Annotated in this window: 173 protein-coding genes, 1 tRNA gene and 3 rRNA genes (2 of these 177 cut by a window edge); 152 read left to right on the top strand and 25 right to left on the bottom strand. The window is 27.0% G+C overall.

Features of this window, described 5'->3' with window-relative positions; genetic code table 4:
- The 19 genes from AAHM97_RS04475 to AAHM97_RS04385 form a co-directional block, all read left to right on the top strand.
- A protein-coding gene (locus AAHM97_RS04475) for an ABC transporter ATP-binding protein (protein WP_342268746.1) crosses the window boundary here: on the top strand, positions 1-860 show its 3' portion. 694 nt of this gene lie to the left of the window's left edge; 860 of the gene's 1554 nt are visible here — the last part of the coding sequence; the start codon falls outside the window, past its left edge; the stop codon is at positions 858-860.
- Between the two features lies 1 nt (position 861).
- Positions 862-2976 (top strand): ABC transporter permease subunit, encoded by a 2115-nt coding sequence (locus AAHM97_RS04470; protein ID WP_342268745.1) that lies wholly within the window; start codon positions 862-864, stop codon positions 2974-2976.
- Positions 2951-3862, top strand: coding sequence for an ABC transporter permease (locus tag AAHM97_RS04465; RefSeq protein ID WP_342268744.1), 912 nt, complete (start codon positions 2951-2953; stop codon positions 3860-3862). The genes AAHM97_RS04470 and AAHM97_RS04465 overlap by 26 nt, the downstream gene beginning before the upstream one ends.
- A 3-nt stretch (positions 3863-3865) precedes the next feature.
- The gene (locus AAHM97_RS04460; RefSeq protein WP_342268743.1) at positions 3866-5293 is read left to right on the top strand and encodes a BMP family ABC transporter substrate-binding protein; all 1428 of its coding nucleotides are present in this window, start codon (positions 3866-3868) and stop codon (positions 5291-5293) included.
- Positions 5294-7273: 1980 nt separating this feature from the next.
- Positions 7274-8215, top strand: a complete 942-nt coding sequence (locus AAHM97_RS04455; protein WP_342268742.1) for a bifunctional oligoribonuclease/PAP phosphatase NrnA — start codon at positions 7274-7276, stop codon at positions 8213-8215.
- Positions 8216-8227: 12 nt separating this feature from the next.
- A complete protein-coding gene (locus tag AAHM97_RS04450; protein WP_342268741.1) occupies positions 8228-9760 on the top strand; it encodes a hypothetical protein in 1533 nt (510 codons plus the stop codon).
- 381 nt (positions 9761-10141) lie between these two features.
- Positions 10142-11107: a bifunctional oligoribonuclease/PAP phosphatase NrnA gene (locus tag AAHM97_RS04445; RefSeq protein WP_342268740.1), complete on the top strand. Its 966-nt coding sequence runs from the start codon at positions 10142-10144 to the stop codon at positions 11105-11107.
- A gap of 96 nt (positions 11108-11203) precedes the next feature.
- Complete coding sequence (locus AAHM97_RS04440) at positions 11204-12613, top strand: hypothetical protein (protein WP_342268739.1); 1410 nt, start codon at positions 11204-11206, stop codon at positions 12611-12613.
- Between the two features lie 141 nt (positions 12614-12754).
- The gene (gene rplM / locus AAHM97_RS04435; protein WP_342268738.1) at positions 12755-13210 is read left to right on the top strand and encodes a 50S ribosomal protein L13; all 456 of its coding nucleotides are present in this window, start codon (positions 12755-12757) and stop codon (positions 13208-13210) included.
- On the top strand, positions 13210-13611 hold the full coding sequence (rpsI, locus tag AAHM97_RS04430; protein ID WP_342268737.1) for a 30S ribosomal protein S9: 402 nt from the start codon (positions 13210-13212) through the stop codon (positions 13609-13611). The genes rplM and rpsI overlap by 1 nt, the downstream gene beginning before the upstream one ends.
- Before the next feature lie 130 nt (positions 13612-13741).
- A complete protein-coding gene (locus AAHM97_RS04425; RefSeq protein ID WP_342268736.1) occupies positions 13742-15346 on the top strand; it encodes a hypothetical protein in 1605 nt (534 codons plus the stop codon).
- A 13-nt stretch (positions 15347-15359) separates the two neighbouring features.
- Positions 15360-17324, top strand: coding sequence for a transketolase (tkt, locus tag AAHM97_RS04420; protein ID WP_342268735.1), 1965 nt, complete (start codon positions 15360-15362; stop codon positions 17322-17324).
- Between the two features lie 312 nt (positions 17325-17636).
- Positions 17637-19112 (top strand): hypothetical protein, encoded by a 1476-nt coding sequence (locus AAHM97_RS04415; protein ID WP_342268734.1) that lies wholly within the window; start codon positions 17637-17639, stop codon positions 19110-19112.
- Positions 19112-19780, top strand: coding sequence for an ATP-binding cassette domain-containing protein (locus AAHM97_RS04410; RefSeq protein WP_342268733.1), 669 nt, complete (start codon positions 19112-19114; stop codon positions 19778-19780). Before AAHM97_RS04415 ends, AAHM97_RS04410 begins: the two co-directional genes overlap by 1 nt.
- A gap of 88 nt (positions 19781-19868) precedes the next feature.
- Positions 19869-23696, top strand: a complete 3828-nt coding sequence (locus tag AAHM97_RS04405) for an AAA domain-containing protein (RefSeq protein ID WP_342268732.1) — start codon at positions 19869-19871, stop codon at positions 23694-23696.
- 1 nt (position 23697) lies between these two features.
- Entirely contained in the window at positions 23698-25920 is a 2223-nt protein-coding gene (locus tag AAHM97_RS04400; protein WP_342268731.1) for a hypothetical protein, read from the top strand.
- 12 nt (positions 25921-25932) lie between these two features.
- Positions 25933-26988: a hypothetical protein gene (locus tag AAHM97_RS04395; RefSeq protein WP_342268730.1), complete on the top strand. Its 1056-nt coding sequence runs from the start codon at positions 25933-25935 to the stop codon at positions 26986-26988.
- Positions 26989-27000: 12 nt separating this feature from the next.
- A complete protein-coding gene (locus AAHM97_RS04390; RefSeq protein WP_342268729.1) occupies positions 27001-28767 on the top strand; it encodes an AAA family ATPase in 1767 nt (588 codons plus the stop codon).
- 1 nt (position 28768) lies between these two features.
- On the top strand, positions 28769-29365 hold the full coding sequence (locus AAHM97_RS04385) for a 4Fe-4S single cluster domain-containing protein (RefSeq protein WP_342268728.1): 597 nt from the start codon (positions 28769-28771) through the stop codon (positions 29363-29365).
- Between the two features lie 135 nt (positions 29366-29500).
- On the opposite strand, the gene AAHM97_RS04380 is transcribed toward AAHM97_RS04385, so the two are convergent.
- A complete protein-coding gene (locus AAHM97_RS04380; RefSeq protein WP_342268727.1) occupies positions 29501-29881 on the bottom strand; it encodes a hypothetical protein in 381 nt (126 codons plus the stop codon).
- Between the two features lie 495 nt (positions 29882-30376).
- A complete protein-coding gene (locus tag AAHM97_RS04375) occupies positions 30377-30739 on the bottom strand; it encodes a hypothetical protein (RefSeq protein WP_342268726.1) in 363 nt (120 codons plus the stop codon).
- 1115 nt (positions 30740-31854) lie between these two features.
- Between AAHM97_RS04375 and AAHM97_RS04370 the strand changes: the two genes are divergently transcribed.
- Complete coding sequence (locus tag AAHM97_RS04370) at positions 31855-32673, top strand: MurR/RpiR family transcriptional regulator (protein ID WP_342268725.1); 819 nt, start codon at positions 31855-31857, stop codon at positions 32671-32673.
- Positions 32674-32726: 53 nt separating this feature from the next.
- Here AAHM97_RS04370 and AAHM97_RS04365 read toward each other — a convergent pair whose 3' ends face one another.
- Positions 32727-33578 (bottom strand): BadF/BadG/BcrA/BcrD ATPase family protein, encoded by an 852-nt coding sequence (locus tag AAHM97_RS04365; protein ID WP_342268724.1) that lies wholly within the window; start codon positions 33576-33578, stop codon positions 32727-32729.
- 181 nt (positions 33579-33759) lie between these two features.
- Here AAHM97_RS04365 and AAHM97_RS04360 point away from each other — a divergent pair, with 181 nt between their 5' ends.
- The 6 genes from AAHM97_RS04360 to AAHM97_RS04335 are packed head-to-tail and all read left to right on the top strand — an operon-like array spanning position 33760 to position 38896.
- On the top strand, positions 33760-34074 hold the full coding sequence (locus tag AAHM97_RS04360) for a hypothetical protein (RefSeq protein WP_342268723.1): 315 nt from the start codon (positions 33760-33762) through the stop codon (positions 34072-34074).
- A complete protein-coding gene (locus AAHM97_RS04355) occupies positions 34074-34376 on the top strand; it encodes a hypothetical protein (protein WP_342268722.1) in 303 nt (100 codons plus the stop codon). Before AAHM97_RS04360 ends, AAHM97_RS04355 begins: the two co-directional genes overlap by 1 nt.
- 1 nt (position 34377) lies before the next feature.
- The gene (locus tag AAHM97_RS04350; protein WP_342268721.1) at positions 34378-34710 is read left to right on the top strand and encodes a PTS lactose/cellobiose transporter subunit IIA; all 333 of its coding nucleotides are present in this window, start codon (positions 34378-34380) and stop codon (positions 34708-34710) included.
- On the top strand, positions 34710-36569 hold the full coding sequence (locus AAHM97_RS04345; protein ID WP_342268720.1) for a PTS sugar transporter subunit IIC: 1860 nt from the start codon (positions 34710-34712) through the stop codon (positions 36567-36569). The genes AAHM97_RS04350 and AAHM97_RS04345 overlap by 1 nt, the downstream gene beginning before the upstream one ends.
- Positions 36559-37779, top strand: coding sequence for an alpha-L-fucosidase (locus AAHM97_RS04340; protein ID WP_342268719.1), 1221 nt, complete (start codon positions 36559-36561; stop codon positions 37777-37779). Before AAHM97_RS04345 ends, AAHM97_RS04340 begins: the two co-directional genes overlap by 11 nt.
- Position 37780: 1 nt before the next feature.
- Positions 37781-38896 carry a MupG family TIM beta-alpha barrel fold protein gene (locus AAHM97_RS04335; protein WP_342268718.1) on the top strand — a complete coding sequence of 372 codons (1116 nt, stop codon included), beginning with the start codon at positions 37781-37783 and terminating at the stop codon, positions 38894-38896.
- Positions 38897-38942: 46 nt separating this feature from the next.
- On the opposite strand, the gene AAHM97_RS04330 is transcribed toward AAHM97_RS04335, so the two are convergent.
- From AAHM97_RS04330 to AAHM97_RS04310, 5 genes are all read right to left on the bottom strand, one after another.
- A tRNA-Leu gene (locus tag AAHM97_RS04330) sits at positions 38943-39027 on the bottom strand.
- A gap of 23 nt (positions 39028-39050) precedes the next feature.
- Entirely contained in the window at positions 39051-39248 is a 198-nt protein-coding gene (rpmB, locus tag AAHM97_RS04325) for a 50S ribosomal protein L28 (protein ID WP_342268717.1), read from the bottom strand.
- 342 nt (positions 39249-39590) lie between these two features.
- Complete coding sequence (locus tag AAHM97_RS04320; protein ID WP_342268716.1) at positions 39591-40829, bottom strand: alpha-L-fucosidase; 1239 nt, start codon at positions 40827-40829, stop codon at positions 39591-39593.
- A gap of 121 nt (positions 40830-40950) precedes the next feature.
- Positions 40951-42525: a PTS transporter subunit EIIC gene (locus AAHM97_RS04315; RefSeq protein ID WP_342268715.1), complete on the bottom strand. Its 1575-nt coding sequence runs from the start codon at positions 42523-42525 to the stop codon at positions 40951-40953.
- An 86-nt stretch (positions 42526-42611) separates the two neighbouring features.
- Positions 42612-43424, bottom strand: a complete 813-nt coding sequence (locus AAHM97_RS04310; protein ID WP_342268714.1) for a MurR/RpiR family transcriptional regulator — start codon at positions 43422-43424, stop codon at positions 42612-42614.
- A gap of 667 nt (positions 43425-44091) precedes the next feature.
- Between AAHM97_RS04310 and AAHM97_RS04305 the strand changes: the two genes are divergently transcribed.
- From AAHM97_RS04305 to AAHM97_RS04285, 5 genes are all read left to right on the top strand, one after another.
- The gene (locus AAHM97_RS04305; RefSeq protein ID WP_342268713.1) at positions 44092-44940 is read left to right on the top strand and encodes a hypothetical protein; all 849 of its coding nucleotides are present in this window, start codon (positions 44092-44094) and stop codon (positions 44938-44940) included.
- A 360-nt stretch (positions 44941-45300) separates the two neighbouring features.
- Complete coding sequence (locus AAHM97_RS04300) at positions 45301-47247, top strand: fructose PTS transporter subunit IIB (RefSeq protein ID WP_342268712.1); 1947 nt, start codon at positions 45301-45303, stop codon at positions 47245-47247.
- Between the two features lie 252 nt (positions 47248-47499).
- Positions 47500-47991 (top strand): hypothetical protein, encoded by a 492-nt coding sequence (locus tag AAHM97_RS04295; RefSeq protein ID WP_342268711.1) that lies wholly within the window; start codon positions 47500-47502, stop codon positions 47989-47991.
- Between the two features lie 13 nt (positions 47992-48004).
- Positions 48005-48739 carry an ABC transporter ATP-binding protein gene (locus AAHM97_RS04290; protein WP_342268710.1) on the top strand — a complete coding sequence of 245 codons (735 nt, stop codon included), beginning with the start codon at positions 48005-48007 and terminating at the stop codon, positions 48737-48739.
- Positions 48732-49637: a hypothetical protein gene (locus AAHM97_RS04285; protein WP_342268709.1), complete on the top strand. Its 906-nt coding sequence runs from the start codon at positions 48732-48734 to the stop codon at positions 49635-49637. The genes AAHM97_RS04290 and AAHM97_RS04285 overlap by 8 nt, the downstream gene beginning before the upstream one ends.
- Positions 49638-51675: 2038 nt before the next feature.
- Here AAHM97_RS04285 and AAHM97_RS04280 read toward each other — a convergent pair.
- The gene (locus AAHM97_RS04280; protein WP_342268708.1) at positions 51676-52674 is read right to left on the bottom strand and encodes an alpha/beta hydrolase; all 999 of its coding nucleotides are present in this window, start codon (positions 52672-52674) and stop codon (positions 51676-51678) included.
- 265 nt (positions 52675-52939) lie between these two features.
- Here AAHM97_RS04280 and AAHM97_RS04275 point away from each other — a divergent pair, with 265 nt between their 5' ends.
- The 25 genes from AAHM97_RS04275 (at position 52940) to AAHM97_RS04155 (ending at position 83492) form a co-directional block, all read left to right on the top strand.
- Positions 52940-53251 (top strand): hypothetical protein, encoded by a 312-nt coding sequence (locus tag AAHM97_RS04275; RefSeq protein WP_342268707.1) that lies wholly within the window; start codon positions 52940-52942, stop codon positions 53249-53251.
- A 70-nt stretch (positions 53252-53321) separates the two neighbouring features.
- On the top strand, positions 53322-54992 hold the full coding sequence (locus tag AAHM97_RS04270) for a DAK2 domain-containing protein (protein ID WP_342268706.1): 1671 nt from the start codon (positions 53322-53324) through the stop codon (positions 54990-54992).
- Between the two features lie 222 nt (positions 54993-55214).
- Positions 55215-55412, top strand: a complete 198-nt coding sequence (locus AAHM97_RS04265) for a hypothetical protein (protein WP_342268705.1) — start codon at positions 55215-55217, stop codon at positions 55410-55412.
- Positions 55413-55422: 10 nt separating this feature from the next.
- Positions 55423-56421, top strand: coding sequence for a phosphate acyltransferase PlsX (plsX, locus tag AAHM97_RS04260; protein ID WP_342268704.1), 999 nt, complete (start codon positions 55423-55425; stop codon positions 56419-56421).
- Positions 56422-56436: 15 nt separating this feature from the next.
- Entirely contained in the window at positions 56437-57129 is a 693-nt protein-coding gene (gene rnc / locus AAHM97_RS04255) for a ribonuclease III (RefSeq protein WP_342268703.1), read from the top strand.
- A gap of 130 nt (positions 57130-57259) precedes the next feature.
- Positions 57260-60229 carry an AAA family ATPase gene (locus AAHM97_RS04250; protein WP_342268702.1) on the top strand — a complete coding sequence of 990 codons (2970 nt, stop codon included), beginning with the start codon at positions 57260-57262 and terminating at the stop codon, positions 60227-60229.
- Positions 60230-60331: 102 nt separating this feature from the next.
- Positions 60332-61327, top strand: a complete 996-nt coding sequence (locus AAHM97_RS04245) for a PstS family phosphate ABC transporter substrate-binding protein (RefSeq protein ID WP_342268701.1) — start codon at positions 60332-60334, stop codon at positions 61325-61327.
- A gap of 19 nt (positions 61328-61346) precedes the next feature.
- Complete coding sequence (gene pstA / locus AAHM97_RS04240) at positions 61347-63452, top strand: phosphate ABC transporter permease PstA (RefSeq protein WP_342268700.1); 2106 nt, start codon at positions 61347-61349, stop codon at positions 63450-63452.
- Positions 63453-63455: 3 nt separating this feature from the next.
- The gene (gene pstB, locus AAHM97_RS04235; protein WP_342268699.1) at positions 63456-64292 is read left to right on the top strand and encodes a phosphate ABC transporter ATP-binding protein PstB; all 837 of its coding nucleotides are present in this window, start codon (positions 63456-63458) and stop codon (positions 64290-64292) included.
- A gap of 16 nt (positions 64293-64308) precedes the next feature.
- On the top strand, positions 64309-65007 hold the full coding sequence (locus AAHM97_RS04230; RefSeq protein WP_342268698.1) for a PhoU domain-containing protein: 699 nt from the start codon (positions 64309-64311) through the stop codon (positions 65005-65007).
- A 75-nt stretch (positions 65008-65082) separates the two neighbouring features.
- Positions 65083-66840: an excinuclease ABC subunit UvrC gene (gene uvrC / locus AAHM97_RS04225; RefSeq protein WP_342268697.1), complete on the top strand. Its 1758-nt coding sequence runs from the start codon at positions 65083-65085 to the stop codon at positions 66838-66840.
- Positions 66841-66935: 95 nt separating this feature from the next.
- On the top strand, positions 66936-68756 hold the full coding sequence (typA, locus tag AAHM97_RS04220) for a translational GTPase TypA (protein WP_342268696.1): 1821 nt from the start codon (positions 66936-66938) through the stop codon (positions 68754-68756).
- Between the two features lie 109 nt (positions 68757-68865).
- The gene (gene eno / locus AAHM97_RS04215) at positions 68866-70224 is read left to right on the top strand and encodes a phosphopyruvate hydratase (RefSeq protein ID WP_342268695.1); all 1359 of its coding nucleotides are present in this window, start codon (positions 68866-68868) and stop codon (positions 70222-70224) included.
- 208 nt (positions 70225-70432) lie between these two features.
- Positions 70433-71302, top strand: coding sequence for a phosphatase PAP2 family protein (locus AAHM97_RS04210; protein ID WP_342268694.1), 870 nt, complete (start codon positions 70433-70435; stop codon positions 71300-71302).
- The gene (ruvX, locus tag AAHM97_RS04205) at positions 71287-71712 is read left to right on the top strand and encodes a Holliday junction resolvase RuvX (RefSeq protein ID WP_342268693.1); all 426 of its coding nucleotides are present in this window, start codon (positions 71287-71289) and stop codon (positions 71710-71712) included. The genes AAHM97_RS04210 and ruvX overlap by 16 nt, the downstream gene beginning before the upstream one ends.
- Positions 71713-71757: 45 nt before the next feature.
- The gene (gene hpt, locus AAHM97_RS04200) at positions 71758-72324 is read left to right on the top strand and encodes a hypoxanthine phosphoribosyltransferase (protein WP_342268692.1); all 567 of its coding nucleotides are present in this window, start codon (positions 71758-71760) and stop codon (positions 72322-72324) included.
- A 12-nt stretch (positions 72325-72336) separates the two neighbouring features.
- Complete coding sequence (gene pfkA, locus AAHM97_RS04195) at positions 72337-73308, top strand: 6-phosphofructokinase (protein WP_425288836.1); 972 nt, start codon at positions 72337-72339, stop codon at positions 73306-73308.
- Positions 73309-73334: 26 nt separating this feature from the next.
- On the top strand, positions 73335-74789 hold the full coding sequence (pyk, locus tag AAHM97_RS04190; protein WP_342268690.1) for a pyruvate kinase: 1455 nt from the start codon (positions 73335-73337) through the stop codon (positions 74787-74789).
- Positions 74790-74806: 17 nt separating this feature from the next.
- Positions 74807-75019, top strand: coding sequence for a hypothetical protein (locus tag AAHM97_RS04185; RefSeq protein ID WP_342268689.1), 213 nt, complete (start codon positions 74807-74809; stop codon positions 75017-75019).
- A 15-nt stretch (positions 75020-75034) separates the two neighbouring features.
- On the top strand, positions 75035-75229 hold the full coding sequence (locus AAHM97_RS04180) for a ferredoxin (protein WP_342268688.1): 195 nt from the start codon (positions 75035-75037) through the stop codon (positions 75227-75229).
- 313 nt (positions 75230-75542) lie between these two features.
- Positions 75543-76982: a pyruvate kinase gene (gene pyk / locus AAHM97_RS04175; RefSeq protein ID WP_342268687.1), complete on the top strand. Its 1440-nt coding sequence runs from the start codon at positions 75543-75545 to the stop codon at positions 76980-76982.
- Between the two features lie 654 nt (positions 76983-77636).
- The gene (gene thrS / locus AAHM97_RS04170; protein ID WP_342268686.1) at positions 77637-79589 is read left to right on the top strand and encodes a threonine--tRNA ligase; all 1953 of its coding nucleotides are present in this window, start codon (positions 77637-77639) and stop codon (positions 79587-79589) included.
- A gap of 1 nt (position 79590) precedes the next feature.
- Entirely contained in the window at positions 79591-80511 is a 921-nt protein-coding gene (locus tag AAHM97_RS04165; RefSeq protein WP_342268685.1) for a formate/nitrite transporter family protein, read from the top strand.
- A gap of 360 nt (positions 80512-80871) precedes the next feature.
- Positions 80872-82674: an ABC transporter ATP-binding protein gene (locus tag AAHM97_RS04160; RefSeq protein WP_342268684.1), complete on the top strand. Its 1803-nt coding sequence runs from the start codon at positions 80872-80874 to the stop codon at positions 82672-82674.
- Positions 82675-82685: 11 nt separating this feature from the next.
- Positions 82686-83492, top strand: a complete 807-nt coding sequence (locus tag AAHM97_RS04155) for a hypothetical protein (protein WP_342268683.1) — start codon at positions 82686-82688, stop codon at positions 83490-83492.
- A gap of 17 nt (positions 83493-83509) precedes the next feature.
- Here the strand turns inward: AAHM97_RS04155 and trpS are convergent, their stop codons facing one another.
- Positions 83510-84514 (bottom strand): tryptophan--tRNA ligase, encoded by a 1005-nt coding sequence (gene trpS, locus AAHM97_RS04150; RefSeq protein WP_342268682.1) that lies wholly within the window; start codon positions 84512-84514, stop codon positions 83510-83512.
- Between the two features lie 156 nt (positions 84515-84670).
- On the opposite strand from trpS, the gene AAHM97_RS04145 reads away from it, so the two are divergent.
- The 6 genes from AAHM97_RS04145 to rrf all read left to right on the top strand — a co-directional run bounded on the left by AAHM97_RS04145 (position 84671) and on the right by rrf (position 96195).
- On the top strand, positions 84671-86560 hold the full coding sequence (locus AAHM97_RS04145) for a DNA/RNA helicase domain-containing protein (protein WP_342268681.1): 1890 nt from the start codon (positions 84671-84673) through the stop codon (positions 86558-86560).
- Between the two features lie 272 nt (positions 86561-86832).
- Positions 86833-87174, top strand: coding sequence for a hypothetical protein (locus AAHM97_RS04140; RefSeq protein WP_342268680.1), 342 nt, complete (start codon positions 86833-86835; stop codon positions 87172-87174).
- Positions 87175-88955: 1781 nt separating this feature from the next.
- Positions 88956-90602 (top strand): hypothetical protein, encoded by a 1647-nt coding sequence (locus AAHM97_RS04135; RefSeq protein WP_342268679.1) that lies wholly within the window; start codon positions 88956-88958, stop codon positions 90600-90602.
- A gap of 649 nt (positions 90603-91251) precedes the next feature.
- A 16S ribosomal RNA gene (locus AAHM97_RS04130) occupies positions 91252-92771 on the top strand.
- Positions 92772-93059: 288 nt separating this feature from the next.
- Positions 93060-95971: ribosomal RNA gene (locus AAHM97_RS04125) — 23S ribosomal RNA — on the top strand.
- 118 nt (positions 95972-96089) lie between these two features.
- Positions 96090-96195, top strand: a 5S ribosomal RNA gene (gene rrf / locus AAHM97_RS04120).
- The 16S, 23S and 5S rRNA genes sit together here, the layout of an rRNA operon.
- 1010 nt (positions 96196-97205) lie before the next feature.
- Here rrf and AAHM97_RS04115 read toward each other — a convergent pair.
- Positions 97206-97337 (bottom strand): hypothetical protein, encoded by a 132-nt coding sequence (locus tag AAHM97_RS04115; RefSeq protein ID WP_342268678.1) that lies wholly within the window; start codon positions 97335-97337, stop codon positions 97206-97208.
- A 1106-nt stretch (positions 97338-98443) separates the two neighbouring features.
- On the opposite strand from AAHM97_RS04115, the gene AAHM97_RS04110 reads away from it, so the two are divergent.
- From AAHM97_RS04110 to AAHM97_RS04085, 6 genes are all read left to right on the top strand, one after another.
- Complete coding sequence (locus tag AAHM97_RS04110) at positions 98444-98719, top strand: S1 RNA-binding domain-containing protein (protein ID WP_342268677.1); 276 nt, start codon at positions 98444-98446, stop codon at positions 98717-98719.
- Between the two features lie 65 nt (positions 98720-98784).
- Complete coding sequence (locus AAHM97_RS04105; protein ID WP_342268676.1) at positions 98785-100068, top strand: glucose-6-phosphate isomerase; 1284 nt, start codon at positions 98785-98787, stop codon at positions 100066-100068.
- A 228-nt stretch (positions 100069-100296) separates the two neighbouring features.
- Entirely contained in the window at positions 100297-100797 is a 501-nt protein-coding gene (locus AAHM97_RS04100; protein WP_342268675.1) for a dUTP diphosphatase, read from the top strand.
- Between the two features lie 31 nt (positions 100798-100828).
- On the top strand, positions 100829-102298 hold the full coding sequence (locus tag AAHM97_RS04095) for a hypothetical protein (RefSeq protein WP_342268674.1): 1470 nt from the start codon (positions 100829-100831) through the stop codon (positions 102296-102298).
- Between the two features lies 1 nt (position 102299).
- Entirely contained in the window at positions 102300-103034 is a 735-nt protein-coding gene (locus AAHM97_RS04090) for an RNA methyltransferase (RefSeq protein WP_342268673.1), read from the top strand.
- Positions 103035-103074: 40 nt separating this feature from the next.
- Positions 103075-104502 (top strand): aldehyde dehydrogenase family protein, encoded by a 1428-nt coding sequence (locus AAHM97_RS04085; RefSeq protein ID WP_342268672.1) that lies wholly within the window; start codon positions 103075-103077, stop codon positions 104500-104502.
- Positions 104503-104927: 425 nt separating this feature from the next.
- Here the strand turns inward: AAHM97_RS04085 and AAHM97_RS04080 are convergent, their stop codons facing one another.
- Together AAHM97_RS04080 and AAHM97_RS04075 are read right to left on the bottom strand one after the other, a co-directional pair.
- Positions 104928-105371 (bottom strand): hypothetical protein, encoded by a 444-nt coding sequence (locus AAHM97_RS04080; RefSeq protein ID WP_342268671.1) that lies wholly within the window; start codon positions 105369-105371, stop codon positions 104928-104930.
- Positions 105372-105547: 176 nt separating this feature from the next.
- The gene (locus AAHM97_RS04075) at positions 105548-106225 is read right to left on the bottom strand and encodes a hypothetical protein (protein WP_342268670.1); all 678 of its coding nucleotides are present in this window, start codon (positions 106223-106225) and stop codon (positions 105548-105550) included.
- 197 nt (positions 106226-106422) lie between these two features.
- Between AAHM97_RS04075 and pyrH the strand changes: the two genes are divergently transcribed.
- From pyrH to AAHM97_RS04035, 8 genes are all read left to right on the top strand, one after another.
- On the top strand, positions 106423-107142 hold the full coding sequence (gene pyrH, locus AAHM97_RS04070) for a UMP kinase (RefSeq protein WP_342268669.1): 720 nt from the start codon (positions 106423-106425) through the stop codon (positions 107140-107142).
- Positions 107143-107153: 11 nt separating this feature from the next.
- Positions 107154-107702, top strand: coding sequence for a ribosome recycling factor (gene frr / locus AAHM97_RS04065; protein ID WP_342268668.1), 549 nt, complete (start codon positions 107154-107156; stop codon positions 107700-107702).
- A gap of 93 nt (positions 107703-107795) precedes the next feature.
- On the top strand, positions 107796-109358 hold the full coding sequence (locus tag AAHM97_RS04060) for a hypothetical protein (RefSeq protein ID WP_342268667.1): 1563 nt from the start codon (positions 107796-107798) through the stop codon (positions 109356-109358).
- An 88-nt stretch (positions 109359-109446) separates the two neighbouring features.
- A complete protein-coding gene (locus tag AAHM97_RS04055; protein ID WP_342268666.1) occupies positions 109447-110202 on the top strand; it encodes a hypothetical protein in 756 nt (251 codons plus the stop codon).
- A 13-nt stretch (positions 110203-110215) separates the two neighbouring features.
- A complete protein-coding gene (gene obgE / locus AAHM97_RS04050) occupies positions 110216-111523 on the top strand; it encodes a GTPase ObgE (protein WP_342268665.1) in 1308 nt (435 codons plus the stop codon).
- A 22-nt stretch (positions 111524-111545) separates the two neighbouring features.
- Entirely contained in the window at positions 111546-112529 is a 984-nt protein-coding gene (locus tag AAHM97_RS04045) for a hypothetical protein (protein WP_342268664.1), read from the top strand.
- A gap of 66 nt (positions 112530-112595) precedes the next feature.
- The gene (pgsA, locus tag AAHM97_RS04040) at positions 112596-113219 is read left to right on the top strand and encodes a CDP-diacylglycerol--glycerol-3-phosphate 3-phosphatidyltransferase (protein WP_342268663.1); all 624 of its coding nucleotides are present in this window, start codon (positions 112596-112598) and stop codon (positions 113217-113219) included.
- A gap of 50 nt (positions 113220-113269) precedes the next feature.
- Positions 113270-113872 (top strand): hypothetical protein, encoded by a 603-nt coding sequence (locus AAHM97_RS04035; protein ID WP_342268662.1) that lies wholly within the window; start codon positions 113270-113272, stop codon positions 113870-113872.
- A 177-nt stretch (positions 113873-114049) separates the two neighbouring features.
- Here AAHM97_RS04035 and AAHM97_RS04030 read toward each other — a convergent pair whose 3' ends face one another.
- The 4 genes from AAHM97_RS04030 to AAHM97_RS04015 form a co-directional block, all read right to left on the bottom strand.
- Positions 114050-114358, bottom strand: coding sequence for a hypothetical protein (locus AAHM97_RS04030; RefSeq protein WP_342268661.1), 309 nt, complete (start codon positions 114356-114358; stop codon positions 114050-114052).
- 85 nt (positions 114359-114443) lie between these two features.
- Entirely contained in the window at positions 114444-114854 is a 411-nt protein-coding gene (locus AAHM97_RS04025) for a hypothetical protein (RefSeq protein WP_342268660.1), read from the bottom strand.
- Positions 114855-114888: 34 nt separating this feature from the next.
- A complete protein-coding gene (locus AAHM97_RS04020; protein WP_342268659.1) occupies positions 114889-115887 on the bottom strand; it encodes a Pr6Pr family membrane protein in 999 nt (332 codons plus the stop codon).
- A gap of 230 nt (positions 115888-116117) precedes the next feature.
- Positions 116118-116678 carry an inorganic diphosphatase gene (locus AAHM97_RS04015; protein WP_342268658.1) on the bottom strand — a complete coding sequence of 187 codons (561 nt, stop codon included), beginning with the start codon at positions 116676-116678 and terminating at the stop codon, positions 116118-116120.
- Between the two features lie 186 nt (positions 116679-116864).
- Here AAHM97_RS04015 and AAHM97_RS04010 point away from each other — a divergent pair, with 186 nt between their 5' ends.
- The 6 genes from AAHM97_RS04010 (at position 116865) to AAHM97_RS03985 (ending at position 125625) form a co-directional block, all read left to right on the top strand.
- Positions 116865-118199 carry a M17 family metallopeptidase gene (locus AAHM97_RS04010; protein ID WP_342268657.1) on the top strand — a complete coding sequence of 445 codons (1335 nt, stop codon included), beginning with the start codon at positions 116865-116867 and terminating at the stop codon, positions 118197-118199.
- 272 nt (positions 118200-118471) lie between these two features.
- Positions 118472-119014 (top strand): hypothetical protein, encoded by a 543-nt coding sequence (locus AAHM97_RS04005; RefSeq protein ID WP_342268656.1) that lies wholly within the window; start codon positions 118472-118474, stop codon positions 119012-119014.
- Between the two features lie 147 nt (positions 119015-119161).
- Complete coding sequence (locus AAHM97_RS04000) at positions 119162-121837, top strand: hypothetical protein (RefSeq protein ID WP_342268655.1); 2676 nt, start codon at positions 119162-119164, stop codon at positions 121835-121837.
- A 9-nt stretch (positions 121838-121846) separates the two neighbouring features.
- On the top strand, positions 121847-123982 hold the full coding sequence (locus AAHM97_RS03995) for a PTS sugar transporter subunit IIA (protein WP_342268654.1): 2136 nt from the start codon (positions 121847-121849) through the stop codon (positions 123980-123982).
- Positions 123983-124285: 303 nt separating this feature from the next.
- Positions 124286-125125 (top strand): MurR/RpiR family transcriptional regulator, encoded by an 840-nt coding sequence (locus AAHM97_RS03990; RefSeq protein WP_342268653.1) that lies wholly within the window; start codon positions 124286-124288, stop codon positions 125123-125125.
- A gap of 245 nt (positions 125126-125370) precedes the next feature.
- The gene (locus tag AAHM97_RS03985) at positions 125371-125625 is read left to right on the top strand and encodes a hypothetical protein (RefSeq protein WP_342268652.1); all 255 of its coding nucleotides are present in this window, start codon (positions 125371-125373) and stop codon (positions 125623-125625) included.
- Between the two features lie 5 nt (positions 125626-125630).
- Here AAHM97_RS03985 and AAHM97_RS03980 read toward each other — a convergent pair whose 3' ends face one another.
- Both AAHM97_RS03980 and AAHM97_RS03975 read right to left on the bottom strand, forming a co-directional pair.
- Positions 125631-125846 (bottom strand): hypothetical protein, encoded by a 216-nt coding sequence (locus AAHM97_RS03980; RefSeq protein ID WP_342268651.1) that lies wholly within the window; start codon positions 125844-125846, stop codon positions 125631-125633.
- Between the two features lie 2 nt (positions 125847-125848).
- On the bottom strand, positions 125849-126307 hold the full coding sequence (locus AAHM97_RS03975; protein WP_342268650.1) for a hypothetical protein: 459 nt from the start codon (positions 126305-126307) through the stop codon (positions 125849-125851).
- Between AAHM97_RS03975 and AAHM97_RS03970 the strand changes: the two genes are divergently transcribed.
- From AAHM97_RS03970 to AAHM97_RS03960, 3 genes are all read left to right on the top strand, one after another.
- Entirely contained in the window at positions 126289-127251 is a 963-nt protein-coding gene (locus AAHM97_RS03970) for an MSC_0882 family membrane protein (RefSeq protein WP_342268649.1), read from the top strand. The genes AAHM97_RS03975 and AAHM97_RS03970 overlap by 19 nt on opposite strands.
- Complete coding sequence (gene hemW / locus AAHM97_RS03965) at positions 127220-128317, top strand: radical SAM family heme chaperone HemW (protein ID WP_342268648.1); 1098 nt, start codon at positions 127220-127222, stop codon at positions 128315-128317. The genes AAHM97_RS03970 and hemW overlap by 32 nt, the downstream gene beginning before the upstream one ends.
- A 97-nt stretch (positions 128318-128414) precedes the next feature.
- A complete protein-coding gene (locus tag AAHM97_RS03960; protein ID WP_342268647.1) occupies positions 128415-129140 on the top strand; it encodes a hypothetical protein in 726 nt (241 codons plus the stop codon).
- 426 nt (positions 129141-129566) lie between these two features.
- Here AAHM97_RS03960 and AAHM97_RS03955 read toward each other — a convergent pair whose 3' ends face one another.
- Both AAHM97_RS03955 and AAHM97_RS03950 read right to left on the bottom strand, forming a co-directional pair.
- Positions 129567-131537: an ABC transporter ATP-binding protein/permease gene (locus AAHM97_RS03955; protein WP_342268646.1), complete on the bottom strand. Its 1971-nt coding sequence runs from the start codon at positions 131535-131537 to the stop codon at positions 129567-129569.
- A 2-nt stretch (positions 131538-131539) separates the two neighbouring features.
- Positions 131540-133726, bottom strand: a complete 2187-nt coding sequence (locus tag AAHM97_RS03950; RefSeq protein ID WP_342268645.1) for an ABC transporter ATP-binding protein — start codon at positions 133724-133726, stop codon at positions 131540-131542.
- Between the two features lie 277 nt (positions 133727-134003).
- Here AAHM97_RS03950 and AAHM97_RS03945 point away from each other — a divergent pair, with 277 nt between their 5' ends.
- From AAHM97_RS03945 to AAHM97_RS03925, 5 genes are read left to right on the top strand one after another with little or no spacing between them, the layout of a single operon-like run.
- On the top strand, positions 134004-136145 hold the full coding sequence (locus AAHM97_RS03945) for an ATP-dependent Clp protease ATP-binding subunit (RefSeq protein ID WP_342268644.1): 2142 nt from the start codon (positions 134004-134006) through the stop codon (positions 136143-136145).
- A 5-nt stretch (positions 136146-136150) separates the two neighbouring features.
- Entirely contained in the window at positions 136151-137221 is a 1071-nt protein-coding gene (gene hrcA / locus AAHM97_RS03940) for a heat-inducible transcriptional repressor HrcA (RefSeq protein ID WP_342268643.1), read from the top strand.
- A 1-nt stretch (position 137222) separates the two neighbouring features.
- Entirely contained in the window at positions 137223-137828 is a 606-nt protein-coding gene (locus AAHM97_RS03935; protein ID WP_342268642.1) for a nucleotide exchange factor GrpE, read from the top strand.
- A 20-nt stretch (positions 137829-137848) separates the two neighbouring features.
- Entirely contained in the window at positions 137849-139618 is a 1770-nt protein-coding gene (dnaK, locus tag AAHM97_RS03930) for a molecular chaperone DnaK (protein WP_342268641.1), read from the top strand.
- 24 nt (positions 139619-139642) lie between these two features.
- Positions 139643-140794, top strand: coding sequence for a DnaJ C-terminal domain-containing protein (locus AAHM97_RS03925; protein WP_342268640.1), 1152 nt, complete (start codon positions 139643-139645; stop codon positions 140792-140794).
- Positions 140795-140929: 135 nt separating this feature from the next.
- On the opposite strand, the gene AAHM97_RS03920 is transcribed toward AAHM97_RS03925, so the two are convergent.
- Complete coding sequence (locus AAHM97_RS03920; protein ID WP_342268639.1) at positions 140930-142036, bottom strand: hypothetical protein; 1107 nt, start codon at positions 142034-142036, stop codon at positions 140930-140932.
- Between the two features lie 213 nt (positions 142037-142249).
- Between AAHM97_RS03920 and AAHM97_RS03915 the strand changes: the two genes are divergently transcribed.
- The 24 genes from AAHM97_RS03915 to AAHM97_RS03800 all read left to right on the top strand — a co-directional run bounded on the left by AAHM97_RS03915 (position 142250) and on the right by AAHM97_RS03800 (position 174211).
- A complete protein-coding gene (locus AAHM97_RS03915; RefSeq protein WP_342268638.1) occupies positions 142250-143122 on the top strand; it encodes a hypothetical protein in 873 nt (290 codons plus the stop codon).
- 2 nt (positions 143123-143124) lie between these two features.
- Positions 143125-144246, top strand: a complete 1122-nt coding sequence (gene mnmA, locus AAHM97_RS03910; RefSeq protein ID WP_342268637.1) for a tRNA 2-thiouridine(34) synthase MnmA — start codon at positions 143125-143127, stop codon at positions 144244-144246.
- A gap of 91 nt (positions 144247-144337) precedes the next feature.
- Positions 144338-144967: a hypothetical protein gene (locus AAHM97_RS03905; protein WP_342268636.1), complete on the top strand. Its 630-nt coding sequence runs from the start codon at positions 144338-144340 to the stop codon at positions 144965-144967.
- Positions 144968-147112 (top strand): DUF2779 domain-containing protein, encoded by a 2145-nt coding sequence (locus AAHM97_RS03900; protein ID WP_342268635.1) that lies wholly within the window; start codon positions 144968-144970, stop codon positions 147110-147112.
- A 4-nt stretch (positions 147113-147116) separates the two neighbouring features.
- Positions 147117-148067 carry a methionyl-tRNA formyltransferase gene (gene fmt / locus AAHM97_RS03895; RefSeq protein ID WP_342268634.1) on the top strand — a complete coding sequence of 317 codons (951 nt, stop codon included), beginning with the start codon at positions 147117-147119 and terminating at the stop codon, positions 148065-148067.
- A 47-nt stretch (positions 148068-148114) separates the two neighbouring features.
- Entirely contained in the window at positions 148115-148672 is a 558-nt protein-coding gene (gene efp, locus AAHM97_RS03890; protein ID WP_342268633.1) for an elongation factor P, read from the top strand.
- 22 nt (positions 148673-148694) lie between these two features.
- Positions 148695-148997, top strand: a complete 303-nt coding sequence (locus AAHM97_RS03885; protein ID WP_342268632.1) for a hypothetical protein — start codon at positions 148695-148697, stop codon at positions 148995-148997.
- Between the two features lie 508 nt (positions 148998-149505).
- Entirely contained in the window at positions 149506-150216 is a 711-nt protein-coding gene (locus AAHM97_RS03880; RefSeq protein ID WP_342268631.1) for an ATP-binding cassette domain-containing protein, read from the top strand.
- 39 nt (positions 150217-150255) lie between these two features.
- A complete protein-coding gene (locus AAHM97_RS03875) occupies positions 150256-151176 on the top strand; it encodes a hypothetical protein (RefSeq protein ID WP_342268630.1) in 921 nt (306 codons plus the stop codon).
- A 130-nt stretch (positions 151177-151306) separates the two neighbouring features.
- The gene (locus AAHM97_RS03870; RefSeq protein WP_342268629.1) at positions 151307-152230 is read left to right on the top strand and encodes a hypothetical protein; all 924 of its coding nucleotides are present in this window, start codon (positions 151307-151309) and stop codon (positions 152228-152230) included.
- A 662-nt stretch (positions 152231-152892) separates the two neighbouring features.
- Positions 152893-153492, top strand: a complete 600-nt coding sequence (locus AAHM97_RS03865; protein ID WP_342268628.1) for a hypothetical protein — start codon at positions 152893-152895, stop codon at positions 153490-153492.
- Between the two features lie 454 nt (positions 153493-153946).
- Entirely contained in the window at positions 153947-155860 is a 1914-nt protein-coding gene (locus AAHM97_RS03860) for a hypothetical protein (protein WP_342268627.1), read from the top strand.
- A gap of 175 nt (positions 155861-156035) precedes the next feature.
- Positions 156036-157325, top strand: coding sequence for a trigger factor (tig, locus tag AAHM97_RS03855; protein WP_342268626.1), 1290 nt, complete (start codon positions 156036-156038; stop codon positions 157323-157325).
- 79 nt (positions 157326-157404) lie between these two features.
- Positions 157405-159783, top strand: a complete 2379-nt coding sequence (gene lon / locus AAHM97_RS03850; RefSeq protein ID WP_342268625.1) for an endopeptidase La — start codon at positions 157405-157407, stop codon at positions 159781-159783.
- A 119-nt stretch (positions 159784-159902) separates the two neighbouring features.
- Positions 159903-162599, top strand: a complete 2697-nt coding sequence (locus AAHM97_RS03845; RefSeq protein WP_342268624.1) for a hypothetical protein — start codon at positions 159903-159905, stop codon at positions 162597-162599.
- Positions 162599-164755, top strand: a complete 2157-nt coding sequence (locus tag AAHM97_RS03840; protein WP_342268623.1) for a hypothetical protein — start codon at positions 162599-162601, stop codon at positions 164753-164755. Before AAHM97_RS03845 ends, AAHM97_RS03840 begins: the two co-directional genes overlap by 1 nt.
- 167 nt (positions 164756-164922) lie before the next feature.
- Positions 164923-165801 carry an aldo/keto reductase gene (locus tag AAHM97_RS03835; protein WP_342268622.1) on the top strand — a complete coding sequence of 293 codons (879 nt, stop codon included), beginning with the start codon at positions 164923-164925 and terminating at the stop codon, positions 165799-165801.
- Positions 165802-166068: 267 nt separating this feature from the next.
- Positions 166069-166902, top strand: coding sequence for an HAD-IIB family hydrolase (locus AAHM97_RS03830; RefSeq protein ID WP_342268621.1), 834 nt, complete (start codon positions 166069-166071; stop codon positions 166900-166902).
- A gap of 64 nt (positions 166903-166966) precedes the next feature.
- Positions 166967-168022: a hypothetical protein gene (locus AAHM97_RS03825; RefSeq protein ID WP_342268620.1), complete on the top strand. Its 1056-nt coding sequence runs from the start codon at positions 166967-166969 to the stop codon at positions 168020-168022.
- Complete coding sequence (locus tag AAHM97_RS03820; protein WP_342268619.1) at positions 168012-169388, top strand: glycine--tRNA ligase; 1377 nt, start codon at positions 168012-168014, stop codon at positions 169386-169388. The genes AAHM97_RS03825 and AAHM97_RS03820 overlap by 11 nt, the downstream gene beginning before the upstream one ends.
- 38 nt (positions 169389-169426) lie before the next feature.
- Positions 169427-171244, top strand: a complete 1818-nt coding sequence (gene dnaG / locus AAHM97_RS03815; RefSeq protein ID WP_342268618.1) for a DNA primase — start codon at positions 169427-169429, stop codon at positions 171242-171244.
- A 39-nt stretch (positions 171245-171283) separates the two neighbouring features.
- Positions 171284-172702, top strand: a complete 1419-nt coding sequence (locus AAHM97_RS03810) for a sigma-70 family RNA polymerase sigma factor (protein WP_342268617.1) — start codon at positions 171284-171286, stop codon at positions 172700-172702.
- A 5-nt stretch (positions 172703-172707) separates the two neighbouring features.
- Entirely contained in the window at positions 172708-173406 is a 699-nt protein-coding gene (locus AAHM97_RS03805; protein ID WP_342268616.1) for a class I SAM-dependent methyltransferase, read from the top strand.
- Positions 173399-174211: a Nif3-like dinuclear metal center hexameric protein gene (locus AAHM97_RS03800; protein WP_342268615.1), complete on the top strand. Its 813-nt coding sequence runs from the start codon at positions 173399-173401 to the stop codon at positions 174209-174211. Before AAHM97_RS03805 ends, AAHM97_RS03800 begins: the two co-directional genes overlap by 8 nt.
- On the opposite strand, the gene ispH is transcribed toward AAHM97_RS03800, so the two are convergent.
- Positions 174208-175080 (bottom strand): 4-hydroxy-3-methylbut-2-enyl diphosphate reductase, encoded by an 873-nt coding sequence (ispH, locus tag AAHM97_RS03795; protein WP_342268614.1) that lies wholly within the window; start codon positions 175078-175080, stop codon positions 174208-174210. The genes AAHM97_RS03800 and ispH overlap by 4 nt on opposite strands.
- Positions 175081-175171: 91 nt before the next feature.
- Between ispH and AAHM97_RS03790 the strand changes: the two genes are divergently transcribed.
- The 22 genes from AAHM97_RS03790 (at position 175172) to AAHM97_RS03685 (ending at position 208303) form a co-directional block, all read left to right on the top strand.
- Entirely contained in the window at positions 175172-175879 is a 708-nt protein-coding gene (locus AAHM97_RS03790) for a hypothetical protein (protein ID WP_342268613.1), read from the top strand.
- Entirely contained in the window at positions 175879-176724 is an 846-nt protein-coding gene (locus AAHM97_RS03785; protein WP_342268612.1) for a hypothetical protein, read from the top strand. Before AAHM97_RS03790 ends, AAHM97_RS03785 begins: the two co-directional genes overlap by 1 nt.
- A 342-nt stretch (positions 176725-177066) precedes the next feature.
- The gene (locus tag AAHM97_RS03780; protein ID WP_342268611.1) at positions 177067-177237 is read left to right on the top strand and encodes a hypothetical protein; all 171 of its coding nucleotides are present in this window, start codon (positions 177067-177069) and stop codon (positions 177235-177237) included.
- 276 nt (positions 177238-177513) lie between these two features.
- Positions 177514-179919 (top strand): hypothetical protein, encoded by a 2406-nt coding sequence (locus AAHM97_RS03775; protein WP_342268610.1) that lies wholly within the window; start codon positions 177514-177516, stop codon positions 179917-179919.
- A gap of 8 nt (positions 179920-179927) precedes the next feature.
- Positions 179928-185558 carry an ABC transporter permease gene (locus AAHM97_RS03770; protein ID WP_342268609.1) on the top strand — a complete coding sequence of 1877 codons (5631 nt, stop codon included), beginning with the start codon at positions 179928-179930 and terminating at the stop codon, positions 185556-185558.
- Between the two features lie 773 nt (positions 185559-186331).
- Complete coding sequence (locus AAHM97_RS03765; RefSeq protein ID WP_342268608.1) at positions 186332-191962, top strand: ABC transporter permease; 5631 nt, start codon at positions 186332-186334, stop codon at positions 191960-191962.
- Positions 191963-192170: 208 nt separating this feature from the next.
- Complete coding sequence (locus tag AAHM97_RS03760) at positions 192171-192953, top strand: hypothetical protein (protein WP_342268607.1); 783 nt, start codon at positions 192171-192173, stop codon at positions 192951-192953.
- Between the two features lie 41 nt (positions 192954-192994).
- A complete protein-coding gene (locus AAHM97_RS03755) occupies positions 192995-193381 on the top strand; it encodes a hypothetical protein (protein ID WP_342268606.1) in 387 nt (128 codons plus the stop codon).
- Positions 193382-193451: 70 nt separating this feature from the next.
- Complete coding sequence (locus tag AAHM97_RS03750; protein WP_342268605.1) at positions 193452-194645, top strand: hypothetical protein; 1194 nt, start codon at positions 193452-193454, stop codon at positions 194643-194645.
- A 1395-nt stretch (positions 194646-196040) separates the two neighbouring features.
- Positions 196041-196463 carry a division/cell wall cluster transcriptional repressor MraZ gene (gene mraZ / locus AAHM97_RS03745; protein WP_342268604.1) on the top strand — a complete coding sequence of 141 codons (423 nt, stop codon included), beginning with the start codon at positions 196041-196043 and terminating at the stop codon, positions 196461-196463.
- A gap of 6 nt (positions 196464-196469) precedes the next feature.
- Complete coding sequence (rsmH, locus tag AAHM97_RS03740; RefSeq protein ID WP_342268603.1) at positions 196470-197417, top strand: 16S rRNA (cytosine(1402)-N(4))-methyltransferase RsmH; 948 nt, start codon at positions 196470-196472, stop codon at positions 197415-197417.
- A complete protein-coding gene (locus AAHM97_RS03735) occupies positions 197410-199467 on the top strand; it encodes a hypothetical protein (RefSeq protein ID WP_342268602.1) in 2058 nt (685 codons plus the stop codon). The genes rsmH and AAHM97_RS03735 overlap by 8 nt, the downstream gene beginning before the upstream one ends.
- A 68-nt stretch (positions 199468-199535) precedes the next feature.
- On the top strand, positions 199536-200771 hold the full coding sequence (gene ftsZ / locus AAHM97_RS03730; protein WP_342268601.1) for a cell division protein FtsZ: 1236 nt from the start codon (positions 199536-199538) through the stop codon (positions 200769-200771).
- Between the two features lie 211 nt (positions 200772-200982).
- Positions 200983-201750 (top strand): DeoR/GlpR family DNA-binding transcription regulator, encoded by a 768-nt coding sequence (locus AAHM97_RS03725; protein WP_342268600.1) that lies wholly within the window; start codon positions 200983-200985, stop codon positions 201748-201750.
- Positions 201751-201767: 17 nt separating this feature from the next.
- A complete protein-coding gene (locus tag AAHM97_RS03720) occupies positions 201768-202604 on the top strand; it encodes a hypothetical protein (RefSeq protein ID WP_342268599.1) in 837 nt (278 codons plus the stop codon).
- Between the two features lie 145 nt (positions 202605-202749).
- The gene (locus tag AAHM97_RS03715; protein ID WP_342268598.1) at positions 202750-204798 is read left to right on the top strand and encodes a PTS transporter subunit EIIC; all 2049 of its coding nucleotides are present in this window, start codon (positions 202750-202752) and stop codon (positions 204796-204798) included.
- An 18-nt stretch (positions 204799-204816) separates the two neighbouring features.
- Positions 204817-205323 carry a hypothetical protein gene (locus AAHM97_RS03710; protein ID WP_342268597.1) on the top strand — a complete coding sequence of 169 codons (507 nt, stop codon included), beginning with the start codon at positions 204817-204819 and terminating at the stop codon, positions 205321-205323.
- A 14-nt stretch (positions 205324-205337) separates the two neighbouring features.
- Complete coding sequence (locus AAHM97_RS03705) at positions 205338-205649, top strand: PTS lactose/cellobiose transporter subunit IIA (RefSeq protein WP_342268596.1); 312 nt, start codon at positions 205338-205340, stop codon at positions 205647-205649.
- A 1-nt stretch (position 205650) separates the two neighbouring features.
- Positions 205651-206106, top strand: a complete 456-nt coding sequence (locus tag AAHM97_RS03700; RefSeq protein ID WP_342268595.1) for an RpiB/LacA/LacB family sugar-phosphate isomerase — start codon at positions 205651-205653, stop codon at positions 206104-206106.
- A 1-nt stretch (position 206107) separates the two neighbouring features.
- Positions 206108-206617: an RpiB/LacA/LacB family sugar-phosphate isomerase gene (locus tag AAHM97_RS03695; RefSeq protein ID WP_342268594.1), complete on the top strand. Its 510-nt coding sequence runs from the start codon at positions 206108-206110 to the stop codon at positions 206615-206617.
- A 31-nt stretch (positions 206618-206648) separates the two neighbouring features.
- Positions 206649-207434 (top strand): hypothetical protein, encoded by a 786-nt coding sequence (locus tag AAHM97_RS03690; protein WP_342268593.1) that lies wholly within the window; start codon positions 206649-206651, stop codon positions 207432-207434.
- Between the two features lie 14 nt (positions 207435-207448).
- Positions 207449-208303 (top strand): class II fructose-bisphosphate aldolase, encoded by an 855-nt coding sequence (locus AAHM97_RS03685; RefSeq protein ID WP_342268592.1) that lies wholly within the window; start codon positions 207449-207451, stop codon positions 208301-208303.
- Between the two features lie 212 nt (positions 208304-208515).
- Here the strand turns inward: AAHM97_RS03685 and AAHM97_RS03680 are convergent, their stop codons facing one another.
- Entirely contained in the window at positions 208516-208896 is a 381-nt protein-coding gene (locus AAHM97_RS03680) for a hypothetical protein (RefSeq protein ID WP_342268591.1), read from the bottom strand.
- A 548-nt stretch (positions 208897-209444) separates the two neighbouring features.
- On the opposite strand from AAHM97_RS03680, the gene rpsB reads away from it, so the two are divergent.
- The 10 genes from rpsB (at position 209445) to AAHM97_RS03630 (ending at position 224525) form a co-directional block, all read left to right on the top strand.
- Positions 209445-210326 carry a 30S ribosomal protein S2 gene (rpsB, locus tag AAHM97_RS03675; RefSeq protein ID WP_425288835.1) on the top strand — a complete coding sequence of 294 codons (882 nt, stop codon included), beginning with the start codon at positions 209445-209447 and terminating at the stop codon, positions 210324-210326.
- Between the two features lie 11 nt (positions 210327-210337).
- Positions 210338-211228, top strand: coding sequence for a translation elongation factor Ts (gene tsf, locus AAHM97_RS03670; protein ID WP_342268589.1), 891 nt, complete (start codon positions 210338-210340; stop codon positions 211226-211228).
- On the top strand, positions 211228-211971 hold the full coding sequence (locus AAHM97_RS03665; protein ID WP_342268588.1) for a hypothetical protein: 744 nt from the start codon (positions 211228-211230) through the stop codon (positions 211969-211971). The genes tsf and AAHM97_RS03665 overlap by 1 nt, the downstream gene beginning before the upstream one ends.
- A gap of 323 nt (positions 211972-212294) precedes the next feature.
- On the top strand, positions 212295-214427 hold the full coding sequence (locus tag AAHM97_RS03660) for an ABC transporter ATP-binding protein (protein ID WP_342268587.1): 2133 nt from the start codon (positions 212295-212297) through the stop codon (positions 214425-214427).
- 309 nt (positions 214428-214736) lie between these two features.
- Entirely contained in the window at positions 214737-216227 is a 1491-nt protein-coding gene (locus AAHM97_RS03655) for a hypothetical protein (protein WP_342268586.1), read from the top strand.
- Positions 216228-216246: 19 nt separating this feature from the next.
- Complete coding sequence (locus AAHM97_RS03650) at positions 216247-218520, top strand: ABC transporter ATP-binding protein (RefSeq protein ID WP_342268585.1); 2274 nt, start codon at positions 216247-216249, stop codon at positions 218518-218520.
- A 154-nt stretch (positions 218521-218674) separates the two neighbouring features.
- Positions 218675-221404 (top strand): isoleucine--tRNA ligase, encoded by a 2730-nt coding sequence (ileS, locus tag AAHM97_RS03645; protein ID WP_342268584.1) that lies wholly within the window; start codon positions 218675-218677, stop codon positions 221402-221404.
- A gap of 15 nt (positions 221405-221419) precedes the next feature.
- Positions 221420-222199: a signal peptidase II gene (locus tag AAHM97_RS03640; protein WP_342268583.1), complete on the top strand. Its 780-nt coding sequence runs from the start codon at positions 221420-221422 to the stop codon at positions 222197-222199.
- On the top strand, positions 222189-223112 hold the full coding sequence (locus tag AAHM97_RS03635) for an RluA family pseudouridine synthase (protein WP_342268582.1): 924 nt from the start codon (positions 222189-222191) through the stop codon (positions 223110-223112). The genes AAHM97_RS03640 and AAHM97_RS03635 overlap by 11 nt, the downstream gene beginning before the upstream one ends.
- Before the next feature lie 27 nt (positions 223113-223139).
- Positions 223140-224525, top strand: a complete 1386-nt coding sequence (locus AAHM97_RS03630) for a hypothetical protein (RefSeq protein WP_342268581.1) — start codon at positions 223140-223142, stop codon at positions 224523-224525.
- On the opposite strand, the gene AAHM97_RS03625 is transcribed toward AAHM97_RS03630, so the two are convergent.
- On the bottom strand, positions 224522-225157 hold the full coding sequence (locus tag AAHM97_RS03625) for a hypothetical protein (RefSeq protein WP_342268580.1): 636 nt from the start codon (positions 225155-225157) through the stop codon (positions 224522-224524). The two genes, AAHM97_RS03630 and AAHM97_RS03625, sit on opposite strands and share 4 nt — an antisense overlap.
- Before the next feature lie 291 nt (positions 225158-225448).
- On the opposite strand from AAHM97_RS03625, the gene AAHM97_RS03620 reads away from it, so the two are divergent.
- The 6 genes in view from AAHM97_RS03620 to AAHM97_RS03595 are tightly spaced (at most 53 nt apart) and all read left to right on the top strand, a layout consistent with a single transcriptional unit that may run on beyond the window.
- A complete protein-coding gene (locus tag AAHM97_RS03620; RefSeq protein ID WP_342268579.1) occupies positions 225449-227095 on the top strand; it encodes a CvpA family protein in 1647 nt (548 codons plus the stop codon).
- Complete coding sequence (acpS, locus tag AAHM97_RS03615) at positions 227079-227420, top strand: holo-ACP synthase (protein ID WP_342268578.1); 342 nt, start codon at positions 227079-227081, stop codon at positions 227418-227420. The genes AAHM97_RS03620 and acpS overlap by 17 nt, the downstream gene beginning before the upstream one ends.
- Before the next feature lie 53 nt (positions 227421-227473).
- Entirely contained in the window at positions 227474-228340 is an 867-nt protein-coding gene (thyA, locus tag AAHM97_RS03610) for a thymidylate synthase (RefSeq protein WP_342268577.1), read from the top strand.
- A gap of 1 nt (position 228341) precedes the next feature.
- Positions 228342-228833, top strand: coding sequence for a dihydrofolate reductase (locus AAHM97_RS03605; protein WP_342268576.1), 492 nt, complete (start codon positions 228342-228344; stop codon positions 228831-228833).
- A complete protein-coding gene (locus AAHM97_RS03600) occupies positions 228823-229734 on the top strand; it encodes a lysophospholipid acyltransferase family protein (protein ID WP_342268575.1) in 912 nt (303 codons plus the stop codon). The genes AAHM97_RS03605 and AAHM97_RS03600 overlap by 11 nt, the downstream gene beginning before the upstream one ends.
- A gap of 28 nt (positions 229735-229762) precedes the next feature.
- Positions 229763-230686 carry the 5' portion of a thymidine phosphorylase gene (locus tag AAHM97_RS03595; protein WP_342268574.1) on the top strand. It continues 381 nt past the right edge of the window, so only the first 924 of its 1305 coding nucleotides appear in the window; the start codon lies at positions 229763-229765; its stop codon lies off the right edge, out of view.

Genomic DNA, 230686 nt, shown 5'->3' with positions numbered 1-230686 from the left:
CGGTAGAAACCTTATCACAAGCAATGGTAGGGAGAGAAATTGTTGAAGTACGGAACTCTGAAAAATCAGATAACAAAAAGGTTGTACTTGATATAAGGAATTTAGTAGTCTCTAAATTTGATAATCAAAAAGTGGTTGGTCTAAAAGATTTTAACATGAAATTGCACGCTGGTGAAATTGTAGGAATAGCTGGAGTAGAAGGAAATGGTCAGCAAGAGCTGGTGAATAGTATTTGCGGGCTACAAAGAATTAAGAGCGGGGATATTGCTGCACTAACCAAAAAACAAGAGCTGGTATCTATCAAACATGCCTCAATAGAAAAAAGGTACAAAAAATTTGGTATGTCTTTTGTTCCGTTGGATAGACAAAAACATGGTCTTGTTTTAAATTTTAATATTATAAACAATATAATATTACAAGATATTGACAATAAAAGATTTTCTAATTTTTTCGGATTTCTTAAATTTTCTAACATAGTATCATATGGTCAAAAAATAGTTAATAAATATGATATTAGAAATGCAGAATTAGGATTTGCAACAACAAGTACTTTGTCTGGTGGCAATCAGCAAAAAATAATTATCGGTAGAGAGATATCGAGAAAAGGAAACTTTATTGTTATTTTTCAACCCACAAGGGGTGTTGATATAGGTTCAATTGAATTTATTCACCAACAAATAATTGATGCAAAAAAACAAGGAAAAGCTATATTATTGGTAAGTTTTGAGTTATCAGAAATTATAAGTTTATCAGATAGGGTTATTGTCCTAAATTCTGGGAATATAGTTGGAGAATTAGAAAAAAATAAATTGTCATTTAAGGAAATAGGAAATCTTATGGTTTCCCAGAAGGAAAATTAATATGAATATTAAATCTAAAATGTGAATTACTAAACACAAACTAAAAGGATACATAACATCGGAGTACGGCAAAACAAAATTAAGATTTGTAAAAGCGTCAGTATTGGCATTAATTTTAGGTTTTTTTGCAAGTGCATTAATTGTAGTATTCACAGGTTATAATGGTTTTTCTTTTATAATAAATTCATTTAGAATGGGATTGAAGAGAAAGTCAGTTCTTGGTCAATCCAATCTTACTATGTCACTTGAATGAATGTGCATATTTGCTATGCTAGGACTTGGACTTTCCTTAGGGTTCAAAGTAAAATTATTTAATATGGGTGGTTCGGGACAAGCCCTACTTGGTTTTATGTTTACTTTAAAATATTTAAGTTCAGTGGCCGATCATAAAGGTGTGGCTATTACAGATTTAAATAAACATTATATTATAATTGTATTTATTTTATTTATCTTAGCTGGTATATTATTCTCTTTAACTATTGGTTCCTTAAAGATATTCTTCAATATTCACGAGGTTGCTTCATCAATAATGTTGAACTGGATTGCATATTATCTTTTAAGATGGTCTGCTGCAAATGGTAGAATAGCAACAGATGCTGTTAATACCTCGTGGCTGATGGTAGGCCATAATGGTTGAATTCTCCCACTTGCAATTGTGCTGGTTGTTTTTGCAATAACATTTATTGTTATCACATTTACAAAGTGAGGATATAAATTCAAAGTTATTGGGTCTTCACTTGAAGTTGCAAGATATGCGGGTATAAAAAATAATATCTATATTTTAGTGGTTACCGCAATACAAGGTGTAATAATGTCTATAGGTTGTCTATTTTATTACTTTTGTTATGCTCAAAATCAAGAATTTTCATCAGGCCAAATGTTGACACTTGGTTTTGATGCGATATCTGTATCACTAATTTCATTCAATAATATATTTGGAATTTTATTTATCTCATTTATATGAGGAGTTTTAAAGGTAGGATCAGATTCAGCAACACGATTGCCTATTTATAATGGGATCAATTCTAATATTTCAACCTTAATTTTTGGCGCAATTACATTTTGTGCAGCGATCTATATAATTTTTTATAATTTTGACATAATAAATACAATTAAACATAAACTATATATTTGAAGGGATAAAGATATTTCTGAGTTTATTAAATATCAAAAAAATGAAATTAAATCAAATAAGATTAGTATCAAAAATATTAGAAAATCTCCTGAAATAGCTGCTGAAATTGAAACGTTAAAAAAAATTCAAGAAGATTTTAAAAAGCTTGGAATAGATAAGAAAACCAATAATAATATTGAGAAAAATATAGAATACGAAAATTTAAGAATTGAGATTGATGAATTTTTAAAAAAATTATCGGAAAAAATTTCCAACCAAAAGCACATTTTTCAAAAACAAATACACGAAATCAAAAATGAAACTAACGATTTTATTGAAAATAGAAAACAAATTTATTATCAAAAAAGCATAATTGGATTGAAGAAGAAATTTTATAATTTATTATCAAAAAGGAAATTTGAAGTAATAGATGCAATTAATCTTTTATCGGCCAATTATAGTGAATATGTTCAAGATGCTAAACGTGTTATTAAAGCAAATGACATATTGTTAAAAAAAATTAATTCAGATATTTTGAAAATTGATAAAACTAGTGAGGAAAAGGCAAATATAATTTTACAAAAATATGAAGATAAAGGTATTAAAACTATTGACCAATTAATATCAATGTCGCCCGCGGTTATTGAAGAATTTATAAAGTCAGATCTTAAATATGAAAGATATGAAATTGTAAATTACCCAATACAAAATGCAAACCTAGCAAAGAATTATTCAGATTTTAAAGTTCAATATCAATTAAGTAAAAAAGATTTTTCATTATTGGTGGAAAATTATATTAATGATTACAAGCAATATAAGAATAAATTATTATCTGTATTTAAAATAAATTGAAACGAAGCTAAAGATTATGTTTCAAAATTAAATAAAGAATATAGAGAAAGAATAAGAGAAGCTTCTAATAAACTATTGGTTCAAATAGAACTACGTGAAAAACAAATGGAGGTATGTGATAATTATGGATCTTTCAACATCAATAATTAGAGATTTATTAATGTATTTTACTATATTTTCAATTTGTGCAGTCGCGGGAATGTTTTCTGAGAGGTCTGGTATCATAAACATGGGACTTGACGGATATATGGTTATTGGGGCCTTGATTTATTCTATTTATGGTTCGAAATTTAATCATTCGACATTCGGACAAATCACAGGTATATTTGTAGCACTAATATTTGTAGGAATATTTTCCTTGCTACACTCTTTTGCTACAATTAAATTAAATTGCGATCATATTATTGCTGGGATAGCAATAAATATTTTTGGAGAAGCTATAGGTCTTTTTGTTGCAACTTTACCAAAATTTCAAGGTACATTTATTGCTTCAAAATATAAGCCTTTCTACTTAGATTCTCAAAATGTAATATCATTGTATTTATTTATTTCGATAATTGTATCGTGTGCTGTAGGATTATACTTTACATTTACAAAAGTCGGAAGAAAGCATATAGCAGCAGGAGAAAATCCAAATGCATTAGATGTTGTTGGTGTTAGCGTAAATAAATATAGATTTATTGCTGTGACAATATCTTCAATGATGGCGGGTTTTGCCGGTATTGCTTATTGTATATTAAAAGGTTCAGGATCATACTTTGGTTCTGTTAATGGATATGGTTATATTGCATTAGCGATAATGGTGGCTGGACAATGAAGAACAATATATTGTCTCTTGTTTAGTGCGATATTTAGTGCAACATTTGCAATTGTACCATTCCTAACATCATATCAAGCATTTAGTGGTCTAAAAAACTATGAGGAATTACTAAATGCAATTCCATTTGCTATATCATTGATGGTTATGGTTTTTGTTTCAAAAAAATCCTCTCCACCAAAAGCATCTGGACAACCATTCATAAAAATAAGGAGATAAACAATGAAAAAAATACTATCATTATTAAGCGTAGTAGGATTAACATCAAGCTTCTCATCATCTTTAATTTCATGTTCAGATGATGCAGAAAGTGGTGCAGATGTATATGTAATTACAGATTCTGGAAAAGTAACAGATAAATCATTTGATCAATCGGTATTTGAAGGTGCAAATGAATTTGAATCAATTGTAACAAAAAAGAAAGATACTAAAGTGCCCTACTCTGAGCCAAAGGAATCAACAACAGCATCTCTATCAAATGTATATTCAGATGTAGTTTCAAATTCAAACCCAAAAGTAGCTGTTCTAAGCGGTTATATCCACGGTGCAAAAGATGGGGGAAATAATTCTTATGAACCACTATTCAAAAAATCAGGAATAACTGGTGTCAACTTAGATTTTGCCAGTGCAGGCAGTGCAAGTATGGGAATTAGATTTTACAAGGATAGTTCTGGTTTTTATGCTGGAATGGCCTCAATAATTTATTCTATATTAAATAATAATGTAACTGATAAAACACTTACACTTGGTTCATATGGTGGAATAATTGGGGATGGTTCGCAATTTAGTGTAGCAAACTACATTGTTGGATATTATTCAGCTGTATCATTCTGAAATAAAATGCAGGCAGCAGAACAAAAAAATACACCAGATGAAGACTCTCCTTACAAAAAATTTGCAGATTCAGTAATAGATAAATTTGGCGGGAATGTAGAAACATGATTGAAAACTAATACTTATAAAGTTAAAATAGCACAAAAAAATGATATGGAGTCTGCGCAAGATAGCGAATGAGCATCTGGTAGTTTTGCTTCAGGTGGAGGAAATGATATAACAACAAAATTAATACATGAGGGTGCAAATGTGATATTGCCAGTTGCTGGACCACAAATAACAGATACTATTGAAACCATAAAAAAACTAAAATCAGAAGCTTATGTTTGTGGTGTTGATGTTGACATGTCCAAAACTCAAAATTTTAACAAATTTATAACTTCTGCAACTGTACCTCTAAAAGAAGGAACTCTTGCGGGAGTATATCATGCTGAATCATTAGTTGATAAATATGGAAAAAATAAAGATATTCAAAAATCAATTAAGGACTCTGGAATTAAGTTTAATGATGATTATGGTAACACAATAAAAGCAGATGAGGATGTTACATCAGTTAATACCTGAGATGGAAAAAATGTTTGAATGACTGGCGATGTTTCTGTTAAGGGTGACAGTAAACAAGAATCTGATATTGATAATAAATGAACATCTGATAATAATAAAAATCTTTTAGATATTTTTTCAACAAGTAACCTGGCAAATGCAGGTTCTAAATATAAATCTTATGTTGAAACTGGTAAAGAATCATATCAATTATTAAGTAAGGGATTTTTTGATACCTATGCAGATTATATAGCAAACTATACCAATAAATAATTTTTTATAATTTATAATAAATATAAGCATACTTGCTTATATTTTTTTTATCATCTTTTAAAAAGATATATAATTATTATTTCAAGTAAGTGTATTAAATAAATTTTAATACTTATTTTCATAATGAAAATTAAATTGTTTATTAGTTATTCTTTTGCAATATTTTTGATATTGAAAATAAATATAATAAGTATGTAGATAAAAAAATTCTTTCATAGCGGTAGGTCTTTATCCTATTTCTGGTAATGAAGTGAACCATTTTAATATTATAATTACCTTATCTACTTGTTGTAAATACAACATTATATTATTAAATGATAAGCTTAGAATTATTTTAATAATTATATCATTGATTTATCATTTAATCCATTAATATATTATTCGTGAGGATCATATTTATTATTGTAAATTGTACCTTTCCTTAATAATTAGTCAAAAAATCTCGATAATAACATTAGCATAGCAATTGTATATTTTCCCTTGCGATATAGATATATTTGCTTCCAAGCATGATTTTCTGTATTAAAGGTTTGTATATTGAATTTCATGATCTGAGTGAATTATAATTTTACTTAGATAATTTTTAATTGCTTTTATTTTTTAATTTTATCAGTTAAATTCTCGAAAAACTAATTTAGTATTAATTTTAAAACTTATTTTGTAATCAATATTTTCTTTTGTGATATCAATCATTATTAATAAACTGACTAATTTACCTTATAAATAATATAATAAATATCTGTATAGATACCATATAGTAGTTTAATAAACTTGCTGTATTTTTATTTATAAGTTAAAGATAAACAAAACGCTAAATTTTATCATTAGTCTGTATTGCTGTTTAAATTGAATTTTTCTCATTTATTCATTCATTATTTCTTTTTTTGCGGTTTTAGTAATTTTTTTATCATCAAGTTTAATCTCATATTTTGATACTAATTTTTTTGATTTTTGTATAGCTATAGTTTTCTAGGTTAATGAAAAATAAAATTTATTAATTTTTGCGTTTTAAAATTTTTATTTTCTTTTCAAACAATATTTAGATATCAATAAAATGTTGTTAAAGACATATGAATCGTTAGCCAAATGTTTTGTGCTTATATCTTTTGTAATTTCGTTTCATAAAGTACGCATTTTCTTTCTTTATCCGATTCCAAAATCATCAAACTTTTTTAAGATTTCATATCTTTCTTTATAATTGTTATTAACGCGAGAGTATAAATTTGAGCAAAATCTTTTATTTGACTTTTAAATACAATTTTAATTGCTGTTTGTTATATACTATAATCATTAAATAATTATTGGTAAATTGAACCATCGATATAGTTTAATCATATATAAATATCATTTTTTGTATATTTGTTTGATTTGTTATTTTTTTTAGATTCTATTTTGTTATCCCAGTTCTTATTACATTTCAAATTTATTTAAAATATAATAGTTATAATAAAGGATACTAAGATTCATTACCAGAAATAGGGTTTGTTCTGAGTCTAAGTTATTTTTCCCCTAATTATTTATTATTTTCATAATAATTAAAAATGTGGTTATAAACAATATTTTATTCACTATAAGTTGTATAATAAAATAAGATTAAATAAAATAAATTTTATTTAATCGGTTATATTTATTATATTTTTTTTTAAAATTTCTAGGCATTATAAATAAATTAGTATTATTAAAATAAATTGCTAAAAAATTAATTGTTGCAAGATATTTTAATTTCATGGCATAAATTATAAAACATTATATTTGTATATTTAATTTGATAGATTATTCATTATATTTTAATTATGTTGTTATTGATTTATAAGCTATATTTAATTCAGAGATTTTTTAGATTTAGATTTTTCATATATACATAATAAATAGTGAAGAAGCACAAATTAATTATTAAAATTAATTGTGTTTTTTTTTGAAAATGAATAAATTTATATAATAATTTTAATTGATTACATAAATATATAAAGGAAAACAAATATGAAAAAAGAAATATCATTAATAAAAGATATCTTATCAGAGATTATAAACTTTGAGAAAATTATTTGTATAAGACACATAAACCCAGATGGAGATGCATTCGGATCACAAAATGGACTTAAAAAGATAATTAATTATAATTGACCAAATAAAAAGGTATATGCTTGTGGTACAAATGTGGATTTTTTTAGATCATTAGGACAGATGGATCAGTTAAAAGAGGAAGATTTTATTGATGCACTGGTAATTATAACTGACACAGGTTCTATTCCAAGAATTGATTCAGCAAATTGAAAACAAGCAAAAAAAGTAATTAAGATTGATCATCATCCAAATGAAAATAAATACGGTGATATTCAATGAGTCGATAGCTCGTTTACAAGTGCTAGTGAAATGATAGGATATTTTGCTTTAAAGTGTAATTTGAAAATAAATAGTGACATTGCACAAACTATATTATTTGGTATAACTACAGACACAAATCGATTTATTTCTAAAAATGTTTCTTCGAGAACGTTTGATGTTTGTAGTTTTTTAATGACACCAAAATGAAATATTATTGATTTATATAATAGAGTTTATACAAAGAAATTAACATTCCTTCAAGCACAGGCTGAAGTTATTCAGAATTCTAAAGTTGAAAATAAAGTGGGAGCTATATTTTTAACAAAAAATATTATTAATAAATATAATATTCCATATGATCAAAATGATATATTTGTTAATCTCTTTCAAGGAATTGAGGAGGTTGAAATATCCGTATCCTTTTCTGCAAATATAGATGAAACATATCGTGTGGAATTTAGAAGTAATAAAACTCCATTAAAATCTATTGCTGAAAAATATGGAGGTGGTGGGCATCCGTTAATAGCCGGAGCTACAATTAATAGTTTAGATATTGCAGAAAGTATTATCAAAGATTTAAAATCAATAGTAAAATAGAAAGAGGAGTTTATGGAAAAAGATAGTAAAAATGAAAAGAAATTAGTTTCTATTCTAAAAATGTATCCAGTTGCTATTTTAGCTTTAATTGACGCTATTATGGTTTTAATACCTACTTATTTAGAAAATTATATTCCAAATATATATGGGAATATAAATATGACTCCCGGGCAGTACTCTGAGGGTTTAGCTTTTTATGGTATATTTAGTATAGTGGCAAACTTTGTGGGAGCATATCTAGGCGGGAAATATAAAGGAAGAAAATTGATATTGATCAGCTTATTGATGCAAATTGGAATCGCTGTTTGATATGGGTCCCTAATATTTCAATACACAGTACCGCCAGATGATCCAAATTATGGAAAAAATATTTTGCCACAATGAATTGGTATATTATTTTTGTATTCAATTGCAATTAGTGGACTAATCTGAGGTCCGCTATGAAGAATAATTAAAAATTATGGAACCGAAAACTTATCTGGTAAAGAAAAAGAAAAAAGAGTTGGCTTTAATAATGGTGTTGCTGGGACATATGAAGGAATATTTGGATTAATAATTGGTTCAATTGGCGCTCTGTTATACGCTCTCACAAACTCTGGAAAAATACCAAACCTAATTTTATTTGGTAATAATGTTAGTGTTGGTTTCTTAGTTTTAATTGCAATGACTCTATTTCTCACAATCGGTTCAACAATACTAACCTGGCTCTTTATCAAACCAATTGAAGACCAAGGACAAAATGGTTTTAGTTTAAAAAATTTAGCTCAAGTTATTAAGGGTTGAAAAATATGATGTATGGGAATGATAATAATAGGAGTTTTTATGCTTCAAATGGAATTATCTGCTTACATGAATTATTTATCAAATATATTTTTAATAACACCAGCATTGGTAATTGCTTTTGGATTAATTCGAACTTATGTTATGCGATTTTTATTAGCTGGATATGTCGGAAGGAAATCAGATAAAGCTCATTCATATATTTTTATTTTAATTGTTGGTTTATTTATTGGAATTATATTAATATGTATTGCAATAATTTTACCAGGATTTGGGGGAGATAAAACAGTTGATTCGTTAGATCCAACCAAAAGAATAATTCTCCAAATTTGTGCTGTTGCAAATTTGGTAGTTCTTGGTTCTTTGACATGAGTATTAGTAACTATTAGATGAACACCAATTGGAACAGAGTTGGGAATAACTAATGATAATTATGCAACAGCTATAGCATTTCTTTCTGCAATGGGATTTTCACCAGGATTGTATTACAAATTTATAAAAGCCTATATCGAGGACCATCATAAAACATTAAAAATACCCTCTAATAATCAAAGTGGATATATACTTGTTGTTGATAAAACTGGAAATCAATTAATATTACTTACCTGCGCGTGTATAGCATTTGCTGGATTTATAGCGGGACTTATATTATATATTGGTTTATACAGAAATAGCGACAACTTTAAATTTAGAATCGGAAAAAGAAAATCAAAAACCATTGGTAGTGATAATTTAGATGAAAAACTCTCAGAGTCTAGTAATTAATGAATTAATTATATTGATGTTTAATTTTTAAAAAAGTTCTTTATCTAATAAACAATATTATAGAAAAAAAATAACAATTATTAAATAGGAAAGGATTTAAATTCCTTTTCCTATTTTTAATTTATAGCTTGTAACGATAATTCAGAAGTATTTTATATAATGTATTATGTTGATAATAGAAATGATAATAACATAATTTCTAAGTAAATTTGAATTCTTTTTTTTACCGGTGTTAAACTTAATACTATACTCTTTCTCATTAATTAATATTCAATCTATATATTATCAATTACTTTTTAATTAAGTTCATTTTGTTGTATAATACTCTTGTAATATATAATGATTCTAGTATTTATTTAATAAAATGAAAGGGTTTTTATAATGGATAATAAAAGAAAAATTATTATTAAAAAAATAATAGATGAGATCAAAAAGGAACAAAATATAATCATTTTAAGACACATTTTGCCTGACGGAGATGCTTATGGGTTTCAATTTGGACTTAAAAGATTAATAAATTTGAATTGGCCAGAAAAAAATGTTAAAATAATTGGTAAACCAAATCCTAAATTAAGTTATATTGGAAATAAATTTGATAATATAACTGATGAAGAATTTAAAAACAGTTTGGTAATTGTGGGAGATGCCGCTAACACAGCAAGAATTGATGATTCAAGGTGAAATATTGGAAAGAAAGTAATTAAAATAGACCATCATCCAGATAGAGAGCCTTACGGTGATATAAGTCTTGTTTGTGATGATTATTGTGCAGTTTCAGAAATATTGGGAGATATTATTATGGATAATAATTTAAATATTGATAGTGAAATTGCGAGAATTTTATATCATGGTATTGTTACAGACTCACTGCGTTTTTTAGTACGATATCCAAAAGCAAGAACATTTAAAATTGCAGCTTTTTTGTTAGAACAAGGATTTAATTTGCAAGAATTATATAAAAATACATATACAAAATCTAAGTCTGAATTGAAACTAATTTCATATGTTTATGACAATTATGAAACCACAAAACACGGTGTAACATATTTAAGATTAGATAAAAATATGCTAGAAAAATTAAATGTTGACGCTGACTTTGCAGCATATAATAATGTATCCTTACTTTCAGATATCGAGGGTACAAAAATTTGGGCCTTTTTTTGTGAATATGCAGATAAACAAGCAATAAGAGTAGAATTAAGATCAATGGATATTGTAATAAATAAGGTGGCATATGCACATGGAGGAGGAGGCCACAATACATCAGCAGGTGCAATGGTTAAAACATGAGAAGAGGTTCAAGTAATAATTAATGAATTAGATCTCATTGCTAAGAGTGCCTCTTAATTGTGTATTAAAATATTATTTTAGATTTTATTAATTTTTAACTATATTTTTATTGCCAAGATTCATAAAATCATATAAATTTATGGTATAATAAATATGATGAAGAAAATTATTGCAATTCTTAGCTCATTGTTCGTTATTGCTTCTAGCGTTGGCACTGATATTTCGTGTAGTAAGTCAACAACATATAAAGCAATTTTTGTTATGTCTGGTAATCAAAAAATGGAGGATAATTCCTTTAATCAATCAATTTATGAGGGTGTTTCCTCATATATAAAAAATATTTTAGGTGAAAACAAGTCGTTTAAACCGTTATATGGTGAAGCAAAAGAAGGGGATTACGATAGCTTTAGCTCGATTTATAAAAAAATTTATAAAGACAAGGATATAAAAACAGTAGTTTTGAATGGGTATTCTCATAATACAACAGGGAAAGAAGATTATGCAAAATTGGCTGATGATAATAAAAAATCAACAGTTATTGTTGATGCTGAAGGACAAGGAAAATCCACTATAGGGATTGAATTTAGAGCGGATATGTCAGGTTTTTATGCTGGAATGGCATCTATAATTTGGTCAATTCTAAACAATAATTACTCAACATCTAAGGATGGAAAAAATATATTAACACTTGCAACATACGGCGGACTTTTAGAAGGAACTCAAGCAAGCGTTGTTAATTATATGGAAGGTTTTTATTCTGCTGTATACTGATGAAGAGAAGCACAAAGAAGACATATTAAAGGCGATTCAGAAGTTTTTCAGAAAATATTGAATAACTTTGATATCCCTGAGCATAAGATAAATTCTTGGATAGAAAATAACTCAACCATTCAAAGAGTGCAACAATCTGACCCAACAAGTATGAACCTAAACACGTATCAATCTGGTTCTTTCACAATTGGTAAGGGTGTAGACATTATTCAAAGATTCATACAAAATAAAGCTAATGTTATTATGCCTGTTGCTGGCCGCCAAACAAACGATCTTTTATTGGTAATAAAAAACCAATATAGCACCTCAAATGTTAAAGCTGTAGGAGTAGATTTTGACAATTCAAAATTATATTCATCATATGATAAGTATTTAATAACATCAGCAGAAAAATCACTAGATATTGGGACAGAAGTTGCAATGTCACACACGGACGATTATTTTGATAGAGACAATATACAAAAGAATACCATTAATCTTTTAAATAAACCAGAAAATAATAATATATTATTTTCTTTAGCCTCTGATCAAGAAAATTTAATTGATATTAGCAAAAAAAGTGAATGAAAATCATGAGAAGGAGATAATGTTATTGTATCTGGTGATATAGCACACGGGGATAAAATGTCGATAAATGATGATTTTTATAAAAAATTGCTCTCAGTTTTTCCTATAAAAGATGTTATTAAGGCCTCATATAGCTATTTTGATGAATCAAAAACCAAAGATTATGAATATTTATTGTCAGAAAGTTTTTTAACTGATCAAGCAATTAAAATTATGGGAAAGTAATCTTTATTTTTATCAATATTATAGCAAAAAAGCGGAAAATATTATGAATTTACAATATAATTTAATGTATAATATAAATGCTTAATCAATAGTCACAGTAAAAATCTATTGTCAAGAAAAAATACAAAAGAAAGGTTATTTATGAATCAAACAACACTTATAAAAACGGCGGATATAAATAAAAAGTGGTATTTAATTGATGCAAAAGATCTTGTTTTAGGTCGTTTAAGTTCTGAAATTGCAATAATTTTAAGAGGAAAAACTAAATCCGATTTTACTCCACATATAAATAATGGAGACCGTGTTATTGTAATCAATGCTGATAAAATTTATTTATCTGGTAAAAAAGAAATTGATAAAACATATTATCATCATTCTGGTTATCCAGGTGGATTAAAAAAGAGAAAAGTTAACACTCAAAGAGAATTATTCCCTGAAAGAATAATTGAAAGAGCTGTAAGACTAATGTTGCCAAAAACAAAGGTGGGAGCAAATCAATTTAGATCTTTATATGTATATAAAGGGTCTGATCATCCACACCAAGCACAAAATCCAATTATATGGGAACCAAAATATGTAAAGGGAGTTAACAAATAATGTTAGATTCAGATAAAGTAAGTTATAGAGGAACTGGAAGACGAAAATCTTCAGTTGCTCAAGTTGTATTAAAACCCGGAAAAGGTGTAATAACAGTTAATTCTAAACCTGCTTTAGATTTTTTTCCATATAAAACTCTTGTTCAAGACCTTGAACAACCATTAATAGCGACTGGAACAAGACAAGACTTCGATGTTATTGTTAAAGTTAAGGGTGGTGGTTTTTCTGGACAGTCTGGAGCAACAAGACTTGGTATTGCAAAGGCACTTTTGGTTGCTAGTGAGGATTATAAATCTGAACTTAGATCCAACGGATTACTAACTAGAGATGCGAGAATAAAAGAACGTAAAAAATATGGTCTATATGGAGCAAGACGTGCACCACAATTTTCAAAACGTTAATTTTTACTCATAATTATAATCACATAAAACTATTATTCTTATTTATATGAAATAATAGTTTTTTTTATTTTTGATAAAAATATACAATATATTATTATGCATTAATATAGAATTAAATTAGGAAAATAATATGCTTGACACAAAAGATTTAAAGATTTTACATTATATAAATAAAAATCGTGAGTGAAATGATGTTGCCTCTCTATCGGGACAAATAGGATTTACAAGAGGTGATTTTTACTATCATATTAATCATATTAATGTTTTTTTAAAACAAAATGGGTATGAGGAAGTTGATTTTTCTTCAAAAAATAAAAAAATTGATTATAAAAGTCTAAAAAAAGCTTGAACAGATTATTTTAAAACATCTAAGGGGTATGCACTAACCTCATCAGAGAGATTGTGGTTTTTAATAATTCTCTTTACAATAGAAAAAAAACTTACATTAAAAGACATGGCATTTTTTTTCTCAAAATCTGTTAATAATGCATTTATTGATGTAAATAACTGTATTCATGAGATAATATTTAATTATCATAACCACTATAATGTTGGAATAGAGAATAGAGGAAGAGGGTATGTTTTAACCGGTGAACAAAATGAATTTTTTCGATTACTTTATTACTCATGTTATCAAATTGTTAATACCGAGTGTAGCGGTGTAGTAATACCAATATTTTTAAAACTTATTGATAACTATTGTAAAAACGATTCAGATAAGAGTCTTTTAGATAATCATATTGAAATTGATAGAATAATAAAAAGAAAATTTTTGGATGAAAATATGTCTAAGGATAATTTAACTGTTATTTCACTATTTATAACAATTCTGCTTAATAATATTGAAAAATACAATCTAAATTCATTTAAGTTTAATAGAACAAATGAATTTATCGGATTATTTAAGGGTCTACCGTGTTATAGTATTTCATCTAAGACAATAGATGAAATAAAAAATGTTTTAAAACATGATATTGAAGAAGAAGAAAGTCTTAAAGTAGTTTTAGCCACATTTTTATTTCCAGAAAATATAGATTTTTTGTTTTCACAGAATGAAAACAAATTAACTTCTATTTGAATGAAAATAAAAGATAAATTAATGGAAAGAAAATATATATTACGAAATTTTATAGAAGGTTATAATTTTTTTAGTTATCTACTGTCGTTAAAATTTAATGTTACCAATGATTTTGAATTTCAGCATGAGAGTAAATTTGCAACAGAGAAAGACTATGTCATATTTATGGATTTTTTATGTAAGAATCGTGACATTGTAGAAATTTTTAGAAATTTTATTCATAGAGAATTAACCGAATGTGAAGAAGAAAATATAATGTATTTAATATATTGTAATATCTCAAATATTTATGTTGAGCAAATTAGAAGCGCTAAAAACATAACCATTATTAGCGATATGGATGAAGAATTTATTGAAGGATATGTAAGTTACATCTTAGAAATATACAAGCACGCGAAGATAACAAATGTAATCTCTTTAGAAGATTATACATTAGATAATGAAAAGTATAAAAATGATTTAATATTATCAGATTACTCTGAAAAACTATTATCAGTTCCATTTTTATACATACCCTATAAGAAGAAAAATGTTAAAATAAAGAAAACAATTATTAAAAAGGAGGTAATGTCTATATTGGAGGATAATTCATTCTCAAATAATATAAAATCAGATAAAATAACTGAATTATTAATGATTATTGATGATAATAGATAAACGGAGAGACAAAATGAGTACAAAAGATAATATTAATGCAATTAGATTTTTAGGTGCTGCTGCTATAAATAAAGCAAACTCTGGACACCCGGGTATCGTATTGGGTGCAGCACCAATTGCCTATACGCTGTATTCTAAATTTTTAAATGCTGACCCAACTTTTACAAAATGAGTTAATAGAGACAGGTTTGTATTAAGCGCTGGCCATGGTAGTGCATTGTTGTATTCTATCCTACATTTGTATGGGTATGGAATGACAATTCAAGATCTTAAAAATTTTAGACAGTTAGAGAGTGTGACACCGGGACACCCAGAATATGGATTAACATATGGTGTAGAAGCAACAACTGGTCCACTAGGTCAAGGAGTCGCAATGGGTGTTGGAATGGCAATAGCTGAATGTCATTTAGGAAGCATATACAATAAACCAGATATTAAATTAATAGATCATTATACATATGTGTTATGTGGTGATGGAGATTTACAAGAAGGTGTTTGTCAAGAGGCGATTGCTTTTGCTGGAAGAAATAAATTAAATAAGATGATTTTAATCCATGATTCTAATGATATTCAATTAGACTCTGAGGTAAAATGTTCAACAGTTACAGACTATCAAAAATTATTTTCTGCATATTCTTGAAACACCATTTTAGTTAAAGATGGTGAAAATGTTGAAGAAATAGAAAAGGCAATTGCAACCGCTAAAAAATCAAAAAAACCAACATATATAGAGGTTAAAACAATAATCGGATTCGGAGCTCCAAAACAAGGAACCTGTGCTGTTCACGGAGAGCCTCTAAGGGATGATTTAACTAAAGCGAAAGAAAAACTTGGATGAAAATACAATGATTTTGAAATTCCAGAATTTATTTATAATGATTTTATTAAAGTTAAAGAAAAAAATATCCATAACCGAGAATTGTGGGATATTCAACTAGCAAAATATGAAAAAAAATATCCAGAACTAGCTAAAAAGTTAATGATGTCAATAAAATCTGAATATGATATTAATTTTAAAGATTTTGATGAATTAGCGCCTATAAAACCAGAAGCAACAAGAACCAGTTCTGGAAAAATATTTTCTAAACTATCAGAATTAAATTCTCAAATTATTGGAGGAAGTGCTGACTTGAGCGTTTCCACTAAAATAAAGGGGGCTGACGGACAATTTAGTTTAGAAACACCACAAGGTAGAAACATTATGTATGGTGTAAGAGAATTTGGGATGGGTGCTATAAATAATGGAATTGCATTACACGGGGGCTTGCTACCTACAGCGTCCGGATTCTTTATATTTTCAGATTATTTAAAACCATCAATTAGATTAGCGGCCCTAATGGGGTTGCATGTTTTATATGTATTTACTCATGATTCAATTGCTGTAGGTGAGGATGGTCCAACCCATCAACCAGTAGAACAATTAGCGATGATTAGAAGTATACCAAATATTTTATTATTTAGACCCTGTGATTTTTATGAAACATTATCATCATATTCGATAGCGTTAAAGGAATCACAAAAGCCATCAGTTATACTTGCAACTAGACAAGATTTAGAACAAATTTGCACCGCTGAAAATACATTGGTTAATGTAAATAATGGTGGATATGTTTTAAAAGAAGAAAAAAATGCGAAGATCACAATAATAGCAACCGGAAGTGAAGTTTCATTAGCAATAAAGACAAAAGATATTCTAGATAAAAAAGGATATTTAACAAGAATTGTTTCTATGCCTTGTACACAACTATTTGATGCTAAAACAAGAGAGTACCGCGAACAAGTTCTAAATTTAAACACATTTATAGTGAGTTTAGAAATGGGAACTACTTTTGGCTGAGACAAATATACAAACGGAGGCTTGTCTATTGGGGTGGATAGATTTGGATTATCAGCACCAGCTGCTGACATATTTAAAGCTCTTGGCTTCTTCCCAGAAGCTATAGCTGAAAAAATATTAAGTAGAGTAAAGAATAACTAAAAAATAATAATTAATTTATGTATATGTAATAATTAATTAATATTACTATTTACACAAATTTATGATAAAAAAATTTATTTTTCTATTTTATTTAGAATAGATACAAAATAAGGTAAGTCAAGTATACTAAATTACACGCAGCCCCCTTATTTTTTATTATGATTTTTTAATAAATTTATAAATATAAAATTTTAAAAAGTATATAAATTTTATATGTGTGTATAAATATTTGTTAATGGATTTTAGATGATATAGTTTGTCTAACGTATTCTTTAGACTTAACATAAAAATTTATAGTATAATAATATTAATATGTATGAATTTTTGCTACGAAGAACATTTAAAAATATAAATATTTGGATATCCTTTATATCTATAGTTATTTTGAATCTTGTATTGATGTTAATTACTATATATAAAACTTCAAATAGTGTTATGACTATTTCAGAATTATGATGAGGTGCTATTTTCTTTATCAATCTTATATCTATATTTATTATGCAGTATATAATTAAGATAATTTTAGTCGATAGTGATATAGACTACATGTTGGAAGTTGAGAGGCAATATAAGGTTAATAGTTATATTACTTTCCTATGAAGATTTTCAATAATTTTTTCCTTTACTTATCTTTACATTATATTATTACTTGTATATTATTTTGCAGCCTCAGGTATTATATTGGACAATTCAAATCTAACAGAATTATACTACAAAAAAACAGTTGGCTATATTGCCTTTCTTTTCCTTTTTTCATTGGTTACCCTATCGATACTTTCATTCACATCTTTTATTAAATGGCATTTATTAAGAAATATAATAATAATTTCTATATCGGTAATTCTATCAGCTTTATCTATATCAATTTTTTCATTACAAGCCACAAAAAATGACAATTGAAATGATTATAGAAATTTTATGACAAATCAATGTGAAAATCAGAACTACTATAGCATTCTAAAGTATAATAATTCATTGTTATCATCATATGAAATAAAAGAATTACAAAAAGTATGTAATAATAATAATTTTCATATGAATTTAACAAATAATACTGATAAATACTTAGCAATTGAAAAAAAAGTTACATACAATAGGGCCGAAATAATTTATAATAAAAATTCTATTTCACTATTTGACATATTTGAGAGATTAGAAAAAGTTAACCCAGAAAATATTAAATATTGAAAAACATTATCTTTAATGTCAATAAATTTTGAGTATAATAATATTGCGAATCCGAAACTTCAAAATAATTCAAATACAAAAACAAATTTTCATGATATAAATGCTTATAATAAATGAATATTAAGGTCCGATTTTGATTTAAAATATAACCCCGATGACTATACAGATGGTATTATAAAAAAGAACCCTAAATTACTATTAACTCTTGACATAGCTAATTATGTTGCATACTGGTTTTTGGAAACTGTGAACCATTATTTACAATCTCCAAAAATTATAAACACTAATTTTGAAGAAATTTATAACAAACAGAATAATTCTATTTATAACCCATTGAAACTTATGAATAGGTTATTATCTGGTTATATATCTAGTCCTAATGATAACATAGTGGGATTAAAAATTTCAAAATCTACTGAATACATTATTTATAAATTATACAAATACAATAAAAATAATTCAAACATAGATAGAAAAATAATAAGTACGAATAATAGTTATGTTGGCTTATTATTTATATTTATTTCATCTATTTTAATTTTTTTTAGCGGTTCGGTTGTATATGTTTCTTTTATGATAAAAAAGGAAGGAGATCTTTAATGTTAAAAGTTAATAATTTAACAAAAACTTATGGTTCTACAAATGTATTGAATGGTATTTCTTTTGAATTAGATGATAATCAAGTTTTGGGAATTATTGGCGCAAAGGGTGCTGGAAAAACTACGCTTGTTAAATGTATTCTACAAATTATTAATCAAGATTCTGGTTCTATAAATATTTTATTCAAAGAACAGCATAATCAATTGGAAAATATAAGAAAAACATTCTATATTCCTCGTATTTTTGAATATAATATAAGGTTAAAACCCGACGATTTCATTTTATACTATGCCTCAGTTAAAAAAGATGATAAAGAAATAGTATTAGATAATTTTAAATACTATTGTAATTTTTTTCGTGTAAGATTAGAGACTATTAATAAAAAAATTAGTGACTTAACAATAGGAGAACAAAAAATAATTTTATTAATTATGTCATTAAGTTTGAATGTTAGGCTATTAATAATTGAGGAACCTTATGAAAACATTGATGAAAAGCAAACTAAAATAGTGTCGAGTATATTAGATACAATAAAATCTCTAAAAATTTCTGTTATTTTTACTGTTAGAAATGAAAATGCAAATAAGTTGCAAAAATTTGTTGATAAATTAATACTTATTGATAAAGGGAAAATTTTAAAAATTTTAGATATTAATAAACCTAAATAAATGTTAGAATTTATTTGGCTGATTATCTCCCAATTACTTTCAATTAAATTACAGAATTTATTGTGTTATAATAAAAGAAAGAGGTTGTATGGCAAAAACAATTATTTCAGAAGATAAAGAACTAATATTAGATTTTTCATACATTCAAAATGTTCTATTTGCTAATAATAACACTGGTTTAGATTTATTTACAAAAAAATTAAAAATCAAAAATGTAAATAATTTTAATGACTTTATTATTTTTTTAAAGAATAGTATAGTAGAGAAAGGTTTTATTTGTCTTTTGAGTGACTCAAAAAGGAAATTAAAAAATAATGACAAAGAAGTTTTTGACGGAATAATAAGAATTGTACTAAACAAATCTAGTCAAGACAAATTTCAAAAAGATTCATATATAGGTTTTTTTATAGACATCAATCCTAATAGACCATCCTTGATTATTAATAATATTTTTATAACTAAATTGAAACCAAAACCACAAGATTTTGAAACTACTATAGGCAATTGTGAAATTTTTACAATTAGGTTTGGAAAAGAAATATCTGATAACGAAATTATCAAAAGAGGTATAATAAATTCTACAAACATTATGCAAATAAATAAGATTCATACTAGTTTTAATGAGAATAAGGAAAAATGATTAAAATATATAGATTTTTGTCAGGATCAAATTGATATACGCAGAAGAGATGCCGTTCCATATTTAAACTTGCAAAAAATTAAGGTATTAAAAATAAAAACCAAATTTAACAAGTTGGATTTTAAGGAGTATTTTATCTCCGATATATCAAATGATAGATATATTTATCTAAAATACAATGCCCTGAATATTGTTCAAGAAACTAAAATTCCATACATAGATATTTATATTTTAAGTATTGACACTCTTGTTAAAGAAAATCAAGATCTTAATTTTATTAAAAAAGGTCTTGAGTTGTATCTTTGTCCTTTGAATATTAATAAGAAATATAATAATAATTTTTATGCTAAAACAGATATATCAAATTATTATGATTTCGAATTTGAAAAAATTTCAGAGAATATTGAAAAAATAAAATTAGACGATTTGATACATGAATATCAAGGTTCTGGTAAATTTATTGAATATTGAAAATCAATGGATAAAATATTTTTAGGGGATATTAATAAATTAAATAAGTATATTGAAACAAATAAAGAAACAATGAATGAATTGCGAATAAAGAGATTTGTTTATGAATGTTATGAAAACTTAGATAATAATTATGAATCATCAAAGGAAAATATTCTGAACCAAGGGTATGTTATTCAAATGAGCATTGGGGAAGAAGTATTAATTAATAGATACAGAAATGTACTTCGACAAATTTCTGAAGGAAAAACCAAGAATCCTTATCTTATAAATTATTTGTTTAATACTAAATTAATTGAGTTAGCACAATCTGAAATCGATGTTAACGAAGAAGAAATAAAATTTTATTTTAAATTAAATGATTATCAAAAAAAAGCTGTTATACAAGCTTTAAATACTAAGGATATATTTGTTATACAAGGTCCGCCTGGAACTGGAAAAACACAAGTTATTTCTGAGATAGCATACCAATTGGCAAAAAGAAACTGTAAAATTTTGATTTCTAGTCAGAATCACGAAGCGATTAATAATGTTATTGAACGTCTTCCAAGGTCACCAGACATTAATAAAATTAGGTTGTCTTCACAAGCTAATCCTTGAGATAATAATTATACGCCTGAAAATGTTGTTTATAATTATTACAAGTCAATAAATAGTCAAATATTGAATGATAATTTTTATTCCCCGGATAAAATTAATGAAATAAATGATTTAAAGAATAAAATTTCTTTATTAATAAATGTGAATAAAAGTGTATACGATTCAGATAAAGAAATTATAAGCCTTGACTCTAATATAGAGAAAATAAGTAATGAAATATCTAATTTAAACACTAAATATTCTAACTCAGAAAAAGTTTTATTTAATTTAAATAAGGATTTGTTTTATATTGATAGATTAGCTTTATGTATTGATGAGGATGATTATAATGTTGCATTTGACAGTTCTAAAAGAATAGATAAGCAAATAGCAGACGATATTGGCATATACATTGATTCTTTTTTAGTAAAAAAATTGGGATACTCAGATTATGATTTTGACAGTATATTTAAAAAAATGAAAACCATTTCTAATTTAATAAATACAAGAATTCCAATGATTAAGGAAATTAAGAAGTTAAAAGAGGAAATTAAAGATACTCAGAATAATGTTGATTTTAAAAATCTAGAAAATCTTAAGTCATCATTAAAAAATAAGCTTTTTATTATAGAAAAATTTGATATATATAATGAATTTGTTAACTTGTATAAAATGGTAATTAATAAACTGAATATTTACAAAAAAAGCATTGATAAGCAAAAAAATAATATTGAAAAAGAGGATATTTTTGAAAATATCAAATCTTTAGAAATTGAAAAAAACAAACTTTCAATAATTAGAGCAAATAAAATCTCTAACGCAAGTATGCAATTATCAGAATTATCATCTTTGGCTAAGGAAATGAAACAAAAATTTAATATTGATGTTGATATTTCAAATGAAAAAGTAAATCAATTTTTGGATATTAAGTTAAAAGAAGTTGATAGCAGGCTAGATCAAATTTCTAAACGAAAAAATATTCTAAATCCTATATATAACCTTGTAAATAATTATACTAAAAATATATTTGGTAGCGATTTAGACAAAGATAATATTTCAATTAAAGATTGTTCAAAAAAACTTATAAATGAAACGAAAAAATACTCAAATTTAATATTAGATAAACTTATAAACATATTTGCAATGACACTTACTTCAACAAATTTATACCGTTTTGATAAAATAAATTTCCAAAAAGATCTTTGTATAAATAATATCGATTTGAGAAACGATGACATTGAATATGTTATTATAGATGAGGCGTCCAAGGCTACTATTATTGAAATCTTAATGCCATTAGTATATGGTAAAGTTTTAATACTTGTTGGTGATTATAGACAATTACCGCCAATATTAAAATTACAAAAAGAAGATATTGAATATGTGAATAAAAAAACTGGTAAATATTATAACTTTGAAGAATTCTATAATACTTTAGATCAGTCTTTATTTAAGGAAATGGTATCTGCAAATAACGGCTCAATAACAACAATTTTAAACAAGCAATATAGATGTCATTCACAAATTGCGGATATCGTTAATATATTTTATGATAATCAATTGATAACAGATCCCAAATTAAGTGATAAAAAATTACATGGATTAGAAATTTTTAACCATAAGGGTGATTTAATTATATCGAGAAATAGTTCTGTTTATTGAATTGATTCCACATATGATCTCGGAAAAGAAATTGCATATGAAAGAAGTGAAATATTTTCAACCAGTTTATTTAATGAAAATGAAATAGCAATCACAGTTGACATGGTAAAAAAAATAAATGACAATCTAGGTGATAAAAAGACAAAGTATAAGCCATCATTGGCAATTATTAGTTTTTATGGATTGCATATGCAAAAACTAAAGAGTGAACTTAATAATATTCGATTGAGTAATATAAATCTTATAATATCAACAGTTGATGATTTTCAAGGAAAGGAAGCTGATTATGTAATAGTTAATATTGTACGAAATCCTGAAAAATTATCTTCAACAACTGGCAGAGAATTTTTAAAAAGATATGAAAGGATTAATGTTGCATTTTCAAGAGCCAAAGAACTATTGGTTATTATCGGCTCAATAAGAGCTGTTGCCAATGTTTATGTCGATCTTCCGCTAATATCTAATCCTAATGAAACTAGAAAAAAAGAAGTTTATACTGATATAATTGCAAAGATAAGTCAGTCAGCAAGAATAATGACTATTGAAGACATAATGGAGAAATAAAATGAATATATATAATATTGAGTTTACCTACACAAAAAAATATACACCAATAAAAGTACAGTTTTTGGAAAAAAGATTTCCAACTTATATTGAGTTTTTATTGTATTCAATTTTATTAAATTATCCGGACAGAAAAAAATCTCTGAGTGATATTTTAAAGGATGACTTTAATATTGTAAAACAAGACTTATTTGAAAAAGCATTAGATGACCTATTACTAATTAAGTGTGTAAGAACTGAAATAGGTGACTATAGTTTCTCACAAAATTTATTTAACGTTCAAATTTCAAATCTTTCAGTGCCAGAAGAAATAAGAAAAAGTATTGAGAATGGAGAATTTGGAAAATCTGTAATTCAAAAAACAGAATTATTTAAATTATATTTTGATAATTTTCAAGACACATGAGAAGTTAATAAGGAAAATAATTGACCTAAAAGAATTTCTGGCTCAAAATATAATTATTCAATAACTACACACAACAATAAATATAAATTAGATTATGAAAAAATAAAAGAGAACTGCTTAAGGTTGCTTGCTAATGATAATGATAATTTCAGCCCATCTGATATTGTTGGTTTTTTTATTGATGGCAAAGAATGAGATGGTAATAATAGTATAGAACCAGTTTTTAACAATGAACAAATAGCCTTTGAAATTTTTATTTCTTTCAATGAAGAGGAAAACAAAATACAAATTATATGTGAGAATGAAAAAATTGAAAAAAAAATAAATAGCAATAATGATTTAAAAAAGAAACTGTTTATTGAAATTTTAAGTAATTATACAACTCACACTAGAGAAAAATTGCTTCCTCTTGACTTACATAACTCAGACACGGTAATTGCCAATGCAACATCCGTAGGGTTATTTTCTGAAATTCAAACAAAATCTACATATGATTTATGTCTACTAAACGGGAGATATATAAATGTTTTTAAGAAATTAATTGAGGACAAAAAGTTATTTTCAAATATTAAATATTTAATAGTTTATAATTCTAAAGTAAATACAAGGAAAATAGATCGTTTTAATAACATAATTATTTTTTATACTAACCAGTTGTCGAATAATGATTTGTTAAATAGCTCATTTACATTTATTGATTTATTAGAATCGACTACATATTATCTTGCAAATAAAAGTATTTTTAAAAATGTGAAAATACCCTATTTGTATAATAAAAAAAATGTAATTATTAATTTAAAAGAAATTTATAATCAAGAAAAGGAACATTTTGAAAATCAATTTGATAACATATTAAAAGAAAATAGAATAAATGAATTAAATGATATTCTGGAGGTTTTAACTAGAATAGGTGTTAAAGAAAAATTTGAGGATAAAATATATAGTTTTATAAATGATAATATTCTTAATCCAAATGTATATAATGAGATAGTTGAAAAATTTGACAAGGGTTCACAAATAAGTAAAAAGATTTTTGAAAAAATGTTGATAAAATGTATTTACGATTTATCTGAGATTAAGACAGCTGAAGATATAGTTAAATTATTACTATCATATAAAATTTCTAGCATTAATAAATTTATTAAATTGTTAGAGGACCTTAACTATCATTGAAACTGAAAAAGCTTGATGAGTATAATCGGTTACTTGGAAAAAGCAGATATAGACCCATGATCTATAGATTGCTTGAATTGTGTTGAAATAATGTTAGAGCATTATTGAAAAAATCAAAAGATAGGTTTGTTTTCAGAAATCGACCATAAATCACACATTTGAAAAAATCATGCTGTAATGTTAAACACCTATAGTTTAGTTATGAAAACAATTTATCAAAATAATTTTATAGATTGTTGAAAAAATTATAACGATTTAGTAGATCAGGTAATGGCGACTATAAATCAGTCTATAGAAAATATAAAAGATCGTAAAAGATATATTACAATAGTTGGGCAATATTTAAATAGTTTTTATGAATATTATAATTCTGAAAAAAACATTAATAACATTGCCAACTTAATTGGTGAAGAGCAATTCGAAATTAGAATTTTAAGAAGTAAAAAAGCTGATGAATATTTAAATCAAATAGATTTCATACTTAATAATTTTTTAACCACTGATGAAGAAAAAAAACTACCAACAGAGTTAAAATATGAATACATTGTGAACGTATTAAATATTGACAATGAGGAAATTGAAAAAATAAATTATAGTTTTCCGAATCTAGTGAAGGCATTAAAGGTAAAATATGGAAAAGTATAAAAAGGGGTATATATGAGTTTAAGTGCAACAGAAATGTTAAGAGATTGTAAAAAAAGATATCAGATATGCTCTAATGAAATTTACATATTAAAAAATAGAATTAATGACCTTATAAATCAATTTAGTAGTTTTAAAATTGATACAGTTATTATGGATTTATTAATTAAGGCACAAAATAATCTAAATATTGAACAAGAAAAAATAGATAACTTTATAATAACAAATCCACAGTGTGAAGAAGTGGAAAATGAAATTGAGAGATATAATAATTTAAATAACATTACTGAGAGAGTTAATAAAAAATTAAATGACATAAGAATGGAATTATTAGAATTTGAGGATTTTGTAATTGATAAAGAAAAAGAGAATATCTTTCTAGCGCTATCAAATAATAATAACAATACTATTGAGTTTTATTTAGAGGAGATAAAAAAGCAATTTGCAGATATTGATGATAAAGTTTTGGTAAAAAAAATATTTGATGAAAAAAAACACATTTATATTAATATGAGTAAAGAAGAAGTTTATTTAGATATTTGCAAACAAATAAAGTTTGAAAACTTAAAATCTAAATTTGAAATTAATGATTACCTAAAAATATTTGATCCAAGAACAAAAAATGATTATTGAATAACAAAAAGAATCAAGGCTACTGCAGTATCACAAAATCTATCGACTATTAAAGCAATTGAATATTCTATCGCTCTTAGAGAAAATATGCAGATGCAACATGAAAATGCTAAGAAAGTAATGAATGCTATTAAAAAAATAGGTTATAATATTAATAAAGATGAAATTGTTTTAAATGAAAAAGAAAACACAATATATATACATTGTGTTAATAATTATGATAAAACTGTAGATTTTTCAATTAAAATGGATGGTTCATTAATTTATAATTTTGAAGGTTTTGAAGGCCACGAACATGATATAGATTTTAATTTATTTAAAGAAGAACTTAGAAAGCAAGGAATTGTTGGCAATGAAATTGTCTCACGCATTTATCGTGAACCAAAATACATTAAAAACAAAAATAATTTAAAAACAAAAAAAAATTACAAGCAATAGGGAGGCAATTAAATGGATACAAACAGAGAACTTTCAAGAATAAGCTCACTTTTAGGAGTGAGCAGAGTTTTGATTATTGAAGGAAATGTAAACGATTTATTTTATTATGAGAATAATTTTTGTAATATCTCATCTATTTTAGAAATGATTGCTGAACATAGCAAATTTAATCACATATATAAATTTGATCTTGCAAGAGGAATTGAAGGAAACAACTTGAATGATTTACATGATTTGTGTAATGAAAATAAAATTGAAGCTAAATTGAATCAATTAGATAATGGAAATCAATCATTATTATTTAAGAATAATTATCAATTTTTTTCTATTTTGAGTAAGGTTATGCTTAATAATAAATATAAATCATTATTTATCATTGACTACTCTAATTTTATTTTTTCAGAACAGAATTTGGAATTTGAAGAACGAAAAGCTATGACAGATTTCTATAAGATATTAAAAGAATCTAAATTTGAACTTTCAGAAGTAGACTCATTAACAAGTGCAGTTGTTTTTATTACACAAAAAATAAATCAACTACCTCCAAGTATATATTTAGATAATCCAGATGTTATTGTATCATCTTTAACAAAACCTTCTCGTGATGAGAGAAAAAATTTGCTGAACACAATTAAATCAAGGATAAAGGTTACAAACATTAACGATGACTTTGATTTAATTATAGACGCATTCGAAGGGTCTACTTTAAAGGATATAATTAAATTTTCAAAGTTTACATCAAATTATAATAAGGAACTTAGTTTTCAAAAAAAATACAGCGCATTTATATTTGGAGAAAAAACATCGCCTTGAGAACAGCTAGATTATAAGAAAATATCTAGTGCAAAAAAATATTTAAAATCACGTGTTATTGGACAAGAAGAAGCAATAAGCAAAGTTGAGAAGGTTTTGTACAAAGCGTTTACTGGTTTAACTGGTATTGCATATTCCTCAAAAAGATCAAAACCAAAAGGAACATTATTTTTCGTTGGGCCAACCGGAACTGGGAAGACTGAATTAGCAAAGGCAATAACTACATTTTTATTCAATGATGAATCAAATCTAATTAGATTTGATATGTCAGAATATGGTCAAGATAACTCCGACCAGAAGCTGATTGGTGCTCCACCGGGATATGTAGGATTTGAGGGTGGTGGACAATTAACAAATGCTGTTAAAGAAAAACCTTTTTCTGTTATACTGTTTGATGAAATAGAAAAAGCTTCACCAACAATTTTTGATAAGTTTTTGCAAATCTTAGAAGATGGTAGATTAACTGATAATACTGGTCAAACTATAAATTTTTCAGAAACATTTATTATATTTACCTCAAATATCGGTGCTAGTGAAGTAAGTCCAAATAATAGTAATGAAACAGTTGCAAAAGAGTTTATTCAAAAAGTACAAAACCATTTTACTCACCAATTAAATAGGCCTGAATTATTAGGTCGATTTGGTAACAATATAGTACCATTTAATTTTATTAGAGATATAAAGTTAAAGGCTGAAATTTTAGAACAAAAATTAAGACCAATTCAATTAGCTATTTATGATAAATATAAAGCAAAACTAATAATTAAAATAGATAATATATTTATTGCCACATTATTAAAAGGCTTTGATGAAAGAAGAGGGGGAAGAGATATAGTTAATTCACTTGAAACTAATTTTATTGATCCGTTATCTGAATTTATTTTTATAAATCTTAATGATATAAAACCTAATTGTGAAATCTATCCATCAATAGTTGATAATAGTATAATCTTCAAAATAGTGTAAAATGAAAATAAATATTGCAAAATTCTTGACTTGTTCTGAAATAGAGGGTCCTGGTAAAAGATTTGTCATTTGAGTGCAGGGATGTTTAATAGGATGCAAAGGGTGTCAAAATAAAAGTATGTTAGATTTGAGCGAAAAACTTTTTGTAGAAGTAAGGGTACTTTTTAATGAGATAAAAAAATCTAAGAAAAAAAACAAAATAATCGGAGTAACAATTTTGGGCGGCGAACCATTTCTTCAGCCTGAAGGCCTTTATGAATTGGTAGATTTATGTAGTAAAGAAAATCTTGATGTTATATGCTTTACAGGTTATATTTATGAAAAATTGAAGGATGAATATGAAAATATTTTAAATAATATAGATATTTTAATTGATGGGCCATTTATTTTAAGTAAACTTGACCATAAAAGAAGATTAATAGGAAGTACAAATCAAAGAGTAATTAATATTTCTGCTAAATATACAAATAGTTCATACTTTAACGAGCCACACTCTAAAATTGAAATTCAATTATTTAGAGATAGGGTGAATCTAAATGGTGGAGGAGAAGAGTTTCAAACCCTAGTTAATCAACTATTTCTTACAAATAAAGATTAAATTATTTTATTAATTTTAATATAATTGATTTTATAGTTTATAATTTTTATAAATAGTAGGTATTTATTATGCTATTGGGGTATAAAGAATAAGTTATTAATATTGTAAGCATGGTTAACCCTAAGGGGAGAGAAGTTAAATAAATATCTCACCTCTTTTTTGTTTGTAAATATAAGTTTGTAATAAATTTTTGTTTTTAATAAATGTTTTGAATGCTTTGTAAAAATCTGAAAGTGAATTAAAGAGATTTCCAACTGATAAATAGAATTGTTCTTTAATTCAACCATTTAATGCCTCTATTGATGAATTGTGCTTAAAACCAGAATTAGACATTGATATTATAAAATTGTGCTGATGATTTTTATAATTTAGAACTTCATAGGAAAGATTGGCTGAACCTCTATCCATTTGAACTATACAATTTGTGAAGTCATTTTTTGAGAGATATTTAGATATACCATATAATGTTGAAACAACAGTTTGTTTGTTTTCACCCTGACCAATTGAATATGACACAACCTTTCTAGTAAATCAATCATAAGCAATTTCACATAATAACTTAGTTCTTTTCCATTTATAAATAGATCCTTAAATCAAGTTCCATCAATACCAATTTTTTGTCCTGGACATGTTGTATATGTATCATTTCCAATTAAGTCATTTCTAATGTTTTGTTTAATTCGCGCTGCCTTACTTCTCTTAGTTCAGCGAACAGCTACAGGAAATTTTAGAGGATACTTTAATTGCTATTCTCGAATGATTTTCCGACTAACATTAACATTATATGTAGTGTTTATTCACTTATTTATTGTAAAAGCGCTTCCAGGAGTATTAATTGTTGTATAAAATTTAGTAATCATATCTTCTGCATTAGGATTAGATTTTGATATATATTTAGGGATGAAAGGCGGATAATTTCAGTATTTGAATTATGATTTTTTTAACAAATTAAAACGTTTTTTGAATGCATAATATTTACTTACAGATACTCCCAATGCATCACACATTTTTTTAACAGTCCACCCTTTTAAATTCCTTTATATATATATCACAAAATGAATGATGCTTATATGGTTTAGTCGTCATCTTCTCCTTCATGTCACGCATCTGTCATGAAGGATCGAACTTTTTTAGCACATTGTTTTGCATCTTAAGTTTCTCATTTTCCCATTTTAATTCTTTATTTTCTTGCTCCAATTTTTTCATTTTTTTATCTTTTAATATTTCTTCAGATTCAATTTTTGCCATATATTCTTCTTCTTTCATTGAAGATAATTTTAATTCTTCAATATTATTATACCTAATAATCCAATATGAAATAAGCGGTGCACCAGAAGTTATTTTGTATTTTTTAACTATTTCACTAATTTTCATTCCATTTGAATAGTCAACATTGCTTGATATTTTGTTTTGTAACTATATTTTTTCATAAAAAAAGTAACCTTTCTACTAGTGAGAAGTAAATATTATTTCCTCCCCTTAGGGTTACCTTTGCCTAACCTATAATTAAAGAGAAATATTAAGTATGGAAAAAGGCCACTTTTTACCACACAGTTATGTGATGATCAATCTGATGGCGATGAGTAAGAAGACAAAATTAATATAGAAAATCTATAATATTACGATAGCTCCCCAATATTTTTATTCGTAGCAAATTTAAATTCAAATTCAAATTATTTAATTAAATATTTTAACATTAGTAGAACAACTGTTATAATTCAAAGCAAAATTTATTTTTTTCTCTTTACTAAATATTTAAGAATAATTTTTAGTTACATTATCATCATCATATTTTAATAGAAAATATTTCAAGCAAAGGGCTATTTTAACAATTTATTAGAAAATATAAGGTTTTAGTATATTTTATAATCATATTGTAATAGGATTAAGTATTTTAAATAATAAAAAACTACTGCTAAAAAACAATAAATTGTTAAGGGGATTTAATAGAAATAATTATAATAAATAAAATAGTTATATTGCAATTAAATTTTTTTGAAAATATATAAAATGTGTAAATAAGATATTAAAAAATTAATATCGCAGTCAGATAGTAGTGATAGGGTTTTTGCCAATAAAAATATTTTTAACTTTTTAAAGCCATTAAACAAATTACACAACCATTGTCTTAAAAAGAGTTAAACTATAATTATCTATTAAAACACTTAAATAGTTGAATAAAATAAATTTCATAAAATTATTCGGGAAAAAATTAAAAGTCTTAAGTATTTATTAAATACCCTTTAAAAGTTCATATAACAATAAAATTTAATAAATGAAATAAATTATACTATAATTAGTAAAAAGAAAAAAATAGATATAATTTAGTACAATAGATTTCTTTTTCTCTCTAGAAAATTATAAATGAATAGTAATTAATTAATATATAAATACTAAAAATGGCGCAAAATGACATATAAATATGTATTATATATATAAATACAATATATATAAAATTTACTAATAAGAAACAAGTGAAAGGAATATTGATGGAAGCTAAACTCATTGCTAAATTAAAGAACATTTATTATACATCTGGTAACGAAACATTTAGAGGAATAGCTAAATACCTTCTTAATAACTCTAAAGATTCATTTAATGATTTTTCAATTATGAAATTATCTAAGAAGACATTTACATCTCCAGCAACAATAACAAGATTTTGTAACGAATTAGAATATGAAGGTTTTAAAGAACTACATTTTCTTTTAAAAATAAAAGGTGGCGAATATGTGCAAAAAGATGATTGTTCTTCAAAAACAAATATGGATATAGAATCATCACTATTTTTTAAAGATAATCTTATTAGTTCTCTTAAAAAAACTTTTGATAATAATATTAATAAATTAGCAATTATAAAAGATAAAATCTCAAGTGATAAAAGAATTTATTTTTTTGGAATAGGAAATAATAATTTTTTAATGAAAACAGTAGTTCACACACTAATAAGACTCGATTTTAATGTTATTTATTCTTCAATAATTGAACAACAATCATCTTATGTAGAAAATATGAAATCAGATGATTTTGCAATAGTTATTTCAATGTCGTTATCTGACCCCTTTTTTTATGAATTAAGCAAAAATTTAAAAATTAAAAAAACACCATGTTATTACATTACAAAAAATATAAAATCGGAATTACTAGCTGGCATTCCCAATGATAACATTTTTGTTGTTGAAAATAAAGATAACATAGTCGGTGCTAAATTCTCATCCGAAATTATAATTATGTTTCTCCTAAAATTAATGGTTATAAATTTAGTTAACATTGATGATATTGAGAATACAAATAAAAAATTTATTTAATTTTAAAATAATTATGTATTTTTATTTTTTATATTTATAATTGAATTATTTTTTTATGTTATTTTTATAAATTTTGTTGTTTTATCATCTGCATTAAGACTTTTAGTTAGTGTATCATAATACAATTTATTTTTAAATAAACCGCCATATAGATAAACGGTTTTGTGCTTTTCAAAATCTATCATGCCATTTAAGTATGTTGACATATTAGTTGCTATCTTAGCCATAACTATTTCAATTTCTTCTTTGTATTTCTTGTGATTTTCTTCTACCAAATAAACACAAAAATCAGCTAAGTAATTTTTAACCATGTTTGGTGTCTTGTATAACTCTGTTATCTGGCTAGGGTTTTTTATATTAAAAAAATCACATACTGATTTTGTAAATTTGTTTTCCCGATTTTTATCAAAGGCCTTCAATGCCATTATAATTCACTCTTTTGAAAAATCATATGCACTTCCTTCGTCCCCAAAAAAATAACCTCATCCTCCGACTGTTTTTCATTTTTTATTATAACATTCTATCGTGTTTGACCCTGTTCCACAAGCAATATAAACAAAGTTTTCATTAATAAAATCGTCACCTATATTTAAATATAGTTGCATTTCAACATCTATCATTATTTTTATATTATTTTTATTGAGAAAGTCAAAACGCTTAAATAAAGGTCCTGTTATCTTATTAACATCATAATTAATAAACCCCGAAATACCAAGATAGTACATATTATTATTTGTAGAAATTTCATTTGAAATTTGTTCAAAGCAATCAATAATATTTTTAAGAGCTTGTGACTCATTTGTTGTTATATTCATTCTATTTGTATGAAAAAGAATTTGTATTTTGCCATCTTTTTTATAGTAAACTTTTGTGCTTGTTGCACCACCATCAATATATATAGTCATAAAAATAACCTCCATTTATATTAAATAACAAATATATTGTTATTTTTTATGATAAGTGTAAAAATATTTTTTTTGAGTAAAAATATTTTCATTGTACAAACACTTATTGTTATTTATTTACAATAATATAAACTAATTATAGGTGATAGATTTTCTGTCACCAATATTAATAGGGGGATATATGAAGGAAATAAAGGGAATATTGTTTTGTGCGGGCGGTTATTCATCCTCTATTCTAGCACAAAGATTAAATGAATTAGGTAAAGACTTTAATATACACATTTCTGAATGTGGATTAGGATCTAAACCCATGGAAGTTGTTGCTAATGAGTATGATATAGTTTTATTCGCACCACATTTAAGTACTTACTATGATGATTATGAAGAACTTTTTGAAGAAAAAGGGGTCCCATTTTTACAAATTATTGCAAAAGAATATGTAGCTGTTAATGCAGAGTCACTATTTGAAAAAATGAAAGTAGCGTTAAAATTATAATGTCAAATACATTGACAATAATATTAACAATAATCTTTTTATTTGTTACCTTTGGACTTTGCTACTACATAGGTTTTAAAATTGGAGAAAATAAAAAAATACTAATAAGTGCTTGAATTACAGGAACAATAGGCACAATAATATGTGCTACAATAACAATTTTATTAACATATTTTACATCATTTGAGTTTATTGCAACCATATCAGCGGTTTGCTGAGGTTCCTTCATCGGAATTATTTGTGGTTTATCTAACTTTAAATATCGATATAGAAATATATTAAAATTGAAAGGAAAATTTTAATATGAATAATAAAGTTTCAACTACAGATATAAGTATGGAATTAATCTCATATTCTGGTGAATCAAAGGCAACGGCTCTAAAGGCTATTAAGTTTGCAAAAAAAGGTGATTTTGTAGAGGCAAATAAATTAATTGCCAGTGCTAAGGAGATGATATTGAATGTTCATAGAATCCATGCGGAAATAATACAAACTGAAGCAAGCGGTAAAGAGTATGATATAAATACATTATTTATTCACGCACAAGACCATTTCATGTCAGCTTTAACAGTCAATGAATTGGCCGAAACTATAGTAATATTATTTGAAAGACTTAATGAAGGAGGAAAAAAATAATGACTATTGAAGAAGAAAAAAGTAGTTATTTGGAGAAAAAAAGCCAAATTATCTCTGAGAAAAAAAATAAACTATCTTCCCCAGCTACTTATAAATTTGAGATACCAGATATAAAAGAAGCGGCAAAAGTGGAAATCCAAACATTAAAAAATGAATATAAAAATAAAATATTTGAAATGAAGGATCCAGAGAAGTATAAAATATATCTTTCTCAAAAAGAAAATGAGGCACAGATTATTGAGCTTCAAAATCAATATTATGAAAATTTAGCAAAAGTTGAGAAAAAACTAAAAAGGGCTAGAAAAAATAAAACATTAAGTAAAATTGAAAAAAAAGTTTTAATAAGTGAGGCAAAAGAGGACATTAAGAAATTTAGAGATGAAGAAAGTCCAAATTTGAAGTCACAAATAAAAACGATAGAAGAAAAAAATGAACATGGTGTTAATAAAATAAGAAAAAAAATTAATACAAGCAAGGTTATGTTAAATAGAACAAACCATATTGTAATGCCATATTTAAGTGCTTTATCGAATCAAAAACACTTAGTTGCTATAAGAAATTCATTTGCATCACTTATACCAATAATAATGATTGCATCATTTATTACAGTTATAAGAAGTATTCCGTGCAGTACAGATCCAAACTCACCGCATGCATACTTAAAAAGTTATTTTCCAGCAAAATTAGATAATGGACTAGCCGTCATTTCTACATTAACACTCGGTTTAATGGCGGTAGGGTTAGCATTTGGTATTGGAGTTAATTTAGCCCAACAGTATAATGAATCTGCAGCAATTGGAGGTTTAATGGGGTTTATTGGATTTATTTTATGAGTAGGAATTAGTTCTGATTACTCTACACTAAGCCTAGCATATGTTGGAGCACAAGGTATATTCGTAGCTCTGATTGGTTCTATTATAATGGTTGAGATGTATAGGATATTTAAAAAATATAATATTACTATTCGATTACCAAAACAAGTTCCACCCGCTGTTGGAAACTCATTTATAGCAATCATACCAGCAGTTGTTTATGCAATGTTTGTTATTTTGATACGTTATATTTTTGATTTTGACTTAATTATACAAATGCAAAACATATTATCTCCAATAGGTAGTGCAATTAATGATAACTTTGGAGCCGTTATTTTAATAGTATTATTTAATTCATTCTTCTGATTTTTAGGAATACATGGTAGTGCCATTACAGGTATAATAACATATCCTTTCTGGTATCCAGCTATCGCAAGTAATCAAACTTGGTTTACAAACGGAATGCATGGAGAATGTCCATATCAATATCCAGAACCATATTATCAATGAATGATTTGAATAGGTGGCGCTGGTTCTGTAATTGGGTTATCATTTGCATCTATATTCTTTTCAAAATCAGTTCAAAATAAAAGTATGTCAAAAGCAGTATTTATTCCATCATTATTTAATATTTCTGAACCAATGATGTTTGGTTTCCCAATTGTTTTAAACTTTTATTTATTCATACCATTTATGCTAACACCAGTTGCTTGTGCAATTGTATCTACAATTTTGATTAAAATTGCGGCAATTCACTGAGTTGTTTTAGCACCTTGAAGTTTACCAGCTCCAATTGGAAGTTATCTAGCTTCTGGAGATAACTACTGGGCTATTATAGTATCTATGATTTCTATAGTAGTTGCGACATTAATTTGAACACCATTTTTCATAATATGAGATAAAACTTTATTAGCAGAAGAAAGAAATAATAATCAAAAAGAAGCTGATAAATTGGGAATATCTGTTAGAGAAATGTTAATTAACAAAACTTTGGAAAAACAAAATAAAAAAAATAAAGCCTTAAAAAATAATAACTATGAAAAATAGAATTAAGGATTTTAGAAATTTAGGATTAGGATTGTTCATCCATTATGGTTTATATTCTAAAATGGAAAAGGGTGAATGGTATTTAGAAATGAATAAAATGTCCGAGGAACGATATTATAATTTAATTGGAAAAGATTTTCAACTCAAAGCAAATTTTAAAAATCTAATTCCCTTTTTTAAAAAATGTCAAATAAAATATATCGTTCTTACAGCGAAACACCACGATGGGTTTTGTTTGTTTGATTCAAAAGGTCAATCTAAATATGATATCGGGTGATTAAATACTAAAAAGGATGTTATAGAAGAATTTATAAATGAATGTCATAAAAACGATATTAAGCCTTTTATATATTACGCAACAATGGAGTGAACACAAGATGCCAAAAATTTTTCAGTAAATGTTGAAAAAATATATAATAATGTAAAAAATTTATTGACCAAATATAAAGAAAAAATTTCTGGTTTTTGATTTGATGGAAATTGATCCGAAAAAAATAAAGATTGAAAACTTGATAAATTGTATAGTATGATCAGAAAATATAATAAAAATTGTATTATTATAAATAATACCGGTTTAGAAGAAAAAGGCCAAATAGTTCATGAGGAAATTGATAGCGTAACATTTGAACAAGGAAAAGAAGAAGAGTTTTGTAATTTTAAAAACTGTGATATTGGATTTGAAATCTGTTATTCTATTAATGACCATTGAGGATATTCTAGATTTGATTTCAATTTTAAACCACTTTCAAGCATAATATCAGATTACGTCTCAATTCGAAAAAATTATGGAAATTTATTATTGAATATTGGTTTAGATAAAAATGGAAATTTAGGCAACTTTGAGAAATGGTACTTATCTAAAATAGGAACTTGGATTAAGGAAAACAAAAACTGTCTAAATGGAGAAATAAGATGCCTCTATAATGATAAATATATTTCTTTAATAGAAAATGTTACACAAAATAAATATTTCATAATAGTTAGAGGTCTTAATTCTGGGGGGCATGTAGAAACAATTCACTATGGTAGCCAAAAAAATGTCTTTTCAATTAAATATTTTTTAAATAAAGAAATAAAAAAAATAAGATATCTTGATAATAATAAGGATTGCTATTATAATATTGAAAAGAATGAGCTAAATATGGAAATTGAGTCTTTTGAATATGGAACCAATTATATAGTAAGGCTATTAGAAATGGAGTGTGAGTAACATGTTTAAAAAGAAACTTGGGATATCAATATACCCCGAAAAATTACCAATTAATGAAACAAAAGATTATATAAGTTTAGCAAAAAAATATGGTTTTACTAAAATATTTATGTCTTTTTTACAATTTAGAACTGTTGAGGAATTTAAAAAGAATAAAGACATTTACTTTGATGTTATTAGGTTTGCAAAAAAAAATGACTTTTATGTTGTTGTAGATATTGCAGATCTAGCATTAAAAGCAACAGGTTCTAACTTTAAGGATCTTAGTTTCTTCATAGAACTTGGCGTTGATTGTTTGAGATTAGATTCACCCTTATTACCTTCTGATGTGGCATTTTCAACACATAGAAATAAAATAGATATTCAAGTAAATGCTTCAAATAATGACCATTTTATAGATAATATTCTGGATTATAAACCTGTAGTTGAAAATCTATATGCATGCCATAATTTTTATCCACAAAAAAATACTGGCTTAGGATGAGAATATTTTATTGATTCATCAAGAAGATTCTATAATAAAGGTATTCATTTATCCGCTTTTGTTAGCTCTGAGTATGGTACCAAAGGACCTCAAATGGAGGATGTAAAAGAATTAGTAACTGTTGAGAGACATAGATTTAAGCCGATAAGAACTCAAGCGAAAGAGTTATGAGCAACGGGGTATGTTAGTGATATATATATTGGGAACCAACCAGCTAAAGAAGATGAATTAGCAGAATTATCAATAATAGATAATACATTAATCGAACTTGATATAGTTGAAATCACAAAAATTTCTCCATTGGAAAGAGAAATATTATATAGAAATGACCACTTTTGTAGGGGTGATATAAATGAAAATTATATTCGTTCTACAATGCCGCGAATATATTATCAAGGAAAAGATAATATAAAACCTATAGTTAATAACAAAAAATCATATAATCGTGGCGATATACTAATTATAAATAATAATGATAAAAACTATCAATATGAGTTAATAGTTATATTAAAAGATGACTTTAAAAATCTCGGAAAGGAAGTAAATCATGTTGCGAGTGTTAACAAATATGATTTAGATCTTATAGAATTTGTAAAAAGTTGAACAAGTTTTATTTTTAAAAAAACTAAGTAAGGCAAAGAAATAAAAAAACCCTTAAAGGGTTTTTTAATTTCTTAGTTGGTGCCCTTTATCGGAGTCGAACCGATACAGATTTCTCCGGTAGATTTTGAGTCTACTGCGTCTACCAATTCCGCCAAAAGGGCAAATAGCTTAAAATCTTTTGATTTTAAGCTATTTTTTCATTTTTTCTCAATGTTCTCAATGTTTTTGCAGAAACTTTTATTCGTTCTGGTGTTCCATTTTCATTGATAATAGTTACCTTTTGTAAATTCAAGTTCCATTTTCTTTTATTAGCATTCAAAGCGTGTGATCTTGAATTTCCAGATAAAGGACCTTTTCCTGTTAAATCGTCTTTTCTAGCCATATATATCACCTTCCTTTTATATTTTATATTATTTTTTATACAAATTTTTATAATATTGTTATATTTACTTAATTTTTTAAATTAATATTATTGCTTCATTATTACAACATATTTTTGAAAGGAAAATAAAAGTAGTCAAAAATCATGTTATTTATTATTTCATTTTTAAACAATATGATTTAGATGAAAAAATATAATTACAATATTTTTCTACCCTTTTATAATAAAAGGTAATATAATAATTATGTGTAAATTGTAGTTAAGCATAAGGGAAGCTAAGTGTACTGGAGGATAAAACCTCCAGTACACTTAGCTTCCCTTATGCTGTATTATTTTGAACTGTTACTTTATTTGAAATGGTCTAACTATTGTATTATATCCATAATTAAAAGCTGTTGGTGTAATTGTTAATATATTATCATTAACTAAAATTGTAGAATCTTCATTATTATCTAGAAAAATTAATTTATTATTGTAAAATTCTATTTTTGAATTAAGAAAATAATTTCTAGAATTTTGTACCTTACCACCATTTTGAATAATTTTAACATGTCCTCCTGATGGTATATTATATAGAAAACCAAATATTGCTCCATCGTGTGTTTGTACTATAAAATCGTCTTCATTTGCTGCTACAATATCATAATTTGAAAAAAGAAAATATGCATATTTTTTTACCCACTTGTGAAAAATTTTAAGAGATTCTTTTTCTATTCCTAACAATTCTCCATTTTTATCTATCGAGATATTTAACAAATAGTTTGCTTTCTCACGTCTAGCTTGTAGAAATTTTAGTATTAAATATTTTACTGATTTATAATTATAATCGTTTTCAGCATAACCTCAATGATCATTAAATGATTGACAAGCTTCTGCTGCGAGATCTCTTTTGAAATTATTATAGTTTATTTTTTGTAAATGTGCTTGTTCATATGTTATTGAATCAACTTCTATATTTTGTTCTTTTCCAGAGTTTGTAAGACCAGAATTATTTATAATCATTGCTTCTGGATTTTTTTCTCTAATAATTTTATATAACTTTTCTTCTTTTCATTTTTCATTTTTTCTTGATCAATTACCATCAAATCAAAATCCATCAACTCTTGGATAATTTTGTAATATAAGTTGTATTTGATGATTTATTTTATCTAATTGCTTGCAAAATTTAATTCCCATATCATCTCAACATCAATCCATTGTAGCATAATATACAAGTATTTTTATGTTATTTTTTTTGCATTCAATTATCATTTCCTTCAATATATCAATTTCATCGATAGTTCACGTTATGTCATATTTGGAGGTTTTTTTTGAATCAAACAAGCAAAAACCATCATGGTGCTTTGCTATAAAAACAATATAATTAAATCCGTTTATTTTTGCAGAATTAACAATATCTTTTATATTTAATTTTAAATTTATTTTGTTATTCTCTAAAAATAATTCATAGTAACTTTTAAATGACATATTATACATATTATAGTACCATTCTCCTTTTGCAATCTTGTTATATAAGCCAAAATGAATAAATAACCCAATCCCAAGGTTTCTAAAATTTGTAATTCTTTTTATTTCTTCCATTATTTGACTTCTCCCTTGAATTCTTCGTATTCTTTTAATAGATAGTTCTTAACCAATTCCACCCCGCTACCAACTATTATTTGTAAAGAATTTTTTCCTATTTTCTTTAGACCATAAACACCTATTTCTTTAATTTTTTTTCATCAATATTTGAATTATCCTTTAAAACTAATCTTAACCTTGTAGCACAATTTGAAATATCTATAATATTATTCAGTCCTATTAATTCCGCTATTCTTATAGCGATTTTTTTCTCTTTTTCTTCTATAAAATCTTTTTTATTATTATTTATTATTAATTCACTATCCCGACCAACCGTTTTTATATCCCTGAACTTAATTAAATAGTAGAATGTAACAAAATAACAAAGTGCTGTTATTATTGCAATTGGAATTAGTCACAAAGGATTTGCTCAAAACCTATTATTTGATAGTGTAGCCATTTTTCATGATGTGTAAAAACTAATTAAATAATCCACTCATCCAGCACTAAATCCAAATCCAGATCTTATTCCCATGGCTGCTGGAATTGTTCCAAATATTGCATTTAGCGTTGACTGTATAAAGTATATTAGAGGTGATGCATATCATATTGGTAGGATTAGGGGTTCACCAACTCCCGTTAACGAGCAAACAAAACATATAGGTAGCATTAATCCCATTACTTCTTTTGTTCGCTCTTTTTTAGCGTTCATAATAATAGCGAATGTTACCCCTCAATAACCACCCATAATTTCGGGAAAAGAACCTATTTGAAATAATCCAGAACCATTAATTCCAGCTAAAAATGCTGTTATATCACCATTTACTGTATATGTGTTACCAGCTATATAATCTCCATTATTGAACAATGCTTCTCCAGTTATGGGTAGTTGAAATCATAAAAATGTATTTAAAATTTGATGAAGACCGAATAAAACCAATAAAGACTTTAACAATGTGTGTATAAATGTTCCAAAGTAACCAAGATTGATTAATTCTAACCCAAGTTTTACTAGACCTATTTGTACTCAAGGTCATAATGCTGCGAAGAATATTCCAATTGGTAGCATAACTATTATTGATATTACACATACAAATCTGCGCCCTTCAAAAAATGCAAATGCTTGCGGTAATTTAATAGTGGAGTAATGATTATATAATCAAGCAGTAATAGAACCAGAAACTATTCCTCCCAAAACCCCAATATCTAAACCCCAAGTGACTTGGTTGCTTTTTACAATGTATAATAATTCGCTATATCCATTAAGCACACTTAGTGTATCATTATTTTTCCCCTTATGATAAACCATGACTCTGTCATAAAATAATGAAGGTAAAGAATATTCAGTTAATAATGATTGTAGCACCAAACATGCTAAAGCTCCAGCTAAGGCTGCTTCACCACGACTATCTTTTGAAAGGCCAAATGATAAACCTATTGCAAAAACAAGTGGCAAGTATGTAAATGCTGGTTGTCCCATTGAAGACATTATTTTACCAACATACCACACACCAGACTTCTCAGTTATCCCTTTAATTGTTGTATCAGACATCAGTGTTCCAAATCTAAGTAATAGCGCAGATATCGGAAGAACAATAATAGGAAAAACCATAGCCCACCCTAAATATTGTAATTTAATAAAAAATTTACTATTTGATATACCTATCCTATCTCGTATCGCTTGAAAAGGAGACGGTTTTTTTATAGTATCCATATTCATTTTCTTTCTACGGGTTTAACCCTAATTAAATTATAATTCTAAACCTGTAGAAAGTAGAAACATTATTATGAAAGTTTTTACTAGTATATATCTTGAGATTTTATTTTTTTATCTAAATTACTTTTTTCAAATAAATGCTCTATTATTAACATTAAGGTAAGTAAAAACGAAACCTCCGAGTTATCTCTTCCAAATTTATGACCTTCATTATAGGGGATTTGGATAATTATGTCATTATCATTTTTTACTGTAGTTATTTTATCTTCGTTTTTTGTGGTGGTTATTATAATCTTCCTACCATTCGATACTTGAATATTTTGGAAAATTTTATCTCAATGTTCATTTCTAAATTTAAAGGATACTAGTATATGTATGCTATTATCTTTTTTATTTTGCGAATATGCCAACTGGTCATCTCTATCATTTAAATAAATTGAATTGATATTCATTCTGATTAGGTAATTTTTGAATATATTGATTATGTTTACATTGCCACCAAAACCGTAAATATAAACATTCGATGCTTCTAATATTATGGTTGAGATACTAATAATATCATTTTTTATTTTCCTAAAATAAAAAATATTTTTTTGTAAAATTTCTAATAACTCATCATTTTTTTGTTCAATTTCATAAGAATAGTCTATTTTATCTTGAGAAAGTTCATATAGTAATTTAAATTTTAACTCCTTAAATCCAGAAAGACCCAATTCTTGAGAAAATCTTGTTATTGTTGCTTGAGATGTGAACGTAGAGTTTGCTATCATTTTAATTGATAAGCTACCAATGTTTTCAATATTGTTATCTAAATAGCTTGCGATATCAATATAACTTTGATTAGTTTTTTTATTTATCAATATTTTTATTTTTTCCATTGTTCTAATATTTTTCATTATAATCTCCATTTAGTTATAGTAATTATCCCAGCGATACACAATAAAAACCCAAACAAAGCAAAAAAAATAAAAAGATTTGATTTAATGAAACTAAATATATTATTTTTCTTTGAGTTAAAATTAGATCGCTTGAATTTTGATTTTTTCAAATAAAAATCAACAAGAATAGATGTTATAGAAATAAATAATCCTATAATTATAATTATTATAGGAATTGTAATTGATTGTAAATCAGTAATATAAAAATTCATATTCCTCCTAAATAAATTAATAATTTATATCATAAAGAAAATTTATATAATAAATTATTAGTATATTTCCCTTAAGACAAACTTATTTTACACAAAAAAAATATTTATTTGTAAAATAAATATTTAATTAAAACTATATATTTTTTTGTATATTTTTAACCTGCAATATTTAAAAAACGAAATACATATCTGTGATAATAATTTCTATTTTTGAGAAGAAGAGACAATTATAGTTAATAATAATTTTCTTTTATTTAGCTTATTATGTTGTAAATAGATCTATATCATTGTTTAGAATTATAATAATTTAATATTTATCTTTAATATTTTTTTGTATTAGTCAGGCTTTTTATGAACTAAGTCTCTTTTCATTGGTATAATATTTATATGCTTAAGGAGTAATATAAAAAATTATGAAAATAAAAAAAAGAAAATATGAAATGCTTAGCATAATATATGCAATATCTATTGGAATAATAGGACTAATTTTTGTTGTTATTGACTATTTTGTCAATTTAAATGCAATTTCTAGTTTGAAAAATATTGAAAATATAGAAGGGCAAAAGAAAAAAGTTATTAATTATTTACAGGTTGACGGATGAACACAAACATTAAACTTTTTTACTTTTTTTACTCAACAAACTAATATACTGTGCTGTGTATTTTTAATAATGTATGGAGTTCATTACTACAATATGAGTTTTAGAAAATCATTGTCGAAGGAATGGGCAAACGTGATAGCGGTTTATATCTCTATTACTGGCTTTGTGGGAATGTTTATGTTTATTAATATTCTATCTAATCCAAAATTTGATTGGTATAATTTTGTTAACTTATGATACCATTTAATATTTCCCATATTATTTTTAATTTACTACCATATCATGTTTAATAACAAAGAAGAGTTTGTAATAAAGAAATATTTTAAAAAAGAAATATGATATGGAATGATATACATCATTGCTTGAGCATTTGTTGAAATATGAAGATTTATTGTTGTTAAGGAGGCAAATGTTGGTAAATTATTTATTGATGGAGCAACAGTTGATGGTAATAAATATGAATACTATATGAATGCTACGCATTACTTTGGAGACTTACAAACAACAGTTGCAATTGTTTCTGCTATTATTTTTGCAATAGTTGCCTTTACATTATATATATTATTATCTTTCTTATATTTGATCGCATCTAACCACGTTATAAAACATAAATTTTATAGTAAGTATGTTTTAGCAAAACAAATTGAAGAAAAAAATTAAATATTATAAATTATAATATTATTTCTTTGTTAATTTAATTTTTAGTTATTGCCATTAAACTTATTTTTACAATAGTATTATTTTAATTTTCCCTTACTATAATTAATCATTTTTTTATTTTAAAAAGTATTTGCGTTTTTAATTCTTAAAATCAAATATTTAATCTATCGATTAATTTTGCTAATAATTAACTTTGTATATTATTATACACAGTCTTTTTGTATTATTAGCATTTATTATACCCTTATGAACACATTAATGTATTATAAATAACAAATTAGTTCAATTTTATTTTTATAATTATTTTATTTAAAAAAAGGGGTATAATAGAATATATTAATGATAAATTGGATGGTAATTATGAATAGTAAACAACTTGATATTAAAAATATATATTTTATTGATGAAAAACTTGATAAGGCTAACATTCTCAAAAAGATTGCATCTATCTGTTGTGATGAACTTTCGTTATTTGATAATAAGGATATTTTATTTAATAAATTAGTAGATCGAGAAAAAAAAGATACTACAGGTTTTGGTAACCAAATAGCAATTCCACACACTATTATAAACAGTTTTAGACAACCAATAATAATCATACTGAAGTTAAAATATCCTGTTGAATGAAACTCGTTGGATAATAGACCTGTAAAATTTATTATTTCTATGTTGAGCCCTAACAATAATGAACACATAGATGCAATGGGTGAAATTGCCAAATTATTAATGAATGAAATTATAATAGAACAATTATTAAATGCAAGAAACAAGAATGAATTATTAGAAATAATTAGTAATAATATTAACTTTGAGAATAAAATATCTATTGATGATAAGCAACCTATTAATGGTCAACCTTTTTATTTGGCAGTATCTGCTTGTACATATGGCCTTGCACACACATATTTGGTTGAAGAAAAACTTAAAAAATATGCCAATGATAAAGATTTTATCATTAAGGTGGAAACTCACGGTACTAAGGGTGACCTTAATATTATCACAGATGAGGATCTTGAAAAAGCGAGTGGAGTAATAATTGCAGTTGACAGAGTTATAGACATATCTCACATAAAACATAAAAATATTATAAGAGTTAGAACATCTGATGTGTTAAAAAATACAGATAAAATCTTTAATGGTCTCAATGGCGAAAAAAGAGGAAAAATTTTTAGAAATTTTTTTAATATAACAATTTATAAAAATTTTAATTATTCTTCAAATATTGCATTAAGTATAATGATGTTTCTAGGAGTTACAATTAGTTTTTTGATATATATTAGTAAATGAACCAATATTGAAAATTATGAAAATATAATAAAATATTCCCAAGCTGTTGCGTTATTAGGACCGGTAATCCTAATATCTAGACTTCTCTATATTTGTTTTGATAAGAGTCTTATAATTATGGGATCTAGTTTTATAGTTATAGGGTCAATAACAGAATATAATTTTTTTGAGTTTAACATAAAAAGCATCGGAACCATAGCAATGTTAGTATTATTCACTCTTTTATTTGTAATGCATAAGCTACTCTCTTTTATTAATAATATTTTTTTTGGTAGAAAAAAATCTATTTTATCAAAAGGGAATCAAGATGTTCTAAAAAATTTATATGAGGGCTTTATGTGAATTTATAACATATTAATACCAATTGCTATTATGCTATTATTATGCCTTTGCTACAAATATATAGCAAACATTAATTACCAATTTTATAATAAAATTCATAATATGAATAATAAGATATGGTTTAGATTTTTTATAACATACATATTTATAATAGGGATGCTCTGGGATTGTGGTGGCCCAGTTAATAAATGATTTTTATTAATATCGGGAATTTTATTTTATGATTCTATGGCTATTGATATTAGAGATATTTGAATGACACCAATAACAGCAACTTCAATTGCTATAGTTTTACCTGTTAGTTGTTTATGAATAAGAGGTATAGTTTGAAGAAATAGGATGTCTAATGAGGAAAAACTAGCAACAAAAGAAGCAAATAAATGCATGTTAAAATCTATATCAGAAGGGTTTATTTATTTTAAGGAAAAATATAAATTAAGAGCACAACTTGCAAACTTTATCACAGCTATTTTTATCGGTTTATTAATATCGTTATTCAATCTAAAATTTTATGGTGGGTTACTAAATCTATTTGGAATAATATTTAGTTTTTCAACCACTGATACTATTGGTTATCCAAATATTGGTTTTGGCATTATTATAATAAGTGAAATTTTATTGGGCGGTCTTATTCATACAATTATTTATCCTCCAAAGAAATCTAAATCCGTTAAATAGCAATTATATATAATAAGTAAATCTAAGTGTAATTAATTACACTTAGATTTACTTATTATTTTTTATTTTCAATAAAATGTAAAATAAACATTATTTATAACAAAATCTAATTTTCTGGATAAATGACGAAATATTTATTTTAATAATAAAGATAATGTATAATAGTGTTAATAGGTGTTGCATTTTACATTTGAATATTTTCTTGCTAACACTTTAATTTTAAATAGTAAATATTTAGAAATAGGAGTATTTATGAAAAAAATATTAAAATATTTTGGTGCTTTATCACTTATAACAATACCAATTAAAGGCACCGTTTCTTGTGGGATAGATAATATAAATATGCCAAACCCTTTTGATAAGGATAAAACCCTTTTTATAAAAAAAACAATGCTTCAGAGTGATGAAAATAATCAAAACTATATATTTATTAGTCCATATTGAATGGGCAGCATATTTAGAACCGATAGTGCTAATTGTAAAACATCAGATGATAATATAAAAGTTGATGTTGTGTATGATGATAATAGGCCTCTGCGAATGTCATATTTTCAAGATGAAGTTTCTGGATCTATAGAGTGTTGTTATTTTGAATTAAAAGTTGTTTTTACTCAAAAGATAAATTCCAATAAGAAACAATCGGAAATAACAACAAAATTTGAGTATGAATCAAACGATAACACACAAAAAAAACAAATTGTTAAAGAAATAAAAATTAGATTAAATTATAGTAAATTTAAATAGATAAGGTTGAAATATGAAGGTAATTTTTAACAGTGTTAATAAGATGTTTGATAATGAGGCTGGTTTGACTAATATAAACCTAGAAATTGATAAAGGGATTATTGGTTTATTGGGTGTTAATGGTGCGGGTAAGACTACATTTTTGCGCTTATTAACTGGTTTTTTAATACCAAATGAAGGTGATGTTAAAGTTAATAATGTATTTACTAAAGATCGTTTGTTTAATCTAGACAATGTGGGTTATATATCCAGTGAAGATGATCTTCCCAATTCATTAACTGTTAAACGATTTGTTTCTATTTTTACATCACTGAATAAAGATAAAAAAAGTAATGTTAAAAATATAGCAAAATTATTAAATTTTAAATTAACTTCAAAAAAGAAGATAAAAGAATTATCAACAGGAATGAAACAGAAACTAAAAATATGTTTAACATTAGGTTATAGCCGAGATATTTATCTGCTCGATGAACCTACAATTGGCCTTGATCCAGTAGCTTCAAAATTACTTTCTGAATTTTTAAAGGAAATTGCAAATGATAAAATAATAATTTACGCATCGCACATATTGGAAGATATTGCGAATTTATGTAACAAAGTAATTGTTATTAAAGAAAATGAAATATTTAAAAATGAGGATATATCAAATTGAGATGAGTTATTAAGTAAACAGATGGAGATATATTATGAATTTTACTCAAATAATCAAAAGATTAAAGATATAATAGATGGGGCGGAAGATGACTAATAAGAAAGAAAAAAATAGTTTTATTAAAAGTAAATTTAGAAAAAAATTAATATTTTTTGGAAATGTTGTTAGCATCAACAAGGTATGGTTTATATGTTCAATAATAGCCCCCGTGGTCATTATTTTCATATTTAGTTTTATATATCTTAGTGAAGACGGTAGGGCAAAATGAGATAATAGTCTTTTAAAATTAAAAGAATCTAACTCACTTTCTAGATTATTTAATGCGGTCCAGTTTGATCTTCTAGTATTTTTTGGTTTATTTTATTTGGTGGTTTTTTCAACCATTACTATGTTTGCGTTCTTTTTATTTTTTTACCAGCTTCGTAATAAAAAATTTAGGTTTGCCTTTTATTCTGGGTTAAGTAGAAACGAAGTATTTTTTATTCTATTGTTTGTGGTCATTTTCTATGTATTTATAAATTCCTTAATTGATATTATATTCACAACATTAGTAAAACTACCATATTTTCAAAGCACTCCATCTGCTTGTTGAGAAATATTTAATATATATATGAATGTGTTATTATTAACAATTTTAATATTATTGGGCGGATATTTATTATGAAATAAATCATTAGTTTTATATATAGTTTTGGTTACAATTTCAACTGGATTAATCATTATATTTGCTTGTATCTGCAGATTTGATTTCCTAGTTCTATTTATTGTTAAAAATTCTAATAAATATAACAATGGTATAAGCCTTGTTCGTTACTCAACCCTAATGCCAGAAAGCTTTCTTGGAATTATTAAATGTATACCAATAATATTCTCATCGATGACAAGTGTGATGGTTGATGGGATAGATAAATTTATTAACCTAATTTACTTTATAGTATTAGGTGGTTTGGCAACACTGTGAATGTATTTCTTAAATAGAAAAATTTCATTATAACATTAATATAAAATAAATATGAGCACCCATATAAAATGTGGTGTTAAATGTTATAGAGAATTTAATGTCTGGTATTTTTAGTTTTTATTGACTTGTTTAATTAACTTAAAATATTTTTTTAATTTATTTATCTAATTAGATTAGAATGCATAGTAACTTTATTTAATTGAAATTTATTCTCAAAAAAATCTTTCTTAGATATGATAACAATAATATTGTTGTACTAAATTGGCATAAGAGAAGATAAGTGTATTGGAGGATAAAACATCCAGCTTTTTATAAAGTGGAAAATAATGAAAAATAAGCATTATGATAAGAATATTAAAGAAATTTTTGTAGAAAGATTTAAAAATTGTGAATGTGCAAAAAAAATAAAGATGTTGTTGATCAAAAACGATTAAAATTACAGAATAAATAAATAAAAGAATTAAAAAGAGAAAATAAAGCTAAAAAAGGAGATATACAAAGCATGACTAGATAACTTATTATTAAAAGGGAAATATGAAGTATTGGAAAAGTCTATGCATTCTTGCACAGCCATGGTGATGATGAATTTGATGAGGATGAGTAAGAAGGATAAAATTAACATACAAAAATCAAAAATTTATAAACATTACTCATGTTCACAAATATACTTATATGTAGCAAATTTTAATTTAAACACAAAATATTTAATTAAATATTTCAATATTAGTATAACACCCTACCACCAATTTAAAGAAAATTTAATTTTCTTTCCCCTTTAAATATATTTAAGAATAATCTTTCGATTTCATCATTACCATTATATTTTAATTAATTTATTAGAAAATATAAGAATTTCTGTATTAGTTATAGTGGTATTTCTAATTGAATTAAGGTTTCTAAACAAGAAAATGTCTTTATTAAAATGAGAAAATTAACAAGGAAAAGCAAATGTTTTTAAAACATATCAAGAAAAAGAAAGAATCATCTTTTATCAAAAAAACATAACAAATTTGTTATTATGATTTAGCAAAACAAATTATAATAACAAATGTAATTAGTGTTATTGAATAAATATGAAGATAAAAACTCATACAGAAATTAAATTGATTAATATTTTATATATGAGAAAACAAAAAATCTCTTGCTTATAAATTTGAAAGAATGAAAATAGTAAGAATGTAATTAAGATTTTGAAAATATATCAACATTTGCAAATAACAATAATAAAAAATTAATAATTCATCAGATTGTGGTGGCGCTTTTGCAAATGAAAATATTATTAACTTTATAAAGTCTAATAAACAAATTACACATTTAATGTCTAAAAAATGTTCAAACCTAATTCTCCAAAAAAAGCTTAAACGGTTGAATAAAACAAAAATTCATAAAATCATTTGGAGAAAAATTTATAAATATTAATCATTTCTTAAATACATTTCAAAGGTTTATAAAAACTTGAAAATTCATGAAAGAAATAAATTATAATATAAGTGGTAAAAAGAAAAAAAACTAGGTATAATTCAGTACACTTAGCTTCCCTTATGCCCCCCAATTTATTTACTATTTGTAGATTAATATTATTTATAGTGTATTAATATTTGCAAATAACAATAATAAAAAATAATAGATAAATAATATTGTAGCACCGCTTTTGTAAACAAAAATATTTTCAAGTTTGTAAAGAATCTAAATAAACTAACATTCAATGGCTAAAATAGATTTAAACGCAATTTTACAAATTAGAGTTTAAATGATTAAATAGAACATAAATTTACAAAATACTTTAGTTATAATTTTTTATAATTTTTTAACCATTTCTTAGATAGTTTCGAAAAGTTAATGAAATATTGAAATTGCATGAAAGTAATAAATTATAATATAGTTAGTAAAAATAGAAAAACTAAGCCTTTATCTCTTTTATTATGATAATTCTATTAGCACATTAAGTATAACGTATGTTCATAGTAGTAATAAGCTTGTTAATGTATGAATATAAACAGATTTTTTAAATATTTTATTCCCCTTCAATTATATCAATTATTGATGATATTATAAATAAGCATAAAATTTGTTAAAATTTATCTATAAATTCCTCTATTTTTTTAAAATATTGATTTTGATATGTTGATATGGCGAGGACATGCTCTGAACCTAACGGCATTCAAATTTTACTCTCAATTTGTTTTTCGTATTTTATTTTACAATTATACATCCAAAGACTATGTTCATAATTTATAAATGTGTCTCCCAATGGATGAATAAATAATATTGGTACCTTACTTATTTTCTTCATTTTCTTTATAAGTGAATATTTTTTTATATTTGTGTTAGTTTCTTTTTTAAATTTATTACAAAGACCAATAGATATTAAGGGCCAATTTGTTTCTTCATTTTCTTGTATTTTGTATCGCATTTGAATCAAGAGATCTGCAAATCCACAATCTGCAACGACTCAATTAATATTTTTTCTTTCTAACCCATTTTGGATATACAAGATAGCGGTCGATGCTCCCATACTATTTCCAATCAGTCCAATCGAAGAAGCAAAAAATTTATCTTTAATGTATTTGATTATATTATCTAAGATTTTAACTGTTGAGTACCCGATATCTGTTTTGTTACCATATGTTAATCCATGAGCAAAACTATCAAATGACAAGATATTATAACCTTTTTTATAAAAATCATTTAGCAATCTTAACCCTAAGTATTTATTTTCAGTTCAACCATGAAGACCAATAACCCATTTTGTTGTATTTTCATTAAGACCAATAATTGCACTAATATTTCCCAGTTCTCCTTTAATTATGATTTCATCAATGTTTTCTCTATTAAAGACCGGTTTTGATACTATATTTTTAATATTTTTTCAATCATTATAAAAATAATCAAGTGAATTAATATCTATATTATTTTTATCAACACCAATGCGCTGATAATTAAAGCAATAGTCTAGCCACTTTTTAACCCCAATTTTCGAACGCTTGTAAATTTTAGGTAATATAAATATATTTTTAACAACTAAAAAAAAATTATACTTATATTTTATTATATCTCTAAATTTCTTCATACTTTAATCATAATGATTATCAGGAGAATTTTTTTGTAAATAGGCAATATAATCGAACTATTTGTACATTTTTAGTTTGCAATTCATTATGCCCAAATTTATATCCATTAATGCATTTATCTTATATTCTGGCTCCTTTTACATAATGGGGAACACTTTCTTTATGCGGTGTTAATACCCTTCTTGAACTGAATACTATTGAAAACATATTTAAAATAGTGTATAATTAATTATATATAAAAATAAATATAGGGATAATGAAAATATGGATGATGAAAAAATATTAACAATTATTAAAAATACTGTATATTTAATACCCGGTGTAAAAGGGTTTGCAGATTATAAAGCTACTCCTAAGGATGAACTATCAACAAAAGATGTTGTTAGATCTGTTGAATTTAATGTTAAAAATGACAATAATCATTTAATGATTCATCTAATTTTACTAAATGGTTTTAATATGAAAAATGTATTAAGAGAAGTTCAATATAGAATAAAATTTGAGCTTGAAAAAGCATCAGAATACACTCGAAGCTATATTGTAGATCTGGTGGTTGATGATATTATTAATGAGTAGTTCTTTTTTGAACCAACTTTATAATATTATTTATAAAAATTAATAAATATAATAATGGAAGGCAATGTTAATGAAATCTAATTTTCTTATAGTAAAAAATATGTTAGTAAGTGGTGTAAATAATTTGTATAATTATTATCCCCAGATTGATAAACTTAATGTTTTTCCAGTTCCTGATGGAGATACAGGAACAAATATGAATCTTACTTGTACAAATGGATACAATGAGATTATTGATATGAAAGAATGCACAATAAAAGAACTTTTATCTAAATTTGCTAGATGTTTAATAATGGGTGCAAGAGGAAATTCTGGGGTTATTTTTTCTCAAATAATAAAAGGGATTAGTGTTGGGGTGTCTGATGTTGATACAATTGGATTCAATGTAGATATCTTAAAACTAATATTTAAAAAAGCGACAGAATTTGCATATAAGGCTGTAATGAAACCGGTTGAAGGAACAATATTAACTGTTATTCGAGAAACCTCAGAGTACGTTGATACAATTAACAGCTTTGAAAAAGAAAATTTAACAACAGTTCTACAAGGCATTTGTGATGCCGCAAATAAGTCATTAGAAAATACGCCTAATCTTCTGCCGATGTTGAAGGAGGTTGGAGTCGTTGATAGTGGCGGATTTGGTTTAGTTAAATTTATTGAAGGAGCTATTTACTATCAAAAAAATAGAAAAATAATAGCAAAATTAAAAAAACTTGATGAGAATACTGGGAATAATTTAGATATTATATTAGATGGGGATAGTGAATTTGGATATTGTACTGAAGCTATTGTTATGCTTGAAAAAGCCCAATTAAGTTTAGATATAAATACAATTAGAAATACATTACAAGCATATGAAAATACGTCAATTGTAGCAGTGATTGACGATGATATATTGAAAATACACACCCATGCCCCTTTGCCAGGTCAAGTTCTAACATACTTACAACAGTTTGGTGAGTTTTATTCAATTAAGGTTGAAAATATGACATTGCAATCTGATAAGCATGTTATTGGGGGTAATCCTCATTCTAAAGGTAAAAAAGCAACAGTTCCAAAGAAAAGTGTTCGAAAACTTGAAAACTCTATTGCAACAATTGCTGTTGCAAGATCCAAAGAAATGGCCGACTACTTTAAAAATGAATTAAATATAGACTACACTATTAATGGTGGTGATAAAATGAACCCATCAACTAAAGACTTTTTAGAGGCAATCGAGAAAGTGGATGCAAAAGTTGTTTATATTTTTCCAAATGATTCTAATATATTTCTAGCAGTCCAACAAGCAAAAAAAGAAGAAAAAAAATCAAAAATTATTATTATTGAAAGTAAATCAATTGTTGAGGGAATGTCTGCTTATTTAAATTTAGACCCTAGTGAATCACCAAAGAATAATATAACCAATTTAAATAAAGTAATGAAAAATTTGACAACCTTTTCAATTGCAAAAGCAGCTAAAGATGCAAATATGGATGGGGTACAAGTAAAAGAAGGAAATTACTTTTCCGTTGTTAATAAAAAAATTAACTATTCAGCTCCTTCAATTGATATAATATTTAAGAAATCATTAACAAAATTTATCACCAGTAAATCTGAAATTATTACAATATTCGTTGGAGCAGATGCACAACATAGCGATGTTGTTATTCTTAGAAAATTATTGGATGATAACTATGATGTTGAGTATGAGATTGTTGAGACACAACATTCTGTATATTCATTTATTATAGGAATAGAGTAAAATATTATTTTATAAAAAATATAATTATAAATTAAATAATTGTATATTTATATTTAAAATATAAATTTTATTAGGTATATATATAATTTCGGAAATTTTAGGTTTTTAATTCTAACGCTCATGTTTATAACTTATATTATATATTTTTACTTATTCTATTTTTATCTAAAAAAAAATTAACTTTTACTAAATTGTTATAAAATTAAATAAAGGAGATTAGATATGGAAGAAAAAGGAATTTGTTGCCCTGGAGGGGCACATAATTGTTATACATGCAGAGTTTGTTCTGGTTCTTTTCTTGGCTGCAAAAGCTGTGCAAAATGTATTTCATGCATAGTTTGTATTGATAAAGAGTGTGCCTGTTGTGTAAATGGTAGCCAAAGACAACAAGAAAATAAAGCTAAATATCATAAAGATTAATGTGTTCAAGATGTATAAAATTGGTCTTGACATAATGGGCTCTGACAATGGACCAAAAGTTGCTATTAGAGCTGCCATTGAAAGTATTAAAAAATATAGAGATTTATGTCTTGTTTTATTTGGTGATATAGAAACAATAACAACAGAATTAAAAAAATATAAATATAATAAGAATCAAATTGAAATTTTCGGTTGCACTCAAGTAATTGAAATGACCGATGGCGTGCTTGATATTCGAAGAAAAAAAGATTCATCAATGGTAAGAGCGTTAGAAACATTAGAAAAAAAAGAAATATCTGGTATGATAACCGCTGGATCATCTGCAAGTTTTGTTGCAGGTTGTCATTTTATTCTAAAAGAAATAAAAGGAGTTTCACGCCCTGGTTTCATGCCTATTATACCAACAATTATTAAGGATAAAGTTACACATTTATTAGATGTTGGTGCAAATTTAGAAAATACAAGCAAGGACCTATACACCTATGCAAAAATAGCGTCAATTTACGCAAAAACAAATTATAACATTGCCAACCCCAAAGTTGGGCTTTTAAATATTGGGGTTGAATCTTCAAAAGGTCCAGAATTTTTGAGAGAAGCTTATAAATTAATCAAGGAAGATAAAAATATTAATTTTTATGGAAATATTGAGGGTAGAGAAATAACATCTGGCATTGTTGATGTTATTGTATGTGATGGTTATGCTGGGAATATAGCACTAAAATCATTTGAAGGAATGGGTAAAAATATTCTCCGAGAAATAAAAAAAGGAGTGAAAAAGAACCCGTGAGTGATGTTCACATACATTCTCGGATTTTGAATGGTTTTTAGACGTATAAAGGCAAAATTTAATTATAAAAATTATGCTGGAGCAATAATGCTTGGAGTAAATGGGATAGCTTTTAAATCACACGGGTCAAGCGATGTTTTATCATTTGTATCAACGATAAGAATGACATATGAAGCTGTAAAAAACAATGTATTATCAGAAATTGAAAAAAATTTAAAATAATAGAAAGAAGAAATAATGTCCCTAGAGAAATACAAAAAAATACTTAAAAATTATGGGATTGAGGTGACTAAGGAAAACTCAAAACTTTTTGCATCAGCTATTACACATGGTTCATATGCATATGAAAAGGATTTAGATAATTATCAGAGGCTAGAATTTTTGGGAGATGCTGTTGTTGATCTTGTTGTGTCTAATCTTATCTATAATGAGTTCACCGAGTCTACCGAAGGAGATTTAACCAATATTAGAGCAAAATTAGTAAAAACAGAAACATTGGCGAGTATTTCAATTAGATTGGAATTGAACACTTGTGTTTTTTTATCAGTTTCTGAAATTCGTGATAATGGAGCTCTAAAAGAAAAATTATGTGCAGATATTTATGAGTCAACAGTTGGTGCTATTTTTATCGCTTTTGGTTATAGAAAAGCTGAAGATTTTATTAAAAATACACTTATTAGGTATGAATATGATAAAAAAACAGCATTAAATAATGCTGTTAGTTACAAGACTATTCTACAAGAAGCGTTGGGAATTAATAGTGTTAAATATGTTCTTGAAAAGGATGAGATCTTAGAATCTAATAAACACAATTTTGTTATTAAGGTGCAAATTAATAATGTTGTTTATGGTGTGGGTGAGGGTCCTAGTAAGAAAGTTGCAGAAAAAAATGCAGCAAAAGAAGCGTTACAAAAATTAAATCTTTTATAATCTTTAATTATAAGGAAGTATTTATTCAGTATTTATTGATTTTATATGATAAAATTTTTATTTTTTATGTATAATAAATATGATATATATCTAAATATAAGATATTTGATAATAATATGTTGGGAGAAATATGATTTTCATAAAAAGAATTGAAGCTACTGGTTTTAAGTCGTTCGGTAATCACACCGTTATTAATTTTGAAAATCCTCTAATTGGTATCGTTGGACCAAATGGAGCTGGAAAATCAAATATTAATGATGCAATTCGATGAGCATTTGGAGAACAATCAAATAAATCTTTAAGAAGTGATAATAATGCAGATATAGTATTTGCTGGGAGTAAAGACCAACCAGCATTAAATTACGCAGAGGTTACACTTGTTTTTGACAATAGTAAGAAAATATTTTCAAACCTTGATTATGATGAAGTATCAGTAAAAAGAACATATCGCAAAGATAGTAATGAATCTGCATATTATATTAATAATCAAAGAGTAAGATTAAAAGATATATTAGATATTGCATTAGAAACAGGAATAACTAAATCTAGTCTAGCGATGATTTCTCAAGGATCTGTTAGCAATTTTGTTGAATCTAAATCAGATGAAAGAAGAACATTTTTTGATGAAGCTGCTGGAGTTTCAATTTATAAAAAAAGAAAAAATGAAGCCATTCGAGAACTTACAAAGGCAAAAGATAATTACGCAAGGTTAAATGATATAATCAATGAAAAAGAAAAAATTTTACCAAAATTAGAAGCACAAGCAAAAAGAGCCATTTTATTCAAAAATAACTTTGAAAAACTTAAGTCAATGGAAGTTTCAAAGGCAATCCAAGAAATTGATTATTTTAATGAACAAATTATACCGATTAATAAAGAACTAACTTTCGTTTTAAAGGAAAATAATAAAGTAAAAAAAGATATAATTGATAAGCGTCAATTAATTAAAAAAATCGAATTATTGATAAGGGAAAATCAAAGAAAGCAGCTTGACTCCTCAAAAAAAATAACAAGTATTGTTCAGAAAATGTCTGAAAGCAAAATTAAGTTGACAACACTTAATTTTTCTAATATGGAGAAAAACTCCAACAATAATGAGGAAAAAATAATTGAAAATTCATTAAGAGATTATCGCGAAAATAAATTATTATTAGATACTTCAAATAGTACAATTATAAATGAAGAGAAATTACTAAAAGAAGCACAAGAAAAATTAACAACGTTAAAAAATCTTAGAGAAAAAGTAATATCTCAATTACGTTATAAGGATAATTTAATTTCTGAAAAAAAACTATCAATTGATTATTTGTTAAATCAAAAAATGTCTGGCTCTCATTTATTTGAGGGTGTAAAAGTTGTAATGGAGAATAAAAATAATTTACCAGGAATAGTTGGAATTGTGAGCGATGTTTTTAAGATTAATGATGATCACAAGTTAGCCATTGAACAACTATTAAGAAATGCATATCAAAATATTATTGTCGAAACATCATCAAATGCTAAATCTGCTATTGATTTTTTAGTTTCAAATAAGGCTGGGCATGCAACCTTTTTACCATTAAATACATTAAAATCTAACTATATTGCTGATAAAGACCGTTTTGTTATTCAGTCTGCAAAAGGATTTGTTGGTTTTGCAAATGAATTAATTACAACAGATAAAAAATATAAAATTGTTGCAGACAACCTTCTTGCAAACGGGATAGTTATGAAAGATTTTGCATCAGCAGATGAATTATCCAAAATATATAACAAATTTCATATTGTTACTCTTACAGGTGAGCATATCCTTCCATATGGGGCAATTAATGGAGGTTCAAAAAAAAGAAGAAGATTTGATAATATAATTGACCATTCAAATGAAATTGAAAAAATTAAAAAAGAAATTGAAAAAACTTCAAATGAAATAACTGAGTTGGAAGAGTCAAACACTAAACTTTTAAAAGGAATTTCAAAAGTTGAATCTTCAATGACATCATTTAATTCAACTATAGCTCACTGAAATGCAAATAAATCTAATTATCTTAAAAATATGGAAGCCGCTAGTTCATCGTTTTATGCTATAAAACAGATTGATATCAGAGATTTTATAAGTGGAAAAACCTCATTAGATACTCCAGATGAAAAAAATACACTATCTATAACATTGGCAAATTTGGAAGCAGATAAAGAAGCTTTAGAACAAAAATATAATATTTATTCAAATCTTGTTAAATCAAATGAGCTTGAAAAGATTTCACAAGAAGAGGAATTGAATATGTACTATCAAAACAATTCAGTTTTAAATGAAAAAACTATATCATTGAATGAAAAAATGAAAAGCTATAAAAGAGCGGTTGAGAATAACTCTGAGTTGTTGATGAGAAATTATCAAATGACAATTGAATCTGCACAAGAGTATATATCTGAAATTAAAGGCCATATAGAATATGATGAATTTTTTGTTAGTCAAATGAGGTCTAGCATATTTAAACTCGGGGGTATTGATTATGAAGCGATTGAACTTTATGAAAAAGAGAAAAAAGATTATGATTTTATCTTAAAGGAACTAAACGACGTATCTGATTCTATTAAAAAAATTGAAGAAGCAATAACTTCACTTGACGGAGAAATGACTTATCAATTTGAAAAAACTATTAAGGATATCAATAATGTTTTACCAACAGTATTTTCAAGTTTTTTTGGTGGAGGAACTGCTAGTATTGTTTTTACAGATGAAAATGATATAATAGGTACAGGTATTGATATTATTGTTAAGCCACCAGGTAAAAATATTCAAAATTTAAATTTACTTAGTGGTGGTGAAAAATCATTAGTTGCACTTGCAACTCTATTCTCAATACTAAAAGTTAGACCCATTCCGCTTGTAATTTTAGATGAAGTTGAAGCCCCGCTTGATATTCTCAATGTTGAAAGATTTGCCAAGTATATTAAAACATTCAATGAATATACTCAATTTATTGTTGTTACTCATCGCCAAGGAACTATGGAAAATTGTGATTCACTTTTCGGAGCAACAATGGAGGTTCCCGGAGTAACCAATATTGTTAAGATAAATTTAGTTGAAGCTAGAAAACATTCAGTGAAGGAAGAAATATAAAGAAAAATTATGAAAAAATCTTTAGGTTATTCGTCAATTTTTATGTTAATATTATTTATCGCCCTATGAATATGATCATTTACAGTGAAAAGTTCATATATAATGATAGGGGGCAGCACTAGTTGTAATGAATTAATGCAGGCTATTACAAATAACTATTCTAAAGGCGAAGTCATTTATTCATCTTTGGGTAGCCAAGCGGGTATAAATGGGTATGAAAATAAATCAATTTCTGCCGGATTTGTTTCTAAGGAATTAACATCTGAAGATTTTGGGGGTAGAACTCCAAAATCTATTAAAAGAACAAGTAATGTCAGTGACCTAGTTAAAAATCCAAAACCTAATGAGTCTATTTCCATTTCTTTTGGTAAAGACGCACTTTTAATAATATATAAAGCCCCCAAATGGTGAGATAGCCAATTAGATAACTATTTAAGCTTTTATACTAAATCCGATTCAGATACGGATTGATTATCAAAAATTTATAAAGGAGACATGTCCTGAGAAGTTCTTGCTCATAAAATACAACAAAAACATGAACTTAAAAGTATTAATGTCCCAGATACGTCTACAAGTTTTATTACTTATACAAGAGAATCGGGAAGTGGAACACGTGATGCATTTTCCGAATTAACAAAGGCAAATAATTTGCAAAAAGCAAATGTAGCAAATTCTAATAATTTAATGGTTCAGGGTGTTTCTGCAAATTATGGTTCTATTGGATATATATCATACTCTTTTAATAATAAGATAACAAAGAAATCTGGTTTACACGCCGCCGCCATAAATGATGTTGTACTTGGAAATGATCAACTTGGAGATCGTCAACATATATATAAAATTGACAATATGAAAGGATTGGCAATAGATATAGACTTTACAAATGAAGATGCAATTGCTGGAAAAAAAGGTGTACACTACGAGTTCACGAGAGATTTTACAATATTATTTGGACCAAATTCAAAATCCATTAATGAATTATTAATTTTTATTTCTTGATTTATAAATTTTGACTCTATACCCTTTTCGCCCAACGCAAAAAAAGTATATGATGAAGCCGGAATTGTTCCGATATGTAATATACAAATATGAGATTAATATTTAAAGAAAGATAAAAATGAAAAAAAAAGATTCCTTTAAAGCATATCATAATATCCCAAAACCAAATCATGCAAGGCTTGATACGTTTTCTAAAAATTTTATAACTTTTATAACATCAATAATATTGATTATTTTAATGATACTTTTTGGTTTTATAGTATATAAAGCCAGTGGTTTATTTAAAAAAGTAAGTTTTTTTCACTTTTTAATTGATGATTGAAATCCGGGAAATAAATCATATTCAACTTTTGGTATCGGTAAAATAATTATTTCAACTGTTGTATTATTGCTGTATGCTCTTTTAATAAGTGTTCCAATAACGATATTTTCTTCAATTTTTATATCTGAATATTTATCTAAAAGACTCAAGAGAACATTTATGATAATTATTCAATTGCTCGCCGGCATACCATCTGTAGTTTTTGGTCTTTTTGCATTTGATCAGATTGGTTCCTTTACAATAAGAATGGGTGCTAAATCTAGTGGAAATTTAACAACAGCTGCCATTACACTAGCGTTTATGGCCTTGCCAACAATGATTACATTATCTGTAAATGCTATAGAGGCGGTGCCAGATGGATATCGATGAGGTTCTTTAGCGCTTGGAGTCACTAAAGAAAGAACATCTGTAAGAATTGTTTTTAAATCAGCTTTGCCTGGAATCATTTCTGCTATAGTTATGGGAATTGCAAGAATTGTTGGAGAGACAATGGCGGTTATATTAATAGCTGGAAATTCGACAAATGGTGTTGTAACTAATAGTGGATTTTCTAATTTTATCTTTTCATCGATTAGAACACTGGCCGGAACCATAGGGCTTGAGATGTTAGAAAATAGTGGTCCGGAACATGAAAAGGCACTTTATGCCATTGGTTTATTTTTGTTTGTTTTAGTGATAATTATTAATTTAATAATTCTTTTTATTAGTGCTGATAGAAGTGAAAAAAGAGCAAAAAGAAACAAGAAGCTACGAGCAAAAAGTTCATTAAATAGCGACACCAAATATGTTTATGTTTTTAGCAAAACTCAACTAAAAGAAATTGTAAATTATAATAGTGAACGTGGTTTTTATAAAAAAATAGAGAGTTTATTTATTAAATTTTTATTATGAATATCAATCATTGAAATTATTTTCTTTATTTCTTTAATTTTGGTAAGTGTGTTCTATAAGGGCATTATGGGTTGGCAATGGAAAAACTTTACACAAATAAATGGACAAAAATCTGGAATTGCTTCAGCTTTTTCTGTAACAATTTTATTAGTTTTTTTAACCATTTTCATCTCTGTTCCTATTGCGTTGGTAGTTGCAATATATCTTTCAGAGTATGCCCCACAAAAGTCAAAATTTGTTCAGGCAATAAGATTTTCAATTAATGTTCTAGCATCTACACCGAGTATTGTTTTTGGTATTTTTGGATTAACGATGTTCATTAATATTTTTTCTATGGGAATGTCTATACTAACAGGATCATTAACAATGTGTTTTGTTGTTCTACCAATGCTTATTATTAATTTTGAAAATTCATTAGAGTCTGTTTCCAAGAGCAATAAAATAGCAGCATATGGAATGGGTCTAAGAAAGATATCTGTTATTATTAGAATAGTAGTTCCATGCGCAATGAAGGGGTTATTAACTGGCTTAGTACTTTGTATTTCTAGAATAATAGGAGAGGCCGCCCCAGTTTACCTTACATTAGGAACTGTTGCTCGAGCACCAATTAATGGGTTTTTATCTCCCGGTTCAACAATGACGACAATGATTTACACACTATCAACAGAGTCCTCTTCAAACTCTGCTAAAGGTGATGCGTATCAAACATCTTTAGTTTTGGTGATGTTAATGTTATTTATTAATTTTTTTGGGGATTATTTATCTAGAGATGTTGAATATGTTGCAAATAAAAAAATAAGTTTAAAATTGAAAATTTTGAGATTTCAAAAAAAACATTCTTTTAAAATGATTGGCAAAGCTTCTGGGTCATTTATCTTAAATAGCTATAAAGCTATAATTAATAAAAGTAAATCTCTTAAAATTGAGAACATTAAATCAACTACAAAAAAAATAAAAGAAAGAAATAAAAAAATAAAAGATATCTATAAAAAAGCGAAAAGGAGGAGATAAATTATGGTGGCTTTAAATAATTTACCAAAAGATGGTGTTATAAAGGTTGATAAAACTGATAATATTGAAAAAAACAAGAATAAATATTTAATTACAGCAAAGGATTTTAATTTTTATTATAACCACGGAAAAAAGCATGCGCTTAAAAATATAAACATAAAAATAAAAGAAAATTCAATTGTTTCATTTATAGGGCCATCCGGTTGTGGAAAATCTACATTTTTAAGGTCAATTAACAGAATGAATGATTTAGTTGATGATGTAAAAATGAGTGGTGAAATATGTATAAATGAAAAAGATATATATGAGCCTGGATATGATGTTACTAGACTAAGAACAGAGGTAGGCATGGTCTTTCAAAAACCAAACCCTTTTCCAATGTCGATATATGAAAATATTGCATTTGGACCAAAGTCTTTAAGAATCAAGAATAAAGCAGCACTTAATCAAATTGTGGAACAATCATTGAAGGAAGCTGCTCTATGAGATGATGTAAAAGATATTTTAAACCAATCAGCATCGGGTTTATCAGGTGGTCAACAACAAAGGTTGTGTATAGCAAGAGCAATTGCTATGCGACCAAAAATTCTATTGATGGATGAGCCCACATCAGCACTAGACCCAATTGCCACATTAAAGATAGAAGACCTTTTAATAAAGTTGAAAAAAGATTATACTATAATTATAGTTACACATTCAATGGCACAAGCAACAAGAATAAGTAACTATTCTGCATTTTTTTTACAAGGTGAACTTATAGAATTTGGGAAAACAAAAAAAATATTTACAAACCCATTTGATCAAAGAACTGAGGATTATATCTCAGGTAGATTTGGGTAGAAAGGAAGTGATTTAAATGTCATTTAATAAAATTTTAGATAAGGATGTAAAACAAATAAGAAATTTTTTAGTTGATCTTGTAGAGGATACAAAAAATCAATATGCACAAACTTTTGGCATAGTTAAATCTGCCAAGTTTGATGGTATAGATGAAATACTTGCGAATGATAAAAAAATTAATGATAAACAAAACAATTTTACAAAAATGGCTTTGTGAAAAATTGTTAAGCAAAAAATGGTTGCAAGTGATTTGCGTCTTGCAGTTGGTGGGATTATAATTTCGCGTGAAATTAAAAAAACAGCACATGTTGCTAAAAGAATTTGTAAAAATTTAAAAATAGCATCTACTGAAAATTATTTACCAAATTTTGAAAAAGATTATGAGTATTTTCAATATGTTGTTAAAATGTTTGAAATAGCAAATACTATTTTAAATTTAACTGGTAATTTAATTGAAAACTTTGTAGAAGATCAACATAAAAAAGTATTAATTATGGAAAAAAGTATGAAGTATGAAATTCGTGAAATCATGAATGGTATTTCACTCTCAAAAAATAAAGTAAATACTGTTGATAGTGCAGGATTTCTTTTAATAATTCGCCAACTGAAGGATTTAGAAAAGGCGGCAGAAAGTCTGTTACAAATCGAAGAAACACTTCAATTTATTAGAACAGGTTCCTTTGAAGAATTGGATATATACAAAGAGGAGAAATAGTGTTAATAATAAAATATTATTATTTACTAAATCGATAATAAATAATAATATTTTACAGATTGTGATGGTGGATAATTGATACAAAATGATGTTTTAATGACAATTCCAAATGCAACAGGTTGTTATCTTTATTATAATAAAGATAACCAAATTATATATGTTGGTAAAGCTAAAAATATCTTTAAAAGAGTTTCTAGTTATTTTAAAGGTGTACATAATTATAAAACCACTAAATTAGTTAGAGAAATTGAAAAGATAGATTACATTGTTGTTGCTAATGAAAATGAAGCATTACTACTTGAAGAAAATTTAATTAAAAAATATAAACCAAGATATAATATTTTGCTAGCAGATGACAAAAAATATCCATATGTTGTTATTGAAAAAAAGGATGGAGATTTTTATTATAGATATATAAGAAATTATAATAAGTTATACTATAGATCATACGGTCCATTTCCAGATGGATCAAAAGCAAGAGAAATATTTTATCTTTTAGAAAGGGTTTATCCACTAAAGCGTTGTAAGTTAAAAAACCAAAAAAATCCATGTACGTATTATCAATTAGGTCTTTGTTCTGGAGCTTGTTTTAAAGAAGTTGATGAAGGTTTTTATACATACAATATTAATAAAGCAGATAATTTTTTCAAGGGTAATAATGATGATTTTAAAATTCAATTAACAAAAAAAATGCAAATTGCTGCCAATAATTTGAATTTTGAGGAAGCTAATTATTATAAATCTATAATCAATTCACTCCCCGGAATAACAACTAAACAAAGTGTTCAAATACTAGATATTGAAAAAAATTATGATTTTGTTACTTGTTATAGTGATGATAAATACATATCAATTATTGTCCTTTTCTATCAATTTGGAGTCTTAATTTATAAGGAATCATTTGTTACAGAACTTAATTTAGAATCTAATAAAGATGTGATTTTTAATTACCTAGGACAACTTTATAAAAGAAATAAGAAGCCTGATCTTTTATTCGTTGATAATGATTTAAATATATCTGATAATAAAATAGCAGGAATAGAAGTTGGCCATACAGATACAAAAGAATTACAGCAAATAATGAACCTCGGTAGAGAAAATGCTATTGAGGGAATTAATCATCGATATCAACAGGAGATGTATACTAGTGGAAAAGATGTCCTTGAAGAACTTAAAAGTATTGCTCAATTAAAAAAAATTCCCTATCATATAGAAGTTTTTGATATTGCAAATATTGGTGATAATTTTGTTACGGGGGGTATTGTTGTATTTAAGAATGGCCAACCAAGTTTTAGCGATTTTAGAAGATATAATATTGATATCCCAGAAAGGGATGATATTAGCCGTATGGTTTACATTGTTAAAAGAAGGTATCAGGATCTTCGATTTATAAAAAATGCAATCCCTGACCTTATAATAGTTGATGGGGGCGTGGGTCAAGTTAATGGGGCTTTAAAAGTCCTAAAAGAACTTAATTTAGAAATTGATGTAATAGGACTTGTAAAAGATGATAAACATAAAACAGACCATATTTATCACCCTGTATTAAAAAATATAACATTAAAAAAAGATTCACAGTTGTATAAAAAACTTGCAATGTTTCAAGATAAAGTTCATAATTTTTCGATATCGCATTATCGAAAACGACAAATAAATAGCATAAAGAGTGACCCACTCGAAAATATCAAAGGAATTGGGAAAAAGACAATTCAGAAACTAAGAGAATCATATCCTAATAATGACTCCTTAAAGAATGTAAATATTGATAAATTAAATGAGATAGTCAAAAACCAAAAATTATCTGAGAAAATTATTAAATATATAAATAAATAATTAATTTTAGCCTCTTTCTTATCACAAATGGACAAAATCTATGGTTTTTTGTCTCAAAAAAAGGTATTATCTTAGAAGGCAAATTGGAGAAGAATATGAAAAGAAAAATAATTAATATAGCAGTAATTGCTCACGTCGATGCGGGAAAATCAACATTAGTTGACGCCTTCTTAAATCAGTGCGGAGTTTTTAGAGAAAATGAAAATATTGTTGAACAGGTTATGGATTCAAATGATCAGGAGCGTGAGCGCGGTATAACAATTTATTCAAAAAATTGTGCTGTTGAATATGGTGAATATAAAATTAATATAGTTGACACACCAGGACATGCAGATTTTTCATCAGAAGTTGAGAGAATTATGAAAACAGTTGATACAGTAATTCTTTTAGTGGATTCATCAGAAGGTCCAATGCCACAGACTAGATTTGTGTTATCTAAAGCTTTAGAATTGGGTCTAAAACCAATTTTACTTATAAATAAAATAGATAAAAAAGATCAGAGAGTAGAAGAAGTTGTTGATGAAGTTATGGAGTTATTTCTAGAGTTGGATGCAACTGATGATCAATTAGAATTTACAACTTTATACGGAATAGCAAAAGAAGGAATTGTTGTAGATTCAATGGACCAAAAGGGTAAAAATCTTGATCCGCTATTTGAAACAATTATCCATCAGGTTGGGGCATATCCTAATGAGAATGCAGATAACCCCCTACAATTTCAGATATCATCTTTAGCTTATGATAACTTTATTGGAAGACTGGGCATAGGTCGTGTTTTTAATGGTAAAATAAAAAAACAACAACAAGTTGGAATTGCAAAAAATGATGGCTCAAAAGGTAAAGGGAAAATAAATGATTTATTTGTTTATCAAGGTTTAAAGAGGGTATCTGTTGAAGAAGCTGTAGCTGGTGACATTGTTATTATATCTGGAGTTGATGGTCTGACCATAGGGGATACAATTTGTTATCAAGATAATATAATACCGATGCCCCCAATTACAATTGAGGAACCAACAATGAGTATGAATTTCTTAGTTAATACGTCACCTTTTGCTGGGAGAGTTGGTAAATTATTAACAACAAGAAATATTAATGAAAGACTACAAAAAGAACTTGAGGTAAACGTTGGTCTAAGAGTGGAGGTGCTATCTGATTCATCTGTTGATGGATTTAAAGTATTGGGACGAGGAGAATTACACTTGTCAGTGCTAATTGAGACAATGAGAAGAGAGGGTTTTGAACTTGGAGTATCAAGACCGGAGGTTATTTTTCATAAGGATGAAAAAGGAAATACATTAGAGCCTATGGAAAAAGTTCTTGTTGATATTCCAACAGAATACCAAGGTTCTGTAATTAATTCTTTGAACCTAAGAAAAGGTATTTTATTAGAAATGGATTCAAATGGAACCCGTGACAAAATAATATATAATGTCCCAAGTAGAGGGCTTATCGGATTCAAAACAGAATTTATAAATGTAACACGTGGTAATGGTGTTCTTGTAAAATCATTAAATGGTTATGAACAGTATAAAGGTGCTATTCCAAAAAGAAAAAATGGAGCTCTTATTTCAATGGCAAACGGTGTATCTTCTCCATATGCATTAAATAACCTTGAAGATCGTGGTGAATTGTTTATTGATCCGGGGGTGGAAGTATATGAAGGAATGATAATTGGTTCTCATTCAAAAGAAGATGACTTAAATGTTAATCCAACAACCGGAAAAAAATTAAGCAATGTTCGTTCAAGTGGTAATGATGATGCAATAAAATTAACACCACCTCGTAAATTTACACTTGAAGAAAGTTTAGAATTTATTGAAGTAGATGAGTTGGTAGAGGTAACACCATCTGATTTAAGACTTAGAAAAAAATATCTAACAGTAAATGAAAGAAAACAACACCGTAATGATTTTTAAATTTTGTGTTTAAAAATTAAATAAATAAAATATTTCAAGGAGTAAAATCTAATTAATATTTTTTACCAACAATTTTTTGTATATAATAAGAGAGTAAAGGAGATTAAATATGTCAAAAATTATAGATGTTAGAGCATTGGAAGTATTAGATTCACGAGGTTTTCCAACTGTTCAAGTTGAAGTTATAACAGAATTTGGAGGAAAAGGAATTGCCAAAGTTCCTTCTGGTGCATCAACCGGTTCTAGAGAGGCTTTAGAACTTAGAGATGGTGACAAGAAACGCTTTGGAGGAAAAGGTGTCTTAAAAGCTGTTTCTAATGTAAATAACAAACTTGCCCCAGCAATAATCGGCCTAGAGGTTACAAATCAAATTGAAATTGATAATGTTATGTGTAAATTAGATGGTGATGAATTCAAAAAGAATTTAGGAGCGAACGCTATTCTTGGTGTTTCATTAGCGGTTGTTAAGGCTGCTGCTGATGAGCTTGAATTACCATTGTATAGATACATTGGAGGAGTTAATGCGAAAAAATTACCAGTCCCTATGTTAAACGTTATTAATGGTGGAGTTCATGCTGATTCTGCATTAGATTTTCAAGAATTTATGATAATGCCAGTTGGAGCACCTTCATTTAAAGAGGCTTTAAGATGGTCAAGTGAAACATTCCAAGCACTTAAAGAAATATTGAAATCAAAGGGCGATATTGTAGCTGTAGGTGATGAAGGTGGGTTTGCGCCACATTTATCATGAGCATATAGTGATAACAAAATAGAAACCTTTAAGGCTAAAACGCCGGTTCATGTTGTTTTAGATTTATTAGTAGAAGCTATAAATAAATCTGGATACAAGCCGGGCGAAAATGGAATTATGATTGCGATGGATTGTGCATCTTCAGAGTTATATCTTCAAGATAAAAAATACCATTTCCAAAAAATAGAAAAAATAACTGGTCAAAAATGAGAATTTACATCAGATGAAATGGTAAAATTCTTAGAGGACCTTACTAATAAATACCCAATTATTTCAATTGAAGATGGTTTGGCAGAATCTGATTGAGATGGATTTGCTAAGTTAGTAACAAAAATAGGTGATAGAGTACAAGTTCTTGGCGATGATTTATTTGTTACAAATCCAAAAATAACTGCTGAAGGAATTGAAAAAAATTCAGCAAACTCCGTTCTAGTTAAAGTAAATCAAATTGGTACTCTAACAGAATCTTTAGATACTGTTGAAATGGCTCAAAAAGCAAATTGAACAGCAGTTGTTTCTCATCGTTCAGGTGAAACCGAAGATACAACAATTGCTGATATTGCAGTTGCTGTTAATGCTGGACAAATAAAAACTGGTTCTATGTCAAGATCTGATAGAATTGCAAAATACAATAGATTATTAGAAATCGAAGAAGAATTAGGTGACCTAGCTATCTATGATGGTATTAAAACATTCTATAACATTAAAAGAAAATAATAATTAATATATAAAAAAGTAATATTATTTTTTAATTTAAGTCATTTCCTCTGTGAAATGATTTTTTTATATTAAATATTTTGTAAAAATTAATAATAAACTTCACTAATTATCTTTATATCAAGCATATTGATAATATAAATATATTAAAAAAATGAACTTCTTTTTCCATTACTTTTAATCATTAATATATAATAACAAGGTATATATGGAAATTTTGTATAAATACCGCCAGTGATTTTTTGGAGCAATATTTATTATAAGTCTTGTAATTTTATTTGTTATCAGCTTGTTTGATTTTAAAATTACAGAATTAATTTATTATCCTGTTAAAAATTTTTTTACAATATTTGTGAAAATTTTTATTGCAGCGATTGTAACTGTTGTTGTTCATTTTTCTATCTTTATATTATTGAGTTATACGTTTAGAAACACATCAATATTTATATTTAAACAAAAAATTTTGTTTTTGATCATTTACTTTTTTTGTTCAATCGGAATTGTAGCTTATATTTACTTTTATGAAAAAATAGATTCTAAAAATATAAATGATTTTATAATTTCGATATTTACAATATTTGCATATATACTGTTTATTACTGTATATTACTGAATTTGAAATAAAAAATACAATTTTTCATCAATTTTAGATAATAAGGGAATATGAGCATTTGTTATTTATGCAACAGCAACAACATTAATTACTTTTTTAGATAAGCACATATTTGGTAGAGTAAGACCAATTCAATTGTACCAATTAAATTATAATCACAATTATTACATTGCTTTATTTGAGATAAATACATCAAGTATTAGAGGTGAAAGTTTCAATTCAGGACATGTGCAATCTTCTTGTCTTTTATTTGGGTTTTGCTTCCTTTTAAAGACAAAAAAAGCTAAAACTATTACTTTTGTTGCTGTATTTATATTTGCATTACTTGTTGCAATTGGAAGAGTATTAATAATGGCACACTGAGTAACAGATACATTATTTTCAATAATAATGTCACTAACAACTTACTGAATAACATATTTGGTTTATGAACACAAAGGAAAGAAAGAATGGCAAAATATTTAGCTTTTGATGTCGGCAGCAAAACTATTGGAATAGCAAAATCAGATGGTTTTTATCCAAGTACATTAAAAACAATAAGATTTGAAGAAAACAATTTTTACCAAGCGTGCGAACTTGTTGAAGCAATTATTAAAGAAGAAAACCCACAAAAAATAGTTATTGGTTATCCAAAAAATATGGATAATTCTATTGGTCATCGGGCTCAAATGGTAGAGGACTTTGTATCCCTGTTAATTGACAATAAAATATGAACTGAAGATAAAATTGAATGAATAGATGAACGATTAACAACAAAAATGGCAAGATCTATATTGGTTGAAGCTAATGTATCTAGAAAGAAGCAAAAAAAAGCAAAAGATAATTTAGCTGCAATTTTGATTTTGGAAACTTTTTTAGTTAAAATTAGTAAATAATGATAGAATATATATGTATAGTTTATATAGAAGAAAAGAGGAAATATGTCATCAAAAAAACACTTACTTGCAAAGAAAATATTATTTAGCAATAGAGATATTGAAGAAGGAACTAGAAAGTTAGCAAGTGTAATTAACCAAGATTATTCTAATCTTAAAGAGGATGTAGTATTAGTTGGTGTATTAAAAGGTGCAATTCCATTTTTTTCTCTACTATTAAAGTATATTGATTTTGAATGTATTATCGATTTCTGTAAGGTTGAATCTTTTAATGGACAAGCAAAAGCAACTGGAAAACCAATATTAAAAACCGATATTGAATCAGATATCAGTGGAAAACATGTTATTGTAATTGAAGATATTGTTGACGCTGGTTATACCCTAGAATTCTTAATAAGTCACTTTAAAGATCTTGGTGCAAAAACAATTAAAACTGCAGCATTATTAAACAAATTGGAAACAAGAAAAGTAAATATTGATCCAGATTATCATGTTTTTGATGTTGAAAGCCATTTTTTAATTGGTTTTGGTCTTGATTATAAAGAAAAACTCAGAAATCTAGATTATATAGCTATATGCGATGTTGATAAGCTTAAAATATGGGATAAATAGTGAGGTTATATGATGATAAAAAAAATTGGAGTATTAACATCTGGTGGAGATGCACCGGGAATGAACGCGGCTATAAGTGCTGTTATTCGAAGATCTATTTCTAAAGGGATTAAACCATATATTATTTTTGATGGTTATAAGGGTCTTATAGAAAACAGAATTGAAGAGGCAACCTTAGATTTTGCATCAAAAATTATAGGTCATGGTGGAACTGCAATTGGTTCTGCCAGACTTCCAGAATTTAAAGATGAGAATGTTAGAAAAAAAGCAATTACTACCCTTAAAAGTCATGAGATTGAAGCCTTAGTTGTTATTGGTGGTGATGGGAGTTATCAGGGGGCAGAAAAGCTAACACAAATGGGAATTAATTGCATAGGAATTCCCGGAACAATTGATAATGATATAGTTTCTTCTGATTATACAATAGGATTTGATACTGCGCTAAATACAGTTGTTAGATCAATTGATGCAATTCGTGATACTATGACATCACATAACCGTTGTGCCGTTGTTGAAATTATGGGTAATGGTTGTGGAGACCTTACTTTATATGGAGCGACAGCAACTGGTTGTGAAGTGATCTCAACAAGAGAAAATAAGTTAACTGAAGATGAAATTGCTGAACAAGTTTCTTTATTAGCTAAACAAAAAAGAAGAAGCGTTATTGTAGCTGTCGCAGAAAATATTTACAATGATGTTCATGGACTTGCCAAAAAAATTGAAAATAAATCTGGATATGTTACAAGAGCAACTGTATTGGGACACGTACAAAGAGGTGGAACCCCTTCAGCTATGGATAGATATCTTGCAATAAACTTTGGTATATTTGCGGTTGATAGACTATCAGAGGGAATTGGTGGAGTCTATATTGGAATTTGTGATAATAAATTTGTTGCAAAAGATATTGAGAGCACATTAAACTCAAAACCAAAAGACAAATATAATGAATATAAAATAATAAGAGAAATAAATAAAGCTTTTTAGACAAAGCATCAAGGAGATAAGTAGAGATGAGAAAATTTGAATTCTATGAACCAGCAGAAATAGAGAACAAGGTAAAAAGAACAAAGGTAATAACAACAATTGGTCCCAGCACATCAACAAAAGATGACATCTGTAAGCTATTTGAATCTGGTATGAATGTTATTCGTTTAAACTTTTCCCACGGAAGCCACGAAGAACATTTACCTAAAATAAATTATGTAAAGGAATTGAGAAATGAATTAAAGCGCCCAATTTCTATAATGTTAGATACTAAAGGGCCAGAGATAAGAGTTGGTAAGTTTGCTAATGGTCAAATAAAGGTTGAAAGAGGTCAACATATAACTATTTATACTTCTCACAATGAATATATCAATAAGGAGTGTAAAGCTGGTGAAATGACAACATCGTATGATATGTCAATTGATCTTAAAAAAGGAGACACAGTATTAGTTGATGATGGTAAATTAATTTTGAAAGTTAAAAATATTAAAAAGGAATTAATTGAGTGTGAGGCATTTAATTCACATATAATTAAAACAAATAAACGAGTTAATTTACCTGGTGTTAATTTTTCATTACCATTTTTAGATGATAAAGATAAGAAAGACATATTATTTGGGATAAAGCAAAATGTTGATTATATAGCAGCTAGCTTTGTTAATACACATGATAACATTTTAGAAATTAGAAAAATATTAAAAGAAAATAATGGAGAAGGTATTCAAATTATTTCAAAAATAGAATCTCAAATTGGAATTCAGAATATTGATAAGATAATTGAAGTTAGTGATGGTGTAATGGTAGCTCGTGGAGATTTAGGTCTCGAAATTCCATTTTATGAAGTTCCATATTGACAAAAACAGATAATCAGAAAATGTAAAGCAGAGGGTAAAATTGCAATTGTGGCAACACAAATGTTAGAATCGATGACCGATAATCCATCTCCAACAAGAGCTGAGATAACAGATGTTTATTATGCAACAGAATTAGGGGCTGATGCTACAATGTTAAGTGGGGAATCAGCTGCTGGCTCATATCCATTTTTAGCAACTAGCATAATGGCTACAATCAATAAAAGGGCTGAGCTAGCCTTTTATGGAAAAATTTATTATGATCGCGCACTTTCAACTGCTAAATCAAATATCAAAGGAAAAAGAGATGAAATTGCATGTCAGTTAGCAGAAGAAACTAGAAATGGTGAATGTGAATTTGCAATTGTTGCCTCTAGAACCGGAGCATTATTAAAATCTATATCAAAATTTAGACCTAATGTAACTATTTTGGGTGTCTGCGAAGATGAAAAATTTTATACAAAATTCGGTGCATGTCACTCAATATTTATGAATAATGTTGATAAAATTGATACCACATTTGCTAGTGATAGCGAACTTTCAAAAATTGCAAAATTTTGAGGTGCTAAAACCAATGATTTAATTTATATTGCAAGAAATGATTCACTTCGCAAAATAAAAGTTAAATAACAAATGTAGGGTGAATAATGATTGAATCAAAAAATATATGTATATATTGTATTAAAAAAATAGATGCAAAAGAAATATATATTTCAAAAGATGTCGAGTTTCCATTTCATAAACGATGTTATATGATTTATTTGGAGAGAACTGATGCAACTGTTTTTATTATTTTTTCCATTTCATTTTTTATCGCTATCATCGCAATAGTTGTTTTATTAGAATTAACATTTTTTTAGAGGAGGGGTATTAATATGAAAAACAAAAAAACATATATAGATAAGTCTATTTGTATTGGGTGTTGTGCTTGTGTAAGTGTTGACGATACTGGAACACTATTTATGGATGAAGATGGTTTAGCCGAGGCTAAAGATAACAACCTTGAATTAAGAGAATGTCAAGCAGTGTGTCCAACACAAGCGGTGATTATTGATGATGATAATAAGTAATTAGTTTTAATTTTTAAATACTTGTTTATTTAATTAAATAAAATTGTTTATGTTATTAAATTAAAATGCTAACTTCATAAAACTTTTAAAAGTCAATGGAACTAACATAAGTGATGTATGATTTACAAACTACATTAACTAATGTTTTTTAAGTGACTTTTTTAATTTAAAAATAGTTTGTAAAATTAATAAAATAAAATTTTTGTTCATTCTTTTTCATAAAATAATAAATATTTATTCAAATATATATGTTATGTGAATTATTCATTGCAATTATGTTATAATAAAATATAAGTTTTAGAGGAGAAATTAAATGAAACATTATGACCTAAGCAAAATGCATAAAAGAACTAAGTTAATTACAACAGTTGGCCCAAGTTGTCATTCAAAAGAAAAAATACTTGAATTATTTGAAAACGGAATGACAACTGTTAGGCTAAACTTTTCACATGCAAATTTTGTTGAACATGGAGAAAGATTAAAATGAATCCATGAAATTAGAAAAGAAAAAGGAATTCCTATTTCTATAATGTTGGATACAAAAGGTCCAGAAATTAGAGTAGGAAAAATGAAAGATGGAAAACAAAAAATAGTCGCAGGTAATGTAATTACAATCTATTCAAATCCAGATGATTTTGACAAGAGAGAATGCACCGCGATGGAATTACAAATGTCTTATGACATGTCAAAAGATGTTAAAGTTGGAGATACAGTGCTTGTTGATGATGGTAAATTAAATTTGACTGTCATTGAAGTTAAAAAACAAGTTGTAAAGGCAAAAGCCTTTAATACACATGAGGTTAAAACAAATAAACGAGTTAATTTACCTGGTGTTAATTTTTCATTACCATTTTTAGCAGAAAAAGATCATAAGGATATAATTTTTGGAATTGAAAACGGAATTGATTATATTGCAGCAAGCTTTGTAAATACTGCAGAAAATGTAAATGAAATTAGAAAAATTTTAGCAGATAATAATGCAAAGCACGTACAAATTATTTCAAAAATAGAATCACAAATCGGAATTGATAATATTGATAAAATTATTGATGCAAGTGATGGAATAATGGTTGCCCGTGGTGATTTGGGACTTGAAATACCTTATTATGATGTACCTTATTGAGAAAAAATTATGATAAGAAAATGTCGTGAAAAAGGAAAAATTGTTATTGTAGCAACGCAAATGTTAGAATCAATGACAGATAACCCAGCTCCTACAAGAGCTGAAGTGACCGATGTTTATTACGCTGTTGAACTAGGAGCAGATGCTACAATGTTAAGTGGTGAATCTGCAAATGGTGAGTATCCATTTATTGCAACAAATACAATGTCAACTATTGCTAAGAGGGCAGAAATTGAATTTTATCATAAGTTGTATTATAGCACACAATTAGCAACAGTTAAAAAAGTATCTAAGAATGGTGAACGTTCAATAATAGCTGGCAAAGTGGCAGATAAGGTAATTGATGGTGATTATGAATATGCTATAATAGCATCAAGAACGGGATCACTTTTAAAAGAGGTGTCAAAATTTAGACCAAATGTTAGAATTCTTGGAGTATGTCCAGAAGAAAAACTATGAACAGCATTTGGTGTGTGACACTCAGTTTTTATGACAAAAATAGATGATTTTGATAAATTTATTTTAGATAAGAAAGCTATTAATGATGTCGCTAAAAATCATGGTGCAAAGCCTGGAGAAAAAATATTATTTGTTCGTAATGAAACAATTGAAGATATTATTATTAAATAAATTATTTATAATATAGGTCTTAAAAAACTATTAAACTTTAAAACCTAAGCCTATTAGCTTCATTAAACTAATAGGCTTAGGTTTTTATTTTGTGTATTTATTTTCTAATCAAACTAATATAATTTGAAATCTTAAATAATCAAAAATTTATACACACAATTTTAAATAAATTAAATTATAATAAAGGTCATTATCTATATTTTTTACATCTAAATATTGAGATAATAATTACAATTTGTTCACATATTTTATATTCTATTTGCTTTTATTAAATAAATTAAAAAAAGTGGATTTCATTTATAAGTATTATAATAAATTTGCGATTTATACATAATGAAAAATAAAAAAATTGTGTGTACTATGGTGTAAAATCTTAAGATTTTATATTGAAAAAAATAATAAAAAATAAAAATTATGATAAAAACGCTTAAAAAATTTATAAAGCATAGAAATTTTACAGAAAAAATAAATTAAAATATAATTGGTAAAAAGAACGAAAAATACGCGCAATTCATTACTCATAGGACGATTATTTTGATTACGTCTTTTATCCAAGTGACAAAAAAACACATTATTTTATATCCAACCTAATGTTATTTTCCTCTTTACTTTATTTTTTCTATTTGTTATAATTAAAACATTGTAAGGAGTTATATGAAGGTAAAATTATTAGATAATAAAGAAATTGTTCTGGATGAAAATGCAACAGTTATGGATTGTGCAATGAAGATATCAAAATCATTGCAAAAAGATTGTTTTGGAGCAATTGTAAATGGTGTTTACTATAGTTATAATTCAGTTTTAAAAGAAGATTCTCAAGTGGAAATTTTAACATCTAAAAATGATTACATTTATAATAATGCGATAGCAAATTCAATTAGAATGGTAATAGCAAAATCTTTAATTGATAACTATCGCGATTTAAGAATAGTTAATTTTGAACAAGATTTTTCACAACAAATTTATGAGTCAAAAGTCTTGTTTGATTATTCTGAAAGATTCAAATTAGATGATATTAAAAAAATTCAACTTTTAGTAAATAAAACAATTTCTAAAGTAAACAAAATTGAATTTTTAGGTGAGGATATTGATAAATATGAAAAAGATCTTATATTATCCTATGGTGATAAAAAGTACGTAAAAGAAATTTTTGATTATGTAAAAAATAATAATGTTAAAGTATCTATAGTAAAAATAATAGATAGTGTTTTTGTAAGTTACTATCCATATATAGAAAATATTTTAAATTTTAGAGTTGAACTACAATCATTTGCGGGAGAATACTGACAAGGTAATTCAAAAAATGAAATGATTCAAAGACTAGCATTTATTTCTGGAAAAAATGAAAATGACTTGAAAAAAAGAATATTATTATTTGAAGAACTAAAAAATAATGATCATCGTTTTATTGGAAAGAATTTAGAAGTATTTACATTTAATGATCTGATAGGACAAGGTTTACCAATATGACTACCCAACGGGTATATTATCAAGGAAACTATTAAAAATTATTTAAAAGAAAAAGAATGAGAATATGATTTTTTAACCGTCGAAACCCCAGTGATAGGAACAAGCGAATTATATAAAATTTCTGGACATTGAGTTCATTATAAAGATGATATGTTTTCACCTATGGTATTTCAAAAAGAAGAACTTGTATTGAGACCAATGACTTGTCCACATCATATTCAAATTTATAAATCAAAATCTAGAAGCTACAAAGAACTCCCTTTAAGATTGGCGGAACACGCAAATCTTTATCGATACGAATCATCTGGTTCATTGACTGGTTTGGAGAGAGTAAGGTCAATGGAGCTTACAGATTCTCATATATTTGTCCGAAAAGATCAAATTAAGGATGAATTTGTGAGATGCTATAAGCTAATTGAAGAAACATTATCTACATTTAATATTAAAATAGATTATCTTTCATTATCCTTAAGAGATAAAAATGATAATGAAAAATATTATCAAGATGATGAAATGTGAGATATCGCTGAAAAAGAGTTGGAAAGTGTTTTAGTTAAAAATAACATTAATTTCAAGAAAATGATTGGTGAAGCTGCATTTTATGGTCCAAAATTAGACGTTCAAATACGAACAGTTTTAGGACATGAAATAACAGTATCAACAATTCAATTAGATTTCTTATTACCACAAAAATTTAAACTTGAATATATTGCAAATAATAAAATTGAACAACCAATTATTATTCATAGAGGGTTAGTTGGAACATATGAACGATTTATTGCAATTTTATTAGAACAAACTAAAGGTATATTACCTTTGTGATTAGCACCAACACAAATAGAAATTGTACCTGTCGCTATGGATAATAGTATATTAAAATATTGTAATATTTTAAAAGATGAATTAAAATCACATCATATTAGAGCTCATGTTGATGCCCGCGATGAAAGATTAAATTATAAAATACGAGATGCTCAAATTAAAAAGATTCCATATCAACTTGTAATTGGAGCGAATGAAGTTAAAACTGATACTATAAGCTATCGTAAATATTCTAGTGAAGAAATAATTAATCTTAAACAGAAATTATTCATAGAAAATATAATTGCAGAAATAAATAATAAGGGGAAAAAGTAAAATGTCAAATATTAACGAAAACAATACAAATAAATTCGAAAAAAAATTTTTGAGTTCTTCTGTAGAAGGAACAATTGGTTCTTTTAAAGCGGCAATTGATAAGATGAAATATTCATTTTTAAAACAAATAAATTTAGGTGTACTTGGTGGTGCTATTTTAGCTCTTGCTTATGTAGCTTGTATTTCAGCTACATTGGGTGTTAAAACTGCTGGAATATCAAATCTTATAAACGGAGTTATTTTTCCCGCGGGGATTGTTCTAATTACATTTCTTGGGGGTGGTTTATATACTAGTCACGTAGTTGCAGTTATTCCAACTATTAGGGGAGCTGTTAAATTTAGCAAATTCTTATATGGGATATTTGGTGTTTTTATTGGTAATTTTATTGGAACAGGTATAATAGCATTACTTATTTATAGCTGTGGATTATTTGATAATGGTCAAGCTTTTGCATCGGCTGCATTTAATTTGGCAACTCATAAAATGTATGGATTTGGTACTTATTTGAACAAAAATGGTACAGCGGATTGAAGTTTGGCATCGAAGTCTATGCTTGCTTGTTTTGCTTCTGGAATATTGTGTAATTTATTAGTAAGTGCAACACTTCCAGCTACATATTCTACAAAGTCAGATACAACTAAAATTATGTTACTATTCTTCTTAATATTATTCTTCATTGCATCCGGATTTCAACATAGCCCAGCAAACACATTTGTTTTTTGGATATTATTTTTTGAATCAATAACTAAAGTTATTATAGTCCCCGGACATTTTGTTATAATTATGTATTGTTTTGATTTTTTAACCATTAATATTATTTTTTCATTCATAGGAAATTTTATTGGTGGTGGTTTATTAACTCCTGGAATTCTATACGTTATTAATAGGGAACATATGAATAATATATTTAATAAAAATTAATGCAATTTATTTCATTTACAAAAATTACTAAATATAAATAATATATTTATTTTGTAAGTGAATAGTTAATTCGGAAACATTTATTTTTCACAACTATTTTTACTTAATATTAATCATTTTTCGATATTTCGAAAATATTTATAAAAATAATAAAAATTTTTTAATATGTTCTAAAATACTTATTTTTTAGTTATTTATCACTAATTATATATTTTTGTATTTAGTGAATATTATATTAACAAATATGAGTTATTTTTAATTATTAAGCAAAATAACAATATTTAAAATTATAATTACAAATATTGTTAGTTTTATCATAAATAATGTATAATTATTAGTATAGGGTGGTTATTTATTTCAATGGCATTTAAAGATCCAAAAGCATTTACTTGAGTTAAGTTTAAAGAATTAATAAAATTTATGCGTACAATATTAGGCAAAAATAAATTGTTATTTTTTATAACCGTTTGCCTTTGTTTTCTCGATAATTTCTTTTTTTCACTTACGCCTTATTTACTTAATAAACTAACATCAGCATTAATTAACAAAACTGATGAAGAACTGATGGGAATATCTATCAGCTTGCAGGGGTGAATATACATATGTATAGCATATATAATAGTTTTTGCCATTTTAGAATGGCTATTTCAGGTTATATTAGGCCTTATGTGTGTTAAACTAGAAACAACTGTAAGAATGGAATGTTTAAAAAGGTTGTTAGAAAATGATATTAGTTTTTATTCTAAGAACCAACTGGGTTCATTGATGTCAAAAACGATTAATGATAGCCTTAACATTTATACTGGTTTTCAAGCCTTTTGAAATAACGTATTTTATGTTCTGCTTGGATGTATTGTTATTTTATGAACCGCTTATGAAATAGACAAAGAGATATCATATGTTTTAATTGGTTTTTACTTTGTGCTAGTTTTATTTTCATTCATAGTATTTGTAAAATATCGTAGAAGTAGCATTATGGCAATTAATGAACGACAACGTGAGGATAAAATCCTTACCGATAAGTTACTAAATATTCGTCTGGTTAAGTCAAGCGGAAGTGAGCTTTATGAAATTGAAAAAATAAATGAGCTTAGTAAAGAACTAGACCATTATTATACTAAATATGTTTCTTGGCAGTCTGTTCTTATTGGTGTATGTGGTTCACTAGGTTATGTTATGCCATTTATTACAACATATTTAGCAATTTATTTAGGAAATCAAAAGAACCAATCAGTTGGCACAATATCTGCGCATTGTATTGCACTATTAGCGGTGGATTATTCATTAATGAAGACCGCTTTATTTATTCCGGCAATGATTCGATCAATTACAAAATTAACAAATGCTGTTGAAAGACTTCAATATATTATTAAATCAAGGTCTCTTCTAAATATTTCAGCATCACCAAAAAACATTAAAAAGATCAATAGCATTGAATTTAAAGATGTTAAATTTAATTACCCAGAAGACCCTAAAAAAAATATTTTACCAATTATAAACCTTAAATTTGAAATGGGTAAAAAATATGCTTTTGTTGGTGAGTCGGGCAGCGGGAAATCATCAATTGCTAAATTATTATTGCGTCTTTATGACACAACTGAGGGAGAGATAATTATTAATAATGTAGATGATTTAAAAAATGTTGATCTAGGTTCATATTTAAGTAGAGTTGGCTATGTTGATCAAGAACCAAAGATAATTTATGGGAACTTTTTAGATAATATATTATATGCAAATCCGGGTAAAACAAAAGATGATGCTATAGAGGCAGCAAAAGATGCAAAGCTGCATGACTTTGTTTCTTCATTGCCACAAGGATATGATACTATTCTTGGTGAACGTGGATTTATTTTATCTGGTGGACAAAAACAAAGGATTGTTATTGCCCGAATTATTCTTAAAGAACCGGATTTATTGATATTAGATGAGGCAACTAGTGCGCTTGACCATATAGTAGAAGAAGAGATTCAAAAAGAATTGGATGAATTGAGTAATAATAGAATAACTGTAGCTATTGCCCACAGGTTGCCCACAGTTAAAGATTATGATCTTATTTATGTTTTAGGTCAGAACTGTGGTATCGTTGAACAAGGGACGTGAAAAGAGCTACTTAAAATTAAGGATGGTGTCTTTAAAAAATTATATCAATACGGAAAGTATTAAAAAGGTTAATAATGAAGAAATATTTTATAATTAGTAATGATTATGAACTTACAAAATTACTCAAGATAGAACTCTTAAAACAATTAGATAAGTTAAATTGAATTGAGGATGAACAGTCACCAGATTTTGTTTTTTCCTTAGGTGGAGATGGAAGTTTTTTAAAAACATTTAGAAAATACAAAAATATTATTGAAAGTGTTAAGATTATTCCTATTAAGTCCGGTGGTGTTGGATATTATACATATAATAATACAAGTGAAGATGTTAAAAAAATATCAAATCTATTGTTAAATGAAGAGTACTTAATAATTGATATAGAGTTATTAGAATTGGAATATGTTGCCTCTAAAAAAATTGATTATGTTGTAAATGAGATTAAGGTATATAATTCTGTTCACCCAGCGTTTATTGATATTTCAATTGATGGAACATTACTACAAAGATTTCAAGGCACAGGAATTGTATTTTCAACCTCAACTGGTAGCGGTGGCTTTATGAGATCATCTGGTGGGAGCATAATCCTTCCCAAAAATAATGGTATTTGACAATATAATGAATATTTTCCAGTTTCAACAATAAATTATCGTTCTCTGGGGTCTAGTCTAATATTATCAAAAAATAATGAAGTTGAAATAAAATTAGACCCACAAGAACATCTAAGCATAGTTTTGGATGCAAATTTTGTCGATTCAAAAGAATCGATTATAAAAATAAGAGTTTCAGATAAAAAGGCAAAGGTTTGTTGTTTGCAAACAAATAAAAATAATAATGAGGTTAAAACACTATCATCAATTTTTACAAAAAAAAGAAATTATTAAATTAGTATAACTTATTATTAAAAAATATTTATACCAGTTTTCTTAAGAATAATATCAAGATTGTTATTAGCTAATTTATTTAATTTTTTAGCATTGTTTTCTAAGTCATTTTTTATATCATCCAGATCAATATCTTTATAACGTTCTTGAATTGGTGTCAGAATATTTATTAGTGAATCACTAACCGCGTCCTTAAATTCTTTATAATTTTTATTCCTTAGTAAATTTTCAGCTTCTCTTATGGAGATATCTTTGGCTGAAGCATATATTGTTATTAAATTACTAACCCCGGGTTTTAAATTTGGATCGTATTTTACAATATTTTCACTATCTGTTATTGCGCTCGATATTTTCTTTCTAATAATAGATGGACTATCTAATATCTGAATGTATGATTTTTGATTACCACTTGATTTTGACATCTTTTTTGTTGGGTCCATTAAATCAAATATTTTAGACCCAACTTTGGGAGTTTCAAATTTTGGAATTTTAAAAGTTGTTGTATATTTATTATTAAATCTTATTGCCAAATCTCTTGTTAATTCCACGTGTTGTTTTTGGTCAACACCAACAGAAACAATATCTGGAGAGAATAATAATATATCAGATGCCATCAATATTGGATATGTTAATATTCCTGTTGGAATGTAGTTTGTATTATTTCCTGCTTTTATATTTTGAGATTTGTCTTTATATTGAGTCATTCTTGATAATTCGCCAATTGTTGTTTGACACGTTAAAACTCAATTCAAAGTTCCTATTGCCTTAATATCACTTTGTAAATATATATTTGACTTTTTAAAATCCAAACCACACGCCTTGTAGATCTTTAACATTTCAAATATGTTTTCTGATAAGATTTTACTTTCAATTGAAATGGTAATTGCGTGAAGATTTGCGATAAATGCATATAAATTATATTTATCTTGACACTCTACTAAATTCTTAATTGCTCCGAAGTAATTACCAATGGTAAGTTTTCCTGTTGCTGTTATTCCAGAAAGAATTGTTTTATTTTCCATTTTACCCCCAGTAATTTGTTACTCTTATTATTTTATATCATTTTTAAAGAATATTTTTAAAAAAATAAAATAATTTGATTCTTTATTAATAAAATAATAATTAGTTATTACATCATATAATTAATGATAAAATAATAATGATAGGGAATTGTTTATATGATTATATATACAAATGATAAAGAAAATTTTATTAAAGATGTTACTTATAATAAGATTGGTGATATTTTAGAAAAAAATATTTATGACAAGTTAAGTAAAAAGATAACACTAGGCGAAAGAATATCTTGGGAAAACTCATTAAAATCAATGGCACTTGTTCTTCAAGATTCAAACATTGATAATACGGTCGGCATTAATTTAGAATATAAAGTTCCAGGAACTAATAAACGTGTTGATATGATTATCACTGGTGTTGATCAAAATGAAAATAGAACAGCTATAATTGTTGAGTTAAAGCAATGGAGATCTGCTAAAGCTGTTTTTGAAAAAGATGGACTTGTATTATCTAGGGTTGGTAATGAAGAACGAGAACTTACACATCCATCTCAACAAGTTTTAACATATAAAAATATAATTGAACAAACAATTTTTAATGTTAATAATTATAAATTAAAACCTTGTGCGTTTTTACACAATTATATAAGAAATGATAATGATGAAGAGCCACTGTTAAATAACCATTACAAAAAATATACAGACCAAGCACCTATATTTTTTAAATATGATGTTCAAAAATTTGTCGAATACATTAATAAATCATTATATTATGGAGATTCTGGTAACCTAATGAGATTAATTGAGAACTCAGAACTATCATATAAAAACTCAATTCAAGATAAACTTTGGGACATTATTGCCAGCAATTATGAGTTTTCATTAGTTGATTCACAAAAAATTATATATGAAAATATTCTATATTTTGCAAAAAAATGTAAAAAAGATTTAAAAAAAAGATGTATTATTGTCAATGGACAACCAGGAACCGGAAAAACAGCCGTTCTTATTAGTGCGTTAGGAAAACTTTTGAGTGAAAATTTATCTGCAAAATATATTGCTAAAAGTTCTTCAATTAGAAATTTTAATATTGATAAGATTTCGAAGGTAAACTCTGAGAAAACTATCACTAAAGCATATATTAATAAGGTTGTTTGTGGTTCTGGCTCTTTTATTAGTTCAAAGTTAAATGAGTATAATTGTTTGTTAGTAGATGAGGCTCATAGATTATGTGGAAAATCTGGAATATTTAAAAATGTTGGTGATAATCAAATAAGAGAAATCATGAATAGTTCAAATCTTGCTGTTTTTTTTGTTGATGATAATCAATTAGTAACCACATATGATATTGGTAGCAAAAATAACATTTTAAAGTTTGCGAATGAAATTTATCATAAAGATGAAATATATGAATATAAATTAGATGGACAATTTAGAGCAAATGGGTCAAATGAGTATATAAATTGAATTGAATCATTACTTTATAATAAGGATAATTATATCTCAAGAGAAATAGATTATGATTTTAAAGTTTATAGCGATATTTCTGTCTTTAAAAATGATTTACATAAATTAAATACCAATAATAATTGTCGAATTGTAGCAAATTACAATTGAAATTGAGTTTCTAAAAATGACCACAATCAATATGATATATGTATTGAGAGTGAGAAATGACAATGAAACCTTAAAGATGACAAAAAGTGAGCATATTTACCATCATCGTTTGAACAAGTGGGTTCAATATTTACATGCCAAGGATTAGAATTTGAATATTGCGGTGTTATCATTGGTGATATGTTTGATATTGTTGATGATAAACTGGTTACTAGACCAGAAAAAAAACCAAAGTCTGATAGTACTTCATTTTATGGCCTTTTTGCAAAAATTAAGAAAAATGATAAAAACGCGTTAATAAAGGCAGATCAAATAATAAGAAATTCTTTATATGTTCTTCTTACACGCGGTGTCAAGGGGACATATGTTTATTTTACAAATCCAAAGGTAAAAGATTGATTTATTAAAAAAATTGAAAATCGAGGAAAAATTTAAGCTATTAACAAAAGCGATCTTAATGAGAGAATGTTGAATTTTTATCCTTTATATGATTATTAATGCCCCGCCACCTATATTATTTACTAATTTTTTGTTTTATCACCATAATTATTTTAATTTCATATTATGTCGATAAAAATATGCCTTATTTCACAATTTGAGAATTTATGTTTATATATGTTATATATAATACAATAAAAATATAAATATTATTAAAAATATTATTATAAAAAATTATTTAGCATATAATAATAGCAGAGGATAAAGTTATGAATAAAGAGCTAATAAACATAATTTTTATAAAAACATTAACCTGTAATGAGCTTGCAATAAGCGTATGTAATGAGGAACCTTTAGCCCATATTGTAACTATTTATCTTGAAGTAGATGAATCAAAGCACAAATATATAAAAATATTAAAGCAATTATCTAATTATAAACAAGTAGAAATTTATGCAACAAAATTTAAGTTTAAATTTTTAAATACTAAATTTAAAGGTTTGGAAAAAATATTTGACATTATTTCATATAAATTCCTTGCTTCAATAAAATTTAGATTTGGTCTTAACCACTTACGAAGGCATATATATAATTATCAAATAAATAGATAATTTTAGAATATGATAAATAATAGTTTTTAAAAAATCATTAACTAAAATTATTATTTGATAAAATTAAATATAAAAACAAAGCGTAAAAATTGAATATTTAAAGTTAAATAATTCAAAGATGATAAGTATTCATATTTATTGAATAATATTATATAACATATCTTTTTAAATTTATAAGATAATTATACTAATTGTGCATTTTGCTTTTCCAAAACAAAATAAAATATTTTTGGTGATAATTATTTATATTATATTATGATAGGAGTTGATTTTTATGAAACAAGATGATGTATATTAAAATAAAATTACAAAAAACACAGCAATATGCCTATTAGCATTTATTATTTTTGATAGTATAATTGTATTACTTGGATTAACTATTTTTCTCTATGTAGTTAGGCGTTATTTTAATTTTGATTTAACATTTTATTTATTACTAAGTGAAATAATAATTTCAATTATTTCAACCATTACAATCACTAGTATTATAATCCATATCACAAGAAGTAAAAATATCTTTGAACATCCGCGTACAGTCATATCTTTAATAGCGGTATCTTTTATACCCTATATTGGATGATTTTCTTTAATAGTTACCATACCATTGTTAGTTGGTATGATAAAACACCATATAGATAAAAGAAATGATTCTAATCATTTAACAGAAAACATAAAAACAATAGGTTATTAAATGCTTTCAATATAATTTTCATTTTAACAGAAACATGCTTTTATTTTGGGATTTTGGAATGTTAACATAGCACTTCTTAAAAGGTGTTAAAAAATAACTATTGATAATGCTGGTAATAATTTTACGTAAAAAGCAACCCTAATGTGAGAAAAAAATATTTTCTCCAGTAGTAGGGTTGCTTTTTATTAAAAAATAATACCAGAAAATAAATTCTAGCTTTATTTGTTTGAGCAAATAGAATGGAATTTATAGTATATAAGCATGACACAACATATTTTCATCTTTAATTTTTTATATAATATTTAGAATAAGTAAAATTATCTTTAATAAATAAGAAAAATATAAAGAAAATAATAAATTAAAATTATTTAATAAATAACTTGTATGCTCAAGGTTATTATAAATAACTTAGTTTTTTTCATAATACAATTTTAATATAAGGAAGTGGATAATAACAAATAAACTACAACATTATTCATTTTGCAATATATATTTAAAAGAAAGGATTGGTTTAAAAAAAGTCTGACTAACCAAAAATGTCTGAACGCGATCTTAAAAATAATTTTATATATAGAATATAAAATAATGTAAGCTATTATTATAAATTGATAAATGAAATTGTAAATAATAACACCAAAAATCAAAAATATAACAATTATTGCCGCGTACTAATTTAATTACTTATTAATATTTTGTATATAATTGGGTGAAAATAAGGAATCATTAAATATGTTATAAATTACCACAACTAATTATATATTTAATATCTGGTAAATACTTTAAGCATAATTATTCATCTGAAATTTTAAATTGTTGACTAACAGATTTATAAAATATTTTAAGATGAATTTTAAAATTTGAAAAAGCCTAAAATTTATGATTAAAAAAATATAGGTTAATTATTAGTTGTTAAAAATAAGTTAATCATGGGTGTGTGATTTTATATTGTTACTAATTGGAAAATAAAAAAATATGTAAAAAAAAGCTAAATTTATACTATTTTTTGTATTTTTTGGTATAATATTTAACCTAGTTATTGAATTAATTTATAATTTATGATATAATATATTTATATTAAAGGGGCAAAAATATGAGAAATCTTTGAAAAGGGTTATATTCAATAATTATTACACTACTATTGTGCTGTATGATTTTTATTACCGACAAGAATAGTATAAAAATCACAGACATCGAGATTTGAAAGTCTTTGGATTATCAGTGAGTTCCTTATTTATTTTATGCTACGCTTGGCGTTTCTGTTTTATCCACAACAATTAAACTTGCCTTGAGCAAATCAAGAAAAAGAAATGCTGACGCATTAGTATATTTTTCTTCATACATAACTTTTATTTTTCTTATATCATTAATATCTTCTCTTGCCTTGGTATGAAATTTAACCAAAGTTTCTCAACTAACAAATGTTTTATTTCCTTTTATAAGTGTTGTTTGCTTAGGAATCATAGGTCTTATTATCAATAATGCTGGATCAAAAACCAGAAGAGCGCCAATAAATAAAACAAAAAAAGTAAAAAATCAACCAAAAAATGAAGAAGTAGATGTAAACCAATACAATGTTAAAGATATTGATGATGAAGTATCAAAACCATCTTACATAGAGGACCCAATTTATACAGATATTGAACAACAAGTTAACAAAGTTGTGAATAATAATCTTGACAATTTTACGTCTACACCTGATGAAAATGATGAAAATTTACAATTAAAAATAAGAAACATGCAACATATAGTTTCTACAAAAGCTAAAGATATTAATTGGGATGATATAAGCGCACTTGGAAACGGTAAACATGGATCTGGTAAAGATGACGCAATTAAAGGAAATGTATCGGGTGTTGTTCAACAAGAAGATGATAATTTTCAAGATTTTAATGATAATAATATAGTAGAAGCTGACAGTTTTGATTCCCTTAACCTAGAATCAATTGATGAAGAAGCTCTTCAAAAAGATATGGGAGATTCCACTAATTCTATGGCTATGTCATCTTGACAAGCACAAAATAAAAAAATGGTTGAAGAGGTAACTAGACTATATAATGAAATAAATGATGGTTCTGATGATAAAAATTATATAAACACAGATAAAACATATGAAATGAAAATACCAAAAGGGGTTACATTAAATGAGGATTATAATGAAGGTGATGAATACCAATCTAATTCTAATTATGATGAAGAAAAAATTGGTGTTGAAGACCTTTATAATATGCCCTATGAAAAGAAAGATCCATCTAGCCAAACAATTATACCAAGAAGATTAGGATCTAAAGTTGTTAGATATACAAAATCATCATTTGATAATGCTCAAAATAACCTAAACCGCGGTGAACGTAGGAGAGCTATATATAGCGAAGCTAAAGCAAAAAAATATAAGGAAAGTTACAATATGGAAGAGTCTGATTTTATTTGAGATGCAATTAAGAAAAGAAATAGAGATATTTTAAATAAACCTGATGATAATTACTTTGTAGCAAATACAAAAACAGAATCACAGATTAATAATCAAGTTTCAGATATTCCAGAACCAATAATTGATATCCAAAATAATGATAATGATAATAGTGCAACATTTAATATTGTAGAAAATAAGCCATTTGGTGATTATTATTCAGAAACAATATCAATTCAAGATGATGCATCAACAATACCTGACCCTATAATAGAATCTAAAGATAAAACAAATTCAAGTTCTGAACCAACAATTGATTGAAATTTGTAATTATACACTAAAAAAACTGAATTATAAATTCAGTTTTTTATATAATTTATATAAATTAACACCCTTCTTAGAAAAATATTAACTATTTTAATTTATACTTTTTTAATACAAAAAAAATTAAATAAAACATAATGGTACAAATAAAACATACAATTTGTATGATTACTTGGATATTGCGCATTAATTATTATAAAGCATTCAAATAAAATAATTATAATATTTATACACTATTATAATAATATGTCCCAATTATTACCATATTTTTTATACATAATAGGGATATTAAATAAGTTTATTAAAAAAGGATTTAAATTAATAAAATTTTACTCTCATTATCTATTTTTTTAGTTTTTTTTATTATATTTTATATAAAAAAAGACTTTTTTCAACACCTAATATTATTATATGGTATTATTTAAAGGTACACATTTTGTGCTTTTATTTTCTTAAAAAAAGTTTAAAAAATGTCTAATTATTTGGAAATATTTAGATTTTTTTATTCTCTATTTGATATAATTAAAAAGCGCTTCAGTAATGAGGTGTGTAAAATATTGATCTTTGAAAACTTTATAGAACAAACAACCAATTTAAACTTGAATCATTTGATTTTTTTAAGTTGATATACGAACATAAGCTAAGATTATAACTTTTTAATGAGAGTTTGATCCTGGCTCAGGATGAACGCTGGCGGCATGCCTAATACATGCAAGTCGAACGGGGTGCTTGCACCCAGTGGCGAACGGGTGAGTAACACGTATCTAATCTACCTTTTAGTGGGGGATAACAGTTAGAAATGACTGCTAATACCGCATACGACAACATTATGGCATCAGAAGTTGTTAAAAGAACCGTTTGGTTCGCTAGAAGATGAGGATGCGGCGTATTAGCTTGTAGGTGAGGTAATGGCTCACCTAGGCAATGATACGTAGCCGAACTGAGAGGTTGATCGGCCACATTGGGACTGAGATACGGCCCAGACTCCTACGGGAGGCAGCAGTAGGGAATTTTTGTCAATGGACGCAAGTCTGAACAAGCAATGCCGCGTGAGTGATGAAGGTCTTCGGATTGTAAAGCTCTGTTGTAAGGGAAGAATATTTAGAAGAGGAAATGCTTCTAACTTGACGGTACCTTACCAGAAAGCCACGGCTAACTATGTGCCAGCAGCCGCGGTAATACATAGGTGGCAAGCGTTATCCGGATTTATTGGGCGTATAGGGTGCGTAGGCGGTTTGGCAAGTCTGAGGTTAAAGGCCAGAGCTCAACTCTGGTTCGCCTTGGAAACTGTCTTACTAGAATACAGGAGAGGTAGATGGAATTCCATGTGTAGCGGTGAAATGCGTAGATATATGGAGGAACACCAGTGGCGTAGGCGGTCTACTGGCCTGTTATTGACGCTGAGGCACGAAAGCGTGGGGAGCAAATAGGATTAGATACCCTAGTAGTCCACGCCGTAAACGATGAGTACTAGGTATCGGCATTAGTCGGTGCCGCAGCTAACGCATTAAGTACTCCGCCTGAGTAGTATGCTCGCAAGAGTGAAACTTAAAGGAATTGACGGGGACCCGAACAAGTGGTGGAGCATGTGGTTTAATTCGAAGCAACGCGAAGAACCTTACCAGGGCTTGACATCCAGTGCAAAGCTATAGAGATATAGTGGAGGCTAACATTGAGACAGGTGGTGCATGGTTGTCGTCAGCTCGTGCCGTGAGGTGTTGGGTTAAGTCCCGCAACGAGCGCAACCCTTGTCATTAGTTACTAACATTTAGTTGAGGACTCTAATGAGACTGCTAGTGTAAGCTAGAGGAAGGCGGGGATGACGTCAAATCATCATGCCCCTTATGTCCTGGGCTACACACGTGCTACAATGGTCGGTACAAAGAGTCGCAATCCCGTGAGGAGGAGCTAATCTCAGAAAGCCGATCTCAGTTCGGATTGAAGTCTGCAACTCGACTTCATGAAGCCGGAATCACTAGTAATCGCGAATCAGCAATGTCGCGGTGAATACGTTCCCGGGTCTTGTACACACCGCCCGTCACACCATGAGAGTTGGTAATACCAGAAGTACGTATCCTAACCGTAAGGAGGGAGCGTACCAAGGTAGGATTAGCGATTAGGGTGAAGTCGTAACAAGGTATCCGTACGGGAACGTGCGGATGGATCACCTCCTTTCTATGGAGAAAGAAATTTAACAGTATTTTGTACATATACAAAAAGCTATGTTCGAGTTCTATAAAGTTATCAGAGATTGATAGTTAGCGAAACGCTAACAGTTGATTTCTGGAATATGAAAAAAACAATAATCGTTCTTTGAAAACTAAATATTTGATGAAAATAGACATTTTATTTTTCTTACGTTTGTAACATTTATTGTTATAAAAGTAAATTAGTAACTTTTAAAAGTATTAATATAGAAAACTAAAATTTCATTAGTTATTATAATTGCAAATAGGTTTTTCTTAAGAAGTATAGTAAGGGCATATGGTGAATGCCTTGGGAAATGGAGCCGATGAAGGACGTGTCTACCTGCGAAAAGTCTCGGGGAGCTGGAAGTTAGCTTTGATCCGGGAATATCCGAATGGGGAAACCCAATATGATTAATCTCATATTATCCATAATTGAATTCATAGATTATGAGAAGGGAACCTTGGGAATTGAAACATCTTAGTACCAAGAGGAAAAGAAATCGAAAGAGATTCCGTAAGTAGCGGCGAGCGAAAGCGGAACAGGCCAAACCGGTCTTCGGACCGGGGTTGTAGGACTCTAGTTAGAGTTACAAAACTAATACATAATAGAAATGATTGGAAAGTCATACCATAGAGGGTGAAAGTCTCGTATATGAAATGTATTAGACTCGAAGGAGTATCCTGAGTAGGGCGGGGCACGTGAAACCCTGTCTGAATCTACCCAGACCACTGGGTAAGCCTAAATACTACCATTTCACCGATAGTGAACCAGTACCGTGAGGGAAAGGTGAAAAGCACCCCGAGAGGGGGGTGAAATAGACCCTGAAACCATATGCTTACAAGAAGTCGGAGCCATTTAACGGGTGACGGCGTGCTTTTTGTAGAAAGAGCCGGCGAGTTACAATAGCGTGCAAGGTTAAGAGGAATACTCGGAGCCGTAGTGAAAGCGAGCCTTAATAGGGCGTTTAGTACGTTGTTGTAGACACGAAACCGGGTGATCTAGCCATGAGCAGGTTGAAGTTAGGGTAAAACCTAATGGAGGACCGAACCAACGTTCGTTTAAAAGACCGTGGATGACTTGTGGCTAGCGGTGAAATTCCAATCGAACCCGGAGATAGCTAGTTCTCCCCGATATAGCTTTAAGGCTAGCGTCGTGGTTTAGAACTATGGAGGTAGAGCTCTGAATGTATGATGGCCCCACCTAGGGGTACTGATTACAATTAAACTTCAAATGCCATAGTTTATATACACGGCAGTCAGAACATGGGTGATAAGGTCCATGCTCGTGAGGGAAACAGCCCAGATCAACAACTAAGGTCCCTAAATCTATTCTAAGTGTATAAGGATGTGAAAGTGCCTTGACAGCTAGGAGGTTGGCTCAGAAGCAGCCATCCTTTAAAGAGTGCGTAACAGCTCACTAGTCGAGTGCTTTTGCGCCGAAAATTTACCGGGGCTCAAGAATAGTACCGAAGTTTTGGATTTACAATTTATTGTAAGTGGTAGGGGAGCGTTCTTATTGCGTTGAAGTCAAACCGTGAGGATTGGTGGAGCGATAAGAAGTGATTATGCCGGCATGAGTAACGTTTGTAGGTGAGAATCCTACATGCCGATTGAGTAAGGTTTCCTGGGCAAGGTTCGTCCACCCAGGGTTAGTCAGGACCTAAGGCGAGGCCGATAGGCGTAGTCGATGGACAACAGGTTGATATTCCTGTACCACCTAGTGATGTGATGGAGTGACGGAGAAGGGTAGCAGAAGCCAGCTGCTGGATATGCTGGTCTAAGCACAAAGAGGGATGCATTGGTAAATCCGTGTATCATAACCTTGAAGTGTGATGGGGTGTCGAGTCCTCGGACAAGACGAAGTCTGTGAACCCATGCTTCCAAGAAAAGCTTCTAAACTTAGTCACTAGGTGCCTGTACCGAGAACGAACACACGTACTCAAGGAGAGAATCCTAAGGCAAGCGAGATAACTATAGCTAAGGAACTCTGCAAAATAACCCCGTAAGTTCGCGAGAAGGGGTGCTCATTTCGGTGAGCCGCAGTGAAGAGGGAGGGGCAACTGTTTAACAAAAACACAGCTCTCTGCAAAGTCGTAAGACGAAGTATAGGGGGTGACGCCTGCCCAGTGCCGGAAGGTTAATAGGAGATGTTAGCTTCGGTGAAGCATTGAATTGAAGCCCTGGTGAACGGCGGCCGTAACTATAACGGTCCTAAGGTAGCGAAATTCCTTGTCAGGTAAGTTCTGACCCGCACGAAAGGCGTAATGATCCCTTCGCTGTCTCGGCTATAGACTCGGTGAAATTTTAGTACCAGTGAAGATGCTGGTTACCCGCAACTAGACGGAAAGACCCCGTGGAGCTTTACTATAACTTAATATTGAATTTTGGTATAACATGTAGAGGATAGGTGGGAGACTTTGAAGCTATCACGCTAGTGGTAGTGGAGTCATCCTTGGAATACCACCCTTGTTATATTGAAATTCTAACCTAGGCCCGTAATCCGGGTCGGGGACAGTGTTTGGTGGGTAGTTTGACTGGGGCGGTCGCCTCCTAAAATGTAACGGAGGCGCTCAAAGGTACCCTCAGTACGGTTAGAAATCGTACATAGAGCGCAAAGGTATAAGGGTGCTTAACTGCGAGACTTACAAGTCGAACAGATGCGAAAGCAGGACTTAGTGATCCGGCGGTCCCGTGTGGAAGGGCCGTCGCTCAACGGATAAAAGTTACCCCGGGGATAACAGGCTGATCTCCCCCAAGAGTTCACATCGACGGGGAGGTTTGGCACCTCGATGTCGGCTCATCGCATCCTGGAGCTGTAGTCGGTTCCAAGGGTTGGGCTGTTCGCCCATTAAAGCGGTACGCGAGCTGGGTTCAGAACGTCGTGAGACAGTTTGGTCCCTATCTGTTGTGGGCGTAGGAAAATTGAGAAGAGCTGTTTCTAGTACGAGAGGACCGAAATGGACGCACCCCTGGTGCTCCTGTTGTCACGCCAGTGGCACAGCAGGGTAGCTATGTGCGGAAAGGATAATCGCTGAAAGCATCTAAGCGAGAAGCCTCCTTCAAGATGAATTTTCCCATTCCTTTAGGAAGTAAGATCCCTTATAGACCATGAGGTTGATAGGTTGGGTGTGTAAGCGCGGTGACGCGTTCAGCTAACCAATACTAATAGATCGAGGACTTCTTAAGGTCAAAAAAGCCTATTTACAATGCATAATAATTAAAAATATGAGTAATCGAATATTTAGTTTTCAAATAACGATTTTACAGACGAACGTTTGTATAATAGTTATTTGAATCAGATTCATCTGGTGTCCATAGCGTTGATGATACACCTGTTCCCATACCGAACACAGAAGTTAAGCTCAATAGTGCCAACGATAGTATAATGCGAAAATAGGGAGATGCCAGTTTATTTAAAAAAAATCCAATTGGATTTTTTTTATTTTTTTAAGAAAAAAAATAAAAAAAATAAAAATGAAAAAAACAAAACTAATAATGCTAACAGATTAAAACTACCATTTTTTTGTAAAGGTAAAAGATGATAAAAAAATGTGTTAAAAAATTTTAAAACATTTATGTGTGATAAAAATTGTAGAAATAGCAAATATATTTTTTAGACCTCAATTTGCATGTATTTTAGATTATTTTTTTTTAATAAAATATTCAATATTTAAATATAACCTAAATTTTACTAACACTTATTATCCACCTTTAAAAAATTTAATTATTCTTAAGTTGCCTTAAAGCAATCATAGAATTTAGACTTAATATAGATAAGCATTATTAAAATTTGGGGAAAAATATGCAAATCAGTACTTGTCACATTTATTTTTAATAAATATTTGTTATTTTAGTCTTTTATTTGTTTTATTTCTTAAAAAGAATAAATATTTATTAAAATTATAAGTAAAAAATGACTCAAACTAACAAGTTAATCTAATAATATTCTACTTCCTTTATTTTTAAATTATAATTTATTTCCTCATTAAATTTCAATTTTTAGAAAATTTTTATAAATAATTATAAAAAGATTTTATATCTCTAAATTTTACCAGAAGATTTAATAAACATTTATTAACTCAATCTTTTAATCTTTGTGTTGGAGAGTTATTTTTAAAACTGTTATTAGACATTAAGTATAATATATTGTTTCAGTTATCAATATAGTCATAGATATATATTTTTTGCAAAGAAGATCCTTTTCTGATGGAATAATTAATTTTTTTATAATTTTTGAAACATTAGTAGATTTTTTTTTGGAGAACTAAACACACAATAATATTTTTATTAATTTACTGCGTTAAGGTGCCACATATATTTTTATTATATTATTTTACCTTTTAAATAGAATCTAAAATATGTACCATCGGCTCCAACGCATTTGGTGTTTTATAATTAGTCATAACGTTGCCATCTCTATCTACTGATTCTGATTAGGTGGAAAATTATTTTGTTTTTTGGGTCTAGATACTGTTTTAAAAATATTTGGGTTTTCTTTAGTAGTTCTTCTTATCATTTTAATTGATAAATTTTTACCTTTTTCAAGTAGCATTTGATTATGAATTTCTTGAGAACTGATACAAATTTCTTGTTTATTGCATTAAATTTAAAAATATAGTCTAGAGTTTTCGAATAACTGATATTAACATAATTTTGTATAGAAAGAATATCCAAACATTTTTTATAAATATTAATTAGGATTTAGGATTTAATTTTACCTTAAATTTTTTAAAGTATTTTTTAAGATGGTAAAATATTTAATCAATTTATTTGTACCAACGCTGACCTTGCCTCAAATATATAAATTTGAGAACGAGCATAATGTTTATATATTTTGGTTTTAATACCCTCTATTTATCCTTCATCATCATCTTCATCAAATTCATCATCACCACGGTTGTGCAAGAAGACATGGACTTTTTAGTCTTTCAATTTCCCTTGCACAAGTAATTTTTAAATCAAATCATTTTTATTTTGTTTTGAAATAATGCATTTTTTCTTAAGCTTCTTAATTTCTTTTAGATTTGTCTTCAATTCAGTTGTCATATATTCTTTTCTTATTTTTTTATCATATCATTCATCCTTTACACTTATCAATACTTTTAGAATAACAAAATTTCTCCTTTTTCTCAAATATATATTAATTGTGGACAGAAACGGTATTTAGTTCATTGGGTATTTTTCAAGCATTTTTCCTTTTTTAAATCTTTGTAACTTTATCTTTTTTACATTTTCGCTATATCTGTTACACATTGGATAACACCCCTAATTCAAGAAAAGTTATTTTTTTTATTATTGGTCTACTTAGAGTCATTCTCTCTAACTTATTTTACATTTTAGGACTTATTAATATCATAAGAAATTTAATGAAAAAAAAATATAATAAAAAATGATTTTTAACAAGAAAATAACATTATAACAATATATAATAATATAGTAATAAAAATAAATTAATTGCATTTTAATCTTTTTTTTAGAATATGTGCAAATTAATACTCTATACCAAAAAATATCAAATATTAATAATGTCAGACTTATTAATTAATTATTATAGAATACTTGTAGATAATAAAATTATTATTAAGCAATTTTAGAAAAAAAGACTGATAATTTAAGTCGTTTTTCAAGTTGTTAAATAAAATAGGAATTAGGTGAAATATGTATAAAGTAAATGATATAATACAAGTTGAAGTCAAATGAGTTGTTGAATATGGTGCATTTTGTTCTATAATTGAACCAATTTATGATGACCAAAAATGAGCTGGACTAATTCATATAAGTGAAATATCTGATTATTATGTTTCAAATATAGATGATTTTTTTAAAGTCGGAGACAAGTTTGCTTGCAAAGTAACCGATATTGTTGAAGAAAAAAAACACTTGAAACTTAGTTTTAAAGCAATAAGACCGGAATTATTAAAAAACAGTGAATAATTCAAGTTATATCCTCAAAAAAGTATTAAAATAATATTGTTAGAACTTATAAAGGAGTTTAGAATATGATAAAAACAAAATTAAATTTTACCAATATTGAAAAAGAGGTTGAGTTATTCGATAAAACCAGACTTGAAAAAATTAAGGAAATGATTCTTAAAAAGACGGGACAAGGAAATGATTTTCTTGGATGAGTGAATTGGCCATCATCATTTAATAATGAAGAGTATAAAGCAATGAAAATTTCAGCTGAAAATTTAAGAGCAGAGATAAACTATTTGCTCGTAATTGGTATTGGTGGGAGCTATTTAGGAACTAGAGCTGCTGATGATATGATCAAAGGACTATATTCTAAAGATAAAGTTAAATTAATATATGTGGGAAATACTATGTCCTCAACCTACATTTCTCAATTAGTTGAATTCTTGGGTGATAAGGAATTTGGAATAGTAAATATATCTAAATCAGGAACAACAACAGAACCCGGTATGTCATTTAGAGTTTTTGAAAAATTGTTAGTTGATAAAAAAGGCGAAGATGTAGCAAAAAAAAGAATAATTGCTGTGACAGATGCTCATAAGGGAGCATTAAAAAAATTAGCAGATAGTAAAGGTTATCAAACTTTTACAATTCCAGATGATATAGGTGGTCGTTTTTCAGTATTTACACCTGTCGGTGTATACCCGTTATTGGTTTCTGGAATTAATATTGATAATGTTTTTAAGGGTGCAAAAAAAGCAGAAAAAGAACTTTTAAAAAATATTAATAATGATGCTGTTAAATATGCTGTAAGTAGATATATTCTACATACAGATAAAAATTATAAAGCAGAAGCATTAGTTTCATATGAACTTCAAATGCAATATTTTGCTGAGTGATGAAAACAATTATTCGGAGAATCAGAAGGAAAAGATGGAAAAGGTCTTTTCCCAACAAGCATGATTTTTTCAACCGACCTTCATTCATTGGGGCAATTTATCCAAGAGGGTACTAAAGGCATAATTTTTGAAACAATCATTGATGTTAAAACTCCTCAAAAAGATATCAATGTGCCAAGTAATAAAGAAGATCTTGATGGTCTTAATTATTTAACAAATAAGTCTTTCCACGAAATAAATTCTATTGCCCTAAAAGGGGTAATCGATGCCCACGTAAATAGTGGTTCAGTACCAAATATTATATTAGAATTTGATAAAATGGATGATGAGATGTTTGGATACGCAGTCTATTTCTTTGAAATTGTTGTAACATATAGTGGATATTTATTGGATGTTAACCCATTTAATCAGCCAGGCGTTGAAATTTATAAAAATAATATGTTTAAACTTTTAAAAAAACCAGGATACTAATTTTTTACAATTAATATAATGTCTAAATTAGATTATAAAGTAATTACTAGAATATTTCGATATTTAAATATTATAAATATCGAAAAAATATGACCTAAGCAAATTATTGCATAGGTCATATTTTATTTTTTTAAACATAATTAACCTAAAAATATTAATAAAAAATTAATCTTATTGTGCTTGTTCATAATCATTATAAATTATATAAAAATATGGTAAAATATAGATATGATAGATTTTAAAACCTTAGAAAAAATTAGATGCAAGCAAAAAGAATTGGATGCTTTTTTGTTAAAGGGGCAAGATACAAATTCTGTTGAACTAAAAGAAAAAAGAGTTTTGGCTTTTATTGTTGAATTGTGTGAGTTTTTAAATGAAGAAAAATCCTTTAAATATTGAAAAAAAGACAAAACAATTGCACGAGAAAAATTGGTTGAAGAGTACATTGATGGAATTCATTTTTTAATGAGTTTGATTAATGAACAAAATCTTGACTTTAATAATTATAAAATCAAGGATAACAAACATGAAAAATTTCATATAATATCTTTATCAATAGTTGAAAATGCTGCGAGATATTCACACACTAGAAAAATAGAAGATCTATGAAAATTTGTTGATTTATATTTAAGCTTGACATCTCATATTGATTTGGAAGAAGATGAACTTTTTGATATTTATGATAAAAAAAATAAAATTAATATTGACCGCTCTAATAATGGGTACTAATTATTAGTTTCACACAAAAGAGGAATTTTTTATGGACAAGAAAAAGAGTACAAAAATATATAAACCAAAAAACCCTAGGGACCCAAAAATTCCAAACTTAAAATCTGATTGGGAACCTGCATATTTTGAGGAGGAAAAAATATCCCCTGACACTTTAACAAATAAGGTTAACACACCTAAGTCAAAAGAAAAAAAATCTCAGTTAAAAGATAAAAATGATTTAAGACTTGTCACAGCTGCATTTGACTCTTTTATATTGCCAGTGGATAATCTTAAATATAAAAAAAATCGTGATTTTGTTGAAAAAATCAATACTGATTTAATTGATGCTTCAATTGATAAAAAAAATAAATTTGCAATTTCAGGTGAAACAATAAATGATTTTGTAGAGTTAACTTTTGATGAAAAAAAACAATTAGAGTCAAGGTCAAAAAAACAATTAAAAAAAGATAATGAATTTAAAAAATTATCATTGTACGATGAAGCCTGAGATACAACAGATGAAGGATCATTAATACCAGCACTAAAAAATGGCGCTAATAAGAATATATTAAATATGCTATCATCAATAAGAGAGAATGAAGAAGGTAAAGTTGAAAAATATAAAGAGGGTTTTGAAGAAAATATTGTTAATTTAGATAAAAGGAAAGTTAATGAAAATGGGTATATAATACCAGATCCATCTTCTACTTCAAAAATTACAACCTACCGCGAATTTTATAATAGATCAGTTAATTCTTCACCACAGAGTTTTTTAAATAGGTCTCTTTCCCACGGAAGGCCAGGGGCAGCCTCTCTTGGGAGCGCTAAAAGTGAATCAAGGAGAACATTAACAAAAAAAGAAATTGAATTTTTAATTTCCAAATTTGGTACAAAGGTTATAAAAATCACAAAGTATGAGGTTATATTAAAACATTTAAAATATGGATATGAAATTTATTTTAATATAAATGATAACCGTTGATGAGTTGTGGCATTAGTATTTAATGAACCTTATGATTGTTCAACTTTAAAAGCAATTAAATTTACAACCCTTTGAAGTGGTTCAAGCTTTATAGGATATGGGATGAATAGTTTAGAAGAAGTATATGAAAAAACTGAATTATTATTTAAAACTGGTAGAACTGGGAATATAGTAATTCGTGAGTATTTATATGACTATAATATTAAGACAAAAAGAATATATGTTTACGACGAGCCTAAAGTTTTAACCTACGAAGAATATAAAACATTTTCATCTTGATTTCGTAAAAATAGAATCGATATTTTTTTAAAGACATATGGTAAGCAAGATGCTGAAGATCTTGAGCAAATTAATTATGAAAATAAAAAAAAGGGTATTCAAGATGCTAGAGCTGTTCTCGGGATGAAATTTGCAATTATGCCACGAAAATCAAATTATATTTTTGCATATCCAGTTCCAAATCCAAAAAAAAGCAAGTCTGATCTGTGAAAACCAGAAAATAAATTTTATCAAATTGCATTTGGAGTCACAGATTAATATGGCGATTATCTCCTTAAAAAATGAAAAAATAAAATTTTATAAATCATTAAAATATCCAAAAATTCAAAAAAAATTAAATAAATACTTAATTGAATCGGAACATTTAATTAATGAATCAATTAAGCAGCAAAAATTAAAAACTTTAATTGTTTGTGAAGAAATTCAAGAATTTTGAAATTTTAATGGTGAAAAAGTTGTTATTTCTTATGATGTTTGTAAAAAACTTAGCGACTTAAAATCAGTAAGTAAAGTTTTTGGAATCTGTGATATAGACAACCCACAAGAAATTGTTGATAATAAAATATTAGTTCTTGACGGTATACAAGACCCATCAAATATTGGTGCATTGCTGAGAAGCGCTAGAGCTTTTGAATTTAATACAGTTTTTGCATCAAATGACTGTTGTAGTTTTTATAATTCAAAAACAATGCGAGCAGCACAGGGAAACCATTTTGGCCTTAAATTAATTAATGGAAATATTGATGAATTATTAGACAAAACAATAAATACACATCATGTTATTACAACATATCTGAACGAAGATAATAATAACATTTTAAATATTAATAAAAAATTAATTCTTATTTTAGGAAATGAAGGAAGTGGAATTTCATTAGATTTAAATAAGTACCCACATACAAATTATAAAATTAATGTTGCAAATAACGTAGAATCACTAAATGTTGCGATAAGTGGGTCTATAATAATGGAAAAATTATTTAATAGATACTAAAAATAAATATGGTATACTTTATTAAGAGGGGGTAATAAATATGGCAAATAAATGAAAATTCTTATCATATATTAATGGAAAAATATATGATAATAAAAAATATTTAGAAATAATTAATCCATCTACACTCGAAGTTTGCGGTGAGGTTTCAGCTTTGACAGGGGATGATATTGATTTGGCATTTAATAATGCTAGAAAAGCTCAAAAAAAATGAGAGGCAGTTCCTTTAATTAAAAGAATTGAAATCTTAAAAAATTATAGAAATAATATTGCAAAGAATTGTAAGAAAATTGCAACCATTATGGTTGATGAAATAGCAAAATCTATGAAAGACTGTGAGATAGAGGTTGAAAGAACCATCGACCTTATTGATTATGTATTTGAAGAAGCTAAAAGAATTGAACCAATAGCATTTACAGGCGAAGGCATGGGATTTGAGAATAAAATCGGAATCTTTTCTAGGGTTGCAAAAGGAGTTATATTAGCAATTTCACCATATAATTACCCTATAAATCTCTCACTTGCAAAAATTATCCCAGCACTTGTAACAGGCAATGTTGTTGTTTTTAAGCCGGCAACCCAGGGTTCACTTGTTGGTGCTTATTTAGGTCAATTAGCCTTAGAATCTAATTTACCAGAATCAATTTTGCAGGTTGTAACTGGAAAAGGAAGAGACATAGGAGATATTTTAACAACACATAAGGAAATAAATATGATTAGTTTTACAGGTAGTGTAAATGTAGGTCATAAAATTAAAAAGTTAGGGGTTGTTAGTGATTTAGTTTTAGAATTAGGAGGAAAGGACCCTGGTATTGTTTTAGATGATAATAAGATAGACTTATATGCTAGTGAAATTGTTAAAGGTGCTTTTGGTTATTCTGGCCAAAGGTGTACAGCGATTAAAAGAGTTATTACAACAAATATCATCGCAGATAAGTTAGTACCAAAAATAAAGAATTTAGTTGAAAAACTAACTGTTGGAATGCCATTAGATAATGCAGATATAACTCCTCTAATAGATATGAGTTCTAAGGATTTTGTTCAGTCACTTATTGACGACTCCTTAGAAAAAAAAGCAAAGTTAATATGTGGAAACAAATCAGAACGGAATCTTCTTTGGCCGACCGTCATCGATAATGTTTCTTTAGATTGTAGGATAGCGTGAGAGGAACAATTTGGTCCGGTTCTACCCATAATTAGGGCTGAGAATATTGATGAAATTGTTAAAATTGCAAATAATAGTACCTTTGGGTTACAAGCGTCTGTATTTTGTTCTGATATTGATCTCGCAATATCAACATCAAAAAAAATTGAAGCGGGTAGTATAAATATAAATTCAAGACCTCAAAGAGGCCCTGATTCTTTTCCATTTTTAGGTATAAAAGATTCTGGTGAAGGTGTTCAAGGAATTAGAGAATCATTATTATCAATGACAAGATACCGTGGTATTATTATTAATCACAAGTAAACTAAGAATAAAATATATTTTCTTTAGCTTTTTGATCTAAATAAACTAAACAACGAAATTATATTAATAAAACAATTAAACAACAATGTTTCAAAAAATTTACGAAAACAAGTTCAGCAATTAATTAAAATAACTTTGTAAAAAAAATAATATTCCAATTTTAAAAGATTAAAATATTATACAAAACTATTTAAATATTTTGTTTTTGTAGCAAATAAGATTATTATTTGCAAAATATACGCTATAAAAAAATTAACTGTAGAATACCAAGCCTATTTACTAACGCTTGGTATTCTACAGTATAATAATATTATTTATATCTATTTCTAATCATACTATGATATATAATTTCATTAAAAATAGCAAAATAATTTTTTAATAAATAGGATACTTATATTAATTATATACTAATATATATACTGTAATTACTCTTCAATTTCCAATTCCTTATTATTTAATTTTATATTTAAAGGAGCAGTAGTTTTAACCGTTTGTTTAGAAAGGCGTTTATACAAATTTTGTTCAACCTTTTTTCGTTTTCTTAAAACTTTCCTTTGAATATTTATATCAATGTTATCCAATCAATATGTTAAATTAGATATCTTGTATTTAAGTTTAAATTTTACTCAAAAATTGTACATTTTGTTTCTAGGGTTCATTATTTCATCTTTTGAAAATCTTTCATTTTCAAGTATAAATTCATCAAAGTCAAGATCTTCAAAATTATGTTCACCATCTCTCTTTGACAATTTTAGTTTACTTACAAATTCAGAAATTGATACACTTTTCATTTTTTTATGTTCATTTTTGTTTCTATTATTTTGAACAGAAATATTTTGATTTGCTTTTACATATTTTTTTGTTGCCAATATCTTAGCTGTATTTTCTAATTTAATATTTTTCTTTTTTTCCTCAATAGCAATATTTTCTTTAGAAAAGTTATTTTTTTGAAGTGTTATTTTTTTCTCTTTAGATCTGATGATATTTTTTAGTTTTATATTATTTAGGAGCTTAGCCTTTTCAATTTCTTCTTCTAAAGAGGATCCTACTTTTTTGAGTTTTTCTTAGCATCTTGAGCTTTTATCATTTCTTGCTCATCGTGAAGTCTTTGTTCTGCTAGTTGTTTTCTAAGCATTTCCATTTCTCTTCGTTCTAATTCTTCTTTTTTTCTAAGCATTTCCTCAATGCCGGTTTCTTGTTTTACAACATCCTCCTTGGACTTTTTAAAGTTTGCTTGATATAGTTGTTTTTCATCATCTGCTTCTAATATATAACGTGAATTTATTTCTTCGTTCCCATATGTATTTACTAGCTCAACAGTTTTATTGCTTATATCATTTTCAACATCTTCAACATATAGAGCGTTACTACTTATATAATTTGATTCTCTAAAAAATCCTTCCTTAGATTTTTTTTGATCATCCAACAAAATTTTCTTCATTTGTGTTATATAGAATTGATTTGTTTTTTCTTCACCCTTGCGTTCCATAGCTCTTGCAGCGTATATTCCTGAATTTGGGTTTTCTAATCCAAATTTTTCGCTTAAAAAAGTTACATATTCTATAATTTCTAATTTCATTTCGGGTGAAAATGAGATTAGTTCATTTGAAAGAATTGCAATAGTTTGGACTGTAATTTTATTTTCTAATAAATCTTTTATTCTTCTCTTAAGTCTAGAACTTAAAAGTTTGAAATCTGTTTCCTTGGTATATTTTTTCGCCATAATATTTACCCCTTAATATCTTTATTATTATACCATAAAATCAACAAAATAACTACATACATTAACATTATTATAGTATAATTTATCACTAATTAAATTATAGAATTTTAAAAAAAATAAAATCAATATTCACAGTAATTTAGGTATTTTGTTTACAAATATATATATAATTAAAAAAGAGAGAGGTAATAATCGAAATGTCACTAAAATTCAAACGTGTTTTATTAAAAATTTCTGGTGAGGCATTAGGCTGTGATGATGATATTATTGACCCAAAGAAAATAACAGATGTAGCGAGGCAAGTTATTGAATTGGCTAAAAGTGGTTTGGAAATAGGGATTGTTATTGGTGGTGGTAATATTTGAAGAGGAACATATGCTGAAAATGACTACATTGATAAAATAACAGCAGACCAAATGGGTATATTTGCGACAATTATGAATTGTTTAGCTTTCGAGGGTGTGTTAAAAAAACTAGGCTATAAAAACGTAAAAGTATATTCTTCATTGAAGGTAGAAACAATTACCAATTCTTATAATTATAATTATGCTCGAGAAAAATTAAGTGAAGGATATATTGTTTTATTTGGCGGGGGAACTGGGTATAGTTATTTTACAACTGATACAGCCGCTGCCCTACGAGCTATAGAAATTGATGCCAATGCCTTACTTATGGCAAAAAATGGGACTAAAGGAGTTTATGATAAAGATCCAAATTTATTCAAAGATGCAAAAATGTACAATAAACTTAAGTATGGGGATTTAGTTTCAAAAAACCTCCAAGTTATGGATCAAACTGCAGCAACGTTAGCAAAGGATGCAAATTTAGAAATATATGTCTTTGATATTAATGAAAAAGATAATATTATAAAGATGGCAAATGGCAAATTAGAATATACGTTAATATCAAATAAATAGAGGATGAAAAAATGGAAGCAAATTTTTATGAAAAAATAAAATTAGAAATGCAAAAAACTATTGACAATTTTGAAAAAGATTCACACAAATATAGATTAGGAAAAGCAAATGCAAGAATGGTTGATAGTGTTCTTGTTGATTCTTATGGAACATTAACACCATTGAATCAAGTTGCTCAAATATCTATTCCAGAACCGACACAATTATTAATCAAACCATATGATAGATCCCAAGTTCAAGCAATATCTGGAGCAATTTCAAAAGCGAATATTAATTTAACTCCATTGCCAGAGGCGGATGTGATTAGAATTAATGTGCCAAAACTTACAGAGGAAATAAGAATAAAAATGGTTAAAGAGTTGGAAAAGGACTTGGAGAATTTTAAGGTTGGAATTAGAAATATAAGAAGAGATGCAATCAATAAATTAAAAAGAGAAATGGATTTATCTAAAGACATACTAAAGGATAATGAAAACCAAATTCAAAAAATAACAGATGAATACATATCAAAATTAGAAAAATCTTTTCATGATAAACAAAAAGACATTATGTCTATTTAACAAAAATATAAAATATTTTATTCAAAATGATGTATAATATATTTAGATATTTTACATTATTAATGAATTTTTTATATATAGTTGGTGGAACATATGGACCCATTTAATCAAAATCCAAAAAATAATAACCCACAGGTAACTCCTGATTTTAATCGTTCACAACAAAATAATCAAAGACAACCAGTTCAACCAAGACCAATTAACCCTAACCCTCAACAACAAAGACAACCAGTTCAACCAAGACCAATAAACTTTAACCATGAACAACAATGACAACCAGTTCAACCAAGACCAATGAACTTTAACCCTCAACAACAAAGACAACCTTTACAATCTAGACCAATGAACCCTAACCCTCAACAACAAAGACAACCAGTTCAACCAAGACCAATGAACTTTAATCCTCAACAACAAAGACAACCTTTACAATCTAGACCAATGAACCCTAACCCTCAACAACAAAGACAACCAGTTCAAAATGTTCAATCAAACTTTAATCCCCAAATTTTATATGGGTCTGCAACTAATTATCCACAATTTCAACCACACCCTGACAATGTTCAATATAATAATCAACCAGTAAATAAAAATTATCAAAATTCTGAAAGTGGTTGGCAAAATCAACAACCTCAGTTTTCATTTGTTTCACCGCAAACCGAAAATACTAATAATAATAGCGTTCCACCTTATCCATTTTCTGGTGTTAATAATCAATTTCGCGACAATGATAAGACAGTTATTATGAAACCAGATCAAATGAGTGATAAAATAGTTAATGTTAATTTAGGGGATAATAAAGCAACTATTGACGATACTGAAGATATTCTTGACTATAAAGTAAGCAATGTTAGAAACGTGCAATTAAATGATTCTGATTTTCAATATGCTAATGAACTTGATGGTTTAGATACAATTGAACCCTATAAAAAAAATATTGAAAAACACATTTCTATTAATAAAAATGAAGAGACTGTTGATTTTCTTGATGTGAATGGCAATAAAAAAAATAAACATGGAAGAAAGGGAAAAGAAAGGATATATAACAGAAGAAATATAGATAATGATAAGATATATAATGCTGATAAGGACGAGTCAGAGCTTAAAAAAAGATTATCGCAGTATAAATATAAAATAGCAGTGGAAAAAACAAAACTTTTAAGAAATAACAAAAGAAGAATTGCTGGAAATATTTTAGTCTTATTATCTGTGGCTCTTCTGGTTTGCTTATTTACTGCTCTTTACCTATTTAATAAAAATTTAATTACTTATTTATCAACAAATAATATAACAAAAAAAGATGTTGATGTTAGTGTAGTGGAAGGAGCTTTTTCTATAAATAAATTAGAAAAAATTCTTAATTCTATGTTTACAATTAACGATAGTTTAGCTCTTTATAATAATATAGATAACCCCGAATCAATATGAATAATTTCAGCAGCATCTATGAAATATATTTTATATATTTTTGCAGTATTATTTGCTATTTTTATTGGATTATTATTTATAGCCCTTATTTTAAAACTATCTGTTTTTCATAAAAACCTAAAATATTATAACAAAAAAATTAAAAAAATCTATAAACAAATTAAAAAAATTAACAAAATCAAACTTCCAGAATTTGAAAATATTGCTGAAGGATTTGATGATTACGATTAGATATTAATAAAGTACCCTTTACTTGATTTTTATTTTTTTATTTTACATTTTTTAATTAATAATTTGTAAAAAATGTATAATTATATGTATGGAAAAAGATTATATTGAAAAATTAAGACAACAATTAGGAACATCGCTAAGCAAATCTGAACTTAAGAATATTTTACAAGATCAATTCGAAAACCTAAAGTTAAATATTGAGAATACAGATTTTAACTCTTTTTTAGAAGAAGAGAAAAAAAACCTGCTATTTAATCTTGAAAAGATGAAGAATCCATTATTTAGAAACTCCAGTTCAACTGGGATGGGATCCCTTCTTAAGAATATAACATTACGAGAAAATCAAGAAGTACTTTTATCAACGATGCAATCTCTCAATGCTAGAGAATATCTTGATCTTTATATTGAAATGTTTGATATTAAAAACCTAAATGATGAATTTAAAACGAGACTTTTTTTGATTTTAGCAGAACAACAGATCGATAAGGAAATGTTGTTAAGAAAATCATTTAAAAAATTTATTGTTAACCCATGTAAAATGGATATTGTTGAAAAGTTAGCCCTACTAGGAAATCTAAAGAAATCAATTTCCTCAAGGATTGGTTTTATTAATCCGGGATGGTCTAATATTTCTGGTATTATTGCTGAAAATTATTTTTTAGTTGTATTCCCAGACTGACCAGACAGCGCTTATGCTAGAAATTCCTTAGTTTATGCCATTATCGAATGTGCAAAAGATATTTTAGGTGTAGAAGAAGAAGCGACGTTTAATGAAATTGAATACTCAGAGGAATATGTTAAAGAATTTAAAAAGTTTTTCAAAGCACATAAAATACTAGACTAAGGAGAATATTAATATGAAATTTATAGATTTAGCTTACTTTATTATAAAATCTGGTGATGGAGGTAATGGTTGTGTTAGTTTTAGGCATGAACTATATGTTGATAAGGGCGGACCTAACGGTGGTGATGGTGGTGATGGTGGTAGTATTTATTTTATTTGTGATGAAGGAAAAGCAAGTTTATTAGACTTAAAAATTAAAAGAAAGTATATTGCTCCTAATGGCGAAAAAGGGATGACGAAGAATATGCATGGGAAAAATGCTAATGATGTATATATAAAAGTTCCGGTTGGAACAATTATATACAATAATAAAACAAACGAGGTAATCGCAGATTTCATAAAAAATAAACAAGTTGAATTAATTGCTGCTGGTGGAAAAGGTGGTAGAGGTAATGCAAGATTTGCAAATTCACGTAACAAAGCTCCACAAATATTTGAGGCTGGAGATAAAGGTACTGAAATAGAAATAAAAGCTGAACTAAAAGTTTTGGCTGATGTTGGGTTTGTGGGATTTCCTAACGCTGGAAAATCAACGTTATTAAGAGCGGTATCAAATTCCAAGCCAATTGTTGCAGATTATCCCTTCACAACCTTAACACCACAATTGGGAATGTGTGTTGATAAAAAAGGTAGATCTTTTGTATGTGCGGATTTACCCGGATTAATTGAGGGAGCTAGTAAAGGAAGAGGACTTGGGTTTAGTTTTTTAAGGCATATTGAAAGATGCAGAATTATATGTCATATTATTGACATGTCTGGAAACTACGGATTGGAAGATGTTGTTGACAATTATAAAAAAATACGTAAAGAGTTATCGGAATATAATCTAAACCTTGAAAATAAAATGGAGATTATAATTGCAAATAAAATTGATATCGATGAATCCAAGCTTAGAATAGAAGAGTTTAAAAATACATATAAGGATAAAACAATAATTGAAGTTTCTGGCTTAATGAAACAAAATATTGACTATTTATTGTTAAAGATTGGTGAATCGCTTGAAGTTATTAACGATAAACAAAAAGAACAACTAATAAAACTAGATCAAGAAAATTCAAAAAAATTAAATGAGAAATACTATGGTTTTATTCCATCTAAAGTAGATATGAATATTACAAATATGGGAAATCATCATTGGAGAATAAGTGGAGATGATGTTTTAAAGATATATAACAAAAATCCTTTATCTACTTTTGATAATTTACTTGTTTTTAATGAAAAAATGAAAAAATTAGGAATTTATGATATTTTAAGAGAAAAAGGTGCATTAAATGGCGATGTTATCCATATATTTGATATCGAATTAGAGTGGTTTGACTAGCATAAATAAATTAAGGAGAAATATGGAAGCAAACAGTGAAAATCGGTCTATTGTGTTTGGTAAAAAAAATAAAAGACATTTACGAAGAAAAATTTCACAGGAAGACCTAAGTATTATAAACGAGTCTTATAACACTATCAAACAAATGGTTAAGATAAAAGCGAAGGATGCTATTTATTACTATTTTGATGTTTTTTTGTTTATATTGAATTCAACACTTTTCCTAACATTGATTTTAAAAATAGATTTTAAGTGAGTGAATTATCCTGATAAATATGAAAAATTAATTGGATATATCATGGTTTTTATTTGTCTATATTTTCTATTTAAATTTACAATATCAAATTTCTTTATAAATTCTAGTTATTATAAAGATTTAATCGTTTACAATATCGACTATTTTTTAGATAGAAAACATTTTAATAAAAAATCTATTGTAAACTGACAATCTATATCTCATATTATTTTTAATTTGTTTTCAAACATTACTACTGCATTATTTATTTATTATATTATCAATTATAATGATAAAGTTTTCCTTAATGGAGATAATTTATTGTATTCTATTATTTTTACAGTTTTAAATATGGTTTTTTTACCATCTGTTATCAATTCTATCCAAGAAATTCGTACTCGCATTATTAATCTTAAAAACTTGGGTAATTTAGTTTTAAAGACCCAATATTTAAATAATAAAGACCTTTTTAAGAATATAGTCATTGATGAGAATCAAAGAACAATTTATTTTGACAATATTGATTTAAAATCTAAAGATGGTGTTTTTATTATAAATAAAAAGAAGCTGATAAGTAAGGAAAATTATGAAATTATTTCAAATGTTAACAAAGAGATTATAACGAGATATTCACTACTATGAGACATGTTTTATAAGTTATTGGATGTATCACAAGGGACAAAAGATATTAAAAAAAAATATAGAACACATATAAAACTTAAAAGGGCCTCATATTGTTTTTCTGAGATATTTTTCAATTTTTTTGAATAGTATATGTGCAAATATTTATTTATTTGAATAAAATATTGTATAATTAAAATGTAAAAAGAGGAAAAAATGAATCTACCAAATATATTAAGTATAATTCGTATTATATTGGTTCCAATCATTGTTGGACTTATGTTTTGTTACCCATTAAATAATTCATATTTTTTAGATGTTTGTAGTAAAACCATAAAAATTAATTCATTGTCAATCCCATTATTATGATTAATCGCTTTTATCTTATTTATTGTGGCAACATTAACTGATTTTTTAGATGGCTATATCGCGAGAAAATATAACATGGTTACAGATTTTGGTAAATTTTTAGATCCTGTTGCTGATAAAATATTAATAACTAGTATTCTAATCGTCTTTACTGCTGCTGGTATATTGCCAGGGTTTGTGTTAGTTATAATTGTATGTCGAGACTTAATAATAGGGGTTTTAAGAGAAATTGCTGCAAAAAAACAAATTGCAATTGCTGCAGATAAATTGGGCAAATGGAAGACTACATTTCAAATGATTGGTATAATTATATTGTTCATTTTCAATAATAAATCTCTCGCAGTTGGAATTTATTCTTGACAATCACAATTATGCTTAGCTGTTATCTACATTGCGTGCTTATTAACTATAATATCTATGGTAAATTATATTATTAAGAACAAAAATATAATTGCTAATAGTGCAGATTAAGATACGTATAAGCATTATTTAATATTATTATATAGGAAACGAGGCAGAATATGTTTGATGATATATCGGGGAAAATTGCATTTATAGAAGTTAATGGTGAGTATGTCATTGATTATGATTTTTTTCATAAGGAAAAAAGTCTAGACATTAAGCTTATTTATTTTTTTGCAAATGGTGGTGTAGTTTATCGCCACAATAGAGTTATTAAAGAATTCAAAAAGTTTTTCAATATGAATGTTGAGGATTTTCTAGATTCAACAGATATTGATGTTCTTGTTGATACAAAAGAGGAACTTATTTCAAAAGTGGATAAATTTTATACAACTTATATTTCTTTTATTAATAATGTTCTTATGAAGGTTTATCCAAAATATTTGGAATTTTTTGAAAAATCTATTTCTATAATTAATAGTTTTAGAAACTCTCCAGAATATTTATCGTGTATGAATAGATTTATTAAATCTCTTGATGATTTTGTTGTTATTCGTAAGTCTATGCCATGAGATAGTTTAAATTTTTACAATTATTATCGCATAGTTTATAAAGCTAAAAATGATTGATATATGTTATTAATGTTAACAACTATTGATATTTTTAAAAGAAATCCAGATAATGGCGACCCTGAAAAGATCATTATAAAAACTACTCATTAATTTCAATAATATTATTATATTTAATAATAAAAATTATATAATAGAATATCATTATATTTAAATAAAACAATTATGATATATAATAAGGGAAGCTAAGTGTTTAAGTCACTTATCTTCCCTTATTCTTTTATATTTTCGGTAATATGTATAACAAGTTTTTGTTTAAATAGTTGTATTTTATCCCTCGATCACCTTATTTGAATTTTCTTCATTAATTGGTGTTTCAACATCTGTTAAGCTACTTTGTGCACAAATTATTAATATTCCACTAACAAGCCCCATAAAGAATATGTGACAAATTCCAAGACTTAAATGAGAAATTTCTGAATTTTTTCCAACTTCATCCATTGCTCGTTTTGTCGCTATAGTCATTGGTATCATTCAAGCCATTGTTATTATAAAAAATGATAATAAAACTGTTGTAGCTATATCAAATCCATAGGCTATTGCATATAATGTTCTTCTACTTTTTTGTTGTTGATTCATTTTATATCTCCCTTTAATTTTTACATTTAACTAATAATTTTTCCGTATAATTGGCAATTTAAATATTAATGATTTATTTTTAATTTTACTCTACTTCAGAGGTTTTATTTATGTTATTGTGATTTTGATTACTATTAAATTGGTTATTGTTATTATTTGCAACTATAATAAGTATCCCACCTACTATATTTGCAAAAATTAAAAAACAAACTCCAAATACAAGATGATTTTTTTCATCGACAGTTCCAGCAATTTTAGCATAATGGAATAGGATGATTATCATAATAATCGATCCCACAATCATGAATATTTCAACAACAAGACCTAATATTTTTAATATATGATATACTCCATCCCCCGGTTTATTTATAATATCTTGTATGCGAACAGCCAATAATAATACATAAAAAACTAAAAAACCTATAGATATTCATTTTGCAATATTATAAAGGTTTTTAGATTCTGAATAATTTTTTTGTTCATCTAATTGATTCATATTCTTTCTCCTTTTAGATATATTATTGTGAATATTATTTTTTTATCTTTATTTCACTTTTGGTATTTATATTTTTCTCATTTGATTTAATAATTCTCTTTTTAACCAAAGCCATATACATGTTTCCAAAACCTATTGCAATCGCTGCGATGATTAGAACAAAGACAATAAATAATAGTATTCCCATACCGGTCATTTTGAATTTATCTCCTAAGGGGTTATCTGCAAAAACCTCAATAAAGAAATATGGAAAAGCTGTTTTATCATCTGCAAAACTACCAGATAGCATTTTTATTCCCCCACGAATTATTGCAAATGCCCCATAAGATAATAATATGTATATTTCTATAAATATTAATTTTTTCTTATTCTCTTTATATTTAGATAAATCCATTTCGTGGTGTGCATATTTAACCTGATACACTATAAAAACAATCGGATTAAATATGTGTAAAAAGCCGTTTTTTAGAGGAACAATAGCATCATTATATGGTCAACCCTTATGTGCTGCAACATCATATGGGAACAATGCAAAATTGAAAATTAGAAATGTTATCGTTATATACACTGTGGCCATAATCATTATGTTTGATTTTATTATTCCAATTTTACCCTCGTCTTCTTTTTTAAAAAGTGAAAACCCAAAGACTACAACAATTAAAATATTTGAAAGCATTGTAAAGTAAGATAGTGACCAAACTAGGTTTTCAAATGGATGAGCCATTGCTCTAATATTTCCATATTTATCAACGGATATAAATTGAATATCGTTAATAAGTGTATAGTTTAATTTATCCTTTTCTAAAATAAAATATTTACCAATATTAGAATCTTTTGCCATAGTATTGTAAGTGGATTGTGAAATCTCACGAATATCATTTTTTTTAATATAGTCGTTGATTTTATTAACTTCAACCATTTGAGATATTACTGGTTCAATAATCCCAATCAAAACTCAAGCAGCCATAATTATAAATAAAATTAACATTATTCAAAATGCTTTATCCTTTTTTAACTTATTTTTTATTTTCAATCTATTATCACCCCACAAAGTATTATAATATAATTATAATACTTTGTGAGTATGTTTGTTAAAAATTTTCAAAATATAATAGCATTGTTTAAATATTAATAATAGATTTTCAGTAAAATAAAAAAAATATTAAAATAAAACCCATATTTAATTATGGGTTATTTTAACAAAATTTCATTTTCATGATGTATATTTATATTATTTTTTTATGTTGCCTTATAAATTAGAAATTAACCTTTACCAAGACCCTTTTTTTCCCACTCCATCATTATTTCTTCTTTTCCACCCGGTTTTTTTAGTTGCTCTTTATATTTGTTGAATCTCTCTCTACATTCTCTTAACTCTACTAAGGCTTCTTTTTCAGATCCTCACCCATTTATCTTAACTTGTTTATTTTGAAGAGTTTTATATTGTAAAAAAAAGTTTTCAATTTCATCTCTTAGATGTTTTGGAACATCATTAAGTGTTTTATAATCATTAAATCTTGGATCATCTGCAAAAACTCCAAATAATTTTGTGTCTATCTCCCCAGCATCTATCATTTTAATTGAGCCAAGAATTCTAATGTTCACACATACCCCAGGCATTGTTGGATATGTTGCTAAACTGATCACATCTAAAGGGTCGCCATCCCAATCTAATGTTTCTGGAACAAACCCATATTCTCCGGGATAAAAGTTTGCCCCATATAAAACTCTATCAAGTGTTATTTTACCTGTTTGCATATCAATTTCATATTTATTTGAACTCCCTTTTGGTATTTCAATAATTGTCTTTATAATATTACTCATATAAATTCTCCTTAAATATTATTATAAATAGTTTAAAAATTGTTTTTATAATAAAATTAGTCTTTTTAGATATTGTTTTATTTTTTTAATAAAATATTCTCTATAAATTATATATATAGATTTAAAGTATTGATTATATGGTACAATCATTATGAAGTATTATTATGGAAAGAAATTGGTGATAAGATGATTACAACAAATAAAAAAAATGATTATTTAAAATTAATAGCAATTGAAAAAGAAGAGGTTAAAAATGACCAAATAGTAAACAAGTGTAATGCTATTACTCAAATATCAGAAGACAAAACATTTTATTATAGAGTTGATAGATGCAAAAATATGTGAAAATTAGCTGACACATTAGAAGAGTTTATTGAGAATAAAAGAGTTAATTTGTGTGTACATGTTGACACATTTATTAAAAGTTATGGAGAAGAAGCTGTTAGAGTTATTGTTGAAACTATAGCTTTTGCTGCTAGAGAAAGATTAAGTTATAAATCACAAAAATCTGATCCAATATTTATTAATTTTGACTACGACCAAAAATATGAAAATATTGTTAAAGAATCACTTATAAAAGTAGAATATATGACTTTTGCTGGGAGATTACAAGATACACCTCCAAATATCGGAACTGCAACATATTTTGCAGATGAATTGGCAAAAAAAGCAAAAGAAGTTGAAGGTGTTAAAGTAACAATTTTAACTAAAAAAGAAATTCAGTCTCTAAATATGGGTCTTTTATTATCTGTTAATGCTGCTAGTCCTGTTGAACCAAGAGTGGTTGTATTTGAATATTGTTCTGATCCAAAGAGAGAAAAGATAGGATTTGTTGGTAAAGGTATTACTTTTGATACTGGAGGAAACAATCTAAAACCATCTTTATCAATGGTTGGAATGAAGATGGATATGTCTGGAGCTGCAATTGTGCTAAGTAGCGTATTGGCAATGGCTAAGGCAAAAATTAAAACAAATGTTGTTGCAATTGGAATGTTTACAGATAATCGTATAGATGGCAATGCAACATTGACAGAATCAATTGTAAAATCAATGGAAGGTACAACAATTGAAATTGACAACACAGATGCTGAAGGTCGTCTTGTATTAGCTGATGGCCTACATTATGCTATTGATAAATTTAAAGTTAATAAAATTGTAGATATTGCAACATTAACAGGGGCGATGTTATATTCATTGGGAAGCTTTTATACAGGTTTATTCTCAACAGATGATGCATTTGCAAATGATTTTTTGCAAAAAGCAAAAATTGCTAGAGAAGATGTATGAAGATTACCGTTAGATTGTAGACACTTAGAGTCTATGAAAAATTCTAAACTAGCAGATATGACAAATACTGGAAAAAGATCACTTGGAGCTGGTTCATCAACTGCGGCAGCATTTTTAAATCATTTTACAAAAGAGATTCCATTTGTTCACCTTGATATTGCAGCAACTGAAGGAATGGATAAAGGATATGGTAACGGTGTTATGTTGCGCACATTCTTTGAACTTGCAAAATAGAAATTTTAATTAGCATTTTTATTATAAATTTAATTAGCATTTTATAAATATTATTAAATTACTATTTAGTATTTATTTATGAATAGACTATTAATATAGATAATAATATTGATGAAAATTATTTTCTTTTTATTTGTCCAAACTCATTAGTGGCATAATAAAATATTTTGTTAAATATATAAAATTTATATTAATAAAAAATAAAAAAATAAATTTCTCAATTATTATCAATATAGTGATAAAATATTAATGTATAAGTGAAAGAGGAGTTAATGAATCTAAGTAAAGAAATAGCAGATGGTTTATTTGAGAAGATTACAAAAGAAGAATATGGTGTTATTGAACACTCAATATTGATGAACCTTTTAAATACAACATCGTTTATATTGCTTTCATCATATGGTGAAAAAATTAATGAGATGATTGGTGAAGATAAAGATTTTGATACAATATTTAAACATATTAGAGAATCTATAAAACACCCAGAAGATTTTGTCGCAAAATATGTAGATTTTATAAAAAGCAAAGAATTTAGTGAAGTTTTTTACGATTATATTGGGAATAATAGATATTCATCATGGGCATTTGAAATAAATGACAACATTTCTAAAAAATTAGCATCATTTAAGATTGAATATCCTGATTTTATAGAATATTTTATTGATAATATAATTGTTCCAAATATATCAGAATTAGTTGTTAAATACAATTTAATTGGGAATATTGATATTGTTGATGAATTCGTAGATGCGTTTATAACTGGAATTATCTCTATGTCAATAGACCAATCAATCGATGATGACCATAATAGTTAGCGAGAGTATTAATACTAAGTTTAAATTACACACATTAGAATTATGTGTGTTTTTTTATTTTATATTTTGTAAAAAAAATATAATTTGTTGACTTATTGTATTTTTTTTACTATAATTATTGTGTAGTAATCTACAAAAGGAGCAATAATGAAAAAGTGAAAAATATATGTTGTGCCTCATACTCATTGAGATAGAGAGTGATATTTTACTAAAGCAACAGCAAACACATTTATGTACATAAATATTGAGAAAATTTATAATGAATATATTTTGAAAAAAGATAAATTTCCTAAATTTGTATTTGATTCTCAGTATTCAATTATTGATGACTATTTAAAATACTCTCCAAAAAGTGAGGAAAAAATTAAAAATATTATCAAGGATGACAAACTTGTTGTTAGTCCTTGATATACACAAACAGACACTTTTAATGTAACTGGAGAATCAATTGTTAGAAACATGCTAACAGGGACAAAGGAGAGTGAAAAATATGGTAATATGATGAATATTGCTTATATGCCAGATTCATTCGGTTTTAATTCAAATTTACCACAAATATTTAATCAATTTAAAATGAAGGCCTTTATTCACTGAAGAGGGGTAAAAAAAGAACAATTGCACAAGGGGGTACTAAATAAGTGAACAGGAATAGATGGTTCTTCAATTCTTTCTTATAATTTATTTAAATATGGATATACTTGTGGTGGGCGTTTTTTATATGATCTTTTTGTTAACGGGTATGAAAAAGATAATATTAAAGAAAATGCTTTAAAGATATATGAAGCAATATCAAACGATACAAAAATGCACTTATTAGATGAGTTGAAAGAAGCAAGCAAAAATACAAATAATAAAATATTGTTCCCTTGAGGATCTGATCAGATTGTTTGCTTTGAAAATCTTGAAAATATTATTGAAGAAATAAATAAATTAGATTCTGAAAATGAGTGAATTTTAACAAGTTATGAAGAGTTTATAGACGAAATAGTAGCAGAAATTAAATTATATAGTCTAGAATCCCTGGTTGGAGAATTAAGATATGGAGAATTTTCAAGAGCTCATAAAACTATAAATTCTTCAAGATATGATATAAAATATTTAACTAAAAATTTGGAGTATTTAATTTATAAAATTACAGAACCACTATCACTTATATACGAGAAAATGGGGGGTACATATTATCATGAACTAATTCAATATTCACAAAAAATATTATTTGAGTGTCAAGCACACGATAGCGTTGGAGGATGTAATTCTGATGTTACAAACCTAAGTATCATTGAAAGAATTAATAGCGCAACGGATAATCTTCTTTCGTTGATAACATATATTCATCGACAGATCGCAAATGTAAATAAAAATAAAGATAATGATATTTTGGTGTTTAACCTTGAACCTTTTAAAAGAACATTAAATACAAAAATGAAAATTTTTACTAAATTTAAGCATTTTGAAATTGTAGATAGCAATAATAAAAAAGTGAAATTTGAGATTCTTGATCAAGATTATGTTAACGCAGATGAATTTAAGACTTATAATCATACTCACTTAAAGAAATACAATATTTCTAATAATAATGAGTCTTTTTATACAACGAATATATTATTAAAATTTGAAAATTCTTCACCAATGTCAATAAATATCTTGCAGCTAAAAGAAATCAAGAAATCTCCAGTGAGATATATGAATAGCAATTTCATTGAAAATGAGTACTTTAAAATTATATTAGAAAATAATAACATTACTTTATTTGACAAAATAAGAAATATTAGCTTTAATGATTTTTTTAATCTTGAGGCAAATATTGATGCTGGTGACTTATATGATTATTCTCCAGATACAATGCAAGAGAGAGTTATAAGTAACTACATATCTGCATCAATAATACAAACAACATCAAATACTTACCCTATAATATGCTTTGAAATGAAATATAATATTGATGTAAAAAACAAACTCAATAATAATGCTGAACAAAAATTTAATGTTAGAATAACATTAATTGAAGATAACATTGATTTAGATATAAATGTTATAAATACATGCAAAAATATACGATGAAGAATAATATTTAATACAAATATCTCATCTAGTTATAGCTACAATGATACTTCATTTGGAAAAACTAAGCATAAAATTGGTTATGAAGAAGAAATTAAAATATGAAAAAAAAGAGAGTGAAATGATTATCCAATAGATATCGAAGCTCTTGAAAGTTGTTGTTGGTTAAAAAATGACAAATATAACTATGCTATATTTGCTAGAGCAAATAATGAATATCAAGTTGTTGGAAATGATAAAAGTAAATTGGCCTTAACTATGTATAGGTGTGTATCATATATTGGAAATAATAATCTTCTTTATAGACCGAATAGAGCTTCTGGCAATTCTGTTTTTCCATTAGCAACACCTACAGGTAATTTAGAAAAGGAACTTAACTTTAATTTTAGAGTTCATATTACAAAAGATGAAGATAGTATTGTTTCTAAATCAAAACAATGATGTATATTTGAAACATATTACCAGATCCAAAATATAAATAGATTTTATAAAAATGGAGATATGTTTGTATTACCAACTCAAAATATAAAAAAATATAATAATGATTTATTAGATATTAATATTGATAAAGATCTTGTTATAAGCTGCTTAAAGAAAAGTTATGATCAAAAAGAGAAGGTATTCAGAATCTATAATCCGACATCAAGAGAAATAAATATAGAATCCCTTTCAAAATTTTCACAAATGTTTGCGAATGAGAAGAAAATGCAAATTATAAATAAAGTAATAAAGCCAAATCAATTTATAACATTTAGCTTTTAAGGAGAAATTATGGAAAAAATACGTGTAAAAAATATTACTCTAAATGCGAGTTGTAAAGATAAACAAGATGTATTTAAAAATTTATCAGAATTAGCAAGTGAATATTGTGGTGGAGAAAACATTGTAGGTCTTTTTGAAGAACGAGAAGAACAAATTTCAACAGGATTAAATGACGGATTTGCTATTCCGCACGCGAAAGGTAAGCAAATTATTTATCCGGGAATATTTTATCTTAAATTAAAAACTCCAATTTTTTGGGAGACTTTTGATAATTCTAAAGTTGAGCATATTATATCATTTGTCATTCCAGAAAATGATAGCACATATTTGGAAGATTTAGCAATTCTAGCACAAAATCTTCAAAATAAAGAATTTATAAATAGTTTAATAAATTGCAAAACAAAAAATGATGTTTATACTCTATTTAATAAAATAATCATATCTGGTAGTGAGGAAAATAAAAAAACCAAATTAAACTTAAATTCTAAACACTTTATAGCGGGGATAGCGGCTTGTCCAGCTGGATTAGCACATACATATATGGCAAAAAAAGCATTAGAAGATGAATTGATATCTCGAAATATTGGCTGCAAGGTTGAAGCTCATGGTTCTTTAGGTATTGAGGATAAACTATCAAGTGATGAATTGAAAAAAGTTGAGTTTCTTATAGTCACAGCAGATGTTGCTGTTGAAACTTCTAAATTTAAAAATAAATTTATTTATAAATGTTCAACAAATGAAATGATCAAAGATTCTAAAAAAATGGTTGATTTAGCTCTTAAAGCATACAATGAATATAATAAAGGAGCAAAATTAAAAGAAAACTTAGACCCTTTTGATATAACAATTAAAGATTATAAAGAAATAAAATCTCAGAACAAATTTGTGAGATGGATGATCTATCAAGGGCGGGGTGTCTTAAAACATGCAATGACTGGTATTGGATATTGTATTCCTTTACTTATAGCCTGTGGATTGCTTGTTGGTATTTCTCAACTTTTAGCACAATTTACCGTTGAAGGTGGAGGTGTTAAGTTAGGTGGGCTATATTCATTTTCTTGGGATAATAATGATTGAGTAAAAAATGTTTCAAGTTGAAACGGCTTTTTGTACACAATGAATATATTAGGAATGAATATTGGATTAGGAATGTTATTTTTAATAACCTTTGGAGGCTTTGTTGGATATTCTGTTAATGGTAAAGCGGGCCTAGCGTCTGGAATGTTTTGTGGAGTTATATGTATACTTAGACAAACAGGATTTATTGGTGTTATAATTGTCACACTAGTAGAACAATACTTATTATTATTTGTTATTAAATATATGACACCAAAAGGACGCGCTAAAGTTCTTGGATCTGTCCTAATTGTGCCATTAGTTGGAGGTTTTCTATCTATATCACTTGGGTGATGAGTGTTTGGAATACCATTAAATAAATTAAATGTTGGATTACAAAATATGGTTCTAAATGTATCTAAAAATAAATCACAAAGTGTAGGATTGGCTGCTTTAATAGCTGCAATGATTGCATTTGATTTAGGAGGACCAGTTAATAAAGCCGCGTGAGCTGCATACACCGTTATTTGGTCTGATACATCACTTCCAGATGCTGCAAGATTTACGCCAAATGGAGCCGGAAATATTGCTATTGGTGTCCCTGTTCTTGGTGTGGGATTATCTACTCTATTTGGATATAGATATTTTACAAAAGATGATAAAGTACAAGGAACACCTTGTTTATTTATGGGAATATTGGGAATATCTGAAGGGGCTATACCTTTCCTATTGCGAAGACCTCTTCGTTATCTTATTATCAATATTAGTGGAGCTATAATTGGGGCATGTACTTATGTTGCTATTGGTGGATATTTAAGTGCTGGAGCTGGTATAATATATGGTTGAGCGTTCGCATCCAAACCACTTTGATATGTTGCTAGTTTCTTACTAGGTGTTATTTGAATTATTATAGTCAATATACTATGACAAAAAATAGAATGACATATAAATAATCACGTTAAATTTACTCTTTACTTCTGTAAAGAAGAATTTGCTAATATATTTATTAGATTTAGTAACATGTTTACAAAAGATAAAAGACTTTTATTAGAAACAAAATTTCAAAAAGTAGAAAATTCATTACTATAATGTTGTAATAATAAATTATATTAAAATCTCTTTAAAGCTATAAAAAATGCAATATAAATGAATACAATTCTATATTTTGGGTTCTTACTGCACTAAGAGATTTTTTTATGTGAAATAATTTACATATTTTAAATTATTTCCTTTTAAATTTTATAATGCTATTTATTTAAAAAAAATACACACTTGTTAAAAGTATATAATTAATTTTTAATTTATATTTAATCAACAAACAATTATATACATTTATTATTTATTAATAACAAAATGGTAAAATAATATAGCGAAAGTGAGATAATGTATATTATGAAAAAAGAATTAGAAGATATTATTGAAAAATCAATAAATATTTTTTCAAGAAAAGAAATGATCATTGCTAATTTTGTTTTGCAAAAAAATATTAATGTTTATGATTTGAGTGTATCCAATATACTGTCTAATACCGGAACAGGTCACTCCACATTGTATTCTTTTTTAAAAAAAATCGGTTATAAGAATATAAGAAAATTTATATTAGATTTAAAAAATGAAGATAAACAAAATGAGTTAATAAGTGATAATGTAGATATTATAGAGGAAATTTATGATGTTCACTCAATTTATAAAAAAATTATTTCCGAAAACACAAAAAATATTTCAATTAGTTCTATAGACTCATTTATTGAGAAAATAATTAATAAAAAAAATATTTATTTAATTGGTTTTGGAGAAAGTCATTTAGTTTGTATGGAGATGTCCTATAGATTAACAAGATATGGTTTTAATACTGATGTTATTGAAAGTGAAATCGGAACACTTTTATCTAAAGTTTTAACTATAGGAGAGAAGGATTTGTTGATTTGTGTTTCTATTTCTGGTGAAAGTAATGTGATTATTGAGGCAGCGAAAATTGCAAAAAATAATAATGTAGAAGTAATTGGTATTTCCTCTAATAGTGACTCGAATTTATCTAAGGTTGTCAACCTATTGGTAGAATTAAAGTTCCCAATCAAGGAACTTGAAAATCAATCTTATATATCTACAATCCTACCTCTTATTTTCTTTTGTGACATTCTTTCAAAAAGAATATTAGATATTGATAAGGAAAAATATCAAGGATTTAGAAGCAAAACTTCAAAATTAATTTCACGTTTTGTTAAGAATTAATGATTGTAAGCATATCAGCTCAAAATTACTTTACAATCACTTTTACAGTAGTTAATTTATTCAATAATATATTTATTATATAAGAAGAAATTTATCCATTTTACTAAGATATATTATATACATTTATTCAATAACGACTTTGGTAGAAAAACTAACTTTAAGTTGGCGAGTTAATCTGGATTTTTGATAATATATTTAATTTTATAATTGTGGATTTTTTTAGCCAAAAATGGTATAATATATATATGGATAAGGGTATGTTATTTATCACAGAGTATTTCCAATTACTGGATCTTAATCTTAAATTGTTATATATAATTTTATCTTTTGTTGTTGTCTTAATAATAACAATAATTTTGTATTTTTGAGCAATAGTTAAACAAGCTAAACGTAATAAAGAAGAAATATCATTAAATTATTTAGGGGAAACCAAATTTCTTAAACTCCGCAAAGATTATGAAATAGAAATTGGAAAAATTAAAAGAATATATAAGTCATAAAATTACTAAAGTGAGGGGCTATTTATGGGTATATTTAGAAATAAATCAAATATATTTAGAAATGAATCTAATAATGATTCTGAATTTGGAAATATCCCTTTAGTTAATGATGAAATTATGGGTGTAAAAAATAAAACTAATAATCCCTTAACATATGCTGGAGCTGGAAATTTTGACGATATCGAACAATATGGTGCTTTAGGTGCTGAAAATAATGCCATTTTTAGAGATAACCCATATCAACCCCAACAAAACCAACCTCAATTCAATAACCCATATCAACCCCAACAAAACCAACCTCAATTCAATAACCCATATCAACCCCAACAAAACCAACCTCAATTCAATAACCCATATCAACCCCAACAAAACCAACCTCAATTCAATAACCCATATCAACCCCAACAAAACCAACCTCAATTCAATAACCCATATCAACCCCAACAAAACCAACCTCAATTCAATAACCCATATCAACCCCAACAAAACCAACCTCAATTCAATAACCCATATCAACCCCAACAAAACCAACCTCAATTCAATAACCCATATCAACCTCAATTCAATAACCCATATCAACCCCAACAAAACCAACCTCAATTCAATAACCCATATCAACCCCAACAAAACCAATTTCAATTCAATAACCCATATCAACAGTCAATGTTTCAAAATGGGCCAAATATTATTAATGAAGAAACCATATTAAATAGCCCAGAGATACAAATACAAAAAGAATATGCTAAAATACAATTTGGAGATAAGTTTGTAACAAAAGGTAAACTTCCAAAGGAACTTCAAAAAGAGGTTCGGTGTGAAAAAATAAGGGTTTCAATTTTGGCGGTAATTGGAATTCTATTTTTCTCGTATTTCTTATCTAACATAGTTTTATGAAAAAAACATGAAATAATTCATCTTTTAAATATTGAATTGGGTGGCGTAAATTCTTCGCCATCGGTGGGTTGATTATTATTATCTTTTGTTGGTATTTTATCATTTCTAACGCTAGGATTTGCATCAACTGACTATTCACTTCTTGTATCAAATATTAATAAATGTAAAAAAGATGCTATGAATTTTGGTAAAATTTACGTTCCTTATTTTATTAAAAGAAATTATAAAAAATTATCAACAAGGGATATATATATAAATTGAATAAGTTTTTCAGTCTATGTAATTGGTGGAATTAGTGTATGAATTTTATGTTGGCTAAATGACCAATCAAAATATGATTCCCAAACTGGAAGACTATTAGTTTCATTTTTTTGAATGGATATTAAACCACCTGTATATTATTTCAATAGGGACCAACAAGTTTTGATCAATGTTATTTTTTTAGTTGGAACATTAATATTGCAAATTTACACAATTGTAGATGCTAGAATGCGTAAACAAAATATTATAAGTCTATATCAAGCAGAAATTATTGACCAAGATGAAATTAATTTATTAAGAAAAAAAGCTAACAAAATATGTCTTATTTTATTAATTATCTTTTTAGCTATTTTGTTTATATTGTTCTTTATAATTTATTTTGTTTCTAAAAGAACAAAGAAAATTGTCAATAAAGGCGAAAATGGAGGATTCCTTAAAAATGTTGGACATTTCTTTGGGAGAAAACCTTAAGCATTTGTATATTCACATCCCATTTTGTAGCAAGATATGTTATTATTGTGATTTTGTGAAGCAAATTTTACCCAAAAATAAAAAAGATGTTATGAAATATCTTTTTTTGCTTATAGATGAATTAGATGCTTATAAAGATAGGTTAAATGAAATAGAAACTATATATATTGGTGGTGGCACACCGAGTTGTCTTGAATCTAACGAATTGGAAATATTACTTAATTATCTATTTAAATTTAAAAATGTTAGGGAATTTACAATTGAGCTAAATCCCGAAAGTATGAATATTGAAAAATTAAAATTATTGAAAAGGTATAATGTTAATCGTTTAAGTATAGGTTGTCAAAGTTTTAATAATAATTTACTAAAAAGTATAGGTCGTGAGCATAATATCGATCAATCAATTAAATCAATTAACATCGCAAGATCTTTGGGTTTTCAGAATATTTCTATAGATCTTATATATAATATCTATGGCCAAACAGATTTAGATATTAAAACAGATTTAGAATATATTAACAAAATAAGACCAAATCATATTTCTTGGTACTCTTTAATATTAAAAGAAAACTCAATTTGGGGGAAAATAAAAAAAAGTCTACCAGAAAACGACATTTTTTTTGATAGTATTGTTAACAATGGACTCAAAAAGTTGAAATATAGGCGTTATGAAATATCTAATTATACTTTAGATAATAAAGAATCACTCCATAATATAGGTTATTGAATGTGTAATATGTTTGCCGGTGTTGGATTTGGAGCAAGTGGATATGAGTACATTGGTAATAAATATTTCCTAACTAGAAATATAAATAATATTATGTCTTATAATAAAAAGTTTGAGGAATTATCAATAAAAGAACATTACTTTAACAAAGTGATGATGGGTTTAAGGTTAATATCTGGAATAGAAATGACAGGTACAAATGAAAAAATATGATATTATTTCTATGATGCAATTCAAAAGAATTTAAATAACGGTCTCTTGGTATTTAAAGATAATTTTTTAAAGTGTTCTGAAAGGGGTTATGAAATCTTAAATTCAATATTAATAGATTTTATTTAATATTAAATTATTTTTATAATAAGCATTAAATTTAATTTATCTGTGTATATATTTATAGATAGAAATATCATAAATCTTTAGAAAGGGCAGATAGAATATGAAAACAATGTCTATTAGTGATGAAAACGTTTATAGTTTTCTTGAATACTATTCAGCTGGAACCTGGGTAAAAAAATCTGTTATTGATGTCTTGGTAGAACTTGCAAAGGTTATAAGAGATAATCCAGAAAATTTTAATTGAGATGAATATATAGAAACATTAGAAAAAAAATTTATATTAAAAAAAGATTTTTACATAATCTTTAATGAAATAAAAAGATATTTGGTTAGAAGAGAGGTTTATCAAATATATAATGAGGACTCAGAGGTTAAGGTTTTTGTACGTTTTTATCTAATTGTTAAGTTACAAATATTATTATTAGTTCTGAATGATTGTGAAATAAGAAATTTAGATATATGTGACAAGAATTATTATAATATTAAAGACATTAATTGTATAAACAATATCTTTACAACACTTGTTGAAAGTAATTACAATATTGTTGAAACGGAATTAAGAAATTTTATTTTTGAACTTAATAATTTCTCTCTTAATGATGATATTGAATTCTCAAAGAAATCATTGAGAGAAGAAATGTATAGAGACATATTATTCAATTATTTTGAGGAAATAAAGAGCTTAAAAAATAAATTTGATAATTTTGAATTATTTATTAATTTATTTGCTTTAAGGTATAAATATTTACTTATTGGTATTGAAATGATTATTTTTGATAAAAATAAGGAAGCAATGGAAAATGTTGATGGAAAATTATTTCACTAGAAAAAAAATGACCAAATATAAATTTGTCATTTTAAAATATTTTACAATAATATATGATTTTTTTGTGTTTTATTCTCATAATTTGTATCATTTTATTCAGTAAATATTATATTTTCCTATCAATCACATCCTTTCAGTTTTTTAAAAAAAAGACTAACCATTATTGGTTAGTCTTTTTTTTAAATATATTAATTTATTAAAATGAATTATAAATTAACCAACCAACTCAATAAGAAAATAATCTACTATAATAGCTTCGTAGATCGCTTTTGTATTTGTTAATGTTGTGTCAAAATTGTATTTCATATATTTATTATACACCTTTAATATGTGATATATATTATTTTTAGCAAATTTAGTCTTTTTTATAAAAAAAATGTAGATTCCTAACCATATAATATTATAATGGTCAAAAATCAACATTCATTATGTTAATTTACTCATTTGTTCAAAAGTACCTTGTTTAACCACTCCTTTTTTGTAATCTAACATATAGATTTGGTCAAAGTTTTTTATTGTATTAAGTCTATGGGCTATGGCAATAGTAGTTCTACCAACCATTAGTTTTTCCAACTCTTCTTGAATCTCACTCTCAACAATATTATCTAATGCTGATGTTGGTTCATCAAGAATAAGAACTTCTGGGTCTTTAACAAATATTCTTGCAATTACTAGCCTTTGTTTTTGTCCACCAGATAATTGTGCTCCACCTTCAAATAAAACTGTGTTGTATTGATCTGGAAGAGAAAGAATAAAATCATGTATCTTCGCTTTCTTGCATGCATTTTCAATTTGTTCATCTGTTACATCTTGTTTAACATATCTAATATTTTCATATATTGAACCTGATAAAATCTGAGGTTCTTGTTCAACATATCCCACTTTTCACAATCAACTTTTAAGCTCATATTCTTTTAAATTTATGCCATCAATTAATACTTTTCCCTTTGAAGGGTCATAGAATCTTAATAAAAGTTTAGCTATTGATGACTTTCCACTACCAGTTCGCCCTATAAATGCATATCTTTTCCCTTTTTCAAAATTAAAGGATAAATTTTCAATATAATACTCATTAGGTTTGTCTGGATAAGCGAATGATATATTCTTCATTTGAATAGACTTTTTAAGGGTTTTAAACTCAATACCTCCTTTTTTAGAGATTGATATTTTACTTCTTAGTATTCTATCCATTTCACATGCTGCAATCTCACTTTTTTGCAATTCTGGAAACACAGCGTTTAGTTGCAATATTGGAAGTGTAATTACTAATGATGCAGTGGTAAACGATGTCATAACACTTAGGAGAGTTTTAATATCATTTATATAATTAAATATACCAATAATAATAGAGGACATAACAAATGTTCCAATACCCCCAATAGTAGCAGCTGAAAGCAATTCAGTTAATGGTAAATTTTTCTTAGTCTTAATTGAGATATTTCTATTCAAAGTTCTTAAGAATTTTGTTTCCCTAATTCATGAACCACTTGATTTAACAAGAGTCATTGATTTTAATTTTTCAGCAATATATGTGTCACCTTTATGTTTTGACTTAACTATCGATCTTGTTGCATATTTTTTAACTAATAATACAATACCAACAATACCAACGATACCAACTAATAGACCCCCAATTATGAAACTCATGTAGCTATCTATATCTAACATAATCAGACTTGATAATATAAATGTCAATGTAGCCTGATAAAATAAAACTGGAGCCAATCTAAGGTTATTTGCAAATGTTTCTGTATGTTCTACAACAGTTGAAATTAAGTTTGATATTTTGTTATGATTTATGTAATGAATATCTTGATCGATTATTTTTGCAATAAGTCTATTTTTATATCTAGCTTTTTCTGTTTCTGAAAGAATACTTGTCATTAAATATGTAAGATATGTTGAAACGATAACAAAACATAGATCAACAGCAATAAGTGCGCTATATTGCTTAGCGGTGAAGTTGCATGTAGTACCAAATATATTTATTGGTGCTCGTAAATATCAATTTCCATTGACATCTTGGATAGTAACATCACTATAATAATATCTTTGAACTAATTCTTGTACAGTATTTGCCCCAATTTTTCCACCATGGGAAATAATTTGAGAATAATATTTATCAAATTTTATCGGATCAATAACACTTCCTGAGAGTAGTATTTTAGCAAGTGATTGTTTATCTTTAAATACATCAGCAAAATTCTGACTTATTAAAAGTGCGGAAATCTTGTTTGTTATATAAATATTTTCAACTAATAAAATAACAGTTATTGTTGCAAAGAAAAAAGTAGGAATTGTCAAGTATCATTTTTTTATTAATGAGTTCATAACTAAAAAAATAAGTTGATGAGTACGTCGTTGTTGATTATATTCAAATATTTCATCTGCTTGCATACTTATTTCTCCAATGGACTTTCTTGATGTTTATAAAGGTTTAAGAATATTCCTTCTTTTGCTATTAATTCATTAAATGTTCCTTCTTGGACAATTCCTTTTTTAGGTTCAAGAACAAAAATTTTATCAAAATCCTTAATTGTATCTAATCTATGAGCTATCGCTACTGTTGTTCTACCAACCATTAATTGATCTAATTCTTTTTGGATTTGCTTCTCAACAACACTATCAAGTGCGCTAGTTGCCTCATCTAAAAGCAATATTTCTGGGTCTTTCGCAAACATTCTTGCAATAACAAGGCGTTGTTTTTGACCACCTGATAGTTGTGAACCTTGTTCTGCTAAGATTGTATTATATTTTTGAGGTAGGCTAAGAATAAATTCATGTATTTTTGCCTTCTTACATGCTTCTACAATTTCAAAATCTGATATATCTTCTCGTGTGTATCTAACGTTATCTCAAAATGTTCCAGATAATATTTTTGGTTCTTGAGCTACGTATCCCACTCGTGATATTCAGCCAGCCAACTCTACATCTTTTAAATCAATAACATGTTCTGCGTCAATATTATTATTTTCATTTTTATCTTTTGAAATAAATGTGCTTTTAACCTCGTATTCATTTATATTAATTTTTTTCTTTTTCTCCTTCTTTTCCTTTTTAAAATATAGTCCCATTTCCTCGGCGATATCATTTGCATCGATATTTTGTGGACGGCCAATGTAATTTATATTTATTTTTCCAAATGTTGGGTCATAAAATCTTAATAAAAGCTTAACAATTGTAGATTTACCACAGCCAGATTTACCAACAAAGGCATATTTTTTTCCACGTTCAAGTGAAATATTTAAATTCTTAATATAGAATTCAGTAGGTGCATCTGGAAAAGCGAAACTCACTTTCTTAAATTCAATTACTTTTGGATATCCAACGATTCTTTTTCCACCCAGTTTATCAATATGAATATCAGTCTCTGTAATTTCCTCATAATTAAGAACTGAATTTTCTACCTCATTTATTGACGCTGCTATTTGGTTTAATTGTAGAAATGGCAAGGTCATAACAAGAACTCCTGTTGTAAATGCTGTCATTTTTGTTAAAAGTACCTGTACCTGCGAACTATATAGGAAAACTCCAAAAACAATTGATGACATTACAAAACTACCGATTGCACCGATTAATATAGCAGTTACTATTTCTTTTAAGGTTAGAATTTTAACACTATGTTTAACAACTTCTTTATTTAGTTTTCTGTAGTGTTCTTTTTCATTTGTTCAAGTACCACTTGATTTTACAAGCTTCATTGTAAACAACTTCTCAGAAACCTCATTGTTAATATCATCCTTGATATCTTCTATCGTATTTGTTGCTCTAGATGTTAGCTTCATAATGCCAATAACAATTAAAATAGCAATAGTTAGTAAAGAAATTGTGATCAAACATAATTGATAATCGATTGACATCATTATTGATATGGCACCAATTGTTGTCATAACCACTTGAATAAAGATGATAGGAGCAATTTTTAGTTGATTTCCAATTTTTTCAGTATCAACTACTACTGTATTAATAAGATTTCCAATTTTTGAATTATTAAAGAAATCTATATCTTGGTTCATTAACTGAATTAATATTTTATCTCTTAATTTACATTCTTCTCTTTGAGCAATAATACCACTTAAAATATAGGCAAGATATGTACATATTACAATTACAACAACATTAATAAACATAAAGTAACACCACAATGTTAATGTCATTTTAAGACCTAATATTTTTACATAAACAATTGCTGTATTAGAAGAATCAATACCATCATAATAAACATCCTTAAAGAAAAATTGATGGATAATATTTTGTAAGGCTACCTGACGATTTTTATCTCCCATTGCAGCAATTTGCTGGATTAATGTTTGTGTCTCAGTTTCGGTTGCATTCATTATTTTAGCTATATGTTTTATCTCTTCATTATTTGGCGATGAGAAAATTTGGTTCATTAGGTCAATAATATTTTTTGACATCATAATTGAAGTCATTCATTGAATTATTTTTATATTAATAACATAACAAACAACAACAATTAGTGTAAGAAAAATAACAGCAACAGCAATGCCTTTATTATTTAAATATGACCTAAATAATAATCTTAAGAATCGACTCTTACCTATTTTAAATTTAACACTTCCCATTATCTTCACCTCTATACAATATTTATTAGCTCAACTATCAATGATTTTATCATTTTTTTACCATTTTTACTTTAAAAAAATGATTAGTTAATACTCTTTTTTTATTAAAATAATGGTGAATTTCAAAAAAATTTATTTATATTTTTGTAAAAAACTATTTTTTTTGTCATTTTTTTAAAAAAAATTAAAAAATTGGCACTCTTTACTTGACATTGCTAAGAAATAGTATATTATTAAATTAGCAGCTACTAATACATATTGCAAAGGAGGTAATTTTATGGAATTTAAAGAACGAAATCCTACTAATCCAAAAAAGATTATTGAGAAATACACAAAAAACATTACAGCAGAAGCAGCTGTTGGGAAAATAGACCCTATTATTGGTCGAGATGATGAAATAGCTCGAGTTATAAGGATATTGAGCAGAAGAACCAAGAATAACCCAATATTATTAGGTGATCCAGGTGTTGGTAAAACTGCAATTGTAGAAGGAATAGCCCAAAGAATTGTTAAGGGTGATGTTCCATCAAATTTAATCGGTGTTAACTTACTTGAATTAAATCTTGCAGATTTAATCGGTGGGGCAAGATATGTTGGGGATGTTGAAGAAAGAGTTGGAGGACTTATAAATGCTTTAGAAAAAGAAAAGGAATCTGTGGTTCTTTTTATTGATGAGGTCCATATGATAAAGGGTGCAGGTCAGGGTTCTGAAGGAGCAACAGATGTTGCTAACCTGTTAAAACCAGCCCTTGCAAGAGGAAAACTTAAAACAATTGGTGCAACAACATTAAAGGAATATAAAAAGCATATTGAAAAAGATGCGGCTTTGGCTAGAAGATTTCAACAAGTAATGGTTACAGAGCCAACAATTCAAGAAACAATATCAATTCTTCGTGGTTTGAAAGACAGATTTGAAACATATCATGGAGTAATAATTCACGATAATGCACTTGTTAGTGCTGTGGAACTTTCAGATAAATATATCAGTGAAAGATTTTTGCCAGATAAAGCTATTGATTTAATCGATGAAGCTTGTGCAACTGTAAAAACTGAGTTAACATCTGTTCCAACAGAATTAGACCAAATTAACAGAAAAGTTATGCAGCTTGAAATTGAAAAAACAGCACTAATGAAAGAAGAAGATATTAAATCGAAAGAAAGATTAGCAGATATTGATAAAGAACTTATTGTTCTAAAAGAACAACAGAATAAAATGAAATTTGCTTGAGAAAAAGAGAAAAATAATCTTACTAAAATATCAAGGTTACGAGAAACAATTGATAGTTTAAATAATGAATTAGATGTCTGTCAAGCGGAAGGTAAATTTGAAAGAGCTGGTGAGATAAGATATTCACTATTGCCAGCACTTACAAAAGAACTTCAAAACGAAAAAGGGCTTACGCCTTCAAAAATAGTTTCAGATTCTGTAACTAGTGTGGAAATAGCAAATGTTGTTGAAAAATGAACAGGAATACAAGCAAATGGTTTACTTGAAAGTGATCGAGACAAGTTACAAACTATTGAGAATAGAATGAAAAAACGTGTTAAAGGTCAAAATCACGCTATCGAAAAAGTTGTTGATGCGATTGTTAGAAGTAGAAGTGGTATTCGTGACCCAAGGCGTCCAGTTGGGAGTTTTCTATTCCTAGGAACTACGGGAGTTGGTAAAACAGAGGTTGCCAGCGCTCTAGCTGAAATACTATTTAATTCTGAGAAAAGAATTGTCCGTCTTGATATGTCAGAATACATGGATAAATTTTCTTCAAGCAAATTAATTGGTTCTCCATCTGGGTATGTTGGTTTTGGTGAAGGTGGATATTTAACTGAAGCTGTTAGAAGGCAACCATACTCAATTATTTTATTTGATGAAATAGAAAAGGCACATCCAGATATTTTAAACTTATTATTACAAATTCTTGATGAAGGTCGATTATCAGATGCTGCGGGTATAGCTGTTGATTTTAAAAATACTATTATTATTATGACATCAAATATTGGAGCAAGCAGTCTCTTAGAAACGGAAGGGGCATTGGTTGATGAAAAAAGCGTATTAGATGAACTTTCAAAATATGTAAGACCAGAATTCCTAAATAGAATTGACAATATAATTGTCTTCAATTCAATATCTCCATCTGTAGCAAAGGAAATAATCCTTAAACAATTAAAAGATGTTGAAAAAAGGGTTGAATCTAATACAGAATTTAGAATTAGTTTTTCAGACAGTTGTATTGAAGATATATTAAAAAATGGTTTTGATAAAACATATGGAGCAAGATCAATACGTCGTTATATTGAATCTAATATTGAGAAAATGATTGCAAGAGCAATAATAAATTCTGAGGTGCTTCCAAATAAAAAATATGTTGTTGAATTTGTGAACAATAAATATAAAATAAGTTCTTCTAAGGCGTTAAATTAATTTATATGAAAAATATAGATAATATAAATCTATCTGAAAGACAAAAAAAAATTTTAAAAATTGTTGTTGAAGAGTATATTGACAATGTAATTCCAGTTGGTTCAAATAAAATAAAAACATTAATGGGTGTTGATATATCAACGGCCACAATTAGAAATGAGTCAGTACACTTAGAAGAATTAGGTTATTTGGAAAAAAGTCATACCTCTTCCGGGAGGATTCCATCAACAACGGGGTATAGATATTACGTAGACACTTTGATGCCCGCAAACGATTTGCTAAAAGAGGCAATTGCAAAAGTTGATGAGGTTTTTTCAAAAAGAGAGGTGTCGATTGAAAAATTATTAGATGAAACAGCGAAATTAGTTAGTGATATGACAAATTTAGTTACTGTTGTTGAAACAAAAGATGTTGCAGATAATGTTATGTTATCAAAAATAGAAATCATCCCATTGAAAGAAGATAGCGCTGCAATGATAGTTGTTTTGTCTAACGGGAATGTTCAAAATAAAGTTATTGATATTCAAAACGAAGTATCAATGGATGATTTGCAAAAAGCGATTGTAATCTTTAATGAACGTTTAGTTAATACACCATTAAGCGAAATTGAAGAAAAAATAAAACTTGTTGCTCCAATTATTAAAACACAGGTTGAAAAATATGAGTTTGTCTTAAAAGCGTTTATAAGTGCAATATTAAATGAACAAGCAGTAAATCTTAAAACTCAAGGAATGAAAAATCTTTTACTTAACCCAGAGTTTCAAGATCCTGGCATGATTCAGCAAATTATTTCTGTTATTGAAAATGCATCACTATTAACATTGTTTGATAGTGAATACAAAGATTTTGATGAAAATGACCATTTCGACAAACCAAATATTAAAATTGGAGAAGAAACTGGAATATCAAAAAATATTTCATTAGTTGGAAAAAATGTTAAATTAATGCCGGGTCGTGAGGCTAGTCTTACTGTTGTTGGACCAAAGAGAATTCATTATCAAATGGTCTCAGCAATATTAGAAAGATTTAGTCATAACTTGAGAGAAAAGAATACTAAAAAAAGGAAAGGGGATTAATATGGCAAATAAAGATAACAAAAAGACTTTATCAACTCAAGAAGAAGTGCTAAAATATCTTGGACGTATAAAAAAAGAATTATCTACCGTAAATAATAAAAGCGAAGAAGATAAATCAAAGAAAGATAAAAAAATAACAGATATAGAAAAGTTAGAAAAGGCAATTAGTAATTTGATGACTGAGTATGATGATTTAAAATGAAAAAATCAAATCTCTGCAACAAATGAGATTAATCTAAAAAATAGATTTTTAATTGAGAAGACAGATATCATCAAGTACAATGGCGCTGATCTTGCAAAAAATGTTTTGGTCCCATTTGACATGTTAAAGAGAGTCATATCATTGCCATCACCAAGTCCAGAAGTGGATAATTATCTTAAAGGTTTTGAAATGGTGGTTGGGCAAATGGATAATGCATTTACTGAGGCTGGAATTGAGGTTATAAAAACAAAAGTTGGTGATGATTTTGATCAGAATATTCACGAAGCTGTTGAAACTATAGAGACTGAGGCACAGGCAAAAGGAAAAGTGGCCCATATTATATCAAATGGATATAAATTAAAAGATCGCGTAATAATATATACAAAAGTAAAAGTATCAGGTTAAGAAAGAGAAGGAGATAAATTATGGCAAAAGAAAAAATTATAGGAATAGATTTAGGTACAACTAATTCATGTGTAGCAATAATGGAGGGTGGACAACCCACAGTTCTTGAAAACCCAGAAGGGCAAAGAACTACTCCAAGTGTTGTTGCGTTTAAGAACGGAGATATTATTGTTGGAGGAGCTGCAAAGCGTCAGGCAGTAACAAATTCAGAAACATCAATTTCTGTTAAAAGAAAAATGGGTACAAATGAAAAATTAAAATTAGAGGGCAAGGAATATACACCAGAACAAATTTCCGCTGAAGTTTTAAGATATATTAAAAAGTATGCAGAAGATAAAACTGGTCAAAAAATAACAAAGGCCGTTATTACAGTTCCAGCATACTTTAATGATTCACAAAGAAAAGCAACAAAAGATGCTGGAAGAATTGCAGGACTTAATGTTGAGAGAATTATAAATGAACCAACAGCAGCAGCGCTTGCTTATGGATTTGATAAACAAGATAAAGAAATGAAGGTTTTAGTTTATGACTTAGGAGGAGGAACATTTGACGTTTCTGTCCTAGAGCTGGCAGATGGAACTTATGATGTGTTATCAACATCTGGAGATAACCTATTAGGTGGTGATGATTTTGACCAAAAAATTATGGATTGAATTGCTGGAGAAATAAAAAATGAATTTAAGATAGATCTTTCAAATGATAAAATGGCATTACAAAGGTTTAAGGAAGAAGCTGAAAAAGCCAAAATTAATCTATCAAGTCAAATGGAAGTTGAAATTAATTTGCCATTTATTACAATGAATGAAAAGGGACCAGTTAACTATTCTGGAAAATTAACTAGATCAAAATTTGAATCAATGACAAAATCATTAGTTGAGAGAACTCGTGGTCCTGTACAAGATGCCTTAAAAGCAGCTAAATTATCAGCATCAAATATTAATCAAGTTTTATTAGTTGGTGGTTCTACAAGAATACCAGCTGTTCAAAAATTAGTTAAGGAACTTTTAGGAAAAGAACCAAACAAATCAATTAATCCTGATGAGGTTGTTGCAATGGGTGCAGCTATTCAAGGTGGGGTTCTTGCTGGAGATGTTACTGATGTACTTCTTCTAGATGTTACACCGCTTTCTCTTGGTATTGAAACAATGGGTGGTGTTATGACTAAACTTATTGAAAGAAATACAACTATACCAACTGAAAAGTCACAAGTATTTTCAACAGCAGCTGATAATCAACCCGCAGTTGATATAAATGTTTTGCAAGGTGAGAGACCAATGGCGAACGATAATAAGAAATTGGGTAATTTCCAATTAACAGGAATTAAACCAGCTCCTAGAGGTGTACCTCAGATTGAAGTTACTTTTAAAATTGATGTTAATGGAATAGTTTCTGTTCATGCAAAAGACAAAGCAACTAATGAAGAAAAATCAATTACTATTACAGATTCTGGAAATTTAACAGATGCAGAAATAGATAGAATGGTTAAAGAGGCTGCTGAAAATGCTGAGAAAGATAAAGCTAAGAAAGAAAATATTGAATTAAAAAATAAAGCAGAAACTTATGTTGAAATGTTAGAGTCTTCATTGAGAGATGCTGGAGATAAAATCCCAGAAGACCAAAAAAAACCAATTGAAGAACTTATTAATTCTGTAAATGAGTTAATTGCAAAAGAAGATTATGAAGGATTAAAAGATAAGGTCTCACAATTAGAAGAAACAATTAGCCAAGCTGCAAAATTTGCTCAACAAGAAGGCCAAAAAGATGATGATTCTAATGATGGAAATAAATAATTTTTATTTTAGGTAAGTATAGTTATGTCTAAAAAAAGAGATTATTATGAAATACTTGGGGTTTCAAAAACTGCAAGCTCAGATGAAATAAAAAGGGCCTATCGAAAGCTTGCAAAACAATTTCACCCAGATATTAATCCAGACCCAAAATCTGTTGAGAAGTTTAAAGAAGCTACAGAGGCTGTTGAAGTTCTTATGGATGAAAAGAAAAGAAAAATTTATGACCAATATGGACATGATGGACTAAATGGTCAGGGAGGCTTTGGAGGCTTTGGTGGCTTTGGAGGCTTTGACTTTTCTGAAATGTTTGGAGGAGATGAGTTTTCTGGCTTTGAAAATATATTTAAGGATATGTTTGGTGGAGGCTTTGGAGCCTTTGGCGGTCAAAGAACATCTGGAAGAACTAATTTAAGTCGAGGTGAACGAATATCATTAAAACTTGATTTAAGCGTTCGTGAACTTATGTTTGGAGCTACCAAAAAAATTGAACAGCATATTTATGATGCATGTTTACAATGCTCTGGAAGCGGAGCTGAATCTGAGAAAGATATTACCAAGTGTGACCAATGTAACGGACATGGTAAGGTTGAAATGATTCAAAATCTTGGCGGAATTAGATTTTCATCAACACAAATGTGTCCTAAATGTAACGGACAGGGTAATAAAATTACCAAAGTTTGTAAAAAATGTCATGGTAAAAAAAGAATCCTCCAATTGAAAGTTATCGAACTAGAGATTCCTAAGGGTGTTATGCCTGGTCAACAAATATTAAAAGAGGGTGAAGGCCATGTAGGAGTTAACGGAGGTTCTCGCGGAGATATATTGGTTGCTATTGGTTTAAAAAATCCATCAGGTAGAGTTAAATTAACAAGTGGTGGAGATATTCTGTTCAAATATGATATTTCATATATCGATGCAATAATGGGAGCCACAAAGGTTTTTAAAACTTATGATAAAGATGTCAATATAAAAATTGCAAAAGGATTTAAAAATGGCGATTTGATTAAAATCTCTGGGCATGGTCTTCCAACTAGTATAAATGGTCATAAAAGGGGTGATATTATTTTAGAAATAAATATTGTAATTCCAACAAAACTTTCTTCAAGTGAAGAAAAAGTTTTAAAAGAACTTAATAATATTTCTACATTCCAACCAGTCAATATACTACCAGAGTAGGTTAATAAAATTATAAATATATAGTTTTTTAAAAAAATCAACGATTAATTGTTGGTTTTTTTTGTTATACAAGGTATTAATAATATTTATTTTAAATGATTTATAAAATTAATATTTTACGTATTATAATTGATATTAAAATTCAATATCAAGTTCTTCTTTAAGAGCTTTAATAACATATAGGTTTTCTTCATCTTCTTCTCCCCAATATTTTTGAACAAATCATGTTACCAACAAATATTTTATTATAAATGTTTGTATGTCAAAAATTACTTTATCATAAATAGCATCAATAGCTCTTTCGATTAAATCATCGTTCATTAAATTATTTTTAATAATTTTTTTTGATTTAATAAAAATGCTTAGCCCGGGAGTTATTGGCATTTTTGTAGATTCAAGAAAACAGAAATTTATGTCATTATTCCCCACACATACATATATTCCGCGGCTAGATAAATATTCCAGATCACTGCGACTAAATTTGTTCTTGACTGTTGATCACTTTTTTCTATTTGGAAATTTGAAATTTATAAAAGATGCAGATTCAAATTTTCTCAATTTAGCCTCTTTAAATTTTTTAATATAGTTTTGTTGGGTACCTCTATCAATTCACATCTTATTAACAGGTTTATTTGCAATTCTAACTTTACCCTTTATAAGAGGATATAAATATGCTGAAAATAATGAATGTCTATTAATAGCATAATAAGTTATTTTTCAATTATCATTAAAAAAAACTAGTGAATTAACGTTTAATAATTCTTCATTAAAATCTACACCATCGGCACTTGCGAATGATTTTACTCTTAACATTTTTGAAAAGCCACTTATATTATTTATAACCATTCTAGAAAGATTAAGATTAATTTCTGTTTTCTTTTTTATTTCTCTTCAATAATCATAGTACATCCCATAAATTGGCTCTGTATCAAAAAACAATTGTATTCTATTATTCACTTTTTCTCTTACACTAATGTATGCTTTAATAAATATAAAATAAAATATAAATCCACCAAATTGAAAAAAAGCAAATATTATGAGTGATTTTCCAATAGTAATATTCATAAATAAAATACTTCCAAATATTATATCAACCAACATTCATAAACAAATGTACATAATCAAATAAAATCTGATTAATTTAACGCCATATCTTAGTTGTGATTGATATGCTCTTAAGCTCAGTTTAAGTCTTTCATATTCTTCTTCATTAGCTTTTATTTTTTTTGTGTAATCATTCATATTTTTTATTATATGGAAAAAATCGATAAAAAACATTAAATAATAGTTAAATGTCACATAATTAATTGTTAGAAAATTATGAAATTTTCTATGTTTTTTAATATATCTACAATCACGAAGATTATTTTTTTATTTAAATAATGATTTGCAAGAAAATGATATAATTATTGTAGGGTATGTGTATATATGGGAGAAAAAAGAAGGATTATTAATATGAATAGGAATAATATGACTCCAAAAAATCTTGATGATAATTTTTGATTTGATGAAATTACCGAGGTTTCCTTAGATGAACCAGATATTCTTTCAAAAACAAAGCCCACAATAAACCTTGTACAGAACCCTAATTATCATTTTATGAATAATAATAATAAGCAATTAAATATTAAAAAAGGAGATTTGTTTAATATACCTAAATATTCTTCTATTGATATAATTCCAAATGATGATTCTATTAAAAGTAAATTGCCAAAAGATATAATAGAATTACGTAAAAAAAGTCAAACCTTAAGCCGCCAGCAATTAGAGAGTTTAATTGACAATATAAATGATAATAAAATTTTTAGAAATTATAATGTTAGTGATAATTTTGAAACAGAAATTAAAAATGAACAAAAAAATAAACCAAAATTTTCTTACACAGAATCTGACCAAAGTGAAGATCTAAAAGCAATTGTTAAGGATATAAAAAAAGAAATTTTACATGAGTTATTAGAGGAAGTTAGAAGGCCAAGTTCTAATATAGACACACAATTAATTACCCAAGAATTTTTTAATAGAAGAATTAAGAAGGTTTATGATAAATTAAGTTCTAAACAGTCTAAAAAATCTGTTCTCGAACTTACAAAGGAAAGTAAATATTCATTTGAAAAAAAAGAAAAAGACTCAAAAATATTTAAAAAATTTGACAACAGCCAAAATTTTGAAGAAAAAAATGAAACTACCGAATTAACAAATATGTTTGATGGTATTGATAATATCAATTTTAATAACAATCACAAGAATGATACTGATAGTTCTAGCGGTGACATCAGTGTGAAAAAACATGAAAACGTGAATATTAGGAATTTATTAGGAGATGAATAAACTTGAAGAAGAAAAAGGTTATTGTTGGTATAAGTGGAGGTGTTGATTCTGCTGTTAGTGCGCTTTTATTAAAAAAACAAGGCTATGATGTTGTTGGTCTATTCATGCGGAATTGAGATAGTAATCTTAATAATGATTTTTTAGGTAATAATGATTTAACAACCAATGATATATGCACCCAAGAACAAGATTTTAATGATGCAATAGAAATATGTAAACAATTAGATATTCCCCTTAATCGTATAGATTTTGTTAAAGAATATTGAGATAAAGTATTTATTTACTTTATAAAGGAATATGAAAAAGGGAGAACACCTAACCCAGATATTCTCTGCAATAAATATATTAAATTTGACCTATTTTTAGAAGAGGCTATGAAATCTTTTAATGGAGATTATATAGCGATGGGTCATTATGCTGGTGTAAATTTTAATCAAAAAACACAAGAATATGAACTATTAAAGGGTGAGGACGATACAAAAGATCAATCATATTTTTTATGTAAATTAAATCAAACTATGTTAAGCAAATCCTTGTTCCCTTTAGCAAGTTATAAAAAGAGAAGAGTTAGAGAGATAGCGTTGGAAAATAAATTAGTTGTATCTCAAAAAAAAGATTCAACAGGAATTTGTTTTATTGGAGAAAGAAATTTTACACAATTTTTGCAAAACTACATACCTAACCAAAATGGAGAGATTATTGATATAGAAACTAAAGCAATTATTGGCCACCATATTGGTGTTATGTATTATACATTAGGTCAAAGAAAGGGGTTAAATCTTGGCGGACAAAAAGAACCATATTATGTGGCAAAAAAAGACATTGAGAATAAAAAAATATTTGTCACACGTTTAAGTAATGACAAATATTTATATTCAGATAAATGTATTGTTGATGATGTTAATTGGATTGTAAGTCTAGAAAAATATGTAGAAAATCCAGAAAGTTTTAGATGTTCTGCAAAATTTCGCTATCGCCAACAAGATGTTTTAGTTGAAGTTAATAAATTAAATAATAACTATTTAATTATTTTTGATAAAAAACAAAGAGCTGTAACTCCTGGGCAAGAAGCTGTATTTTATTTAGATAATATATGTATTGGTGGAGGAACTATATCTGAGTAGCACAAAAGTTTATTAATTAAGTCTATTTTATAATTTTTATTAATAATATTTGTTAAATTTAATATATTATATAATTAATGAGAGGTTTTATATGTCAAGCTTTACAATCATAATTATCGTTGTTGTTATTATTGTTTTAATTTTTATAATTATTACATCAATAACAGGAAAAAAATCACAAAAAATAGAACAAGAAAAAAGAAAAAAAGTCGTTAGAGATGAAATAAAAAACTATATATATTTAAATGAAAATCGTAAGAATATCCGTATTGAATATGAAAATGTTATTGCCAGAAAAGGTGGAGATTATAAATACAGAGATGTATTTGATGTTGTTATATCTCTTTTTGAGCCAAAAAAGAACACACTTATAGATACAAGAAGCTATGAAATTGAAGGCTTAACTCAGAAAGTTGATAAAAAAAATTATCAAACCGTCTGGCAAGTAAATTCAAGAACAGATTTAGAAGAAACAAGAAGAAAGATATCAATTGCAACAAAACAAATCAAGTTAACTAAAGAAGAAAAAAAAGCAATTAAACAAGAAGAAAAAGCAGCAGCAATTGAAGAAAGAAAAAAGGAAAGAGAAGAACTAAAACTTATTAAAAAAGCTCAAAAAAATCCAAGCTTGGATGTTGGAATCGATACTGAGAAACTTAAAAAGGTTGATGAGGTTGTTAAAAAAACGGCTGTTAAATTTATTCCTAAGCGAGATAAATAAATGTTAGATGAAATAAAGTATCCGATTTCAAAAAGAACTTTTAAGCTTGCATTTTCTAAATGTTGAAATATAGCTTGAATTTTCGCCTCAAAAACTAATTTTAATTTATCAAAACAAAAAAAATTAAATAATGAATATTTTTATAATTTTGATGTAAAGTTAGATGAAGGAGATGATTTTTACTCTGTTGATTCATATAATATAAAAGAATTATATGAAAATGAATTAAAATCATTATTTATAAATGATAATGAAAACGATGGATTACAAGAAGATATAACAGAAAATGATGGATTTGAAAAAATATGTTTGATAAAAGAAATTGTTAGTAACTATGCTTTAGATGAAGAATCTTTATCTTCTTCTCTAGAAGATGGTAATATCACTGGGGCAAAGGCAAGAGAGTATTTTTCATTTCTTTTAAAAAAATGGAATTTAGAATATGAAACAAATTACAAATATGTTGATCTTTCTGAGTTTGCAAGAAATGAAGATGCAATATCAAATACTATAAATGCATTTAGGGATGAAAGAGTCAAGTATATTTATGAAGCAACATTTGCAACAGAAAATAACTATTTAATCGCAAAATGTGATGTGTTAGAAATTATTGATTTTGAAAATAAAGTTGTTGATATTCTAGAGGTTAAGGCATCTACAAAATTCAAATGAGAACATTTTTTTGATTTAGCATACCAAAAAATCGTCTTAGAAAGATGTGGGTATACTGTTAGAAATATCCGCCTTGTTTTATTAAATAGTCTTAAATATTGTGAAAAAACATTTTTATATGCAAATAAATTAAGTAATTTTGATGAATACAAAGTTGATGAAAAAAAGATAATAGATGAATTAAAATTAGCAAAAACATTTCCAAATGATTATTTATATAATAAACCTGTTGAGATAAATATTGAAAATATTTTTCACGTATATGATTATGAAAATATAACAAAAAAAAGTTTAGGTCTGAATAAATTATGAAGACAATTAATTGCATTAATGGGAGAAACCCAGGCTGAACAAAATAAATTTCTTAATGATTTTGGTAAATTTCTTTCAGAACAAAATCCGTCTCCTTATTGTTATAAAATTTCACAAATGAGAGGTAAAAAAGTTGGTTTTCAATTAGAGAAGAAATACTGCGGACATGTTTATAGTTGTGAAAATATATCCTATAGTATCGATATTCCATCTATAAAGCACATAAGTGGCTTAAGGGCAGACAAAATTGGGGATATTGTAAATACTTTTCCAGAGTTTTATGATTTTTATTGATATTATGAAATGGAACTTGATGAAATTCAAAAGAGATTAAATAAGGCTGCTGTATATATTATTAATTACTGAAAAAAATTTAACAAGGCACAGATTGATATTTGTGGCCCACATATTAAAGTAGATGATGAATTACTTGTTGATCCAAAAAGATTATGAACTTTACACAGCCTTATTCAAAAATATAATAATTATCCTGTTTATATGTATGATTTTGAAACAACAAAATGAGCTATGCCAAAATATAAAAATGCAGAACCATATGACCAAATGATATTTCAATATTCGCTTCATGTGTTAGAAGATGATAATTTTGATTATAGAAAAGAAGAAGATATAAAACATCACTTTTGAATTTCTAATAATAAAGATGACCCAAGACCACAATTTATTGCTAATTTTTTAAGAGATATGTACAATTATGGCAAAGGGGTTTATGTTGCATATCACAGATCATTTGAAAGAACACAATTAAAAAAATTAGCAATGGCTTTTCCACAATTTATAAATGCAATAAAATATATATATGATAACACAATTGATCTTGAAGATTTTTTTAAATTAAAGGGAAACCCATTTTTAATTTATCATCCAAACTTTTATGGTAGTTCATCAATTAAAAAAACTCAACCAGCATTAGAACAAGAATTTTCATATAAAGATTTAAAAATTAATAATGGGTTATTAGCCTCTGAAGTTTTTAGAGCCTATTGCGATGACATAATTGAAGATGCGATCTGAGAAAAAATGGTTAAGCCAGACATGATCAAATATTGTAATCGAGATACATTAGCGATGGTGGTTATCCTGCAAAGAGTTATTGAAATTTATAATAAGGCAAAAAATAATTATAATGTGAAAGGATAATAAATTGAAATCAATATATAAAGTTATATTTGCAGGAACAATTCAAATTTCTATAGAAATATTATCTGCATTATTAGATATTAAAGAAATTGATGTAATTGCTCTTATTTGTCAACCAGATAGCATTATTGGGAGAAAAAAAGAACTTAAAATGTGTGAGGCGAAGAAATTTGCCTTGGAACAAAATATTAAGGTTTTTTCTCCAAGTAATATTAAAGATATTTATGAAGATCTAAAAGCATTAAAACCAGACTTTTTAATAACATGCGCTTATGGTAAAATCATACCACAAAATATTATAGATATATTTACTGATTGTATAAATGTTCATGGTTCCCTATTGCCAAAATACCGCGGTGGAAGTCCGCTTCAAGCTGCAATCCGAAACGGGGATAAAGAATCTGGAGTCACTTTAATAAGAATGGTAAAAGCAATGGATGCAGGACCAATTTTTTGCCAAAAAAAATTTAATATTGATCAGGAAGAAAATTCACAAACAATATTTGAAAAGGCCGGTAAGGTTGGGAAGGAACTTGTAAAAAAACATATTTTAAAAATTTTTCGTAAAGAAATTATTCCAAAAGAACAAGATGATAATTATGTGACATTTGCATACAACCTAAAAAATGAAGAAGAACATATTAATTTTAAAAATGAGGCAATTGATGTTGTTAATTTTATAAAATCATTAAGTCCAAAGCCAACAGCTTTTTGTTATTTTGGTAATTCAAGAATAAAAATAGCAAAAGCAGATGTGGTTAATAATTTATTTATTGATAAGCAATATTTGCCTGGACAAATAATAGATATTGATAAAGAGGGTATCATTGTAGCTTGCGGGAATAATACAATAATTAGAATTAGGGAACTACAAAGAGAAGGAAAGAAAATGAACAGCGCTAGTATATACTATAAAAATCCCACTATTTTTATAAATTATAAAGTATTTTCATAGAAAATACTTTATAATTTATATAGTTTAAAAAATTAAAGGAGATAAAAGTGCAAGTTAACGATTTAAGACCAGGGCATACATTTATATATGAGGGTAATTTATATATTGTTATATCTAATGCTTTTTCTAAAACAGGAAGACAACAAGGAAAAGTAACACTTAAGGTAAAAAATTTAAAAACAGGTTCTCGAGTTGAACTAACATTTACCGGTGGAGATAAACTAGAAAAAGCCATGATTGAGAAAAAAGATATGCAATATCTTTATAATGATGGAACTAATTGTTATTTGATGGATTCTGAATCATATGATCAAGTTGAAATACCTACAACTAATTTAAAATGAGAATTAAATTTTATCAAAGAAAGTGCTATAATTCAAATGACTAAATACCAAGAAGAGGTTATAGGAATTACTATACCAGATAAGGTTGAATTAGTAGTAGTTGAAACAGAACCAGCAGTTAAAGGGGATACTACATCAGGTGCCCAAAAAAAGGCCAAATTAGAGACCGGATGAGAATTATTAGTACCATTATTCATTAAGATAAATGATATAATTCTTGTTAATACAGATGATGGTAAGTATTCAGGTAGAGTTAATTAGTAGTTAAAAATGGGGGATATTTATGTACATTACATTTTTATATAACGAAAAAGGAAATTTTTATATTGCAGAAAGAGTTATAGGAAGAATAGTTGAAGATATAGTTAACGCATCTACAAGCGGGATTGAAATTCTTGGATCCGAAGTTTCTATTCCCAAAGGAACTATTATTGATATTAGAATCACAATATTTTCTCCAAATAACCGCGACGAGATTGTTTTTGCTCCTCAAGAATTAATTCCCAAAATAAGAGAAATTATTATAGATTTAATCGGAACAACACTTCATAACATAACATTTGTTTTTTCGAAGAAAATAAATTAATTAAATCTGCATTAATGTGTATGAAAATAAATTTGGAATATTCATATTTGGTGTTTTATTTACTTTGATTATTTAAGGATTGATATTGAACGTCTATAATAAAATTGACGAAAAATCATCAACTTTTAAATTTGGTTAAAAGATAATTAAAAATTTTTAATTTATGTCTAAATAATTTTGTAAATTTTTAGTAGTAAGTAAACTTAAGGAATGTTAAGTGTGCTGAATTGCACTTAGTTTTTAAATCATTCAGTAAGAGATATGAAACATTTTTGTAATTGTTTCCAAAAAATTGTTAAAAATTAAAATTGAATAAAGGAAATAAATTATAATTTAGCAAAGAAAAAAGTAGAATAGTCCTAGATTAACCGGTCTACTTAGAGCCATTTTTTCTAACTAATAAATTACAATTATTGCTAAAAAATGATCAGAATACTATTGTATTATATTTTGTGGTGATATAATATAAAAAAAATTTATATCAAATTTATAGAAGGGAATTACAAATATGTTCATTAAGGATATTACCAAGGATTATGGTAATAAAAAAGGGGTTTTTAATGTAAATATTAGCATAAATAAGGGTCAAATCTATGGTATTATCGGCCCAAACGGTGCTGGGAAAACCACTCTCATTAGAATGATCATGGGTTTTGTAAAACCTCAAATTGGTGAGGTTGTAATCGATGATGTAAACACATGAAATAATTCAAAAATAATTATGGATAAAGTGGGTTATGTTTCTGGTGAGGTAACAATGTATGAAAAAATGACAGGAAGAAGTTTTATTAAATTAGTTGAACATACAAAAAATGGTATAAATAGAGATTTTCTTGATAATCTAATTACCTATTTTGATGTTGATTTAAATACAAAAATTAAAATGTTATCAAAAGGTAATAAACAGAAATTGGCAATAATTTCAGCACTTATGCACGACCCAGATTATATTATACTTGATGAGCCAACATCTGGTCTAGACCCGCTGATGCAATTAAAATTTAATGATTTGTTATTAAATTTAAATAAAAAAATGAAAAAAACAATTTTATTGTGTTCACATATATTCCAAGAAATTGAAGCTGTTTGTGATATTGTATGTTTTCTTAAAGAAGGTAAAGTTATAGATGAGTTTATTGCCGATAGAGACAATATCTCAAATATCGAAAATAAATTTAAGGAATTATTTAGTTTTGATTCCAATAGTATTTTCAAATAATATTAGTATTTAAATTTTGATGATATAAAGGTGCTAGTTATGAATAAAAATAAAAAAATATCATTAATAATTATTAATTCTATAAAAGATGATTGAATTTTAATCTTAGTTTTTGTGTTTATTGGTTGTGCTTTGATGTCACAATTAAATTCATATTCCCATGGGCCTCATAATAATCAAAATTATCCTATTTTTCTTAATAATCATTTTTTTGATTATTATTATCAAAAAAATGATAATCCCAGTATTAAATACTATATAGGCAAGAACACTATAATCTACATGCTATTTTCTGGACCAATAATAATTTTTCTGGCTTTTTATTTTATTATATCCTTTACAATACATTTCATTTTATCATCACAATCTAAAAAGATATATATATGGTTAACTATGCCGATTTCAAGGAATAAATTGTTTCTTAGTAAGCTTTTAGCTATTTATTCGGAAATGTTAATTATTTTTTCAACCGTTATTACAGCTTCAATTATTATATTTTTTAGCAATGAAGACTTGGATATTATGTATTTTTGTGATTATTTTATTCAGTTGACTACATTTCTTGTATTTTTGTTATGTTATACATTAATAATGTCATTAGTTTATTTGTATTTAATAGATCATATAAAGATTGTTAACTTTTTATTGTTTTTTGTAAATGCGCTACTTTTGTTAATATTTGTTATTGACAAGTTACTATTTTATAAAGGTGACTATAACAATGCATCTAAAATAATTTCATATATTGACATTTTTAATTTATACGGGAATCAGTTTGATGTAATTAAAACAAATATTTGAGAACATTATAATCAAAATCCAAGTATTGTTCTAATGAATATAAAACCAAAGCATAATTATATTCAGGCTCTAGTATTTACAATAATAACAATTCCATTAATTGTGCTTATTTGAATTCTTAATATTGATAAATTTAATAAAACTGATTTTCATATTTAAGTTTTTAAAAGATATTTTAAAGAAATAACATTATTATATAGTTATAATATTTTTTACTAAATTATAATTAAAAGAAACAGTAGCGATTTTTAATAAAAACCGAATGATTTAGAAAAAAAAGGGGGGGAATATGTTTAAAATAAAGAATAAAATGCTTGTGATTATTAATTGAACACTGATAAATGACTGAATAATAATATTGGTGTTTTTTGCTGTTGTTATGGGTGTTATGTTTCAAATTTTTACAATTGTATATTCAACTCACGAAGGTAATGGGACTCTTTTTGAGAAAATACACTTCCAAGAAGTTTATTACATAGATAAAAGTTTAGGTTCTAATAAGCATTATTTTTTAGGCGTTAACAATATTATATATTTCTTATTATCTGGACCATTGCTTGTCTATTTATTATTTTATTTTATGTTATCCTTTTCAATCCATTTTTATTTAGAATCTTATTCTAAAAAAATGACTATATGATTAACAACGCCCATGTCTAGAAATAGGTTATTCTTTAGTAAAATGATATGTATTTATATAGAAATGCTAATTATAATTACTCCTGTAATTTTATTTACTTTTATATTATTATTTAGAAATGAAAATTTAAATACAACAGATTATTTTAATTATTTTGTACAATTAATTTCATTTTTAATATCTGTCATTATGTTCACAAGCGCTTACGCCTTAGCTTACTTATATTTATACCAAAAAATTAAAATTGCAAATTTCACATTTTTCTTTGTTACATTATTTATAATTTTTATTTATGCTATAGACAAAATAATATACTATCACCTTGTTGAAGGTTTTGCTGCGAAATTTTTCTTTTATATAGATATTGTTAATCTTATGGGAAACCAGTTTGACAATGTTAGAACTGATCAATGAAATATTTATCAAAAACAACCACAATACTTGTTAATGTGTACCCATGCCAAGCACAATTATATAAAAGCTAGCATTTTTATTGTTGTGTCCATTGTTGTAACAAGTTTTTTATCTTTTCTAAATATTAAAAAATTTAATAAAATTGACTTTAATGTATAAATATTGAGAATAAAGATGCTAATAATTTTATTAATCAATAAAAATAAAGCTTTATGCTTTATTTTTTTTAAATATATAACTAAATATATTTAATTAAGTAAAAAAATATAAATTTTAATACAAAAAAAATCTACATATAAATAATTTATATGTAGAATATTAATAATTATGAAAAATGAAAGAAACTAATCCTATTGAATGAAAAATAAATAAATAAAATATTAACAGAATACGAAACAATAACTTATAAGCAATACAAACATCTACAATAATAAATTACGCAAGTTAATAGTCTATTTATTAACCTACAAAATATTATAACCATCTTAACTATATTTACATGAGAAATATAGATTAATAGCAATCTATACTCCCCACATTTTTATTATATATTATTGATTATAAATTTCAACAATTTATTGTGTTTTTTTTCAAAAAAAAATAAAATAAAATAATTTATATTTTTAAAAAATCTTATTCGAAACAGTAATTATTTAATATGAATATAGAAATTTGGTTCAATTTTAATATCCACTAAATTTAGTTTTCTCAAAGATATTACATTTTTTGCTATATATTTTTTAAAAAATACAATAAAAAGCAAAAAAATATTACTCATTTTTTTTAAAAAATGTAAAATATTTATATTAGAAGGGAAGAGAATGGGAAAAGTTTATACAAAATTAGTATTTAGTGTTATATTTTTTATTTTAATAATCGTACTATCTGTTGGTGCTGGAATTGAATTCACTGGTGAAGAAAATGGTTATTCTATAAGTATAACACTAAAGGGTTGGGGGTGGTATGTTCCAAAACAAAGTCTTGATGGAACAACCGCAACCGCAACCACATCTATGAAGAATCTAAAGGATTCGTTCGCAACAGCAAAAGATCTTACAATTGGTTTACATATATGAGGGGGTACACTTTTTGTGTTCTTATTTTCACTCCTTGATGTATTATTAACAATTGGTTTAGTTGTTATGGGAAATGTGAAAAAGAAAATATCAGTCTTGATAATTTTGGGTAAAATATTTGACATCATAATCGCTGTATTGTTATTATTGGGTACATTAATGATTGCTATTATGTTGGTTGATATTAACGCTAATTTATTTAAAGGTCTTGAACCAGTTCCGTATGTTAGCACAGGAACTATAGTTATTATTACTATGTTGTTTATTGTTAGTATAATTTTAATAGTTTTCAATTCATTAGCGTGAACAACAAAATTATTTAAAGAAAAAAATGTAGCAGCCTAAGCAGTAATGAAGCTAAGTTTATTGGAGGATTAATCCTCCATTTTTTTATTAATTATAAAATATTAATAAAAAATTTTAAGATAATTGTGGTAAAAAGCAAATAGGAAATATAAATAGATTAGTAAAATAATTAAATATATTTTCTGTCCTATATATAAAAAATATATTTTTTTAAAATTATTCTAAAGATAAGGGGCTTTTTTTATTTACGGCGCAATATATTATATGATAAAAACAAGTCCAAATCTTACAATAATAAAATTCTTTTATCTTCCAAAATGTTAATCAATTGAACCTTAACTAAAATTAACAATTATAAAATTAATATTATTTTAGCTTATATTATAACAAAATAATACAAGCATTGCAAATAATATAGTGAATTATGTGGAATTTTTAGTAAAAATAGTGTAAAATATATATAGAATTGAAAATAAACGAAAGGAAGATTCTTATGCCCGACAATAAAAAAAATGGTAAACCATTAACAAATAGAAAAGATAAAAATTCTTTAGTTGAAGGTCAAGAATATATTAGACAAAAGTTTAATCCTAAATCTCTAGCATTAATTCATAAATTTCATTTACAATCTAATCCACCTTTTGCCAAGTTGATTACAACATTCCAAAGTATTACAGAACTAGGAAAAAGTAACCCAAGATATAAAGAACTAACAAAAATGTGGGAGGATGAGTATAACTTTTTATTTGAGTCGTTTTGAGTAGACTATAATACCTCATCACGCCAAAAAAATGCAAGTACAATTGGAGGATGACAAGATCGATTAAAAATAAAAGATTCAAATGGTAGTTCAATAGATGATAAAAAAATGTTATTTATTCAGAAAATACAACCAAGCTTTGTGAATGAAAATTCAAATTCTAAGAAGAAGATATTAGAAAGAGCTGGTTTTAAAATGGCTGAACAAAAATCTTCGATGTCATTTACAGCCGTTGGTAAAACAAAGAATTTAATTGAAATTGAAAATATTATTAATGATGCTAAAATTCAAAAAAAAGATATAGATACTACTGATTTATTTAAAGCAGCGAAAAGAACTCCTAATAAAGATTTAGAGTCTGAATATAAAATTGACACAAAACCAGACCCATCATTATCAGAGTTCTTAAATGAGAGTGGGAAATCACTATCAAAATATAAAGATGAATCTGATATTGAATATAGCCTAAGTGGAAAAAATTCTTTTGATGATGCAGATAGAGATGCTAACTTAACAGATGAGAATTCAGATTCTGTTGAATTAAATAATAAATCCAAAGCTAATGATAATTCGTCATTACGTGACTTTATTAATGATGATGATAAAGCAATTAGTTATATTAATAGTAATTCTGATAATAAGTTTCAAGAAAAAATTGAAGGTAAAAAAATCATTCCAAACTCAGCTTTATCTGAAATAAGTGGTGAAGGACAAGAGGAAATTCCCGATGAATTTTATCAACAAGAATTTAAGAGACTATATGACCAACAATCTGGCCTAAATATTAATTCAAATTATGAATCTGATGGAAGAATTTCTCAAGAAATTGATATGAGAATTGACCCAACAAAAAGAAATATCTTATCAAAGGATGATTTTGAATATACAGATTCTAAACCATCTCTATCAGTAAATTCATTTTCAATTGAAAAAAAAGATCACTCGTCTAATCGACCATATCACGAGGTTAAGCCTGTTGGTGTTTATAATATGGAGTATAATCCAGAAAAAAGACCAAGTACAATACAAAATATGTATTTTGAAGAAAATGAAAAAGAAACAGATGATGACCTACAAAAAAAATTACAAATACTTCGTGATTTAAAGGCTCAAAGAAAACATAGAATTAATATGCTGCGTTTAGAAAAATCTAACAGCTCTGTTATTGCAAAAGCAATCAACTTTAGAAATAGACGCGAATTAAGATTTGCACGTAAAAAAAATATTGAAAATATGCGCACAATGGAGCGTATTGAAAAACTAAGAAGATTGCAAGAGCGTCAACGCCTTGTTAACTTGTTAAAACAAAGACAGCTTAAATTAGAAGAAGAAAAAAGAGTGAATGCTCAAATTAAACTTGAAAGTCAAAAAAATATTGAGCGTGAAGCCCAATACAGAATGGATTTGGCATCAATTGAATCACAAATCCATCGTGAAATGGAACTTATAAAAAGTATTGAACAAAAATCAAAAGCTCAGTTCTTGAAATATAATGAAAATGAGGATGACTTTGATGGGTCAATCTCTATTTCTAAAAAAACACGTTTTTTAGAAACAAAAGAACAAAGTGAACAAGAATTGCTTAAAGAAGAAAAAAATAAGGCCAAAATTGAAGAAATTGCAATGAAATTTAAGAAGAACCTTTAATAATTAAAATCACCAATAGGTGATTTTACTATTTTCGTACAAAAATTAGCTTAGTTATTAATTAATTTTCATTACCAACAATTTAAATGTTTTTTTAAATTTAAATGTATATTTACATTTAAAATAAAAAAATATCTTGTTATAATATAGAAAGTATGTTTATAAAGGAGAAAAAATGAATTTAGAAGAAAAAAAGTTAGCGGAAAACGGTGAAGGTATTATTATAGTAACTATTGAAAGTGAAGAATGACAAGCGAGTTTATCAAAAGCTAAAAATAGACTTGCAAATAATGTTGTTGTCCCTGGTTTTAGAAAAGGTAAAGCTCCTAAAAACAAAATTGAACAATATATTACAATGCCAAAGGTGCTAAAAGAAGCGGCTAGAATAATTGTAGAACCTGCATGAAAATTTGCGCTTGATAATAAGAAAGACATCGAACCATTTAGTTCTCCAAATCCCGCAATAAAAGAATTGGACGAAAAATTGTGTAAGGTACAATTTAGTTTTGATTTAAAACCACAAATTAAAATTGGAACTTATCAAGGTATTAAATTAGACGGTCTTAAAAAAGAAAAAGCAGTAGTTTTAGATGAAGATTTAAAGGCAAGTATTGAGGCATATCGTGATCGTTTTGCTATGGAAAAAGAAAAAGAAGAAGATGAAAAAATAGCAAAAGGTGATGCTGTTATATTTGACTATGAAGGATTTATTGATGGTGTCCCTTTTAAAGGTGGAAAAGCCTCAAACTTTAATGTTATAATTGGAAAAAAACAAATGGTGCCAGGATTTGAGGATTCTATGATTGGCTTGAAAAAAGGAATGCAAACAATAACGGTAACCTTTCCAAAAGATTATACGCCAGAATTATCTGAAAAAACTGCTGAATTTAAATTGAAGATAAACTCAATTAAAGAAAGAAAATTACCAAAAGTGGATAATGAATTTGTTGCAGATTTAAATATAGATGATATAAAAACTGTAGATGAATTAAAGGCTGAATTATCTAATAGAATTATTGCACAGAAAGAAGAAAATAATAAAAAACTATTTGTATCTAAAGTAATTAAGGAAATTGCAAAAAACTCAGAATTAATTATTCCCAAATCTGCAATTTTAGATCAGGTAAATAAATTGTACCAAGAGTTTGAACAAAATTTAGCAGCCAAGAGAATGACTATCGCTGATTATAAAAAGCAAACTGGTTTGACAGAACAACAAATAAAAGATGAATTATTTGATGATGCTAAAGAAAGACTAGAGAGTTATTTAGTAACGGATGCTGTAAGAAACAATGAAAAATTTGAAATAGATGAGAAAAAAATAACTATTAAATTTGAAGAATTGGCAAAGAATTTTGGAATGAAGGCAGAAGATATTCGAAATAAACTAATAAATGATGAAATTGTTAAAGAAGAACTGCTAAAAGAGGAGATTATTAACTATTTATATGAAAAAAATGGTTAATTTTCATAAAAAATTAGCAATTAACTATTGAAAGTGCTAAAATTATGGTATTATATGAATATACAAGGAGGAAACGTATATGGCTGCAAAAAAAAATAAACTACCATTATTAGTTACAAGGGGAAGTTATATATTTCCAAAATTTAAACAAACTCTTGAAATCGGTAGAGAAGTATCAAGAAATGCGATAAAATCTTCACAAGAAAAATATGAAGGTTTAGCATTAATAACAAGTCAAAAAAAACCTATTGATGATGAACCAAAAATAGATGAAATCTATAATTTTGGAGTATTAGCAAAAATTAAAATTAACAAGGAATGAAGCGATGGAACTCTTACAATTGAGTTAGAATCATTAAAAAGAGTTAAGCTATCAGCAATTTTTTTGGAAAACCTTTACTGAGCTAAATATGAAGAAATTGATTTTAAACCAGAGGATGATAAAAATTTAGCTAAAGAAACTGTTAAGAGAATAAGGGGATTAATTAAGACTCAAGAAGAATTCCCCTCAGAGTTGGAAAGTACTTTATTAAAAGATATTGACCCACAATTCTTAGTTGATACAGTTACACATTTAATGCCATTTATGGATATTGAAACAAAACAAAAAACTTTAGAAGAAATAGATCCATTAAAAAGACTAGATATAATTGAAGGATTTTTAAATACAAAAAAACAATCAGCTATTATTGATGCTACAATTTCTAAAAAAATTAAAACTAAAATTGATGATTCACAAAGAGAATTTTATTTAAAAGAAAAAATGAAAGCGATCAAAGAAGAATTGGGCGAAATGGATTCTGAAAATGATGATATTAAGAAATATAAACAAAGATTAGAAACAGAACCATTCCCAGAAAACATTAAAAAAAGAGTTTTACAAGAAATTGAAAGATATGAAAGTATTCCAGCAGCTTCGAGTGAATCTGTTGTAACTAGAACTTATATTGATTGATTGATGCAAGTACCGTGGTGAGAAACATCTGAAAAAGAAGTAGATTTAGAAAATGCTAGAAAAATATTTGATAAACATCATTATGGTTTAGAAAAAGTAAAAGAAAGAATTATCGAATATTTAGCAGTTAAAAAGAACACCAAATCTATTAAGGGACAAATAATAACCCTAGTGGGTCCTCCTGGAGTTGGTAAGACAAGTTTAGGTAAAGCAATTGCAGAAGCAATGGGTAGAAAATTCGTTAAGGTTTCGCTTGGTGGAGTTCGTGATGAAGCTGAAATTCGTGGACATAGAAAAACATATATTGGATCATTACCAGGAAGAATAATTCAGGGTATGAAAAAAGCTGGAGTTACAGATCCTGTGTTCTTACTTGATGAAGTTGACAAAATGGCATCAGACTACAAGGGGGATCCAGCTAGTGCGATGTTAGAGGTCTTGGACCCAGAACAAAACTCTAAATTTTCTGATCATTATTTAGAAGAAGAATATGACTTGAGTAGTGTAATGTTTATTGCAACAGCAAATTACCCAGATCAAATACCAGCAGCTCTTTATGACCGTATGGAAATTATAGAACTTTCAAGTTATACAGAAATAGAAAAGCTAAAAATAGCGCAAGATTACCTTATCCCAAAAGTTTTTGATAACTATAATTTAACAAATACTCAATTAACATTTACAAAAGAATCTATTGAGGAAATTATTAAACATTATACTCGCGAGGCGGGTGTAAGACAACTCGAAAGACTAATATCAACTATTGCTCGTAAGTTTATTGTTAAAATGTTAAATGGTGAAATGACAAAATTAAAAGTAACCATCGCAATTGTTAATGAATACTTAAAAAAACGAGTATTTGAGCACACTGACCAAGAAGAAAAAGCACAGGTCGGTGTTGTAACTGGATTAGCTTATACCCAATTTGGTGGAGACATTCTCCCAATCGAATGTAATCATTTCCCAGGAAAAGGTGGTTTAATTATGACCGGAAAACTTGGAGATGTTATGAAGGAATCTGCATCTATTGCATATGATTTCGTCAAATCAAATCACAAAGCATTCGGAATTCCAAAAGAAGTATTTTTTGAAAATGATATTCATATTCATGTTCCTGAGGGCGCTGTTCCAAAAGATGGTCCAAGTGCTGGTGTTACAATAACAACATCAATAATTTCTGCACTTACAAATAAAAAGGTACCTAAGGAAATAGGGATGACTGGTGAGATAACATTGAGAGGATTAGTATTTCCAATTGGTGGATTACGAGAAAAATCAATTTCTGCACACAGAAGTGGTCTTAAAAAAATTCTTGTCCCTGCTAAAAATGAAAAGGATCTGGATGAAATACCAGAAGAAGTTAAAAAAGATCTTGAAATTGTTTATTGTTCAAAATATGAACAAGTTTATGAGCAAGTATTTGGAGAAAAACTTAACAATTTAAAAACATCATTGCCAGCTTTTACTGTTGAAAAGACAAGTAAGAAAAAAGAACTTAATTAATATTTATAAAAATAGCTTAATTGCTATTTTTTTTTAAAAAAAATTTATAAGAAAAAATGAGTGAAATTACTCTATTAATATTCAAAATAGTTTAAAATAAAAAAGATACGTGGGAGAAAATGAATAAATTATTAAGATCATATATCACTGAGTTTACCAGTCGAAATATAAGTAGCTTTAGAAGAATTATAAAATTACTATCTATTGTTTGTGTACCTTTCTTGTATGCTTTTTTATGTGTTTTTTCATTTTGAGACCCTATTGGAAATATCGGAAATGGTAGTATGGTTGTTGTTAATAACGATAAGCGAGTATTAGTTTATCAAAATGGTATGCCAACTGATAGAAAATATAATATAGGTATTGTAGTAGATAATAATGATAACCCTGTGGATATCAATTCATATAAAGAAAATTTGAGTTTTGAAGACCAATACATGGGGAAAAACTACTATCTGGAAAATTCTTTTTCTAAAGATGGTAAAAATAAACAACCATTGAACAAATTAGAAAGCAACAATTTTAATAGCTGGCAATGAATGAGTTCTTGGGACGTACTAAAATCTATTTTTAACAAATCAGATAATCAGAAATCAGACCAAGAATCAAATTGAACACTTTCATTTAAACAGGGAACACAGGATTATAATTTTAAGCATATAAAATATATAGACGCAACAAAAAACAAAAACTATAAAACAAATAAATATAATTCTGTGATGACAATTCAAAGTGGAACAATAATTCAGTTATTATCTATTGTTGAACAAATTAATGCATATCAACACAATATTATACCTCCATTAGTTTACCCAATTATTACCTTATCTGATATTGCTGATTCTATAACAAAATTAAATAAAATAGAATTTGAAGCCAAATATTCAAATGGTTTTATTTACGGTTATTATTTAAATAGTACACTAAGATTTTCAACAGCAATATCACAGTCATTGCTCCCAGCTTTTATTTCTGAAAATATGTCAAATTTGTTTTATAATCAATTATCATACACACCAAGTGAAGACCAAACTATAACATCATATTCTTCTGCTTCTACAAAATTAAAGAAAAATATCAGTTATATAATTAGTGATATAAAAAACGGAAGTAATAATCCAATTACTAAAGATGACACCGCTTATGGTGATGTTGCTTTAATGGATTACAAATCAACACCACCAACGCCAGATTCTAACCCAGGCGGAAAAATTGTAAAAAATGTAAAGTATTTATTTGGACATGATGTTTCTAATTATTATAAATCTTTAAAAGATCTTAATATATTTTCTTTAGACAATACATTTTCTTTCAATAAATTGCCTTTATTTTTCAGTGATATTAATAACCCAGATTTAGTATCAGATTTATCAATAATTATTGATGGAATAATGTATGATGTTTCTCATGGAATTAACTTTGCAACTGATAATACTCGTGGATTTTATTCTTCAACTTTAAACGTCCCAATTCACTTTTCAGATATTCAAACTAGTTTTCATTTATTTTATAAATTTGGTAATCAAATTGAAAAATATTTTCAAAAAGCTGCTTTATATGGAAATATTTATAACAATGAGACACCTCAGGCTGCCGTTCCAAAGTTGCAATTCAAAAATGAATTTAAGCAACTACTTACAAAAGCTGAATTTCCAAATATAGCAACATTCATTGTAGATATTTCAAATAATTTAATAAATAAAATAGACAACCTAATCCCTATTACTATTGGGGGAAGCAGTTATGCTTATTATGGACTTGGTATTGGTTTATTATTCCTTGTAATCGGAATATATTTAGGAACTTTTATTCAGACGTTTATTTATGATCGAGGAAAAAGAGAAAAAAATACAAATGCCTATCAATGATATTTTTCAAAAACAATGGTTATGGCAACTACATCTATTTTACAAGCTTCTCTTGGTTTATTAGGGGCAATTATTGCTGGATGATGAATATTGCCCATTTCAATATTATTTTCTTTATGAGGAGTATTAATTTTAGCAAGTATTGCTTTTGCAATGATAATTCAGCTTGTATGGTTCTTTACTAAAGACGAGGCTATAGGTAGGTTTATAATCGTAATCATCTTAATCTCAAATTTAGCATCGTGCGGAGGTGTTTTCCCTGGATTTATGCAATTTAAGTTCTTTGATTTAATCGGAAATTTATCCATTTTCCATTATGTCATCGACCTTGAGAGATTGTTAATTTTCAATATTTCAGAAAATGGATTCACCAATAAAATTTCTAATTTATTTTTCTTAGATTTATCTGTTATCGTATTAATGATAGTTCTAACTGCTATTGCAGGAATCTTGGTTAGTCGAAAGATAAACCGAGTTATAGTTTTTGGAACATCAAAACCAAAAATTATCCAAGCAGCTATTGAAGAGTATAACTTACCATATAACTTTGTTATAAGCAAAAACGAGGTGATTAAGAATAGGTTAGAAGATAAAATAAATAAAATAAATGTCAAACAAGAACTGATTAAAACGACAATTAAGAAGTTAGTTTTAAACGATGAAAAGACAAAAATAGAATTAGAGAAATTAAATACAAAAACTGAACTAAATAATACTAAGATATTGAATTTAAAAACAGCAATTGATAAAATTCTTATTAGCGATAATGATAAGGTTACTTATAATTTTAGAGGCCTTCCAATAATCAGAGATGAAAAAATTTATTGATACTCAATAAAAAAAACACAAGAAAAACAGTTCGCGTGGTATAAAAATCAATTTAATGAACCAACAATGAAGATAAATTATACAGAATATGATGATAATGAAGATGAGGGTAATGGCTAATGAGAAATTTTTTAAAATGTTTAACTGCTGACTTTAAAAAATCAAATTTATCTTCTTGAAAAAGATTAATCAAATTATTTGGTATATGTATTGTCCCAATTTTATATGGTGTGACATGTATTTTAGCTTTTTGAAATCCTATTCAATCTTTTGATAGGGCAACTATTGGTATAATGGATAGTGACAATCCGGTTGGAATTGTGGTATATTCTAAAATTGGTGATGATTCAAAAAATGAAACATTCATAAAAATTGCAACTGATGAAAATGGGGCCATATTACAAAAAAATAATTTTGATTCTATTTACTCTAAAAGTGCTTTTTCTTCTTACAAAGAACAAATGTTGTATTTTAGCGATAGTTCCCATTTAGTGTTAACAAAAATCAATGGTCAAGGTGAAAATGTATTTACTGGAGATGATAAAAGTATATATATAATTAATACTTTTAAATACTCAACCTTGGCAAGAGTAATGATAGAATCTGGAAAAATCTTTACAACTGAAAAAAAAGGTAATGATATTTATTCTTCAGTTTACGGATTTTCAGTATCTTCTAATGATAGGATATTAAATTTTAGAAAAATTCATTACATCAGTGGACCAGAAGCAACAAAAGATTACAAAAGCAATAAATATAATATTCAATTACATTTTAATGAATCATTTACGTACAATATGATTACATCACTATCATCTGTTATAACAAATATTGCAAATGTTGATATTCTTAATGGATTTTCCTCAATTCAACAATTATTAAAAGTTTTTAATGGATTAGAGATTTATTCTTCTTTTTCTCAAAATTTTATATTTGGAATCTTTATGACAACACTAAAGAACTTTGATTATGCTATTATTGCAAATATTATTGATAAAATATCAAAACAAATGGATACTCCTTCACAATTAGGTGATATATTATCAACTATTAATCCAAAAATTAAAGACAAATTGGCAAGTATTGCAAAAATTTTAACTTTTAATTCTATTGATGTTGTCTCTGAAGCTAATAAGAAGATCACTATTTATGGATTTGGTTTAGGTCAAATGTTTCTATTAATAGGTCTGACAGCCGGGTCAATTGCTACAACATTTGTTATTGATAAATCAAAACGCGTGAAAAAAGCTACTAATCTCCAATGGTTTTTTTCAAAATATCTCCATCTTTTAATAATTGGTGGAATATCTGCAATTATCTTAATATCAACCACATTTGCTTGTGGATGATATATACTAGGGGTAGTTAAATATTTCCAATTGGTCTTATGGTTTTTATTTTATGAGATTATATTGAACGGCATATTTTGTTCACTTTGATTTATTTTCAGATCAGAGGCAATGGGAAGATGGCTAATGTTTCTATACACCCTATTAAACATTGTTGTTGGTTGAGGAAGTTTCCCATCATTTATGATGCCAGCTATTTCTAATTACTTATCATATTTAACAATTTATCGTTGGTCAAATTTAGCAACATTACACATAATATTTGCAAATTATGATTATAGCAACACGATTATAATTTCAATTTTAGCATCACTATTAATAGCAACCTTCTTTTTATTAATTGGAGGATGATGTTCAATCTTTAGATATCGCGATGTTCACTATGGTAGTTATAAAGGCAAATATGTCATGAAAGGTTTAATAGAGTTAAAAATAAGTACAGAAGAATTTTATATTAGTAGGGTTGAAAGAAAAATTTATCTTTTAAAAAGAAAGAAAAATTTCCTACTTATAAATTATAAATATACAAATGTGATCGATGATTATAAAAAAGAAATTTCCTACCTAGATCATAAATTTACTGGTCTATCCACCTATAAGGATAAGAGAAAAAATATCTTAGAGAAGAGAATATTGAGATTAGAAGCTAAAATAGATAAAATAGATACAAAAAAACAGCAAGATAAAATAGATAAAATAGATAAGATAATTAAAAATATTGAAAGTCTTGAACATAAATCAAGCAAAAATAAATATAATTGAAAATTTTTAGAAGATATTAAAGATATTGATTTAATCATGTTGAATAAAAAAACTAATGCAGTAAACAATACATACAAAGGTTTTAGTTTCTATGAAGCATGAGAAGATAAAACAGTGCATTTACCAAATCAATCTGATAGTGAATTGGTTTCTAGAAATGATTAATTAAAATAAAAATATTTTATTTTTAATGTGTATAATATCTATAGAGTTATAATTTATTTAATACTAAATTTGACTTCATATTAACTATAATTTTGCAAATAAATTATTATATTATTTTGTCATATATTTATAAGTATAGGTATTAATGGCAATAAAAAGGAGAAAATATGAAATATTTAAAAATTGATAATAAGGAAGTAATGCCAATAATTAGTTTTGGTGTTTATCAAATTAGAGACTTAGAATTATGTGAAACCGCAGTGTTACAAGCCTTAGAAATTGGTTATAGGGGAATAGATACTGCTCAGGTATATGCAAACGAGGAGGCTGTTGGAGAGGCATTATCAAAAACAAATGTCAAAAGGGAAGATATATTCTTAACAACAAAAGTTTGAATATCAAATTATAGATATGATGATACAATAAAATCAATTGAAGTATCTTTAAAAAAATTACAAACATCTTACATAGATTTGGTTCTAATTCACCAACCTTTTGGGCCTTATTATGAAGCTTATAGGGCCTTAGAGGATTTACAAGATAAAAAAATAATAAAATATATAGGTATTTCAAATTTCAGCCCTAACAGGCTTGTTGATTTATCATTATTTTCTAGAAAAAAGCCTCAAGTCAATCAAATTGAAATGCATCCTTTCTTTCAACAAAAAGAAGCAATTAAATGAAATGAAAAATATGGAGTTATCCCTCAGGCATGAGCTCCATTTGCAGAAGGTAAAAATGATATTTTTACAAATTCTGTTTTAAAGAAAATAGGAGATAAATATAAAAAAACTCCCGCTCAAGTTATTTTACGATGATTGATTGAATTAAATATTCCGTTTGCTGTTAAATCTGTAAATCAAGATAGAATAAAACAAAATTTTGAAATCTTTGATTTTAAATTATCAACCGAGGATCTAAAATTAATATCTGCTTTGGATCTAAACGTAAGTAGTTTTTTTGACCACTCTACACCAGAAGGGGTTGAGATAATGCATAATTTGATTAATCAAAGGAAATCTAATAATAACAATAGCTCAAAATAAATACAACCATAATTTGAAAAATTACAATATTCTAAAGTAAAATTGGATGTTTTTATAAAATATTTTCAAAAATACTAGATATATTATTTCTGGTATTTTTTACTTATGTCATAAATGTTAATTATTTTATTCTTAAAAAAATAAAATAATTAAAGGCTTAATTTGCATTTTTTTATTCTTTTTTGCAAAACTTACCTATATAATTATTAATTAAAGCTAATTTTTGTTAAAATTATTTTATGAATGAATTTTAAGGAGTAATATAGGATGTATAAATATGTAGCTTCAGATATTGATGGAACAATTCTTCCATTTTATGAATCAAAACTATCAGATATGATTATTAAAGACATTTTAGAATACCAAAGAAAATCTGGCAATAGGTTTACATTATGTACTGGTAGGGGTTATCAAATAACAAAAGAGTTTATTGATATTTTGGGAATAAAGTTGCCACTTATTTTAAATAACGGCGCAACATTATACGATCCAATAACAAAAGTGTTCTTTGGAGAGGATTTTCTTCCAAGTGATATGGTTAATAAACTTTTAAAAATTATTGCAAATTATCGTAATACAAGATGGAGTTGTACATCAAATATGGGAATTTATTATTCTGTTGATGGAGATGTTCGTGACATATATGAACCTAGAAATAAGGTTGAAGGTGTATATAAATTACATATTGATGATTTTTTTGAAAAAATAAAAAGCACAAGTGTTTTTCAATTTAGTGGAGTTTTCTTTGATGAAAATGCACAGGTTAAAAAAATAGTATCTGAGTTAGAGGAAATCGGTTTTGAAGTAACTGAAACTCTCGCAAAACATGTTTCAATAGAAATGTATAAAAAAGGTGTAGATAAGTTACATGGAGTTGAAAAGCTAGCAAAATACCTTGGAGAAAGAGATCTTGATAATTTTGTAGTTTTTGGTGATAATAATAATGATTTACCAATGCTAAGAGGGTTAAAAAATTCATATGTAGTTAAAAATGGTTGTGAAGCTGCTTTACTGGCTGCAAATAAGGGAATCATTGATTCTGTTAATGAAAATGGGGTAGGAAAAATTTTACGAGAAATGATAGTTAACCAAGAAAGATAAAAATTAACTATAAACTTGAGGATAAATATCACATTTAATAACATAAAAATAAGGGAGAAATATAATGGCAAATAATAATGAAAAAAACAATGAACAAGTTCTTGAGGAAAAAAATGAACAAGTCAATCAAAGTGAAAAAAATTTGTCTTTTGATAAATTGTATATTGATACAAAAATAAGACAATTTTTTGAAGACAGAAATAGATTTGAAAAGTTGAAAAGTGAGGAGGTCTCACTAGAAATTATTAGGAGAATGATTTTTCAAAAATCATTTTTAGGTTATATTGATGATTCAAAAAAACCAATATTAGATTTTGATCCTCATAAAATTAGTGCAAATACTGTTTTAAAATTAACACAAAATACACCGGGTGAGAATCTTACATTTTTATTGCCAACATTTTCTGATCTATCTACAAGAAATGATTTCCTTTCAAAACCAAGGGAAGCAGATTTAGCTGAAGGGACCTATATTAATTGATTTCTAGTTAATTTTCCAGAATTATTAACAAGTGTAAAATCTAAGGACTCTATTTTTAGAGGAGTAGTTATTAACCCTGAAGAAAAATATTGTGAAATTGCTATTTCACCAGAGCAAGCACAACTTACAATGACAAATATTTCAACATTACCCCCAGACATTGATAATGTAAAAATAAATAATTCTATTGATAATCAAGTCGATTATGACCAACTAAAAAATTCCTTATTAAAAGTAGTTGAAGCAGATCCTAAAATTAAAAGAGTAAAAGGGTTTAGATTTATAAATAAATTATCACGTGGAATTGGTTTTATATATGAATATGATGGTATAAAAGAGTATGATGCTTTGGTTGGTGCTGCTAGTTATTGTTCAGATCTAACTGATGCATCTATGTTCATATGACATGCACTTGCTAATGTTAATGATGTAAGATTTAGTGATTTTGAATTAATTATGGATGGTAAAAACTTTGTAAAAAAACAATTTATATCAAATGATAAAGATATTAGCAAAGAAAATACTACAAAACTAAATAAGGATAAGCCATCTGAGATAAAAAAGGAATCTAAAACTAAAACACCAATAAAAGCAAAGGAATCAACAACAAAAAAAGTAGAGAAGAAAAATGCAAAATAGAAAAAATAACGATATATTAATAGCATTTCTAAAAAATCAAGGTTTTGTATTTCAAGGAAGTGAAATTTATGGTGGTCTTGCCAATTCTTGAGACTATGGACCTCTTGGCGCTGAAATGAAAAATAAGTTAAAAAATCTTTGATGAGATTTTTTTATTAAAAAAAATATTCATAATGTTGGTTTGGATTCTTCAATTATTTTAAATCCAAATGTTTGAAAAACATCAGGCCATATTGATAATTTTAATGACCCATTAATTGATTGTAAAAATTGTAAATCAAGATATAGGGCAGATAAAATAATAGAAGAGGCATTTCCTGAAATAAATGTTGGTGGATGAACTATACAACAACAAGAAAAATTCATATTAGAAAAGAAAATAGCATGTCAACAATGCAAAAAAGTTGATTACACACCTATTAGACAGTTTCAGTTAATGTTTAAATCATATCAAGGTGTTATTCAAGATGATTCTTCTATCGTTTATTTAAGACCAGAAACAGCTCAAGGTATTTTTATTAATTTTAAAAATACACAAAGAAGCTTAAGAAAAAAACTACCTTTTGGAATTGGTCAAATTGGTAAAAGTTTTAGAAATGAAATCACTCCTGGAAATTTTATATTTAGAACAAGAGAATTTGAGCAAATGGAACTCGAATTCTTTTACGACCGTAATGATGAAACAGATTGATTTTCATATTGACTTTTACAAATTGAGCATTTTTTATCTGTTGAACTCAAAATTAATAAAAAAAATTTTAAAAGAAGAGTTCATAACAAAGAAGAGTTAAGTCATTATTCAAATAAAACCATTGATATTGAATATAATTATTTCCATGGTATAGGAGAACTTTGAGGTATTGCTAGCCGAACTGATTTTGACCTATCACGTCATCAAGAAGCATCAAAACAAGACCTATCATATTTAGACCCTATAACAAATAAAAAATCAATACCGTATGTAATAGAACCCAGTGTAGGACTTGAGCGATTATTATTTGCAATTTTAACAGATGCTTATTGTGAGGAAACACTTGAAGATAAATCAACAAGGATAGTTCTAAAATTAACTAAAAAAATAGCACCATATTATTTAGCTATTATGCCACTTCAAAAACAACAAAATGAAAAAGCCTTCGATTTATACATAAATTTAAATCGTGAATTTGATTGTATTTTTGATGACACTGGTAATATAGGAAAAAGATATCGTCGTGAGGATGCAATTGGAACGCCATATTGCATTACTTATGATTTTGATAGTGATGAAGATAATTGTGTAACAGTAAGAGATAGAGACACAATGAAACAAGAAAGAATTAAAATTAATGATCTTGTGCAATATTTGAAGGATAATTATAAATAATATTTCCTTATTAATGATAATTGAGGTGAAAATAAATCATGAATATTGACATAAACAATTTAAGAAAAAAAGTATTAGATTCAGTAAGTATTTCAAGTGTCATTGGGCATTATATTGATATTCAAAAGAAGGGTACTGACTATAGATGTGTGTGCCCGTTTCATAATGATTCAACACCTAGTATGAATATTTCAGAATCAAAAAAAATATTTAAATGTTTTTCGTGTGATACTTCAGGAAACGCAATTACATTCTTAACTCAATTTAAAAACATTAGTCAAATTGACGCTATTAGAGAGATCATTCAAAATGAAAATATTGACATAAAATTAGATGGTATTAATCTACAAAACAATAAAGAATTTATAATTAAAAAAATTAATAATAGTGCAAATGATGTATTTAAAGCCATATTATTTACAAAGCAAGGAAGAGAGGCTTTGAATTATTTAAAAAATACTCGTAAATTATCATATGATATAATAGAATATTTTGATATTGGTTTCTGCTGTGATAAAGATTTTCTTTTAGAGTATTTACAAAAAGAAAATTTTCAATTAAAAGATATTGAAACATCTAATCTTATAACATACTACAATAACAAGAAATATAATTTTTTTGCAGATAGAATTGTATTTCCAATAAAAGACATTGAAAATAATACAATTGGTTTTAGTGGTAGAATATTAAGTGATGATAAAACAAAGTCTAAATATATCAACTCAAAAGAGGGGATTATTTTTAAAAAATCTGAATTATTATATAATATCTTTAACGCAAAGAAATATATAATTGATTCGCGAAATGTTTTTATTCTTGAAGGATTTATGGATGTAATAGCCCTGCATCGGATAGGAATAAAAAACGCTATAGCAATAATGGGAACAAACATCTCAGATTTTCAAATAAAACAACTATCGTCTCTAAATTCTCCAACATTTACAATTTTCCTTGATGGGGATGATGCTGGTGTTAGTGCAACTATGAAAATAATAAAGAAACTTTTACAAAATAATAAGAAAATTAATATTATTGTAAATGATACTGAAAATGACCCTGATGAATTGCTAAACAAGGGTGATGATAAATATTTAAAAGCGATCACCTCTAAACCAATATCAATAATTACTTTCCTTATTAAAAAAGTTTTAGTAGATTTAAAACAAGAGGAGATTGCAGATAAGTTAAAAGATATATTTGATGTCATTTGTCATGATTATAGCGAGATAAACCAAGTATCATATATACAAGAATTAGCCACAAATTTAGAGAAATTTAATCTAAATTTTGATATTATTAATAGGGAGTTGAATAAATACAAAAAATCAAATAATATAGTCTCAAATAAAGAAACTATAAACTCAGTGTATACAAAGTCCAACACCACAAATAACCAACCTAGTATTTATGACGAAGATTTCCCAGAATTTGTTAATTTTGAAGAAGAATTATCACCATTAAGATTTAGAGATGTTAATAAAAAAATTATTATCAGCCAAACAAAAAGAATGTTTTTAAAATCAATCGCTTATTGTTTTTTAAATAAGTCAATGTTTAAATTAGTTTCATATGACAATGTTATAGCAACAATAGCAAGTTATGATGAAAATCTCATTAAAATGTTACTTATTCTAAAAAAAATAAATGATAATTCAAAAGATTTATCTCTATCATATGCGATAAAATTATGAAACAATGAAATTAAATCATCAGATATAATTCTCAATTATATAAATTCTATTGAAAAAATGCTCAAGCTTTATATAAATAGTGGAGCAGATATTAGCGAAGTTAATATTGATAACCTTATAAAGCATATTGAAAATTATGTAGAAATTATTAACTATAAAAAATAAGACTATAATAAAAAATATTATATACTACAGGAGAGAAGAATGGCAATAACAACAAAAAAATTTTTAACAATTGACGAAATGAAAGACTACTTAGTTATTTATTTAGAAAAAAATGATAACGAAATTGCACAAGAAGATGTTATTGAGTTATTATTAAAAAACTTTCCAAATATAGATGATGACGAACAAGAAAAAATATTTGATTTTATAATTGAGAAAGGTGCTATTTTTACTGATGAGGATTTAGATATCCACGAGATTGAAGAAACTATAGCTAATGATATCGAAGATAAAGAAGACAGCAATGAACATTTAGCAGCAAATCAGACTAAGGAATTGGCAAATTTAAAAAGACATGATAAAGAAAATTTAAAAAATGCTTATCAAGACCAAAGTGTTAAGTACCGTATATCATCTATCAGTAATGAAACTAAAGTAACAGATATTATTAAATCATATTTTAACCAAATAGGTGGGATAAAAATTCTTTCCAAAGCTGAAGAGGTTGAATTTGCAAAAATGATTGAATCTGGCGATGAGTATGATGCTAAAGTTGGACGTGATAAATTAATAACATCAAATTTAAAATTAGTTATTTCTGTTGCAAGAAAACACTTAAATAGAGGTTTAGATTTTGCTGATTTAATTGAAGAGGGAAATGTTGGTTTAATGAAGGCTGTAGATAAATTTGATTATCACAGAGGTTTTAAGTTTTCAACATATGCAACATGATGAATTAGACAGTCAATAACAAGAGCAATTGCAGACCAAGCAAGAACTATAAGAATCCCAGTTCATATGGTTGAAACAATTAATAAAATTACTAGAATTGAGCGTCTTTTAACCCAAGAGTTAGGCCGCGAACCAACACCAGCAGAAGTAGCAGAGCGTTTTGGTGGTAAAAATTTCACCCCAGAAAAAATAACAGAAATAAAAGAATTAGCAATAGAACCTGTTAGTTTAGAAAAACCATTTGGAGATGAAGAAGATACCCACTTTGGGGACTTTGTAGAAGATAAAGATATAACAAGTCCATCAGAATTTGCAGAAAAAGAAACTTTAAAAGAGGTTTTGGATAGGTGTTTTTCTGAAAATCTTACAGCTAGAGAAGAAAAAGTTATTAGAATGCGTTATGGTCTTTTGCCAACAAGACTTAGAACATTAATAAGACTTGCAGATGAATGTGAGGATGCATCTGCAAATGATTTAAATATTGCCTGCCAAACTTTTAATCTTCATTATGACGAAGATATCGAAAATGTTATGAAAATTAAAAGTGATATAATTCAAGCACATATTGCCAAATATAATTCTCCTAAAACATTAGAAGATGTCGGTCAAGAACTTGGTGTTACTAGAGAAAGGATAAGACAAATAGAGGCAAAAAGTAGCCGTAAATTTAAACCTGATGGAAAAAAACCTGTGGCAAAAATTCTACGTGACTTTTATAAAGGTTAAGGCTTATGATTAATCTTATTACCAATAGAATACAAGCAATTGCATCCTTAATTGATACTGAAAATATTGTTTGTGACATTGGGACAGACCATGGTTACACTGCAATATATATCGCAAAAGATTTAAAAGCACAAAAAATATTTGCAAGTGATATTAATAATAAACCATTATCTATAGCTAAAAAGAATGTAAAGAAATATGGTGTAGAGCATAAAGTTGAGACAATACTGAGCGATGGATTAGATTTTATAATTAATGATAAAATTAAAATTAATGTCTGTATAATATCTGGTTTGGGTGGGAATACTATTTTATCAATATTAGAAAAAGATTGTAATTTAATAGATTCTTATATAATTTGTGCTCACAACAATACACAAAAAATAAGAACATGAACAAAAAATAAAAAATATTTTATTCAAAATGAAAAAGTAATTGAGGATAATAATATTTTTTATGAAGTAATAAAGATTAATAAATATGCAGGGGTTAAAATAAAATCAAAATATGATATTCTCTTTGGACCATTAATGCGAAAAAATATTTCAAAAGCTTTTGTATCATATTGGGCAAGAATTGAGGAGAGAGATCGAGATATTTATCAGGCATTAGTTCAAAGTGATAAATTAAAAGCAAAGAAATATAAAATTAAACTAAAAATGATAAATAAAGTCATTGGTAAGGAGATTGTTAAATATGTCTAGTATAGGTATTAATAAGTTAGTTAAATTTCTAAATGGTCTTTTTCCAGAAGAAAAAGCAGAAGAATGAGATAATGTGGGTTTTGAAATTGAAGAAGTTTATAATTTAAAAAATGTAGATACAGTTTCAAACATTATTGTTTGTATGGATATTACATCAGAAGTCATTGATTATGCAATTGAAAAAAATTCTAGTTTCATAATTACAAGACACCCATTTTTTTTTAAGGACATACCAAATGATTCTCTAGAAAATAAGGGCTTAAAAAATAAATATAAGCAGGAAATATTAAAAAAAGCAATTGAGCACTCAATTCAATTTTACTCAATCCATACAAATTATGATTGAAGTAAATATCAAATAGCTTTTAATATCTTAGATAGTAAAATAAAGATTAAAGAATTTGTAAAATATGAAGATAGTAATGGACTTTTTAGAATAAAATCTAAAAATAAAATTAAAAAAATTGATTTAATTAATAAGATAAAAGGTATTTATAAATCAGAAAAAGTTAATATAAATATTAACAGTGATAACGATCAAATTATAGATGAATTTTTCATATGCTCTGGGGCAGCCGGGAGTTTAATGGTTGATAAGGATTTAAAAAATATAACCTATATTACAGGTGAAGTAAAATGAAATGAATGAATTTTTGCAAATCAAAATAATAATACACTAATTGAAGTTGGCCATTATATGGAGAATATTTTTATAAGAGATATAAAAGAAAAATTAGAAAAAGAGTTTAAAGATTGTGTCAAAATATATGATTTTGATATTAAAAACCAATTTAAATCTTTCTAATAATTTTCAAGATAATTAATTATTTTATTTAAAATAATACTTGACGTTGAGGCTCCAGCAGTTATTGCGAGTGTCTCAATATTTTTTATTAAATCCTCACTTATTTCTAAAATATCTGACACTCTAATTGTTTTTATTCCAATTGAATTTCCCACATTTACCAATTCTGCAGTGTTACTACTTCTTTCATCACCAACAACCAAGATTAGATCAATTTTTTTGCCTTTTAAATTCAGAATTGCTTCTTGTCTCTGAGTTGTGGCTAAGCAAATATCATTTTTTATTTCAATATTTTTATATTTTTCTTTTAATTTTTCATAAATATGTTTAATTTTTAATATAGAAAGAGTTGTTTGATTCGTTGCTAAAATTTGTTCTTCAGTTGAAAAAGGAATATCAGAAATTTGTTCTTCATTTTCAATCATAAATATATTACATTTATCTATTGATGTTAATGCAATTGTTTCTGGATGGTTATTTTTACCTATAAAAACTATTTTTTTATTTTCATTCAAATTTGATTTTATTAATTTTCTAGTTACTTCTACTCATTCACAAATAGTATCAATAACAATTAAATTTCTCTCTTTTGCAAGCTTGATAATATCTTCATTTGTTCCATGAGCTGAAAAAATAACGACACTATCCTCTGGTAAAGACATTATTATTTCTTTTCGCGACTTAAAAAGATCACATATATAATTTATATTTAAACCTCTAAGCTCATCAATTATATGCTTATTATGAACTAACATACCAATCATATAAATATTCTTATGTCTATATTTATTTGCAGTATCTTTTGCAATTTTTATTGAATTAACAACACCACTACAAAAACCTCTAGGTATAACTTTTATCACATTCATAAGCTAATTATCTCATACAATAGAAAAATATATGAATAATTGCTTTTATTTTGGTTAAAATTGGTTAAAATATATAAAGTGGAGATATATTTTGAACATAGAAGCAATAAGAGAAAAATTTATATTATTAAAGCCTTTTAAGTACCAATACAAACTCTTAATTTCAAGTATTGTATTTTTTTCAACAATAATTTTCGAATTATTAATGTTTACATTTACACTAATGGTACCTCATATCCATAATGGATTTTATTATTTCTTTAAAGGTGGGTACCATCTTCTTATAGATTCAAGACATGAACCAAATTCTTGCCAAGGATTTATATTTGCAGCAGTTTTATTGGGATATATTCCATCGATTATAACCTTTGTTGTTAGTTATTTTATTTTTGCATATTGATTAATTAACGAAATTTTACCTAAAAAACCATTTATTATTAATTGACAATATACATCAATAAAATTTATTCTTACTATGGCGCACATCGCAATAATTGTTGCTTTTTTTACTATAATTCCTAGTATATGAATTAAGAGTGTGGGGTATAGTCCTAAACCTTGGATTTGCTATTCATTACTCCAGGGAATTTCTTCTGAAAAACTTTCAGAGAGAGCTGCCGCTATTGTTTGTTTTCTATATTTTGCTATTGGGTGGTCATGCTTGGTTATATTGACTTTTGTTGTTGCTGGAATATTAATTTATTTTTTCTTTAAAGTTTTATTTATCGGTATATCACTTTTATTTTCTAACCTATTTTCTATTTTTCGTGGTAAACATAGAGAGCAAGAGGATGAATAATGTACCTATTTAGAGATGATAGTAACTATTATGTTGTAGATAAGAAAAAGCTGCAGAATTTTTATGGTAAAATTGAAAAAAATATATATAATTCTGCTTTTATAGCAATTGATGAATTAGATTTTTTGTTAGATTATGATAAAAAGGGCTTAAATTTTTTAGGACAAAAAATACCATATATCGCATCTATTGGAATATTAGATTTTAATGAATATACAAAAAAATTTGATGCTATTATGGTTAAAACATATATCTTTAATACATATGAGAATATAGAACAATTATATGGTGGTTTTAAGGAAATGTTAGAGTTTCTAGAAACATATATTTATGAAAAAAACATTAACTTTTTAATATGTAATCACCGAGATGATTTGCTAAAATTGTTAACAATTGCTAAAAATATTGGTTGTAATATTGATAAACTATCTACAATTGTTACAAGTAAAGGATATGCTGATTTAAAAAATGATTTTGAAAAACAAAATGTAATATCAATTTTGTCTGAAAATTTTAATTTTAATAGTTATATAAAAAGTATAGTTGACGAACTTTATGACCTAAACGATCTTACAAAAAAAGATAACGAAATATTAAGAAAGGAATTCTTAGCAATAAAGGAGACAAACAAGACGCTTTTTAAAAAAGTGACAAGATTAAATATTATTGAAATTCAAAGAATGAAATTAAAATTAAATTTTATTTACCAATTTAAAAATCTCGATTATGATCTTGCTTTAAATAGTTTGATACAAAAAAAACATGGTAGTAAAATTGATCCGTTCTCGTTTAAAGAAAGAACAATAAAAGATAAGTTTAAATCAAAAAATTGAATAATTGAATAAAAAAGTACAACAATTTGGCAAATATTTAAAAATAATTTCCTAAATATATTCTATTATAATTAAAGGAAATGTAGATTTTTATGAAAAATAATAATTTTTTATACTTTTTTAATATAATTTACCTCTTTTATTTGAAAATTATTTTTTAATTTAAAATTAATTATATTCAGCTTTTTTTCTTTCTGAATAAAATATAATCATATATAATATTATTGTTAGGTAAGTATAGGGTTAATTACTTACAGCATTTTTTCTGTGCCTATCTATCACATATTAAAAATCATTATCTATTTATTACTCAATATCAATCTATATGTAGGAATTGAGAGGAATCGCAAAGTTATGATTAAAGAAAAAGATATCCTTTGATGTACAATAAAGGATGAAAATGATAACACAATATCTAAAACAAGTCCTATAGACGATCATAGAGAACAATGTAAAGTTTGTAGCAGATGATTTGATATAGAAAATGTTAGTAGAGGTGTTTGTACAAATTGTGAAAAAGGATAAGATAATTTTAATATTATATTTATAAACTTTAATATTATTTTCTTTTTTACTTCAGATAAAAATCACTCAGCCTAGGTTAAACCGGCTAGTATTTTTTCCAAAAAACTGTATTTTATATGCAGTTTTTTTTTTTTTTTTAATACTAAAAAAGCAAAAAAAATACTTTAACTATAAATAATAATATAAAATTTTATTAATGAGGAGTTTTGATATGGCAATTCAAAAAAAGTATTTGCCACACTTGCTAGTGCATCTCTATTTGTTAGCGTAGCTAGTGTGGCATCGTGTACCTATGTAAACACCTATGTTCAAAGTGTTAAAAAACGAGTGAGTGATCTAATTCAGGCTAGTAGCTTGGCGATGTATGGACCAATCGCTGGAGCTGCTGGAACCGATGGAACTGCTTCAAATAATTATTTACAGACATTAAAAGTTAATAAAGTAATATCATCATCAAAAGAATCAGAAACCATATCTAATGCTCTATCATCTTATTTTGGTAGTGATTTTGATGTTTTTAAAGCAATTGATAAAGTTGATGGTCTATCATCAACACAAAAAAAAGAGATGGTTGGTAACCCTTATCAATCAAATGCGTGAGGGGGAATATCTGGTATTTATAGTACAATTTATTCTCTTATTGGAAATGGGATTTCAAATTCACTATTATCTACATTATTATCAGCATTAAGAATTGCTGGACTTAGTAGTATGGATTCTAATACTGTTGATTCTATAAATTCTATTATTGGCGGACTTGGTAATGTTAAAGATGATATTATAACAAATTTAAATAAGATACAAAATAATTCTAACTCATATTATATGTATTGATTTTATCAAGAATTATCTATTCTTCTTGCTAATTTATATCCTAATACAAAACCTATAACAATAGAAGATATAGCAAAAAATAAAAATCCGTGGTCCTATATTATTGATAAATTAAAAGACCAATTTAAGCAAGCCTTTAGCAAAAAAAATACAGTATCATTTGACCCATCAAAAGATATCTCTCCTTTATTGGAAATGTTTATCGCATTATCATACTATATTAATGCTTTTGATAGTTATACAAATTCTAGTCTTAATCTAAATAATGATTGGTCTGAAGAAAACCATAACCATCTATTTTCTAAAGATGAATCAAATTATATTGTGATAAAAAAAGTTGCAGAACAAACAACAACAAATGCAACAATTGAAAAATGCAATTTGTCTGTGATATCTACACTGTTAAATGGAATATTTGGTGGAAAAGGAAATGTAGATAAAGTGCAATTTAATCGTGTGATGCAAATTTTATTTCACAATCTTGATACAACAGATGGAGCGCGATTAACGTCAACACCAATTTTGGGTGATGGAACTGCAAATCCAGTCTATCAAAAAGAAGGTGGTGATGGACTATTCTTAAATCTTAATGCAGATGGTAAAGGTGGAATTGATGTAAGCAAGTCAAGCATTGTCGGTAACATGGGCGAACATATGTATGGTTTGGGCCCATTATTAGCATCGGTAATTGACGGTTATATAAACACAACTAGTGTCGGTCCACTTATGTTTATTCTCCCTGGTATTCTACAGGCTCCGGATGAATCCCATCTATTTGCAATATTAACAAATGTTATTATGCCATTATTGGCAAATGACAATTGTAAAAAATTGGTCTCTTCATTAGGAACTGATTTGTGTGGTATATTAAACTCTTCTTTAATTTCTATATTAAAAGATGCATTAAAAATGTTTGGTATAACTTTACCTATACCATCAACATCTACAATTGAGCCTTATATTGGTTTAATTAAGTCTTTTGGTTCATATTTTAATAGACCATTAGAAGATATCATCTATGGTTCTACTGTTTTACCATTAATATTTTTATTATTAGAAATGGTAAATATTCCCGTTCCTGATAATTTTAAATCATGTAAAAATATAAATGATTTACTATCAAAAAACATCTCAATAATGGGAGTGGATATGCCCATTTCTTCTTTGACTACAATTATTATAGAAATAACTAATATGGTCAGTAATAACACTAATGATATATTAGACCTTTTAAAATCAATGAATTATAATATGCCAAAAAAATTAGAAGTATATGATGCAAACGGCAAGGAATTAACAGATCCTAAGAAACTCTCAGATAGTAGTGTAACGTTCAATGGTAAAACATATACAAATTCTTTAATCCTTGGTTTATCTGTCATTGACGATAGTAAAAAAGGGTATCAATATGTATATACTGATGAAAGTGGCAATAAAGTTCGCTTATCTGGATTAGAGTTTGGTGAAAAATTACTAGGTTATGAATCAAAAAATAACACAATAAGTGTTATTCCGGGCTCATTTTTATATAATTTACAAAAAATGGCAAATAAAAAAGGTGACAATAGTCTTAATGATCTTATGTCTAAATTGAAAATTTTCTTTTCAGCGTCAACAACAACATTTTACACAGATAGAAATAAAGTTTTTATGGAATACATGAATTCTAAAAATTTCTCAACAAGCAATGTAGAATATAAAAATTTCTCAGATAATAACTATGAATCTACATTGAGTTATGTGTTACATTATAAATATAAAGGAAAAACATTAAATTATAAACTTTCATTATTATTACCAGGTGGGAAAAATATGAACTATCAGTTTAAAAATATAGAAAAATTGTAGGTTGATATATGAGATTAAAATGATTATTATTTAAGCAAGGATTTAAATCAATATTTAAATATAAAACTCAGTTTTTTATAATTTCTACTTTAGCTTTTATTGCCAGTATTTTTCTCAGCCTTATAATTTCTGTTAATACCCGTATTAGCGCTGTTTATAATGATATAATAAAAAATAATTCCCAAAAATTTGACTATGAATATGATCAAACTGTTGGTGTTGATAAAACATCGGGTTCATCTGAAAAAGATATTTATGTACAAATGAATGACTTTGTAAAGAATAATTACACATCAATTACAGATAAATCAGGTCAAAAGACATCTTATGCAAATTTTTATATAGCAAAACAAGGCGATGATGACCAAACAAATCACTCTAGTTTTGTAACAGATGCATTGTCATCGCCATTTTTTATGGAAGGGTGAAGAGAACTTTTTGTTGGTGACTCTTCAAAAGGAGATGATCAATACGATAGTATAAAAGATTATAATGCAAATTATAATAATGAGCAGTATGGGATAAATAGTAAAACCGCTGAAACAAGATATGGGGAAGCTGCAGCTGAATTTGAGTTTTTCTCAATTAATGAGGGAAATGGTCAATTTTTAAACCCTACATTATATGCTGCAAACTTTAATTCATTAAATGAATCTTTTAAAGTAGGATCAATGGCAAAATCTGATGGAGGACATCGTTATTTTCGACGTTTCTTAATGACAATTATTGGAGCATTGATGCAATCATTTAATAATGAAGTAAAGAGTTTACATGAGAAAAATGATTCTAGTAATATAATTAAACAGCCATTGGCGCTTGCATATTATGGGTCAAATACACAAGCCTATACTAACTGAGAAAGTATTTTTAATGAATTAAAAATTCCAACAACACAATCTAAAGATGGTTGAAATGATTGATATAATAAGGGATGAAATGCTTTAGATCCGTCGGTTGATAATTGATCAACAGAACATCCAAACCTTCTTCACAATCGTGATTTTGTTTATGTTTATTCTGCCTTTGAATCATTGGCATTTGAAATGTTAAAAAAGTGTTATGATTATGAAAAGGCTATTTGAACTAATTATGTTTCAACTGACTCTTATAAACAATTAGTTGCTAATCCACCAACGGATAAGACATTATCTGAGGCTATTATTAAAGATTTTAATGATAATACACCATTAAAATTATGTCAAACACCAGAAAATCAAAATAATTTTAATAAGACTGATTTTGTAGATGCAGCAAATAACCATATGACCAAGTTATGAAGTTATTTATTTGGCCAAAATTTACTTGAAGATTCTTCGAATAATTTGAAAACTATCTATTATGAACAAAATATGACAATTGGTGGAAATTATTCTTCTACTTTACTTAATTTGAAAAACAAGGACGGTTCTGCCTCATACAATTATATAGAACACGGTTTACTAGGAATGTTAAACCCACTTTCATATGTTTTAGATAAGGAAGGAAATGCAACCTCTGTCAAAGCGGATGTAGATTATAATATTTATGGTAGATATGATGCTGATAGGGGTTATTATGCTTCTCGTGGAGGAATTCGTTATGGTTATAATGACATTGACCCTTCTGTTTATACAGATTTTACAGAGAGTTATGTGCCCTCTAAAAAAAGTCCATTTATTATGGAAAAATACCATCAAGATATGGCTGCTTGATTAACTGGTTTAAATGTTTCCTTAAGAGAAGAAGGTTATTTATATGATAGTTCTCAAAAAATATCATTTCGATTTATTGTTTTAGATGATAATGAGATGGCTAAGAAGAATCAATATTTAAAATTGCTATGTGGGACAATGCCTATATCAAATAATGATGTTCTAATTGGTGAACAATATGCAATTAAAAAAGGCTTGAAATTAGGTTCTAAAATATCAATAGCTGGTGTTTATAAAAATGTCTGTGGTTTTGCAACAGATTCTTTGAGTTATTATCCTGTAACAAATCTTGATACAGTTATGCCAGATGTCAATAATGGTGTTATTGTTTATCTTACAAAAAATAATTTAAGAACTATTTATAACAATTCAGATTCTGGTATATCCATTTCTATGACTAATTATTATTTTATAAATAATAATAGTAATTTGGCAAATCCAAAACCAATTCTTCAAGATTATAAATCAAAATTAGAATATTTCAGTGCTTATAAAAATACTGATAATAAAATTCAGTATAAATATGATGACATTTTAAACAAAGGAAGTAACTCAGAATATTGGCAAAAATTTGACAATGAAAAAAAGATGCCCAACGATTTTAAAAAGACTATTTTCCAATTCAATACAAAAGTACAAGATTATTTATCAACTGCTATTAAGTTGTGTTTGTTTATATTTGGACCAATTATATTATTACTATTACTGAATGCGCTTGTATTCTCAATTAAAAAGAATATTAGAAATAATGCTTCACAAATTGCTTATATGAAAGCAATGGGTATAAGAAGTAAAGAATTATCATTCTCTTACGTGGGCACATCTATAATTGTTGCATTTTTAATAATTCCATTAGCATGAGTGTGTTCTGCTTTTTTACAAGAATTAGTGTCAAGATTCTTTATTGGTTATTTAACTATATACCTATTTCAATTTATATTTAATCCGCTCGTCTTATTGGGGATGGTAATTGGCATTGGTGGTTTTGCTATTTCCTCATCTTTATTAATTGCTTACCATTACAATAGAAAGCAAATTGGAAAAATTATTGTCGTATCTACAAATTCTAGCCATAAAATAAAAATTAAAAAACAAAAAATTAAAAAACATATTATTCCGTTTTGACTACGTTTTGACATTAAGATTGCTGTTAGAAATAAGAATGTATTTCTTGCGTCTTCTTTTGCAATATTTGTTGTTATGTTATTGGTAAGCTTTCTATCATTTGCTCCGCCAATGCTAGATAAATACATTAGTGATTCACAAAAATTCTTTTCTTATAAAAATGCATATACATTTACAAACCCAGCCGAAAATGCCCCTGTATCTAAAACATCATTAGATGCTTGAACCGGACCGGATTATTTAGAAAAAAATCAGAAAGAAGATCAATTACAAGGAACCTCAATTGAAAAATATGTTGAAGATTATTATGATGACCCTTCATTAGTGAATGATTCTACAAATAATACAGGCATTTTTTCTAAATTTATTTTATCAAAAGATTCTTACTATGATAATAATCAAGATTCACTAACTACAATACCTACAAATTCTGGTTATTGGTCAAATGTAAAATGAATGAACGATTACCTGGGACAGTCAACATCAGATTCTAATTCATTTATAAATATGTTATTAAATGTTATACCACAAAGAATATCTAACTTTCACGGATTTTCGCTAAGTGCTGGAGAATTAGAACAGTTTTCAAATGCCCCTCTATATACTCAAAAAAATACAGATGGGTCTGGTCAAGATTTTACTACAATATCTGAACGAGAGGCTCAATTGGGAATAACTAATTCACTAGTAGCAACGGGTCTTCCACAAATTATAAATGCTATAGTAAATAATACTGCTAAGGTTTCTGAAAGTGATGATTGAAGAAAGTCAATAATGGATTATATTTTGTCTTACTTGCCATCAACTTACAGTGGATATATTTCTTCAACCAGTAGAATTGGACAATTTTCTATTGGATCAGGAACTGAAACATATGTTCCAGGACAAGAAACAATGGGTACAGCCGTCACTTTTTCAGATTCTTCTGAAAAAAATATTAAAGCTGAGGGTTTAAAAAACAACCAAACAGCATTTAACCTTGATGGACTAGATACATCATCTGTCTTTCTAAAAGATAATATTATTGACCAATTAAATATTTTATTTAATGATGAAAATAAATTAGATACTACAAAAATTGCAGATCTTATTCGATTAAAAATTTACAACCCAGATACTAAAACATTAAACATACCAGCAGTTGTTAATAAAACTGTTAATAAAAATTTTGATTTTGATACCAATATTATCCCAGAATCTACATATTTAGGTCTTAATGGATTGAATTACTCTAAGTATACACAGCCAGATATTCCAAAAAATGCATGAGTTTATGATGACCGTGATTATTTAAGGTTCCAAGGAAAAGATGACAACGTTCTTAATCAAGAGGGGTTTATTAGTCCCTATGACATTGACACATCAAAATATATATATCAAAGACAATATACAGAAGATAACAAAAGACTTAAAATGCTAAAAGACACATCGCTATTTCAGGAGATGAAATATGATGATGGTAATTTAGTTTATAATATTCGCCCATATTATAATTATAATAATCTAAGATTATATATTCCAAATAATGCTCTATCTACAAATGCAAATTTATTTCAAAATGGGGATATTGATTTGTCAAGTGAAATTAAAGATGATAATAGTATGACTCCAAACCAGACAGGATGGTATAAGAGTAATGTTCCTGCAAGTCAAGTTCCTAAATCGGTAAAAGATGCTTGAAGATCATATTCTTCTTCAGGTTTTGATGATAGTGGTGGTTATACTTATATTTGTCCATATAATTTAAAATTTTCTAAATTATACAATGGGTCAACTCCGGGAGATAAGCATGGTGAAGCTGATGTATCTGATTTAGATAAAGAAGCTGTAACATGTTGAGCAGACGAAAATATAGGGTATGGAAATGAATATCCAATTACAATATCATCTGGAAAAATTAAATATAATAATATTAATATTGCCAAAATTAATCCTAAATCAATATTGGCAACCTTTAATGACAATATAATTATTATTGACCAAGATATTGCAAATCTTTTATATGGTTATAATACATCAAAATTTATATCACTTAATCAGTCACCATATACACCAACTGGTAAATCATACCAAGTGCCTAATGGTCCAAAGATTAAGACATATGATTATAAGGATATTTCTTCGTTGCCTCAAAGTGTACAAAACGATCCTAAATCAATAGTTTATGGTGTTGATAATCTATTTAATGGCAATAAAGATGAGGCAACTAAATATTCAACCCAACCTCAATGGTTTAATACAAAATATTCTAAGTTTTCAGAAGTTACCGGTGAGACAACTGGGGCAAGAGCTGCTTTAGATGGATTAACAGGTACATTTAATGCTGGAACACTTAGTTCTGCATTGACAAATATTAAGCCACAATATTTAAGTGTAGACCTATCAAGTTTAAGGCTTGGACTAATCATATCTATATCAGAACTCATCCTAAGCCTTGCTATTTTAGCAATTACTATAATCGTTTTTGTAAGTATTTTATATTTAATGTTACTAGTGGAAGCGTTTATTACAAATTTTGAAAAATTTATTTTAGTAATGAAGTCTCTTGGATATAGAAATAAAGATATTATTCAATCAATCTTGGGATTACAACTTATAGTTGATTCAGTTTTAGTTGGTGTTGCAATATTCTTAGGATATTTATTTTCAAGGGGAGCTTTAAATACAGCTGCTAAATTTACAGGAGTAATAATACCTCCAGTTATTGTTTGATGGGTTCCACTATTGATAATATCTATTTTTATAACATCATTTAGTTTGGCGGTCTCAATACCTTTAATTAGTGTGTTAAAAAAGAAAGCATCATCTGTTTTTAAAAATTAATTATTTAAAATAATTAAGTTTTTTTTATTGTGAGATATAATATAAATTATGTAATAACCCATATAGATAAAAAAATAAAATAACACCCATACAATTATAAAAACAAAAGTAGCCTTAAGTTGAGGAAATAATATTTACCTCATCATTAAAAAGGTTACTTTTTAATTAAATATAATTTGCTAATTATTAAAAATTTATTTAATAAAGATTAATTTTGTTCAACTTATTTGGATATAGAATTTTCTACTAATAATCCATAAAAAGCTATTATTAATAATTATATCTAATAATTTAATTATTTATCTTAATCAAGAATGTAATAAATATTTATCAGAATTGCTTAAAATTATAACACAAGTATGACTTAAAATTTCAATATTAAAAGGGTAAATTTTTAAATCATGTTAGAATTAACAATTAATTTATATTTGTTTTTTTTAAAGACATATATTTAATATTTTTATAAAGATATAATATTTAGGCATCAATTTATATTAAATCTATTGATATTTTATGTATTATTGCTCTTGATGCGAGCCATTTATTGTTATAAATTACTGAAATTACATTTAAAAAAGTTTTCAATACATTGTTTTTTTGATATTTTACATTTATTTGCAATATTTACATAGTTTTTAACACTTATTCTAATTTTACTTTATAATAATATATAGATAAAATATTAGAGCATAAGGGAAACTAAGTGTAATTCAGTACACTTGGCTTCCCTTATGCTTAGTTTAATATCTAAGTATAGAAATTATGGGTAAATCATGAGGCTAAAGTGACTACTTTTTAAACAGGGATTTAAATCGATATTTAAGTATAAAACACAATTTTTTATAGTATCTTCACTTTCCTTTATTGCCAGTCTATTTCTTAGTCTTGTAATTAGTGTTAATACAAGAGTTAACGACGTTTACAACGATACTGTTAAGAAAAACTCACAAAGATTTGAAGATGAATATTCACAAACTGTTGGTATAGATAAAACATCTGGATCTTCTGAAAATGATACATATATACAAATGAATGATTTTGTCAAGGATAATTATACATCGATCACAGATAAATCGGGACAAAAGACATCCTATGCCAATTTTTATATAGCAAAACAAGGAAATAATAACCAAACAAATCATTCTAGTTTTGTGACCGATGCATTTTCATCACCATTTTTCATAGAAGGATGAAAAGACCTTTTTATTGGTGATACTTCAAAAGAAGGTGCTCAATTTGGTGATGAAATACGAAATTATAATGCAGACCGTAATGATAACCATTATGGAATTGATGGATATGAAAATATAACAAGAGTTGGTGAAGCCGCCGCTGAATTTGGATTTTTTTCCGTTAATGAAGGAACCGGTCAATTTTTATGTCCAACACCATATGCTGAAAATTTTAATTCCCTAAACGAAACATTTAAAGTAGGTTCACTTGCAGAGTCTGATAATCTTCCTCGTTATTTTCGACGTTTCTTAATGACAATTATTGGAGCATTGATGCAATCTTTTAATAATAAAATTTTAGATTTACATAATAATAAAGATGATATTTCTAAGTTGCCCTTAGCACTTGCATATTATAGTTCCAACACACAGGCTTTTAATAATTGGGAGCGAGTTTACAATGAATTAAAAATTCCAACAACACAAAATAAAAGTGATTGAGCCGATTGATACAATAAAGGTTGAAATGCATTAGACCCATCTCTTGAAGATTGGGCAACAACATTAGGCACAAATATTGTCCATGATCGTGATTTTGTTTATGTTTATTCTGCTTTTGAATCAATTGCATTTGAAATGTTAAAAAAATGTTATGATTATGAAAAAGCAATTTGATCAGATTTTGAGACAACACCAGAATATAAGAAATTAGTAGGTCCTCCATATTCAGGGAATGATTTATCACAAGATATCGTTGATTTATATAATACAAAATATACATTACATTTATGTAGAACACCAAATGTTGCAGATGACTTTAAATTAAATGATTTTGTAGATGCTGCAAGAACTCATATGACTGTCTTATGAAGTTATTTATTTGGCCAAAATTTACTCGATGATTCTTCAACAAATTTAAATAATTTGAATACAATTTATTATGAACAAAATATGACAATTGGTGGAAATTATTCTTCTACTTTACTTAATTTAAAAAATAAAGACGGTTCTGCATCATACAGTTTAAAAGAACATGGTTTAAGAGGAATGCTAAGTCCTTTATCATATATTTTAGATGATAATGGAATTGCAACTTCTGTTAAGTCTAGTGTTGATTATAACATATATTCACGTTGTGATATCGAAAGGGGTTATTATGCTTCGCGTGGGGGGATAAGATTTAGCTATGATGATATAGACCCAACCATTTACACAAAGTCTAATGAGAATTATGCACCATCTAAGAAGAACCCATTTATAATGGAAAAATACCATCAAGAGATGGCTGCTTGATTAACTGGTTTAAATGTTTCTTTGAGAGAAGAAGGATATTTGTATGATAGTTCTCAAAAACTATCCTTTCGATTTATTGTGCTTGATGAAAAAGAAATAGCTAAGAAAAATCAATATTTAAAATTGATTAGTGGAACAATGCCGACATCAGATAATGATGTGCTAATTGGAGAACAATATGCAATTAGAAGGGGTATAAAAGTAGGATCTAAATTGTCAATTGATGGTGTTTATAAAAACATTTCTGGTTTTGCAACAGATTCCCTTAGTTATTATCCCATCACGAATTTAGACTCAATTATGCCAGATGTAAATAATGGTATTATTGTTTATCTTACAAAAAATAATTTAAAAAGTATTTATAGTAAATCAGATTCTGGTATATCAATTTCTATGACTAATTATTATTTCATAAATAATAATTCAAATTTAACAAACCCAAACCCAATTGTTAGTGATTACCAATCAAAATTAGAATATTATTGTACTTATAAGAATACCAATAATCAAATTCAATACAAATATGACGATATCTTAAATAATGGAAAAAAATCTCAATATTGATTAAAACATGACGACCAGAAGCAATTACCAATGCACTTTAATGATACTGTCTTTAAATACAATATGAAGGTCCAAGGTTATTTATCAAATGCCCTTAAGGTGTGTCTATTTGTATTTATACCAATAATATTATTGTTATTGCTAAATGCTATTATCTTTTCGATTAAAAAGAATATAAGAAATAATGCATCTCAAATTGCTTATATGAAGGCGATGGGAATAAAAAGTAAAGAATTATCATTCTCATATATTGGCACATCTTTAATTATTTCCTTTATAGTTATCCCCCTAGCCTGGATTTGTTCTGCATTTTTACAAGATCTCGTCTCCAATTTTTTTATTGGATATTTAACTATAAACCTTTACCAATTTATTTTTAATCCCCTTGTTTTATTTGGAATGATGATTGGAATTGGTGGTTTTGCAATTGTTTCTTCTTTATTGGTTGCATATCATTATAACCGAAAAGAAATAGGAAATATTATCATAGTTTCTGCTAATGCCTCTCAAAAAATTAAGGTTAAGAAAGCTAAAAACAAAAAATATCTTATCCCATTTTGATTACGATTTGATATTAAAATTGCAGCTAGAAATAAAAATGTTTTTCTAGCATCATCTTCTGCTGTATTTATTATTATGATATTGGTGAGTTTTTTATCCTTTGCTCCTCCAATGTTAAATAAATATATAAATGATTCAGAAAAGTTTTTTTCATACAAAAATGCATACACATTTGTAAACCCAGCAGAAAATGCTCCCGTAGCACAAACATCACTAGATGCTTGAACGGGACCTAATTATTTGGAAGATAACCAAAAGGGAGACCAATTAGAAGGGACTGGAATTGGTAAATATGTTGAGGATTATTATGAAGATCCTGGACTTATTAATGATTCAACTAATAATACTGGTGTTTTTTCAAAACTAGTACTTGACAAAGATTCTTATTATAACAAAAATCAACAACCTTCAGCATTATATTCATCAGACGATAATTATTGGTCAAATATAAAATGAATGAATGATTATTTAGGAACTTCAACAGCAGATTCAAAATCTTTTATTGATATGTTATTAAATGTTTTACCTCAAAGAATTTCTAACTTTCATGGGGTATCTGTGAGCGCTGGTGAATTAGAACAATTTTCAAACGCACCACTTTACACTCAAAAAAATAGTAATGGTTCTGGAGATGACTTTTCTAACATTGGAGAAAGAGAACATCAATTAGGAATTACAAATTCATTAGTTTCATCTGGATTACCACAAATAATTAACACAATGTTTACAAACACCTCAAGTAAGGTGGCTGAAAGTGATGACTGAAGAAGGTCAATAATGGATTACATTCTTTCATATTTGCCATCATCTTACAGCGGTTATGTTTCTTCTAAATCTAGAATAGGTCAATTTTCAGTTTCTTCTGGTGTTGATGCATATGTTCCAGGACAAGAAACAATGGGAACAGCTCTTAGTTTTACAGATGGTTCTGGAAAAAGTTTTAGAGCAGATGGACTAAAAGAGAACCAATTAGCATTCAATCTTAATGACGTTGACACCTCATCAGTTTTTTTAAAAGCCAATATTATTAGAGAGTTAGATACTTTATTTGATGATTCTAAATCACTAGATAAATCAAAAATTCAAGATCTTATTAGATTAAAAATTTACAACCCAGATACAAAAACTCTCTACATTCCAGCGGTAATTAATAAAACCGTTAAAAAGAAATTTGGTTTTAAAACTAATGTTATTCCAGATTCTACTTATTTAAAAATCAATGGTTTAAATTATTCAAATTACTCTCGTCCAGATATTCCAAAGTCTGCTTGAGTTTATGATGATCGAGATTATTTAAAATTCCAAGGAAAAGATACAAAAAATGGATTTATAGACCCTTATAGTATTGACACGTCAAAATATATATTCCAAAGACAGTACGCTGATGAAGATAATAAAATAAAAATGCTGAAAGATACTTCGCTATTTCAAGAACTAAAATATGATGAAAATGGTAAGTTAGTTTATAATCTTAGACCATATTATAATTATAATAATATAAGACTATATATTCCAGAGGATGCTTTATTTTCAAACGCAAGCCTATTTCAAAATGGAGATATTGATTTGGCAACTGAAATTAAGGACGACCTTAATAACCCAACACCAAATCAAACAGGTTGATATGGGGAAGCAAGTCAAAAGGATGTTCCTAATTCGATAAAAGATGCTTGAAAAGCAAGTTCTTTAAATGGCAAATATAGTGATAAATATTATTATATTTGTCCATATAATTTGAAGTTTACTAAATTGTACAATGGTGCAAATCCAGAAGATAAACACGGAGAAGCAGATTTATCAGATTTAGGTAAGCAAACCGTAACATGTTGAGCAGATGATAATATAGGTTATGGAAATAATTATCCAATCTCAATTTCAAAGGGAAAACTTGGACATAATAATATTAAAAAAGCAGAAATTGATCCTAAATCTGTTTTATCAACATTTAATGATAATATAATTATTATTGACCAAGATATTGCAAATCTTTTGTATGGTTATAACACTTCAAAATTTATTTCACTTAATCAGTCGCCATTTACGCCATCTGGTAAATCATACCAAGTTCCCAACGGTCCAAATATAAAAACTTATAATTATAAAGATGTTTCAGCCTTACCTCAAAAAGCACAAAATGACCCAAAATCAATGGTTTATGGTGTTGACAGTTTATTTAAAGGGGATAAGGATAGTGCACTTAAATATTCTACCCAATCTTATTGATTTAATACGAAATATTCAAGATTTTCTGAAGTAATTGGAGAAACAACTGGAGCAAGAGCTGCTTTAGATGGAATAACAGGAACATTTAATTCGGGAACAATAAGCTCAGCGCTAACAGGTATTCGACCTCAGTATATAAGTGTTGACCTATCTAGCCTTAGACTTGGATTGTTAATATCAATTTCAGAACTATTTTTAAGTTTAGCGGTTTTAGCAATTGTTATTATTATTATGATAAGCATTCTTTATTTAATGTTGCTAGTAGAAGCATTTATTACAAATTTTGAAAAATTTATTCTAGTAATGAAGGCTCTGGGATATAGAAATAAAGATATTATTCACATAGTATTGGGAATACAGGTAGTGGTAAACACTATTCTTGTCACAATTGCAATTTTTATGGGATATTTCCTATCACGAGCAGCTTTAAATACAGCTGCTAGATTTACTGGGGTTACAATTCCCCCAGTTATTGTCTGGTGAGTTCCGTTCCTATTAATTGGTATATTTATAACGTCATTTACTTTAGCTGTTTCAATCCCTTTAATCAGTGTATTAAAACGCAAAGCCTCTTCTATTTTTTCAGAATAAGTGATTATAATTTTTTAGAAAAGATGGTATTAATTTACGCAATATTATATTTTTTGTTATAATTATTTTTATAGTAGGTGATGTTTATAGATAAGTTGCCATTTTGTTAAATAAGATTAATTTTTAGTAATTTTTAAATAGTTTCTTAAAAAATATGATTTTTACATATTTTTATGATAATAAGGTATAATTTTTATAGAAAAGGAATTTGCAATATCAAAATTCAAAAAAAGCATTTGCCACACTTGCTAGTGCATCTCTATTTGTTAGCGTAGCTAGTGTGGCATCGTGTACCTATGTAAACACCTATGTTCAAAGTGTTAAAAAACGAGTGAGTGATCTAATTCAGGCTAGTAGCTTGGCGATGTATGGACCAATCGCTGGAGCTGCTGGAACCGATGGAACTGCTTCAAATAATTATTTACAGACATTAAAAGTTAATAAAGTAATATCATCATCAAAAGAATCAGAAACCATATCTAATGCTCTATCATCATATTTTGGTAGTGATTTTGATGTTTTTAAAGCAATTGATAAAGTTGATGGTCTATCATCAACACAAAAAAAAGAGATGGTTGGTAACCCTTATCAATCAAATGCGTGAGGTGGAATATCTGGTATTTATAGTACAATTTATTCTCTTATTGGAAATGGGATCTCAAATTCACTATTATCTACATTATTATCAGCGTTAAGAATTGCTGGACTTAGTAGTATGGATTCTAATACTGTTGATTCTATAAATTCTATTATTGGCGGACTTGGTAATGTTAAAGATGATATTATAACAAATTTAAATAAGATACAAAATAATTCTAACTCATATTATATGTATTGATTTTATCAAGAATTATCTATTCTTCTTGCTAATTTATATCCTAATACAAAACCTATAACAATAGAAGATATAGTAAAAAATAAAAATTCATGGTCCTATGTTGTTGATAAATTAAAAGACCAATTTAAAGAATCTTTTAGCAAAAAAATATAGTATCATTTGACCCATCAAAAGATATCTCTCCTTTATTGGAAATGTTTATTGCATTGTCATACTATATTAGTGCTTTTGATAGTTATACAAATCCTAGTCTTAATCTAAATAATGATTGGTCTGAAGATAACCACAACCATCTATTTTCTCAAGATGAATCAAATTATACTGTGATAAAAAAAGTTGCAGAACAAACAACAACAAATGCAACAATTGAAAAATGTAATTTGTCTGTGATATCTACACTCTTAAATGGAATATTTGGTGGAAAAGGAAATGTAGATAAAGTGCAATTTAATTGTGTGATGCAAATTTTATTTCATAATATTGATACAACAGATGGAGCGAGATTAACGTCAACACCAATTTTGGGTGATGGAACTGCAAATCCAGTCTATCAAAAGAAGGTGGTGATGGACTATTCTTAAATCTTAATGCAGATGGTAAAGGTGGAATTGATGTAAGCAAGTCAAGCATTGTCGGTAATATGGCCGAAATATGTATGGTTTGGGCCCATTATTAGCATCGGTAATTGATGGTTATGTAAACACAACCAGTGTCGGTCCACTTATGTTTATTCTCCCTGGTATTCTAAATGCTCCGGATGAATCCCATCTATTTGCAATATTAACAAATGTTATTATGCCATTATTGGCAAATGACAATTGTAAAAAATTGGTCTCTTCATTAGGAACTGATTTGTGTGGTATATTAAACTCTTCTTTAATTTCTATATTAAAAGATGCATTAAAAATGTTTGGTATAACTTTACCTATACCATCAGCATCTACAATTGAGCCTTATATTGGTTTAATTAAGTCTTTTGGTTCATATTTTAATAGACCATTAGAAGATATCATCTATGGTTCTACTGTTTTACCATTAATATTTTTATTATTAGAAATGGTAAATATTCCCGTTCCTGATAATTTTAAATCATGTAAAAATATAAATGATTTACTATCAAAAAACATCTCAATAATGGGAGTGGATATGCCCATTTCTTCTTTGACTACAATTATTATAGAAATAACTAATATGGTCAGTAATAACACTAATGATATATTAGACCTTTTAAAATCAATGAATTATAATATGCCAAAAAAATTAGAAGTATATGATGCAAACGACAAGGAATTAACAGTTCCTAAGAAACTCTCAGATAATAGTGTAACGTTCAATGGTACAACATATACAAATTCTTTAACCCTTGGTTTATCTGTTATTGACGATAGTAAAAAAGGGTATCAATATGTATATACTGATGAAAGTGGCAATAAAGTTCGCTTATCTGGATTAGAGTTTGGTGAAAAATTACTAGGTTATGAATCAAAAAATAACACAATAAGTGTTATTCCGGGCTCATTTTTATATAATTTACAAAAAATGGCAAATAAAAAAGGTGACAATAGTCTTAATGATCTTATGTCTAAATTGAAAATTTTCTTTTCAGCGTCAACAACAACATTTTACACAGATAGAAATAAAGTTTTTATGGAATACATGAATTCTAAAAATTTCTCAACAAGCAATGTAGAATATAAAAATTTCTCAGATAATAACTATGAATCTACATTGAGTTATGTGTTACATTATAAATATAAAGGAAAAACATTAAATTATAAACTTTCATTATTATTACCAGGTGGGAAAAATATGAACTATCAGTTTAAAAATATAGAAAAATTGTAAAAATAGAAACCATTTAATGCGGTTAACTATAATTATGAAATAATTCTTAATAGAAAATCTATTTATTTTTTATCTTAAAGGATTGTTGGCACAAAATAAAAGAGACTTAAATATGTAATTCTCTTTTTTTGTTATAGATATATATTTGTAATAATTTTATTCCTAGTAACATTATTGAGTGTTATATTTAAAATTTAAGTAATTTAATGTGGTTGTAAATGATTAATATAAATATTGCTAACCATATCTTTTATATCATTGGTAGGCAATTGTATTTAGAGTAATATTTAAATATTCTAATATAATTATGTTTATGAGTTCATATCCAATAGTTAGATATGATAAATTGCAAAATTCTACTATTTAAAATATAAAATTAGAAAGATTTGTCATAAATATTGGAAAATCTACCTGACCTTAAAAAAATGACTTGAGACTCTTTGTACATATGCTTTAAATATGAAATAATTTTTTTGAATAAATATGTGGTATTTATAATTTTTAACTTTTGCCATTTGTATATTTATTATCCTCAACTAAATAATTTTTAATCTTTTATTGGTTTTAATGGCACATTTTCTTTTACTTCAAAAGAAAATGATAAATTTTAGTTTAATAATGATTTAATAACTATGAATTATTTTTCTAATATTACTCGATTTAATTTGGTTATTGTAATTACCTTCAATGTGTTGAATTTTGTTTATATAAAGTGATCGCATTATTGGTGACATGCTATATATATATGTATCAGGGTAGGAAATTTAAGTTTTTTTATTTTCATTTTATTATGAATTAATATGTTTTTTTTGATGTAGTAATTACTAACTGATACTCAAATGAATATAACATCTTTTGAAATATATAATTGTTTAATTTTCTCTTCTAATATAATTTACAAAATTAATAATGTACTTAAGTGTAGTTATGATCACATTTTCATGTTAAACATTCATCAAAAATGTTAAACTTTTTTAGAATTTTTAACATAATTTTTGTATTTTTGTTCATCATTTTTTTAGCTCTTGTATTTTGATATATTTTTAAGATAATTACGAAATGCATTCTTCTATTCTTAATTAAACATATTTTTATTTCTTCTGTTATTATATTTAAAAATAAGCGTAAAACAAAGTTAAACAAGAAATTAGTTACTTTTTACTATTAAATGTTCTTAATTTATTTGTATAATTTAATAATGCTTATTATTTTATTTACAAATATATTTTTCATAAAAAAGTAATCTTTTAATAGTGAGACATATATTACGGGTTGCTTTATTCTAAGATAACAATAGATTACTAATTTTTTTATTTTTTAATTGAAAAAGGGACAAAAATGACTTATTGTTTCTTTTTATGGTATATAATGTTATTAAGTGGGAGAGAGTGGGATATGTTTCTAGGTACATTTGAACATACATTAGATGAAAAACAACGGCTAACAATGCCTGCTAAACTACGTAGTAAAATTGATACAACTATATATATATCTGGGGGCATTGAACCCTGCCTACAAGTAAGGTCTGAAGATGTTTTTAAGCAGCTTTTAGAAGAGTTAAATTCTAAATCTGATATGAATTCTAAGAGGCGCTTAATTAAAAGGCATATTTTAGGAAATACTTGTGAAATTAAGTTGGATGGAAGTGGAAGAGTATCTATACCCACAAATATTCTTGACCTAGCAAAAATTAAAAAAAATGTCTATATTATTGGTCAAGGTGACTATATTGAAATTTGAGATGCAGAAGTTTATAAACAATATATTAATGAGAATGCAAATAATTTAATTGATTTTGCCAACAGCTTTGGAGATTAATTTCTAATGAATAAAAATACCCATCAGCCGATTTTATTAGATAAAATCATTGAGTTAATTGTTAATAAATCAGATGGTGTTTATGTAGATTGCACTCTTGGTTGAGGAGGACACTCATTATCAATTTTGAATAATATTGACCAAAAAGGCAAATTATTTTCAATTGATCAAGACCCAAAAGCAATTGAGTTTTGTAAAAAAATGTTTAAGGGTCGTGAAAATATAAAAATAATTAAAAATAACTTTGTAAATATAAAGGCTATTCTAAGTTTACATAACGTTTTTAAAATTGATGGTATTTTGTATGATCTTGGGGTCTCATCCCCGCAGTTAGATGACCCCAAAAGGGGATTTAGTTACCGATATGACGCACCTTTAGATATGAGGATGGATAATACCCAAACCCTTGATGCAAAATTTGTTCTTAATAATAAATCTATTAAGGAATTAACAGATATTATTAAATTATATGGTGAAGAAAAATTTGCTTATAGAATATCACAAAATATAGATGAATTTAGAAAAAAAAAACCATTAGAAACTACATTTGAATTAGTTGAAATTATCAAGAAGTCGCTTCCAGAAAAAGTTAAGCGCCAAAAAAAACACCCCGCAAAAAAAACATTTCAAGCTATAAGAATTTATGTTAATGATGAAATAAATATTCTCAAAAATAGTATTGAACAAGCAATATCTCTTTTAAATATTGGCGGTAGAATATGCATTTTAACATTTCATTCTTTAGAAGAAAAAATTGTCAATGAAATATTTAATCGACTGACATTTGATAAGAATCAAGATATTAATAAGTATTTACCAATAAATATTAAAAGTGATGTTTTATTTAAAAAAATTACAAAAAAACCTATATTTGCTACAAATGAGGAAATATTTTCAAACAATCGTAGCCATAGCGCTAAATTGTGAGTGATGGAAAGGATAGGATATGAATAAAGTTGCGCCAAATATTATGTTAAAAGACACATATGCTGTTTTAGAAATATCAAAAAATAGGATGACTTTTTCTGTTTGTAAATATATTGATAAAAAAGCGAACCCTGTTGTTGTTTTTTCAAATACAGTAAATGAAAAATTTTTAAATGATAAAGATGTTGTGGATAATCCTTTACATGCTAAAAATGTATTAGCAGAGTTATTGTGAAAATATGAATCATCTTTTCATGAAGAAATTAAGGCAATAATTTTAATCTTGCCAACAAATACATTGGCAATTGATGAGTCTACTGAGACAATTTATGCTGATGAAGAAAAAACTTTTTCTTCTAATCAAATACTTAAAAATCAGCTATTTGATAAAATAAAAAATTCACGATATAAGCCCTCTAAAAGTGTTGTTAAAATCAAACCGAAACACTGAATTTTTGATAATGTAAAATACATAGATTTTCCTTATGGTCGTTTATGTACAAAAATACAATTAGTATGTCTAAATTATTCAATTGACAATGAAGTGCTACAATCACACACTAAAGTAATTTATGATAATAACCGCCAAATATTAATGAAAGATTTTCAAAACCACGTTAAAGCAATAAAAATTGTTCCACCTGCAGAATTTATATCTGAAAATGTTGTTTTAATTGAAATAAATAAAGATGATTATTCGTATGGATTATATAGAAATGAAGGTTGTTTTAGATTTGTAAATACAGGAAAAGCAAATGCGATAGATGGAATGACGACTTCTATTGCCAATAAGTTAAAAATTAAGCAACATATAGTTTACAATTATTTGTTTAATTTATTGGATTTTAATGAATTGGATGAATCTTCTGATATTATATATTTTAGAAAAATGGATAAAGTTTCAAAAATTGAAATATCATATTCTAAGCAAAAAATATTAGAAGAATTTAAAAACTATATTAGCCGTTTTGTAAACTCAATAGAAGGTGTTTTAAAAAATAGTACAAATAAAAACCTTGAGAATTTAAGGGTTTATATTTGTGGTGATATAACCAAGATTTCTGGTATAGAAGTTATTTTCAAAAAATGTTTTAAAGTAAAAACTAATATTAGAATTTATATACCATTAGGGGTTGGAGAAGAAGATGAAGCAACAACGGTTGCTTTAGGTGCTGCTGAGGAGATGTTATTATCAAATAATACAATTCAAAATCAAAGATATTTAACTAGTACTAATGACTTTATCAAGGAACATAAGATATCAGAATCAGAGTATGATAAACTAAAGGAAAATGTTCCTGATGGATATACAATCTTGCCAAATATAAATATCGACAATAGTAAAAAAAATAAATATAATAATTTTGTAAATATGGAACAACAAAAAAATGAACAAGAAAAATATAATAATTATTCAAAGTTGGCACCAAATTATGATTATTCTAAAAATACTATTTACAACCAAAATCAAAAACCAAATGATATTATAAATAAATCTTCTTCTAATAGTGTTTGAGACACGTTAGAAAGGGATGTTAATTCATATACACAAAAAACTTTTAATAATCAAAATCAAAATAATATTTACCATAACCCATCTTATAATCAAAGTTTAAATTCTTATCAACAGTCAAATATTAACAACCGGGTTAGTGAAATAAATTTGAATCCGAATTTACAAAATTATGCACCTGTTAATAAAAATATTATCCAGGAACCTCATTTTTACAATAATGATAAATTTGAACATGAAGTTCCAAATAATCAACAAATTTTACAACAAAATAATCAATTATTGGAACAACAATTATTTCAACAAAATAACCAACAATTTAATAGTCAGGGCAATATAAATCAACAGCATATAAATCAACAAAATCCAAACTATATTAATATATCAAATAATCAAATTCAAGAACCAAATTTGGAAAATAATCCATTTGTCCATCCTATAAACAACTTAGGTGTTGATCAAAATATCGGAAATTTTAACCATCAACAACAACCGCTAGGTAGTTATAATCATAATCCAGGGCTTGGAAATTTTGCATTTAAGAAAACTAATACAAATTACTAAAATATATTATTATTTTGTGTTAAAATAATAATATATATATAGAAAACAAACAAGGAGAATTCAATATTATGTCAGTAGAAAATTTTAAAAGCGCTGTAATTAAAGTTATAGGTGTTGGTGGTGGTGGGTGCAACGCTGTTAACCGAATGTATTTAAAAGGTATTCAAGGTGTTGATCTACTTGTTTGCAATACTGATTCACAAGCCTTAAAGGCTTCGCCTGTAGAAAATAAGATAATTATTGGAAAACAAGTGGCAAAGGGTCTTGGTGCTGGTGCTAATCCAAAAATCGGAGAAGAAGCAGCGTTAGAATCTGAAAAAGAAATAAGAGATATACTAAAAGGGAGTGACCTAATTTTTATTGCCTGTGGAATGGGCGGGGGTACTGGAACTGGTGCTGCCCCTATTGTTGCTAGAATTGCAAAAGAAACTGGCGCATTAGTAGTTGCAGCTGTTTCAAAACCATTCGCTTTTGAAGGTCCAAGAAGAGGTAAATTCGCAGATATTGGTGTTAATCAATTAAAAAAACATGTTGACTCATTAATTGTTATTTCCAATAATAAATTATTAGAAATATTGGGAGAGATTCCATTTAATGAATCATTCAAGGAAGCTGATGGAATTTTAACGCAGGCAGTTCAAACAATTTCAGATTTAATAACAATGCCCGGATTGATTAATCTTGACTTTGCAGATATTTCGACCGTTCTTAAGGGAAAAGGTGAAGTATTATTTGGAATTGGTTCTGGAGAGGGCGAAGAAAAAGCTATTGAAGCTGCCAATAAAGCGGTCTCATCTGCTTTATTGGAAAGTTCTGTTCGTGGTGCAAAGGATGCTATTGTAAACATAACTGGGGGACCAAATTGTACTGCTTATGATGCTTATGATGCTGTTGATATTATTACACAAGCAGCAGGAGAAGAATTAAATATAATTTTTGGTTTTGCAAATGATGAAGGATTAGGTGACAAAATGATTGTTTCAATTATTGCAACAGGTTTTGATTCAGAAGTGGCAAAAGATCGTGAAAAAATTTCACAACAACAAAATCCTCAAAAGCAATCTTACCAACAACAACCAATTCAACAACCAATTCAACAACAAAATCCTCAAAAGCAATCTTACCAACAACAACAAAAAAATGATGAAATGGATAAAAACAATAATATTCCGAACTCTTTTGTTCAAAACAATCGCCCAATTGCAGCCAAGTTTCCGAAAAATGAAACAGTAAGTATTGATGACACACAAACACAAGATGTGGATGATAGTGATCTCCCGACATTTTTAAAAAATAATTTCTAGATATTAATTATTATTTACCATAGCTTATAATTTTATCATTGTTTCAATAGGTTAATAATTATAGACCTATTATTAATATATTATAAATAATGATAAGATTTAGATAAACTAAAATTTAATTATGCAATTTTAGTTTATTTTTTATGGTGATAATTAATGAATATTTATGATATTTTTAAAATATGGTGTATAATATAAGAAAGGAATAATTATGGAAAAATCACTGAGATTAGAAGGACTATTAAATTTCATTAAAGGTACTGGAAAAGTATCAATGAGACAAGCAATTGAGTATGGAACTGCTCATTTTAATAAACCACCTCTGACAATTAGACGAGATATAAAAGAATTACAAAAATATCATTATATATCAACTGAACTAGGTCTTTTAAAGATTAATGTAAATAAAGAGATTGAGACAACCAGAAGTCAAAAGATTGAAAAAAATTATAATGAAAAATTAATGATTGCAAGAGAAGCTGCTAAACTTATTGGCAATGAAAAAATATTACTAGTTTCACCTGGGACAACGATGGAAACTTTCTCTCGTTTTATTAATACTAAAATTGAATATCTATATACAAATGGATTTGAAATCACAAAGCAAGCACTAACAAATCAATACATTGATCGAATAATAGTTTTAGGTGGGAGATTGCGTCCACAATCATTAGCGTTTACAGGACCACAGGCGCTTAATGCCCTTGATGGTTTGAATTTTCCCCTTGCATTTATAACTGGAACAAACATTGATACTAATGGTTATTTGTGTAATAATCATATAGAAGAAGCAGAAATTATTAAAAAGATTATAAAAGTATCTGAGAAAGTTATTTGTCTATTAGACTCTTCCAAAATTTTTCAAAATGGATTTATAAGAATAACACATATATCAGATATCGATATCGTTATCTCTGATAATAAAATAAAAGACCAACACTTGCTAGAAGAACATACTAAATTAATTATTGCAAAGTAATCTTTGGGGATTTTAAAATGAAAAAACAAATAAAAGTTTTATTAAGTATTATGAGTATAACATTAATACAATCTCAAGTAGTTAGTTGCGGTTCAAAGCATAATGTTTTATCTAAAGATATTAATGATTGAAATGTTGATAGAATGTTAGATAATACAGCATTTAATAACATAATTACCAATTATAATGGTTATTCACTTAACTGAGATGGAGATATTAAAAATAAAAAATTCCATAGTGCTTTTTGGAATTGTGAACAAAATGATTGATTTACCGGAAGTGATGTGCCATCAAGACAGTTAAAATATTACGAAGAAAATGTTGGAAGTAATTTAAACAAAATGTGTGAATTAATTGATATATCATATTTTGGTGAATCTTTGTTATATTATTATGAGGCAAATTCACAAAATTATGGTAGCAGTGTTTTAAAATTAAAAGATCTAAAAAAGGATGAAATTTGAAAGAAAATAACAGACAATATTATCTTTATAAATTCTGGTATTAATGAGAATGTTGTCACTCCTAAAAATGATGATAAGGGCAGTGATGTTGGATTTTGCTATACATTAGCAGATTGGAAGAAAAAGTCAGGGTGAGAAGAATTAGAAATAACTAACAGTTTAAAGGAAAATAAAGATCTATGGACACCATGAAAACATACTCAAGAAAGCATGAGTACTAGCTCATTTCTTGCTTATTATTTTAATATGAATGTTTCAATTCCTAAAAATTCAGTCTTTATTGATAGCCACAAAAGTAGTTGAGGACAACCAGGAAGTAATAATACCAAAAACACTAGAGATAACAGAATTATTTTTGTTGGTGGTGAAGCTTCTATAAATACCTTATAAATCTTTTTTATTAAAGTAGTGATAATTTATGATAAATAAATGAAAATAATACCTATTTTATCAAAAAAAAAAGATTTTTTTTTTATATTAGGAATATAATATTAATAAGTTTAAATAAATTTAAACTAAATAGAAAGGTTATTTTATGGAAAATAATACACAAGCCGAAACAAAAGCCAAATCTAAAAAGTTTGAGCTTTTTATGGAAGCACATGTAGTTCCCGTCCTTAATAAGATTGCTGGTAATCGATTACTAGGATCATTAATGGAAGGGTTCTACTCAACATTGCCAATTATTGTTTTTTCATCAATTATTGGAATAATAATGTGAGTTCCACCTGCAATAATGGGAAACATGTCATACTACCCCTTAGATTTGCGTAGATTCTTAAATAGAATATATGTTTTAAGTATGGGGTTTGTTTCACTATGATTTGCGATGGCTATTGCTAGTTCATTGGCAACTAGATTAAATCATAATTTGAATGATAGAAAAATGAATATTTTAATGGTTGGTTTTGCTGCAGGGACATCAATAATGTTGATGTCAGTTGCGGGAACATTTGCCATTAATGATGATGGAACTGGGACTGAAAACTTCTCAAATGTTCTAATCTCAAACTTGGGAGCTGTTGGTATGCTTTCTAGTATAATTGTTGGTTTAACATTACCATATATATTTTATTTACCTGTTAAATACGGTTGAACTATTAAACTACCAAGAGCAGTTCCACAAGGAGTTTCTCAATCATTTGCAGATATTATTCCTTACGGATTATCAACAATGTTTTATTGAGGATTTGGTTATATATTTATCTATTCTTTAAATGAAACATTTACAGATTGATTATTTGCATTAATCAAACCAATATTTAATGGTTTGGATAGTTATGGTTTCTTAGCAGCTGTTGCATTTATGACAGCATTTATTTGATTTATTGGAGTTCACGGTCCCTCAGTTACAAGACCATTCTTAACCCCATTTATGTATTCAAATTTAGCTGATAATCAAGCAGCATTTGCACAAGGACAACATCCACACTGAGCATTAACATATGAATTTGCATATGATTTTACCTCAACATTAGGAGGAACTGGTGCAACATTTGTTATACCAATTTTATTTATATTATTAGCTAAATCTAAAAAACTAAAAGCTGTAGGGATTGCTTCATATATTCCAATATGATTTCAAGTAAATGAACCAGCTTTGTTTGGAGCACCAATGATTCTAAATCCAATCTTTGCAATCCCATTCTTCATTCTACCAGTAATTAATATATTGATTTATAAATTCTTTATCGAAGTTATTGGTATGAATGGGGCAATATCTGATGTACCATGGTCGTTGCCAGCTATCTTTGGACTCTTAATTGGGACAGGATTTGATTGGAAATGTGCTCCACTATGATTAGTAATGGTTACTATTGATTTCTTTGGATATATTCCATTTGTTCTATTACATGACAAAATGTGTTGTAAAGAAGAAGTTAAAGAAGCTGAAGAAAAAGGGCTAATGATTCCATACCATTATAATATATTTGAACTTGTGGCTTATAAATTGTCTCGAAAACCCGAAACAAAAGAGCGCTACAAACATATTAAAGAACTTATTTTAGTTGAAAAAACTAATAATAAAAACGAAAAAGCAATTTCAAAACAAGCATACTTAGATGAAATTAAAGAAGCAAAAGAAATTGCATTACAAGAAAAACAATTAAGAAAAGAAACTAAAGAATTAAATACTCAATTAGCTAGAGCAAGAAAAGAAAATAATCAATCTTTAGTTAACGATTTGGAAGCTAAACTTAAAAAAGATGGTTTAGCTGATAATCAAAAAACAGTTATTACAGGTGATAATGTAAATGTCTTAGTAATTTGTTATGGTGCTGGAACTAGTGCAATGCTAGCAGAACAAATTAAAAAAGCGGCTCTATTAAAAGGAATTAAAAATATTGTTGTAAATTCTGCAGCTCAAGGCACACATGCGGATAAAATTAAGATAGCAGATATTGTAATTGCCTCACCACAAGTAAAAATGTATGTTGATGACTTTAAAAAACAAATTAAAAAAGGCGGAGTTGTTATTCCTACAAAAGGTGAAGAATATGTAGCAGCGGTTAAAGACCCAGAAATTGCCATTGGTTTGGTTGTAAATAACATTGATCCAAAATCATTAAAATATGATAAATAATATTTTCTAGGAGTGTAAATGAATTATTCAAAGTTAAGAAAACTCAATTTATTATGAGCATTATTTTCTGTAATTGGCTTAATTATTTGTTGTGTTATTATTTGATTGTGTTTTAAACAAGAAAAAGTAATTTTATGAGATTTTATAATCTCTGGAATCGGTGGTTTTGCAATCTTTTGATGTATTTACCTTTTACGATTTTGTTCTAGAAAAACAAATTATCCATTCGTCTTATCGGAATCAAAAGATTATACTGGAATAGCATTGCGATTTATTTATGATAATGAATTTATATGAGTAATTTTATTTCCAATAATAAGTGCTTTATTTATGCCTGGTTTTTATCTTTTATTAGGAATTAAATATACAACCTCATACGCTGATAAAGAAAATGTTAAACTTTGAGTAAGAATTATTATTATCATTTCTATAACATTTATAGAAGTATTAAACAATATTATTTATTTGCAAGTTGTTAAGAATGTATCAGAAGAAAAAGCAACTGAATTTATAACTAGAAAATAGGAGTAAAAGAAAAAATGACAAAAGAAGAAATGACAGCAAAAGGATTTGAACTTGTTGCCTATGCTGGAGATGCTAGAGCGGATTATTTACATGCTATAAAATTAGCAAAAGAAGGTAAATTCAAAGATGCTCGTGCCAAAGTGTTAGAAGCTGACCAAACCCTTACAAAAGCCCATATTGCCCAAACAGATCTTTTAACAGAAGAAGCAAAAGGAAATTATTCTGATTTAACATTAATAATGGTTCATGGTCAAGACCATTTAATGACAACATTAGTTATTAAAGAATTGGTTAATACAATTATAGATTTGATTGAGAGAAAATAATATGGACATTAAATCAAAAACTATATATATATCTACAAATAATTTCTTAACTACTATAAAAAAAATAGGTGAAGTATTAAAAAAAGAAAACTTAAATGTTGTAGATATAAATCAAGGCAAAAAACTAGACATTTATGATGCATCTGTTATGGTTGCAGAAAAAGTGTCAAATGACCCAGAAAAAAATGTCGGCATAATAATTGATGAATATGGGAACGGTGGGTTCATGGTTGCTGCTAAATTTAAAGGTACAATTGTGGCACAATTGGGAGATGAACATTCAGCTCACATGACAAGAGGTCACAATAATACCAATATTATTACACTTGGAGCAGATTTAACAGCAGAAAAACAAATTATCAAAATTATCAAAAGATTCTTATTTGCCAAATTTGAAGGTGGAAGACATATGGTAAGAATTGATATGTTAGAAGAAATGTTAAAGGGGGATAAATAGGATGAAAATTGCAATTGGGTGCGACCACATCGTAACAGAAATTAAGGACCATTTAATTAAAAGTTTAGAGGCCTTGGGTTATGATGTTATTGACTGCGGAACATATGACAAGGAAAGAACCCATTATCCTATTTTTGGTCACAAAGTTGCAACGTTGGTTGCTAAAAAAGAAGTAGAATTTGGTGTGATTATGTGTGGAACTGGTGTTGGTATTTCTAACTCTGCAAATAAAACTAAAAATATTAGAGCTGCTTTAGTGAGAGATGTTGCTAGTGCAGTCCAGGCAAGAGAAGAATTTAATGCCAATATAATTGCTGTTGGTGGTAGAGTTTCTGGAGAAGGATTAATTGAAGAAATTTACAAAGCATTTTTAGAAACTAAATATATTCCTTCAAAAGAAAGGGAAGATCGAATAAAAAAAATAGATAGTTTAATTAAAAAAGAAAACTATAATGATGATATGTTTGACTTAGAGTGTAAGCGATGAGATGAAGGGTATTATCATGACTAATTTTTAATAGCAAAATAGAAAAGAGGATACTATGAGAAAAATTTTAAAAGCACTTGCAACAATTGCTATTACGAGTGCTGCGCCTTTATCTGTAGTTTCTTGTGCTTCAAAAACATATGATTCTATTCTAGGTGATAACATAAGAGTACGCGGCTTAGCAAATGTATTTAAATGGCCAAGTAGTGCAATTAATAATACAGTTTACCAACAATTTTTTATTAGTAAACTAAACGATAGTTTAAAATCAGGTGATTTTTCAGACCTAAATTATTTAAATATGATTACACAGGGGTATGGAAAAAAAGCTGATGGTACAAGAGTTCGCTTGTCATCAAGCAATCAACTTGTTTCGCAAGTAATAGCCGAATATGAGACAACAGCAAATAGTAACGAAAATTATATATCATTAATTAATGAAAAACTAGACAAAAATTTAACATATAAAATATATGATAGTGCAGACAAGAATATATATGATTCTAGTGTGAAAATAAAAAATCTTAGTGCTGATGATGAAAAAGGAAAATCATTAGTTAGTTATAATGAAAGTACAAAAGTGTTTGTTATGAATTTTAAGGTAGAAGTTGCTGCAGATAAAAATAGCAAAATATTCACTGGAGGAAGATTTAACCTTGTTAACGAAAAATCTAGTGGTTCAAAATTATCCGCTGATGATTTCGCAAAAAAATACGGGTGAGATTCATATTCTTCTGATGAAAAATCAAAAACTGGTTTGGATTTTAAAAATAACAAAGCAACAATATCTAAGGATTATGATTATCGTTATAATGTACAATTCCATTTCTCATTATCATAAAAAGAAAGGGTAATATGAAGACAAATTTTAAAAAAGAACTATTAATTGCCAAAAAAGGTGGTTATGCAATCCCTGCATTTAATTTTGATAACATGGAGATGTTAAAAGGAATAATCGAAGCTGCGGAAGAAAAAAAATCTCCAGTTATATTAATGGTAACAGAGTCTGCTGCTTTATATATGGGTGTGGATTATGTATTTTCTTTAGGCCGTAAGGCGGTAGAGTTATCAAGTGTTCCTGTTATTTTACATTGAGATCATGGATTTGATATTGATTTAATTAAGCGAGCAATAGATTCTGGATTTGATTCTGTAATGTTAGACTCTTCTGCAAAACCATTCGCGATAAATGTTGAAGAAACAAAAAAGGTTGTTGAATATGCACACAAACATGGAGTATGTGTGGAATCTGAAATTGGTCACGTTGGTGGTAAGGAAGATGACAGAGAATCTAATTCACAACAATATACAAATATAAAAGATGCGATTGAGTTTAATAAACAAACAAACGTAGATGCTTTGGCTATAGCTGCTGGGACTGCACACGGAATATATAAAACAAAACCAGATCTTCAGTTCAAATTAATTGAAGACATTGTTGAATCTATGGAAACACCAATCGTACTCCATGGTTCTAGTGGGGTGCCGTTAATAGATCTAAAAAAAGCCATTAAACTTGGTATCACCAAAATTAATATTGGAACTGATCTTAAAGTTGCTAACGCAAATGCTGTAAGAGAATGATTGGTTACAAATAAGGATGGATATGATGCTAGAAAATTTGGAAAAGCTGCTATAGATGCTGTAAAATTAGCTGCGATTGAGAAAATTGTTGCTTTTAATTCTCAAGATAAAGCAAACAATAGATAAAATTTTCTTATATATTATCTAAAAATCTTCAAATTTATTTTTGAAGATTTTTTATAGTTTATTTCTAATGATTTAGCAATATCTATTTTTATCACTAACAAGCTTTATTTTTAAATACAAATATTTATTATTGATTCTATTAAAAACATGTTTTTTTAATATTAAAATTAACAAAAAGTGATTAAACATGGTTAACCCTAAGGGGAGAGAAGTTAAATAAATATCTCACCTCTTTTTTGTTTGTAAATATAAGTTTGTAATAAATTTTTGTTTTTAATAAATGTTTTGAATGTTTTGTAAAAATCTGAAAGTGAATTAAAGTGATTTCCAACTGATAAATAGAATTGTTCTTTAATTCAACCATTTAATGCCTCTGTTGATGAATTGTGCTTAAAACCAGAATTAGACATTGATATTATAAAATTGTGCTGATGATTTTCATAATTTAAAACTTCATAGGAAAGATTGGCTGAACCTCTATCCATTTGAACTATACAATTTGTGAAGTCATTTTTTGAGAGATATTTAGATATACCATATAATGTTGAAACAACAGTTTGTTTGTTTTCACCCTGACCAATTGAATATGACACAACCTTTCTAGTAAATCAATCATAAGCAATTTCACATAATAACTTAGTTCTTTTCCATTTATAAATAGATCCTTAAATCAAGTTCCATCAATACCAATTTTTTGTCCTGGACATGTTGTATAGAGGTAAATATTATTTCCTCCCCTTAGGGTTACCTTCGCCTTATTTAATTAAATAATTCAATATATTAAAATATAGATTTTATATATTAGAAACATAAAAACTGATAATAAATTTGAATTAAAGTATATTAATTGAGTTATACACCTGTTTGAATTTAAAAAAATAATTGTTATAAAAATGAAATAGCATTAGAGTAATAATATAAGCAAATAAATATTTAATATTTTACCTAAATACACCTTTTTTCAATTATAATGTCGCAAAAAATTATATAATATATATGTTTTTGAAATCAAATTTTATTTATTTTTATTATCGATTGAAAAAATACACAATTTTGGATTCATTTTCCTAGTGCTTTTTTAAATATAAAATGGTGGAAAATGTTAGAAAGAATTGGAAGAGAAAACAAAAAAAGGAGATATATGTCAGTAATTATAACAAGAGAACAATTAAGAGATGCGGGAGTTCATTTTGGACATCAAACAAAAAGATGACATCCAAAAATGAAGCCATATATTTATGGTGAAAAGAATAAATATCATATAATTGATATTGATAAGACTTTAATCAAATTACAAAAAGTTAAAGAAATAGTATCAAGAGTTGGTGCTAAGGGTGAAAAAATAATTTTTGTTGGTACAAGAAAAAATGCAAAACCAGCTGTAAAAGAGGCTGCTGAAAGAACAAATAATTTTTATGTAAATAATCGTTGATTGGGTGGAACACTAACAAACATGAAGACAATTCAGATAAGAATTAAACGATTGTTTGACATTGAAAATGAAGAAAAAACAGAAAAATTAAACCTAAGAGCCAAAAAAGAAAGATTATTAATTTTAAAAGAAAAAGATAAACTTGAAGTAAATTTGGGTGGGATCAAGAAAATGCATAAGTTACCTGCATTAATGTTTGTTGCGGACCCTAAGTTAGATGAAATAGCAGTAAAAGAGGCAAGAAAACTTAGAATTATTGTTATTGGAATTTGTGATACAAATGTAGACCCAGATATTGTAGATATCGCAATCCCAGCAAATGATGATTTACCAGAATCTGTTAATATTTTGATTAATTATATTGTTGATGTTTACGCAGAAGCTGCTAATATTAAATTATCACCATCAACTTTAAAAGTCATTGCTCAGAAAAAAGAAGATAATCCAAGACCTCAAAGAGGTCCTCGTGATGAAAATAATTTTTATAAACCAAGATACACAGATAATGTTGAAAAAAAAGAAGGCTCAATTTTAAGTAAAGATAAAGAGGTTGAACTTAAAAAAGAGGAAAAAGTAGTAAATGAAGGATAGGGTGTTTATTAATGGCTGTTAATGCAAAATTAGTTAAAGAATTAAGAGAAATTACTAGTGCAGGAATGATTGACTGTAAAAATGCTTTAGAAGCAAGTAATGATGATATTGATAAAGCAATAATTTGATTGCGTGAAAATGGTTTATCAAAAGCTGCAAAAAAAGCAGATAGAATAGCATCAGAAGGGATTGTACTTGCTAAAAAAGAAGGCAATAAGGTTGTTATATTAGAGGTGAACTCTGAGACAGACTTTGTTTCAAAAAACGAAAAATTTGTAAAATTAATTAATGATATTGCAGATTGTTTATTAAAACAAGAACCCAAAGACATTGAATCAGCATTGAAACTAAAATTAACAAAAAATGAAACAATTGAACAAGCCTGTGTTTCTGCAACGGCAACAATCGGAGAAAAAATATCATTTCGAAGATTTAATATCGTAACAGGTGGTGCGAATGATGTTGTTACTTTATATAACCATTCAAATTCAAGAGTTTCAACTGCTCTATTATTTTCTGGAAAAATAAGCCCGCAAGATGCTTACAGCGTTGCAATGCATACTGCTGCAATGGGTCCTAAATATATTTCTTTAGATGATGTTCCGAAAGATTTTATGGATGCTGAAATGCATATTTTAAAGGAACAAAATAAAGATAATCTTGTAGGTAAACCAGAAAATATTGTTAATAAAATGATGCAAGGGAAATTAAGTAAAAGATTATCAGAAGTAACTCTTTTAGAACAAGATTTTGTTCTTGATGAGAAACAAAAAGTGAGTGCCTTTATTAAATCTAAAGGAGCTAAATTAGATGTAATGGTAAGATATGAAGTTGGTGAAGGAATAGAAAAACAAGTTGTTGATTTTGCAGAAGAAGTTGCAGCACAACTGAAGGGTAAATAATGAATAGTTTATTGCTATCTGTAAATAACGATTTACCATCTTATTTCTTATTATTAAATGTTTCACTTTCAATATTAAATATTATTCCTTTATTTTTAAGTGTTTATTATGTGTGAAGTTTTTCAAAAAAAACTTATGTTTTTTCTTATAAGAATAGAATCCTTATTATTTCGTTAATTTCATTTATGACAGTAGGATTTATTTTAAATATTGTAGCCTACTTGATGTATTTGAGTGCAATAAGCGTTAGTGGCTCAGCTTCAGCTGTTGCTGTTGTTATTATTGGGTTGTTCTTAACCATTGCTTGCTTCTTTGTTATATTTATGTATTCACAATATATTACAATAGGTGTATCAGAGAATGGTATTGATTTTTTTGGAGAATCAATTAATATTTCAAAAATTGATTGCATTGTTAAAGATATTGAAGATAATAATAATGTTTACATTATTTATGTTGAAGGAACAAGAAGAGTTAAAAAACTAAAAATTAGTGGAAAGGCAGTATTCTCACTTTCTATCTTAGAACACGCTAATGATTTAAAAACAACTGTTGTAGAGGGAAATTTCAAAACAATTTTTAAAGAAATATGAAATAAGAAAAGAAGCATTGACCTATCAACAATATCAGAAGATTCTGAAATTAAAAATAGTAACGTTGTTGATTTATCAAAGGATGAACCGAAAATTGTTAAAAAAACCAAAAAGAAAAAATCTGAATCTGAAAGTTTAGAAGATAAGTAATTACCTTTTATTAATATTTGATTTTTTAAATAGCTATAAATAACATAATTAGTAAAAATAACTTTCCAATTGATGGGACAGAAATTACTTTTCCCTTAAAGTTACTTTTCCCTTTGTTAAAAGAGCTATTTTTTTATATTAATTTTAGATAAAACTGGCCGAAGTTTGCAAGCAAATTTAATTTTTGATTCAAAAAAAATTATTTTATAAATATAAACAACAATCCCTTCTTTTTACTTTTTCTGATGCCAAAATTCAAAAAAAAATAGAAAAAATATGATATAATAATATTAATAAGATTAATTTAGAAATGGGGTGAAACTGTGGAAAATGCTTTTGGAATTGATGAGAATCTAGGTGAAGATATATCTTATGTTTTTGATAAGAAAACAAGAAAAGATGAAAAAGTTCTTTCTAATTTAACTAGTGTTGCTTATAAAAATATGAATTCATATTATCGTAAACGATCAAAAGTTTTAAAATTGAATTTGAATAAAATAGGCTCATTTAAGATGTTTTTGGTTAATTTAAAATTTAGACCATTTTTATCTTTATCCTTGCTTTTATTTTGTTTTTTCTACTCTATAGTTGTTATATCTTGTGTATATATGGTTTGAAAAATAACATCATTGATTTTTGCAAATCACCTTGTTGCTGGATTCACTCAAGATATTGAAACTATCAATAAGATATGAAAGGATGTTCAAAAAAAAGGTGGTTCAACTGGAAACTTAAATCCTGCTAGAGTTGCAACATACTTGTCAATATTACAAGCCTCAAAAGAGGATACAATTAATTCACTTTTAGCACCTTATTATGGTGGTAGTATTAAGTATTCAAATACCATTGCAGAATCATACTTGTCTCTCTTTAATTTAAAAATGACAATTAGCTATTGTGTTACTGTATTATTTGCGCTAATTGGAATATTATTTGTTATTGCATCAATTCGTTCTGCTATTTCTTTCCATATGGGAGAAAAAATTGAACGTGATATAAAACTTTTATTATCAAATAAACTCATTTTTCATGATTATGATTTTTATATTTCGTATTCTTCTGCTCTTTTGATAGATATATATAAACATGGACCATCAAATATTGTTGAATTTATAAAGGTGCAACAAACAACTATATTTAACATTATTGTTACAGTTCCATCTGTTATTATGGTTATGTTGTTTATTGACCAAAAAATGACACTAATTGTTACTGTTTCTTCATTACTATATTCAGTTTTATCAGTTATTGCGTTTTCAATAATATTTAAGGTGTCGAAGAAAAGAGAAAAATTACATTTAGCGGATAATATATCATTCTCTGAAAGAATAATGGCTAATAGATTGATAAAATCTAGTGGAACTTGAGAATATGAATATCATAAGATGTTTTTAAAAACTGGAAAAACACAACGCGGTGAATATTTATTAGCATTTAGAGAAGCGTTTCAACAACCATTGTTAATTGGGTTTATAATGTTTTTAATATTTATGCCATTCATTGCTGGAGCTATTGCTCATAACGGTGATCCATCAATTCTTATTAATACACTACCAGCATTTATTGTTTGTTCATTTATAATGATTTCTTGTTTATTTCCTTTCCAACTTTCATCTCAATTAGAGAAAAAAGCTAAAATTTCTATTACTAAAATTAATGATCTTCTTTCTAACAAGATTATAATTGATAAACATCAATTTGATAATGCTGGATTTCCGGGATTAAATGATTGTATTGAATTTAATAGTGTTTCATTCTCTTATCCTAATAACCCAGATCAACCAGTGTTTGAGAATCTTAATTTTAGAATTGATGTTGGTGACAAGGTTGGATTAATTGGTGAATCTGGGTGTGGAAAAACAACAATTGTCAAATTGTTATTAGGTTTTTATCGAATAAATTCTGGACAGATATTAATAGATGGTATACCTTTAGAGAATTACTCTCTAAATTCATGGTTAGACCAGATTTCATTTATTGACCAATCACCACAACTATTTTCAATTTCTATTCTCGAAAATGTCAGATATGGTATGCCAGATAAAACAATCGAAGAAGTTGTTAATGCATGTAAAATGGCAAATATTCATGAATTTATTATGTCAACACCAGATAAATATGATACAGTTCTTGAAGATGGTGGAGAAAGATTATCTGGTGGTCAAAGACAAATGTTAACTTTTGCTCGATTATTTTTAAAAGACTCTGGTATTATTATTATTGATGAAGGTACTGCTAATATGGACCCTTCAACTGAGAAAAAAGTTATGACTGCATTCCAAAAGTTAATTGAGCATAAAACTGTTGTCTCAATCTCACATAAGATATCTCTCCTAAAATTGTTTAATAAAATTTTAGTTATGTCACCAAAAATAGGAATTATTCAAGAAGGCAGTTTTGAATCATTAGAAGAAAATATAGGATACTTTAATTATTTAAATAATGATGATGATTAAATTGAACTTTAATTAAATTTAATTATAATAAATTTAGTTACTAAATATTATTGATAAAAAGAAACTATGTGTTTAGATTGCACATAGTTTTTTATTTTTACTTCTCTAGAACACTAATAAATTTGCGTTCTTTATTATAGGTTAGTAATTATCTTATTTAATTTTTAAAAGTTTAATTTTACAGTAAAAATTGTCTATTTAGTATAAACACTTTTACAATTTTATTCCACATATAATAGAAATCTAGGTAACTTTTGTGGTATAATATATACATAAGATAATATATTTAAAGAAAAGGAGGATTTTTTTGTGGCCCAAAGACAATTAAATAAAGAAATTTCAAAGTTTCCAAATGAAAGATATTATTTAAATAAAATTGAAGAATTAAATTCAAGAATTAATAGACAACTTCAAATTCAAAATAATTTGTACTCTAAAAAAAATAATGAAAATCCTCCTTTTCCTCCATATAAAAAAATACCAAATATAATTGTGAATAATAATACATTTAGCGGAGATTATTCTGAAAATGATGTTCAGAAAGCTTTTACAAAAAATCAAGCAAATAGTGATTATCCTATAAGTCAAGAACCATTAAATATGAATGTTGGAAATCAAAATTATAATCAAACCGCTCCATATAACAGCGGTTTTAACCCTAAGCCTCAACAGTATAACCAAACATTTGACCCTTATTATAATTACAACTTCCAGGATAATTATAATCAACCACAACTACAAGAACCACAAAACCCTTATTATAATTACAACTTCCAGGATAATTATAATCAACCAAAATTACAAGAACCACAAAGTCCTTATAATAATTTCAATCCTCAAGAAAATTATTACCCTTATAATAATTATAACATTGGAGTAAATTATGACCCATATTATAATTATGACCCATATGGAGCTTATAATAATTATAACCCTTATAATAATTACAACTTCCAGGATAATTATAATCAACCACAACCACTTGACCCTTATAATTATGGATACAATGAAGACCAATATTATAATCAAAATCAAAATAATGTTTATGAAAATGATTATCAATGAAGAAGTGAAAATGGTAATGAATATAATAATGAACAAGAAGAGGATGGGGAAATTGAACAATTAGAAATTGACCCAGCAATTGTTAATACTTGAAATATAGACTTAGCAATTCAAAATAAAGAACTTGATCCAAGCCGTGTTGCAACAAAGGGTGTAAAAAATAAAAAATTATATTCAAGACTTAAATTATTCTATACAAAATTGGTTTCACTTTTTGAAAAAAGTGGGAATGTTGATGGTCCTTTATATAGAAGAGCAAAAAAAGATATTATTACTTTAAATAGTATTTCATCTGATGAAGAATTACAGAATATATTAGTTAATGCTAAACGTACACTTTCAACTTTAACAAAAGCAGATATCCAATTTATTAACTTGTTAGAGTATGAAATTAAAAAGGGTGCTTTAGAAAATGTTATTTCATATGATATATTAAATATAGTTGAAAAATTGATAACAAGATATAAAGAATTAATAAGAAGATGAGACATGCTTGGAGCTGAAGAGATTGTTGGTAAACTTTATGAAATATCTGGAAATTTCGATGAGGTTATTCCTAAAATAGCAATTTTATTAAAACAAAGAATATTAGCTTCGCATTTAACAGAAGAGACTAAAGATTCATTTAGCAATAGAATAGATTATGCAATAGCAAACAATGATGGTGAAGTTGTTAGAGAAATTATTGCAACCTTAAATAAAATAATTATTAGGGATTATAATAATAAAAAATAAATAGAAAGGGGTATTTATTTTGGCAAAACAAAATCAACGAATTGGAACCTCGAATCAGAGAAGAGACAATAAAGGAAATACTATTCGATCTACTAGTACATCAAAATTAGTGGAAAGGACCAAAGGTAAAAGTAAAAAACAAATAAAAGAAGATAAATTTGAAAAGAAAATAAATCAACAATTACAAACAATTATTGAACAAAAACCAGTTACAGCTAGCAGTGTTTATTTTAAAAGTTCATATAAGAGAGCTTTTTCTCTAAAAGTTTTAATTAAATACCCTTTCTCATCACTTACTTGTTTTATAATGTCGGTTATGATTACCTTATGCTTGCTAGCATGTATGCAAGGTGTAATTTATGGAACAGCACTTATTTATGGAACGCATGTTAAAAATAATCTTACAACCGATTTACAAAATATGGTTAAAACCCTAAATCACAATCCAACCGCAACTAAAGAATCTCCAACCGCTGGGGGTGATATGGCCGCTATGCTTGTTAGTGGAGGTCTTGCTAATTATGTAGAGTCTTACATCCAACAATATTATTCATATGTACACTATAAATCGGGCCCTGATGGTGGAGTGTATATGTTGATTTTTAATTATGAGGTTAATTTATTAAAATTAATATATATATTTATTGCTACGTTGTCTATTTTAATTGTAACTTTTTATATACAATATCTATTTGCTTCTCAAATAGCTATAAGAACTGAAAGAAGCATTAGAGTTAGATTACTACGAAAAATATTATTTCACGACTTTGTTTTCTTTATTGAGAATAAGTCAGATATCTTAATTGATACCTATGCTCAAGGTCCTATTAATGTTGGAGAATATATTCGTGGGGTAGCAACAACTAGAATAAATTTCTTCACAATTGTTCTTGGTGTTCTTGGTGTTTTCTTTGTAACCGATAAGAAATTTGCATTAGTCCTAATTGCTGTAACCCTAGTGATCATAGTTATGTTTTATCTTATTAAAAAAATATTAGCAGCACTTGCAAAAACTAAATCTATTATGGATGACAATGATAATTTTTCAATGGTAGATAGAATTTTAAACGCAAGAAGTATTAAAGCAAATGGAACTTGGGAAATGGAATATGAACAATCTGTTGATGAAATAATCGGTTATGGTTATAAAAAAACAGTTGTTAATATAATTATTGGAGCTGTCCTTTCAATAATCACATCAGTAATTATGTTTCTTAGTTTTGGTGTAGTGGCAATTGCGGGACAATTATATCATTCAGAACCAACTCAATTGATGGCAAGACTATCTTCCTTCTTGACTGGGACTCTTATTATTGCTGGAAGTATTTATCCAATGCAGGTCCTATCTGTTAATGAACGAAATGCTAAAAGCAGTTTACAAGTTATAAATAAGATTTTATCAAAAGATATTTTAATTAATAAGTACTCAGATGCTGGTAAAAAATTTTCACACTTTTCTAAAAAAATAGAATTTAGAAATATTCAATTTGCATACCCAGATGAACCAGAAACAATATTATTAAATAATTTTTCTTTTACAATTCAAAAGGGACAAAAAGTTGGAGTTATTGGTCAGTCTGGTTGTGGTAAAACAACGTTAGTTAAATTATTGCTTGGATATTATAACCCAATTCAAGGTGAGATATTGATCGATGGGACAAGCCTTAGAAATTATAACTTAAAATCATGGCTAGAACGTGTTGCATATATCGATCAAAATCCGCAATTGCTATCATTATCAGTCTTTGATAATTTAACTTATGGAGTTAGAAAATTTACCTCATTAGAAGTAATTGAAGCTTCAAAAAAAGCAAGAATTCATGATTTAATTATGCAATGACCAGATAAATATAAAACTATTTTAGAAGATGGGGGAGAAAGATTGTCTGGTGGGCAAAAACAAAGATTTACCCTAGCTAGAATGATTTTGAGAAAAGCAGAATTGGTTCTATTAGATGAAGCAACAAGTAAATTAGATTCTGTAACTGAGGCAGAAGTTATGGATGAAATTGTAGATATTTTAAATTCTGAAAAAATAACTTGTTTATCAATTTCTCATAGACTAAGACCGTTATCAAATTTTGATTATGTAATTAAAATGGCACCAAATTCTGGTATAATATCTGCTGGTAAACCATCAGAACTTATTGAAATAAAAGAATCACTAGCTTTTCTTAATCCAGATGAATATTCTGCAAAAACCAAGAAGTCCGAAGAAGATGAATTAACATTGGCTATTAATTCAAAAATTAGAGATCAAAAAAACTCGAGAGGCCCACGAAGATTCCTATAATAACTAAAAAATCTCTACTTTTAGAGATTTTTTTATCTAATATTTATAATGACTTGAATAACAATATAAAAAGTTACCTATTTGATATCTAATCAATGAAAAACTAGAAGAAATACATTATAATAAAAGAAAGATATAATAAAATGGAGTAAAAATGAAGAAAGATTATAAGGATAGTTTAAATATTTTCAATAGTGATTTTGATATGCGTGCTAATTTGGTTGAAAAAGAGCCAGAGTTTAGAATAAAATGAGAAGAAGAAGATATATATAATTTAAAGAATAAAATGGCCCTTGAATCAAAAGAAAAATCATTTATTCTTCATGATGGCCCACCTTATTCAAATGGGAATATTCATATTGGACACGCACTTAATAAAATTATTAAAGATTTTATTGTAAGATGGCATTCATCAAAAGGAGAATATACTCCTTTTATTTTAGGCTGGGATAATCACGGATTGCCAATTGAATCTGCAATTGAAAAAGAGTCATTGGTTTCAAAGGATGATGTTGTTAAATTTAGACAAGTGTGTAGAGAATATGCAAGCTCTCAAGTTGAATCACAAGCAAATCAATTTAAGGAATTGGGTCTCTTTACTGATTTTTCAAAACGATATACAACGTTAAGTGATGAATTTGTCTTAAATGAATTACAACTTTACAAAAAAATGGTTGAAAAAAAATTGATAATTCGAGATTATAAACCCATTTATTGGTCGTGGTCTAGTGAATCTGCATTAGCAGAAGCGGAAGTTGAATATAAAAATATTTTAACTAATACATGTTTTGTCTCAACCAAAATAGCTAAAGATTCAAATAAATTTGCAGGTGATAGTGTTATTATATGGACAACCCTTCCGTGAACAATTGCTGCAAATCAAGCAATTGGGATTAATAAAGATATTACATACTTAAAAATTTTTAATAAGAGTGACAACAATAGATATATCATTTCGAAAAATTTATTTTACAATCAAAAATTGGCAAATAAATTTGGCTGAGATATTTTTAATGTTGAAGACGAGTTTTTGGGTGTAGAACTTGATGGCATAGAATATGAACATATATGAGATAAAAGAAAACCCAATTGTGTTATTAAACACGCTGACTTTGTTACAGATACTGCAGGGACAGGACTTGTTGGTTGCGCCGGTGGATTTGGAGAAGATGATTTTAATTTTATAAAATCACTTAAAAAAGAACCATTTGTGTGTGTAGATAAAAAAGGAAAGTTTACATCAAATATTAATGATGAACGATTGAATGGCGTTTTTATTGAAAAAGCAAGTAAAATTGTTATTGAACATTTAAAGGAAACTAAACAATTAAAAGCAGTTGAGCAAATTAGCCATCAATTTCCTCATGACTGAAGAACTAAAAAACCAATTATGTTCCTAGCAACACACCAATGATTTATTGATATTGACAAATATAAAGAAGAAATAGATAAAGTTATTTGTAGAGATGTTAAATCAAATGTAGCTTGAAATCTTGATAAATTAAGAAATTTTATAAAAGAGAGAAATAGCTGGACAATATCAAGACAACGTGTATGAGGTGTACCAATTATTGCATTTTATGATAAAAACGAAAATATTTTATTAAACAGTGAGGTTGTCGAATATGCGATAAAAGTTATAGAAGAAAAGGGTGTAGATTCTTGGTTTTCTTTACCATCTGATAATTTTCTTCCAAAAAAATATCAAGGTAAAGGGTATACAAAAGAAACTGATATTCTTGATGTTTGGTTTGATTCTGGGTCAAGTGCAATTTTTATCGAAAATAAGTTTAAATTACCAAGGCCATATGATCTTTTTATTGAGGGTGGAGACCAATACAGAGGATGATTTAATTCTTCAATTATAAATTCTGTTATTTATGATGGAAAATCACCCTATTTAAATCTAGCAAGCCATGGAATGGTTTTAGATGAAGTTGGGAAAAAAATGTCAAAATCAATTGGTAATGTAATTGAACCAAAAAAAATAATCTCACAATATGGAACTGATATTCTACGCCTATGGGCATATTCTATAAATTGAACTGAAGATGTAAGAATTGGAAATGATATAATCAAACAAGTAACTGAAAGTTATCGAAAAATAAGAAATACAATCAGATTTATTTTAAATAATCTCGCAGATTTTAACCCCAATAAAAACATCCAAAAAAACTTATCTGAAATTGATAATTATATATTGAGTAAGACAGAATCTGTAAAGAGAGAAGTTTTTGAACTTTATGATTTAAACAAATTCAATCAAGCATATAAAATATTACTAAATTTCGTTTCAAATACATTATCTGCTTTTTATCTTGATTTTTCAAAAGATATTTTATATGTAAATAGTTTAGATGATTTAAGAAGACGTCAAGTACAAACAACAATATATTACCAATTGTGAGTTTTAATTGACATATTACGCCCGATCATACCTCATACAATTGAAGAAGTTTATGATTCAATTAAAAATATTGAAAAAGAAAAATCTGTTCATCTATTAAAAATTAAAAATACTAGTTTTTCTGCAAATAAAGATATTATTAATAAATATGATGTTGTTTTAAAACTTAGAAATGAAGTAAATGAAAAGTTAGAACAAGCAAAAAACAACAAAATTGTTAAAAAAGGATTTGAGGCTGTTTTACTGTTGCAAATTAAAAAAGAATATGATTTTTTAAAAACTATTCCAGACCTTAGTCAAATTTTAATTGTCAATAAAATTAATTTTGATAAAAATTTTCTAATATCAAATGATGATATTATTTCTAATGTTATAATTAGTCCAGCTGTTGGAGAAAAATGTATTAGATGCTGGTCAATTGTCGAGAAATTAAATATCGATTTAATTTGTCATAAATGTGAAAAAATAGTAAAGTAGAAACGAGCTTAATATATGTTTGAAGTTAAAAATTTCTTTGCAAATTATTATTATCAATATATTTTTAAAATTTTGTTTTCTGTCCCCCTTATAATTGTGTGTGTAATTATTGATTGAACTACTAAGGGGGTTATTACCAATAATTATGCAGAGCAAGATGGGGGAACAATTGTTAAAGGTTTATTGCGCTGACAATATGCTATTAATAAAGGCTCTGCATATGGTACAAATGCAGATAATTTAAGTTTGTCTATCACCTTAGCAACTTTTGGGACTTTATTTTTATTTGTTGGCATAATATTTATTAGAAATAAATTTGCAATTATAGGTTTTTCCTTTGCATTTGCTGGCAGCTTTGCAAATTTAATTGGTAGAATATGGGGCAAAGAACATGGTGTTGTTGATTTTTTAATTTGAGATTTTGGCTATAATGGTGGTTTTCTTACAAATTATATATTTAATATGGCTGATATGTTTGTTAATATAGGAATAACTATAGCAATAATTTATTTTATTTATTATTTTTCTAATATGATTTGACTTTACATTCTAAAAAATATAAATGAATTAAAATACTCAAAAATATGTCAATATTCAGAGGATGTTATTTTAGCGAAGCATAATTTTGAAATTAAACTTGCAAGTACATTATTTAAATCGACCGATATCTTTAAGAACAAGGTTAAAAACATAAAGAATTCACATCATGAACTTAAAGACTTGTTGAAAACTATAAAAAAAATTAAAAAACAAACTACTGATATAAGTTTAGATGGTGCAAATAATGAAGGATAGTCTAATTAAATTTGTAAATAATTATACTAATGAGAGACTTGATAAAGTTATATTTAATTACTTTTTAGAAAACAAGTATGAATATTCAAGGAGCTGTATTCAAAAATTTATTGAAGAGGGACAAGTTTTTGTTAATGGATATAAAATTATTAAGAAGAATAATAAAGTTGAAAATGGAGCAAATATTTGTATAACTGTTAGTGAACAAAGAGAGACAGATCTTATTCCAAAATTTATTGATTTTAAAATTGTGTATGAGGATTTAGAGATAATGGTTATTGATAAACCTAATAATCTTGTGGTCCACCCTGGTAGTGGAAATTACACAGATACGTTAGTTAATGCTATTTTATACCATAATCAAAATATATCAGATGTTGGTGAAAAGTATAGACCAGGAATTGTACACAGAATTGATAAACAAACTACAGGTCTTTTAGTTATTGCAAAAAGTAATTATAGTCACCAAAAATTAAGTGATGACTTCAAAGACAGAAAAATATATAAGGAATATATTGCGCTTGTGCGAGGTGTTATAGAAGAGGATAAAGGCACAATTAATGCTCCAATTGGTAGAAGTAAAAATGATCGAAAAAGAATGGCAGTAACTGAGATAAATTCAAAAAATGCAATTACAAATTTTTGTGTTTTAGAGAGATATTCAAATGCAACACTTGTAAAAGTAAATTTATTAACAGGAAGAACCCATCAGATTAGGGTTCATTTCGAATATATCAAGCATCCAATCATTGGTGACCCTGTATATGGGCTTCGAAATGAAAAAAATAATCTATTTGGTCAATATCTACACGCTAATAAATTAGAATTTAGTCATCCAAAAACAAATGAAAAATTAAGCTTTATTAGCCAACTTCCAATTGAATTTAGTGATAAAATAAAAGAGATATCATAAGTAAAACTATGAAAGGATAAAATTACATTGAACACAAGTCTTTCAGATTTAAAATTAAATCTAATCCATTATTTTACAAAAATAAATAATTATTCAGCTTTAAAGGACTTTGAAGATGATAATAATGTTTTTTTAGTTTCCCAAAAAAATAGAAGTGGATATAAAATAATTAGAATAATTTCTGGAGATATAAATGCTCCAAATACAAACGTTGATATAGTAAAGAATATCGTCAAAGCAAATAAAAGAGAAAAAATAATTGTTTTAAACCTTGTTCTTGTGCCCAATTCATCCTTATTTACAAGTTCACAAGACAATATTTATCTTTCAAGTTTTGAGGATGCAAGATTTAAGTTGGTTTATTATTTTCAAGATATTAAAAATTACGTTTTTTTCACAGAAGAAAAAAGTTCACAAAGTAAAATAGAAGAAAAGAATATTTATGTTGGTCAAGAAAAACAAATTACTAAAAACGGTCAAGATAAATTAAGAGAAGAATTTATAAATTTCTCAAAAAAATTGCAGGTGAATACTGTAACATCTAAAATTTTTAGTGTATGGTTTTGTTTCATTCCCACAGCACTACTTGCATTATTCTATTATGGAAAGTCACAAGGATTTTTTCCAATGGTAACAGATTTAAGCACGGCTGATGTTTTTTTTACAGCTACAAATAGAACAATATTTCTAAAAGCTGGTCAATATTGAAGGATTTTCACATATGGGATGTCTGTATTTAACACTGGTTATTCAAAGGGCGGAAACATAATATATGCAATTATTGATTTAATAATTGTTTGGATTTTTTTACCAATCTTAGTCAAGTTGGTAACCGGTGTAAGTTCAAAAAATAAATTTTTATTAACTTTCTTTACTTCTTATATATTTTTAGGCTTATTTTTCTCATTAGTATTTACAGAGTATGTTTTTTCTGGCGTATTTATTGTTATGTCAATTATAATTGGTCAAGCTTTTGTGGTATCAATTCACACAGAAAAGTCTGTTGCAAAAACACTACTTAAAAGAAAATTAATTACACCAACTATATTAATTATTTTAATTTCTTTGTTTGCTGGAGATTATCAAGATATCATTGGTATAATGTCTGGTATTTCAGTCGGTGCTGCTATGTGTCATTTAATGAATTATAATTATGAGGATTTAAACTACATGATTATTCCTAGTCTATTAACTGTAATACTATTCTTAGCAACAATTATTGCATCCTTCTTTTTTATAAAATATTCACCACCAAAAAGTCAATATTTGATATACGGTCTTTCACAATATGCAATGCTTAAGTTTTACTCGGTAAGTCAGTTAAATGATATATATTCAAATATTGGATGAAACGTAAAGTTAATGTCATCAACTGGCAATAACCCAATTTATTGATTTGTTGTTTCTTATTAAATTTTAAAATGTTTTTTGATAATAAATTCTCATTTGTTTGGGAATCTCTTTTTGCATTCTAAAACAAGATCTTTAACTTTTGAACTAGCACCCTTTAAAACACAAAAATTATACTCAGATTCTATTTTTTTAATTTCTTCTAAATAGTGATAACGCGCAATAATACTAGCTCCAGCAACATTTAAATATGAATCTTCTGCTTTTGTTAGTAGTTTAAATGAAATATCCTTATTTTTATTCTGTGAAAACTCATTAAACTTATTTATAGTTGTAAATTGGTCTAATACTATTTCTTTTGTTTTTAGTTCCGAATTATTGTTTAACATTTTTTCAACAAGTTTATAATAATTATCAACTTTAATTTTATTTTGATTTTTTATAGTTGCCATTTTTTTATTAAATTCATATACATTATCAACTAAAACCTCATACTTACAATAATCTTTTATTTTGTTGTAATAATCTACAATATCTCTATCTGTAATTTTTTTACTATCAATTAATAGGTTCTTTATTTTATTATCCACGCGGTGTTCATTTGAAATATAACAGCAAGCAAAAACAACTGGTCCAAAGTAATCTCCGACACCACTTTCATCACATCCAATTATATCTTGATTTAATAAATTCATTGATTTTTATCCCGTTCTTTTTTTGTTAAAATAATAAAAACCAAACTTTTTGAATATATATAGCTGACATAAAAATAAATTATACATTATTTTAAACATTATACGATTATCTTTTATATGCAATAACATCTTTGCTAAAGCGGCGTGTTAAGTAATAAAATTATAATTATGTTCTAGTTATCAACATTAGGCTCTTATTAATATATTTTGCTTTTATAAATTCCTTTTATAATTTAATTTTACATTAAAAAATGTATAATTAAATTATATTGTCAAAAAAAAGAGGTTAAAATGATTAATATTGGTCCTTGATGAATTTATGATACAATTATTCTGGTGATAATAGTTTCTTGTATTATCATTGGTTGTATGCGTGGTTTTTGAGCTGCGCTATATTTTCTTGTTGGTGAATTAGTTGTTGTAACAATTGTTTATTTCTTATCAAAAGTGGTCACAAATGCTATTGCACCATTACTTATTAATAAAATAAATTCAATGTGAAATGTTAATAGTTTTTTTAATTTTATGTCAACGATTATAAATTCATTATTTTCTGTTATTTCATTTGGAAAATCTGGTATTTCTCCACCTAAGTTCACAGATTCTGGTGGCATTTCGTCTATTGTTAATTTTATGTATTCAGAAATTATATTTTTAATTGTCTATTTCTTCTTTTTTGTAGTTTTTAACATTATTTTAATAATCTTATATTTTAAAGTATTTAGATATATGTTTGCAAATATAAAATTAAACAGTTATGTTCAAGCTACAATTGGTATTTTATTTGGTTTTATTAATGGACTTTGCTATGCATATCCAATTTATTTATTTGCCTCATTTCCCTTATTTACAACAACAGGTATGACACTATCAAAACAACAGACACAAGCAATAAATATAAGTTGCGACCAAGAATCAGCGCTTAAATATCTTCAACACAATGACTATAAAAATGCTCTTAATTACTTTGAAAAAGGCATTAATTATAGCCAAATAAAAGATCAGAAGGATACTCGCCTGGGTACAGATTGAACGGATATTGTCTCTAAAATTGAAAATGGAACAAATGATTATAATGATTACTCTATTTCTGGGCATATTTATGATGGCTTACACGTTGGAAGAAATTTTGTTTATAAAGGAATTGAAAAGTATATAATAAACCCTCTTAAAACAATAGTTGATAATGGAGAAAAGGATAATTTTAATATTAACTCATTAACAAATAAATTAGATGGCCTTCAAGATATAATTGTTAAGGGATATGCTTCATCAAATATTAAAGATTTTCCAATCAAATACTGACTAGATTTACTACCAATTGAATCTCGTTCATTTGTAAGAATGTTTACAGAAATGTTGTTATCATTAGGGGCTGTGACAACTGGTCATGTTAAATATGACCAAGATAATAATATAAAATCTGGTTATGGAGATGTTGAAAAACTATTGAATGAATTTAATGAGTTTATATCAGAAACTAAACGCTCATCAAAAGCTTTAGATCTAAATGGATTTAAACAATTTTACACTTGAGCATCTAGCAAAAGTACCACTAACACAACTTATAATCAATTTATTGTTGCTGGAAATAAAATGAAATCTGACGGTGCTGGGGATAGATATATTTATAAAGTTTGTAACGACCCAGAATTGATGTATAATTTTCTACAAAATCTTTTTCAAACTAATTATAAATATGCAAATAACGGGACATTTCAATTTATGCCAAATATTTATACATCATTATATTTAATAAAAGGAATGGAAATAGTTCCGAGTGGTGAATATATGAAATTAATTTTTGGTGCTCGTTATACACCAGATGACCCATCACCATCAAAAGAATCTCCCAAAACCGATAACCAAGTAACCGCTAGACACTTCTTTGTTATTGAAAAGTATTTTAAATTTATTACAGATGAATATAACAAATAGCAAGAAAATGGCAGTTGGTGTTGATATTGTGGAAAACAAAAGGGTGAAATTAAGAGATAGATTTATAAAAAGAATTTTATCTAACAATGAGTTAAATATTTTTTTAATGTTATTAACAAAAAAAAGAAAAATAGAGTTTTTAGCTGGAAGATGAGCATGCAAAGAGGCTATTTATAAAGTTGTTAGTAAAAATTTCGAATTTGCTAATATAGATATTGGTTATGATGAAAATGGTACACCAATTGTTCAAACAAAAGGATTGGAAGCGATTTCTGTTTCAATATCACATGAAAAAAAATATACCATTGCGATTGCAATCCTTTAATTTTTTCACTTATTTATGTGTAAATAATATATTATATAAATAGGTGGGTTTTTATGAAAGAATATTTATCCCTAATAAAAAAAGTTTTAAAAAATGGTGAATTTCGAGAAGATAGAACTAAAGTCGGAACACTTTCTTTATTTGGGTTACAATCGAGATATGACTTAACAAAGGGGTTTCCCTTACTAACAACAAAGAAAATTTATTTTAAGGCAATTGTTCACGAACTTCTTTGATTTTTAAAAGGTGATACTAACATTGAGTATTTGGTTAAAAATAATGTTAATATTTGAAATGAATGACCTTATGAAATATTTAAAAAATCTTCAGATTATAATGATTTATCAATCGAAGAATTTAAAGAAAAAATCATCAATGATCATAATTTTGCCTTAAAGTATGGCGAACTTGGCCCAGTATATGGAAAGCAATGGAGAAATTTTAATGGTATTGACCAAATAGAGAATTTAATTTGTAATTTAAAAAATGACCCAAATTCACGTAGACATATTGTAAGTGCTTGAGATCCAGCAAAAATCAATAAAATGGCCTTGCCCCCGTGTCATACACTTTTTCAATTATTTGTTACAAATGAAGGAGAATTAGACCTTTTACTTTATCAACGTAGTGGAGATATATTCCTTGGTGTCCCATTTAATATAGCCTCTTATTCACTATTAAATATATTAATAGCTAGAGAATGCAAATTAAAACCAAGATATTTTATCCATACAATAGGTGATGGTCATATATATACTAACCATTTAGAACAAGTTAATCTTCAAATTAAAAGAAAGCCATATAAACTTCCAACAATCAACATCAAATCTGAAGATAATATCTTTAGCCTTAAAGCTGAAGATATAATTTTAGAAAATTACCAATCTCACCCAGTAATTAAAGGAAAGGTAGCTGTGTAGGATGATCACTTTAATTTGAGCAATGACAGAAAATAATGTAATAGGCTATCAAAACAGAGTTCCTTGGTATATTAAAGAAGATTTATTACATTTTAAAAATTATACCTTAAATAAGACTGTTGTTATGGGAAGAGTAACATTTGAATCATTAAATTGTGTGCCACTTAAAAATAGAAAAAATATTGTTGTTAGTCATAATGTAGATTTAAAAGATAAATATCGAGATGTCGTATTTATTAATGATTTTTATACATTTTTAAAAGATAATAATGATAGCGAAGAAGAAATAGTTGTAATTGGCGGAGCACAAATTTATGAAATAGCGTTACCATATGCTAGTCGATTAGTGATAAGTATAATTAAACATAAAAACTATGGGGATGTTTATTTTCCCAAATTTAGTTTAGATAAATTTTATTTAAGTGAAAAAAAATCATATTCCGAATTTAATGTTTTATATTATAATAGAGAGAAGAAATTAGATGAAAAGTAAACAAAAGTTAACTATAAATAACACGGATGTTATAAGTGAATCAAAGTTATCAAAGGAACTTGTTAATGAAAAAGTAAGCTTTGAGGATAAAAAAGAAAAAATTTATATTTCCAAATGAAAAGTTGCCTTTCATTGATGATTTTTTTATCGATTGATGCGAAAATCAAAAAAAATGATGAATTATCTAAAAAAGGACCCAAATCATTATAATGAACAATACCGATATACTTGGTTAAAGAAAAAAACTCATAAAGTTTTAAAAATTGCTAAAATTAAAATTTCTGTTTTTGGGATTGAAAATTGACTTGATGAAGGTCTTGTTTTAGTACCTAACCACAAATCTAATTTCGATCCTGTAATTTTATTTGCAATCAATGATTTTGCAAAACACCAACCAATAGCTTTTATAGCAAAGGAAGAAATTTTTTCTTCTAAATTTGGTCGTTTTGCTTCAATAATTGATTCAATTCCATTAGAAAGGGGAAATCCTAGAAGTGCACACGAAGCATTTAATGAAGCTAAAAGTTTAATAGTTAATTATAAAAGAGCAATGACAATATTTCCAGAAGGAACACGTCATATTGATGATAAAATATATGATTTCTTGCCAACAGCATTAAAACTCCCACAAATGGCTAATGTGCCAGTTGTTCCCGTTTCTATTATTGATACTATAAAGTTGCAAGAAAAAACAAAAATGATTAGAGAAGTAAAAGTTGTCTTTGCAAAACCTATATTAAAAGAAAAAGCAATTGTCATGAAACCTGATGTATTAAGTAAAATTGTGGAAAGAACAGTGCGCGATAATTATAATAAATATAAAGAAATAGACACTAAAAACTTACCTGTTGTAAGACACGAGAAAAAATTAGGTATAAAGTATTATGATTTGATAAAATAAAAATAGATGAATAGAAATGGATTAACATATGCCAACATTTATAGAGATCATTGAAAAGAAAAAGAATAATATTGAGCTAAATAAAGAAGAGATCTATTTCTTGGTTAATGAATTTGTAAGAAATAATATTAAGGATTATCAAATGTCAAGTTTTTTGATGGCAACTTGATTTAACTCATTAACGGATGATGAATTGGTTTTTTTAACCCAAGCAATGGTTGATTCTGGTGACAAATATAAATTAAATAACTTTAAAGATATTTGCGTTGATAAACACTCGACTGGAGGAGTTGGAGATAAAGTTAGTTTAATATTTGGTCCGATATTGGCCTATCTCGGTGTTGCTGTTGGAAAAATATCTGGAAGGGGATTGGCTCAGACTGGTGGTACAATTGATAAATTGGAAAGTTGTAAGGGTTGAACTGGTGAAATTTCAAATGATGAATTTGAAAAGAATCTTAATGACCATAAATTTTCTTTAATGAGTCAATCAAATTCAGTTGTTCCTGCAGATAAATTATTGTATGCTTTAAGAGATGTCACAGGAACAGTCGATTCTTTGGTCTTAATCGCTGCATCAATTATGTCGAAAAAATTTGTTTTACCTACAGATTATATAATTCTGGATATAAAAGTGGGTGACGGGGCTTTTATGAAGGATGAAAATGCAGCCCAAAAATTAGCTGAAAAAATAATTATGCTTTCTAAAAGATTCAATCGTCACTTGGGAATTATAATGTCGGATATGAATAAACCTTTAGGAAAAGCGATAGGAAATGCTTTAGAGGTTAAAGAGGCATATGATACACTAAATGGGCAAGGCCCTCAAGATCTTGTTGAATTGGTAACATGTGCATGTAGTTTAGCACTTGTTTTAACAAAAAAAGCTGCAAATATAAATGAAGCAAATGCAATTGTTTTAGATATATTAAAAACAAAAAAAGCTGCTATA

The sequence above is a fragment of the Spiroplasma endosymbiont of Aspidapion aeneum genome, from assembly GCF_964031045.1.
In the GTDB taxonomy this organism is placed as follows: Bacteria; Bacillota_I; Bacilli_A; order Mycoplasmatales; family Mycoplasmataceae.
The sequence above is the reverse complement of the archived record's forward strand: the minus strand, read 5'-3'. Positions and strand labels throughout refer to the sequence as shown.